General features: G+C 43.8%; 183 protein-coding genes, 1 other RNA gene, 18 pseudogenes and 1 riboswitch (1 of these 203 only partly in view). Of the genes and pseudogenes, 75 read left to right on the forward strand and 127 right to left on the reverse strand.

Translation table 11 applies throughout. The features are described from left to right. The 4 genes in view from BTR1S_RS05930 to narI (BTR1S_RS05945) are tightly spaced (at most 20 nt apart) and all read left to right on the forward strand, a layout consistent with a single transcriptional unit that may run on beyond the window. Nucleotides 1-1,228: the end of a nitrate reductase subunit alpha gene (locus BTR1S_RS05930; RefSeq protein ID WP_029418840.1), read on the forward strand. 2,456 nt of this gene lie to the left of the window's left edge; 1,228 of the gene's 3,684 nt are visible here — the last part of the coding sequence; the start codon falls outside the window, past its left edge; it ends in the stop codon at nt 1,226-1,228. Then, nucleotides 1,218-2,768: a nitrate reductase subunit beta gene (narH, locus tag BTR1S_RS05935; RefSeq protein WP_029418841.1), complete on the forward strand. Its 1,551-nt coding sequence runs from the start codon at nt 1,218-1,220 to the stop codon at nt 2,766-2,768. The genes BTR1S_RS05930 and narH (BTR1S_RS05935) overlap by 11 nt, the downstream gene beginning before the upstream one ends. Beyond that, on the forward strand, nt 2,755-3,303 hold the full coding sequence (gene narJ, locus BTR1S_RS05940; RefSeq protein ID WP_029418842.1) for a nitrate reductase molybdenum cofactor assembly chaperone: 549 nt from the start codon (nt 2,755-2,757) through the stop codon (nt 3,301-3,303). Before narH (BTR1S_RS05935) ends, narJ (BTR1S_RS05940) begins: the two co-directional genes overlap by 14 nt. A 20-nt stretch (nt 3,304-3,323) precedes the next feature. Continuing rightward, nucleotides 3,324-4,043, forward strand: coding sequence for a respiratory nitrate reductase subunit gamma (narI, locus tag BTR1S_RS05945; protein ID WP_006637104.1), 720 nt, complete (start codon nt 3,324-3,326; stop codon nt 4,041-4,043). 71 nt (nt 4,044-4,114) lie between these two features. On the opposite strand, the gene BTR1S_RS05950 is transcribed toward narI (BTR1S_RS05945), so the two are convergent. Continuing rightward, nucleotides 4,115-4,534, reverse strand: a complete 420-nt coding sequence (locus tag BTR1S_RS05950) for a hemerythrin domain-containing protein (RefSeq protein WP_006637103.1) — start codon at nt 4,532-4,534, stop codon at nt 4,115-4,117. A gap of 487 nt (nt 4,535-5,021) precedes the next feature. Here BTR1S_RS05950 and BTR1S_RS05955 point away from each other — a divergent pair, with 487 nt between their 5' ends. Next, nucleotides 5,022-5,984, forward strand: coding sequence for an ABC transporter ATP-binding protein (locus BTR1S_RS05955; protein WP_006637102.1), 963 nt, complete (start codon nt 5,022-5,024; stop codon nt 5,982-5,984). Then, nucleotides 5,977-7,494, forward strand: a complete 1,518-nt coding sequence (gene opuFB / locus BTR1S_RS05960; protein ID WP_006637101.1) for an osmoprotectant update ABC transporter permease/substrate-binding subunit OpuFB — start codon at nt 5,977-5,979, stop codon at nt 7,492-7,494. Before BTR1S_RS05955 ends, opuFB begins: the two co-directional genes overlap by 8 nt. A 204-nt stretch (nt 7,495-7,698) precedes the next feature. On the opposite strand, the gene BTR1S_RS05965 is transcribed toward opuFB, so the two are convergent. Both BTR1S_RS05965 and BTR1S_RS05970 read right to left on the reverse strand, forming a co-directional pair. After that, nucleotides 7,699-8,511 (reverse strand): DUF2262 domain-containing protein, encoded by an 813-nt coding sequence (locus BTR1S_RS05965; RefSeq protein ID WP_006637100.1) that lies wholly within the window; start codon nt 8,509-8,511, stop codon nt 7,699-7,701. Nucleotides 8,512-8,737: 226 nt separating this feature from the next. Then, nucleotides 8,738-10,125, reverse strand: a pseudogene (locus BTR1S_RS05970) (aminotransferase-like domain-containing protein). A 203-nt stretch (nt 10,126-10,328) separates the two neighbouring features. On the opposite strand from BTR1S_RS05970, the gene azlC reads away from it, so the two are divergent. Genes azlC through BTR1S_RS22420 form a run of 3 tightly spaced genes read left to right on the forward strand, consistent with a single transcriptional unit; the run spans nt 10,329 to nt 11,574 of the window. Further along, nucleotides 10,329-11,039: an azaleucine resistance protein AzlC gene (azlC, locus tag BTR1S_RS05975; RefSeq protein WP_006637098.1), complete on the forward strand. Its 711-nt coding sequence runs from the start codon at nt 10,329-10,331 to the stop codon at nt 11,037-11,039. Next, on the forward strand, nt 11,036-11,368 hold the full coding sequence (locus BTR1S_RS05980; RefSeq protein WP_029418843.1) for a branched-chain amino acid transporter permease: 333 nt from the start codon (nt 11,036-11,038) through the stop codon (nt 11,366-11,368). Before azlC ends, BTR1S_RS05980 begins: the two co-directional genes overlap by 4 nt. Nucleotides 11,369-11,412: 44 nt before the next feature. Further along, nucleotides 11,413-11,574, forward strand: coding sequence for a hypothetical protein (locus tag BTR1S_RS22420; protein ID WP_155910117.1), 162 nt, complete (start codon nt 11,413-11,415; stop codon nt 11,572-11,574). Nucleotides 11,575-11,738: 164 nt separating this feature from the next. Here BTR1S_RS22420 and BTR1S_RS23105 read toward each other — a convergent pair whose 3' ends face one another. Both BTR1S_RS23105 and BTR1S_RS05985 read right to left on the reverse strand, forming a co-directional pair. Further along, a complete protein-coding gene (locus BTR1S_RS23105) occupies nt 11,739-11,864 on the reverse strand; it encodes a hypothetical protein (RefSeq protein ID WP_255131212.1) in 126 nt (41 codons plus the stop codon). Beyond that, on the reverse strand, nt 11,861-12,967 hold the full coding sequence (locus BTR1S_RS05985; RefSeq protein WP_006637095.1) for a response regulator aspartate phosphatase: 1,107 nt from the start codon (nt 12,965-12,967) through the stop codon (nt 11,861-11,863). Before BTR1S_RS05985 ends, BTR1S_RS23105 begins: the two co-directional genes overlap by 4 nt. Before the next feature lie 856 nt (nt 12,968-13,823). Here BTR1S_RS05985 and BTR1S_RS22425 point away from each other — a divergent pair. The 6 genes and pseudogenes from BTR1S_RS22425 to BTR1S_RS06015 form a co-directional block, all read left to right on the forward strand. Beyond that, nucleotides 13,824-13,957 (forward strand): annotated as a pseudogene (locus BTR1S_RS22425) (T7SS effector LXG polymorphic toxin); the annotation flags it as partial. Between the two features lie 562 nt (nt 13,958-14,519). Then, nucleotides 14,520-14,828, forward strand: coding sequence for a winged helix-turn-helix domain-containing protein (locus tag BTR1S_RS23560; RefSeq protein WP_369692093.1), 309 nt, complete (start codon nt 14,520-14,522; stop codon nt 14,826-14,828). Nucleotides 14,829-15,705: 877 nt separating this feature from the next. Beyond that, nucleotides 15,706-16,080: a Na-translocating system protein MpsC family protein gene (locus BTR1S_RS06000; protein ID WP_029418846.1), complete on the forward strand. Its 375-nt coding sequence runs from the start codon at nt 15,706-15,708 to the stop codon at nt 16,078-16,080. 174 nt (nt 16,081-16,254) lie between these two features. Beyond that, on the forward strand, nt 16,255-17,787 hold the full coding sequence (locus BTR1S_RS06005; RefSeq protein ID WP_029418847.1) for an NADH dehydrogenase subunit 5: 1,533 nt from the start codon (nt 16,255-16,257) through the stop codon (nt 17,785-17,787). Next, nucleotides 17,784-20,399 (forward strand): DUF2309 domain-containing protein, encoded by a 2,616-nt coding sequence (locus BTR1S_RS06010; protein ID WP_029418848.1) that lies wholly within the window; start codon nt 17,784-17,786, stop codon nt 20,397-20,399. The genes BTR1S_RS06005 and BTR1S_RS06010 overlap by 4 nt, the downstream gene beginning before the upstream one ends. A 17-nt stretch (nt 20,400-20,416) precedes the next feature. Beyond that, a complete protein-coding gene (locus tag BTR1S_RS06015) occupies nt 20,417-20,905 on the forward strand; it encodes a carbonic anhydrase (RefSeq protein WP_206702743.1) in 489 nt (162 codons plus the stop codon). Between the two features lie 1,032 nt (nt 20,906-21,937). On the opposite strand, the gene BTR1S_RS06025 is transcribed toward BTR1S_RS06015, so the two are convergent. Both BTR1S_RS06025 and BTR1S_RS21665 read right to left on the reverse strand, forming a co-directional pair. After that, entirely contained in the window at nt 21,938-22,450 is a 513-nt protein-coding gene (locus tag BTR1S_RS06025; protein WP_006637087.1) for a hypothetical protein, read from the reverse strand. A 682-nt stretch (nt 22,451-23,132) separates the two neighbouring features. Continuing rightward, nucleotides 23,133-23,411, reverse strand: a pseudogene (locus BTR1S_RS21665) (Tn3 family transposase); the annotation flags it as partial. A 326-nt stretch (nt 23,412-23,737) separates the two neighbouring features. Between BTR1S_RS21665 and BTR1S_RS21670 the strand changes: the two are divergent. Continuing rightward, a pseudogene (locus tag BTR1S_RS21670) lies at nt 23,738-24,046 on the forward strand (DinB/UmuC family translesion DNA polymerase); the annotation flags it as partial. A 75-nt stretch (nt 24,047-24,121) separates the two neighbouring features. Here BTR1S_RS21670 and BTR1S_RS06040 read toward each other — a convergent pair. Continuing rightward, nucleotides 24,122-25,319 (reverse strand): annotated as a pseudogene (locus BTR1S_RS06040) (M20 metallopeptidase family protein). A gap of 110 nt (nt 25,320-25,429) precedes the next feature. Further along, nucleotides 25,430-25,533, reverse strand: a riboswitch (SAM riboswitch). Between the two features lie 295 nt (nt 25,534-25,828). Here BTR1S_RS06040 and BTR1S_RS21675 point away from each other — a divergent pair. From BTR1S_RS21675 to BTR1S_RS06060, 6 genes and pseudogenes are all read left to right on the forward strand, one after another. Then, a pseudogene (locus tag BTR1S_RS21675) lies at nt 25,829-26,040 on the forward strand (chitosanase); the annotation flags it as partial. A 464-nt stretch (nt 26,041-26,504) separates the two neighbouring features. Beyond that, nucleotides 26,505-26,706, forward strand: a pseudogene (locus BTR1S_RS21680) (M20/M25/M40 family metallo-hydrolase); the annotation flags it as partial. 7 nt (nt 26,707-26,713) lie between these two features. Further along, on the forward strand, nt 26,714-27,529 hold the full coding sequence (locus tag BTR1S_RS06045; RefSeq protein WP_029418851.1) for a VOC family protein: 816 nt from the start codon (nt 26,714-26,716) through the stop codon (nt 27,527-27,529). A gap of 22 nt (nt 27,530-27,551) precedes the next feature. Next, nucleotides 27,552-28,526, forward strand: coding sequence for an aliphatic sulfonate ABC transporter substrate-binding protein (locus tag BTR1S_RS06050; protein WP_051397521.1), 975 nt, complete (start codon nt 27,552-27,554; stop codon nt 28,524-28,526). A 29-nt stretch (nt 28,527-28,555) separates the two neighbouring features. After that, nucleotides 28,556-29,329: an ABC transporter permease subunit gene (locus BTR1S_RS06055; protein ID WP_029418853.1), complete on the forward strand. Its 774-nt coding sequence runs from the start codon at nt 28,556-28,558 to the stop codon at nt 29,327-29,329. Between the two features lie 14 nt (nt 29,330-29,343). Next, complete coding sequence (locus tag BTR1S_RS06060) at nt 29,344-30,156, forward strand: ATP-binding cassette domain-containing protein (RefSeq protein ID WP_006637079.1); 813 nt, start codon at nt 29,344-29,346, stop codon at nt 30,154-30,156. A gap of 883 nt (nt 30,157-31,039) precedes the next feature. Here BTR1S_RS06060 and BTR1S_RS06065 read toward each other — a convergent pair. The 4 genes and pseudogenes from BTR1S_RS06065 to BTR1S_RS06080 form a co-directional block, all read right to left on the reverse strand. Then, nucleotides 31,040-31,514: pseudogene (locus BTR1S_RS06065) on the reverse strand (GNAT family N-acetyltransferase). Nucleotides 31,515-31,539: 25 nt separating this feature from the next. Next, nucleotides 31,540-31,797 (reverse strand): YnfE family protein, encoded by a 258-nt coding sequence (locus tag BTR1S_RS06070; RefSeq protein ID WP_029418854.1) that lies wholly within the window; start codon nt 31,795-31,797, stop codon nt 31,540-31,542. Between the two features lie 154 nt (nt 31,798-31,951). Continuing rightward, the gene (locus BTR1S_RS06075) at nt 31,952-33,511 is read right to left on the reverse strand and encodes a cellulase family glycosylhydrolase (RefSeq protein WP_029418855.1); all 1,560 of its coding nucleotides are present in this window, start codon (nt 33,509-33,511) and stop codon (nt 31,952-31,954) included. Nucleotides 33,512-33,907: 396 nt separating this feature from the next. Beyond that, nucleotides 33,908-34,279, reverse strand: coding sequence for a DUF1360 domain-containing protein (locus BTR1S_RS06080; RefSeq protein WP_006637076.1), 372 nt, complete (start codon nt 34,277-34,279; stop codon nt 33,908-33,910). A gap of 163 nt (nt 34,280-34,442) precedes the next feature. Here BTR1S_RS06080 and ric point away from each other — a divergent pair, with 163 nt between their 5' ends. Then, the gene (ric, locus tag BTR1S_RS06085; protein ID WP_006637075.1) at nt 34,443-35,156 is read left to right on the forward strand and encodes an iron-sulfur cluster repair di-iron protein; all 714 of its coding nucleotides are present in this window, start codon (nt 34,443-34,445) and stop codon (nt 35,154-35,156) included. Between the two features lie 130 nt (nt 35,157-35,286). On the opposite strand, the gene BTR1S_RS06090 is transcribed toward ric, so the two are convergent. The 3 genes from BTR1S_RS06090 to BTR1S_RS06100 form a co-directional block, all read right to left on the reverse strand. Further along, a complete protein-coding gene (locus BTR1S_RS06090) occupies nt 35,287-37,641 on the reverse strand; it encodes a nitric-oxide reductase large subunit (protein WP_029418856.1) in 2,355 nt (784 codons plus the stop codon). 148 nt (nt 37,642-37,789) lie between these two features. Beyond that, a complete protein-coding gene (locus BTR1S_RS06095) occupies nt 37,790-38,458 on the reverse strand; it encodes a Crp/Fnr family transcriptional regulator (protein WP_029418857.1) in 669 nt (222 codons plus the stop codon). Nucleotides 38,459-38,519: 61 nt separating this feature from the next. Further along, nucleotides 38,520-38,759 (reverse strand): DUF2164 domain-containing protein, encoded by a 240-nt coding sequence (locus tag BTR1S_RS06100; RefSeq protein WP_006637072.1) that lies wholly within the window; start codon nt 38,757-38,759, stop codon nt 38,520-38,522. Between the two features lie 197 nt (nt 38,760-38,956). Here BTR1S_RS06100 and BTR1S_RS06105 point away from each other — a divergent pair, with 197 nt between their 5' ends. Together BTR1S_RS06105 and fnr are read left to right on the forward strand one after the other, a co-directional pair. After that, nucleotides 38,957-40,141, forward strand: coding sequence for a nitrate/nitrite transporter (locus tag BTR1S_RS06105; protein WP_006637071.1), 1,185 nt, complete (start codon nt 38,957-38,959; stop codon nt 40,139-40,141). A gap of 172 nt (nt 40,142-40,313) precedes the next feature. Next, nucleotides 40,314-41,027 carry a fumarate/nitrate reduction transcriptional regulator Fnr gene (gene fnr, locus BTR1S_RS06110; protein ID WP_006637070.1) on the forward strand — a complete coding sequence of 238 codons (714 nt, stop codon included), beginning with the start codon at nt 40,314-40,316 and terminating at the stop codon, nt 41,025-41,027. Nucleotides 41,028-41,230: 203 nt separating this feature from the next. Here the strand turns inward: fnr and BTR1S_RS06115 are convergent, their stop codons facing one another. Beyond that, nucleotides 41,231-41,953, reverse strand: coding sequence for a YwiC-like family protein (locus BTR1S_RS06115; protein WP_029418858.1), 723 nt, complete (start codon nt 41,951-41,953; stop codon nt 41,231-41,233). 148 nt (nt 41,954-42,101) lie between these two features. On the opposite strand from BTR1S_RS06115, the gene BTR1S_RS06120 reads away from it, so the two are divergent. The 9 genes from BTR1S_RS06120 (at nt 42,102) to BTR1S_RS21685 (ending at nt 52,428) form a co-directional block, all read left to right on the forward strand. Further along, nucleotides 42,102-42,569 carry a cyclic nucleotide-binding domain-containing protein gene (locus BTR1S_RS06120; protein WP_006637068.1) on the forward strand — a complete coding sequence of 156 codons (468 nt, stop codon included), beginning with the start codon at nt 42,102-42,104 and terminating at the stop codon, nt 42,567-42,569. A 109-nt stretch (nt 42,570-42,678) separates the two neighbouring features. After that, nucleotides 42,679-43,791 (forward strand): TIGR04053 family radical SAM/SPASM domain-containing protein, encoded by a 1,113-nt coding sequence (locus BTR1S_RS06125; RefSeq protein ID WP_006637067.1) that lies wholly within the window; start codon nt 42,679-42,681, stop codon nt 43,789-43,791. Nucleotides 43,792-43,885: 94 nt separating this feature from the next. Continuing rightward, nucleotides 43,886-44,116: a DUF1858 domain-containing protein gene (locus BTR1S_RS06130; RefSeq protein ID WP_006637066.1), complete on the forward strand. Its 231-nt coding sequence runs from the start codon at nt 43,886-43,888 to the stop codon at nt 44,114-44,116. Next, on the forward strand, nt 44,113-45,354 hold the full coding sequence (locus BTR1S_RS06135; protein WP_029418860.1) for a DUF438 domain-containing protein: 1,242 nt from the start codon (nt 44,113-44,115) through the stop codon (nt 45,352-45,354). The genes BTR1S_RS06130 and BTR1S_RS06135 overlap by 4 nt, the downstream gene beginning before the upstream one ends. Before the next feature lie 216 nt (nt 45,355-45,570). Continuing rightward, on the forward strand, nt 45,571-49,257 hold the full coding sequence (locus tag BTR1S_RS06140; RefSeq protein ID WP_006637064.1) for a nitrate reductase subunit alpha: 3,687 nt from the start codon (nt 45,571-45,573) through the stop codon (nt 49,255-49,257). Continuing rightward, nucleotides 49,247-50,716 (forward strand): nitrate reductase subunit beta, encoded by a 1,470-nt coding sequence (gene narH / locus BTR1S_RS06145; RefSeq protein ID WP_006637063.1) that lies wholly within the window; start codon nt 49,247-49,249, stop codon nt 50,714-50,716. The genes BTR1S_RS06140 and narH (BTR1S_RS06145) overlap by 11 nt, the downstream gene beginning before the upstream one ends. A gap of 17 nt (nt 50,717-50,733) precedes the next feature. Beyond that, the gene (gene narJ, locus BTR1S_RS06150; RefSeq protein WP_029418861.1) at nt 50,734-51,276 is read left to right on the forward strand and encodes a nitrate reductase molybdenum cofactor assembly chaperone; all 543 of its coding nucleotides are present in this window, start codon (nt 50,734-50,736) and stop codon (nt 51,274-51,276) included. After that, the gene (gene narI / locus BTR1S_RS06155; protein WP_006637061.1) at nt 51,273-51,959 is read left to right on the forward strand and encodes a respiratory nitrate reductase subunit gamma; all 687 of its coding nucleotides are present in this window, start codon (nt 51,273-51,275) and stop codon (nt 51,957-51,959) included. Before narJ (BTR1S_RS06150) ends, narI (BTR1S_RS06155) begins: the two co-directional genes overlap by 4 nt. 112 nt (nt 51,960-52,071) lie before the next feature. Next, on the forward strand, nt 52,072-52,428 hold the full coding sequence (locus BTR1S_RS21685; RefSeq protein WP_006637058.1) for a hypothetical protein: 357 nt from the start codon (nt 52,072-52,074) through the stop codon (nt 52,426-52,428). 57 nt (nt 52,429-52,485) lie between these two features. Here the strand turns inward: BTR1S_RS21685 and BTR1S_RS06165 are convergent, their stop codons facing one another. After that, nucleotides 52,486-53,895, reverse strand: a complete 1,410-nt coding sequence (locus tag BTR1S_RS06165; RefSeq protein WP_006637057.1) for an alanine/glycine:cation symporter family protein — start codon at nt 53,893-53,895, stop codon at nt 52,486-52,488. A gap of 315 nt (nt 53,896-54,210) precedes the next feature. On the opposite strand from BTR1S_RS06165, the gene BTR1S_RS06170 reads away from it, so the two are divergent. After that, on the forward strand, nt 54,211-54,546 hold the full coding sequence (locus BTR1S_RS06170; protein ID WP_006637056.1) for a hypothetical protein: 336 nt from the start codon (nt 54,211-54,213) through the stop codon (nt 54,544-54,546). A gap of 38 nt (nt 54,547-54,584) precedes the next feature. Next, nucleotides 54,585-54,710, forward strand: coding sequence for a hypothetical protein (locus BTR1S_RS23110; protein ID WP_006637055.1), 126 nt, complete (start codon nt 54,585-54,587; stop codon nt 54,708-54,710). A gap of 147 nt (nt 54,711-54,857) precedes the next feature. On the opposite strand, the pseudogene BTR1S_RS06175 reads toward BTR1S_RS23110, so the two are convergent. Next, nucleotides 54,858-55,001 (reverse strand): annotated as a pseudogene (locus tag BTR1S_RS06175) (Tn3 family transposase); the annotation flags it as partial. A 454-nt stretch (nt 55,002-55,455) separates the two neighbouring features. Between BTR1S_RS06175 and BTR1S_RS06180 the strand changes: the two are divergent. Further along, a complete protein-coding gene (locus tag BTR1S_RS06180) occupies nt 55,456-56,238 on the forward strand; it encodes a (S)-acetoin forming diacetyl reductase (RefSeq protein WP_006637053.1) in 783 nt (260 codons plus the stop codon). A 236-nt stretch (nt 56,239-56,474) separates the two neighbouring features. Here BTR1S_RS06180 and BTR1S_RS06185 read toward each other — a convergent pair whose 3' ends face one another. From BTR1S_RS06185 to BTR1S_RS06200, 4 genes are all read right to left on the reverse strand, one after another. Continuing rightward, nucleotides 56,475-57,881: a sugar porter family MFS transporter gene (locus tag BTR1S_RS06185; RefSeq protein ID WP_029418863.1), complete on the reverse strand. Its 1,407-nt coding sequence runs from the start codon at nt 57,879-57,881 to the stop codon at nt 56,475-56,477. Between the two features lie 288 nt (nt 57,882-58,169). After that, a complete protein-coding gene (araA, locus tag BTR1S_RS06190) occupies nt 58,170-59,594 on the reverse strand; it encodes an L-arabinose isomerase (protein WP_029418864.1) in 1,425 nt (474 codons plus the stop codon). A 55-nt stretch (nt 59,595-59,649) separates the two neighbouring features. Further along, complete coding sequence (locus BTR1S_RS06195) at nt 59,650-60,345, reverse strand: L-ribulose-5-phosphate 4-epimerase (protein ID WP_006637050.1); 696 nt, start codon at nt 60,343-60,345, stop codon at nt 59,650-59,652. 22 nt (nt 60,346-60,367) lie between these two features. Beyond that, entirely contained in the window at nt 60,368-61,978 is a 1,611-nt protein-coding gene (locus tag BTR1S_RS06200; RefSeq protein WP_029418865.1) for a xylulokinase, read from the reverse strand. 344 nt (nt 61,979-62,322) lie between these two features. On the opposite strand from BTR1S_RS06200, the gene BTR1S_RS06205 reads away from it, so the two are divergent. Beyond that, nucleotides 62,323-63,414 (forward strand): GntR family transcriptional regulator, encoded by a 1,092-nt coding sequence (locus BTR1S_RS06205; protein WP_029418866.1) that lies wholly within the window; start codon nt 62,323-62,325, stop codon nt 63,412-63,414. Between the two features lie 264 nt (nt 63,415-63,678). On the opposite strand, the gene parC is transcribed toward BTR1S_RS06205, so the two are convergent. From parC to BTR1S_RS06220, 3 genes are all read right to left on the reverse strand, one after another. Next, the gene (parC, locus tag BTR1S_RS06210; protein WP_029418867.1) at nt 63,679-66,102 is read right to left on the reverse strand and encodes a DNA topoisomerase IV subunit A; all 2,424 of its coding nucleotides are present in this window, start codon (nt 66,100-66,102) and stop codon (nt 63,679-63,681) included. Between the two features lie 4 nt (nt 66,103-66,106). After that, nucleotides 66,107-68,077, reverse strand: a complete 1,971-nt coding sequence (gene parE, locus BTR1S_RS06215) for a DNA topoisomerase IV subunit B (protein ID WP_006637046.1) — start codon at nt 68,075-68,077, stop codon at nt 66,107-66,109. A gap of 322 nt (nt 68,078-68,399) precedes the next feature. Beyond that, entirely contained in the window at nt 68,400-68,813 is a 414-nt protein-coding gene (locus BTR1S_RS06220) for a CoA-binding protein (protein ID WP_006637045.1), read from the reverse strand. Nucleotides 68,814-68,994: 181 nt separating this feature from the next. Between BTR1S_RS06220 and plsY the strand changes: the two genes are divergently transcribed. Together plsY and BTR1S_RS06230 are read left to right on the forward strand one after the other, a co-directional pair. After that, nucleotides 68,995-69,588, forward strand: coding sequence for a glycerol-3-phosphate 1-O-acyltransferase PlsY (gene plsY, locus BTR1S_RS06225; RefSeq protein WP_006637044.1), 594 nt, complete (start codon nt 68,995-68,997; stop codon nt 69,586-69,588). A 122-nt stretch (nt 69,589-69,710) separates the two neighbouring features. Next, nucleotides 69,711-69,998: a HesB/YadR/YfhF family protein gene (locus BTR1S_RS06230; protein WP_006637043.1), complete on the forward strand. Its 288-nt coding sequence runs from the start codon at nt 69,711-69,713 to the stop codon at nt 69,996-69,998. A 62-nt stretch (nt 69,999-70,060) separates the two neighbouring features. Here the strand turns inward: BTR1S_RS06230 and BTR1S_RS06235 are convergent, their stop codons facing one another. The 7 genes from BTR1S_RS06235 to acnA form a co-directional block, all read right to left on the reverse strand. Further along, nucleotides 70,061-70,369 carry a hypothetical protein gene (locus BTR1S_RS06235; RefSeq protein WP_006637042.1) on the reverse strand — a complete coding sequence of 103 codons (309 nt, stop codon included), beginning with the start codon at nt 70,367-70,369 and terminating at the stop codon, nt 70,061-70,063. After that, nucleotides 70,370-70,786 carry a YbgC/FadM family acyl-CoA thioesterase gene (locus tag BTR1S_RS06240; protein WP_006637041.1) on the reverse strand — a complete coding sequence of 139 codons (417 nt, stop codon included), beginning with the start codon at nt 70,784-70,786 and terminating at the stop codon, nt 70,370-70,372. 111 nt (nt 70,787-70,897) lie between these two features. Next, on the reverse strand, nt 70,898-71,125 hold the full coding sequence (tlp, locus tag BTR1S_RS06245; RefSeq protein WP_087962492.1) for a small acid-soluble spore protein Tlp: 228 nt from the start codon (nt 71,123-71,125) through the stop codon (nt 70,898-70,900). 25 nt (nt 71,126-71,150) lie between these two features. Then, the gene (locus tag BTR1S_RS06250; protein WP_006637039.1) at nt 71,151-71,294 is read right to left on the reverse strand and encodes an acid-soluble spore protein N; all 144 of its coding nucleotides are present in this window, start codon (nt 71,292-71,294) and stop codon (nt 71,151-71,153) included. Between the two features lie 68 nt (nt 71,295-71,362). Beyond that, nucleotides 71,363-71,488: an FbpB family small basic protein gene (locus BTR1S_RS21690; RefSeq protein WP_006637038.1), complete on the reverse strand. Its 126-nt coding sequence runs from the start codon at nt 71,486-71,488 to the stop codon at nt 71,363-71,365. Nucleotides 71,489-71,558: 70 nt separating this feature from the next. Further along, complete coding sequence (locus tag BTR1S_RS06255) at nt 71,559-72,062, reverse strand: redoxin domain-containing protein (protein ID WP_029418868.1); 504 nt, start codon at nt 72,060-72,062, stop codon at nt 71,559-71,561. 75 nt (nt 72,063-72,137) lie between these two features. Beyond that, nucleotides 72,138-74,864, reverse strand: coding sequence for an aconitate hydratase AcnA (gene acnA, locus BTR1S_RS06260; protein WP_029418869.1), 2,727 nt, complete (start codon nt 74,862-74,864; stop codon nt 72,138-72,140). A 233-nt stretch (nt 74,865-75,097) separates the two neighbouring features. On the opposite strand from acnA, the gene sspO reads away from it, so the two are divergent. The 4 genes from sspO (at nt 75,098) to BTR1S_RS06280 (ending at nt 76,629) form a co-directional block, all read left to right on the forward strand. Then, nucleotides 75,098-75,244 (forward strand): small acid-soluble spore protein SspO, encoded by a 147-nt coding sequence (gene sspO / locus BTR1S_RS06265; RefSeq protein WP_003182252.1) that lies wholly within the window; start codon nt 75,098-75,100, stop codon nt 75,242-75,244. Between the two features lie 29 nt (nt 75,245-75,273). Next, a complete protein-coding gene (locus tag BTR1S_RS06270) occupies nt 75,274-75,420 on the forward strand; it encodes a small acid-soluble spore protein P (protein ID WP_006637035.1) in 147 nt (48 codons plus the stop codon). Nucleotides 75,421-75,608: 188 nt separating this feature from the next. Beyond that, nucleotides 75,609-75,983, forward strand: coding sequence for an Hsp20/alpha crystallin family protein (locus tag BTR1S_RS06275; RefSeq protein WP_029418870.1), 375 nt, complete (start codon nt 75,609-75,611; stop codon nt 75,981-75,983). A 217-nt stretch (nt 75,984-76,200) separates the two neighbouring features. After that, nucleotides 76,201-76,629, forward strand: coding sequence for a DUF2621 domain-containing protein (locus BTR1S_RS06280; RefSeq protein WP_006637033.1), 429 nt, complete (start codon nt 76,201-76,203; stop codon nt 76,627-76,629). 36 nt (nt 76,630-76,665) lie between these two features. On the opposite strand, the gene BTR1S_RS06285 is transcribed toward BTR1S_RS06280, so the two are convergent. From BTR1S_RS06285 to BTR1S_RS06295, 3 genes are all read right to left on the reverse strand, one after another. After that, a complete protein-coding gene (locus BTR1S_RS06285; protein ID WP_155910119.1) occupies nt 76,666-77,160 on the reverse strand; it encodes a CcdC family protein in 495 nt (164 codons plus the stop codon). A gap of 78 nt (nt 77,161-77,238) precedes the next feature. Beyond that, the gene (locus BTR1S_RS06290) at nt 77,239-77,604 is read right to left on the reverse strand and encodes a response regulator (RefSeq protein WP_029418872.1); all 366 of its coding nucleotides are present in this window, start codon (nt 77,602-77,604) and stop codon (nt 77,239-77,241) included. A gap of 54 nt (nt 77,605-77,658) precedes the next feature. Next, nucleotides 77,659-78,366, reverse strand: a complete 708-nt coding sequence (locus tag BTR1S_RS06295) for a cytochrome c biogenesis protein CcdA (RefSeq protein WP_006637030.1) — start codon at nt 78,364-78,366, stop codon at nt 77,659-77,661. Between the two features lie 243 nt (nt 78,367-78,609). Here BTR1S_RS06295 and BTR1S_RS06300 point away from each other — a divergent pair, with 243 nt between their 5' ends. Further along, entirely contained in the window at nt 78,610-78,774 is a 165-nt protein-coding gene (locus BTR1S_RS06300; protein ID WP_006637029.1) for an aspartyl-phosphate phosphatase Spo0E family protein, read from the forward strand. A gap of 81 nt (nt 78,775-78,855) precedes the next feature. On the opposite strand, the gene BTR1S_RS06305 is transcribed toward BTR1S_RS06300, so the two are convergent. The 6 genes from BTR1S_RS06305 to yneA all read right to left on the reverse strand — a co-directional run bounded on the left by BTR1S_RS06305 (nt 78,856) and on the right by yneA (nt 83,219). Then, nucleotides 78,856-79,074: a YneF family protein gene (locus BTR1S_RS06305; RefSeq protein WP_003182236.1), complete on the reverse strand. Its 219-nt coding sequence runs from the start codon at nt 79,072-79,074 to the stop codon at nt 78,856-78,858. An 84-nt stretch (nt 79,075-79,158) separates the two neighbouring features. After that, complete coding sequence (gene sirA / locus BTR1S_RS06310; protein ID WP_029418874.1) at nt 79,159-79,599, reverse strand: sporulation inhibitor of replication protein SirA; 441 nt, start codon at nt 79,597-79,599, stop codon at nt 79,159-79,161. Between the two features lie 164 nt (nt 79,600-79,763). Next, the gene (gene tkt, locus BTR1S_RS06315) at nt 79,764-81,767 is read right to left on the reverse strand and encodes a transketolase (protein WP_006637027.1); all 2,004 of its coding nucleotides are present in this window, start codon (nt 81,765-81,767) and stop codon (nt 79,764-79,766) included. A 176-nt stretch (nt 81,768-81,943) separates the two neighbouring features. Further along, nucleotides 81,944-82,177: a DUF896 domain-containing protein gene (locus BTR1S_RS06320; RefSeq protein WP_029418875.1), complete on the reverse strand. Its 234-nt coding sequence runs from the start codon at nt 82,175-82,177 to the stop codon at nt 81,944-81,946. 47 nt (nt 82,178-82,224) lie between these two features. Next, on the reverse strand, nt 82,225-82,887 hold the full coding sequence (locus tag BTR1S_RS06325) for a YneB family resolvase-like protein (RefSeq protein WP_029418876.1): 663 nt from the start codon (nt 82,885-82,887) through the stop codon (nt 82,225-82,227). A gap of 20 nt (nt 82,888-82,907) precedes the next feature. Beyond that, on the reverse strand, nt 82,908-83,219 hold the full coding sequence (gene yneA / locus BTR1S_RS06330) for a cell division suppressor protein YneA (RefSeq protein ID WP_006637024.1): 312 nt from the start codon (nt 83,217-83,219) through the stop codon (nt 82,908-82,910). Between the two features lie 156 nt (nt 83,220-83,375). On the opposite strand from yneA, the gene lexA reads away from it, so the two are divergent. Beyond that, nucleotides 83,376-83,999, forward strand: coding sequence for a transcriptional repressor LexA (lexA, locus tag BTR1S_RS06335; RefSeq protein ID WP_029418877.1), 624 nt, complete (start codon nt 83,376-83,378; stop codon nt 83,997-83,999). 329 nt (nt 84,000-84,328) lie between these two features. On the opposite strand, the gene BTR1S_RS06340 is transcribed toward lexA, so the two are convergent. The 5 genes from BTR1S_RS06340 to BTR1S_RS22740 form a co-directional block, all read right to left on the reverse strand. Next, nucleotides 84,329-86,761 (reverse strand): peptidase G2 autoproteolytic cleavage domain-containing protein, encoded by a 2,433-nt coding sequence (locus BTR1S_RS06340; protein ID WP_029418878.1) that lies wholly within the window; start codon nt 86,759-86,761, stop codon nt 84,329-84,331. Between the two features lie 266 nt (nt 86,762-87,027). After that, nucleotides 87,028-87,867 carry a thymidylate synthase gene (locus tag BTR1S_RS06345; protein WP_006637021.1) on the reverse strand — a complete coding sequence of 280 codons (840 nt, stop codon included), beginning with the start codon at nt 87,865-87,867 and terminating at the stop codon, nt 87,028-87,030. Nucleotides 87,868-87,935: 68 nt separating this feature from the next. Beyond that, nucleotides 87,936-88,700 (reverse strand): hypothetical protein, encoded by a 765-nt coding sequence (locus BTR1S_RS06350; protein WP_006637020.1) that lies wholly within the window; start codon nt 88,698-88,700, stop codon nt 87,936-87,938. Between the two features lie 70 nt (nt 88,701-88,770). After that, entirely contained in the window at nt 88,771-89,598 is an 828-nt protein-coding gene (locus BTR1S_RS06355) for a prohibitin family protein (RefSeq protein WP_006637019.1), read from the reverse strand. Next, the gene (locus tag BTR1S_RS22740; protein ID WP_006637018.1) at nt 89,570-89,731 is read right to left on the reverse strand and encodes a DUF8570 family protein; all 162 of its coding nucleotides are present in this window, start codon (nt 89,729-89,731) and stop codon (nt 89,570-89,572) included. The genes BTR1S_RS06355 and BTR1S_RS22740 overlap by 29 nt, the downstream gene beginning before the upstream one ends. 210 nt (nt 89,732-89,941) lie before the next feature. Between BTR1S_RS22740 and BTR1S_RS06360 the strand changes: the two genes are divergently transcribed. Further along, nucleotides 89,942-90,481, forward strand: a complete 540-nt coding sequence (locus tag BTR1S_RS06360) for an AAA family ATPase (RefSeq protein WP_029418879.1) — start codon at nt 89,942-89,944, stop codon at nt 90,479-90,481. A gap of 91 nt (nt 90,482-90,572) precedes the next feature. On the opposite strand, the gene BTR1S_RS06365 is transcribed toward BTR1S_RS06360, so the two are convergent. The 6 genes and pseudogenes from BTR1S_RS06365 to resA form a co-directional block, all read right to left on the reverse strand. Continuing rightward, entirely contained in the window at nt 90,573-91,178 is a 606-nt protein-coding gene (locus tag BTR1S_RS06365; protein WP_006637016.1) for a TetR/AcrR family transcriptional regulator, read from the reverse strand. A gap of 350 nt (nt 91,179-91,528) precedes the next feature. Beyond that, nucleotides 91,529-91,828, reverse strand: coding sequence for a hypothetical protein (locus tag BTR1S_RS06370; RefSeq protein ID WP_006637015.1), 300 nt, complete (start codon nt 91,826-91,828; stop codon nt 91,529-91,531). 657 nt (nt 91,829-92,485) lie between these two features. Continuing rightward, complete coding sequence (locus BTR1S_RS06375; protein ID WP_029418880.1) at nt 92,486-93,286, reverse strand: DUF2935 domain-containing protein; 801 nt, start codon at nt 93,284-93,286, stop codon at nt 92,486-92,488. Nucleotides 93,287-93,374: 88 nt separating this feature from the next. Then, nucleotides 93,375-93,637 (reverse strand): annotated as a pseudogene (locus tag BTR1S_RS06380) (manganese catalase family protein); the annotation flags it as partial. Nucleotides 93,638-93,679: 42 nt separating this feature from the next. Continuing rightward, nucleotides 93,680-93,925, reverse strand: a pseudogene (locus tag BTR1S_RS23700) (hypothetical protein); the annotation flags it as partial. Next, a complete protein-coding gene (resA, locus tag BTR1S_RS06385) occupies nt 93,922-94,464 on the reverse strand; it encodes a thiol-disulfide oxidoreductase ResA (RefSeq protein WP_006637012.1) in 543 nt (180 codons plus the stop codon). The pseudogene BTR1S_RS23700 and the gene resA, both read right to left, overlap by 4 nt. Nucleotides 94,465-94,637: 173 nt before the next feature. On the opposite strand from resA, the gene BTR1S_RS06390 reads away from it, so the two are divergent. Next, on the forward strand, nt 94,638-94,823 hold the full coding sequence (locus tag BTR1S_RS06390; RefSeq protein ID WP_006637011.1) for a DUF4177 domain-containing protein: 186 nt from the start codon (nt 94,638-94,640) through the stop codon (nt 94,821-94,823). 74 nt (nt 94,824-94,897) lie between these two features. On the opposite strand, the gene speG is transcribed toward BTR1S_RS06390, so the two are convergent. The 6 genes from speG to BTR1S_RS06420 form a co-directional block, all read right to left on the reverse strand. Further along, nucleotides 94,898-95,425, reverse strand: a complete 528-nt coding sequence (gene speG / locus BTR1S_RS06395) for a spermidine N1-acetyltransferase (protein ID WP_006637010.1) — start codon at nt 95,423-95,425, stop codon at nt 94,898-94,900. 17 nt (nt 95,426-95,442) lie between these two features. Next, nucleotides 95,443-95,757 (reverse strand): DMT family transporter, encoded by a 315-nt coding sequence (locus tag BTR1S_RS06400; RefSeq protein ID WP_006637009.1) that lies wholly within the window; start codon nt 95,755-95,757, stop codon nt 95,443-95,445. Beyond that, complete coding sequence (locus BTR1S_RS06405; protein WP_006637008.1) at nt 95,757-96,092, reverse strand: DMT family transporter; 336 nt, start codon at nt 96,090-96,092, stop codon at nt 95,757-95,759. Before BTR1S_RS06405 ends, BTR1S_RS06400 begins: the two co-directional genes overlap by 1 nt. Before the next feature lie 71 nt (nt 96,093-96,163). Then, a complete protein-coding gene (locus BTR1S_RS06410; RefSeq protein ID WP_006637007.1) occupies nt 96,164-96,754 on the reverse strand; it encodes a TetR/AcrR family transcriptional regulator in 591 nt (196 codons plus the stop codon). A 442-nt stretch (nt 96,755-97,196) separates the two neighbouring features. Further along, nucleotides 97,197-98,327 carry a response regulator aspartate phosphatase gene (locus tag BTR1S_RS06415; RefSeq protein WP_029418882.1) on the reverse strand — a complete coding sequence of 377 codons (1,131 nt, stop codon included), beginning with the start codon at nt 98,325-98,327 and terminating at the stop codon, nt 97,197-97,199. Nucleotides 98,328-98,521: 194 nt separating this feature from the next. Next, a complete protein-coding gene (locus tag BTR1S_RS06420; protein ID WP_051397522.1) occupies nt 98,522-99,760 on the reverse strand; it encodes an MFS transporter in 1,239 nt (412 codons plus the stop codon). Between the two features lie 343 nt (nt 99,761-100,103). On the opposite strand from BTR1S_RS06420, the gene BTR1S_RS23705 reads away from it, so the two are divergent. Both BTR1S_RS23705 and BTR1S_RS06435 read left to right on the forward strand, forming a co-directional pair. Further along, on the forward strand, nt 100,104-100,442 hold the full coding sequence (locus tag BTR1S_RS23705; RefSeq protein ID WP_373870216.1) for a hypothetical protein: 339 nt from the start codon (nt 100,104-100,106) through the stop codon (nt 100,440-100,442). Nucleotides 100,443-100,984: 542 nt separating this feature from the next. Then, nucleotides 100,985-101,434 (forward strand): YrvL family regulatory protein, encoded by a 450-nt coding sequence (locus BTR1S_RS06435; RefSeq protein WP_006637002.1) that lies wholly within the window; start codon nt 100,985-100,987, stop codon nt 101,432-101,434. A gap of 14 nt (nt 101,435-101,448) precedes the next feature. On the opposite strand, the gene BTR1S_RS06440 is transcribed toward BTR1S_RS06435, so the two are convergent. Continuing rightward, nucleotides 101,449-102,384: an aldo/keto reductase gene (locus BTR1S_RS06440; RefSeq protein WP_029418883.1), complete on the reverse strand. Its 936-nt coding sequence runs from the start codon at nt 102,382-102,384 to the stop codon at nt 101,449-101,451. 194 nt (nt 102,385-102,578) lie between these two features. Here BTR1S_RS06440 and BTR1S_RS21695 point away from each other — a divergent pair, with 194 nt between their 5' ends. Further along, complete coding sequence (locus BTR1S_RS21695) at nt 102,579-102,677, forward strand: YjcZ family sporulation protein (protein ID WP_081605354.1); 99 nt, start codon at nt 102,579-102,581, stop codon at nt 102,675-102,677. Nucleotides 102,678-103,082: 405 nt separating this feature from the next. Here the strand turns inward: BTR1S_RS21695 and BTR1S_RS06445 are convergent, their stop codons facing one another. The 9 genes from BTR1S_RS06445 to BTR1S_RS06475 form a co-directional block, all read right to left on the reverse strand. After that, the gene (locus BTR1S_RS06445) at nt 103,083-103,808 is read right to left on the reverse strand and encodes an NPP1 family protein (protein ID WP_029418884.1); all 726 of its coding nucleotides are present in this window, start codon (nt 103,806-103,808) and stop codon (nt 103,083-103,085) included. A gap of 241 nt (nt 103,809-104,049) precedes the next feature. Further along, complete coding sequence (locus tag BTR1S_RS06450) at nt 104,050-104,823, reverse strand: acetoin reductase (protein ID WP_006636999.1); 774 nt, start codon at nt 104,821-104,823, stop codon at nt 104,050-104,052. Between the two features lie 137 nt (nt 104,824-104,960). Further along, entirely contained in the window at nt 104,961-105,137 is a 177-nt protein-coding gene (locus tag BTR1S_RS22435; RefSeq protein ID WP_006636998.1) for a hypothetical protein, read from the reverse strand. A 336-nt stretch (nt 105,138-105,473) separates the two neighbouring features. After that, nucleotides 105,474-105,890 (reverse strand): VOC family protein, encoded by a 417-nt coding sequence (locus tag BTR1S_RS06455; protein WP_006636997.1) that lies wholly within the window; start codon nt 105,888-105,890, stop codon nt 105,474-105,476. 86 nt (nt 105,891-105,976) lie between these two features. Continuing rightward, on the reverse strand, nt 105,977-106,180 hold the full coding sequence (locus BTR1S_RS06460) for a helix-turn-helix transcriptional regulator (RefSeq protein WP_006636996.1): 204 nt from the start codon (nt 106,178-106,180) through the stop codon (nt 105,977-105,979). Then, on the reverse strand, nt 106,181-106,483 hold the full coding sequence (locus BTR1S_RS06465) for a hypothetical protein (protein WP_006636995.1): 303 nt from the start codon (nt 106,481-106,483) through the stop codon (nt 106,181-106,183). Nucleotides 106,484-106,810: 327 nt separating this feature from the next. Further along, nucleotides 106,811-106,948: a response regulator aspartate phosphatase gene (locus BTR1S_RS23115; RefSeq protein ID WP_236835616.1), complete on the reverse strand. Its 138-nt coding sequence runs from the start codon at nt 106,946-106,948 to the stop codon at nt 106,811-106,813. 273 nt (nt 106,949-107,221) lie between these two features. Then, on the reverse strand, nt 107,222-107,449 hold the full coding sequence (locus BTR1S_RS23120) for a hypothetical protein (protein ID WP_224254505.1): 228 nt from the start codon (nt 107,447-107,449) through the stop codon (nt 107,222-107,224). A gap of 224 nt (nt 107,450-107,673) precedes the next feature. Then, nucleotides 107,674-108,180 carry a Rok-like winged helix domain-containing protein gene (locus BTR1S_RS06475; protein WP_029418886.1) on the reverse strand — a complete coding sequence of 169 codons (507 nt, stop codon included), beginning with the start codon at nt 108,178-108,180 and terminating at the stop codon, nt 107,674-107,676. Between the two features lie 275 nt (nt 108,181-108,455). Between BTR1S_RS06475 and adhP the strand changes: the two genes are divergently transcribed. Further along, nucleotides 108,456-109,472 carry an alcohol dehydrogenase AdhP gene (gene adhP, locus BTR1S_RS06480; RefSeq protein WP_006636991.1) on the forward strand — a complete coding sequence of 339 codons (1,017 nt, stop codon included), beginning with the start codon at nt 108,456-108,458 and terminating at the stop codon, nt 109,470-109,472. 380 nt (nt 109,473-109,852) lie between these two features. On the opposite strand, the gene BTR1S_RS06485 is transcribed toward adhP, so the two are convergent. From BTR1S_RS06485 to BTR1S_RS06495, 3 genes are all read right to left on the reverse strand, one after another. Then, nucleotides 109,853-110,293, reverse strand: coding sequence for a hypothetical protein (locus tag BTR1S_RS06485; protein ID WP_006636990.1), 441 nt, complete (start codon nt 110,291-110,293; stop codon nt 109,853-109,855). Nucleotides 110,294-110,721: 428 nt separating this feature from the next. Beyond that, nucleotides 110,722-111,156 carry a dUTP diphosphatase gene (locus BTR1S_RS06490; protein WP_006636989.1) on the reverse strand — a complete coding sequence of 145 codons (435 nt, stop codon included), beginning with the start codon at nt 111,154-111,156 and terminating at the stop codon, nt 110,722-110,724. A gap of 29 nt (nt 111,157-111,185) precedes the next feature. After that, nucleotides 111,186-111,650, reverse strand: coding sequence for a DUF2691 family protein (locus tag BTR1S_RS06495; protein WP_029418887.1), 465 nt, complete (start codon nt 111,648-111,650; stop codon nt 111,186-111,188). A 721-nt stretch (nt 111,651-112,371) separates the two neighbouring features. Between BTR1S_RS06495 and alr the strand changes: the two genes are divergently transcribed. Continuing rightward, nucleotides 112,372-113,553, forward strand: coding sequence for an alanine racemase (gene alr, locus BTR1S_RS06505; RefSeq protein ID WP_029418889.1), 1,182 nt, complete (start codon nt 112,372-112,374; stop codon nt 113,551-113,553). Nucleotides 113,554-113,815: 262 nt separating this feature from the next. Here alr and BTR1S_RS06510 read toward each other — a convergent pair whose 3' ends face one another. Continuing rightward, complete coding sequence (locus BTR1S_RS06510; protein ID WP_006636985.1) at nt 113,816-114,067, reverse strand: hypothetical protein; 252 nt, start codon at nt 114,065-114,067, stop codon at nt 113,816-113,818. A 530-nt stretch (nt 114,068-114,597) separates the two neighbouring features. Between BTR1S_RS06510 and BTR1S_RS06515 the strand changes: the two genes are divergently transcribed. Then, a complete protein-coding gene (locus BTR1S_RS06515) occupies nt 114,598-114,981 on the forward strand; it encodes a UPF0715 family protein (protein WP_029418890.1) in 384 nt (127 codons plus the stop codon). Between the two features lie 616 nt (nt 114,982-115,597). Here BTR1S_RS06515 and BTR1S_RS06520 read toward each other — a convergent pair. Continuing rightward, nucleotides 115,598-116,821 (reverse strand): cation:proton antiporter, encoded by a 1,224-nt coding sequence (locus BTR1S_RS06520; protein WP_006636983.1) that lies wholly within the window; start codon nt 116,819-116,821, stop codon nt 115,598-115,600. 16 nt (nt 116,822-116,837) lie between these two features. Further along, a complete protein-coding gene (locus BTR1S_RS06525; RefSeq protein ID WP_006636982.1) occupies nt 116,838-117,326 on the reverse strand; it encodes a cation:proton antiporter regulatory subunit in 489 nt (162 codons plus the stop codon). Nucleotides 117,327-117,934: 608 nt separating this feature from the next. On the opposite strand from BTR1S_RS06525, the pseudogene BTR1S_RS23125 reads away from it, so the two are divergent. After that, nucleotides 117,935-118,128, forward strand: a pseudogene (locus BTR1S_RS23125) (YxxD family cognate immunity protein YxxD); the annotation flags it as partial. Between the two features lie 128 nt (nt 118,129-118,256). Here BTR1S_RS23125 and BTR1S_RS21710 read toward each other — a convergent pair. From BTR1S_RS21710 to BTR1S_RS23770, 5 genes and pseudogenes are all read right to left on the reverse strand, one after another. After that, nucleotides 118,257-118,436: pseudogene (locus tag BTR1S_RS21710) on the reverse strand (NPP1 family protein); the annotation flags it as partial. Between the two features lie 85 nt (nt 118,437-118,521). Further along, a complete protein-coding gene (locus tag BTR1S_RS22750; protein WP_224254503.1) occupies nt 118,522-118,623 on the reverse strand; it encodes a response regulator aspartate phosphatase in 102 nt (33 codons plus the stop codon). 251 nt (nt 118,624-118,874) lie between these two features. After that, a complete protein-coding gene (locus BTR1S_RS06530; protein WP_006636981.1) occupies nt 118,875-120,311 on the reverse strand; it encodes a DUF6179 domain-containing protein in 1,437 nt (478 codons plus the stop codon). A 1-nt stretch (nt 120,312) separates the two neighbouring features. Continuing rightward, nucleotides 120,313-120,780, reverse strand: a complete 468-nt coding sequence (locus BTR1S_RS06535) for a DUF6323 family protein (RefSeq protein WP_006636980.1) — start codon at nt 120,778-120,780, stop codon at nt 120,313-120,315. Nucleotides 120,781-121,324: 544 nt separating this feature from the next. Next, nucleotides 121,325-121,456, reverse strand: a pseudogene (locus BTR1S_RS23770) (YonV C-terminus-related protein); the annotation flags it as partial. Here BTR1S_RS23770 and BTR1S_RS21715 point away from each other — a divergent pair. Together BTR1S_RS21715 and BTR1S_RS21720 are read left to right on the forward strand one after the other, a co-directional pair. Beyond that, nucleotides 121,452-121,616, forward strand: a pseudogene (locus BTR1S_RS21715) (XkdX family protein); the annotation flags it as partial. The pseudogenes BTR1S_RS23770 and BTR1S_RS21715 sit on opposite strands and share 5 nt — an antisense overlap. Nucleotides 121,617-121,656: 40 nt before the next feature. After that, on the forward strand, nt 121,657-121,830 hold the full coding sequence (locus BTR1S_RS21720) for a hypothetical protein (protein ID WP_224254501.1): 174 nt from the start codon (nt 121,657-121,659) through the stop codon (nt 121,828-121,830). 277 nt (nt 121,831-122,107) lie between these two features. Here the strand turns inward: BTR1S_RS21720 and BTR1S_RS06540 are convergent, their stop codons facing one another. The 5 genes from BTR1S_RS06540 to ppsA form a co-directional block, all read right to left on the reverse strand. After that, entirely contained in the window at nt 122,108-122,338 is a 231-nt protein-coding gene (locus tag BTR1S_RS06540; RefSeq protein WP_006636979.1) for a hypothetical protein, read from the reverse strand. Nucleotides 122,339-123,140: 802 nt separating this feature from the next. Next, nucleotides 123,141-123,269, reverse strand: a complete 129-nt coding sequence (locus BTR1S_RS23130) for a hypothetical protein (RefSeq protein WP_255131167.1) — start codon at nt 123,267-123,269, stop codon at nt 123,141-123,143. Beyond that, on the reverse strand, nt 123,266-124,372 hold the full coding sequence (locus BTR1S_RS06550; protein WP_006636977.1) for a Rap family tetratricopeptide repeat protein: 1,107 nt from the start codon (nt 124,370-124,372) through the stop codon (nt 123,266-123,268). Before BTR1S_RS06550 ends, BTR1S_RS23130 begins: the two co-directional genes overlap by 4 nt. Nucleotides 124,373-124,505: 133 nt before the next feature. Beyond that, the gene (locus BTR1S_RS06555) at nt 124,506-125,768 is read right to left on the reverse strand and encodes an MFS transporter (RefSeq protein ID WP_029418892.1); all 1,263 of its coding nucleotides are present in this window, start codon (nt 125,766-125,768) and stop codon (nt 124,506-124,508) included. A 726-nt stretch (nt 125,769-126,494) separates the two neighbouring features. Next, nucleotides 126,495-129,095, reverse strand: coding sequence for a phosphoenolpyruvate synthase (ppsA, locus tag BTR1S_RS06560; RefSeq protein ID WP_029418893.1), 2,601 nt, complete (start codon nt 129,093-129,095; stop codon nt 126,495-126,497). A gap of 528 nt (nt 129,096-129,623) precedes the next feature. On the opposite strand from ppsA, the gene BTR1S_RS06565 reads away from it, so the two are divergent. The 3 genes from BTR1S_RS06565 (at nt 129,624) to BTR1S_RS06575 (ending at nt 130,676) form a co-directional block, all read left to right on the forward strand. After that, nucleotides 129,624-129,860, forward strand: a complete 237-nt coding sequence (locus tag BTR1S_RS06565; RefSeq protein WP_029418894.1) for a hypothetical protein — start codon at nt 129,624-129,626, stop codon at nt 129,858-129,860. A 173-nt stretch (nt 129,861-130,033) separates the two neighbouring features. Further along, nucleotides 130,034-130,279 carry a hypothetical protein gene (locus BTR1S_RS22755; protein WP_029418895.1) on the forward strand — a complete coding sequence of 82 codons (246 nt, stop codon included), beginning with the start codon at nt 130,034-130,036 and terminating at the stop codon, nt 130,277-130,279. A 37-nt stretch (nt 130,280-130,316) separates the two neighbouring features. Then, nucleotides 130,317-130,676: a hypothetical protein gene (locus BTR1S_RS06575; protein ID WP_029418896.1), complete on the forward strand. Its 360-nt coding sequence runs from the start codon at nt 130,317-130,319 to the stop codon at nt 130,674-130,676. Nucleotides 130,677-130,701: 25 nt separating this feature from the next. Here BTR1S_RS06575 and BTR1S_RS23135 read toward each other — a convergent pair. The 5 genes and pseudogenes from BTR1S_RS23135 to BTR1S_RS23150 all read right to left on the reverse strand — a co-directional run bounded on the left by BTR1S_RS23135 (nt 130,702) and on the right by BTR1S_RS23150 (nt 133,932). Continuing rightward, nucleotides 130,702-131,633, reverse strand: a pseudogene (locus BTR1S_RS23135) (peptidoglycan recognition protein family protein). Next, nucleotides 131,634-132,428 (reverse strand): annotated as a pseudogene (locus BTR1S_RS23140) (BppU family phage baseplate upper protein); the annotation flags it as partial. Between the two features lie 435 nt (nt 132,429-132,863). After that, the gene (locus BTR1S_RS22440; protein ID WP_029418897.1) at nt 132,864-133,184 is read right to left on the reverse strand and encodes a hypothetical protein; all 321 of its coding nucleotides are present in this window, start codon (nt 133,182-133,184) and stop codon (nt 132,864-132,866) included. Nucleotides 133,185-133,360: 176 nt separating this feature from the next. Then, nucleotides 133,361-133,609: a hypothetical protein gene (locus BTR1S_RS23145; protein WP_236835622.1), complete on the reverse strand. Its 249-nt coding sequence runs from the start codon at nt 133,607-133,609 to the stop codon at nt 133,361-133,363. A gap of 95 nt (nt 133,610-133,704) precedes the next feature. After that, nucleotides 133,705-133,932 (reverse strand): hypothetical protein, encoded by a 228-nt coding sequence (locus BTR1S_RS23150; RefSeq protein ID WP_006640550.1) that lies wholly within the window; start codon nt 133,930-133,932, stop codon nt 133,705-133,707. Nucleotides 133,933-134,195: 263 nt separating this feature from the next. Here BTR1S_RS23150 and BTR1S_RS21750 point away from each other — a divergent pair, with 263 nt between their 5' ends. Continuing rightward, nucleotides 134,196-134,501, forward strand: a complete 306-nt coding sequence (locus tag BTR1S_RS21750; RefSeq protein WP_081723729.1) for an LCI fold-containing protein — start codon at nt 134,196-134,198, stop codon at nt 134,499-134,501. Nucleotides 134,502-135,249: 748 nt separating this feature from the next. Here BTR1S_RS21750 and BTR1S_RS06600 read toward each other — a convergent pair. Together BTR1S_RS06600 and BTR1S_RS06605 are read right to left on the reverse strand one after the other, a co-directional pair. Beyond that, entirely contained in the window at nt 135,250-135,537 is a 288-nt protein-coding gene (locus BTR1S_RS06600) for a hypothetical protein (RefSeq protein WP_029418898.1), read from the reverse strand. A gap of 180 nt (nt 135,538-135,717) precedes the next feature. Beyond that, nucleotides 135,718-135,933 (reverse strand): hypothetical protein, encoded by a 216-nt coding sequence (locus BTR1S_RS06605; protein ID WP_029418899.1) that lies wholly within the window; start codon nt 135,931-135,933, stop codon nt 135,718-135,720. A gap of 336 nt (nt 135,934-136,269) precedes the next feature. Between BTR1S_RS06605 and yqgA the strand changes: the two genes are divergently transcribed. Further along, complete coding sequence (yqgA, locus tag BTR1S_RS06610) at nt 136,270-136,707, forward strand: cell wall-binding protein YqgA (protein WP_029418900.1); 438 nt, start codon at nt 136,270-136,272, stop codon at nt 136,705-136,707. A 686-nt stretch (nt 136,708-137,393) separates the two neighbouring features. On the opposite strand, the gene BTR1S_RS06615 is transcribed toward yqgA, so the two are convergent. Beyond that, entirely contained in the window at nt 137,394-137,810 is a 417-nt protein-coding gene (locus BTR1S_RS06615; RefSeq protein WP_236835624.1) for an HIT domain-containing protein, read from the reverse strand. A 147-nt stretch (nt 137,811-137,957) separates the two neighbouring features. On the opposite strand from BTR1S_RS06615, the gene BTR1S_RS06620 reads away from it, so the two are divergent. The 3 genes from BTR1S_RS06620 (at nt 137,958) to BTR1S_RS23160 (ending at nt 139,880) form a co-directional block, all read left to right on the forward strand. Then, a complete protein-coding gene (locus BTR1S_RS06620; RefSeq protein WP_061781670.1) occupies nt 137,958-138,290 on the forward strand; it encodes a hypothetical protein in 333 nt (110 codons plus the stop codon). A 940-nt stretch (nt 138,291-139,230) separates the two neighbouring features. Then, nucleotides 139,231-139,494 carry a tyrosine-type recombinase/integrase gene (locus tag BTR1S_RS23155; RefSeq protein ID WP_255131670.1) on the forward strand — a complete coding sequence of 88 codons (264 nt, stop codon included), beginning with the start codon at nt 139,231-139,233 and terminating at the stop codon, nt 139,492-139,494. 41 nt (nt 139,495-139,535) lie between these two features. After that, complete coding sequence (locus BTR1S_RS23160; RefSeq protein WP_373870219.1) at nt 139,536-139,880, forward strand: tyrosine-type recombinase/integrase; 345 nt, start codon at nt 139,536-139,538, stop codon at nt 139,878-139,880. Between the two features lie 117 nt (nt 139,881-139,997). On the opposite strand, the gene glnA is transcribed toward BTR1S_RS23160, so the two are convergent. The 8 genes from glnA to ssrS form a co-directional block, all read right to left on the reverse strand. Beyond that, nucleotides 139,998-141,332, reverse strand: coding sequence for a type I glutamate--ammonia ligase (glnA, locus tag BTR1S_RS06635; RefSeq protein WP_006640470.1), 1,335 nt, complete (start codon nt 141,330-141,332; stop codon nt 139,998-140,000). Nucleotides 141,333-141,389: 57 nt separating this feature from the next. Further along, a complete protein-coding gene (locus BTR1S_RS06640) occupies nt 141,390-141,797 on the reverse strand; it encodes a MerR family transcriptional regulator (RefSeq protein ID WP_006640471.1) in 408 nt (135 codons plus the stop codon). Between the two features lie 101 nt (nt 141,798-141,898). Further along, nucleotides 141,899-143,164, reverse strand: coding sequence for a methionine gamma-lyase family protein (locus BTR1S_RS06645; RefSeq protein ID WP_029418903.1), 1,266 nt, complete (start codon nt 143,162-143,164; stop codon nt 141,899-141,901). 19 nt (nt 143,165-143,183) lie between these two features. Continuing rightward, nucleotides 143,184-144,446 (reverse strand): GTPase HflX, encoded by a 1,263-nt coding sequence (gene hflX, locus BTR1S_RS06650; protein ID WP_006640473.1) that lies wholly within the window; start codon nt 144,444-144,446, stop codon nt 143,184-143,186. Between the two features lie 102 nt (nt 144,447-144,548). Next, nucleotides 144,549-145,514, reverse strand: a complete 966-nt coding sequence (spoVK, locus tag BTR1S_RS06655) for a stage V sporulation protein K (protein ID WP_034326026.1) — start codon at nt 145,512-145,514, stop codon at nt 144,549-144,551. Nucleotides 145,515-145,707: 193 nt separating this feature from the next. Continuing rightward, the gene (locus BTR1S_RS06660; protein ID WP_006640247.1) at nt 145,708-146,142 is read right to left on the reverse strand and encodes a DUF2243 domain-containing protein; all 435 of its coding nucleotides are present in this window, start codon (nt 146,140-146,142) and stop codon (nt 145,708-145,710) included. Between the two features lie 209 nt (nt 146,143-146,351). Continuing rightward, nucleotides 146,352-146,630, reverse strand: a complete 279-nt coding sequence (locus tag BTR1S_RS06665; protein WP_006640248.1) for a hypothetical protein — start codon at nt 146,628-146,630, stop codon at nt 146,352-146,354. A 106-nt stretch (nt 146,631-146,736) separates the two neighbouring features. Continuing rightward, nucleotides 146,737-146,920, reverse strand: a non-coding RNA gene (gene ssrS / locus BTR1S_RS06670) — 6S RNA. Between the two features lie 136 nt (nt 146,921-147,056). Here ssrS and BTR1S_RS06675 point away from each other — a divergent pair. Continuing rightward, the gene (locus BTR1S_RS06675) at nt 147,057-147,818 is read left to right on the forward strand and encodes an N-acetylmuramoyl-L-alanine amidase (RefSeq protein WP_029418905.1); all 762 of its coding nucleotides are present in this window, start codon (nt 147,057-147,059) and stop codon (nt 147,816-147,818) included. A gap of 38 nt (nt 147,819-147,856) precedes the next feature. Here the strand turns inward: BTR1S_RS06675 and BTR1S_RS06680 are convergent, their stop codons facing one another. The 10 genes from BTR1S_RS06680 to BTR1S_RS06725 form a co-directional block, all read right to left on the reverse strand. Next, nucleotides 147,857-148,825, reverse strand: coding sequence for a DMT family transporter (locus BTR1S_RS06680; RefSeq protein ID WP_029418906.1), 969 nt, complete (start codon nt 148,823-148,825; stop codon nt 147,857-147,859). A gap of 6 nt (nt 148,826-148,831) precedes the next feature. Next, nucleotides 148,832-149,497 carry a GntR family transcriptional regulator gene (locus tag BTR1S_RS06685; protein ID WP_029418907.1) on the reverse strand — a complete coding sequence of 222 codons (666 nt, stop codon included), beginning with the start codon at nt 149,495-149,497 and terminating at the stop codon, nt 148,832-148,834. 77 nt (nt 149,498-149,574) lie between these two features. Beyond that, nucleotides 149,575-150,192, reverse strand: a complete 618-nt coding sequence (locus tag BTR1S_RS06690) for a hypothetical protein (RefSeq protein WP_006640252.1) — start codon at nt 150,190-150,192, stop codon at nt 149,575-149,577. Nucleotides 150,193-150,305: 113 nt separating this feature from the next. After that, nucleotides 150,306-151,283 carry a class 1b ribonucleoside-diphosphate reductase subunit beta gene (gene nrdF, locus BTR1S_RS06695; RefSeq protein WP_006640253.1) on the reverse strand — a complete coding sequence of 326 codons (978 nt, stop codon included), beginning with the start codon at nt 151,281-151,283 and terminating at the stop codon, nt 150,306-150,308. Between the two features lie 20 nt (nt 151,284-151,303). Beyond that, nucleotides 151,304-153,406, reverse strand: a complete 2,103-nt coding sequence (gene nrdE, locus BTR1S_RS06700; protein WP_006640254.1) for a class 1b ribonucleoside-diphosphate reductase subunit alpha — start codon at nt 153,404-153,406, stop codon at nt 151,304-151,306. Then, nucleotides 153,363-153,758: a class Ib ribonucleoside-diphosphate reductase assembly flavoprotein NrdI gene (gene nrdI, locus BTR1S_RS06705; protein WP_029418908.1), complete on the reverse strand. Its 396-nt coding sequence runs from the start codon at nt 153,756-153,758 to the stop codon at nt 153,363-153,365. Before nrdI ends, nrdE begins: the two co-directional genes overlap by 44 nt. A gap of 247 nt (nt 153,759-154,005) precedes the next feature. Then, entirely contained in the window at nt 154,006-154,218 is a 213-nt protein-coding gene (locus tag BTR1S_RS06710; RefSeq protein ID WP_006640256.1) for a hypothetical protein, read from the reverse strand. Between the two features lie 170 nt (nt 154,219-154,388). Beyond that, a complete protein-coding gene (gene hfq / locus BTR1S_RS06715; protein WP_006640257.1) occupies nt 154,389-154,610 on the reverse strand; it encodes an RNA chaperone Hfq in 222 nt (73 codons plus the stop codon). 40 nt (nt 154,611-154,650) lie between these two features. After that, the gene (miaA, locus tag BTR1S_RS06720) at nt 154,651-155,595 is read right to left on the reverse strand and encodes a tRNA (adenosine(37)-N6)-dimethylallyltransferase MiaA (protein WP_006640258.1); all 945 of its coding nucleotides are present in this window, start codon (nt 155,593-155,595) and stop codon (nt 154,651-154,653) included. A gap of 102 nt (nt 155,596-155,697) precedes the next feature. Continuing rightward, entirely contained in the window at nt 155,698-156,099 is a 402-nt protein-coding gene (locus tag BTR1S_RS06725; protein WP_006640259.1) for a YmaF family protein, read from the reverse strand. Between the two features lie 131 nt (nt 156,100-156,230). On the opposite strand from BTR1S_RS06725, the gene ymaG reads away from it, so the two are divergent. The 3 genes from ymaG (at nt 156,231) to erbB (ending at nt 157,488) form a co-directional block, all read left to right on the forward strand. Then, entirely contained in the window at nt 156,231-156,458 is a 228-nt protein-coding gene (gene ymaG, locus BTR1S_RS06730; protein ID WP_006640260.1) for an inner spore coat protein YmaG, read from the forward strand. Between the two features lie 312 nt (nt 156,459-156,770). Next, nucleotides 156,771-157,088: an SMR family multidrug efflux transporter EbrA gene (gene erbA / locus BTR1S_RS06735; protein WP_006640261.1), complete on the forward strand. Its 318-nt coding sequence runs from the start codon at nt 156,771-156,773 to the stop codon at nt 157,086-157,088. 13 nt (nt 157,089-157,101) lie between these two features. Further along, nucleotides 157,102-157,488, forward strand: a complete 387-nt coding sequence (gene erbB, locus BTR1S_RS06740; RefSeq protein ID WP_006640262.1) for an SMR family multidrug efflux transporter EbrB — start codon at nt 157,102-157,104, stop codon at nt 157,486-157,488. 31 nt (nt 157,489-157,519) lie between these two features. Here erbB and BTR1S_RS06745 read toward each other — a convergent pair whose 3' ends face one another. Continuing rightward, complete coding sequence (locus BTR1S_RS06745; protein ID WP_006640263.1) at nt 157,520-157,966, reverse strand: OsmC family protein; 447 nt, start codon at nt 157,964-157,966, stop codon at nt 157,520-157,522. Nucleotides 157,967-158,146: 180 nt separating this feature from the next. Here BTR1S_RS06745 and BTR1S_RS06750 point away from each other — a divergent pair, with 180 nt between their 5' ends. Beyond that, nucleotides 158,147-158,455 carry a hypothetical protein gene (locus tag BTR1S_RS06750; protein WP_006640264.1) on the forward strand — a complete coding sequence of 103 codons (309 nt, stop codon included), beginning with the start codon at nt 158,147-158,149 and terminating at the stop codon, nt 158,453-158,455. A 72-nt stretch (nt 158,456-158,527) separates the two neighbouring features. Here the strand turns inward: BTR1S_RS06750 and BTR1S_RS06755 are convergent, their stop codons facing one another. From BTR1S_RS06755 to BTR1S_RS06765, 3 genes are all read right to left on the reverse strand, one after another. Continuing rightward, a complete protein-coding gene (locus tag BTR1S_RS06755) occupies nt 158,528-159,385 on the reverse strand; it encodes an NmrA family NAD(P)-binding protein (protein WP_006640265.1) in 858 nt (285 codons plus the stop codon). Next, the gene (locus BTR1S_RS06760) at nt 159,382-159,843 is read right to left on the reverse strand and encodes a nuclear transport factor 2 family protein (protein WP_006640266.1); all 462 of its coding nucleotides are present in this window, start codon (nt 159,841-159,843) and stop codon (nt 159,382-159,384) included. Before BTR1S_RS06760 ends, BTR1S_RS06755 begins: the two co-directional genes overlap by 4 nt. Before the next feature lie 119 nt (nt 159,844-159,962). Beyond that, nucleotides 159,963-160,547: a TetR/AcrR family transcriptional regulator gene (locus tag BTR1S_RS06765; protein WP_006640267.1), complete on the reverse strand. Its 585-nt coding sequence runs from the start codon at nt 160,545-160,547 to the stop codon at nt 159,963-159,965. 178 nt (nt 160,548-160,725) lie between these two features. Between BTR1S_RS06765 and BTR1S_RS06770 the strand changes: the two genes are divergently transcribed. The 3 genes from BTR1S_RS06770 to BTR1S_RS06780 all read left to right on the forward strand — a co-directional run bounded on the left by BTR1S_RS06770 (nt 160,726) and on the right by BTR1S_RS06780 (nt 162,597). Next, complete coding sequence (locus BTR1S_RS06770; RefSeq protein ID WP_006640268.1) at nt 160,726-161,985, forward strand: glycoside hydrolase family 18 protein; 1,260 nt, start codon at nt 160,726-160,728, stop codon at nt 161,983-161,985. Nucleotides 161,986-162,100: 115 nt separating this feature from the next. Next, nucleotides 162,101-162,301, forward strand: a complete 201-nt coding sequence (locus BTR1S_RS06775) for a hypothetical protein (RefSeq protein ID WP_006640269.1) — start codon at nt 162,101-162,103, stop codon at nt 162,299-162,301. Continuing rightward, entirely contained in the window at nt 162,298-162,597 is a 300-nt protein-coding gene (locus BTR1S_RS06780) for a spore coat protein (protein WP_006640270.1), read from the forward strand. The genes BTR1S_RS06775 and BTR1S_RS06780 overlap by 4 nt, the downstream gene beginning before the upstream one ends. A gap of 43 nt (nt 162,598-162,640) precedes the next feature. Here BTR1S_RS06780 and BTR1S_RS06785 read toward each other — a convergent pair whose 3' ends face one another. Both BTR1S_RS06785 and BTR1S_RS06790 read right to left on the reverse strand, forming a co-directional pair. Then, entirely contained in the window at nt 162,641-164,221 is a 1,581-nt protein-coding gene (locus BTR1S_RS06785; protein ID WP_006640271.1) for an APC family permease, read from the reverse strand. A 183-nt stretch (nt 164,222-164,404) separates the two neighbouring features. After that, on the reverse strand, nt 164,405-165,595 hold the full coding sequence (locus tag BTR1S_RS06790) for a macrolide family glycosyltransferase (RefSeq protein ID WP_006640272.1): 1,191 nt from the start codon (nt 165,593-165,595) through the stop codon (nt 164,405-164,407). A 484-nt stretch (nt 165,596-166,079) separates the two neighbouring features. On the opposite strand from BTR1S_RS06790, the gene BTR1S_RS06795 reads away from it, so the two are divergent. Both BTR1S_RS06795 and BTR1S_RS06800 read left to right on the forward strand, forming a co-directional pair. Beyond that, entirely contained in the window at nt 166,080-167,096 is a 1,017-nt protein-coding gene (locus BTR1S_RS06795) for a serine hydrolase domain-containing protein (protein WP_006640273.1), read from the forward strand. Between the two features lie 30 nt (nt 167,097-167,126). Continuing rightward, nucleotides 167,127-167,777 (forward strand): TVP38/TMEM64 family protein, encoded by a 651-nt coding sequence (locus BTR1S_RS06800; RefSeq protein ID WP_006640274.1) that lies wholly within the window; start codon nt 167,127-167,129, stop codon nt 167,775-167,777. A 33-nt stretch (nt 167,778-167,810) separates the two neighbouring features. On the opposite strand, the gene BTR1S_RS06805 is transcribed toward BTR1S_RS06800, so the two are convergent. The 11 genes and pseudogenes from BTR1S_RS06805 to BTR1S_RS06855 form a co-directional block, all read right to left on the reverse strand. Then, nucleotides 167,811-168,122 (reverse strand): YbjQ family protein, encoded by a 312-nt coding sequence (locus BTR1S_RS06805; protein WP_006640275.1) that lies wholly within the window; start codon nt 168,120-168,122, stop codon nt 167,811-167,813. 207 nt (nt 168,123-168,329) lie between these two features. Further along, entirely contained in the window at nt 168,330-175,247 is a 6,918-nt protein-coding gene (locus BTR1S_RS06810; protein ID WP_029418909.1) for a non-ribosomal peptide synthetase, read from the reverse strand. A gap of 6 nt (nt 175,248-175,253) precedes the next feature. Beyond that, a complete protein-coding gene (locus tag BTR1S_RS06815) occupies nt 175,254-184,709 on the reverse strand; it encodes a non-ribosomal peptide synthetase (protein WP_051397524.1) in 9,456 nt (3,151 codons plus the stop codon). Nucleotides 184,710-184,722: 13 nt separating this feature from the next. Then, nucleotides 184,723-195,111 (reverse strand): non-ribosomal peptide synthetase, encoded by a 10,389-nt coding sequence (locus BTR1S_RS06820; protein WP_051397525.1) that lies wholly within the window; start codon nt 195,109-195,111, stop codon nt 184,723-184,725. After that, nucleotides 195,108-200,693, reverse strand: a complete 5,586-nt coding sequence (locus BTR1S_RS06825; protein WP_029418910.1) for a type I polyketide synthase — start codon at nt 200,691-200,693, stop codon at nt 195,108-195,110. The genes BTR1S_RS06820 and BTR1S_RS06825 overlap by 4 nt, the downstream gene beginning before the upstream one ends. Continuing rightward, nucleotides 200,690-200,983 (reverse strand): hypothetical protein, encoded by a 294-nt coding sequence (locus BTR1S_RS06830; RefSeq protein ID WP_155910123.1) that lies wholly within the window; start codon nt 200,981-200,983, stop codon nt 200,690-200,692. The genes BTR1S_RS06825 and BTR1S_RS06830 overlap by 4 nt, the downstream gene beginning before the upstream one ends. 238 nt (nt 200,984-201,221) lie before the next feature. Then, nucleotides 201,222-201,665, reverse strand: coding sequence for a hypothetical protein (locus BTR1S_RS06835; RefSeq protein ID WP_029418912.1), 444 nt, complete (start codon nt 201,663-201,665; stop codon nt 201,222-201,224). 179 nt (nt 201,666-201,844) lie between these two features. Continuing rightward, nucleotides 201,845-202,689 (reverse strand): annotated as a pseudogene (locus BTR1S_RS23565) (alpha/beta fold hydrolase). Nucleotides 202,690-202,776: 87 nt separating this feature from the next. Next, a complete protein-coding gene (locus tag BTR1S_RS06845) occupies nt 202,777-204,147 on the reverse strand; it encodes an MFS transporter (protein WP_029418913.1) in 1,371 nt (456 codons plus the stop codon). A gap of 219 nt (nt 204,148-204,366) precedes the next feature. Next, complete coding sequence (locus BTR1S_RS06850) at nt 204,367-208,212, reverse strand: non-ribosomal peptide synthetase (protein ID WP_155910125.1); 3,846 nt, start codon at nt 208,210-208,212, stop codon at nt 204,367-204,369. Nucleotides 208,213-208,219: 7 nt separating this feature from the next. Then, nucleotides 208,220-211,778: non-ribosomal peptide synthetase (locus BTR1S_RS06855; protein ID WP_082800492.1), on the reverse strand; the 3,559-nt coding region annotated here is incomplete at its 5' end.

Consider the following 211,778-nt stretch of genomic DNA (forward strand, 5'->3'; position numbering starts at 1 on the left):
AACATTTCAAACTTTAGCTGAAAAATACCTTCCGGAGATAGTAAAAGATATTGTGGCCACACCACTTCTTCATGATACGCCGGATGAGACGTCACAGGCTTTAGGATTGATCCCCGATTGGAAAAAGGGTGAAAGCGAACCTGTTCCTGGAGAGAATTTTCCACGCATTCATGTCGTGGAAAGACAATTTACCAAAGTATACGATAAATTCATTGCGCTGGGACCGAATATACGGGAAAAAATCGGAGCAAAGGGGCTAAGCTGGGATGCCAAAGAGGAGTATGACGAATTAAAAGATATATTAGGCACGGCGAAAAGTACAAAAGAATATAAAGATTGCCCCGACATCTCAGCAGACCGAAACGCTGCAGAGGCTATCCTGACATTATCCAGTACGACAAACGGTTCGCTCGCGATGAAAGCTTGGGATACATTGGAAAAGAAAACGGGACAAAAACTAAAGGATCTGGCCATTGAACGTGCAGAAGAGCATATCTCATTTGATGAAATTTCCGCCCAGCCGAGAAAAGTATTATCATCTCCGGTATATAGCGGTACTGAAACAGGAAATCGCCGTTACTCACCTTTTACGACAAATATAGAACGGCTTATTCCATTCCGCACATTAACCGGCAGGCAGCACTTTTTCCTTGACCATGAAATCATGCAGGAATTCGGGGAAGATCTGCCGACTTTTAAAGCGCCTTTAAGAAAAGCTGCTTTCTATAATAAAGATGGTCAGCCCGCATCAACAACACAGGAGATCAAACTGCGCTATTTAACGCCGCATTTTAAATGGTCATACCATAGCACATACTATGACACATTGCCGATGCTTACGCTGTTCCGGGGCGGACCGCATGTGTGGATGAATAATAAAGATGCGGCAACTGTGGGTATACGTGATAATGATTGGCTTGAAATGTACAACCGCAACGGTGTCGTCGTCGCCAGGGCTGTTGTCAGCCATCGATTACCGAGAGGGGTAGCATTTATGTATCATGTTCAGGACAGAACGATTAACGTTCCCGGGTCAAAAATAACGAAAGAACGCGGAGGGACTTTTAATAGCCCGACAAGGATTCACGTTAAGCCGACGCAAATGATAGGGGGATACGCCCAGCTTAGCTACGGATTTAATTACTATGGTCCGACCGGAAACCAGAGAGATGAACAAGTCGTTATTCGGAAATTAGAACGAAACGAGGTGGATTGGCTTGAAGATTAAGGCGCAATTTGGCATGGTAATGAACCTTGACAAATGTATCGGCTGCCATACGTGCAGTGTGACATGTAATAATACGTGGACAAATCGTACAGGCGCCGAGTATATGTGGTGGAACAATGTTGAAACAAAACCGGGTGTCGGATACCCGAGAGAATGGGAAAACCAAGAAACCCAACGCGGAGGCTGGGAGTTAAAAAACGGGAAGATCGAACTGAAAGCCGGCGGCCGCGCCAAAAAGCTGCTGAATATTTTTTACAACCCTGATTTAACTCGAATTGATGATTATTATGAGCCTTGGACCTATGATTACGAAAATTTAATCAAAAGTCCGCAGAAAAAACATCAGCCGGTGGCAAGGCCTATCTCCCAGCTTACCGGCGAATACATCGATTTAAAATGGGGGCCGAACTGGGAAGACGATCTTGCAGGTGTTTATGAAACGGCTCAAAAAGACCCGAACATGCACAATGTTGATGAACAAGTCATTCAAGAGTATGAACAAGCATTTATGATGTATTTGCCGAGAATCTGCGAACATTGCATCAATCCATCATGCCTTTCATCTTGTCCGTCGGGAGCTATTTACAAGCGGGATGAAGACGGTATCGTGCTTGTTGATGAGGATTCATGCCGCAGCTGGCGTTTTTGTATGTCAGGCTGTCCGTATAAGAAAGTTTATTTTAACTGGAAGACAAATAAAGCTGAAAAGTGCACGTTTTGTTTTCCGCGTATTGAAAATGGCCAGCCAACAGTTTGTTCTGAAACGTGTGTCGGGCGCTTGCGCTATATCGGCATTGTGCTTTATGACGCAGATAAAATAGAAGAAGCGGCATCTGTTGAAAATCCACAGGATTTATATGAATCACATGTAGATCTTTTTTTGGACCCAAAAGATCCAGAAGTCGTGAGGCAGGCAAAAAAAGACGGGATTCCGGAAGATTGGATAGAAGCAGCCCAAGCGTCCCCCGTATATAAGCTTGCAGTCGAATATAAGGTGGCATTGCCTCTGCATCCTGAATACAGAACCTTGCCGATGGTATGGTACATTCCGCCTTTGAGCCCTATTACCAATACATTCGGCGGTCAAATTGATACATTAGATCCAAAAATCATTTTTCCGACGATCAAGCAATTCCGAATCCCCATCCAATATCTTGCAAATCTAATGTCCGCAGGGGATACAAAAGTAATTGAACGGGTGTTAAAGAAAATGGTTGCCATGAGGAGTTATATGAGAAGCGTTAACCTAAAGCAATCATTTGATCAAGCCATCCTTAAAGATGCCGGTTTAACGGAAGAAACAGCCGTAGAATTGTATGAGTTATCCGCGATAGCGAAATACAATGATCGTTATGTCATTCCAAAATCTCATCGGGAAGAGGCCGGCAATATGTATTCCGGTCAAGGTTCAGCAGGCTACGACTTTATGGAAGGCTGCTCAGGCTGCAGTTTAGGCACTGAAAAATATGAAGATTTATACGCATTCAGTGAAGAATATTGGAGTGATCTAAATGGAAATGCAATGTATGGAAGAAAATAGACTCGTGTTTAAGCTTTGTTCATTATTCTTGAGATATCCGGAAAAAGAATGGACTGAATCGGAAGAAGCGGACGAGCTTGTGGATGAGATCGCAAACAAAGGAATGAAACACTGTCTCCGTCAGTTTTTGGCCTATGCGAATGAAACCCCTTACAAAATATTGTGCGAGAATTATGTTCGATGGTTCGACTTTAGCGAACAAAAAACCCTTTATTTAACCCATGGAAGATTTGGAGAGAATAGAGAGCGCGGGCTGGCTTTTGTAAAACTGAAAATGGAGTTTGCAAAAGCCGGGTTTTACATTAAAAACGATGAATTGCCTGACTATTTACCCCTTATTTTAGAGTTTGCCTCCATTGCTGATAAAGACTTTGTTCAAAAAGTGTTTTTAATTCACAAAAAAGCAATCGATCAATTACTGACAGAACTTGAAAAAGAGGATAATCCGTATGGCTTTTTATTAAAGGCCTGTTTAACAGCCATTGCGGCATATTTGCCATCTAATGAAAACGACCTGGGTCATCATGCAGGCTAAATCAAATTGGAGGGATCATTATGACGGAATTAGATTATTTCTTATGGGTGATCATTCCCTATTTATCATTGACGATTTTTGTTGTCGGTCACATCCATCGTTATAATACAGATCAGTTCGGATGGTCAGCTCAATCAAGCGAATTTATCCAAAAGGATCATTTATTAAAATGGGGGAGTACACTGTTTCATTATGGTGTCATTTTTGTTTTCTTCGGACATGTGGCAGGGGTGTTGATTCCTAAAGGATTTTATGATGTTGTCGGCATTACTGAACAGATGTATCATTTTGGCGCCATATGGTTCGGAGGAGCCGCTGGAGTAATGATGGTTGTTGGCGGAGCATTGTTGACAGTACGCCGGCTTAAAAGCAAAAGGGTAAGGAGGAACAGCTCAAAGAAAGATCTGTATGTACTACTCCTCATCGGAGTTGTGACGGTTGTTGGATTTACGAATACTGTCGGCTATACGGCAACCGGAGGAGAGTTTGATTATCGGGCAACCATAGGCCCATGGTTCAGGGGAGTTTTGAGTTTTCAGCCTTCACCATATTTAGTGATGGATGCACCGCTGGGGTTTCAACTTCACATTTTGGCAGCATTTGTGTTATTTGCTGTTTGGCCGTATACGAGATTAGTCCATGTATGGAGTCTGCCTTTAGAATATCTGTCGCGGAAGTATATCGTATATCGAAAAATGAATCCGAAAAAAGCACTGAAATATATGGAGCGGAAAAATTAGTTTTTTGCAGATCAAAAAGCCACTTCGGCATAATCCAAAGTGGCTGAATTTGAGGATGGTTTCCCAAATGCTTAATGATGATCCAGCAAATGGGCCTCTTCATCCCGATTATGTATTTGAACCAGAACATAGATCGCTTTAAAGCGGTCGAGCACGTCATCAGTTACTCCCTGTCCATCCAGCAGTTCTTTAATCTCGCTTACAAGAATGCGAAGCAAATCATGGTCACGCTTGAGCATGCTCAATGTATGGGAGATATCTGGATTATCTTCAAGTTTTCTCTTGTACAATCCTTCTTCTTCCGAGTCGGCGTGTGCAATTGTACGAGTTTCCCAATGATCCAGAAGAGCCTTCGCTGCAATCATGGCGTGTTTTTCGTGTTTTTCACGATAAACACGTTCCAATACTTCCATCAAATCTCTTCCTTCGGTTACGGCACCATCATGGATCGATCTATGGGCGCCCAATTTGTTTAAAGACGGTCCTGACATAAAGCAAGCCTCCTTTTTTCTGAACGTTCACATCCAGTATGAACAGATATTTTCATGCTCAAACAAGGGTGACATGTCATCCAGCGGGAAAACAACATCAAATAGACCTTTTCCTTCTCAACAATGTCCTCGATGTATAGCCGATAACTGTCACACTGATTTCGCGCCTGCAATGCCAACCTCAGCCAATCAAGCATTGTAACGTATCCCTATAAGTTTGTAATGTCAGCAGAACACTCCCGGCAATAAATTGAGATACATCGACGTTTTTTATTCATGTCTAAAAGAGACAGTATTAAGAACGCGTTCAGAAAAAAAGGCTAGACATATTATTTATTTTATACAAAAATAGTAGGACAAAAAATAATTTATAATGGGCAAGAGATAGACCAAAGCGAATTCTATGCCGAAGCTTGCAAGCATATTAAGCGATGTCAGCTCATCACCCCCGCAGGATTTATGATTAGAACATGATAGGAAGTGACTTATGATTACATTCAAAAATGTATCAAAGCAATACACAACCGGAACTTATGCTGTGAAATCATTTAATGCAGTCATCAAAAAAGGAGAATTCTTTGTCATTATCGGTCCCAGCGGCAGCGGAAAAACAACGGTACTAAAAATGATCAATCGTTTAATCGAGCTGTCTGACGGTACGATTTTTATTAATGATCAAAAAATAAGCGAATATGATATTCATGAATTGCGGTGGAACATCGGCTACGTCCTTCAGCAAATCGCTCTTTTTCCGAATATGAGTATCGAGGAAAACATAGCAGTCGTTCCGGAACTGAAAAAATGGAGCCGGGAAAAAACGAAACAGCGGGTCGACGAGCTTTTAGAAATGGTCGGATTGAAACCTGACATATATCGCAAAAGAAGGCCTGATGAGCTTTCAGGAGGCCAGCAGCAAAGAATTGGCGTGATACGGGCCTTGGCTGCTGACCCCGAAATGGTTTTAATGGATGAACCGTTTAGCGCTCTTGATCCAATAACAAGAGAGAAATTACAGGATGATCTTCTGGATTTGCAACAAAGCATAAACAAAACGATTGTATTTGTGACTCATGATATGCAGGAAGCCTTAAAGCTGGGGGACCGGATCTGCATTATGAATCAGGGTGAAATTGTGCAAATCGGTACACCTGATGAAATTTTGATGCATCCCGCCAATGATTTTGTAAAAGATTTCGTTGGGGGGCAGGAAAGATTGACCGACGAGAGGCTGAATCTCGAAAAAATCGTCCGGCAAATGGAATATACGGAAGAGGGGTCTTTTGAGACAGTGCCTGTATCAACTTCATTGCAAGAGGTTTTGAGTAAATTGGAACATCATGACCACATCTTTGCAGAACGCGACGGCCAGATTATAGGGGCTATCGACAGAAAAGGCATCATCCAATATCTGGCTCATCACATGCAAAAGAGAGGCAGCGCGAATGAATAATTTTTTTCATGATTTAGCAGAAAGAAAAGGACAATTGATAAATGCATTGCTGGAACACATTCAAATTTCACTTATCGCACTCTTTTTTGCAGTTGTGATATCGATTCCCCTCGGTATTTATTTGACGAGAAAGCCAAAAATAGCGGAAGGCATCATCGGGGTAACGGCCGTTTTGCAAACCATTCCCTCGCTGGCCCTTCTCGGCCTTCTGATTCCCATCGTTGGTATCGGGAAAGTACCTGCGATTATAGCGCTTATTGTCTATGCATTGCTTCCGATTTTAAGAAACACATATACAGGAATTAAAGAGATTGATCCATCTTTGCTAGAGGCGGCAAGAGCAATGGGGATGAACAGTCAAAAAAGGCTGATCAAGGTAGAGCTTCCTTTGGCTATGCCGGTTATCATGGCAGGCATAAGAACGGCTATGGTATTAATTGTCGGCACCGCAACACTGGCGGCCCTTATCGGCGCCGGAGGCTTAGGTGATATCATTCTTCTTGGGATTGACCGAAATAATACTGAACTCATTGTACTTGGAGCGATACCGGCGGCCATCCTGGCCATCATTTTTGATTTTCTGCTCCGCAGCTTTGAAAAGCTGTCATTTAAGAAATTATTAGTCGGCATTGGGGGATTTGCAGCCGCGACCATTATCATCTTGGCCTTGTCATTTTCTTACGGACAGGGAGGCAAACATATCGTCATCGCGGGCAAACTTGGTTCTGAGCCTGACATATTAATCAATATGTACAAGCTTTTGATTGAAGAAGATACCGATTTACACGTAGAAGTAAAACCGGGGTTTGGCAAGACTTCATTTGTGTTTCAAGCATTAAAATCAGGGGACATAGATGTTTATCCCGAATTTACTGGCACCGCAATCTCTGAGTTTTTAAAAGAAACTCCTGTCAGTACAGATCAAAAACAGGTCTATGAACAAGCAAGAAAAGGAATGCTCAAAACATTTGACATGACGTTGTTAAAGCCGATGGCGTATAACAATACTTATGCATTGGCAGTACCAAAACAGCTGGCCCTAAAATACCATTTAAAAACGATTTCGGACTTAAAAAAACATCAGGAAAACATCAAAGCCGGTTTTACACTCGAGTTTGCAGACCGCGAAGATGGATACCGCGGTATCCAGAATACTTATGGAATTACATTTTCAAATGTCGCCACGATGGAGCCGAAGCTTCGGTACAACGCAATCAAAACAGGCGATATTCAGGTGGTAGATGCTTATTCAACGGACAGTGAATTAGAACAGTATAACTTGTCTGTTTTGAAAGATGACAAACATGTATTTCCTCCATATCAGGGCGCACCTTTGCTGAGAAAAGAAACCCTGCAAAAATATCCTGAAATAGAACAGGCATTAAATAAACTGGCCGGAAAAATATCTGATCGCAAGATGCGTGAAATGAATTATCAGGTGAACGTTAAAGGCAAACCTGCAGAAGAAGTGGCCCGCGGGTTTTTACAAGAAGAAAGGCTACTGAAGTAGGCGCTCAAGGGCTGGCATCAATCAGAAAAGCTATACGCTGGTTTCTTGCAGAAATAAGTATATGCAGAGCTTCGGAATCTATGTAAAAAGTTGCAGCGGCTTAAAAAGGGTGATGCTTAAACATCACCCTTTTTATCATTTCAGGAAAGCGGCTAACATTTTTACGAATGATGACTTTCCAAAAAGATGAGTGGACGTCCCGCTTTATCCGGCAATTTCAGCTGATTCAAACGTACCGTTTCGATTGCCGCTAACAATGATCGAGTGTCCCCAAAACATATCACCGTCATCAAAGAATACTTCAAAGTCTCCCTCAGGATACACACTGATACTGCTCAATTCCATAAGCGCGATAAACATCTCCTTGGTGATCTCGTCAACCTCCGCTTCATCATTATCCTGCAGCCAGTCGTTGGCCAGTTCGACCAATTCTTCGGCAGCGTAAGCCCGTATTTTCGCATTCCAATGCGCTTGGTCTTGAAATAAAATATGTGCGGTTTCCAGCGAAGCCTTCATCTGCCGATCGTCTTCATCCCAGTCAAAGTAGAGCTTTCCATGTTGTCCGGCCCAGGTGATGTCCTTCTCAAACACATTGACCGACTTGAACAGCGCAAAGGTGCCCAATTTCTCGTCCTCGTAATATACCGGCTCCAGCGATTCCTTCAAAATACTTTGCAATTCGTCGTCCTGATAGGCCGAATCTACAACCTTTACAAGCGTCATGGCCTGATCTCCCATACGAACATACAGTCTGACAACGGCATTCGCTTCCAATATATCTTTCGTTTTTTGCCATTCGTCATCATCGGCAAGCCATTCCAACTGCAGCTCTTCCTGAACAGCAGACTTGCTGCCGCTGAGCTCTTTCCAGGCAATCAACGGAATGGAGGCATTCCACATTTCATCGTCGTTCGCTCTCCATGCTCCAATACCGGATGGACCGGTGACTGCGGCCACCTCAACCACTTCGTTCTTAAATCGCCTTTCAAACTGCTTCTTTTGACTCGATCTCCCCATACTATCTTCCTCCTGTTTCACTATGTATATCTGTCGTTGATCTGCATTTCTTCGCATTAACCGGACACTGGAAGCACCAATCCAATTGTACCAAAAGCATCAATAAAAAAGAATCAATTTCCTGTATGACAAGCAGGGGAAGCGCCTGAACAAGCGGCAGGAGCGGGAATAAAAAAACACAACTAAATCTTACTTTAGTCGTGTCTGATTACTTAATCCATCTGAATCAGCCGAGATACTGTTTTAGTATGTCCAACCCCAGTTTCAGCTCATCTAATGAGTTTGTAGAAGAAAGCGCAATGCGCAAATATTTTTCACGTGTCGTCTGCCCGCTGAGGAAACGGTCAGAATGAAAAACACGAATACCGCGCATCTTCAAATCCACTTCTAACTGTGATGAATCAACATCCTCTTCAATAGAAAGCCAGCGGTAAAAACTGAGAGGATGTTCACCGGGCTGACCCGCTGGAAAATATTCTTTATAAAGATCATTAGCAGACTGTGCAAGCTGTTTCTTTTGCGAAACAATTTCATGAGCCTTGCCTGATAAAATCAGCTCCGTGATGACCTCGGCATCTAAAGAAGACGTTTTGACATTGACGTTAAAAATGCTCTGTAACATATTCTTGCGGAAGGCATCCCCATAGACCATGTAGGCGACTCTTAATCCGGAGCATAAAGACTTAGAGGTGCTGCAAATATAAACGCTCTGTTCCGAAAGCAAATTGAACATCGGCTGCCGATAATCGGAGACAATGCCTGCCGTCAGAAATGCATGGATGTCATCCTCGATCAAAATTAAATGATGCTTGCGGATGATCGCCGCCAATTCATGCTTTCGAAAATCTGAAATCATGATTGTGGTCGGATTAGAGCAAGAGGGGATCAGAAAAATCCCGTGAATTTTTGTTTGGCAGCACTGCTTTTCCAGCTCGTCCGGCAGCATTCCAAACTGGTCTCCGGGAATGGGGACTAACTGTATATGGAACATCTTTGCCAACTCAATAAAGTTTGAAAAAGTATATAAGTCGGTTGCAATGCGATTTCCGGGCTCAAACAAGGAGATCAACGCAATGGCCAACGCATTTTGAGCGCCGGAAACAATCGCTATATGCTCTTGGTCTGCGTGAATACCGAAGGATTCCATCCAGTTTAGCCCTGCCGTTTTTTGATGCGGAATACCTGTCGGATCATTGTAATTCAATAGCTTCTCTAAGTAGTTTTTCTCCGCAACCTTTTGCGCAACCTCGGCTACGATGCCGTTGGTTTGCTCAAAAGAGGCTACAAATCCAAGATCAATAAGGTTTGTGGTGTTATCTGCGGAAATGGTAATAGAACGGGCAGCATTAGGAGAAACAAAGGTGCCGCTTCCGGTGACTGCATAAATCAATCTTTAAACTCGCACAGTTTGTAGGCACGGGTAATCGTGGTAAAGTTCAAATCGAGAAAATCTGCCAATTCCCGTTGCGGAGGCAGCTTTGTCCCGGGTGCCAAGAAGCCGTTTATGATATCCTGTTCAAGCAACTCCGCAATCGAATAATAGTAAGGACGCTTTAATGCTTTCTTATCAGGTTTCCAAGACATTGGATAATTGTCAAATGAATTTACTGGCATACTGCACCTCTTATATCGTATTCCATACAATCATATCATTTATTGTATGGTTTCAAAAAGGAAGTTCATTTTTTATCAGCCTCCATTTCATCCAAATGGAGGCATTTATTTTATTGTAATCCATACAATTATCTTATTTATTGTATGGATTTCGTGTGTTAAATTTGTATGGAATTAAGTTAGCAGCTGAGGATGTGGATCATATGAAAAAAAGAAATCAAATATGGATTGCATGTCGCGCGGCTTTTCCATATACAGTTCCTATTTTGGCGGGCTTTGTCTTTTTGGGGATTGCCTATGGGATCTATATGAATTCATTAGGGTTCAGCGCCATTTATCCAATCATCATGAGCTTTGCAATTTTTGCGGGGTCAATGGAGTTTGTCGCAGCCAATTTATTGCTTGGGGCGTTCAACCCGATGAATGCTCTTTTTTTAACTTTAATGGTGAACGCACGACACCTTTTTTATGGCATTTCCATGCTGGATAAGTATAGGGGAACCGGCAAGAAAAAGTTTTATCTGATTTACGGGATGTGCGATGAGTCTTTTTCTATCAATTGTACCGTTAATGTTCCGAAGAATGTAGACAAGGGCTGGTTTATGTTTTTCGTGACACTGCTCAATCATTTCTATTGGGTGATAGGAGCAGCGATTGGCGGCACTTTTGGATCTCTTGTCAAGTTCAACACAGAAGGGCTCGATTTTGTGATGACGGCTCTTTTTGTTGTGATTTTCGTTGAACAGTGGATGAAAGAGAAACGGCACTATAGCGCTCTCACAGGGCTTGGAATTTCAGCTGCCAGCCTGATGATTTTCGGCGGAAACAACTTCATGATTCCTGCGATGCTTGCGATTCTGGGGGTACTTACCGCTTTTAGAAAACCATTGGAGAAAGTTGAGGTTGCCGCATGACAATGAGTGTAACGCAGCAAATCATCACAATTGCTATGGTAGTGCTTGGAACAATGCTGACACGGTTCCTTCCATTTATGATTTTCCCATCGGGCAAACCGACACCGAAATATGTACAGTATCTCGGTAAAGTGCTGCCGTCGGCAGTAATTGGGCTTCTAGTTATTTATTGCTTTAAAGATGTGAGTTTACTTTCTGGAAGTCACGGCGTCCCTGAATTGATTGGGGCGTCTGCAGTTGTGCTGCTTCACTTTTGGAAGAAGAATATGCTCCTTTCTATAGCAGGTGGAACTGTTGTCTATATGATTTTGGTGCAATTGATTTTTTGATCATACCGATTAGGATTTGTGAATATCAAAGGAGGCTGGGGATGGTGAAAAAGAAAATTAACGAGTATCAAATCTATGAAGAATACCGCGAACAAATTTATAAGCAAGTAGAGAATGATTCGTATGCAAAGTCGCTAGGAATTGAATTAACCAAATTTGAGGCGGGTTTGCAGAAGCTAAGCTTGAAGTGCAAAGCCATATGGTAATTGCATACGGAAGTGAGCCTATATAGGTAATTGCACAAAAAAGAGCGGGAAATTTGAAGATACCCGCTCTTTTGTCCATATAATACATTTTTGCATTAATGTTTTAAAGAATTTGTCGCTAAACGAGAGTAACTTTTATTCATTTAGATATCGCTCCAATGTGTTTATGTGATTGCTTTTTCAGCTACTTGAAAACCTGATGTTCCGCCAGTAATCGCTTTTTCAAGAGGGACAAAAGCAAAAGTGATTGTAAGGATGCTTAAAATTCCGATGATACTTAGTTTTTTCATGCTAACGCCTCCATTACTTTCATAATTTGATTTTTTGCTTTTAATGCTCTTTTATAGTATTCAACAGCCTTGATTAAATTTCCTTGTTTTAAATAATATTCCGCAATTTGTTCATTAAGTTCTGATGTATCTGGCCATAGATTTTTTTGTTCAAGGTATTGTAAAGCTTCATTTATTAAAGAATCATTATGACAATCATATAAAGCATGGATCAGCTTTAGTTTTGCTTCGTATTCCTTTTCTTTTAACGATTCTGCCTTTTCAAGGCCCTTATCATACCAACTCCTTGCTTCGGCAACTTGATTATTTCTGTAAAGAACACTTGCTATCATATATAAACTTCTAACACCATTTATTGATTCTAAGTGCTCTTTAATGTGAATAGCTTTTATAAAGTATTCTTCAGCTAGTTTAGGTATATTTTTTCTATCATATATTAAACCGAGATTATGATAAACTATGCCAACTTCCTTTGGAAATCCTGAGCTTTTGGCTTCATTCAAAGCTTTTTGATAGTGCTCTTCCGCTTGGGAAAATCTATACATATCATACATGTTAGCTCCAAGAATCATTTCACATTTAATCGATCTGTGCTTATATTCTTCATGTTCTCGAAAAATGCTTCTTGCTTTTAATGCATGGCTTATAGAAATAAGATGTTGGTCTATCTGATAATATGCTTCAGCAATTTTATAATGGAATTCTGCATGTTCTATTTGGTCGGGGATATTACGAAGTTTTGCTTCGGCCAGTTGATAAAAGCATATAGCTTCAACGTAGTTCTTTTTGTAAAACTCATATACACCTGAGAAAAACAACGAATAATAAACGATCATATTATCAGTGTTTTCTTCGCCAATACCCTTGATGATACAATAGGCTTTATCAGCTTCCTCAAGTTTTTCTTCTGTTAACACCTTGTAGCGAAAATCTAAGAGGTTGAAATAAATAAGAAGATCCTGATTTTCATCCATATGAGGTAGCAAACTACGGATCTCCTCTTTTAAAGCAGCCGCTTCTGCGGTTTGATGACGTTTAATCATGCCATACCATTGATTTAGCATTTTTGCCATTTTTTCAGGGGCTATTTTCGTCTCCACCATGTTAACATTCTTCCTCTCTTATTGTTTTAAATATTTAGAAAATTAAAACCGATATTGTGGCTCTTAATTCTCATTTTACAAAAAAGAGTTTCAATTTACAACGTTCACCCAAAATTGATTATATATGTAAATTAATCATAACATTATCCAGATCAGTCCAGGTGGGGAGATATATCCTTTTCATTTTGAGATACAGGATATTCTTTAAATCATACCCCACTCACCATTCAAGCAGCTGTAAACTAATCTGCTGGACCGCAATATAAAGGTCCTTGAAATATACTGTAATTATTCTGGAAAGCATTAAATTTTAAAAAACATCTATCTTAGGGGGCATCTAATCGTTAGATTGAAAAAACTATAATAGTCTTCTCTGAATAGATTGTCCATTCCCAAAAGTTTTGATCCTGGGATAAAACAAATCTTTACAATTCCTCTTTCATCAGAGAGGAAAGAGAAAAGAGCTCACTGGACATATCCACTATGTTGATGCCTAGAAGGGGAGTTGCGTATCATGAGCCTTACGGATGAAAAGCATATTATACAGTTGGATGATATTGTTGGAATAGAATAAAGTCACTTTATCGTTTATAAGTGGCCAGGGAGTATCAGTGTCGGATCCTTTAGACCGCCAATTTTCTCGGCAAAACTTCAGAACAAACCGGGCACAGGAAGACCTTACTTAATAACATTCGGTTCATGCATTTAGACCTGATCAATGAGATTCATTTTCTTGGATAGACAGGATTTATTCACCAATCATTTTTCGTATAGTGGTAAACTCATTATTGGTCATTACTTTTGTCATGTTTTTTTGGGGAAGTGAGGTGTTGAAATGATCGGTTCAATCCTGGGAGAACCTAATCACAACGGATTTATTTCACAAGCTTTCCTCGAACACGAATTGGAACAAGGTTTGAATGCGGCTGATAAACAACGAAACATTTGGTATCAAAAGCCAACGCCACGATTGCTAAAGTCAGCCATATCGCCTTTACGTGATATATCTGGTAAGGAACTATACGTTGAAGCAAAAAATAACGATTGCGAAGCCGGTGCAACAGTTAATGTCGATGTTTACTGGGATTATAATACTCTATAATGATTAGAGAGGGTTTCCCTCTCTTTTTAAATTTGAGATAATCCTTTCCGGAATTGAGTGGCGATTAAACCACTCTCTTTAATTTAAGCACTCCTCAGTTCCGAAATAGTAGTGCAGCTTTTTTTGGGGCAAACATTGCCCAGGGCGACGACTGCAAGGTAAGCAACAGGCATCTCGATACGAAAACACCAAGCGTCGGCTTCTTTTGGCTAGGGCCCTCACGATTCTTGCAGGGTATTTTGCGGCGTTGCCGGGGAAAAAATCCGTGATTTTTGAACCAAACATCGAAGTGTCGCGGAATTCTAAAGATATCTTGTAACAAGTCGGCCGTCTGGAAAATACTGTTGATAGCAAGGTCCCTTTTTTCGAGACTCCTTTCTGATATACTTCGGCGTGTATACAGTAAAAGAGGAATTTAAAGTGACTTGCCGACAAAAATTCAAAAAAGGCATGCTACCACCAGCATCAAAGTTTAGGTTGGAAATTCTTACATTGTTAAAGGAGAGAGGGAATGAGGGAGCGCTAATAAGGGAGCTTTATCCGGAGATAGCAAACAATTTGAATTTATCCTATGAGCAGCGAGAAATCCTAGTCAATTCAAAAGCCGAATTAAGATATCATAATTTTAGTCGCTCAGCATGCACAACACTTGCCAAGAAAGGACTCGTAAGAGGGAAAGAAGAAATCGAGGACAAAAGCAGAGCTAATCGATGGTTTATCTCGAAGAAGGGGATAAACTATTTGAATCAGATTAAGTGATGTTTGGCAATTAGTAGGATCTTTCCTATTGATCGGCCGACAACTGTCAGAATTTCAGCTCGAATTCCTCAGGATAGCCATGCTCTATGCGTCGTTTCTATACTTATTAGAGCCTGGCTATTCCTTTCACTTCACGGACGCTAAAGTGGTCAACCGAGTGTGTATATAGAGGACCTAAGAAACGGAGCCGAGCCACTCATCACTTTTCTTGTAAGAAGGTACAGAAAATCCAAGTGTCAGAATTCTGTTGCTTTAGGTTGAACGTAAATAATTATGTCACTATACACTTGATAGTAGGGGAACGTTATGTAATTCTGCTCAAAAGATTTGTTCACATAACCCTAATTCTGAAAACAAATGTTATGAAAGGGAGAGAGGGAGTATTATGCTAATTAAGCCTCGATAAAGTGAAAAGGCCGCGTTGGATTAAAAACAACATTCGATTTATAAAGATACGATTGTTCAAGGCTGGTGATTCTGCTCATCCGCCCTGTATGTTCAAGACCACAATATAATTTCAAACAAAAAGAGAGCGGCCATTAAACCGCTCTCTTTAAAACCTTGCTAGAAAATATAGCTCTCCTCAGCTCCGAAATAGCAGTTCGTCTGTTTTCTGAATTTTTCTTTTTTTCATACAAAAACAATACGGTATTGACATGATAAATTTTAAAAGCTATGATATTAAAAAATAACCCCGTAAAATCAATAATCGTAATCTCATGCAAAAGAGCTTTAGCATTCGGCTATAATGCCATTATGGCCGCGTGAAAAAGCATTCTTTACATGCATGACATTAACATTTTGATAGGACGGTATATTTCATTTTCCCTATTTGTATAAGGAAAAGAAATATACCGTTTTTTAGGAGGATATAACATTGGAAAAGCAGAAAGTGACGAAGGGGTCTTTGGAGGCTGAGATCAGCAAAGCCTTAACCCAATGGGAAAAAGACTACTTGGGACGGGGATCCGTGTCTGTCAAAACAGATATTCTCAGAAATATGATCATCGTTTCCTTGAACGGGATTTTGACGCCCGCCGAGTACGAACTTTGCAGTTCAAAAGAAGGCCTGCTGTCAATTAAAAGAACCCGCTCCGGCTTGGTAGAATCGGGTATGGAACACCTGTACCGCTTGGTGAAGGAGCTGACCGGTGAAGAGACGATCAGCTTTCATACGGACATCAGCACGCGCACAGGCGAGCGGGTCATGGTGTTTAAATTGGCAAACGACCTGCAAAAAAAATTATCATAGAAAAACGGAAGATCTTTAAAGCATGAACATGAGTTAAAGATAAGCCGGTATCATTCAGAAAAATTGGCAGAAATAGGCCATTCCTGAATATACCGGCTTTTTTACGTTTTCAGAAAGGAAGGCAAGACATGAAACAGTATGTACTTTTCCATCATGCCGACGGAGGGATGCCGGGTGTTTGATCTGCTGGATTCTTTATTTTGGCTGAAAATATTTTTCGCGTCGCTTGCGCTCTGTTTGTTCAGCGCACTGCTCGTGCTGAATCGAAAGGTTCCATTGCCATATGTACGGATTCACGCCAAGATCATTGCCCTGCCTCCGCTCTCCGCGCTGGCGGCATTGATGACCGCGAATCCCGGTTACGCTGCAGCTCCTTGGCGCTTGGATTCGCTGGCTTGGCTGATCGCCTTGTTCGTTTTGACCATCGGCTTTATCGTCCAGCGCTATTCTGTCCGGTATTTGTTCGGCGACCGCTCCTACCGTAAGTTCTTTTTGCTGCTGACGCTTACGACAGGAGGGGCTTCATGCGCCTGGCTTAACGATGATCTTCGCTGGCTCCTCTTGTGCTGGGGTATCACGCTGTTCGGCTTGACTGCGCTAATCGGCTTAAACAGCGCGTGGCAGGCAGCGAAAAATGCCGCTTTTTATGCGGGCCGGATTTTTGCAATCAGCTGGGTGGCTATAGCGGCAGCGGCTCTTTGGCTGTCTCTCGCGACGGGGCATTGGCAGTTATCATCCGCCGTAGCGGAAGAAAGCCTTGTACAGCTCGGCTCATGGGAGAAAACCGGGATCGGCCTCCTCGTCATCGTAACGGTGATGATTCCTGCGGCGCAGTGGCCGTTTCATCGCTGGCTGCTCGATTCGGCGATCGCCCCGACTCCCGTTTCCGCGGTCATGCACGCCGGACTCGTAAATGTCGGCGGCGTCATGCTGACCCGTTTCGCACCGATGTTCAGCGGTGATGGGTTGCAGATTATTCTGCTTGTTCCCGCCGCCCTTTCAGTTCTACTCGGAACGGGTATGATGATTGTCCAAACAGACTATAAACGGCAGCTCGCGGCTTCAACGGTCGCGCAGATGGGTTTTATGCTCATCCAATGCGCATTAGGCGCTTATATTGCGGCTGTTATTCATCTTATCTTGCACGGCCTGTTCAAAGCCGCCCTTTTCCTGCAAGCCGGATCAGCGGTGCGCCGTTATGAATCGTTCGCATCTAAACCGGGCAGGCCGGCTCTTTTTTGGAACATCATAGGCGGCGTCTTCGCTATTACTCTCGTAATCGGAAGCTGGGTCACAGCTGCGGACTCCGGCTATCAATTGATCAGCGCCCTTGTTTTAGGCTGGTCACTGTTTGTTGCTTGGAGACAGCTTGTCACAGCCAGTTCCGGACACGTCACGCGAATTGCCGGACTGTTCATTTTAACGGGGGCTTCTCTCGCGTTTGCCATCATTCATTTCCTTTTACACGGGCTCCTGAAGGAAGCTGTTGTACAGGGGGCGCAGCCGCCTGCAATGGCGGCCATTTTAACGGCAGTCGTTTTGTTAGCCGGCAGTGCGGCCGGCGCCTTTATCGTTCGCCAGCGCTTTTCATGGTCCGGCGCACTTTATCTGCGCCTTGTGAAAGCGGGTGAACCTCATTCCGATTCGGTCGAAGGACGGCCGAATTATCTTGACCAATATCTTACTCAAGGAGGTCGTCAATCATGAAAGCAACATCCACATTGTCTAAACAATTGATCTTCAAATATGAACATCAGGCCGCTGACTTTAATATTGATGAATTGGTTCAATCGGCAGCACGGGTTATTGCACCGCTTTGGCCTATTCAAACCTTTGCCGCGCGCCATCCGTGGATGGGGCTTGAAGAACAAACATTTGAACAGACGGCCCGGCGGCTTAAACAGCAGCTTCATGTTGATATCTATCCCAAGTCCTCCATATTCCGCTCTGCAAAACAACGGGGAGAAATTGACGAGTCGATTCTTGAAAAAAAGCTGATGGAATGGCTCGATTCACATCAGCCCGGCATGCCGGGGGAAACAGCGGAAGCATTTTGCAAAGCCGCGCTTAAACTGGATGACATCCCTGAACAGCTATTGTCATCCCCCAAAGTCAAGAAGCTTGCCAAGCAAGCGGCCAGCAGGACAATCGATGATCAGGAAACACGCTTTATCAAACCGCTCAGCGTCTTTGCCGGACAAAAAACCGCTCACCTCCTTGACCATCATGTGATTAAATGGTGCAAGCTGTTCCTTGATGAATCGCATTCGGCATGGCGGCTTCCGCATCGTGAAAAAGGGTTTTACAGCGCATGGCGGCAGCTTGTTGAACATGATCCCGCCCTGCCCCGAGCGGAACGCCAAAGGCTGAATGGGTGGCCGGAAGAACCGCGGGACGCTTTGAAAAGATCACTCAGGGCGCTTGGTATTTCTGATGGAGACGTTCAGGCATACTTTGAAGCTCATTTGCTTTCTCTGCCGGGGTGGGCTGGAATGATGCTCTGGCGTTCCCGGCAGTCGCGGGACGAAGAAAGGCTGTTGCTCGAGTATCTTGCTGTCCGGCTTTCAATGGAGTGGATGCTTATCGAACCTTATTTGCCGCTGTCTGAGCCAAAGCCTGGCAAAGAGATGCAGCTCGCTCCTTTGATTGCGGCCTGGCTGCATTGGGGCGGCATCACGTCTGACGAATGGCTCGAACTTTCCGCAGCAGAGCAAAAAGCGAGATTAACACTCGCCCGCCGCTTTGATGATATAACGTGCAGGCGCCTCTGGCTGGAAGCGTGGGAACAAACATACGCCGCTGAGGTAAGGAAGTTCATCGCGGCAAACAAACCGGCCGCTGCTGAAACAAGTGAACCGGTGCTGGTCCAGCTCGCATTTTGTATAGATGTCCGTTCAGAGCCGTTCCGCCGCGCATTAGAGAAATCAGGACCTTTTGAAACGTTTGGAACAGCCGGCTTTTTCAACCTGGCAATCGAAACGTGCGAACTTGGCAGCAAACACAGCCACAGCTCTCTGCCGGTCATTCTTAAACCGCAGCATCGAGTCAAAGAAACGGCGGAAGAATCCAGTTTTCAATCGTATCAAGAACATCAAAAAGCGGCAGTTTCGCTCAGCTCCGCCTTTAAAATGATGAAACAGAATCTATTGGCGGGCTTGCTGCTTCCCGAAGTAAGCGGGCCTTGGCTGAGCCTGCAAATGGCCGCGCGCAGCCTGATCCCCCGCGCAGCCGGGCAAGCTTTCCGGAAAGCGCGAAAGGCATGGCTGAAGAAGCCTCAGGCAAAGCTCTCGCTTGATCGCATGGAAACTCCTGACGCCGGTATTCCGGTCGGATTTACGGAAGAAGAAAAAGCCGCCTATGCCAGACAGGCATTACAGATGATGGGCATTACAGACCGGTTCGCTCCGCTGGTTGTCATTTGCGGACACGGCAGCAGAAGCACGAATAACCCTTATGCCTCGGCACTGGACTGCGGCGCCTGCGGAGGCGCATCAGGCGCTTTCAATGCACGCGTCCTTGCCGCTTTATGCAACCTTCCGAGCGTCAGACAGAGGCTCCGCTCCGACGGCATCTTTATTCCGGATGATACGGTATTCGCTGCCGCAGAGCACATCACAACATTGGATGAACTGCAGTGGATCTATGTACCTGAACTCCCGGCTAAAGCTCAACAAGCGTTTGACCGGATCAACTCGGCGCTCCCCGATGTCAGCCGTACTGTCGGGGCCGAACGCTTAGGGGAGTTGCCGCAGCTTGGATATAAAAATCCGCGGCATGAAGTTGAGCGCTTCGCCGAAGATTGGAGCGAAGTCCGCCCCGAATGGGGACTGGCCCGAAACGCTTCATTCATCATCGGCTCACGCCGGCTTACACGGGGGGCCGATCTTGAGGGAAGGGCTTTTCTGCACAGCTATGACTGGCGGAAAGACGAAGACGGTTCCATCCTTAGCGGCATCATTTCAGGGCCGGGGACGGTGGCCCAATGGATCAATCTGCAGTACTACGCGTCAACCGTTGCACCGCATTACTATGGAAGCGGAAATAAAGCAACTCAAACCGTCACTTCCGGACTTGGCGTTATGCAGGGAAATGCAAGTGATTTGCTGGCAGGCCTCCCTTGGCAGTCTGTCATGCTGTCAGATCAAGAGATTTATCATGCGCCTCTCCGGCTGCTTGTTGTCATTGAAGCGCCCCGTGAACATATCGAACGGCTGCTTGAACAGGATCACCGCTTCCGTCGAAAAATGGAAAACGGCTGGATTATCCTTGCTTCGATCGATTCGCACGGGAACTGGGAGAACTGGACAAACACAAAATGATGAATGAGGTGAAAGTTATGGAAATAACAGAAAATAAAAATGTGTTGTTAATTACCGGGATGGAGGATAAGCTTGAACAGTCAATCTGCCATGCGGCAGCGATTCAGCCGGAAAAAACGGTCACTTTAAAAACCGTATTTTCTCACATTTCCCAGCCATACAGCGATTTAATGAGAGATATCATCACTCTTGTCTTCCAGAAAAAAATCGAGGAAATATTAATTGTTCGATCCAAAAATGAACAGGCGGCTGATATCGATCTTGAGGATTTTCCGCATGTAAGCGATAGATTACAGACTATCGATTACCTTTTTCAACATGGCAATCCAGAATTTCCATTCAGCAATCTGGATGAATGGCTGAATGGGGGAAAAAACGTTGCTCTAGGGATACAACAAAGCGTCGACCTGATTCGGAGACATCCGTTAATCCCTTCGCATGTCAAAGTCCGCGGCTTTTTAATAAACATGGAACATGAGGAATTAATAGAAATTGAAGACTACTAGAAAAATGGAGCCGAAGATGACTCGGCTCCATTTTTCTTTAAGGCTGTGAGAGCGATTCCGGTCCTTGTATACAAGCACAGGCTGATATAGCTTTTTGTTGGACGAGGAAAACTGGGTTATAGATCGCAATTTCGTACAGCTAAAAAAGCACTTAAAAGTAACAGTTCGAATATAGAGTTAAATTGATTTAGAGCGATTCTTTATGCCATGAATTGAATGACACTCTACAATCAAACAAAGGCTTAATATCATTGCGCTGACCAGAAAGCTCCTCCAAATTAATTTTTTTATAGATTATCCAGATCTATTTAAAGACCGGAAATAAAGACAAATCTGTTAAAATAGTCTCTAGATTGGAATGATTTTCCGTTATAATGCTGGGCTATTGGAGTGGGACATGACGCTATGGTCTCTAGGAATAAATCAAAAACGTTTGAATCCTGGCATAAATGGTGAAGTCCGAAAAAACAAGACGGGGTCCGCAGATGCACCGACAATACTGGCATCGCGCTCATGGAAAAATCAAGAACATGATATTGACAACAATAGAAAGGACCTTGTTGCAACCCCTTGCCGCTCTTAAGGAGGAAGAAATGAAAAGACTAAAGGCCCTGTTAATTTTATCAAACATGCTTATAATCACAGTGGCGTGTGACTTGCTGCCTGCTGGTAGAATTCTTAAAAAACGAATTTCAATTAAAAGATGATTGGAATGAAACTCTATTGTTAAAAACAGTAAGAGTATCTAAGAACCGGATGGATTTCAACTGTCTGGGCGACGGCAGGGCATTCCTGGAGGCCGCCTGCCCTCTATCGATGCAGCTTTCGTTCAGGTCCAGTTTCCAGCCATGATAGATGGACCTTAAACGCCTGGCGTTTTCACACCGATGGCGGGGGAGAGCCGCCGAAGATCCTTTAGGTGACCGTCCGCGGTACGGCGACTTCTGAGCGGAAAAGAGAACGCCTTAAAATTGCTTTCAACAAAATAAGAAAAGGTGTGCAGTTGATAAGAATGCACACCTCTTTGGCGTTTTACGGCTTATAAAATGTGACATGTTTCCCATCTCTGTTAAACCAGCCTCTGAAAGCCCAGTTATCCCAGCCGCCGTCGCCTTTGTTGGTGAATTCTCCGCTTTCAAACACCCAGATGCCGTACACCACTCCGTTCAGAACGGCGGATCCATAGAATTTGACTCCATTGAAGTGATCTTCGTATTCCTGGCTTAAATTAAATACCATGACATTATAACGCTGTCCCGCAGCGTAAAAGGTAGATTCCATCATGTTTTTGACAAAACCGCTTCGATTCGCATTTTGCACAACCGCATCTCGAATTGAATTTGCTATGCCGAGGACGTCAAAATTCACGTTGAAATTAACAGCAGCAGCGCTTGGCTTAAATTGTTTAAGACTCATTGTTTCTTTAACGTTCGGTGCAGATGAAACAGTGCGGTCAGCCTCTTTTTCTTTAGCATGGGCAAAAACCGGCAGACAGGAAGAAGCGATCATCATAGCGGTGATGGGCGCGATTATCTTTTTCTTCAATCCATTTCCTCCTCGAGATTTTTAAATGAGTGTTAAATCAATAGGCAAACAACAGACAACTTGTTTATCGTTTCCGGATCCATCTCCCCCTTTCCTTGGGGATAAGTATACAAATTTTCAAATTTAGAATAATGATGCGAAATGGGTATTTTCTGATCAGACGAAAATCATCAAAACGGGGGGGAGAAAGAATATAACATGGGGTAGAGTGATAAGGCATATAGAACAATCGGGGCTTATTTAATAAAATGAATAGTGCACTTTACTTCTGCCAGGACAAAATCACAATTGTTTTTCAACATGATCCAAACAATCTATTTTTTCAGTGACTTAAAAGAGGACGTTAATAAAATAGGAATGATATAAAAATAAGACCTCCCTTAACGTTGCTGAAGGTGGAGTATCCGCCTAACATGCAATAAAAAGGCAGACTCTTTTTCCAAGAGTCGCCTTTTTATTCTTTTCTGCACAGGAATACCGCCCGCCTTTCGGTCGTGTCCGGCTTCTGTTCATCTCCAGCTGTCGGCCGCCGCAGCCTACGACACATGGCCATGAAAAAACGGACGCCTTCCCGATGATCTGGACGGGGTCACTCCAACAAAACGCGGATTTACAACGTTAAGAAATCCGAATACAAAAAAGAGCCGGTTTTAACCACGTTAAGCGTGTAACGGCCTGATTACTATTCTTGACTTAATGGCCGCAATGTTTCTAAGGTGGTAGCCCCTTTTGGGTCAAAGCGATATTCACCAAGGAAGTTGATATGCTCCCAACCCAATGGAGACACGTGTTTTAATAAATCCTTCCGTAAGGTTCCTTTGCTTCGGAGTAAATCCGTAGCCTTGGATAGATAAACGGCATTCCAAACACTAATGGCATTAATCAGTATGCTTAATGCACTTGCTCGCTGCAGCTGATCCTGTAAAGCACGTTCTCTTAATTCCCCATGTTTTCCGAAGAAAGGTACAGAATGGAAAAGAAGTAGAAATTCAGACAGCACTTAAGAAGTCAAAAGTAAGCGAGCTTGAGCTTCCAGAAAAACTTTGGACTGTCATTCAAGCTTCAGGTCCATGGTTTAACATTGAGGAATAATCTTACCAGGATCGATTTAACAAAGGGCAAGTGATGTTTGCGAAGGAAGATGACTTAAGTTAAAGATATAAAAGATATTAAATGGGGGAGAACAATATGAAAAAACAAGTAATATTTAAAAAGCACAATTTGAATATGTCTGGGAATCTTCATTTGCCAAATGAAATGGATGATAACGGGAAATATCCAGCTCTTATAGTTTTGCATCCGGCTGGTGAAGTAAAGGAACAGACGGCTGCTGTAAGCCTCGGGATTGAATACAGCCGTGATGAGCTCGGTGGGGAATTGAAGCCCCTTCAAATATCACGCTTGATCTTTATCACATATGCCTTACATTATTTGACCACTTTTATGAAGGAAAAACAGTTCAAAAAATTTCCGTTTCTCTTTCCAATATTCAGGATGATAACCAGATCCAGCTCGATACTTTTACGAGCCGTTTCTTATACAAACGCCGGAACCGCCCGTCTGCGATCAAAGCTTGTCGGCGGACACCAAGCATAGAAAGGAGAATGCTGCGATAGTGGCCGCTAAGCCGAATAATATAAGTGCAATTTTCTTCTTCAAGACATTTCCTCTTTAGCTTCCCAATAGCGAGAATACGATTTTCGTGAATGCTTTCTCCGTGATGAGCAATGCCCGCTCATCGATGTCGAATTTTGGATGATGATGCGGATAGTGTGTGGCTGTATCCTCATTGCGGCAGCCGACTTTAAAAAAGCTGCCGGGTTTTTCCTGCAAGTAATAAGCGAAATCCTCTGCTCCCATCCCGGTTTCAAGTTCTATTAACTGTTCTTCACCGAATTGTTCAGAGAATAGCCGCTGCAAAAAAGCAGTTTCCTTTGGATGGTTATAAAGCGCAGGATAGCCGTGCAGGTAATCGATAGAATAAGTCGCATCGAAACCGCTCGTGATTCCAAAAACGATGGCTTCTATTTGCTGTCTGACCTGCTTGCGGATGTCGGCATTGAATGTCCGGACTGTGCCTTCCAGTTTGGCGGTATCCGGTATGACATTGAATGCGTTACCTGACTGGAAGACACCCAAAGTCACCACTGCTGATTCCAGCGGGCTGACTCTTCGGCTGACAATTTTCTGCAAAGCACTTACGATATCACTGCCGATGACGATTGGATCGACAGCCTCTTGTGGTGCTGCGCCATGACCGCCTTTTCCTTGGATGGTGATCGCAAATTTATCCACTGCGGCCATTTTGACTCCTTCACCAACGCCGATCTTCCCGACAGGGGCAGGCAGAGTTAAGATGAGCACCATAAACATAATCGACACCGTCAAGTGCGCCATCTTCAATCATTGCCTTGGCACCGCCGGGCGGTACTTCCTCAGCAGGCTGGAACAGGAAGACAACTTTGCCTTTCAGGCTGTCTTTATGCTTGATCAATGCTTTGGCAGTCCCCAGCAAAGCAGCAGTATGGCCGTCATGTCCGCAAGCGTGCATCACGCCAGGTGTTTTGGATCGATAGGGTGTTTCTTTCTCATCCTCTATCGGCAGGGCATCGAAATCAGCTCTGAGGGCAATCGTAGGTCCTGCCTCTTTCCCTGACAGCGATGCGACGATGCCATACCCGCCGATTTCTGTCTGGATATCTTCGTAGCCGAAGCTGCGCAGCTTATCGGCGATGAAACGGGCGGTTTTCGTCTCCTGAAAACTTAATTCAGGATGCTGATGCAGATATCGCCGCCATTCGACGACTTCTGCGAAATCACTTTCCAATTCTGCATGTACCTCTGCAAGTGTCTGCTTCATGGTCTCCATCATGTAGCCTCCTGTGTAATAATTTTGACATTTCCAATGTAATTAGTCGGATTTTACCTTTAAAAAAGACCCCTTCCGAATAGAAGAGGGCCTTTTTTAAGCTTCCGCTCTTCTTATCTTCGGTGACAAACACCTGGAATTAGCACAGTACTGCGGCTTGCAGCCTGTTGCTTTGGCTTCGCAGGGCCATTCCCTCCACCAATCTTGATAAGAAATATTAGTTGTAAGGATAGACCGAAAAGTTCTGGGTGTCAATCCTATTTTTTAACTTAGAGTGCCCTCAGAAACTGCTGTAGCTAAAAAATTCAACAGAAATAATTGTACTTGATAGAAAATTTTTAAAAATGACTTGACCGGATTTTCCTGTATGTTAACATATACTTCAGGAAAATTATACAAAGTTTCCCATTTGGGATAATGATGCAAAATGAGTATTTTCTGATCAGACGGAAATCATCAAAACGATGGGAGAAAAAATATAACGTGGGATGGAGCGATAAGGCATATAGAACAATCTAGATGAGAAGAAATGGCTAAATAAATTCTTGGACGTACGCTATGATGACCTGATGAATCCGGCGGATCCCGACACCCGAGATGTGTGGAGAGAATCGGTTGCCCGTGTGGATGTGTTTCGCTCTATCTCAAGTCGAACAACTACAATCTAAACGGACCGATACATGTTCAATCAAAAGAATACGGTGATTTCGCCATCAAGTAGGCAGCGAGGGGAACGAAACCGGCTGCACCCTTTGGCTCTTGCAGCCAGAATACACTGCTGTCCCGTATGGCCTGACCTGTTAAAATAACCCCCCGCCATGTTATTTTGGCGGGGGTTAAGGTGCATGAACCGATCTGAGCAAGTAAGTGTTTTTTACTGCAGCCATTTATTCTTGGCGTAAAATAGCATCGCTGGAGCTACCCCTATAAAATTAAAAAAATCATTAAACCTACTTGATTAATGGGTTTAGTTGGTTTAATATCAATTATTAATAAACATTGTGAAAGTTCTAAATTAAGAGACATCTGATTGGTCAACCAAAGGATGCAGAAATGATTGATTATTTCATTCATTTCTGCATCCTTTTTTGTTTATTAAATATGGTTATAAACACTAAAGATAGGTTGGTGGAAGAGTTGGAAATTGATTTCTATAAAAGAACTTCAAAATCGTTATGAAGAAATGGTGTAATTGGCATCATTGAAAGTGTCAAGCCAGGGAAAACTATCGCATTTCGAGCAGATTTTGATGCATTGCCGATTCAAGATGAAAAAAGTGTCCTATAAATCCACAATCGAAGGGGTAATGCACGCTTGTGGCCATAATGGTCATAATACATCAAGCTTACTAGGAGTAGCAAAAGTATTGAGCGATGACGGAGAGGAGAATGATTATGGGATTTCGATTTGATCATCTCGTACATTTTGTAAACAGTCCATTAAAAGCAATTGAAGAATACAACAAATTGGGGCTATACGCAGTAGAAGGAGGCAAACATGAATACCTTGGTACGTATAACTCCCTTAGTTATTTCGATTTAAGCTACATAGAATTGATTGGTGTGTATGATCCACAATTAGTAGAGTCAGCTGCTGATATTAAATACAGCTTAAGGAAGACATTTCAAAATGAAAATTTTGTGGAAGGCTTATCAAGAATAGCTCTTCGATCAACTGATTTAGAGGCCGAGGCAGAGCGTTTTCGAAGTTTAGGCTTAGAAGTATATGGTCCTTCCCCATTCAGTAGAAGAAGACCTGATGGCAGCCTTGTTAGTTGGGAGCTGCTACATGTTGGGAAACCCGGTGAAAAGCTTGAATTACCATTTTTTATAGAATGGGGCGAAAAAGATGATGATCGTAAACAGAATTTAATAAATCGATCTGTTATCGCTGAGCATCCAAAAGGGAACATTTCGTTATCATCAGTTGCATTTGCAGTCCCAGATTTCAAGGGTGCAATTGAAAAGTGGTCCAACTATTTAAACTTAAAAACTGAAGAACCATTTGTTGATGAATCGTTAAACGCCAACGGTCAACGATTAAAACTAGACGGTGGGGATATAGTATTTTACAGTCCAATTGGAGACGGGATAGTTTCACAAACTCTAAAAAATCGAGGAGAAAAGCCATTTTTAGTTGAATTTACAGATTCAGATCATGAAGGAGATTTTCAAGTAATGGGTTCTATATATAGATTTTCAAAAAAATAAGTAAAAAGGGGAATGTATATCAATGATTATAAAAAAATCAAAATTAGTCCTAGGATTTGTTCTATTAATGTCAGCATTACTTATAATCACTGGTTGCGGATCATCAAAAACAAGTTCAGATAGTAAAGATACAAAAGTCATAAAAATTGGTTATCAAAAAGGAAATACATTAAATATCCTAAAGGAAAGTGGATTTTTAGAAGAAGCGTTAGAGAAAGACGGTTACAAAGTAGAATGGAAACTATTCACACACGGGGGCACATTATTAGAAGGAATCTATTCTAAGTCTATTGATTTTGGTCACGCTGCTGATGGATCAGGGATTTTTGCCCAAGCATCTGGTAAACCTCTTGTTTATGCTGGGGCAGATGCTCCAAATCCTGAAGGTGTTGGTTTAATGGTTTTGAAAGATTCAGGGATTACATCCATTGAACAATTAAAGGGCAAGAAAATAGGCGTTTTAAAAGGCGGAAACCACCATTACTTAACAGTTCTTGCACTTGAATCAGTTGGTTTATCAGCTGATGATGTTCAATGGGTATATCCAGAAGATGCTGCACAAGGCCGTTCTCTTTTTGAAACAAAAGAAGTAGATGCTCTTGCTTCCTATGATCCTTTCTTTGCTGGTATAGAAACAGAACTTGACACCATTACATTTACAGAGAATAAGGATTATGGCTATCCAAACCGTACATTCTATTATGCTACCCCCGATTTCTCAAAAAATCACCCGGATCTTGTTAAAACGATAATAGACGCGATAGATAAATCTGATCAATGGGCAAATGAAAATAAGGATGAAGTTACAGCATTGTTATCCAAAGCATTAGGCATTAATGAGAAGATTATTGCCAAAGCGGTTGAACGTCGTACTTATGGAGCAACTCCAATTACACAAGAAATAATAGATGCTCAACAAAAGCAAGCTGACAAGTATTTTGAAATTGGGTTAATTCCTAAAAAACTTGATGTATCCAAAGATATGCCTATCCAATAATTAAAAATTGCTAAAAAGGAATGAAACAAATGACACAAACTTGGTTAAACAAGTCCATACCTTGGATTATTCCAATTATACTATTGATCATTTGGGAGTTAGTCTCCTCACTAGAGCTTGTCTCGGCATCATTGTTTCCTTCTCCAGTAACAGTGTTAATGAGCGGATGGAATTTAACAGTTTCCGGTGAATTGTTGCAACATGTGCTGGCCAGTCTCTCACGTGCTGCGATTGGTATGTTAATTGGCGGATTAATTGGTTTTATTCTTGGAATATTAAATGGACTTTCCAATCTATCGTTTCGTTTAACAGATACAACAATACAAATGATAAGAAATATTCCTCACTTGGCTTTATTACCTCTTGTAATTGTGTGGTTAGGTATTGATGAAAGCGCAAAAATCTTTCTTGTTATATTAGGGGTTTTATTTCCCGTATATATTAACACTTATCATGGCATTCGAACTGTTGATCCGAGCTTCATCGAAATGGGGAAAATGTATAATCTAAAAGGTTGGAATTTATTTAAACATATTCTTTTCCCAGGAGCACTTCCTTCGATCTTTGTAGGCTTAAGATATGCCCTTGGTGTCATGTGGTTAACTTTAATTGTTGCAGAAACAATCCCAACAGAAGAGGGCATAGGATATTTGGCAACAAATGCTCGAGAATTTATGCAAACCGATATTATTATCTTAAGTATCGTAATATACGCCTTACTCGGTAAAGCAGCTGATATTATTGCTCAAATTGGTGAAAAGAAAGCTTTAAAATGGAATGCAAACTATAACAAACAACGATAAGAGAGGTGTGAAGATTGAGCGATTTACAAGAAAAAGATGTTAAAAAAAATAAACAGTCTCTCCATAATCATGCCATTCAAATTGATATTAAGAATGTAAGTAAATCTTTCGGTAACAAAGAAGTTTTAAAAGACATACAACTAACAATTGAAAAAGGTGAGTTTATAGCAATCATCGGAAAAAGCGGTAGTGGTAAAAGTACACTTTTAAGACTGGTAGCCGGATTAGAAACATTAACGAATGGAGAGCTGCTGTTTGATAAAGTTCCAGCTAGTCAATCGACAGCCAATATAACAATGATGTATCAAGATTCTAGACTGTTACCTTGGAAAAAGGTAATTGAAAATGTAGGACTAGGCTTAAAAGGAAACTGGTCAGAAAAAGCAGAACGAGTTTTAGATGCAGTAGGCCTATTGTCCTTAAAAGATCAATGGCCATCCAATTTATCTGGCGGTCAAAAGCAACGTGTAGCCCTTGCTCGAGCACTAATTCACGAACCATCTCTACTTATGCTTGATGAACCGCTTAGTGCGCTCGATGCTTTTACTAAATTAGAAATGCAAAATTTAGTCGAAAGTATTTGGGGAAGAATTGGATTCACTGCATTACTAGTTACGCATGATGTTAGAGAAGCAATTCGGTTAGCCGATAGAATTGTCCTAATAGAAGACGGTCAAATTGCAATGGATATAAAAGTAGATGCACCGAGACCACGCCATTTCTCTTCTAATAACCTGGCTTTGTTAGAAGAAAAGGTGCTTACTCGAATTATGAACGGAAAAACTCCGCCAAACGATATTGAAAGAAGAAAACTGTATCAATTTTAATAGGTTACTCAACTTTCGCTGTACGAAAATTGAGTTTTAATCAAATTTGTAAAACGGAATGTTCAATCAAACTTAATTTTAAAACTGCACCAGATTAATTTGTCCGTAATTTTCACATAACGATCCTGAAATCGTAAGTGGCTTGGCCGTAAACTTGATATTTAATGATCTGATCTATAAACGACTTCAAAAAGGCAAGCCTGCATGCTTGCCTTTTTTACTGTTGAAGACGAAACGACAGTGGATTTATCGATTTCCTAGATATCGGTGTGATGAAAGTCGTCAGCTTCACAGGAGGAGCGGCTAGAGTCTATTCAGGATTGGGCGCGATAGTCACGGGGAACGCAAGCGGTGAGATCCCATTTGAGCAGGCTTAGGTAAAGAACATTCAGGCAGCCGGATTAGTCAAAAGAGTTCACTCAGTGCACTATGATAAAAGAGCCGCAGCCGGCCGGCTAATCAATATGAAATCGGAGCAAGAAGAGCTCACGCAAAAAACAGGAAGATCTTGCGAGCTGGCAGTGGTATGAAAAAGTGCTGGATGCCGGCAGCACTTTTTCAGGAAAAATCACCGGTGGCTTGGCAAGGGTGCCAAACCCAGAACCCATTTTTCTTTGTTCATTTTCCTAGTTTACATAATATATATTCTCGGAAGTTAACGATTCAAACGAAATTCTGTCTCAATATCTAAGTATACTCAAGTTAGTGAGACGGAATTTAAAATTGTATTGTGTTACAGCTGCCGGTTTATTTCGAATGCTCTTTCGATATTTAGATTTATCAGGTCTACCGCAGCACGTTTCATTTGCTCTAATGGCCGTTCAACATTTCCAGCGCGGTGAATTCTAGATAATCTACTAATTGATCATGTACGTTTATTCGCTTATTCAGTTAGAAAAACCGAATAAACAGCAATTTCTTTTCCCCATTTATGGGTGTGTTTTTCTAGTGTCATGCCGATCCGTTAATGACACGAGCTTTTGAAGGTTCAATTCTTCAAAGCCATAGCGTTTGCATGCCGCAGCAGCTTCGGTTGCATAGCCGTTTCCCCAGGCGCGTCTCGCAAATAAGTAGCCAATTTCCATTTCGGATACGCCCTCGACTTCTTGCGGAACGATGCCGCATTGGCCCAAAAATTCGCCTGTCCCTTTGTTTTCAACAATCCAAAGGCCTGTACCGTGCCTTTCATAGTTGCCTAATGTCCAGTCGATCCAGTCCATTGTCTGTTTTTCGTCTTTTGTTGACGGATAGTATGTCATGGCTGTTGGATCGCCAAAGATTTCCATCAAATGTCCGGCATCATCCCGGGTCATGCTTCGCAACATGAGCCGATCTGTGCTCAATATGAATTGCTTCATGGTTCTCCTCTCCTTAAAACGGCTGTCAAGGTGCGGTTAATTCATGATAAACCGTTTCTAATTCTTCCATTGAGATATCTCCGTATGCACACTTGATCACCGCATCAGCAAACTCATCATAGTCATCATCTGTGGAAAATCCTTGCTGCAGCTGTTTTGCGTAATATTCGATTTGTTCCTTTTGTTTTTGAATGTCTGTTTCCTTACCGGGATAGTCCGGTCCATTGATTAAGTCGCTGTTTTCTTTGACCAGCAGCATGTATTGTTGTAATGTGTCATTCATGTTCCATGGTCACCCGTCCTTTCTATTTCTAATGTTCCAGTTTTGATCGTTTGTATGCTGAACACTTTCAAAAATCTTCCTCTCTCTTACCTTCATCATATCATATGCCAGCCTGTAATAAGAAAACGGACACCATCATCGGTGTCCGTCGGGCTTATTTAGGCTCTGTGCCCCAAATCAGCTTCCCATTTTGATATAATGTGATCCTTTTTGTATTCTTAAATGTGCTGGAATTTACAAACGAATAATTGTCGCTTTGCGCATAATTGCTCCAGTCGTCATTGTGGAGACGGATCTGGATTTCCCCTGTGCTTGCTCCGGATGAGAGGGTCCCGTTTTTAAATCCAAGCTCCAGGTAAGTGTCTGCGCCTTTTACGGATTTATTTAACTTCACAAATTTATGTGTGATATTGTTGCATCCGATCTGCGCATAATCACAATCGAAATTTTGTCCTTTGTTGTTTGCTTTATACCAGTAGCGGACGGTCAAGTTTTTTAATGAAACCGTTTTTTTGCTGTTGTTTTTAATATTGAGCTGCGGGCGGATTTGGTTTCCGTTCACATTCCCGTCCCCTGCTCTGTGTTGCACGGCGATGCTGTTGCTTTTTACACCGCTGTCCTGATCAGACTTGCCTTTGTCCGGTTTTTTTTGTCCGGAATCTTTTGAATCGGAGCCTTTGTTTGCATCAGATCCTTTGGATGAATCTTTGGAGCCGCGGATATTCTCTCTTACAAATTTTCCTGAGGCCGATAAGTCAGACAGCGACCAGCCTCCTGTTTTAGACGCTCCTGAATTCAACGCAGCCGATGATTCCTGTTTATCAGAAAGGTTCCAGTTGACCCAGCTGATTTTTTTGCTGTCCAAGTAATTCAGCCACTCCCGGGACTGGTCAAGAAATACCCCGCCATTTCCGGATGCATCGCTTGTCCCCCATTCGGTAACGAAAATCGGAGCGCCTTTGCTTAGTGCATAATCCGCTTTATCTCTTAAAAATTGTCCATGTGTACCCGCATAAAAGTGGAGCGCGTACATGACATTGGCGTCTTTCAGCTGGTTGTCCGCAGCATCGTTGACATCCTGGCTCCACGTTCCCGTGCCGACGATGACAATGTTATCCGGATCGTTTTTGCGGATCACAGAAAGCACTTCTTCTGCGTACGGCTTGATATCACGGTTCCAATTCACATCACCGTTCGGTTCATTGGCGATTTCATAAATGACGTTCGGCGTGTTGCCGTAAAGACTGGACATTTCCTTGAAAAATTCTTTTGCCTTTGCTTTGTTTTGATTTGGATTGCCGTCGCTTAAAATATGCCAGTCAATGATCACGTATATTCCGAGTTCTTTTGCCGCTTCAACAGCTTCTTTGACTTTGCTTTTAACAGACGGGTTGTCAATATAGCCGCCTTCACCCGTGTACATGGCCGCACGGAAGACAGTAATGCCCCAGTCATCTCTGAGCCATTTTAAGCTTGCTTTATTGACGTAATCGCCGTACCACTGCAAACCATGCGAGCTGATTCCTTTCAACTGCACGGCTTTTCCGTTTTGATTGACAAGCTGTGCGCCTTTGATTGAAAGCTGGCCGTTTGCGGCTACTGGCGTTTTTGAACCGGCTGCAGATGCTTGTGGCGTCATCGCACCGCTGAACACAAGCGCTGCAATCACTAAACAAGTCATGAAGACAGAGACTGAACGTTTAAAATGTCGCATTCTTTTTCCTCCAAAATGAGTATTTTACAGCATGCTTTTCTGCCGGATGTTTTTCCCTCCTTTTCTTGCATTTAGCACGACTTTGATTGTAAAAAACCTTTTGAATGATTGTCTATCAACCATATTTCTTGTTTTTAAGAGACTTAAAAATCTATCTATTTCCTCTTTTCGTATCTGCCGGAAGGTCGGAATGCTAATGTATGGCAATTGTAAGATCACATGAACAGGACTTTGCACATTCTTTTTCTTTATATTGCAAATTTTAAAAATTGAAATAAATTCTCTATGTCTTTTTTTCGGGAGTAAAGCGCTAGAGAAAATGTTCAAAAAGTCGTCATAATTCAGCTTTGTTCACAAAAAAATAAAAAACCATCCGATTCAGCTGAAAAGGAATGGTTATTTATTTAAATCAGATAAAAAACCGACAAGCTTTGTTCCGATTCCCACAAATGTTTCAAGGATCGCCTGTGCTCCCGCGATCGACAAAATAAAAATGACCGGGGTGCTCGCTTTCGGCATGAGCAAATAGCCGAGGCCGATGATAAGGGCGCACCAAATACCCGCGCACCAGTAGCAATTCAGCAAATAGCCAAAGTTCGACTTCGGCACCTTTTTCACATCAACATGCCCTGTTTTATCAACGATTTTCTCTTTCTTCATAAACGGCTTTCGAATGAACTCCGTGATTTTATCAAAGACAATCAAATGGGTTAACCGGTAGCTGGCGAGAATCAGCATCACATACGTAAGCCAGGATAGTTCCTTCATATTGGGCCTCCACAAAACGAAAGTTATATGTTAGCTATTCCCCTTTCCCTTCAACTTATTGCTGCTGATGCGATTTTTTGTGATGTAGATCACGATCTTCTCTCCCTGAACAGGATACAGTTATTTCATAGCATGAAAATATAAGTTTCAGGAGGTTTTTTGCATGGAAACAGCATTTGACAGAAATACAAAAACCGGTGATATTGTGACCCGTTTTCCAAAAGCCAGCCGTCTGTTAAAGGAATATCGAATCGATTTCTGCTGCGGAGGAAACCGACCAATCGCCGAAGCCATTCAAGAACAGAATTTAAATGAAGAAGAGATATTAACGAAAATCAATACACTGTATGAACAGACAAAAACGTTAAACGAGAAGGAGATAAACTGGAGTGAAGCCCGCTATTCCAGCCTGATCGACTATGTGGTCAATACCCATCACGCCTATTTATATGAAGTCTTGCCTGAGCTCTCTGGATTTGTCACAAAAGTATACCGCGTCCACGGCCGTCATCATCCTGAACTCGCTCAGGTGCATCAGCTGTTTCATCAGCTGAAAGCAGAATTGGAACACCACCTCATCCAGGAAGAAGAGCACATCTTTCCTAAAATCACGGCTTATGAAGAAACAAAGTCAGCCATCCACTTGACAGACGCTGTTGAAGCGATCGATACGCTGGAGAAAGAGCATGAGGCAGCAGGCGACATATTGAAAGAGTTACGCAAAATAACAAATGATTACGCCCTTCCGGAAGGAGCGTGCACAACATATACGCTCACTTACTTAAAGCTTGACGAATTAGAATCAGACCTTTTTCAGCATATTCACCTAGAAAATAATATTTTGTTCCCGCGTCTAAAAGAAGAAGCGCAGCAATAACAATAAAGACAGAGGATCTTGTCGAGATTCTCTGTCTTAAGACTGTCTTCTAGACAGTCTTTTTTATGAATTTTGGAGCCGCGGAATAAAAATCAAAACAGAGGATCCCGCTTAGATCCTCTGTTTTTTATCAATCTTCTGATGCTATATCTTTCACAGGCAATTCCTCTCCGTCTTGATGCGTCGGTTTACGCAAATGAAACAGCGATTTGACGGTGAAGTATGCAAGCAGCACGATGCTGATTAAAAAGATCGTATCCGGAATCGAGCGGAGCGTCAGCAATGTTTGTACAACATCCTGCTGTAGAAACTCGGGCGCTCTTGAGCTCCAATAGCCGTCTTCAAACGCCTTTTTCAATTGGATGAAACCGATCGGCAGAAGGCTCATAAAGACCATTCCGAACAACCCGATATTCAGCCCCCAGCAGGCGATTTTCAACAGTTTATCATTCCAAAACTGCGGTTTTACGATATTGCGCAATGAGTACAGCCATACGACAATGGCGAACATTCCGTAGACTCCCATCATCGCACCATGGCCATGGGCCGGCGTCAAAAATTGGCCGTGCTCGAAGTAGCTGACGGCAGGCAAATTAATTAAAAAGCCTAATACTCCGGCGCCGACGAGATTCCAAATCGCCGTAGAAATTAAAAACCAGAATGTTGCTTTATACGGAAAATCGTTTCCGCCGTCACGCATCATCTTGTACTGCTCATACGCTTCAAGCACAAGCAGTGTCAAAGGGATGACCTCCAAGCATGAGAAAACCGAGCCAAGCCCGATCCAAACTTCTGAAGATCCGTTGTAATAGTAATGATGGCCGATTCCGATTACACCGCTTCCGAGCAGAAGCGTTAATTGGAAATAAAGCGATCTGACCGTCGACTTTTTCGTCACCAAATTCATCTGCACCAATAAAAATCCGATGACGACGACGGCGAAGACTTCAAAAATTCCCTCCACCCATAAATGGATGATCCACCAGCGCCAGAAATCAGACATGGTGATGCTTGTCCCCGGGTTAAACAAAAACGCGGCTCCATAAAACAGCGGAATGGCGATCGATGAATAAAACAGAAGATGAATCAAACCGCCTTTATCAGACTCTTTTTTCAGACCGCTTTTTATTCCCCTGAAGACGATAAACAGCCAAATCAGCATGCCGAGGGCAAGGATGATCTGCCAAAAACGGCCGAGTTCGATGTATTCCATCCCCTGGTGGCCGAACAGGAACCAATTGTTTCCCAGATAACCTTTAGCACCGAGCCATTCGCCGACAACGCTCCCGCCGACGAGAAAGATGAGCGCCCAGAAAAGAATATCCACCAGCAGGCCTTGCTTTTTCGGCTCCCGTCCCCCGACAAGCGGGGCTACAAAGATTCCCATGCCAAGCCATGCTGTCGCAATCCAGAAGATCGCCAGCTGCAGATGGTACCCCTTAGAAATGCTAAAAGGAAGCACCTCTCTGATCCAATCGATGCCAAAAAAGCTGTCAGGCTCCACATAGTAATGGGCAAGCAATGCACCGAGCATCGCCTGAATGAAAAACAAGAGCGAGACGACGGCGAAATATTTTCCCGTTTTCACTTGTGATGCCGTCAGCGGCTGGTTTTCCAAACGAAAAACAGGAAATTCTCCTTCTTTGTAAGCTTCCTTCATCCCAAGCTTATAGCGGTAAAACAAAAATAGAATAATACCGACAAATAAAATGAGGATGGTGACGCTGGCTCCGCTCCACCAAACCGCGGAAAATGACATCGTATTGCCGGCCTCTTCATCATAAGGCCAGTTGTTCGTATAGGTAATATCATCATTTGGTCTTAATGTGCTGGCCAGCCACGCCGTCCAAAACATAAAATCAGAGACCTGTGTAATCTGGTCCTCATTCGCGACCCATGCCCTGTCATGATCAGGCATGTGACGTTCCTGAATCAATCCGGGTTCAATCCCCCAGCCGTCTCCATTTGTGAACACGTCGCGGTAGTGTGAGCGCACTTTATTCAAGCCATATACTTGCGCTTGTGTAAGCTCCAATGTTTTCGAATCTGAGTCATAGCGGTTTTTGCGCATTTCCCGAATGACCCTGTCCCGAACTACCGACTTTTCTTCGTCAGAAAGCTTGTTGAAGCTTTTGCCGTAATCATTGACCGCCTTGAAATTTTGCATTCCTTCTGTATAGATTTTCAAGGCTTCTGCTGTATAGTCCGGCCCCATATATGAACCGTGCCCCAATATTGTTCCGTAATCCATCAGCGCATATTTTTGAAATACCGCCTGTCCTCCGCTGATTGACGCTTCTGTCATCAGTACTTCGCCTTTTGGATTGGTCACTTCAAGCGGTCTTGGGGCAAGTCCCTTGAAAATCCAATAGCCTCCCAATAAAAGCACCGAAAAGCTGACGATTAACGTAAAGACAAGAATCGATTTCAAAAAGCCGTTCTTTGCCGTTTTCTTCACCGGTGCGGACTCTCTTTGCACTTCCATCAAGGTTCACTCCTTTCCTATTTGCATGTCCTAAGATACTGGAAATGCAGCGGTCCGGATGTGAACCAGATCACTGAATTTATGGCAAATTCGTGAATTCAGGGTAAAAAAATCAGGCTTCCATCGGATCATGGAAAGCCTGATCAGATTAGCTGCTGCCGTTCAGCCACTCAGCATCGTAAATCAATATCCCGCTTCTGTCGGCGGAAAGCAGGTTTTTCTTTTTCATTTCATTTAACGTGCGATTAATCGTTTCCCGCGACGTACCCACCATATTCGCAAAGTCCTGGTTGGTAATCGGCAAATTGATATACACCCCTTTCCCCTTTCGCACGCCGTGTTCAGCCGCCAGTTTCATTAAAGCATGCGTCAGGCGGTGCTGCACGTCTTTTGAAATAAACCCTTGGATCCGTTCCTGCAAATCAATGATTTTTTTGCCCATGATTTCCATGACCTTGATCGTCATTTGCGGATATTTCATGAGAAGATCGTCAAAATCGGCAATGCGGATGACGATTAATTCCGTTTCCTGAACGGCTTCAGCCGTCGCCGGATATGGAGACCTGTCAAAAAAACCGACGTGCGGAAACATGTCGCCGCTTTGGAGAAGGGAGATCACTTGTTCATTGCCGGCTTCATCGATCTTGTATGTTTTCACAAGACCTGATTTGATGAAGAATACGGCTTCCCGTTCTTCCCCTTCCATAAACACGAACATTCTCGGCTGATAGGTGCGTTTCATTGCAATCCGCTCAATCTGTTTGAATTCTTCTTCATTTAAACCGCTGAAAATCAGAAATTGTTTCAAAAATTCCATCATAACACCTCAGGTCCTTCAAGCATTTTGCATAAAGGTGATTGTGTTCAACCCCCTTATGTTAGAGACGCTTTTCAAGCGCAAAAAGCTCCTCCTCAATCGCCGAGGCTTTCTCTTCCACCACCCGGCGGCTGTCTTTTAAAGCCTGATTGTAAAAGTAGGGACCAAGCTTTTCTTTCACAAATTCAAACGTCTGGATCGCCGCAATATCCCCGATCTCTTCCCCTCTTTCCTCAAGATAAAAGCGCTTGATCTCATTCATAATGGCTTGTTTTTCTTCTGCCGTCAGCTGCAAAAACATGTATCAGAAACTCCTTTTTATTTTCATCATAAACGAAAAACAACAAAAATGATCGGTATTTATATGATGATTTAACAATTTATTCACAAATAAACATGAAGCGGTATTCCGTGTGACGTATTTCACAATGTCTTTGAATGACTTTTTGTAAGATGAATTTGCTGATTCATTTTCCCTTCGAAAGGAGTAAAGCCGTAATGGTAAATCGTCAAAAATTACAATTGCCGCTGCAATCACTCAGTTTGGTGGCAGGATTTATGGTTTGGGTTTTAATCTCATCATTAATGCCTCATATTAAACAGGATATTCCCCTGACCGACGGCGAAACATCTCTGGTTACTGCCATCCCGGTCATACTTGGATCTCTGCTCCGGATTCCGCTTGGATATTACACAAACAAATTTGGGGCGAGAATCACTTTTATGATTAGTTTTTTGCTGCTTCTGTTCCCGATATTTTGGATCAGCGCGGCTGATTCATTATCCGATTTAATCATCGGCGGGTTTTTTCTCGGAATCGGAGGAGCGGTGTTCTCCATTGGGGTCACATCATTGCCGAAGTATTATCCTAAAGAAAAGCACGGTTTTGTAAATGGAGTCTATGGAGCCGGAAACGTCGGTACGGCGATTACCACTTTTGCCGCTCCTGTTGTAGCCAAAGCAGCCGGCTGGGAAAATACGGTGCGGATGTTTATCGTCTTAGTGGCCGTATTCGCCTTGCTGAACTTTTTGTTTGGCGATCGGAAAGAGCCGAAAGTCACAGTATCCGTCTCAGAACAAATCAAAGCAGTCTATCGCAATCAGACATTGTGGTTTTTAAGTTTATTCTACTTTATCACATTTGGCTCTTTCGTTGCGTTTACGATCTATCTGCCGAACTTTCTTGTCAACAACTTCGGACTGGATCCCGTTGATTCAGGGCTCAGGACCGCAGGATTTATCGCAGTTGCGACGTTTCTCAGACCTGTCGGCGGCTGGCTGGCGGATAAGTTCAATGCGCTGAAGCTTTTAATGTATGTTTTTGCAGGCTGCACGTTGTCAGGAATTTTATTGGCCTTTTCACCGAGCCTCGGATTGTATGGATTCGGCGTTCTGACGGTTGCCGTATGCGCGGGAATCGGAAATGGCGTCATCTTCAAATTAGTGCCGTTTTATTTTTCAAAACAGGCCGGGATTGTCAATGGCATCGTCTCAGCAATGGGCGGCTTAGGTGGATTCTTCCCGCCTCTCATCTTATCAAGCGTCTTTCAGGCGACCGGCCATTATGCAATCGGATTTATGGCTCTTTCGGAAGCGGCCCTTGCCAGCTTTGTCATCGTCGCATGGATGTATTTTCAGGAAGTCGGCAAAACATCAACGGGAACAAAAACGCGGGATTTATAAACCTTTCGCATCCCGCATCATTCCAAAGACCTGAGGCTAATGTGCTCAGGTCTTTTTCTGGGACATTCTTCATAAGTTCACAAGATTGTTATTTTTATAAGATGATTCAGGTTTATTTAACGATACAATAGAACTGCTTAATATGACTTTCTCTAAAAGGGGTGACGCTCCCATGAATGTGTCTGTTCGAAAATCTGATACAGATCTGATCTCTGCTGATCTGCATTACTTATTGGAATCGATCAGCACCAAAAGAAAAATCCGACAAAATACTTATCTTTTTCAAGAAGGTATGGATGCAGAAGAACTATATCTCATTCAGTCAGGGCTCGTCCAAATTGGCAAATTGACGTCTGACGGAAAAGAACTGACGCTTAGAATGTGCAAAAAAAATGATATTGTCGGAGAACTGACGCTTTTTACCGATGAAGCGAAATATATGCTGAGCGCGAAAATCCTCTCGGATGGCGAAGTATTGGTTATCAATAAAGAAAAACTTGAAAAAGAACTGATTCAAAACGGCGCTTTAACGTTTGAATTTATGAAATGGATGAGCACTCATTTGCGAAAAATCCAATCGAAAATTCGCGATCTCCTTCTGAATGGCAAAAAGGGAGCACTCTACTCTACGCTGATCAGGCTCGCCAACAGCTACGGCATTACACGAAGCGACGGCATTCTCATTAACATCGTGCTGACGAACCAGGATCTGGCGAAATTCTGTGCGGCTGCCAGAGAAAGCGTAAACCGCATGCTGAGCGACCTTCGGAAACTCGGCGTGATTTCGATTGAGGAATCGGGAAAAATCGTCGTTCACAACCTAAGCTATTTAAAACGTGAAATCGACTGCGAAAATTGCCCGCTTGAAATATGCAACATCGATTAATACAGGAACAAACGGGGCTGCGGGCAAAACGGCTCCCCTTTTACGCAGAAACGCCGTCTTGGCCTGGAAGCGCGAATATGCTGACAGGATCACGGCGGCGGCGTTCAGTCTGTGACGCCGTCTCAAACAGACGGTTTGCCGCCGAAAATGCAAGCGTTTTCCACGATGCCGAAACAAGGACAATGAGATGTCCTTGTTTTTATTTATATATTCAGCAAAAAGACGCCCATCGCAAGCATGAAACAACATGCATTAAGCAATTCAAAGATTCCTATTTTTTTGACCGGCAATTTTCTCCCGTATAACAGCCATGCCCTCAAGCTGCTCGGAATAAAACCGATGATCGCCCATCCGGCCCCAAATGCCAAAGATAAAAACGGCAGGATGAGATGATAGCTCCATGAGTAATATTGAAACCGTTTGTTTTTCTTTTCGCGGATCATAGACTTTACATAAAATGCACTGCCGACAAAAAACAAAATCGATTGGATAAAAATGAACCATCCCCAGCCGTCCAGCCGCCCATCGCCGGCCCAATAGGCCGCAAGCCCGCCTGCGGCAAAAACGATGATCGCCGCAATATCATTGATGAGCGCTCTGTCGTTGTTCTCTTTCGCATAATACAGATTGACGAGAAAAAGCGGAACGAGGGACAACCCGAGCCAAACGAGCGCAGGTAGCGTCCAGACCGCGGCGAGCAGGAACAGGACGGCAGGAACGCTGTAGATCAGCGCCCACTTTTGATAAAAAGCGGTCTTTTTCTTTTTGACCATCATTGTGAGAGGAAAAGCCACCAGGTATAGAAAAAACCATCCGATAAACAGCGGAATATGCCGCACATGAGCACCTCCGCCGATCATACCGAGGAAAAAAGGAATCACAAGCATCGCCCAGGCGCCATGCTGTTTCGGTATCAACACTTTCATAAAAAACACTCCTCCCTTCTACTCTATTATAAAAACTTCATGTCCAGCAGTGAGTGACATTTTTCATATCCCGAGTGTGAACTTTATCACTGCCTTTTTCTGCCTTTCCTTCTATACTGTAGCTACATGCATAGAAGGAGGACATTCAATGGACCGGTTTGACTACTTGATATTTCTGAAAAATCTTCCTATGTTTTTAGGGGTGCCCCTCCCCATCATTAAAAGGCTGCTGAAAAACGGAAAAGTGATTGATATCGCATCGTCCCGCCACACCCGATCGTTTCTGCATTCACAATCCGTTTATTTTGTTTTGAAAGGGGAAGTGCTCTTTGCGGACAAAAGGCTCCCTGAGGATTCCCGCATCATCGCCGAATGGGAGAAAGGCGATGTGTTTCCCATAGATCAAAAGGGAGAGCCTTTTTTATCTCCGTTTATTTCTGTCAAAACTGCCGCTGATACCACTGTACTAGAAATTCCTTTTACGATATTTAAAAAAATGATGACTTATAACCAACAACTGCAAATGAACTTTCTCAAACTGCTCCAGCAAAATCTATTCTTTTCCTATCAATTATTTTTGCGTTATCTCCATTCCTCCCAGGAGAACGCCGAATGAGAAGGGCTCCTCCCTTCTCTCCTCTTTTCAAACTGTGATCTACTTAACATTCTCATTTTCTTATTTCCGCTACGATGAATGCGAAGAGTAACGAAAGGACAGATGAAGCATGATACAGTGTGATTTTCAGGAGGCTCCGTTTATTGTCATTTGGGAGCTGACCAGAGCCTGTGAGCTTAAATGTCTCCACTGCCGGGCGTCTGCGCAAAACCGCCGTGACCCGCGGGAGCTCTCTCTTAAAGAAGGAAAAGCATTAATCGATGAAATCTATAACATGAACAACCCCATTTTGGTGCTGACCGGCGGTGATCCGCTAATGAGGGAGGATGTCTTTGAGATCATTCAATACGCCGTCCGAAAAGGCGTCCGCATTTCCATGACACCGAGTGCAACGCCGAATGTGACGAAGGAAGCCATCCAAACTGCAAAAGATATCGGCTTATCCCGCTGGGCGTTCAGCCTGGATGGCCCGAACCGCGAAATTCATGATCACTTCAGGGGAACAGACGGCTCCTTCGACCTGACGATGAATGCAATCCGGCATATCCATGAATTTCAATTGCCTTTGCAGATCAATACGGTGATCTCAACTTACAACATCGATTACCTTGATGAGATGGCACAGCTGGTTGAGCAATTAGATTGTGTTTTGTGGAGCGTGTTTTTTCTCGTCCCGACCGGACGGGCCAAACGGGAGGACATGATTTCAGCCCTTCAGCATGAAAAAGCGTTTCAATGGCTCAGCCGTTTGGCCAAACGGGCGCCTTTTGACATTAAAACGACGGCGGCCCAGCATTACCGCCGGGTCGTCATCCAGCAAAAAATGCGGGAAGCAAAAGATCCCCACCTTCAGATCCGCTATGAGGATGCATTGCAAAAAGGCAAAATCGATGCGATCGGAGGGCTTGGCCGGGCCCCTAAAGGCGTTAATGACGGTAACGGCTTTTTGTTCATTTCCCATATCGGTGATGTGTATCCCAGCGGACTATTGCCTGTTAAAGCAGGAAACATTCGCCAACAGCCGCTGTCAGACATTTACCGCGAGTCGCCGATTTTCAAAGAGCTGCGAAATCCTGACGGTTATAAAGGCAAATGCGGGGTCTGCGAATTCCGTCATGTTTGCGGAGGCTCGCGTTCACGCGCATACGCTTTGACAGGCGATTATTTAGAAAGCGATCCCAGCTGCATCTACATTCCGAAGGCATTGCGCAAAAAAATGTGATCTGGATCACAAAAGTATCTTCCTGCTTGTATTATGATCGATTCTGAGAATGATCATCAATTTCAAAAGGATGTGATCCTTTCTGAACAAGACATTGGATTTAAACGCTTCTGTCTATGAACTGTGCACATTGCATCCTGAGCTGAAAGTCTTAATGAAAGATATCGGTTTTGACCACATTGCAAAACCCGGAATGCTTGAGACTGCCGGCCGCATCATGACGATCCCAAAGGGCGCGCGGCTGAAGAACATTGATTTGACGCACATCCTGACGATTTTAAGGGAACAAGGCTTTGAACCTGTTTGGAGAGGAGACGAACCATGAGCGAATTCATTAACAACAGGGAAACTCATCAGAAATTATCACATGAAAGAAAGCAGCAGCTGAAAGACATCATCATCGATCTTCATAAAGGAGCGCCTCTTGAAGATGTCAAACAACGGTTTCAGGCCGCGTTCGGGTCGGTTAATGCAGAGGAAATCGCCCAATTGGAACAGGCCTTAATACAGGAAGAGGGAATCGAGCCTGAAGAGATCCAAAAGCTCTGCTCCGTTCATGCAGCGGTTTTTAAAGGATCGATTGAAGACATCCACCGCACGGAGGCCGAAAAACAGCCCGGCCACCCGGTTCATACATTTATAAAGGAAAACAAAGAAATAGACTTCCTTTTGAACTTTAAAATCCAGCTTCATTTGGACCGGTTTGAAAAGGAAGACACGGAAGAACATATTTTCAAGCTGATCAGCGATTTAAACCTGCTGGCGGATGTAGACAAGCATTACAGCAGAAAAGAAAACCTGCTCTTCCCCTATCTGGAAAAGTACGGGATCACCGGCCCCAGCCAGGTCATGTGGGCGATTGACGATTTTATCCGCAAAAGCATTAAAGAAACGAAAGCGTTATTGGAAAACTACACACCTGATCAAAAAGCCGAAGTCATTCGCGAGCTGGGCTTTATTATAAAAGAAGGCACAGAAATGATTGATAAAGAAGAAAAGATTCTACTGCCGATGGCCCTGCGGACATTAACGGAAGACGAATGGCTGAAAATTGCGGCGGAAAGCGATGAAATCGGCTATTGCCTGACAGAGCCTGAAGCCGTCTGGGAGCCTAAGCGCCACCCGCTTCAGACAATGGAAAAAGCAGTTGACGGATATGTCAGACTCCCTACCGGAACATTATCCCTTGAGCAGCTTGAACTCATGCTGAACCACCTTCCCGTTGACCTGACGTTTATTGATGAGAATGATGTTGTCCGCTACTTTTCTCACGGCAAGGAACGGATTTTCGCCAGAACAAAGGCAGTGATCGGCCGAACCGTACAAAATTGCCATCCGCCGGGAAGCGTTCATATCGTCAATAAGCTCCTCGATGATTTTAAGTCAGGCAAAAAAGATGTTGAAGATTTTTGGATTCCATTCAAAGACAAATATGTGTTCATCCGCTACTTTGCCGTCCGCGATGAACACGGCAAATACATCGGCACATTGGAATTCACCCAAAACATCGCCCCGATTCAGGACATAACCGGAGAAAAACGAATTTTAAACTCCGCTGAATAAAAGCAAAACGGCCCGCTTTCATTTGTATGGAAAGCGGGCCGTTTTTTGTGACGCCTGCAGTCCGAATGCCCCCCCTCCCCTTTTTCCTTCAAATTCGTCTAAAAAATGTGACGAATTTGTGAAATCCGCAAGCATTGTGACAAAGTTAACAAGGTCCCGCTTCTCCTCCGTATATAGTGAAGATAGCATCACTGACTCAGGAGGAGTGAACCAGCAATGAAAAAAAAGAAAAACAGCCCTATTTCCAGGAGATTAAATTATTTCTCTCCTATAGAACACCATTCTGATAAACACAGCCAGACTTCTTATGAAGACCGAGATTGGGAAGATGTATACAGAAGAAGATGGCAGCATGATAAAGTGGTTCGTTCGACCCATGGCGTCAATTGCACCGGCTCTTGCAGCTGGAATATTTATGTAAAAAACGGGATCGTCACCTGGGAAGGCCAGCGTCTCGACTATCCTTCCACAGGCCCTGATATGCCTGACTTTGAACCGCGCGGCTGTCCGCGGGGAGCAAGCTTCTCCTGGTATATTTACAGCCCGCTTCGCGTGAAATACCCATACGTCCGGGGTGTGCTGATCAACATGTGGCGGGAAGCCTTAAGCGCCCACAGCAACCCTTTAGATGCATGGAAATCGATCGTTGAAAACCCTGAAAAAGCAAAGGCTTATAAACAAGCGCGCGGAAAAGGCGGTTTTGTCCGGGCGGAATGGAGCGAAATATTAAAGCTGATTTCCGCTTCCCTCCTTTATACCGTGATGAAATACGGTCCTGACCGCAATGTCGGCTTCTCGCCGATTCCGGCTATGTCCATGCTCAGCCATGCGGCCGGCTCCCGGTTTATGTCGCTGATCGGCGGTCCGATGCTCAGTTTTTATGACTGGTATGCCGACCTCCCTCCTGCCTCTCCGCAAATCTGGGGAGACCAGACAGATGTACCGGAAAGCAGTGACTGGTACAATTCCGGCTATATCATGACATGGGGGTCGAATGTCCCGCTGACAAGAACACCTGATGCACACTTTTTGGCTGAAGCCCGTTACAGAGGGACGAAAGTCATATCCATCAGCCCGGACTTTGCCGAATCCACAAAATTTGCTGATGACTGGATGAGCATCAGACAAGGAACAGACGGAGCGCTTGCGATGGCAATGGGCCACGTCATACTCCAAGAGTTTTATGTCAATCAAAAGACGGAGCGCTTTATTGACTATGCAAAACAATATACTGATTTCCCGTTTTTGGTGACCTTGAATAAAGAAGGCGGACAATTCACGGCCGGCCGTTTTCTCCATGCGAAAGACATCGGCCGCCGGACAGAGCATGATGAATGGAAACCGGCCGTCTGGGATGAAGAAACAGGCGATTTCGCCATCCCGCAAGGAACTATGGGCTCGCGCTGGGACGGCAAAGGGAAATGGAATTTGCGCATGATTGATGAAGAGACCGGACAGCAAATTTCACCGCGGCTTTCCATGCTCGGAAAAGAAGATATGATCGGCACGGTCAAAATTCCTTATTTCTCTCATGACGGCAACAAAGTGCTGGAAAGGCCCCTTCCGATCAAAAAATTGAATCTGAACGGCGAGGAAGTCTTTGTGGCTACCGTATTTGATCTGACTCTTGCAAACTACGGCGTCAACCGCGGAATCGGCGGACAGACAGCTGAGTCATTTGATGATCCAGAACCGTTTACACCTGCTTGGCAAGAGCAGATCACCGGCGTTGATCGCGGCCAGGTCGTCAAAATTGCGAGGGAATTCGCGCAAAACGCGATAGACACAGATGGCCGCTCAATGATTATCGTCGGTGCCGGGATTAACCACTGGTTCAATTCAGACACCATTTACCGGGCGGTATTGAATCTCGTTCTTCTCGTCGGTGCACAAGGAGTCAACGGAGGCGGCTGGGCCCACTATGTCGGCCAGGAAAAGCTCCGTCCTGCTGAAGGTTGGCAGACGATCGCCATGGCTAAAGACTGGGGCGGTCCGGCTAAATTGCAAAACGGAACTTCATTCTTCTATTTCGCGACTGACCAGTGGCGTTATGAGGATGAACCAATCAGCAATCTGGCTTCTCCAATCACGGGAACGTCCCGCTACAAACACCATGCCGATTATAACGTGCTGGCGGCAAGGCTAGGATGGCTTCCGTCATACCCGACATTCGAAAAAAACGGGATTGATTTATATAAGGAAGCGGAACAATCGGGCGCCCGGAACGTTCAGGAAGTCGGGACATACATCGCCAAACAGCTTGAAGATAAAAAATTGAAATTTTCGATTGAAGACCCTGACAATGAAAAGAATTTTCCGAGAAACCTTTTCGTCTGGAGAGCCAACTTAATTTCAAGCTCAGGCAAAGGCCACGAATATTTTCTGAAGCATTTGCTCGGCACAACAAACGGGCTAATGAATGAAGATCATGACAGCATCCGTCCGGAAGAAATCACCTGGCGGGACAAAGCGCCTGAAGGCAAACTCGACTTATTGATCAATCTCGACTTCCGCATGGCCGGCACGGCTCTGTATTCCGACATTGTGCTTCCTGCGGCTACATGGTATGAGAAGCACGATCTCAGCAGCACGGATATGCACCCGTTCATTCATCCGTTTAACCCGGCGATTTCAGCCCCTTGGGAAGCAAAATCTGACTGGGACATCTTTAAAGCTTTGGCAAAAGCGGTTTCCGATTTGGCTGAGGAAGTTGACATGGAACCGGTGAAGGAAGCAGTTGCCACTCCCCTGCTCCATGATACCCCTCAGGAACTGGCGCAGCCATTGGGGAAAATCACGGATTGGAGCAAAGGCGAATGTACCGCTGTTCCAGGTCAAACCATGCCGCAAATTCATGTCGTGGAACGCGATTACAGGCAGATTTTTCATAAAATGACATCTCTCGGGCCGAATGTCGTCAAACAGCCTTACGGAACAAAAGGAATGAACTGGTCTGTTGAAGAGGAATACAACTCCCTGAAAAAGATACTCGGTGTTGTGACTGAAGACAATGTTGCAAAGGGCTGTCCGATGATCCATGATGCAAAACAGGCCGCAGAAGCCGTTTTGACCCTGTCGTCTACTTCAAATGGAAAAGTAGCCGTAAAGGCATGGGAATCGCTTGAAAAAATCACGAGTCTGGAATTGAAAGATTTGGCTGATGAACGGGAAGAAGAACGTTTTACGTTTGAACAAATATCGGCTCAGCCGAAAACAGTGATCACCTCCCCTGCTTTCAGCGGGTCTGAAAAAGGAGGACGCCGCTATTCTCCATTTACGACAAATGTGGAGAAGCTGATCCCGTGGAGAACACTGACAGGCAGACAATCGTTTTATCTTGACCATGAAATGATGATGGAATTCGGAGAAAACATGGCGACATTCAAGCCGATCCTGATCCATCGCCCATTCTTGAACAAGCGTCCTGAACAAGAAGGAAAAGAAATCGTGTTGAACTATTTAACACCGCATAATAAATGGTCGATCCACAGCATGTATTTCGACTCCCTGCCGATGCTCACCCTGTTCAGGGGCGGACCGACGGTTTGGATGAATAAAGATGATGCGGCGGAAACCGACATTCAAGATAATGATTGGATTGAGTGCTTCAACAGAAACGGAGTCGTCGTCGCCCGCGCCGTCGTATCGCACCGCATCCCGAAAGGAATGGCGTTTATGCACCATGCCCAGGACCGGCATATCAACGTGCCGGGGACAAAACTGACGAACAACCGCGGCGGCACCCATAACAGCCCAACCCGCATCCATGTCAAGCCGACGCAGATGATCGGCGGCTACGGACAGCTCAGCTACGGCTTCAACTACTACGGGCCGACTGGAAATCAGCGCGACCTCAATGTCGTGATCAGAAAATTGAAGGAGGTCGATTGGCTTGAAGATTAAAGCGCAAATCGGAATGGTCATGAACCTGGACAAATGCATCGGCTGCCATACGTGCAGCGTAACATGCAAAAACACATGGACAAACCGTTCAGGTGCAGAATATATGTATTTCAACAATGTCGAAACAAAACCGGGCATCGGCTACCCGAAACAATGGGAAAACCAGGATAAATACAAAGGCGGCTGGGAGCTGAAAAAAGGCAAGCTGCAGCTGAAATCGGGAGCCAAAGCAACGAGGCTGATGAATTTATTTTACAACCCGTACCAGCCGACAATCGATGATTACTACGAACCTTGGAACTATGATTATGAAACATTGACAAACAGCCCCGAGAAAAAGCATCAGCCTGTCGCAAGACCGAAGTCTTCCATTACGGGAGACTTCATGAATCTTGAATGGGGTCCGAACTGGGAGGATGATCTCGCCGGCGGCCATATTACCGGACTTGAGGATCCGAACGTTAAAAAAATGGAAGAATCGATTAAAACAGAATTCGAAGATGTCTTCATGATGTACCTTCCGCGAATTTGCGAACACTGCATCAACCCGTCATGCGTCTCTTCCTGTCCATCAGGAGCGATGTACAAACGCGAAGAAGACGGGATCGTTCTGGTCGATCAGAATGCATGCCGCTCATGGAGACATTGTGTATCATCCTGCCCTTATAAAAAAGTATATTTTAATTGGCAAACGAACAAGGCCGAAAAATGCACATTATGCTTTCCGCGTTTAGAAGCCGGACTTCCGACGATCTGTTCTGAGACATGCGTCGGCAGAATCCGCTATCTCGGCGTTATGCTTTATGACGCTGACAAAGTGCAGGAAGCGGCGTCAGTCGAAAATGAACAAGACTTGTATCACTCCCAGCTGGAAATTTTCCTTGATCCGAATGATCCCGCTGTCGCCGAAGAAGCGAAAGCGCAAGGCATTCCGGCGGAGTGGATTGAAGCGGCGCAAAAATCGCCGATTTACAAAATGATCATCGATTGGAAAATCGCCCTCCCCCTTCACCCGGAATATCGGACATTGCCGATGGTATGGTACATTCCGCCGCTCAGTCCGATCATGAACATGTTTGAAGGAAAAGGCACAGCTCAATCGGCGGAAGACATCTTCCCTGCCATTGAGCAAATGAGAATTCCGATTGAATATTTGGCGAATTTGCTGACGGCCGGTGATACAGCTCATATCAAAACCACATTAAAGAAAATGTCCGTCATGCGGATGTATATGAGAGCCAGCCAGACAAATAAACCAATGAACCCTGACCTGGTTGCCGACACAGGTTTGACGGAGCAGCAAATTGAAGAGATGTACCGTCTCCTCGCGATCGCCAAGTATGATGACCGCTTCGTCATTCCAAGCGCACACCGCGAAGAGGTGGCGGACTTATATATGGAACAAGGAAGCTGCGGGTTATCATTTGCCGGAGGTCCCGGCCCCTGCCAAAACTTATGAAACTGGAGTGAAGCATAATGGACGCAACAGATAAACAGGCCGTTTTCGCTGCTCTTTCCTATCTTCTGTCTTATCCTGATGAAGAATGGAGAAATGAACGCTCTGAATGGCAAAACACGATCAGCCACATTCAGCATAAACCGCTGCAAGAGCAGCTGCTCGGATTTTTGAATGATTCGGCTGCCTATTCTCCGGAGGAACTGATCGAAACATATGTCTACACGTTTGATTTCGGCAAAAAAACAAACCTATATGTCACCTATTTCAACTCCGGTGAACAGCGTGAGCGCGGACTCGAGCTTTTGCAGCTGAAAGATCTATATCAGCAATCGGGCTTTCAGCCGACTGACAAAGAACTTCCGGATTATCTGCCGCTGATGCTTGAGTTTGCCGCCCTTGCAGAACTCGAAAAAGTCAAAGCCGTTTTTCAAAAGTATTTATCCAATCTGGCAGAATTAAAATCACAGCTTCTGGAAAACGAAAGCATATATGCAGCGCTGCTCGAAGCCCTGTTAATCGGATTGGCGGAAATCGGCGTTGAAGGGACGGTGCAGGTATGATCGATCAATTACTTTGGGCCATACTCCCCTATATCGTCTTAACGGTTTTTATCGGGGGGCATATTTACCGCTATCAACATGATCAGTTTGGCTGGACAGCCAAATCAAGCGAGATGCTTGAAAAGAAAAAGCTGGCGCTTGGCAGCAGCCTCTTTCACTGGGGACTCCTCTTCGTCATCGGCGGACATGTGATGGGAATATTAATACCGGAAAGCGTTTATCACACGCTTGGCGTCTCAGAGCATATGTATCACAAAATTGCGATCGGCTTTGGACTGCCCGCCGGGATCGCTGCGCTGTCAGGACTCATCATTCTCACTTATCGGAGAATAACTGATAAACGGATTAGGAAAACAAGCTCCGCCAGTGATTTGATCACGCTCGTCGGCCTATTGTTCATGATGGTGACGGGATTGGCGGCGACGTTTTTAAACATTGATTCAAAAGGCTTTGACTACCGTACGACCATCGGGCCGTGGTTCCGAAACATTTTCTTGTTCAGACCGGACGCTTCACTTATGGCAACCGTGCCCCTCTGGTTTAAAATTCATATCGTCATGGGCTATGCCATTTTCATCGTCTGGCCATTCACGCGGCTCGTGCATGTATTCAGCATGCCGCTTAAATATTTGACAAGAAGCTATGTCGTATATCGAAAACGGGCGCCCCGCAAAAGCATATAACCTTTCTCCCTAAAGCCATTTCAGGCTTTAGGGATTTTTTTAAATAGGCAAGCTCCCATTTCTCTGTCAGAACATAGGATAAAGCAAACAAAAAGAAAGGAGCGTTTTTTGATTGCATCCATATCATCCCGCTCTATATGATCCGTATGATCCGTATCGCCAGCAATTCCCCCCAGGGCCGCCTCCAGGTGCGGGAGGGCAGACACAGCAGCAGTTTTTGCCCCCTCCTCCCAGCCAGTTTCCCCAGGACAGCGGTGTTTCAACCTTTGCCGTTGATCCGGGCGGAATCAGAAGGTGCCTTTACCGATTTACGGTTATCCGTTTAAGAAACGGAAGACGTTTCTGGTTCTTTCCGATTTTTGTCGGCCGCAATTCCATCGCGGGATACCGGTGGAGGCCGCGCCAGTACCGCTGGGTCTACTTCGGCATCGATTTGAACGAAATCACTTCTTTCAGCTGCCAATTTTAAATAAAGAAAAAAGGCGTCATGATCGATCAAATGACGCCTCTTTCAATATATCTTTCCTTATGACTCCGGTGTTTCCTTCTCTTCTCCCCAGGCTTCAGCATTCTTTAATCCAGGAATAGAGCTTGCTTTGAAAACCGGATTTTTCCCTTCTTTCCGCTGATCAGCATAATCCTTCAATACTTTGGCCGCGATTCCTGAAAGGAGCAGAATCGCAATCAGGTTAATAATCGCCATCACTCCCATAAATAAGTCCGCCATATCCCAGACAAGCTGGAAACCTGACAGCGAACCAAACATTACCATGGCGACCACGGCAATACGGTAAACGGTCATTGTGATTTTGCTCTTTTTAATAAATTCAATATTGGTTTCACCATAATAATAGTTTCCGACGATTGAGCTGAAAGCAAACAGGAAAATCGCCACGGCGACGAATACCGGCGCCCAGCTTCCGATATGATGCTGCATGGCCGCCTGTGTAATTTGAATGCCGTCAAGCTTTTTCCCAGGCGTCAAATTAAACAGGAGAATCATAAAGGCTGTCGCACTGCAAATGACGATCGTGTCAAAGAATACGCCGAGTGTTTGAATAAAGCCCTGTTTAGCCGGGTGTGACACATGAGCCGTGGCGGCCGCGTTCGGGGCGCTCCCCATTCCGGCTTCGTTTGAGAAAAGACCGCGCTTGGCACCGATAATAATCATTCCTCCAAGCGACCCGCCTGCAACCTGCTCAATGCCAAATGCATCTTTTATAATCATCGCAAAAACGGACGGCAGCTCTGAAATGTTCACCAATACGACGTACAGAGCAAGAGCGAGATAAATAATCGCCATGACGGGAACAATCAATTGTGATACGGTAACAACCCGTTTCAGACCGCCGAAAATAATAAAGGCTGTTATGACGGCTAAAACAATTCCCACGATCGTTTTATCAAAATTGAAAGCCCCTTCCATTGAACCGACAATCGTATTGGCTTGTACAGCGTTAAAAATCAAGCCGAATGTAATCGTAATTAAAACGGCGAATATAATCCCCAGCCATCTGGCGCCAAGCGCTTTTTCCATATAGTAGGCCGGACCTCCGCGAAAGTGGTCGCCGTCTTTTACCTTGTAGACTTGAGCCAATGTACTTTCAACAAAGCTTGACGCCATCCCGACAAGCGCGACAATCCACATCCAGAAAACCGCTCCCGGCCCCCCTGTTGCAACAGCAAGCGCCACACCGGTAAGATTCCCCGTTCCAACGCGCGAAGCCGCTGAAATAAAAAATGCCTGCAGGGATGACACGCCTTTTCCTTTCTCCTTTTTTTCCCCAACGATTCTGAACATCTCTATAAAAAATCGGAATTGGACAAATTTCAGCTTAAAAGTGAAATAAAGGCCCAGCCCTATTAATATATAAACTAAATAAGTCCAAATATACCCACTCGGGACATTGATCACTTTGCTCAAAATTTCTTCCATAGCACCCTCCTGAAACAAACAGATTTTGATGTTAGGTTTCTTAACATGGTAGGATTATATCATAATATTGACGGAAACATAAAAAATAGAAAATTCCGTCTTTTGAAACTCCTAATCCCTCCTCCTCCTTTTGACTATCGTCCCAATAGGCCCATTATAACAAATCAATCGATTTAATAAATTAAAAAAATCAGAAATATCTACACAAAGAAAAAATCTTGTCAATAAATCTGACTAAAATGTCACAAAAAAATCATCTTTTCTGATATCATATAATATGCTAAGATTATGAGATCAAAAGGGGGGTGAGAGCTGATGAAAAAGTCGTTGTTTCTGCAAATGTCTATGTTTTTCTTAGTCATTGCAAGCCTTCATTCGTTCTCAATGCCCCATGTGCCTATGAGCCATCATGCACAGAAGGCGGCTGTTTCAGGCGATGAACTGCACGAACTGACAGCCGGCAAGCATGGTGAAGAAAAGGCTAAATCTTTATGGGATTCGCACGGGTTAAGAGATGAATTCATACTGCTCTTGATCCTGGCTGCGGCTTCTGCCCGGGTTTATATTCTAAACCGGCTGAAAGAACATCTGAAGGCATTCATGCTGGCTGTTTTCTATCACTCTTCTTACGTTGATAAAGCACATGTTTAAAAAACCATAACCAACATAAAAAACGGGAGGTTTTAGACATGTTATTTATCATAAGAATGGTGATTATCGGACTCTTTTCATTGACAGCTTTAAATTTGTTCGTCTTCCAGGGAATTGAAGTCATGCACGCGATTACCGATCTTTTCGACCGCCAAGACAGCTAATTTAAAAAAGAAAACACTCGCCTTTGCAATGCCCCCAAAAAGTGAGGCAATAAAAATTCATGAAGCAGTTTGATTGGCATGAGTCCGATATTGTTCCGGACTCATGCCTTTTCATTTGATCTTAATCCGGTTGTGAGTGATTTTTTAAAGGATAAAGATCGTCTTTTCTATGCGTCCCATCTCTCTAAGCGCCATGGCAGCCTTGTTCTGCCGAGTATAAAAACCAAGCTTACCCATAATAAGCGCACTGGACACCTTCCCCTCTCGAATAGAATGTGCCATCCAAAAGACACTCTATCAATATCGTTATACTCATCGAAATGTCGAAAGGATTGTCGCTCGTATCAAGAGCCCAGTCGCGAGAGCTGTCTTTGCCGATTGGGATGCAACGTTTCGGAAATTTTGTAAGTAAAAGAAAATGAAAAATAGGTTATTTCCGCATAAAGGGTGTAGCTGATATTTTGTTTTTGGAACGCCTTTTGGTGCTGCTATTTAACCTGGATTTAGTTTAAATGTGACAAGTAGTTGAACATTTCTTTTTTATCAATGTTTATCGTCTTAACGTACAATTTTTCCGTTTTGCTGCCTGTATTTCTTCTAAAAAAGTTAAAATTTTTTCAAAAATTAAAACTAAATATCACATCTTTTTTACAATCGCCGCGGCTTTATTTCACATCGATAAATATAAGGTATAATATTTCTGTACCAAATAAATACCAATTACATATAGAAAGAAGATGTTCATATGAGTAAAGTATCTGGAAAAATCGCCTTTGTTACTGGCGGCGGCCAAGGAATTGGCGAAGCAATCTGCAAACGCTTGGCAGAGGATGGATTCGCCGTTGCGGTTGCAGATTATAATGAAGAAACTGCAAAAAAAGTTGCTGAGGAAATTAACCAATTTAATGGGAAAGCAATTGCGGTTAAAGTAAATGTTGCTGATCGTGATGATGTTTTTAAAGCTGTCGATGAAACCGTAAAAAGGCTTGGTGGACTTGATGTGGTTATAAATAATGCAGGTCTTGGACCAACCACCCCTATTGAAAGCATTACTTATGAAGATTATCGAAAAATTTATGATGTTAACGTCGGCGGTACTTATTGGGGAATACAAGCAGCTGTAAAAGCCTTCAAAGAACTCGGTCACGGTGGAAAAATCATTAATGCTTCTTCTCAAGCCGGTCAAGTCGGTAACCCAGGCTTGGCAGTTTACGGCGGAACAAAGTTCGCTGTTCGCGGTATTACCCAAACGGCGGCAAAAGACCTAGCTGAATTAGGTATTACTGTAAACGCCTTTTGTCCGGGTATCGTAAAAACTCCTATGATGATGGGCATTGCACAGCAAACCGCTGATGAAGCAGGCAAGCCATTTGAATGGGGAATGGAGCAATTCGCTAAAAATATTGCATTAAAACGCTTATCCGAGCCGGAAGATGTAGCAGCGTGCGTTTCCTATCTTGCAGGACCAGATTCAGATTATATGACTGGTCAAGCTCTTATCATCGATGGTGGAATGGTATTTAATTAAGTTTGAAATTTTAGAAGATCATAGTTTGTTTCACAACTTGAACGTATAAGCTGAACGAATTTCTTTCAAATATGGAGGGGGAAGTTTTCCGCCTCCATATCATGTTCACGATTTGTATATGATGAATACAAAAGCATCTTCACTTTTGAAACCCCTGTTTCAAAATGCACTAGTGCAAAGATTTCCCCTGCGATAAGCGGTGCCCAAGATAGCTTCTTTTAATTCCACTCCAAACCTCATAGGTTTATCTGGGCGCTTTTTGCGTTAACTTGTCTATTTTCTCCATTTTTCTCAATTTCCTCTAAACTGCGGCCTCGAGTTTCAGGGACGCGTGTCCGGATAAATACAACTCCAAGTAAACAAATCACACCGAAGATTGCAAACACAGCTTCTTGAGACATCGAAGCGGTCATAATAGGAAATAGCAATCCAACCAAGAAAGAACCAATCCAGTTAAATGATGAAGCTAATCCAGACGCACGCCCGCGAATTGCCAGCGGGAAAATTTCTCCAACTATGACCCAAGTTAAAGGAGCCCACGTGAATGAATAAAGTGCTACATAGATACTTAAAAAGACAACCATCATCATCGGATTTGCATTAGGAATTAATATATTCAATATTGCCGGCAAAATAAAGGATAGCCCCATAATTGTTCCGCCTACTGTTAATAAAGTACGGCGATTAAATTTATCAGCAATCATCAGGAATATTAATGAACCTAGTACGAGAATAACTCCTTGAATAATTGGCCACATCAACGCTGAACTTGCTGCATTCCCTGTTGCTTTTTCTACAATCAAAGGAATATAATAAAAAATTGCGTTTGCACCCTGGAATTGTTGAAAAGCAGCAACACCCACACCGGCAATTAATAAAAAACGATATTTATTACTTAAAAGTGTAGCCCATGATGCTTTTTGATTTGCCTTTGTTTCCTCTCTGGCAGTTTCTTGAATTTGCGTTATTTCAGAATCAATCTCTTCTTTGTTAGAGCGAATATAGCTCAACACCTTGCGAGCTTCATCAAGTTTATTGTTCTTTATTAAAAAACGTGGTGATTCAGGTAACTTTAACATTCCAACATATAAGATCAAGGCAGGTACGGCAGCCAAACCAAGCATCAACCGCCATGCCATTGTTTCCGGTAAATCTTTCAATAGAAAATCAACAATGTAAGAAAGCAACATTCCAGAAACAATCATTGTTTGATTAATTCCTGACAGACGTCCACGCAAACGTGCAGGCGCCATTTCCGACATATAGGCTGGGACCAACGCAGAAGCAGCACCAACGGCCAATCCCAATAAAACCCGAGAAACAATCAAAAATAGTATCCCATTATGAGGTGCTATTCCTGACAAAATGGATCCAACAACAAAAATTAAAGCGGAAATTAAAATCATTTTGCGCCGTCCCAAACGATCAGAAAGTTGTCCGGCCAGGGCGCCTCCAAAAATAGCTCCTAACATCACCGAAGAGGTAATCCAGCCAATAACCCCGGCGTTGTCTTGAAGGTTCCAATCATGTTGCAGAAAAGGCAAAGCACCCGTCATAACGCCGATATCATAACCGAAAAGAATGCCGGCAAAAGCCCCAAAAAAATAAATGAAGCCACTTGAGATTTTCTTATCATTAACCATTAAAGTTCCCTCCTCAAGGTTGAAATTATATTGTGCAAAAATCCCACCACCAAAACTATTGATGGCTTTTTAGGAAATAATAAAAGCGCTTTCAAACCGCAAATACATGCTAGGATATTATTTGTTGGGACTTCTCCCTAAATCTCAAGGTTTTATTCGCCTATTATTAAACGCTTTCAATTTTTCCTGAACATCACGATAACGCTTACAAAATCATAAATATTTTGAAATCTGATATACCTATTTTTCACCTCCAAGGAAGCAGAACCTCCTCGGAGGTTAGAGGCATTACTTAATCACTACATATTCCAGGTCAACCAGCTTTGCATAAGTGATCATTTGGTCTGTTGTTACATTCAATGAAACAACTGTATGGTGACCGCCGCCATTCTCAAGCCATGCTTTCACTCCATCTTGGAAGTTAGGTTTCACTTCCCAAAGTACCCGTGCCACTGGAAGGTTTGGTGCTGGAACAGTTGGTTCATATGCAGAAACTTCGTTAATCAACAGTTTGTAATGCGTACCAAAGTCTGCCATTGAAACAACCACACCATCTCCTGCTTTTCCGTCGAACACTAAGCGTGCTGGGTCTTCACGATCACCAATACCTAATGGAGATACGATAATTTTTGGTTTGTTGCTTGCTAAAGATGGGTCAACTTCAAGCATATGTGATTGAAGGATTGATTCTTGACCGGCAGCTAATTCATATGTGTAGTCTTCCATAAAGCCAGTTGATTGGTTGCGGCTCATCACTTTGAGTAAGCGATCGAGCGCTGCAGTTTTCCAATCTCCTTCACCAGCAAAGCCATATCCTTGCGCCATCAATCGCTGGACGGCAAGACCTGGAAGTTGTTTCATTCCATATAAATCTTCAAAGTTAGTTGTGAAGGCATTGTAACCACCATCATCCAAGAAACGTTTAATGGCGATTTCATAGCTTGCTTGTACTTTTACGCTCTTCTCCCAATCTTGCTGACTGTAAGTACCATAATCAAATTCATAAAGGTCTGCGTATTCTGCAAACAAATCATTAATTTCTTTATCTGTAACCGCATTCACGTATTGAACAAGATCACCAATACCAAAGTAATCAACTGTCCAGCCAAATTGAATTTGCGCTTCAACCTTATCCCCTTCGGTAACAGCAACGTTACGCATGTTGTCACCAAAACGAGCGACCTTGATGTTGAAGCTTTCGTTATAAGCAACCGCTACGTCCATCCATTCTGCAATTTGCTGTTGCACTTCAGGGCGCTCCCAATAACCCACGACAACTTTATTTTGTTTTTTCAAGCGGGCATTGATAAAACCATATTCACGGTCACCATGAGCAGATTGGTTTAGGTTCATAAAGTCCATGTCAATCGTTGTCCATGGAATACTTTCATTAAATTGTGTCGCTAAATGAAGTAATGGTTTTTGTAATAATTTTGTTCCGCGAATCCACATTTTTGCAGGTGAGAAAGTATGCATCCAAGTGATGACACCGGCTACTTCGTCACGATAGTTTACTTCTTTCATGATGCTTGTGATTTTATCAGCACTAACAGCTAAATCTTGCAATACAAGCGGGTATGGCAAAACAGCGCTTTCATTTAATGCATCGGTCATGGCTTGTGCGTGTGCTCTGACTTCTGCTAACGTTTCTTCCCCATAAAGATGTTGTGAACCTACGACAAACCAAAATTCTTTTTTCCCTGTTGTTAACATAATAACCCTCTTTTCTTAAATTAATGGGATAATTGATAGTTTGATAGAATTGATATTACTTTTGACCATAATAAGCATTTTTACCGTGTTTTCGTAAATAATGTTTATCTAAAATACGTTGTGGCAATTCTTTTGCAAAAAGATTTAATTCTCGTGTAAATAAATTCATTTTCGCAACTTCGTCCAACACCACACTATTCAATACTGCTGATTTTACATCTTTGCCCCAAGTAAATGGACCATGACCATGAAGTAAGACACCAGGAACAGCTAAAATATCTAACCCACGCTCTTCAAATGTTTCGATGATTACATTACCTGTTTCTACTTCGTAACCACGATCAATCTCCTCTTGTGTCAAGTAACGGGCACATGGTACGGAACCATAGAATGTGTCTGCATGAGTGGTCCCCATCGCTGGAACATCAAGGCCTGCTTGAGCCCAGATTGTCGCCCAAGTTGAATGAGTGTGTACAATTCCTCCAATTTCAGGGTAATGGTTATAAAGTACTGCGTGAGTCGCTGTATCTGATGAAGGCCTCAACTCTCCCTCAACAACATTGCCATCTAAATCAACAACCACCATATCACTAGCTTTCATCGTTTCATAATCAACACCACTGGGTTTGATAACGAATAAACCGGTTTCACGGTCAATGGCACTTGCATTTCCCCATGTGTATTTCACGAGTCCATATTTAGGCAAGTCCAAATTTGCTTGAAATACTTCTTCTTTCAGTTGTTCTAACACGTCAATCCCCCCATCTTTCCACTCATAAAATCAAATGATCTACAGCGGCCTGCTCAATCATTAAACCTTTTTTGTACCGTTCGATAAATGCTTCAAATCCTTCAACATCTAATTGATCAGGGTAAATTTCTTGCCCATCAGCCTCTTGAAAGACTCTTTTGTCGAGGAAGTCTTCTAAGCTTTCTTCTTGATCTTTGTTCATCATGTAAGAAGCAAGAATAGCCATTCCCCATGCACCGCCTTCTCCGGCTGTCGCCATAACTGATACTGGCGTATTCATTGCAGCTGCAACAATTTTTTGTCCAACAAGAGGGGTTTTGAATAAACCACCATGAGCTAAAATGCTGTCAATTGCAACATTTTCTTCTTTTGTCAAAATATCCATTCCGATTTTCAAAGCAGCAAAAGCTGTAAAAAGGTGTGTCCGCATGAAGTTTGCTAAATTGAAACGACTCTCTGGTGAGCGGACAAATAATGGCCGGCCTTCTTCTAATCCTGTAATATTTTCACCGGAGAAATAACCGTAGCTTAGTAAACCACCGCCATCTGAGTCGGCTTCCAAAGCTTTATTTAACATCACTTCGAATAATTTATTCGTTTCAACCTTTTGTCCCATTGCCTCAAAAAATTCACGGAACAATCCTAGCCAAGCATTAATATCACTTGAGCAGTTATTCGCATGAACCATTCCAACCGGACTGCCGTTTGGTGTTGTTACCAAATCAATTTCCGGATATACTTTTGAAAGTTCTTTCTCTAATACAATCATGGCAAAAACTGAAGTTCCTACTGAGATGTTTCCAGTGCGTTTCCTCACACTATTCGTAGCAACCATTCCTGTTCCAGCATCGCCTTCTGGTGGACAAATTGGAATGCCTGGTTGTAAATTTTTTGATTGATCCAGAATTTTCGCACCAATTTCGGTTAATTCACCTGCTTGCTCGCCTGAAATATAAACTTTGGGGAGAATATCCTTCAGCTTCCAAGGATAACCTTTGATCGAAATCAGTTCATCAAACTGCTTGACCATCGATTCGTTGTAATTTTGCGTTGATTCATCAATTGGGAACATGCCCGAAGCATCTCCAATGCCAATTGCTTTATTACCAGTCAGTAACCAGTGAATGTACCCGGCTAAAGTGGTGATATAATCAATGCGAGGCAAATGCTTCTCTTCATTTAATATCGCTTGATAAAGGTGAGCAATACTCCACCGTTCAGGGATATTGAATTGAAATTGATCAGTTAATTCTTTTGCTGCAGCACTGGTTGTTGAGTTGCGCCAAGTTCGAAACGGAACAAGCAGCTCCCCTGTGTTGTCAAAAGCCATATACCCATGCATCATTGCAGAAAATCCAATAGAACCAATTTTGCGAATGGTGATGCCATAATTTCGTTCAACTTCTTTCTTCATTTCACTGTAAGCTGTTTGCAATCCAGTGATAATATCTACTAAGTTGTACGTCCAAAATCCATCTTCCAAGAGGTTTTCCCACTCATAGCTTCCAGATGCGATTGTTTCAAAACTACTATCAATCAACACTGCTTTAATACGTGTGGATCCGAATTCGATTCCAAGTGATGTTTCTCCCTCAGTTATCGCTTGTTTGATGTTTACTCGATTCGTTTTCACGTTACTCCCCTCTCTGATAGCGATTTCAAAATTAATCGAAAGAAGGCGCTTTCTTTTTCGCTTAACTTTATTAACAACCTTAGTATATTTTTTGTACGTACATTTGTCAACGAATAATAAAATATGTTCATATAAATATCACAACGATATTTCTGTTATTTTTCTCTTCATGTTTATAATAAAAGGTATTTGTATAACATAAAACCTAAAGAAAAAATATAATTGCTTGTTAATTTAAATAGGTGGAATCTTTTAATTCATTCAAAGCCATGATAAAATATGTCCACACAAATAATTCAATTAAAAAAATTAGAATGCGAACAACTATGAAAGAAGTGAGTGAAATGAAACCAAAGTATAAGGTCATCATTGATGATATAAAAAGTAAAATTCTTTCAGGAGTTTACAGCGTAGGAGAACAAATTCCTACTGAATCCGCCATACAAGAAGAGTACAAAGTTAGCCGGCACACTGTTCGAAAGGCCATTTTAGAACTATCGAACGAGGGATTCTTAAGAAGTGAAAAAGGGTCTGGCACTTATGTTAGTAACCAGTATCAATCAAAATCTGGCGTGAATTCCAATAATAAAACAATCGGTGTAATCACGACCTACATTTCTGATTACATTTTCCCCTCAATTATTCGTGGAATTGAAGGGAGATTGAATGAGGCTAATTATTCGTTACTATTAGCTAGTACAAATAATGATGTCGAACAAGAAAAAAAAGCTCTGGAAATGATGTTGTCATATGGCGTAGATGGTTTGATTGTTGAACCTACGAAAAGCAATCTATACAATCCCAATATTGCTTACTACCTATCGTTCAAGGAACAGGATATTCCTTTCATCATGATCAATGCTTATTATGAAGAATTAGAAGTTCCTTTTCTTTGTCTCGATGACGTGCAGTCTAGCTATCTCGCTACAAAAGAATTAATATCAAGAGGACATACACGAATTGGACTCATTTCAAAAGAGGATGATTTACAAGGAAAGTATCGAATGAAGGGGTATATAAAAGCGCTTGGCGAAGCCAAATTGCGATTTCAACCAGAGCATGTGCTTTCGTACAATACAGAGACGAAGCTGGACCTATACACAAACCTGAAGAAGTTCCTAAATGAAAATAGAGACGTGTTGACTGCAATTGTTTGCTATAACGACGAAGTAGGGTTGGAAGTAGCAAATGTATGCAGACAACTTAATATTTCTATCCCAGACAAATTATCAATTATTGGTCAGGACAATTCGTATATTGCCAAAAATGCGAATATCAAACTAACAACATTGACACACCCTCAAGAACAAATGGGGCGCGATGCAGCTGATTGGGTCATTAAGAAATTACAAGGAAAGAAGGATTTGCCAAACGAAACCTATTATCAACCGGTGTTAATTGAAGGCGAAACTGTAAAAGAGTTAGAAGTACAATAATCTTGGTGTGAACAAGGAAACCCAGTCCATCTTCACTAAAGGCGTGAACATGGACTGGGTTGTTTTACTCTGTTATCAAATAAGCAGAGAGACCTTTCATATATTTGACGCTTACTCAGCACTACAAAAAAATACGTTGTAACGGCACAACATTATATATTCAAAAAATAAGGGACTCTGCTCTAAGTATTCACTGGTGTGTTAGCTTGATAGGCATGTGTGATGCCCCTGGATATTGAATTACAATTGGGGTGCAGGTCGATTTCACTCCTGTCCTTGTTTGCCAATCCATACATCCGTTACTTCCCCGGCCTCATCTTCATCAATGATGAAAGAACCGTTGCTGTAACGGTCATGAAGCTTGATATCCTTGACAAGCATCTCTTCTGTAATGCCTTTTTCAGTTTGCATCGTGATTTGATCATGGTAGGAGCAGGCAAGCAGTCCGGCGATGCGGTGCGGCTTTTTCTTCAGCTCCCTCAGCATCAGGACGCCGCGTTTTGCCCTTGATGTTTTTTCAAATTCGGTGCGGTTCATTCTTTTAACAGCGCCGCGCTGCGTGACGAGGACGAGCACGTCTGAATCTTCAAGGATCTGGCCTGAGACGGCAAAATCGCCATCCTTTAAATTAACGCCTTTGACACCGGCCGCCCTGGCGCCGACGACGCTGACCTCTTCCTCTGTAAACCATAAACCGTAGCCCGAGTGTGTCGCGATAAACACGTCTTTCGCTCCATCTGTTACATGAACGTCGATCACTTCATCATCGCCTTTTAGGTTCAGGGCGACTAAAGCCTTCGAATAGCGCTGCGCTTTATATTGAAGAAGCGGTGTTCTTTTCGCCATTCCTTTTTTCGTGAAAAACAGCAGATATTCTGATTCTGTAAATTCCTTGACCGGTATCGCCTTTACGATCGATTCATCACTGTCAATCGAAATGATATTCGTAATATGCTGACCTAAGTCTTTCCATCTGATATCCGGAAGCTGGTGGACTGGACAATATACATAGCTTCCTTTATTCGTAAACAGGAGCAGCACATCAGTCGTATTCATTTCCAGCTGACAAAGCAGGCGGTCCGTATCTTTCATGCCGAAATCCTGGCCGTTTGAAGCAGCGAAAGATCTCTGGCTTGTTCGTTTGATGTAGCCGTCTTTCGTCACCGTAACATAAACATCTTCAGAGGCCACCATGACTTCGAGATTGATTTTAATCTCTTCGATTTTTTCTTCGATCACAGACAGCCTGTCGCCCGCATAGGCTTTTTTGACTTTTCTCAGATTGTCCTTGATGACCTTCAGCAGCTTCTTGTCATTGGAGAGAATCGCTTCAAGCTCGTTTATTTTTTGCTCAAGCTCTTTTGCCTCTTCTTGCAATGCCGTAATATCGGTATTGGTCAATCTGTAAAGCTGTAATGAAACAATCGCTTCAGCCTGCGGCTCTGTGAAGGCAAACTTGGCAATCAGGTTGTTTTTGGCATCCCGCTTATCATTTGATGAACGGATCGTTGCAATGACATCATCCAGGATGGACAATGCTTTCATTAAACCTTCGACGATATGATGCCGTTCCTTCGCTTTTTTCAGCTCATACTGAGAACGATTTGTGATGACTTCCTTCTGGTGCCCGATATAAGCATCAAGAATAGAGGTCAGATTCATCAGCATCGGCCTTCTGTTATGGATGGCCACCATGTTAAAGTTATATGGAATTTGCAAATCGGTGTTTTTGTATAAGAAATTTAATACGCCTTGGGCATCCGCTTCTTTTTTGAGCTCAATGACGATTCTGAGGCCTGTGCGGTCGGTCTCGTCGCGGACTTCTGATATCCCTTCGACTTTCCGCTCAATCCTGAATTCATCCATCTTCTTCACTAAATTCGCCTTGTTGACTTCAAACGGGATTTCGGTAATCACGATTTGCTCACGGCCGCCTCTGATCGTTTCGATCTCGGCTTTTCCCCTGATGATGATTTTGCCTTTTCCCGTTTCATAGGCTTTTTTGATACCCTCTTTTCCCTGGATGATTCCTCCTGTTGGAAAATCAGGACCTGTAATGAACTCCATTAAATCATCAACACTGCAGTTCGGAGAATCAATCCGCTTAATGACGGCATCGATGACTTCTCCGAGGTGATGCGGCGGAATGTCTGTCGCATAGCCGGCTGAAATCCCGGTCGATCCGTTGACGAGCAGATTCGGGAACATCGCCGGAAGGACGACAGGCTCCTTGCTTGTATCATCAAAGTTTGGAACGAATTCAACCGTATCTTTATCAATATCGCGCAAAAGCTCTGCGGCGATCGATGCAAGCCGCGCCTCCGTATACCGCATCGCAGCCGGCGGGTCTCCGTCGATGCTTCCGTTGTTTCCGTGCATTTCAATCAAAACGTTGCGGACCTTCCAATCCTGGCTCATCCTCACCATCGCTTCGTAGACGGAACTGTCCCCGTGCGGATGGTAGTTCCCGATCACATTACCGACCGTTTTCGCGGCTTTGCGGAAGTTTTTGTCATGTGTGTTTCCTTCCGCGTGCATGGCGTATAGAATTCTCCTTTGCACCGGCTTCAGCCCGTCGCGCGCATCAGGAAGCGCCCGGTCCTGAATGATGTATTTGCTGTATCGGCCGAAACGGTCGCCGATCACGTCTTCCAATGGTAAATCATGATAAATCTCTGGCTGTGCCATTTATTTAAACCTCCTCAGCGACCGATAAGTTCTCGTTTTCCAAAATATTGCTTTCTTCATCATCAAGTCCGAAAGCGACATTTTTCTCAATCCATTTTCGTCTCGGCTCAACTTTGTCGCCCATTAATGTCGTCACACGCCGTTCAGCACGAGCCGCATCATCGATTTTCACCCTGACAAGCGTTCTTGATTCCGGGTTCATTGTCGTTTCCCAGAGCTGATCTGCGTTCATTTCGCCGAGACCTTTATAGCGCTGGATCGTGTAGCCTTTTCCGACTTTTTTCAAAACATCGTCCATTTCTTCGTCAGACCATGCGTATTCAATGATTTCTTTTTTGCCTGACCCTTTGCTGACTTTATAAAGCGGCGGCAGTGCAATAAAAACCTTTCCATGCTCGATCAGAGGCTTCATATAGCGGTAGAAAAAGGTTAGCAGCAAGACTTGAATATGGGCGCCGTCTGTATCGGCATCGGTCATAATGATGACCTTGTCGTAATTGATATCGTCGATATTGAAATCGGCGCCGACTCCGCCGCCGATCGCATGAATAATCGTATTGATCTCTTCATTTTTAAAGATGTCGGCAAGCTTTGCTTTTTCCGTGTTGATGACTTTTCCGCGAAGCGGCAGGACAGCCTGGAATTTCCGATCCCTTCCCTGCTTGGCAGAGCCTCCGGCAGAATCCCCCTCAACAAGGTACAATTCGTTTTTGGCCGGATTTCTCGATTGGGCGGGTGTCAGCTTTCCGGAGAGCGTCGCCTCTGATTTCTTTCTTTTCTTCCCTGTTCTCGCCTCTTCCCTTGCTTTTCGGGCGGCTTCTCTCGCCTGTGCAGCTTTGATTGCTTTTTTGACAAGCAAAGTCGCCGTTTCTCTGTTTTCCTCCAGAAAATAGGCAAGCTGTTCAGAAACGATGGCATCCACCGCAGACCTCGCTTCACTGGTTCCAAGCTTTCCTTTTGTCTGCCCTTCAAATTGCAGAAGCTCCTCCGGAATGCGCACTGATACGATGGCCGCGAGCCCTTCCCGGATATCTGTTCCTTCCAGGTTTTTGTCCTTTTCTTTTAAAAGGGCCACTTTTCTCGCATATTCATTGAACGCGCGCGTCATCGCCGTTTTGGCGCCCGACTCATGGGTTCCGCCGTCTTTTGTCCTGACATTGTTGACAAACGAAAGAATGTTTTCGGAATAACCGTCGTTGAATTGAAAAGCGAAGTCGACTTCGATTCCGTTGTGCTCTCCTTCAAAAGACACCACTTCACATAAAGGGTCTTTTTCTTCATTTAAATAAGCGACAAAAGCTTCGATTCCGTTTTCATAAAGGAACGTTTCCTGTGTTTGGTTCCGTTCATCAATCAGTTCAATTTTTAAGCCTTTTAATAAAAAGGCTGATTCTCTCAATCGCTCTGAAAGCGTTTCAAAGTTATAGGTCGTCGTACTGAACATTTTTGGATCCGGCTTGAAGTGAATCAGGGTGCCGGTTTTTTTCGTCGTTCCGATTTTTTCAAGGGATGTCACCGGCTTCCCGCCGTTTTCAAAACGCTGCCTGTAGACGTTTCCGTCCCGTTCTATCGTGACCGTCAGCCATTCTGACAGGGCGTTTACGACAGATGCGCCGACACCGTGAAGGCCTCCGCTCGTTTTGTAGCCGCCTTGGCCGAATTTCCCTCCGGCGTGAAGCACGGTCAAAATGATTTCGGGAGTTGGTTTGCCAAACTTATGCATTCCTGTGGGCATTCCCCGGCCTCTGTCTTGCACCGATATGCTATTGTCTTTATGTATTTTTACTATAATGTGATCCCCGTGCCCTGCCAGAACTTCATCAACGGAATTGTCGACGATTTCATAGACGAGGTGGTGCAGGCCGCGGCTGTCTGTTGAACCGATGTACATGCCGGGGCGCTTCCTGACCGCTTCAAGGCCTTCGAGCACCTGTATGGAATCATCATTATAGTCAACCTGCTGTTTTTTAACCAAATGCATAAACCCCTTTCAAAAATCAAACATTGCTTATAAAGAATAATACACACTCTGAAATATAAATCAAAGCGATATCTAATTCTTTTCCCTACATCGCTTTAAGAGTTGTCAGGAAAATGTCAAAAATGAGCGGCTGCATGGCACAATCGTCATTTTACACGAATCTCTCGAGGCTGCACAAGGCAGCTTAACGTAATATGGAAAAACATTCTTAAAAAAACTGTCCAAGACTTATTGTATCTTTTTCATAATAAATCGCAAATAGATTCTCGAATAAAAAAGACAAAAATCCTTGAAATCACAAGGATTTTTGTCTTTTTTAAGCTGATTTGGTCAATGCATGGGCCACTTTTATGCACAAATCCATAATAACTGTATAGCCCTTTTCGCTAAGCATCTGATAAGCTTCTTCACTGACAAGTCCCTGCTGTGCCCAAAATACGTCGGCATCTATTTCCAAAAACTCTTTGGCGACATCTGGAAGATGTTCCGATCGTCTGAACACATTAACAATATCGACATGGCCCTCAATATCTTTCAGCGAAGCCACCGCCTTTGCTCCGAGCACCTCATCGATTGTCGGGTTGACCGGGATAATCTCATACCCCGCATCCTGCATCGCTTTTGATACCATATAAGACGTTCTCTCGGGATTGTTTGATAGACCGACCACAGCAATTCGTCTGCTGTTCTCAAGGATTTTTTTAATTTCCTGTTTCGTTGGATTTTCCATCCTGCTTCAGCTCCTTTTATATTCAGTTTACATGAAACCGGACATGATATTCAAAGTTTTAATAGGCGCAGAGCGCATTATCTTGTATGATATATACGGTGCATCTAAAAGAAAAGCCGTCATGAAAGATGCCTCTCATGTTAAAATAAAGAGTAGGGATCATTTAAAAAGGAGAAATGAAATGTTAATTGCTTTATTATTGATTTTAGCCTATTTACTCGGCAGCATTCCATCCGGCTTGATTGTCGGCAAAGCTGCCAAAGGAATCGATATCAGAGAACACGGCAGCGGCAACCTCGGAGCCACAAATGCATTCCGGACGCTTGGGGTGAAAGCGGGTTCGATTGTCATTGCTGCGGATATTTTAAAAGGAACGCTCGCCGCTTATTTGCCGGCCTTCCTGCACATCGGCGTCCATCCTTTGCTGGCCGGTGTGGCCGCCGTCATCGGGCATATGTTCCCTGTTTTTGCAAAATTTAAAGGCGGAAAAGCCGTCGCTACGTCCGGAGGCGTAATGCTCTGCTATCAGCCTCTGCTGTTTGTCACAATGGTCGCGGTGTTTTTTCTGTTTTTATTTCTTACAAAGTACGTTTCACTGTCTTCTATTTTGACAGGCCTGTATACGACGATATACAGTCTGTTCACCAAAGACGTTTTTTTGGTGGCGGTTGTCGTCATTCTTACGGCATTTGTCATTTACAGACACCGGACAAACATTAAAAGAATTTTAAATAAAACCGAACCTAAAATAAAATGGATGTCAGGCAAAGGCTGATGCCTCCCTGCCTGACATCCGCCGCATGATAACGGAACATCAAATGTTCATGATCAAACCAATTCATTGTATACTAAATAAACAACACCATATTGAAACCATTAAAAAAGGAGTGCTTTCCCGTGAATTTGAAGATTAATGAAGAGGCGCTTAATTGGTATAAGGATGAGCTCGATTTGAAAAAAGGTGATCAAGTCCGCTTCTTTGTCCGTTACGGCGGTTGCAGCAATGTTCAAAAAGGATTTTCCCTTGGAGTTTCAAAAGATGAGCCGCAGCAAATCGGCGCGAGCGCGGAAGCGGACGGGATTACGTTTTTTATTGAGGAAAGCGATATTTGGTACTTCGACAACCACGATCTCTTTGTGACCTATAATGAATCTGCTGAAGAACCGGTTTTTGAATATCAGTAAAAAAGAACGCTTTTACAGCGTTCTTTTTTACGACGGACTATGGTCCTGCGTCTAAAGGCGGGTCAGCGTTCCTGAAGCCGAAACCGTCTGATGTGGCTGAAAAGCTTTTCTTTTGTTAAAATCTCGATTTGCTTTTGGCCCATTAAATCAAAATGGGGAAATTCGCTTCTTCGGTCGATCCATTCCTTTTTCAAACCGTACTGTTTTCCCCAGGCGGCAAGCTTCTCAATATTTTGGCAGCCTGCTTTTGTCACAGTGCGGGCGTCGGGAAACCTGTCATCGAGCCAATAATGCGTTAAAAACGCGATCTCTCCGTTCTGGACCGCCCGCTTCCATGTATAGAGCTCCTGTCTGTTAATTCCGAAAGCCATTTATTTTTTGGCCTCTTCATACGCCTGATGCCATTCAGGATAAAGCTTCCTGAATTGAAGCGGCTTAAAGCTGCCCCGATCGACGCAAATATGGGACGATGTCCCCTTTACAGCGGTTTCTCCATTCGAATTGAAAATCTCATACCCATAAACGGTCTTAAATCCGTTGTACTCTTCAATCCATGTATGTACGGACGCTGTTTCTCCGTAGCGAAGCGGTTTTATGTATCGAACGCTGACATCGACAACCGGTGACAGAACGCCGTCTTTTTCCATTTCCGCGTAGGAAAAGCCGAGGTCTTTAATGAGAGCCGTCCGTCCTACCTCCATCCAAATAAGATAGTTCGCGTGGTAGACTACGCCCATTTGATCTGTTTCAGCATATCGGACTTCAATTTCTTTTTTTGAGACGAACAAATTCCTCTACTCCCTTATAAAAAATGTATATTCCATTTTAGCATAAGCCCTTGATAAAAACACGATTGGCGGCTTCCATTTGCGGCATGGAAAAAACCAGGTTGCCCTGGTTTATTGATCATATCCTTGTTTTCGAGCTTGAGCTTCGTCTTGGATTTCGCTGCGCATTGCCTCAATGCTTTCATTCCGGCGCTCATTTTTTTCGCGGATCTGCCTCTGTTCTTCATTGCTTGCAAATGACAGCTGTTCTTCGGATTCCTCGATGTTTTCAATCGTGTTCTGTACCATGTCCTGAAGCTTTTCAACATTGTCAGATCTGTCATCCGGATTGTGTTTCATCATTCGAACCCCTCCTTTTAAAAAACTACTCACCTTTTGTCTGCATAATAATCGGAGTTTCCCCTGATTTATCATGCATCTTTTTTCCTTTGTTGCGCTTATATTCAACCGGCTTTGTCCCAAGGTGGCTCGGGGCAAATTTCGCCTGTTTGTCATGCTCTCTCGGCACATCTATCCCTCCTTTTAAGAAATAGGATTCTCAAAAAGAGGCGTAAACATGAATTGATTTTTAAAAAGTCATTTCAGCCTGAATTTCTCTTCAAGCTTGTCTTCCAGCTGATCGAGAAACTCCTGGTTGGTTAAAAGCTCTTTTTTGTTTTCTGAGACAAGTTCTTCAAATGTACGCCTTTTTGTTTTTTTCATGTTGAATCACCTCCAGATGATTCTCATTTTCGCCATTTTTTTGACAATATAAGCAAAAAGCCGGGATTTTTTATAATCCCAGCCTTTTTTCCATTTCGTTTTTTGTCATCGTTCCCAAGACGATGTCTTCAATGATTCCGCTTTCATTTATGATAAATGAAGTTGGATACGAAAAAATCCCGTATTTTGCATTGATCCCCTCTTGATCAAGTACGATCGAAAACGTTAAATCAAGGCTGTCGGCAAATTCTTCCACCGCCTTGCTGTTTTTTTCAGATGAGGTAAAATTAACTGCCAAAACGGCGATATTTTTATGATCGTTTTGCAGCTTTTCCATATCGGGCATTTCTGTTTTGCACGGTTTGCACCAGGTCGCCCAAAAATTCAACAGCACTTTTTTTCCTTTAAAATCAGATAATGAAATGTCTCCGTCTTTTAAAGAGGACAGCGTAAAATCCGGCGCTTTTTCTCCTTTTTCAATCCCGATGTCGGCTTTGTTGTTGATAGCAAAGTTCCACACCGCAAAACCGGCCAACAGAAGAAGCAAGGCGGCAGCCAGCAATTTTTTTACCATCGGCACCTCCAAACATAAGGCATGTCATCTGACAAAAAGAAGAGAAAGCAACTGCTCTCTCTTCCTTCATTCAGACTACTGTTTCATTTTATTGCGGAGAACCATCTGCAGAATTCCGCCATGGCGGTAATAGTCGATTTCCACTTCACTGTCAAAGCGGACAACGGCTTCAAATGATGTCACCGTTCCATCTTCGCTGATCGCTTTTACTGGGACAAGATCGCGCGGACGAACCGTTTCGTTAACATCCACTTCAATTGTTTCTTTTCCGGTCAAACCAAGTGTTTCAGCGTTTTCTCCGTCTTTGAATTGAAGCGGAAGCACGCCCATCAGGACAAGGTTGCTTCTGTGGATTCTTTCAAAGCTTTCAGCAATAACGGTTTTAATGCCGAGAAGATTTGTTCCTTTTGCCGCCCAGTCGCGCGAAGACCCCATTCCATAATCTTTGCCGGCGATGACAACCAAACCTGTGCCGCTTTCTTTATACTTCATGCAAGCATCATATATCGACATGACTTCACCGGTAGGCCAATAGGTTGTATATCCGCCTTCTGTTCCAGGAGCAATTTGGTTTTTGATTCTGATATTGGCGAATGTTCCTCTCATCATGACTTCATGGTTGCCTCGGCGTGAACCATATGAGTTGAAATCTCTTGGAGAAACGCCTTTTTCCTGCAGGTACTTTCCAGCCGGTGTATCCTTGCCGATGGCTCCCGCCGGAGAAATATGGTCTGTTGTGACAGAGTCTCCGAACTTGCCGACAACACGCAGACCTTTCAGCGGTTCCACCACTCCCGGCTCGACTGACATGTTTTCAAAGAACGGCGGGTTTTGGATGTAAGTAGATTCTTCATCCCATTTGTAAAGGGCTTCATCTGTTGTTTCGATCGCATTCCAGCGTTCGTTGTCATCAAACACGCGCTCATACTCTTTTCTGAACAGCTCAGGCGTAACGGTTTGCTTCACGACTTTATTAATTTCGTCCATCGTCGGCCAAATATCGTTGAAGTATACGTTTTGCCCGTCTTTTCCGACTCCGATCGGTTCTTTTTTCAAATCGATGTCGACCGTTCCAGCCAGTGCATAGGCGACGACTAGCGGCGGAGAAGCCAAATAGTTTCCTTTGACAAGCGGGTGGATCCGTCCTTCAAAGTTACGGTTTCCGGACAGAACGGACGTTACCAGCAGATCGTTGTCAGCTACTGCTTTCTCGATCTCAGGCGCTAACGGACCTGAGTTTCCGATACAGGTGGTACAGCCGTATCCGACGATGTTAAAGCCGAGTTCGCGCATATATGGAAGCAGCCCGGAGTTGACCAGATAACCTGTGACGACTTTTGAACCCGGTGCAAGCGATGTTTTCACATAATTAGGCACTTGTAAGCCCAGCTCTACCGCTTTTTTGGCAACGAGCCCAGCACCGATTAAGACGTAAGGGTTTGACGTATTCGTACAGCTTGTGATCGCAGCGATTGCGATCGCACCCGTTTTCATGACCGCTTCCTCACCGTTTTCAAGCTTAAACTTGATTTCTTTGTCGGCTTCAGAAGCGTCCAGGCCAAATCCCTGGTTGCCGGCAGGGCTTACCAAATGCTTGTGGAACGTTTCTTTCATTTCGGTCAGCGGGATTAAATCCTGAGGGCGCTTCGGACCTGAAAGGTTCGCTTCAACTTTTGACAAGTCAATTTCGACGATGTCTGTAAACACAGGATCTTCTTGATCAGGTGTGTAGAACAAACCGTTTTGGCGGCAGTATTCTTCAACAACCGCAATGTGCTCTTCATCGCGGCCTGTTAAGCGCATGTATTCCAACGCCTCTTCATCAACCGGGAAGAAGCCGCAAGTCGCCCCGTATTCAGGAGCCATGTTGGCGATCGTTGCTCTGTCAGCAAGCGGCAGCTCTGCCACACCCGGTCCGAAGAATTCGACAAACTTTCCGACTACGCCTTTTTCGCGAAGCACCTGCGTCACTTTCAAAGCAAGGTCTGTCGCTGTTGTACCGTTTGGAAGCTTGCCGACCAGTTTCGCTCCAATAACTTCAGGCACAGGGAAATAAGAAGGCTGCCCAAGCATGCCCGCTTCAGCTTCAATTCCGCCGACGCCCCATCCAAGAACGCCGATTCCGTTAATCATCGTCGTATGCGAGTCAGTGCCGACAAGTGTGTCAGGGTAAGTGACGATTTCGCCGTCTTCTTCAATAGCATGGACGACATTCGCCAAATACTCGAGGTTCACCTGGTGGACGATACCAGTCGCAGGCGGAACGGCCTGATAGTTGTTAAACGCTTTTTTCGCCCAGCTTAAAAATTTATAACGTTCTGCATTTCGTTCGAATTCAAGGTCCATATTGACGGTCAGCGCGTCGTCAGTGCCGGCTTTGTCGACCTGTACAGAGTGGTCGATGACAAGGTCAACAGGAATTTCCGGATTGATTTTATCCGGATCTCCGCCGACTTCGGCCATCGCTTTTCTTAATGAAGCGAGGTCTACAACGGCAGGTACACCGGTGAAATCCTGCAAAATAACCCGGGAAGGTTTAAAAGGAACATCAATGTCTTTTAATTCGGCAGTGCCCCATCTTGCCAAATTTTTAACATGCTCCTCCGTAATGACTCTTCCGTCGACTTGACGAAGGACAGACTCCAGCAGAACCTTGATGGAATAAGGCAGTTTAGACACTTTTCCAATTCCTTGATCCTCTAATGCTTTTAAAGAATAATAGCTGTACGTTTTACCTTGTACAGAAAACGTTTTTCTTGATTGAAAAGCGTCTTTTTTCGCGATTTGCTGCTGTTTCGCCATTTCTCCAAAATCCCCCTTTAAAGATCAAGATCATATACCAGAAAAATCGGCATATTTCACCACAATTTTCTCACAATTTAATCTTAAAACAATTTTAAACATAAGTAAATATCAATGTTTTTATTAAATTCAATAAGAATGCCTTATACTTTTAAAAAAGTTTATTTTATTGGAAATACATTTTTTTATACAAAGCAGTGAGCGCGGATATACTACAGTCTGAGGTGATCGCATTGGCAAAACGAAAAGCAAACCATGTCATAAACGGGATGAACAATGCAAAAAGACAAGGGAATGGCGCAGGCTATATTGAGAATGATCAGCACATCCTGACCGAAGCCGAACGCCAGAACAATAAAAAGCGCAAAACGAATCAGTAACGATCCTACAGTCCAAGGAGGTCAAAGCATTGACAAACAAAAATGACGGCAAAGATATGCGCAAAAATGCACCGAAAGGCGCTCAGCCCGGCCAGCCTGAACCGCTGAGCGGAAGCAAAAAAGTAAAAAACCGCAACCACACAAGGCAAAAACACAACTCACATCACGATATGTAAGATGAAACAGCCTGCGCCAGCTAAGCTTGTCCGCAGGCTGAGTTCTCCTCCGGCAACAGCGAACGCCCGCACAGATGGCAAGCGGTCCGTCCCCTAATGATCTCCAGCCTTGCTGCCCGGAAGTCTTTTCACAAATATTCAAAACCGCGCATAGCTTATCATAAGGCTAGGTATGGAGGAATGCTTCAATGACAAACGCGAAACGGTCCGATTCCTCGGAATTTGATGAAGAATGGCTGAAGCAGTTTTTTGATGATCCTTTTGCCCTTTATGATGAAACCATTCCGCTTGATTTGTATGAAACGAGTACAGCCTATATAATTGAAGCAGATTTAACCAATATAACCCCCGCCAACCTTAACATGACATTTTCAGGTTATGATTTCACACTTTCTGTTAAAACCGATGAACAGGCTTACGAAAAGACCATGATGCTTCCTTTTTTCCTCAATGACAAACAAATTGAAACCGAATATCAAAATCATATCCTCTCTGTTAAAATCAACAAACAAGGAAGCCAAGATGAAGCTTCTGTTTCTTTCAATATTCCTTTCCAAGAATAAAAAGAACCCCGTCTGGCTAGCCCGGACGGGGTTTTTCCGTTCACCCGCCAAATATCCTCTAGCAATCCCCCATGGCCGAAAAGGAGAGTTGCTATACAATAGACTATGTTCTAGCAACTCTTTTGATTAGGTGTTATCACCAGTTTATAATATTTTTTCTATGTTCTTCTAAATGTGGTTCATGTAAAATAGTCTGTAGATAAAGGAGTGATGATAGATGCTGGAAGGTTGGTTTTTATGGCTGATGCTGTTTTGGATCGTCACGATGGTCGTCCTTTTATCGATCGGCGGATTTTTCATGTTTCGCAAATTTTTAAAGCGCCTTCCAAAAGAGGACGGAAAGTCAGAGCTTGACTGGCAGGACTACTACATTGAACAGACAAGACACATGTGGAAACAAGAAGAAAAAGATTTGCTTGATGAGCTTGTTTCTCCGGTTCCCGAGTTGTTTCGCGATATCGCCAAAGCGAAAATCGCCGGGAAAATCGGTGAATTGGCTTTGAAAGAAAACGCCCGTTCAATCAATAAAGATTTAATCGTCAGAGGCTATATTATGGCCACACCGAAAAGGGATCATAAGTTTCTTCTCAAACGCCTGAAAGAAAAAAATATTGATCATTCTCCATATCAAGCGCTTTTTAAATAAAACAAAACCTTTCCTGATGTGCGGAAAGGTTTTGTTTTAGTTCACCTGTATATTGTTCGACGAGTCGAGTTGACTTGAAAGTTTTCTGAAGGATAAATACATGGCGATACGCCATGGAACGATCATCCCAAAAGCCAGAATCCAAAACATTCCGCTGAGCGCCCCGTAATCAATCGATGTGCTCAGAATGCTTTTCATGCCGATCCGGATCACAAGCAGGGCGATTAAAATAAATACAAATGCCTTGGAGCGCTTCAAGTAAATCTTATCTTCCCTGATTTCAAATTTCGATGTTTTAATCAAGAAAATCGAAAAAAACATTCCTACGGTTATGGCTTCCAAAAATTCTGCCCCTGTAACATGAAACATTGGAAATAAAAACATCAAAGCGCCTGTGCTCATAAAGATCGGCGGCAAAATAATTTTTTTGGCCGTAGCCGGTTTTTCAGATGACTTGATTCTGACAGCCATGACAATGACGGCCATCAAGACAGCAAGTATAGATGAAACCACAATCATCATACATATCATCCCTTTATCTAAGCGAATTTCTCTACTTGTTACTATACTCCAAAACGGAGAAAAAAACCAATCCTGCGGTTGCCTGGCTTATGCGTTACCCAATACAAGCCGAATGGCTTCCAGCACTTTTGCCTCTTCAAAAGGTTTGACAATAAAGTCTTTTGCCCCGGCCTCGATCGCTTCGACGACAATCCGCTGCTGGCGCATGGCCGTACACATAATCACCTTTACTTTCGGATCAATCTCGATCATTTCCTTTAACGCTTCGATTCCGTTTTTCACAGGCATCGTAATGTCCATGATCACCAAGTCCGGTCTCAGCTTTTGGTAAAACAGTACGGCGTCTTTTCCATTCCCGGCTTCCCCTGCGACTTGAAAGTTCTCCGTTTCAAGTATTTCTCTGATTTTGTCTCTCATAAATTTTGTGTCATCAACAATTAATACCCTTGTCATACTCCCCTCCAACATCACGATTGATTATAGCAAAATCCATATCCAAAAAGGCTTCTAAAAGCCCCTAAAATCGCCGAACAGCTCTGATAACACAATGATGATTTTCGTCATCCAGTCAAAAAACAAAAGGACTCCGATCAAAACCATGGCGGCTCCTCCAATCTTCATGATCAAAAGCTGATGATTGCGGAACCATTTCATCTTTGAAATGAAAAAGGACAGCAGCAAAAACGGCAGGCTGAATCCAAGCGCATAAAGCAGCATATATGGCACTGCAGATACCGGATTGGTACCGGCCAGCGCGATAACGGCTGCCAATATCGGCCCCGTGCACGGCGTCCAGCCGGCCGCAAATGCCATTCCAATGCCGACGGACCCCAGGAGCCCGCCCGGCCTGTTTTTCAATTGGAGACGCCGTTCCTTCATTAAAAACGCCGGCTTAAAAACGCCCAGCGTGACAAAACCGAAAAAGACAATCAATATAGCGCCAAGCTGCCTGATCAGATTGTGGTACTCTTTAAAAAAAGAGCCGATAAGCGATGTCCCGTAGCCCAGGGCAACAAAAATAACCGAAAAGCCAATCAGAAAAAACACCGTATGCAGCAGGCTTCTCTTTTGCAGCATAAGCCTGTCTGTATGGATTTCTCTCATGCTGACACCTGTAATGTAGGATAAAAATGCCGGATACAGCGGCAGACAGCAAGGTGAAATAAACGATAGGAATCCGGCGCCGAAAGCCAGCACATAATTAATATCTGCCATCCCCCTCCTCCTTCCATCTATTGGAATATCATGCAGAAAAATCATCTCTTATGACATTTCCATTTCAATTTCCTAACATATCACCAAAAAGGATTTCGATTTTCCGAATTCATTTATATAATCAATTTTGGCAATTTCCCCTTCTCACCTTTAGAATTGAAAAGAAACCTATATATGGATATAATAGCATTTAGTAGGCATCGGAAAAGATGAGTTATACAGAAGAAAGGATAAATTTCTGTGATGAAAGAAAACCTGCTTCATGAAATTGAGGAAAAAAGAAAAGAGCTGCTGCAAATCGTCATGACAAACGGCATGACATCACATGTTACCCTTCAGCACAGCCAGCAGCTGGATATCCTTCTCTTGGAATACCAAAAACTATCGCTCAGCGGCAGCACCCAATAATTATAGATCAAAATAAAAAACCCAGAAAGCGGGTTTTTTATTTTATAACCATGTTCCTTCTATGTCATAATCGCATTCGTATTATTTCGTTTGATTTTCCATGGCTTTCATCATTTGGTTAATTTTCTTTTGCGACGGCTTCATGCCCATCTGCATCATCATCATACGTAACATTTGTTCATTAATTGGCGGATTCTTTTTCAAATAGTTCATCATATATTTACGAGCGATGAAAAATCCAAGTGCAACTCCTGCGAGCAATGCCAAAACGCCCACTAGGATGACAACCCATAAATCCATTTAACTTCCTCCTTCATGTTGTCTCGTATAAAGTGTACTAAACCAAAGGCTATTATACAACATTTACAGTCCAAATTCTTTTTTTTATATAAAATTTCTTTCTTTGACGGGGTTCAGCCATCCGTAGCGCTTCATACCAAAATCCATTGCGAGAAAACAAGGGCTTACTTTCCTTAATATTTCAAAAAAGACGGTTTCCACATCGAACTTGCCGTTTGCTAAAATTTCGATATAGCGATCTTTCATAATAAAAGAAGCGCTGCCCTCCGGAACCAGCAGTCTGTAAATACAGTCAACCTGTGTATATTCCGCTCCGCTGAGGTTCATTTTAAGCCTTTTGTGGATATGAGAAACCGGAATCGGCTTTGTAATATACTCGATTTGCCTGGAAGCCAGCTGAGATTTTGTTTCCTCGGGGCTTGTCCAATGATAATCATAGAAAAGCTTGAACATGACAGATTCCTTCCCAAAATAGTGGCTGGCAAATTCCTCTTCAATCAGATACGTATAATAATGGCGTTCCATCCCTGCTCATCCCCCTCGTTATCACGATTCTGATGATATATGTCTTCTATTATACAAGAGGGGACAAGAAATAATTGTCTGATGATGATAAAAGAAGGGACTAATTTTGTCGAAAACCAAAAAAGAGAATGATCATCAAGATCATTCTCTTCTCTATTTGTTAATTATTTTTGTAAAAGTTTTTTCACGCGGTCTGCCACGTTTTCTGCCGTAAAGCCGTATTCCTTCATAATGGTTTCTCCAGGAGCGGATGCACCAAATTGATCGATGGCGAGAATATCTCCTTCAGTGCCCGTGTATTTGTCCCATCCTAGCGGGGAACCCATTTCAATTGCAAGACGCTTCGTCACATCAGACGGAAGAACAGCGTTTTTGTAATCTTGCGGCTGCTTGTCGAAGCGGTCCCAAGACGGAACGCTGACGACAGATACGTCAATGCCTTCTTTGCGGAGTTCGCTTTGTGCGTCGACCGCAAGTCCGACCTCTGATCCGCTCGCAAGGAGAATCGCGGCGGGTTTTTCATTTTGAGATTTTGAAACGACATAGGCTCCTCTTTCAACGCCTTCATATGCCGCTTGGCCAGACTGGTCGATCGTCGGCAGGTTTTGGCGCGTCAGTACGAGAGCGGTCGGCTGATCTTTCGATTGCAGCGCAAGCTTCCATGCAGCAGCTGTTTCATTTCCGTCCGCAGGTCTGATGACAGACAGGTTTGGAAGAGCGCGAAGCGATGCAAGCTGTTCAATCGGCTCGTGCGTCGGGCCGTCTTCTCCCACCGCGATGCTGTCATGGGTAAATACATATGTGACCGGAAGTCCCATAAGTGCAGCAAGGCGAATCGCCGGTCTCAAGTAGTCTGAGAAGACGAAGAATGTGCCTGCAAATACCCGCAGACCGCCATGGAGAGCCATCCCGTTTAAAGCGGCCCCCATCGCAAATTCGCGAACGCCGAACCAAATGTTTCTGCCGGCATAGTCCTTCGCTGAAAAATCGCCGCCGTTTTTGATCGTTGTTTTATTGGAGCCGGCCAAATCGGCGGAACCGCCAAAGAAAAATGGAACTTGTTTTGCAATCCCGTTCAGCACTTCTCCTGATGAAGCGCGGGAAGCAAGGCTGCTTCCTTTTTCATATACAGGAATTTCTTTATCCCAGCCAGACGGGAGATCTCCTTTTATGCCTAATTCCAGCTGCTCCGCAAGATCAGGATAAGCTTTTTTATAGGCGGAGAAGAGCTCGTTCCATTCCTGCTCTTTGCGTTTGCCGTCTTCTTTTACCGTTTCACGGAAGTGGTCGTACACTTCGGAAGGAACATAAAAGTCTTCTTCATATGTCCACTCGTATGCTTCTTTCGTCAGCTTGGCCTCTTCTGAGCCAAGAGGAGCGCCGTGAACGCCTGAAGTTCCCGCACGGTTTGGAGAACCGTAGCCGATCGTTGTTTTTACTTCAATTAATGTCGGCTGCTTCTCATTTTGCTTCGCCTTTTCAAGGGCTGCTGTAATTTCAGCAATATTATTTCCGTCTTCCACATAGAGTACTTCCCAGTTCATCGCTTCAAAGCGCTGCTTGACATTTTCGGAGAAGGAGCGGTTCAGCTCTCCGTCAAGGGAAATATCGTTGGAATCATACAGCACGATTAAACGGCCGAGCTTCAGATGGCCAGCAAGAGAAGCCGCTTCTGATGATATTCCTTCCATTAAGTCTCCGTCACCGCAAATGCTGTATGTATAATGGTCGACAACACGATACTCGTCACGATTATAAGTTTCCGCAAGGTGGCGTTCTGCAAGAGCCATACCGACCGCCATTGCGATTCCTTGTCCAAGCGGGCCTGTCGTCGCATCAACCCCAGGAGTATGTCCAAATTCAGGGTGCCCAGGCGTTTTGCTGCCCCATTGCCGGAAATTCTTTAAGTCATCCATTGAAACGTCATATCCGCTTAAATGAAGCATGCTGTACAACAGCATAGAACCGTGTCCGGCAGATAGCACAAAGCGGTCTCTGTTGAACCAATTAGGATTCTCAGGGTTTACATTCATCATTTTAGTCCAAAGCGCATAAGCCATTGGAGCAGCCCCCATCGGCATGCCTGGATGGCCGGATTTGGCTTTTTCGATAGCATCTATGGATAGTGTTCGTATCGTTGCTACAGACTTTAATTCAATCGTTTTCATTTTTATCCCCTTCCTGTATGTACTCTACTTTCTTATCATAAATCTACCCATCAGTTTTCACAACCATTTCAGCTCAAAAGCTGAATGAAAAAATCATGAATTTTTGTCATGCTTTCCTTATTGTTCATCAATAGTATATACAAAAAGGGAATACGATATTGGCGTATTCCCTGAAATTAATGCAGCCTGCGGCTTCTTTTTTCCTTTTTCAGCTTTTCGGGAGTTACATCATTGCCCTCCGGATCTACGATCGTTACGTTTTTCAAAGTATTTTTCATAGATGCGCGGACTCCCTTCAGATATTCTTGGCGAAGCTGCTGCTGTTCGGCTTTTTCTTCGTCTGTTAAAGAGCCAGTTTTTGATTTTTTGGCAAGCTCGTTAATTCTGGCTATTTTTTCTTTAGAAATCATGGTAAACTCCTTTAATCTGTTTAATCTTCATACTACTAAATTCGCTCTCATTTGACAACAGATTGGTCTGATCCGCCCTCTTTAAATTCCTGGTAGCGGCGGTGAACGGTTGCTTTGGAAATGCTGTAGCCAAAACCTCTTAGAACCGCTGCAATCTCGGCAAACGTCAGCTTGTTTTCCCTCAGCCTGATGATTTCCGACAACGGGGCTTCTATCCGCTCCCTGCCGGTTCCTTCATGCTGATTTCTCAAGTTTTTCTCCGGACGGTATCCGTTTTCGACCGCTTTTTTCATGCCCCTTTTTATTTTCAGATTATGGATCTTCCGCTGATATTCTTCCACAATGCCGACAATCTCCAAAACCATTGAGTCTGCTTCTGAAAGTTCCAGCTGTCCCCTGTGGGCCAATGTGTAGATTTGGACACCTTCTTTATATAAACAGTGAAGCAGCGCGATTTTTGCATTGCCTCTGCCGAGCCGCGTGTCATCCTGGATTAAAACGGCGTCGACATCAGACGTTTTTATCTCTTCAAGCAAATCGAGGACGCCGTCGCGATCCAGCTCATATCCGCTCGCCTGTTCGGAAATGACTTTCAAAATGGTCATCCCGTGCTCGGCGGCAAGCATTGCAAGCTCTTCTTCCTGCCGTTTTAAGGAGGTCTCCTGCTGTTCTTTCGCCGTGCTCACCCTGGTGTATATAATCGCATTCACGGAAATCCCCCCCATTCCTGTTACTCTACCACAGCCAGCTGATATTGGTCAGAGTGCTGCTTGGTTACCGGCACGACTAAAACATCGCCGGGTTGGATAACGGATGTCGGCAAATCGTTTTGTTCGGCAACCCACTCGATGAATTTTTGCCTGTCGGCGGCTTTTCCTCCTTGAATGCGGTCTGCCAGCCCCCATAACGAATCCCCTTCTTGAACTTCTATTTTAACATATTGCTTGTTTTCTTCGATCTTAGCGGCAAAAGACATAAACAGAATACAAATGCTAATCCCGACGGTAAAGAGACTAACGAAAATGAATGATTCTTTTTTCAAATCGATCACCTCAAACAGAATATTTGTTCGCTTTTAGTGACTTCAGTATACATACGAACAAATGTTTCTGTCAATCGTTTTTTTCGAACCTATGTTTGTACTCAAAGGAAAAACATGCTATAATCTAGCTAAAATCGACGTTTTGAGGTGCAAAACATGACGAAGCTATCAAAAAGACAACTTGATATTTTGCGTTTCATAAAGGAAGAAGTGAAGCGCAAAGGCTATCCGCCTTCCGTGAGGGAGATTGGCGAAGCGGTCGGCCTGGCATCAAGTTCAACCGTACACGGCCATTTGGCAAGGCTTGAAACAAAGGGGCTGATCAGAAGGGACCCGACAAAGCCGAGAGCGATTGAAATCCTGGACACTGAAGAAGAAGTCCACATTCCGAAAAACCAGGTTGTCAATGTTCCCGTCATCGGAAAGGTGACGGCCGGAACACCGATTACCGCCGTCGAAAATATCGAGGAGTACTTTCCGCTTCCGGATCGCCTGGCTCCGCCGGACGAGCATGTTTTCATGCTGGAGATTATGGGGGAAAGCATGATAGACGCAGGAATATTGGATAAAGACTATGTGATTGTGAAACAGCAGAACACGGCAAACAACGGTGACATCGTCGTCGCCATGACCGAGGACGATGAAGCGACCGTCAAACGGTTTTTCAAGGAAGCGAACCATATCCGCCTGCAGCCGGAGAACCCGACGATGGAGCCGATCATTCTGCAAAATGTAACCATTCTCGGAAAAGTGATCGGCGTTTTCCGCACCGTCCATTAAAAGGGGAAGCTCTTCTTGCTGCCGGTTATTCCGGCAGCTTTTTTGCATAAAAAAATCAGGTTCATATCCGGACCCGTTTTGGGAGGATGAACCTGAAAAGAGGAATTCATAATATGCTTACAACATCATTATCTCCGATATCATATTTCCAGTCAACAAAAAAGTTGCATAAAGGAAACTTTTTTTAGGCTTCGCCGGAACTGCCGGCCCCGGAACCTGCCCTTGCCATCTAGCTCAGCATGTCCCGCCGATCTCTCCCGATAGTGAATGTTTGGCACTCCAGTTGTGAATGAAATATGGAGAAATGTCTCTTCTGCCCGTCTTGCCCGCTATTTAATCATGACAAGCGCGATCCCGTATCCTTTTTCAAGGCTGTAAGGAGCGGTTATTTTCATCACTTTCCAAGAACCTGCGCCAGCCCTTGTCCCGATTCCGTTAAGCGCCTTGATGTAATCGCCTTGTTGTACCGTGCCGTCAATCCGTACATACTGCCGTCCCAAAAGGCCAACGACATGCCATTGGTCTCCGGCAGCCCGCAGAAAACGGCTCGCTTCCAGAGTTTCATCAAAGTCGGGATTTATTTTCGGGATGCGAATCGTCTCCCCTGTTTCTTCATCAATCGCGTTCTCTTCAATCAATCCGCCGAATTCGTTCGTCAAATAGCGTTCCTGCCGGGCGAACCCCAATTCTCCCGAAATAAAAGCGACCGTTTCCGAAATAACCCCCAGCATGTCATCCCCTGCTTGGGCCGGTGCGATTTTTTCTCCTCTTAACGCCACAATGGTGCCTGTTTCGATGAGCTGCCCGTTTTCACTTTCAAAATACTCTCCGTATCCGGTTAAGGAAGACCTGACAGAACCCGCAAATGTTCCATTCCCGTAAAGGGAATCCAGAAGCCATTTAATTGACTGGTATCCCCCGGCTACTGTGTACGGCTCTTCAAGCGTAATGCTTTCAGAGGACAGTATCGTTCTGGATACGCTGTTTCCTTTAATATGAGAGTTGTTTGAAGCGGTGATAAAGGCGCGGGAGCCCTCTGTGCTGGAACCGCCTGAAGACCCGATGACGGCATTTCTTTCGCCTTTGGCCGTAATATCGCCTGTTCCTGCGATGACGGCGCTTGATGGCTCAAACGCAAAGCCTGAGGTGGTGGCAATTTGCGCTCCGCCCTTTAAGCTGACGGGTACCTGCTGGTAGGTTTGCCCTTTAATGGATGCAGCCGCATCATACCCCTCTGCGAGAACGCCGACGACCACGGCCTGGCTGTTCGGTGTCTGAATTCCTACTGTACCGCCATCGGCTATCATCGTTCCATTCATAATATTGACATTATAAAGCCCGCCGCCAATCGAGATTCCTTTTGGAGCGGAATGATAAATATCGAAGTTTGAAATTTTGACATGATCGGTTTTATTTGCCCCGCCTGACAGATTGATATCGACGCCGGCCTTTTTAAATCCGCGGATTTTGATGCCGTTGATCGTGATGTTTTGACTGCGGTACTGCAAGGCTACCACCGGATTGCCTCCATAGTCGTATTCCGGATTGCCGATCGCTGTGAATCCGCTTACATAAACATTCTTATATGCTGAAATAACGAGTGCCCTTGGCGTTATGCCATCATACAGCGAGTTAAAGACCGGTTCGACAGCCGTGCAATCAATAAGCGTGACATCGTACGCTGTGGTGCTTTCAGGATCTGTAGCCTGATGATGGCCGATATGGCGAAGGTCAAATGCACGGGTATCGCGGTATGAGACATGCCCGATAATATGGACGTTTTGAGAAGCCGGCCACATGTCGTGCGCTTTGACCTCAACCCCGCGGATGTTTCCGCTTGTAACATTATTCAAAAGCCAGACATGCTTGGAACCGTCGTCAATTTCTATCCCATTGGAGTTGGACGCCCCTTCGGCATGCTCTGTCCCGCGCGGATTTGCCGAATGACAGTTTGAAATAAAAATGTATTCGCTGTAATGCGTTGTGATCCCGTCATCACCCGCGCCATATGCCACACAATTATCGATCCAAATATATTTCGAGCCGTCCTTTGTCCAGTCGGTTTCAGGAGAATGATCATATGTCGGCGACGTAATGTCAATGCCGTGAAGACCTGCATTGACGGCTTCGACATCTTTGATCCAGCCGAACTCCACTTTGGCAAGCGTTAAACAGCTTGAATACTGCCCGCCGGGATTTCTTACCCCGCCTTGCCTGTCCGGATTCCAGTCCAATGTCATCCCCTGGACGAAAATATTTCGGTTCCCATTTTGATAATCATCATTTGTGATCACCCATTCATATGCGGGTGCATCTTCATGAAGTTTAATGACAGTTACGCCTTTTCCTTGTCCGACAAAATACGTCCAGGACGGAAGCTTGATTCCCTGAACGAGATATACGCCTGCCGGAACGTTTATTTTGACGTGTCCATTGCCAATCGCTTTGCGAAACGCTTCTGTATTATCTCTTCCATCGGCAACGGCTCCAAAATCTTCGACATTTACCTCCCGGGTGATTTTGCTGAGAAGCTTTTCATATTCCTTGTCAAGCCGCTCTTTTAACACCGAGGTGATCTCGCCTTCAGCCGTCACCCTTGCATCTGTTACTTCAACGCTTTGAGAAGTCCCTGCATGCTGTATAAGATTATCCATCCTTGCTTTGAGCTGCTCCATTTCTGTAGGTGCAAAGGAATCCTCATCAATACGAGTCCGCAATCCCGCATGTAGAGACAGATCAGAAGGTTTCTTGAAATTGACCATTAAAAGACACCCCTTTCTTATAATATAAGCGTTGAAATGTGGGCGGAAAAACCGCGGTCTTTCATTACAGGATCAGTAATTTCCGCCTTCTTTTTCAAAGTTATAATTAGCCGTCCATGGTCAAAACTCCTCTGCCAAACATGATGATTCGTAAAAAAAGATGGAGAACCATTTATGGTCCCCCATCCTTTCATGTAAAACCTGCAATTTTTTCCTCGCTGCAATTCCTCCCGGAGTCTGTAAAAAAGCGGAATGACCGCCCCTTTTCATACTGCCACTTCAAATGTCAGCTTTTCACCGTGCTTATAATCGATCAATTTAAAATCATCAATCGTAAAATCATAAAAATCTTTTACATCCGGATTGATCCAAAGTTTTGGCGCTTCATGCTGCTCGCGCTTCAGCTGAATGCGCAAATGATCAATATGGCGGGTGTAGATGTGGCAGTCGCCGATATTAAAAATATACTCCCCAAGCTCGTAGCCGAGCACTTGGGCAATCATCCGCTGCAGCACATTATATTGAAACACATTGAACGGATTCCCCAAAGCCATATCATTGCTCCTTGCTCTTACTTCCAATGATAGTTTTCCTTCCTTAACATACCATTGCGTTTCATACACGCAAGGCGTCAGCGCCATCTCATCCAAATCATCCGGATTCCACAGCATTGTGATATGTCTGCGTGACGACGGATTGTGCTTTAATTGATGGAGCAAATAATCGACCTGATCTACTTTTTGGCCGTTTAGCGCTCTGTTTTTCTTTGCCAATTGATACCCGTATGCCGCACCGATCGTGCCGTCCTTCAGTCTCCACTGGTCCCAAATATGTACACCCATATCATTCAGCACTTGCACGTCATTGGATTTAAGCTGCCAGATCCACAGCAATTCTTTAATCGCCGTTTTCCATGCCACTTTTTTCGTTGTCAAAATCGGAACCTCTGAATTATCAAAACGCATTTTCTGGCTCATGACGCTCAAAGTATGGGCCGGTGTGCCGTCTGAATCCCACCTTGTCCGCACATCATACTCTTTATCAGAAATGCCGTTGTCCATAATGTTTTGAATGATTGCGTTGTATTGCTGATCATAGTGGCTCATGATATCCTCTCCTCTTCTTCTCTTTCCAAATGATATGAATAAAATGAGTTTTTTTCAATAGAAAAATCTTACGTGAATAAGTTGAACTTATAAATTTCCAAAGCTTCACGCAAAACATGTTTGTCATATCCGGCCATATGATGAATGTTTTCAACCCATCCCTCTATTGTATCCGGAGCCGGTTCATTGACTATTCCCCGGCTTGTGCTCAACCAGCTGCTCCAGTCGCAGAACTCCCAATGCGCGGTTTCATCTTGATACGGGACCCTGCACTCCAATAACGGCTCTCGATTGAATGTACGTTGCGAATATTCGGCGGCTTCTAAAAAAAGCTTCATCTCAACAGGTTCAGGGTTATAGCCTTGTTTTGACGTTTTTCCGTTCGGCCTGTGGTAGACGACTTCAATATGGCTGTGGACAGGCGTGATTTGAACCTGTGCAGCCGGAAAAAAGCCGCTCAGCTTCTCGTTTGTATAGTCTTCACTCTCAATATCCACTAAAATCGGCTGCAGCCACTGGTCTCCTAAATCGCATAAAAACCGCCGTCCTCTTTCATCGAGTGCGATCACCGCTGCATGCGCATCTTCCGTTTTGAAATGATGGCCGATCGGATAAGCTTCAATCCCCTCTTTGCTAAATTCATCAAGCAGCCAAATCGCGAGGTCGAAACAATTGCCTGAAATGCCGAATTGCCGGTAATGCTCTTTCATCAAAGATACCTCGCGCTGCTTCCGATTCCCGGCCTGCTGATAAAACCACGCTTTTGTCAACGTTTCCATCGGAAAACGGTCAAATTTCCGCCATGTCGAAAGGATGTTTTTCGAAGCCTGCATTCGATCACTCCTCTGTTTTTATTCGAACGCGAAAAAACCCTTAGTCAATAAGGGATTTTTCATAGAAAACTTATTTCTCATCCTTTGGGAGCTGGATTAAAGCATTTGAACCCGTAGCCTTCGGCATTTTTCCGTCCCACTTTTGTATCCATTGGTACTGAATCATTTCGTCAGACATTGATTTTTTGATAATGTCATTATACTCGGCAATACCTTCTGCTTCGATCTTTTTCTTTTTCGCTTCCGCTTCGGCTATCTTGAGTTCTGTCTGCGTTCTTTCCAGCTCCTGTGATGATTTGACGCGTGCGTCAATCGCTTCTTGTGTTGCCTTGTCAGGCTTTGGTACGCCCAGGGTTAAATCGTCAATGACAAAACCGAGCCTTTTCATATCATCGGCAAACGTTTTTTGCACCTCAGCGGCGGCATCAGATGACTTTTGTCCGTACGTATCAATGACTGAGTATTTTGAAATCGATTTTCTCGCCGCGTCCCACAGTCTTGTTTTCAGATAGCTGTTCTCAATTGATTGGATATCGACGGCTCCGAATTTATTAAACAATTCCACGACTTTATCAGGCTGAACGACATAGTTATAGGCAATGTCCATAGAAATGTTTTTTCCGTCAGAGGTGGCCACCTGGATATCCTGGTTGTTTACCGTCTGCATTCTGACCGGGTACTCTGTCACCTTGTCAAACAGTCCGACGAAATGCCACCCTTGATCAAGTGTTTCTGATTTGACGCCGCCGTTTGGAGAGTATACAACGCCAACGTAGCCGTTTGGTATTTTTTCGATAAATAACGATGCCAGGAATCCCCCTGCAATCAAGGCAATGCCAACGATTATTCCGCCAAGCAATGCTTTGCTTTTATTCTTTTTCGTTTGTTGTTCTTTCATCCGTGTCATCCTCCAGTGTTTTCTTGATTTTACTTGCCCCTCTTCCGATTTTTTGAAAAAGCGGACTTAGCATAAGCCATACTCCAAACCCGATGATGAACAGCAAAATGATCGAACCAATCATAACTTTCATGTTTCTCCCCCCTTGAGTTTAGAATGCAGTATGACTTTTCATCCTGCTTATATTTACGTTCATATGAACTTAAAGTTTCATTTTTTTAAAATATAAGAGAAAATGTGCCGTCTGGAGGATTGCTGAAAGCTTTAGAGAATTTATAGCAAAGCCCCCCTAAATTGCTGCTTTTCGGGCAGAGTGACGAATATTTCAATAAGGAGGAATCCCATGATGCTTAAAAAAGGCGTTTATATCATAACCGGACTTATGGCCTCAGGAAAATCTACGATTGCGCAGATGCTGGCAGAACAATTTGATCAGGGAGTCCATGTACGCGGAGATATATTTCGGAAAATGATTGTAACAGGAGGAATCGACATGGCGCCTGAAAGCCCTCAAGCCGCGGTAGAACAATTGAGGCTTCGCTACCATATAGCGGCAAAAGTTGCAGACATGTACTACAAAAGCGGATTTGCAGTTGTGCTGCAGGATGTTTACTTGGGAAAAGAGGTCTATTCTTTTCTTGACCTGTTTGAAGCAAAGCCGCTGTACTTCATTACGCTGAATCCAAAAATTGACGTTTTGTTGAAGAGAGAGAAAAAGCGCAGTAAAACAGGCTACATTATCTGGGAAGTTGAAGCGCTTGATAACATCATGAAAAATGAAAATCCGAGAATAGGGCTTTGGATCGATTCATCTGATTTGACGCCTGAAGAAACGCTGAATGACATTATCAAACGGGCAGAATCTGAGGCGCGCCTTGTATGACACGCTGATGACCCGGGGAATTCTGAGACAATGCAAGGCTGCAGACAAAGTCAGCAGCCTCTTGACAAGCGCCGGCTGTTCAAAACATTGGTTATGTATTGAAGATTTTATTTTTTATTTGTGAATAAATGGTTGGATTGAGCAAATAGATGATGGATTGCAGCTGTTCCTGTTTGTTGATCGAGGGATCTGCGTGATTCTGATGATTATAGCCGCTAAAAATCGCGATCATCGTCGATGCCATTACTCTTGGAGGAATCTGGGTTTGAACGATGCCTTCCTTCTGCAGCTGCTCGATCAGCACAACAAAAAACTCTCTCCATTGTTCATATAATAGTGCGACCTTCTTCTGGATTTCAGGATATCTGTGACTGTTTGCCATAAATTCCATAAATAAAGCTGTCGTATGCTCTTTATTCGTTTTTTGAATCAATTGCTCGATACCTGTTAACAGTCCCCTTAAAGTCTTCTTCCGAAAGCATTTCATGCTGATCTGAAAGCGTTCTTCCATTTGCTCGTTCACAATATGTAAAAATAACGTCTCTTTAGACTTAAAGTACAAATAAAATGTGGCTTTCGAATAACCGGCTTCCTTCATGATTTCATCAACAGAGGTTGCCGAATAGCCATTTTGAGCAAACAAACGGCAGCCCGCATCTATGATTTTTCGGACCGTATTCAGTGTATTCTTTTTCATTAAGCTGTCCTCTCTTTTCTGATTGAAAGTGAATGGGTATGTATTTAGAAAAGCAATAAGCGTTAAGCACCATTCCATTTTTGATAGAATCATAACTGTAAAAAACGCTTAATGACTACGATACGCCAACAGCCTGGACAGACGCTCTTTTATCAAGCATAGCAGTGTCAAGCGAACTACGCCAAGTGACATAAGCCCGTTATCTCCAATGAATTGAACAAGGCCAAACGGTATGTAAATTTATGCTTGAAGGTACTTCTTGACGACGAATTTCTCCCTTGTTTTGTTTTAATAAAATTCCCGGCATCCATTCTAACATTTAATGCTAAAAAATGCATATATATTCTAATTTATTTAATGAAACATTTCAGTCTTTTATAGGAATTGATAAAATGATCCGGGTCACCGTTGACCTCATAGGCGAAGACCCCTTGATTTGTATGGAGATAAAGCAGACCGGCGTCGGTGAACGGCCTGTATGACATATCATTGATATTTTCCAAATCAAATTGATGGCTTGCGCTTTGGACTCGATCTTTGTATAAACGGAGACAGTGCTGTGTTTTCACATATTTTTGCTGATTGTATTTGATGATCTTTTCTGTTTTATGATAAGAAATAACGGAAATGACGCTTTGCTCTTCCTTCACCTTGTTAGACCTCCATATTCAGGACAGACTGATCGGTATCCCGGCTTTTGACTACATGTTATCTGTTTCATAGACAAAGGTAAAGTCGCGATCTCCGTCAAAAAAGCACCGTTGAAGCATAATGAACCGCTTTTAAAACTACGCAATTGGATGTCGATGGATTTTATATAACATCTATCCTTTTGTGTATGGCGAATCCTCTATAGCCGGATGGTTTCCGCAGTGTGACAGGTGCCAAAGGGCTCTCCTGTTTGGGAAAGCACCTCTTCCCTTATGTTGCTGTCGTCGTGCAACGCCTTCGTCCACCATATTGCTCGCATGACGGGCGGTTTTCTGGCGCTGAGATGATCAAGAGATTTACCGGAACGGAAAAATCGATACTTTCGCCGCTTTAAGTCTGTTTCATCAATACCCATTTGTCGTTACCACAAACTTACTTTTATAGCCGATTGCGCTGCCGGAAAAAAGCGGTCAGCCGTTTTTTCGTTCGTTTCCCGGTAGTCTGCGGGCTCCCTCCTTTCATTGATTTTGAACATGAATGGTCCGTTTTCTATATTTTTCTTTTACCCCAAAACATGTCTGTCCTATTTTGTACATCGGAAGTAAAATGGATTTCTTTAACAAATGAAACATAAAAAAAGCATACATATGTACGCTTTATTTTTCCTGCAGCCGCGGTTTTGCAGGATCGCACGCTGGCTTTTCCGTATTTGTCGATTCAGCGATTTTCATTAAATAATAGCATTCTTCCCTCGCCATATGGTCTGCCATCAGGGCTGAAAAAGTCCCAAGCATTTGATCGGTCAACTCCAATTCCTCTATCTCATGTAAAAAAGTACGGAACAATTCGATCTCAAGCTTGATGTCTTCGTTCATTTTTCTGAGGGCTGGAAATGATTCAACATTGGCTCTAAGGTAGCCTGTCAGCTCCACAGATTTCAGATAAAAAAGTTCAAAGTGCTTCACAAAACCCCGGCTTTGTTTTTTCAGCCGTTTTTCAACCGCGTCGAGATCGTCGCTGATCGCCCCCGCATGTCCCGCTGCATCCATCAGCCACAGCATATGATGGTGCAATTCATGAAAAATGGGCGGGACTTCCCGCTTTTTCAGATATTTAATGACAAGTAAATACTCCTCGAGTTCATTTACCATATGATTGATAAATGTTGGTGAAAGGTGAATCCTAATATCGCCTGTTAAGTGCCTTCTAATCAGAGAAAGCTTGAATTTTCTGAAGCTGAGGGTATATTCCTCCGCTTCCAATGTGAGCGAATACAAATCGGCAGAAGTATTTACTTTCTTCAACAGCACATCAAACGTTTGCTTGAACCGCTTCGCCTGCTGAATGTCATCCTTTTCTTTTTCCGCCAAAGAATCAAGAATAAAACGGGCATGATCCCCCAAAACCTGAAGCCAGAATTTGTGTTCAAAGACTGCCGTTTCCTGAAATGTTTTCAAGACCGCGCCTCCCTTTCATAACCATTCTTCATTATGGCTATTCGCCGTCGGCTTGAATTATGATCAACGCAAGCTGTGATTCTATTAATTAATAGAGGTGTGGAGGCGGCGTGTCATGAATATAAGGCGGAGCTGGTCTTAAAACGGGTTTTTTGGCAAGCGGCTGCGGATGTTCTACATATGAAACACCCCTTCGCCATCTATGCTTCGGCCCTTTGCCCATCTTCCAGCGGCACTTTCATTTCCTCTGGAGAAATTAAATAAAACACGGGACACTTCTCTTTTCTCAAGATTTCTAGGGAAGGTGCTGGAAACGACGACATTTTCTTTTGCTTCTAATTCTTTAATCGCCAGTTCCCCAAATTGGCCCCCTAAAATTTCTTGGAGCTTTTTGGCGAACAAGGCATCGGGCTTGTCGGATTTTGCATGATACTGCAATTCTTTAATATGAAAAACATAGGAACCGCTCCTTTCCCGATACCTTATGAGAAAGAAAAAAACAGGTGTATGTCTGATGGGTCTGATTGTACAGAAGGAGCCTTGGTACACAAGTCCTTGAAGCCGGCAAAGCGGCGAAACCGGCCTGGGCAGACATTCTAAAGAGCAAACATTAAAGCGGTAAAGCCTTCCGATTTTCATGATTTGTCTTGCAATAGCTCAACTATCCACTGATTCAGCTGCCGGGTTGACATTTCTCCTTCATAAGCGCGCTCGACCGTGCCGTCAGAATGAATAAAAAAGGTTGTCGGCAGATTAAGCAGCTCCCAGGAACGGAATACCTCTGCTCTCTTGTCCATAGCCACAGGAAAGGTCAAGCCGTAACGATCCAAAAAACTCCTCACCGCCACATCTGATTCCTGGACATTTACGCCGATGATTTCAAAATCGTCTCCTTTATAGCGCTCATATGCTTTCTGAATGGCCGGCATCTCTCTTTTGCATGGTTCACACCAGGAACCCCAAAAATTCACGACAACCGCCTTGCCTTTAAAATGTTTCAGCTCGATTTCCCCGCCGTTTACCCGCGGCAATGTAAAATTCGGGGCGGGCTGATGAAGTTCAGTGCTTTTCCCCCGGTCATCGTTCATCGCAAATTGCTGATAAAGAGCAAACCCTGCGGCCGAACATAACACGATGAAAATGATCATTCTGAACAAGCATCTCTTCTGTCTTTTCATCTGTATTCTCCTTTGACTCCCGCATGATCACGGATACAGCTCCCATAATACTTAGATACGGCCGGGGTGAATTCCTTTATACTGCACAAAAAACTATGCTATATATGGCAAATATTTTACGGAACCATTTCCCTCCTCTATTCGTATTTATCATTATAAAGGAGGAGATGCTAATGAAAGAATATGAATTTGTAAGAGTCGAACTAAGCGCATTCAACAAAAAACCAAAAGAAGATTACCAACAAATCATTCACGATTACGCACAAAAAGGATGGAGGTTTGTTCAAATCTTCGCGCCCGGCATTTCCGGATATGGAACAGCAGCTTATTTTGATCTGATCTTTGAAAGGGACGCCTAGTCAAGATGACTGGGCTTTCATTCTTTTTCAGAACCGGCTCTGTGTGGCCCCCTAAAAACTAGATATATAAATGCTCACGATTTATTTTGTTTTATGGCTAAAAATTCGTTTTGAAAAATGCACATTCTGATGGCATTATGGTAAAAGCCGTCCACGAAAAACTCGTCTTGCAGCTCGCTTTCGATTGAAAAACCGGATTTTTTATAAAGATGAATCGCTTTTTTGTTTTCTTCATCGACGATTAAATAAAGCTTATGCAAATTTAAAACCGAAAACGCGTAATTCATCGCCAAATAAGTGGCATCAAACGAATAGCCATTGCCTTGATGCTCCGGATCGATGATGATTTGAAACTCCGCTCTCCGATGAATATAATCAATCTCGACCAGCTCAACCAATCCGATCATCTCTGTGCCTTTTTGCACGATAAAGCGCCGTTCACTTTGGTCATGAATATGCTTATCAAACAAATCCTGCAATTCCACAAACGTCTCATACGGCTCCTCAAACCAATAAGACATGATCTTCGCATCATTATTGAGACGGTGGACAAACGGCAAATCCTCTCTTTCCAACGGACGCAATTTCAGCTGATAATCCATGTACATATCCTCCTCTATTAAGATGTAAGCCGGAGCCCAATGACCCCGACGATAATAAGACAAAGGGAAATCAATTGCGGGACACGGAACCGCTCCTTGAACCAAAGAAAGCTGACGGCTGTCACGCCGATGCTCCCTACTCCGGTCCAGACGGCATAAGCCACGCCGGAAGGAAGAGCCTGCATAGCTTTTGAAAGGCAATAAAACGATAGAGCAAAGCCCAGCGTCATGACAATGATCGGCCATTTCTTTCTCATGCCATCAATATATTTCATCGCTATGGCCGCAATCACTTCCTCAATACCGGCAATGAATAATAAAAACCACGCCATTACTGTTCACCTCTGGATTGAATGTTTTTTTCTTTAGTGAATAGCTTCATTCCGATAATCCCGGCCAGCAGCAAACCTAAAAAGAAAATCTGTCCTCCTGAAAAAGGTTCCCCAAAAAAGATTCCTGCTGCATATGTGCCAACCGTGCCAATTCCGACAAAGACGGTGTAAGCCGAAGCCATCGGTATTGTTTTGTAAGAACAAATTAACAAAATAAAGCTGACGGCAATCAAAACAAGGATGATTAACCAATCAGAGAACGTATCCGCATGTTTAAGAGCGGTGGCCCAAATCACTTCAAGAAAACCCGCGATGAAAACAAGCAGCCAGCTCAAACAAAACACCCCCATGATATGAATGAATGTCAGTCATTTTTAGGCCATAAAAAATGAACGGTGCATACCCGTCATTTTTTATGTAAAACTAAGCTCCTTTTGAGAAATGTAAAAATTTCATTCTTGAATGCTTCCAGATCTTCATCTTTTTCAGCCCCAATGTAGTACCGTTCAGCTGTATTTTCAACAAAATTAATAATCGTTCTGGCCGTCCATCTTACATTAATATCACGAATAATGTCACCGTTCTCAGCGGCTTTTTTGATGATTTCCTCAAGCCAGGAATAATACGGCTGATAAATCGCTTCCCACTTTTCCATTGAGTGATCGATCGCAAGACCGGAATAGCAAAGAACGATAATATCCTTATGAACGTTGGTTATATGAAAGGTTTCATCAATTAAAATCTCTAAAACCCTCCAGAAATGCTCTGTGCCGTCAATTTTGCCTTTAATTTGCTCCAGAGTATGTGTCAGAAGATTTTCGGCAATCGCCGGTATCAAAGCATTTTTTGAGGAGAAGTATAAATAAAAGGTCCCTTGTGCGGTCCCTGCCCGTTTCACAATATCTGAAATGGAGGCCTTATCCAACCCTTTTTCAGAAATGACTTCAATGGCCGCATGCAGAATTTTTTCATATTTCCCCGACGTTTGTTTTGGCATATTGAAGACCTCCCTAAAAATGAATGACTCTCATTCATTTTAGCGGATCAATTTTTTCGTGTCAACAGAGGCTTGAGCCGTTTTGCTGAACGTTGAAACGGTCTTCGATGAATGAAAATCCACAACCGTATTCTATGATACTGTCTTGTCACTAAATGAAATAACCGAGCGAATCCGGCGGGTGGATTGATGTTAATTGCCCTTTGCCAGCAAAGAAAAACTCCTTGCAGCGCCTATTTGGTATGCATGCAGATGTCTGTTATCGACGCAACTCAATCGACAAGACAACCTAATTCAAGGTTGTCTTGCGTTGAAAAAAGCCCCTGTATTCCATTACGTTTCCATTCTTTCAGCAGCTTTAAATGCTGCACTTTCGTATTGGACGTTGGTCGTGCCGATAATCCCTGTGATTCCCAAAAAAACAACTGCATAAATGAAAATTTTAGACTTCAAGCAACAATTCACCCCGCTGAATTTTTATTCGTGCGTCAATCGCCTTGCGGTAAAACTCGTTTGCGCCCATTAATTCCCGCTTGCTGGACAGAAAGTCCCCGATAAAAACGCCGTACCATTCCATATCAGGATACATGTTTGTTTTTTCGAAGTATTGAAATGTTTCCCGTAAAAGGTCTAAATTCGGAGATAAGTAAAGACCTTTAACCATTTTTAGTTTTTCGAGCACGGTTTCCTCTCTGCATTGTTTCGCTAACTTCTTTGACTTTTTATAAAATTCCTTGGCATTTTCCAGATTATTTTGTTTCCCTTCATTAAACGCCATCATAAACAACGTTCTTGCCTGATAGTTCAAATTTTCAGGCTCTTGAATGTCAAGTGATTTTTTGTAATAAAGGGAAGCATTGGAATATTCTTCAAGCTTATCATAACATAATCCAACATTAAAAAGCGCTTTGCGGATCAAATAATTTTCGCCAAGTTTCTCGGCATCTTCTAATGCTTGCTTCGCGTGCTTTAACGCTTCTTCATTGCGCATATTATCGAGCCAGTTTCCTGAAATGACAAACTGACAGTGAACCTGTCTGCCGCCATAGCTGGGGTCGTTGCGGTAAATATGATAGGCGCGTCTGGCGTAATGCATCGAAAAGTATGTCTGCTTCATATGGTAAAAGACTTCAGACATCTTAAAGTAAAATTCAGCTTTCTCCACTTCTTCCCCTTCGATAGAATCGAGTTCTTGCTCCGCTATTCTGTAGAAATTCAAACAATGAATCAGTTCTTTTTGCCTGAAATAGTACATTCCCATAAAGAAATGATAATAATATTCAAGCTTCCCATTTAAGTTCTTGCTTCTTCTCGTTGTCTTCAGCTCTTCATATCGCTTTTCAATATCCCTCTTCACATCTGGATAGAGGTAGTCAAGCATCAGTTCGTGGCGGAATTCCAGAAGGGAAAAATAAAGGAGCACATCTTGATTTTCTTCCATCAGTGCTATTTCTTTTTTAACTTCCTCTTTTCGTTCTTCAGCTGTCTTCACCCAATTATTTTTAATAGCGACATACCAATGATTCATTTTCGTTGCTACCCAATCATAAGGAATCACCATTTCATTGGACAAGTTTCAAACCCCTTCCGTTGGGATAAATGATAAAAATGAAATTGTTTCATCCCGTATCTTTTGGACTTGTTCAATATCGTGTGAAACTTTACCGCACGCACTCTTTAAGCAACTCCCAAATATTTATTGATGTTTATTATATTATACGATATTTTCAGAATCTTAAGAATATGTAATGCAAATAAATGATTTTCTTACATTTTTACGCTTCCCTCTTTTTCCCTTATCAAGTCTGAGCGCTGTGACCGACAAAGTTTTGTAAATGTTAACACCCCTATCCCTGCAAGGATTTCAACCAGCCCTCCAAAAGCAATTACTTTTCCCGCTCCAAAAATTTCCGCTGCGTAGCCTGAGATTAACGCCCCCAACGGAATCATGACATACGAGATCGTTCTGATAACGGCAAATACTTGCGGCTGATCATCATCATCAACCGATATTTGAATAATCGTATGTTCAGGGACATTGATTGCACTGATTGTTGCTCCAAGAGTAAAAGCCGCTAAGAATACAAGCAGCAAGATTGAATTCATTCCGGTCAAGAAAAATGCTACGCCCTCTACCATTCCGGCTGCGACAAACAGCAGCCCATATCGATTCACTTTTACTTTTGTCAAAATATATCCCATCAAAAATGCTCCTGCGGCTGTTAAGATCCTCATGATGGAATGAACCATCGGCCCCTCGTTTAAATCTTCGGCAATATAGACTGCAGCCAATGCTTCCCATGGAGCGGAACCTATATTTAAAAAAATGCAATAGACCGCAAGCGGAAACAAAATATGATGCTGCCGGACAAGAGCAAATCCCCTTTTTAATTTCTTCAAATATGTACCCTGCTGTTTAGGGCCCCCGGCTTTCGCTTCTTCAGCTTTTGTATGGTACGTAATCAAAAGAACCAGAAAGGCCGACATCATGTAGAGCGGAAGGATGATCAGCATTGTATAGGCTGCGCCGATCACAACGATCATAGCGCCGCAAAGCGTCACAGCAGCCAGTTTTACAATTTGACCCGAAGACTGGATCACTGCATTCGCCTTTTGAATGAGATCCTCTTTCACAATTTTCGGAATGATGGAAACAGATGCAGGGTCATATGAAGCTCCTGTGGCTGAATGAATAAGCATGAGTAAGATGATAAACCACAGCGGAGAAAAGCCATTAAAATAGCATATTGGAATCACCAGCATGATGAATGCCCTTGTCAGATCAGAAAAAAACATCCAGAACTTTAGTGCGGCTGTGTTCATCAGCGGCGTGATGATTGGCCCTATAACGGCCTGAGGAAGAAAAGTGACAGCTATTAAAAAAGCAGTACCGAGAGCCCCTTTGCCATCCAGAATCAAAAACCACAGAATCGTATTAAACGCCAAGGTATCTGCCGTTATCTTTACCATTTTTGAATAAAAAAGAAACGTGAAGTATTTTGCCAAACCGTGTTTGTCCCATCCATTTCTCCGAAATCCCCCTTACAAAAATCCCTCATTTTTACAATAGCTATCTATTAAGGTATCCTATTTTTGGTTTGCAAGTCAATAAGTGCATGAAGGACTTTTACATTCTCTCGTTATAGTAAGAGCCTTCTCACATGATTGCTTTATCAGCAATATAGACATGGCGTTATATTCCATTCGTGAAATATAACAAGACTAAAAATGTGTTTATTCATCTAAATGGAAAACGAAACGTATGGCTTGACAAACGGCAAGCCTTGATTTCCCATGTCTTCCAATGATATGATTCGTGGTGAACATATTCATTTTAACGGTCCGACTTATGAAACAATGTCCGGCAGCTAAAACACCGTATAATCACAAATGGCTGGTACATGAATGGAGCAGGGGAGGTTCAGATACATACAATATAGCTGAAAAATTCGGGTTTAAAGAAGGTGGAATACATATGAAGTTTAACAAAGCCGGTTTTTTGGGGGCTCTTTTTATTTTTTTCTCTTTCATCATATCAATATATTTTATCTTTTATACTGATGCTTTAATACCTGCAGGGTATGATTTAGCGATTGACGGAATCGTCATCTCCAGAACTTTAATGATCGCTCTGACTTTATACTTAGCCTCAAAATTAGGATACTTCCTTCTTAACAAAAAAGATTAACTGATTCATTGAAAGCCGGTTGCAGCTTTGTTAATAATCTGTGGTAACCGCTTTCCCCCTTTCAAGCTTTTGCTGCTATGTATGGCCTATATATGATAACCTGTCCTTTTCATCCGCTGTAAAAAGGAATGACATTTAATGATGGATATGATTAAAAAAATCATTGCCGGTTTTTTCATCTGCCATATAACGTTTTTAAGTCTCATCTATTTACATCTTTTTCGGCTGGGAGTACTTAATGAATGGGACGATACGTTCATCTATGCATTCATGATATTTTCTTACATACCAGTCATGGCTCTATTGGAGTACTTTATGTTTTATATCTTTATCAACATGCTTCATTTGCGATTTTCCATAAGAATAGCCACAGTGTCTGTATTAACGGTTCTGGTTAATAGTGTCATTCTTTATTTCCAATCAAAAGAAATGATAATAGCGGGTATAACGGCCATAAGCACTCTCATGATGTGTACGGCCCTGCCTTTTATAAACAGAAAAAAACGCACCGAAACAAAGAACTAAAGGAGTACAGCTGAAACATGAACAAAAAAGATTTACCCTTCAAAAAATTGGATTTGAAGTCTAAGTTAAGCGTCATCATTGGCATCGGTCTGATTCTCTTTGTGGCTGTTGCAATCACCGCGTTTTTTATCTTTTTTGGCGTCACCGGATTTTTCAGGCTATTTGGTGTTTCTTATGAATCGAACACCTCCATCGTGATCTTTATTCTTCTTTGCTTTTTAGTCGGCGCGTTTTTTGAATTTATTGAAAAAATACTGGTCGTTATGGTCTCTCTATCTTTTGATAACAGAGCTTTATATCTTTCTCTAACATTTACAATCCATTTTTTTATGAATTTGATCACATTTCACATTGTAGACAGGATCATGTCCAGCATTTTTATACCTGCACACGTTCTTTTAGCCGCCTCAGCCTTGATTGCTTTCATTGAAGTGGTGTTTGATAAAAAACACGCTAAATCTCATTAAAAACAATTTTATATTTATGGCACGATGTTGCCGGCTGCTTTGTAAATCTCATACCATTCCTCACGGGTCAGCTTGATTTCAGAACCCTTGCACGCATCCTTCATTCTCTTCATTTTCGTCGTACCGAGCACCACTTGAATATCAGCCGGATGAGTTGTAATCCAAGCAACAGCGATTGCCGTGTTTGGCACATCATATTTTCTAGCAATTTGCTCAATCACTTCATTTAGTTTTGGGAATTTTTCATGATCTCCCAAAAACGGCCCTTTAAAAAAGCCGGTTTGGAAGGGCGACCATGCTTGTACCGTAATATCATGCAGACGGCAATATTCCAATATACTGCTGTCGCGGTTAATCGCTTGATCTGCTCCCATATTTAAAGCAATTCCCGCATCAATCAGCGGTGTATGGGCAATGCTGAATTGGAGCTGGTTTACCACCACTTTATGCCGAATATACTTTTCCAGTAATTGAATCTGTGCCGGATTGTGGTTTGATACGCCAAAATACCTTACCTTTCCGCTGGCATGAAGCTCATCAAACGCCTCGGCAACCTCCTCCGGATCCATCAACGGGTCGGGACGATGAAGCAAAAGAATATCCAGATAATCCGTTTTTAATCGATTTAAACTATTGTTGGCGGAATCAATAATATGCTCTTTTGAAAAATCATAGTAATTTTTTGCGGAGTTGATGCCGCATTTTGTTTGCAGAACCATTTTCTCGCGTATACCGGCGTTCATTTGAACCGCTTTCGCAAAATGTTCCTCACATTGGCCGACAAATTCGGATCCATAAATATCTGCATGATCAAAAAAGTTAATGTTCTCCTCCATCGCTGTACGAATAAGCTTTTCAGCAGCAGATACAGACAGCTCAGTTAAACGCATATTTCCCATTATCAGATTTGACACTTGCAAATCGGTATTAGCTATCCTGTTGTATTTCACTTAAAATACCTCCTTTTGAGATGTGCTGGTAAGAATTGCTGTTCACTCCTAGTATTCGATACGGGCACCCTCTCCTCCTTGGAAAAACTGGTGAATAAAGATTATAAGTTTATTTTTGAAACCCCTTATATATGATCTATACAATAACTCGTGATTAACATAGGATGAACTATGACTTCAAGGAGGTGAACTACATGAGCGGAGGTTACGGAACAGGTTTTGCGTTAATTGTTGTTTTGTTCATTCTCTTGATCATCGTCGGAGCCAGCTGGGTTGGCGGCGGATTTTATTAATCGTCATTCCCCAACTCCTATTTGAGAAGTGCAGGAATAACATGTCGGTACACGGTAAGCAAAAGTGTTATCACTGCACTCTCAAACCACTGTCAGAAAAAAATGCTTTTCCCTGATTTATTTACTCCTCCCCATGTTATTGAATGACGTAATAAAAGGCCCTTTTTAAGGGTCTTTTCTCTTTACAGCTGTTTCAGCGGGTAAGAATCGTCGCATGCAGTTTCAGTTACAGATGACCCGGAATGGCAGTTTCCATAAGTGCTGCCTGTCCCAAAAAACCCTCAGCCATTAGACGGTTCTTTAAAATAAAAAACTGGTATGAATTCGATTAAATATCGTCATCACACCAGCCAATATGTAAAATTGCTTCTATTATCTGATTCAACTGTAAAAACCAATTAGAAATTATTTAAACCAAGCTTTTCCTAAGTTATTCATAAAGTTTTTATCGTTAAAAGGAACGTTTGCTTTTCCGAAATCTGTTGTATTTAGTGCATTCCTTGCAGCAGGAGTTAAATCATCCCAGCCGATTAACGGCTGAGTGCCACCTACAACACGATCGCTCATCATCAATTCATGGTTGAGCGGCCACGTGCTGTCATAGGCAATCAAAGGATGAGTGCCATCTTTCATGTTGGTTCCGCTAGGAGCTGCATTTGTAAATTTTCCGTGGCCTGAATATGCAACCGATAAAGCTTTTGGATTTTGATTTGCCGGATTATCAACCCATACGACGATTCCTTCCCAGTCGTGTCTATGACCTAATCCAGGCGAAGCTTCATCTTTAGGAAAATACCAGGAATACATAATAGCCCAAACTCCATTGTACCAGGCAGAGCGCGTATATACTTGTCCAGTATTTTTGCTGCAATGTCCTTCAGGCGCTCCAGTAGGCTCCAACCCTCCACTTGTGTTGCCTTGCGCATCGACTGCAGGAAATGGCACACATCCGCTGTACACCTTCAAATATGGCTGAAAACGTTTTGCTGCTTTTTGAGAAACGGTTGAAGGGGCTACTTCTTTGAATCCTACCACTTTGTCATGATCAATGACACCTGCATTTGCAGTTGGAACCAGGCTGGCAGATGAAAAAAATGACAGTAACAGTGCGGCACATACAATTTTCTTCATTTTTTTACCTCCTCTTCCTTTATAAGATTGATTGTATGTAAGGGGCATGCTTTGTCAATTGCATCATTTGTACTATTTTTCAAGGATGGATGTGATTCGATTTATAAAAGGAATCCCCAGGTTAAAAACTGGAGACTCCTCCTTTTCTCAATATTTTCTTAAACGATAGCACGATAAATAAAAGAGAGACGATCATTTCTGATCATCTCTCTTTTAATTTCCAACCGATGCACTGCATTTCTTATCGATAAACAAGACCGCCATCAGTCAGTATAGCCTGGCCGGTTATATAATCTGAATCATCTGAAGCCAAGAAAGATACTAAATTAGCGACATCTTCAGGTGTTTGATATCTTTTGAGCGCAATTTCTGAAGAGAACTTTTCAAAAGCTTCCCCCGGCTTTAAGTCATCACTGTACTTAACCATTTCTTCATCGATTCTGTCCCACATTTTTGTTTTTGCAACACCTGGACAGTATGCATTTACGGTTATTTTATATTTAGCCAACTCTTTAGCGGCTGAATGTGTGAAAGATTTTACGGCATGCTTAGTTGCAGAATATGTGCCAAGCATTTCAAATGATTCGTGGCCTGCTATACTGCAGGCATTAATGATTTTTCCTTTTGTTTCTTGCTTAATGAATTGTTCTGCCGCTGCCTGAGTGCCAAATACCACACCATTCACATTAATGTTAAACAATCTGTTGAGCTGTTCTTCTGTAATTTCCAAAAACGGCGAAACCGCATCGATCCCCGCATTGTTCACAAAAACATCTAAACGGCCAAATGCAGCGACTGCTTTTTTCACTAAATTGAACTGGTCTTCTCGTTTAGATACATCCCCTTTAACACCGATAACACGAAAATTTTTTTCTTCAAATTCTGAAACCGTTTTGTTTAGCAGTGCTTCATTTATATCATGCAGCACAACACGAAAACCATCCTTGCATAGCCTCTCAGCTATGCCTTTCCCTAATCCGCCTGCAGAACCTGTAACGATTGCTACCTTGTTCATAAACATTCCCCTTTTGCGAAAAAATTAGTGTGTTCATCTCTTTCAGTATAGCAAAATCGATGTCAATTTTGTTTGCAGACGCATGGGGCGCTTAATTAAATGTAGTTTGAATGACTGATTTTGCAGAGAGGAAAACCTTAAGAATCAGCATGACTAAATACTTGTTTAACCTTATAAAAAATTGCAGCAAGATATAAAATTGCAATAAACACTAACACTCCAGTGCCAAAATCAGTTTTCGACACTAAATAAAGGCTTATCACACCGAAAATAATGTACATTACAATATCAAAAACACTTTTCTTGTTGTTCATGAGGCTCCCCCATTTAGAATTGACTGCAACCCTAGGATTCTACAATATTACTTTGGATCATTATTTACCACTAACCCTATCATATTTCTTTTTTGTCATACATAAAAAATCAAAAAATTGAGTCAATGTTCCTGATGGATGCTTTGAGTTCTTTTTCTTATGTTTGCTTCTATTCCAAATTTAAACAAGGAAAGGAAGTGATCAGCTGTCAAAAGCAGCTCCATACAACCTTACTGAACAAGCGAAGTTTAAAAAAGAAAAGGCATCCTAACGGATGTCTCTTTATAGTGATATCTATATTAAGATTAGCCTTTCGAAACACAAAACAAACAATTTTTAAATTTCCCAATCCGGATTCCAGACTACCTCCCATAGATGGCCATCAGGGTCTTGGAAATATCCAGAATAGCCGCCCCAGAAAGTATCGTGTGGCGGAACTGTTATAGCGGCACCTGCTTTCTTCGCCCGTGCCATGACCTCATCTACTTCCTCTTTGCTTCCAACATTATGCCCTATCGTAAATTCTGTTGGGCTTGGCGCTGTCTTTTTAAGCTTAGTGTCATGGGCGATATCATCCCTCTTCCAAATTGCAAGCCTGAGGCCTGCTTGTAAATCGAAAAAAGCAACAGCACCATGTTCAAACTCTTTTCCAACAATACCGTCTGTGGAAAGCCCTAATCCATCGCGGTAGAAATGAAGTGATTTTTCCAAATCTTCTACTCCCAGTGTTATCACTGTAATTCTTGGTTTCAAAATATAGCCCCCCCAAAAAGATTTTTTCGCATCAGAAAAAAGAAGTCTCTTTAATTGCCCAAATCAGTTTGAAAAAGCTCGTTTTATCACTTTCTAATTGAACCACTGATGAAAAGCTCATCTACTGTGGTATCCAATACAGAGGCTATGTCAAACGCTAATTGTAAAGTAGGGTCGTATTTATCATTTTCAATTGCATTTATTGTTTGTCTGGATACCTTACAGAGTTTAGCCAGTTCTTCCTGGGATAATTTAGCTGATTTTCTTAATTTCTTAATGTGATTTTCCATTTAATCACCATATTTTTTCCTGTAAATTAGTAATGTTACCAGGTATATAATTAAAATCACCGTCAGAAACATTATCGGCGAAATTCCATAACCATTATAAGAAGTATTCCCCTGAATAGTTAGATAAATTGACTGTGCAACTTCTAAAATCAGCATACCTGTAACTACGATAAATACATATGATTGAGCTTTCGTGTTGATAAACTTCCTTCTTTCATCACCCTTTTGAGAAAATGGTGCAGCAAAAATCAAAATTCCGCAAACTAATAATATGACTGAATACACAATTTTAACCCAATCCATTTTTTAGTTTTCCTCCTTATTAAAAATGTAAAAAGTATTTGACACTTATTATTGTAGCAATAGCTTCAAAAATGTCAAATACTTTTTACACTATAAATTTTTTTTATACAATTATAACTAAAAACAACAATCTTTTAGAAAACAGCCTAAAATAAGATTCAGCCTTTTCTGTTCGGTCACTTTCGATCGCTTCGATTTCCATTTCAGCCCTTCTGTAGCAATTCAATGAGAATACAAGCTCTTTTTGTCTGAAGTAGTACATTCCCATAAAAAATGATAATAATATTCAAGCATTCCGTTGAGATCTTCGTTCCCACTTTGTTTCCTTCAGCTTTTTGTATTGCTTATCGTTGTATCAGCAGTTGGATAAAGTTCTCCCAGCATAAGCTGATGACGGAACTCCAACAACGAAAAATAAACAAGAGCATCTTGATTTTCTTCCATCATTGCTATTTCTTGCTCCACCTCTTCTTTTGCTTTTTCTGCAGCAGCACGCCTGTTATTCTTGATAAGGAATCACGCTTTCAGTAGCCACTTCTTAACCCCCTCTCGTTAAATGAAGCAAAGCGATGAAAAGATGCCCTTCTTGATAAGAAAATTAATATTATCTCTCTTTAAAACTCTAAATATTCTATATACAGAAAAATATATTCCATATACTCAGCTATTAAAGCGCCCAGAGGAATCATCACATATGAAATCATGCTTATAATAGCGTATACTTGGGGTTGATCTTCATCAGCAACCGATATTTGTATGCTCAGGGACATTGATGGCATTAATTGTCGCTCCTAATACAAAGGCTGCAATAAAAACCAGAAGCAAAAGTGAGTTCATGCCTGTAATGAAAAATGCTGTTCCCTCAACTATTCCAGCGGCGACAAACAACTCCCCATATCGATTCACCTTGACTCTAGTTAAAATGAATCCCATAAAAAATGCACCGCCGGTTGTTAAAATTCTCATGATCGAATGAATAACCGCCCCTTGGTTTAACTCTTCCGATATGTAAACTTCTTCCGTTTATTCCTATGATGCAGATCTTAAATTTAAAAATACGCTAAAAATAGCCAACGGGAACAAAATCTGATGCCGCCTGCACAAGTGTAAACCCTCTTCTTCATTTCTTGAAGCGTGGTTCTTATGGCCTTGTTACATTTGTATTTGTGTTATCACATGTAAGAAAGCCCTTATTCAGAAGGGCTTTCATTCATTGCATTCGCTTTCGTTTTTCTATAAACATAGCGGCCGCGATATGTTTTTTCAACTTCAGGATGGAATCTCATCAACCCCTGCATAAAAGTTGTCATATTATTGATGGGTATACCCGTTTCTTTTTCAATTTCCTTTTGAAGCTCATAACCCCTTATTTCACCTTTTTGGTTCTGTAATATTTTTAATGCTGCTTCACGGTGTTTATAAGCCTTTGTTCCAGGTTTGGGTTTTCTCGGTTTTGAGATGGAATCATTTGATGAAGCCGGATGTTTTAATTTATTATTTTCAAAAGACTTTGCGGTTTCACTGACCAGCTCAATTAATGATTTTTTATTCATTTCGGGGGAATCACCCTGACTGTCTAATTCACGCAGCTTTGCATAAATTTCATTTCGCTCTGTTCGAAGTTCCCGCACGGCATTAATCTCAGCATCTTTGAGCTGTTCAAGTCTTAATCGGAGTGCTTCTCTTTCGTTGAACAACATTCCCATCTCCCAAAAATATTATTTTATTATAGTTTATAGCAATTTTTTAACTTTAACAATTGTTTTGTTAATTTATTTAAATGCAATAAGCTCCTTCTCACGACGGAAGTTGATTCCCCTTTTTTAGGGTGTCGAAATTATATCATTTGAGTACACGGTCTGCCTTTTATCTAAAAAGTTCATATTTATGTTGATTTTGAGAACAGAATAGTGTGCTAAATTATGAGTGTAGGACCAATTACCTAACAAAAATTGGAAGGGGTGTTATTTGAATGAAAGCAGTAATAGCAACAAAAGACAAAAGTGTAGAGGTAGTAAAAAAAGAATTGCGTCCTTTAAAACATGGTGAAGCCAAAGTCAAGATGGAATACTGCGGTGTATGCCATACTGACTTACATGTTAAGAATGCTGATTTTGGTGATGTTGCAGGCGTCACTTTAGGTCATGAAGGAATAGGGATTGTAACCGAGATTGGTGAAGGCGTAACGACCTTAAAAGAGGGAGATCGCGTCTCTATTGCGTGGATGTTTGAAAGCTGTGGTCACTGTGAGTACTGCTTAACAGGTCGTGAAACACTATGCCGTGATGTGAAAAATGCCGGTTATACAGTTGATGGAGCAATGGCTGAAGAAGCAATCGTAACAGCCGATTATGCAGTAAAAGTGCCTGAAAATTTAGATCCGGCAGCAGCAAGCAGTATTACTTGTGCAGGTGTAACAACATATAAAGCAGTAAAAGTCAGTGAAATTAAGCCTGGTCAATGGATCGGTGTATTTGGTGTCGGTGGTTTGGGCAACTTAGCTGTGCAATATGCAAAGAATGTATTTAACGCTAAAGTGATTGCTTTCGATATTAACGATGAAAAATTGGAGCTTGCTGAAAGCTTAGGTGCAGATATTGTTGTAAACAGCTTAAATGAAGACCCAGTTGCTACGGCAAAAGAAGTGACAAACGGTTTAGGTCTCGATGCTACAATAATTACTGCTGTTGCTAAAACCCCTTTCAACCAAGCAATTGATGTTGTAAAAGCTGGCGCTCGAGCAGTTGCTGTTGGTTTACCCGTAGACAAGATGGATTTGGATATTCCTCGTCTTGTACTGGATGGAATTCAAGTTATAGGTTCATTAGTTGGTACTAGAGAAGACTTGAAGGAAGCTTTCCAATTTGCTGCAGAAGGCAAGGTTGTTCCTAAAGTTACAAAACGTCCAATCCAAGATGTTCATGATATTTTTGAAGAAATGGAACAGGGTAAAGTAACAGGCCGTATGGTTATAGATTTTGCTGAGTAATAATTTTAAAGTAAAAGTCCAAATCAATAAGGCTGTCGAGATGTTGTCGATAGCCTTGGGTCCCCTCTTCTTTAAAGCTATCGGCTTATGAACTGCTCGAATCGCCTATGCCAGAAGGATATCTCGTTATGGCCGATATATGCGAATCATCCTTCCAGAGTATCGAGGGTTTTGTTTTTATGGTGAAGGAGGAACTATCAGAAATATTTGAGGATGCACTTGAAGAATGGTTTCTCTCTGCATCAATTCTCATAAGCCAATACGGTGGAGATAGTGATGATCTTGAAAGGAGAGAAAAATTGTTTAGACAGCGTTTTATTGATGTGTTGAATAGAAAGGGAAGCAGTTCTCTCCTTTCAGGCGGCATTAAACGTTTCAGATTAATTCCAGTCCGGCTCCTCATGTTCAAAGCCGTAAAAACCTTTAATTTTGACGTCACCGCAGCCATCAGACACCTTAGTAATGTCTATATAATGGTTCCTTCTTGGGGTTCCTGCTACTTTGTCGGTGGCGCTAAAATCAAAATGATTTCCAGTAAACTCTTTTTCGCTTAGCGTAAAATATCTATTGCTTATTGTTATCCTCTGCAATTTAATGTTGAGAGTACATCCATCCGCATTAAATATTGTAAATCTGTAATAAGGCCAGGTTGAATAATTATCCTTATTATTACTGTCAGCCATAAAAAACCCTATGTTATCCTCAGTCATCGTAAAACTGACTTTTTTTTGATCCTTTGTGATCTTTGCCATTGAATTCTGCACATTGAAATTCAAAGCCAATAAAAATGTTAACACCGTACAAGCTAAAAATTTTTTCATGAACACCCCTCCCTATTTACCCGCATTATAACTCTTTTTCAATAAAAAGGAAATCAGAAGTTTAATTGTAAAGTGTCTTTAAGTGGTTTAGTGATGGAAGCGTCGATCGAACAAGTGAGGTCTGAAATAGAGAAGCAGTACCCCCTTCTATAGAAAACTGATAACATGAACAACTGGTGTTAATGAAGGGAAAAATGTCATTATCGGAAAAGAATTGTTTGCATTACTCGAATGTTACACCCGGATGAGTGGCCATGCCGATAATCCAAGTTGTTTGAGAGCTGTCATTATGGCTATGGTTAATTTTAAGAACATTTTATTTTTCAATTTGTTAATTTCTTCCACTTGATGTCATGCGGAGGCGAAAATATAAAAATGATCCCTTGGCTGCACTCTGCATAGTATGAAGGCAGCCAAGGCTTGTTTATTTACTTAGTGCCGGTTGAGCCGTGTCCTCCGCGATTTTCGTTGCCTAAATGATCAACTTCAACCAATTCAACTGCAGGCATCTTCTTCATGATTCTGAACTGGCAAATACGTTCTCCTTTCTTAATTTCAGTGTCTCTTAACGCATAAGCCGGGAAAAACCAGAAATCATCGTCCCCTTTGTATGACTCATCAATCACGCCCATAGAATTTGTCTGAATGATTCCAAAGTTTTTATATGTACTTGAACGAGGAACAACATGAGCTTCATATCCTTCAGGCAATTCCATCGCTACTCCAAGAGGGATCAATTTAAACTCGCCTTTTGGAATTGATACATCTTCCGCGGCTCTTAGATCAATCCAATCACCTTGTGCAATTTTTGAAATTCGTGTTTGTGTTTCATCTGAATATTTGATTTTGATTTGCAGTGACATATGTATTAGCTCCTTTATTATTTATTGCATTACCATACGGTAAGACTTGTTCTTACATCGTTTTCATCAGTTATAAATTTAACATCTTCGAATTCATTCTTTAAGGCATTTAGATAAAGCTTTTCAACAACATTTATGTCTTTGCAGTATATCGAAACATAACTACTGTCTACCAATAATAGGACAAGTTCGCATTCACTGTTCATAAACTCTTCATATGTATTGATTTGATTAACTACTTTGCCCAATGGATATGCTTGTAATTCAACGAAAATGGCATAGTACTGATTATTTCGTAAACGACTGGCTAAGTCTGCTCCTTCAATTACTGAGTTGTCTAAAAGAAATTGTTCATAATCTAACTCACCGTCTATAACGAAATAAGATTCCCCACCCATTTTCCACAAATAGTTCCCTACGTTAAATGGCTTTAATATCTTCCATAGGTAGTTTCCATATTCATTTGGTATTTGAAAACTTACTCCCCTTCTCATTAAAACTCCTTTCTAGGGTCAAAAACTGAATATGTAATTATATACTCAAACCTAATTAAAGTATAACAATCTAATAACCCTTATCTCCAGCTAAAACTTTGACGCCAGTCCCCTTTCTCATCTTCACCACTTGACCTAATACTGCATTTCATTTTATTTCCATTTTTGACGAGAAGGATTGTGACAGTGACCTCATCACTCCATACTCAGCTGCCCGTACGTAACAACAATCGCAAGAGTGGAATTTATGACAAGTAGTCCAAGTTTGATTATAATGTCTCCTGTTGCTGTTTTGCACCCATTTCCTATTGTGGTCAAGAAAAATCGAGCGATTTTATTTTCATAATCAACCAATAAAGTTAACATCTTCAGGTCTGCCCCAAACTCATTTTCTTCATATACCATGGATAATTTGATAGGTGATTTCCCAGATTGCATTAATTCATACTGCTCAGCAAACTTCTCTTCTTCAATAGCTGCAAAGAGTGATCCCGAATTTTCTCAAACAGAAGATTGAAAAGGCCTCTTGAATTTATGATGTATATGATCCCCTAGTTGTGACATCGATGAACTTCTTCTCGTTATATCAACGGTTTACTGTTGAATGATTTCAGTAAAGGTTGAATAAAAATTAGATTGAAAGCACCAACATTGATGTTAAGGAATTTATGGAACGGCTACATGCGGTTTATACTATTCTATAAGAAAGAAGGAAACGTTGATGAAAAAGCTTTGCCGTGAAGTTTGGGCAGAAGTGGATCTTGATGCCATTAAAAAAAATTTACGAGCGATTCGCCATCATATTCCAAAGAAGAGCAAAATTATGGCTGTCGTAAAAGCGAACGCTTATGGTCACGGGTCGGTCGAAGTGGCGCGCCATGCATTGGAACATGGGGCGAGTGAGCTCGCTGTTGCCAGCCTTGAGGAAGGAATCGTATTACGAAAAGCGGAGATTACAGCACCTATCCTTGTGCTTGGTTTTACACCCCTTAGATGTGTCAAAGAGTCAGCAGCATGGAATATCACGTTATCAGCATTTCAGGTTGATTGGATAAAAGAAGCGAACGAAATATTGGAAAAAGAAGCGGAGACGAACCGGTTGAATATCCATATTAATGTGGATACCGGCATGGGGCGATTAGGTGTACGGACAAAAGAAAAGCTTTCAGAAATAGTGAAAGCACTTACAGCAAGCAAATTCCTTAGATGGAAAGGAATCTTTACACATTTTTCAACAGCTGATGAGCCAGATACTACACTCACCAGACTGCAGCATGATAAGTTTATCAGTTTTCTTCGCTTTCTAAAAGATCAAGGGTTTGAGCTGCCCACCGTGCATATGAATAACACGGCTGCTTCTATCGCTTTCCCGGAGTTTAGCGCTGATATGATTCGTTTAGGTATAGGTATGTATGGGTTATATCCTTCAGAATATATAAAGCAACTCAATCTCGTTAAGCTTGTTCCTGCATTAAGTTTGAAAGCGCGTATCGCTTATGTGAAAACCATGCTGACAGAACCGCGGACCATTAGTTATGGTGCTACATACATCGCGGAGCCTGGGGAAGTAATCGCTACACTTCCGGTCGGCTATGCTGACGGTTATTCCCGCGCACTTTCCAATCGCGGGTTTGTTCTTCATCGCGGAAGACGAGTGCCGGTGGCGGGAAGAGTGACAATGGATATGATAATGGTTAGTTTAGGAGAGGGTGAAGGGAGACAAGGAGAGGAAGTTGTGATTTACGGCCGGCAAAAAGGAGCAGAGATTTCCGTTGATGAAGTGGCTGACATGCTGGATACGATTAACTATGAAGTGGTATCTACCATAAGCCGCCGCGTCCCTCGTATTTATATAAGAGATGGCGAGATTTTGAAGGTGTCGACTCCGGTATTATACGTGTAGGTTTTTAATCCCTCTTGTAATCACCTTACTTGAGGGGTTGCACAGAAGAACATCACTTTATCCAAAAAAGGAAACAAAGTGATGTTAACATCATTAGCTATTATGGTCGTATATGGTGCAACCGCCTCCCCATTCCAATCCTTGATGCAGTCACTATAAAGCTGCTGAGTGAAAGGAAGATGAAGAAGTTTACCAATAATGCGATAAAAAAATTCTGTCTCAATTGCTTGAGACAGAATTTAAAAAATAAGTTACGATTTAATCACTTATATACGTAGCAAGTACCACTGATAACTGTTACACATGTATATGTTCTAGAATAAGATTTACCTTCACTGTCTCTAAAGAAAACAGTTACAGTATTGTCGCCATTCCATTGGAATTGATATGCATCTGGATATTTATCTCGAATAGGCGTTAAATCCGGCGCCGCACTTGCAGGTAGTCCAGATACTAACAAAGCCCCGGCAACTGCAACCGCTCCCACTACTTTTTTGAATTTGTTTTTAAACATAAACACATCCCCTTTACATTTTGTTTTCCTATTAAATGCTTGTCCATTTAATAGGCATCTTGATCTTAACACTTCAAGGATGAAAAAATTGTCAAATAATGTAGAATTGAAAAATTTTTCAAAAATAATACACATATTTACATTTGTTTAATAAGGAGTGTTCCCTTTCAACCCCTCTTCCTTAACCGAAAAACAAAAGAACACCACTTTTCAGGGCGGGGTTCGCTTTAAGTATGCTTCTCTTTGCTATTATAGCGGACTTTACAATAATGCCTATTGGGTAACTCTATAAATTTATCAATAAACTCTTGGATTCCAGTGTTTCTTCTCAACCTATTTGAACACTAGTCCCCCTTTAAAAATTTCCACATTTGCTCGATAATAGATTCGAGGTGAATATTGGCATGTGGCCATTTAAGAAGAAAACTTCAGCAGGAACTTGATTTGGCATTAGAATAGAATGGACAATTTTTGACGTTTAAACCTCAACCTTCAGCTAAAATGTATTGATTACACAAGGAAGGGGCTTTATGAAAAAAATGGCAGGTTTCACTATAACGATTTTGTTTTCAAGCCTAACCTTAGGCTTGATTCAATATTTGATAACTGGCGCTTTCTCTCAAATATATTTGCTCATTGTATTTCCTTTTTATTTTTTCTTCCCTTTATTAATATTTGCGATTCCTTTGCAGTATGTTCTGAATAAAAAACCAAAAAAATTCTCGTTCGTTTATTTCCTGTTCTATTTACTCGTGTCATCGGCAGCAAACTTTTTGCTTTTTTATCTCGCAAGCATCCCTGGTTATCCGCCCTTATTTGCAAGACTTGAAATATATTTCTATAGTGTGGTTGCTGCTATTACATACTGGTTTTGGGATTCGATAGTTGCACAAAAGAAAATTACCGAGCATTAATTTTTCCTGCATCTTACTATTAAAAATACCCGCGAATTAAAACCCCTTGGCACCAGTGGTGTCAAGAGGTCGACAGATTGATACTGAGCATATACTGCTCGCACTCCCAAGGATAGACTTGTGTGCGGATTATAATCTAATAGCACGATAAAAAAAGAAGACGACGTTATGCGTCCCTCTATTTCTGACATTGTTTTCGTATAAAACACCCAGACCAAACAAAAAAATTGAAGTAATTATTGTATCAGCCGACCCAATTACGGCAAACAATATACCGCAAATGATTAAGGAGAATGATTTTACATTTGGGGTGAAGATTCTATTGCGGCATTACTTTGAAATAAGATCACTCACTCTTAACAATTTGCGGATTCAAGGAAACGGAGGCAGGATCATAAGAAGCCCCAGTTGCCGAATGTATCAGTACAAGATCGTATAAGACAAAAAGAAAGGAAAAACGCACATGTGAAGCCATCCGCTGCGGCTCTCACTCCAATAGTGCAAAGCAACGTAGTTTGAAAGAAGCTGATTTTTATTGAAGGAAAGTGAATGTTATGTTGATAATGTAAGTTTAAGTGAAGTAACTGTTGCCAATTGGGAAAGATAGGCATATAGATTAATTGGGTGTTTTCATTTTTCTCTTTTCCGCAGGTTTGCTCCACTTGAAAATTTTGTTTAAATGTTTATAAAAACTCTTACTTTCTTTTGCCATAAGTGGTCCTGCAACTGCCAGAATGAGAACATAGAGCGCGGTAAAAGGCGTTAAAATAGGATTTAATCCTGCTGTAACCCCTAAATTAGCTACGATGATAGAAAATTCTCCCCGAGCCATGATGGTTAATCCGATATTAGTAGAAGCTTTATGGGATAGCCCCGCTTTCCTTCCAGAAATCATTCCGGCCACAAAATTGCTTATTATCGTAAGTATAGCTGCACCTAGTGCCAGCCAAATGGCATCAGCTAATGTTGATGGATCAATACTTAATCCAAAACTGAAAAAGAAAATGGCCCCAAAGAAATCCCTAAATGGAACGACAAGATGTTCAATACGATCCCGATGCTCAGTCTCAGAAAAAACCAAACCTAACAATAAGGCACCAATCGCTTCTGCCACGTGAAGTGTTTCTGAAAATCCCGCAACAAAAAATAGGATCGAAAATATCACAATAATAAAAATTTCATCTGATTTTATGTTTAACCATTTATTTAATAACGAGGCTCCTTTTCGTGCGATAATAAAGAATAGTAACATATAACCAACAGAAATAAGTACAGAGGTGAAGATACCGAGAAAAGATGTAGAACCTGCAAGCAAAATTCCCGATACAGTTGTTAAAAATAAAGCCAGAAAGATATCGTCAAATAAAATAATCCCCAGTATGAGCTCTGTTTCGGGATTAGCTGTTCTTTTTAAATCGACAAGAACTTTGGCTACAATCGCACTAGAAGATACACTAAGCAGTCCAGCAATAATGAGTGTTTCCATCCAAGGCATACCTGTGACAAATCCATACAGAAGACCTAAGATAAAGTTAATGGCCACATAGATACTGCCGCCTACTACGATGTTTTGCCCTGATTTGACCAGTTTGCCAACGGAAAATTCAAGCCCTAAATAGAAAAGCAAAAAAAGTACGCCTATTCGGCCTAGGAATTGAATAATCTCCTGACTTTCGATAAATGTTAAATCAATGATCCCAATCGTCGGAGCATGTGGGCCCACAATCATCCCAAAAATAATTAGAAAGGGGATGATTGAAAACTTTAGTCTGTTTGCAACAACAGCTCCAATCGCAACTATAACAAGTGCCGTACCAACTTCAAATACTAAGTGATCCATCTATATTCTCCACTCCTTACGTTGATAGCAGCTTTTTAATTAATTCTTTAATCTGCTGTCTTTCTCCTGAAACAACTAATGTGTCGCCAGCTTCAATAACTGTATCAGATCCCGGATTGTGTGACTTTTTGCTGTTTTTTTTCTTAATAGCAATGACAGTAACTCCAAAGTTATTTCTGATATCAATTTCACCAATGGTTTTATTTACAGCGGGTGCATTGGGCTCTACTTGATACCATTCAATGATTGTATCATCAAAGGCAAATTCTACAGTTTCTAAAGCTTTAGGTTTATATGCCATACCTCCTAGTATACTTGCAATTTTTCTGGCTTCAGAATCGTTAAATGTAGCACTGACCAAAACCTCTTCATGATCGTCAGCATCAAAATGATAAATTTCTCTGCGGCCGTCATCATGGATTACAATGACCAACTTATCCTGATTTTTTGTAAAGATCTCAAACTTATATCCGATTCCCGGAAGCTCAATTTCCCGAATATTCATTTAATATTCCTCCTCTGAAAACAATAATGGATATGGATTAGGGCTTTTCTTAAGATTGACTTCAATTTTGCATTCCTTCCCCATTTTAAATTCCAAGACATTTGAACGACTCAGAAGGGCCGAATGATGAAACCGTTTTCAAAAGAAACCTCCTTCCCTATTGCCCCTTCTTACTCCGATAAATTTAGATGTGAAGACAAAAAAGAAGGTAAGATTGTTCCGAACACTTTTTTACATATTTTATAAAATTAACGCACTCAACATAATTTACATATATTGCTCAATGAGCCTCCTTTATCCATGTAACTCAATACCATTATAGTATTTATTTGTAACAATGCAAACGCCAAAGATTATGTAATTAGCCAACACTTGATTAAAGATCTTTCGACTTCCTCAGTTTTATACGATTTTCTCACGAATGCTCGCTTAATCGCAGGATTCCATCTGAATTAACGGGTAATTGCAGAGGGATTCAGGAACAGTTTAATAAACCTACAGAAGTTACATGCAAAAAGAACCTGGTTGAACACTTTAGCTCAATTTGGGATGCTGCAAATGCTAATTTGTTGTTTGTAGGACCTGACACACTATATATAAAAAAGGACACATTTCAAGTAAATAATATTTTATTTCACCCCACTCCTAATGAATGTAGTGTGTATGATTGGTTGAGACAAGGAGAAAACTCCTTGAAATTTCCCTTTATGATGATCCACCAAGTGCAGTATACTTAGCGGATGGTCAGAAAATATGGAAAATAAATAATGATGAACAGCAATTGACAAGTTGGAATTTATAAAAACAGCCCTCTCTTCAATTTTAGCCTTTGTTTTCGGCTCGTAAATGCCGTCAGCAGAGCAAAACGTTCATGGATTGAAAAAAAGAGCCCAACTCTTTAAGAAGGACTCTTTCAATATGTGACAAATTTTATTTAAACCAAGCTTTTCTTAAATTGTTGTTAAAATTAGCATCATTAAAAGGAACATTGGCTTTGCCAAAGCTGATTGTATTAAGAGCATGTCTTGCAGCAGGGGTCAGATCATCCCGTCCAATCAGCGGTTGCATGCCGCTTTTTATGCTATCAACATACAAGCCATGATGTAGCGGGGCTTGAGGAGCATCATATGCAGGAATGTACCATTTTAGACAAAAAGAACTGCTTCACGCTCTGGGCTACTATCAGCTAAACTCTTCATAATGAACCTCTATATCTCTCGCTGCTTCTGGATAGAGGTATTCTATGACGGAATTCTAGCAATGAAAAATAGATAAGAACATCCTGATTTTCTTCCATATAGCGATCTCTTGTTTAACCTCAGATTTCATCTTTTCGGCTTCATCAAGCCAGTTGTTTTTAAGAGCAATCTTTCTAATACTTAGATTCTTGAAAACTCTTTGTACTATACTTTTGAAATTTTTAGTATTGAAAACATGAATTTTCCTACATTTTAATTTAAAACTGCTATTTTATTCAGACTCCTTCTCATAGCTGTTTTTGTTATTAACTGTTGACTTTAGACTCTCCCTTTTTAATTACGTCTTTACTCAATAAAACGATATCTCCTCATAGTCAATATCATCGATCAGGTGTCCAACAGCTGCAATGCGCTCATCTTCCAATTGCTTGATAAACTTTATATAATACGTTTCCCACTCGCTCTTTGCTTCAGTGCAGTCAGCAACAATGTCAAAGAAATTCCGAATTCCCCCTCTTAATTCTTCATAAAATACAATTTTAGCAAAAATAGCCAATTCAAAATTTCCAAACGTAGCAAAAAGTGCGTCATATTCGTCGTCAAACAGACATCCCGAATTTAGCAAATCCAGATAATCATGAAGTGAAACAAAATGATCGCGAATCAGTGATATTTTTTCTGTTATGTTTTCACTTCCCATGATGCAATCCACCAATTTCCGAATTTCAATATCACTCATACGATCATTTTCATTTAACATTAACGCCATTGGTTTTTCGCTCTCTTCAATTTCCCTGATGATCAACATTTTGAAGCTATCAATTTCCGCAGCGTTATTTACCCTTTGAATAAATTCATCACGATACAAATTGATATAACTGGTAAGCGTTTGATCCGTTTGTAAATCCCTCTGTAACCGATCAAATGCTTCGTTAATCAAATTTGCCCTTTTATCTGCATGGCAATCACTTAACAACCGACTCAACCTGTCATATTGAACTTCAGAAATTCTGACTTGATTGGCGCCACCCCCGGATAGCAGTGAAAAAACAGCATTGTTTATCATTAACTCAAAAATATTAAAAAGTTCAATGCGATAATTAAAGCGGCATATTCTCCCGAAGTTTGTCAAGACATACATTAAATCCTGATGGTTAAAAAAGTGACAGAATCTCGTTTCTATTAGCAGTCGTTCTAAATACTGTTTAATATAAAAAACACCTTGAAGTTGCATATTGTCAATGGCTAAAGGATAGTCAATGCTCGCCATTGTGTTTTGAGCTTCAAAAATAATATTATAATTGTTCATAAATACAGGTAACGATTCGTCAATAGTTAAATTATAAGCATCAACAGGAACATCTAATTTCATTTTTTTCACGTCTTGATACAATTGTTTAGTTTCTTCAAAATAATGGTGAAGTAATTCGACACCTTTGGTATATATATTTTTTACACTATCAGAACGCAAATGCACTACAACCTCTTCAGGTTTCTCAAAATGGAGAGCATAAGCATCCATTGCATACATGAGGGAAACCATAATCCCTTCCGCCGTTTCCGTTGTCACTGACGTACTTTCCCCTTGGGTATACTGACCTATCAATCGTTGCAGGATTTGCATCATCTCTACCTGTATCTGGCAAGCTTTCTCACTGGTAATAGCTCCAACATTTTGGCCTTCTTTTAGAAGTGACAACATATATTGACTTTGCTTTAGCTTTGATTTATCAATAGTAAAATTTGATACCGAATCATAACGATTTAAAGTGTTATCTAAGTCCATGTTATTCATCACCTTTATATAAAGACTCACTTCTTATCTTATCCCTTCTGAAACTATCCGCGAATTCCTCCATGTTACTTCTTAATAACTCTAAAGACCCGGCAGAAGGCCCGTTAAAACACTCCATCATCTGATGAATCAGTTTCATGTCCCCAATCTTATCTTCTGTTTCATTTCTAAGATAATAAAAAATCTCCTGAAGCTCGTTTAACGTTTCAACATAATTATCCTCATCCGTATAGGGGGAGGCAGCAAACACCTCAATTAATTCCTTTAATACTTCAATCCCCAGTTCTATACGTCCATGATCATGAAGCACTTTATTTCTAAAAACCATTAACGTTTTTATATCGTTGGGCGTTAAAATCAGGCCATGCTCTTTTGTTTTTTCATTTAATTCAAGTAGTTCGACTATTGGTTTAGATTGGGGAGATAATTGAATGGAATTCAAAATCCGAGATAAGTTCATAACCTCTCTTCCTTTCAAAAGCATTTTTTTAAAAAAAACATTGACTTTTTATATCTTTTGTGTTATAATAAAATTGGACTCTTTTAGTCCGTAAACAATAATTTATTCTATTTACTTAAATATGTCAATAGTTGTTTTTCATCAGTATTGTTTCTTTCCCTCTTAAAGGCTACAAGATACGATTCGGCTTTTTTATTCCTCAAAAACATTTTTAATTCCCTTCAAGAGTTTTCCGTCTTTTGCAAAATTACGTTTTACCTCCAAAATTTTTATCTCCTTATACTCCATTCTGTTTAAAATTGTTTTTTATCCTACCTGCTCTACATCATTCAAGTTAAACCATTAAATCATAATTGGATTATCAGGGTTTGGTTTATCATATTTTTCAAATTCGTTTTTCTTTATATTTATATTATTTTTAATTAGTTTATAAAGTTGTATGTATTAGTCTGCGAAGGGTTTGGGAAGGTACAGACCAAATTAAGACAGTGAAAGCAGTTTTAAATATTGATCAGCATCCCAAGGTTTTCATATGTTTATTCTTTTGAAGTAATTCAGATAATGTAAAAGGTCCCTGATCAATTGTATACGCTAGGTATTCTTTATGTTTAAAATTATTTGCAGCTCTTGCATTGCATGAAACAAAACCTTTAGTATAACCGTTACCCTTTATCTTCCTTGTTTATGATTGGGGCTGCTATGAAGACGATTCTATTATGAGAGATTACGTTGAGTGGGGTCATTTCGTTCCTGCTGAGTATGAAGAAATTACAGGTAGAAGCTATGATAAACCATTCATTAATGTCAGTGTGGATTTGGGAACGTGTGTGACACCAAAAGGTGTTTTTTATTTTGGATTTAAAAGGAGGAATTATGATGACAACGCAAAAATTAACGCTCAGTCATATTAAAGAGGATAATAAGAAATATAATGAAAAGCAAAGAATCGAATTGAATGATCAATATCATACTTGCATTTATCCGAATTACAATAATACTCTCCTGAAAGACTTGAGATCCAATCAAAAAAAGGAGTTAAAACTGATTTAGGTGCTGGAGATTTAGCTTATCTCTATATGTTAAATGATATCAGAAGAGATGAATGTTAAACAGGTCATGAAGGATGTCGATTTACACTACATCCTTCCCTTCTGCTTTTCGTGAATACGAAATAAAAAAAGAGCAGTCTCATCAACTGCTCCTAAATGCTATGTGTATTATTCTATGATCTCCGCTTCTATGTGAGGCAACGTAATCTGATATCCTATGTATAGGAACCTTGAATTGTCCGGCATTCAATAATCTTATTAATTATTCAATCGTTCCTCTAAATCATGAATCCTTCGTTCAACTCAGAGAACTTCTTGTCGTTGTATCTATGATCACGTTCAATGTTCTTATTGATTAGTTTAAGCATGGATATGACTTCTTCAGGCTCGTTTTCTTCAATGCGTGTTAATGTTTTGTCGATTGTATCTAAACGCTCATTTACGCTTTTGAAGCCTTCTTTCATTTCCTTTTGCATTTCGTAGATCGCTTGCAAAACTTGATTATCCATTTCGTTCACCTCTTTCTATTGATTATATCATCATTGTAATGGTTTTGTTTAATCTTTTTTGGAGTGTTCCCCCCGCTGCTCGATTTTCAGAAGAAATCATGTCTGTCAATTTGACAGGTATTATAAGTTGAAAAGTCCACTGTCGGTTTTACCGACGGCGGGTACAGCAAACAGAAATTCAGTTTGCAGGTAAAAATACCGCCTTGCGTTTAAGGATGACGATTTAAACTGCACCTTTCCCTTCTGCTTAAGATAAACATTCCTGAGAAAGAAAATTGTGGTATAATTAGGCATATTGTTTGATGAGGTGGTTTGATGAATAATAAAGCTTTATTTTATATGGAGTATTGACAGCTTTCTTCCATTTTATGGATGGAGAGTTTTTGCTGTGATACTCACCATATTAGGAATATCACTTTTGGCAACTGAGCCTTTTTGAATGCGAAATAAACAACTAGCCAATAAATTTAGAAATGATGTTGAAATTCTTAAACAATACGATTCAGACTTCAATGCCGATGGTTCTTTTACTAATTACAATAAAAAAATTTCGCTCAATGAGTTCAAGCGTATTTTAAAACTTTATAAACGAAATGAACAGAATGAACTTGTTGAGTTCTCCTACCCTTTTTCACAAATAGTTGAGTCATCAATTGCATTAAACTTGGCATTGTTTATATACATTAAAAAGAAATAGACCATCCCTTGTGTTTATGGAAAAATTAAAGGGCGGTCTATATTTTATTACTTTAATTATCCGCTTACAGTTTTTACTTCCACATGCTTTTTTGAAAAATGTGTATCAGAAGACAGCCTTTTCAGCAACTTGAACATGTTCACCTTGTTGGATTGCAATCTTTCCAGTAGATACTCCGAAAGCAACCAGACCAGCTAAGATGACCGTAGAAGCAATGGCAATTGTCTTTTTCATTTTAATTCCTCCGTCATTTTTAGAATTTGATCCCTTGCGTGAATACATTTTTCAAGAAACTTAGCCGTGTTTGTAATATCATCCGATTTTTTGAAGTAGCATCCCACTTCTAGTGTTAATTCTGCTACATCGTTCCATAACCCCATCTGCTCTAAAGTGTCAAGGGAATCCGCTAATACACTTTCATTGTACTCATCGTACAAAGTGTTAACAAGAGTAAATTTCGCCAAATATTCCTTATCCCCTTCTTTTTCTGCACGATTTAATCCTTTTTTTAACCATTCCCTTGCTTCTTCAATATGTCCAGATTTGTACAAAACGTGAGTTAGATTGTAAATAGCTTTTAACCCATTATAAGTATGAGCATATTCATCAATTAGTAAAGCGTTTTTAAAACAGTCTTCTGCTTCAGAAAGCATATTTCTTCTAATATAAAAAATTCCCAGATTATGATAAACCTTTCCCACTGAGTTGGGGATACCCACTGTTTTGGCAATGTTTAATGCGTGTTCGTAATGTTTGTATGCTGCTTCATAGCGGAATAAATCCAGCTTGTTTGCTCCGAGAATCATTTCACTGCTGACTGTACGATGGGCATAGTCGTCATATTCGCGAAATACAGCCAAGGCTTTTTCTGCATACGCCAACGAGAAAAAGTATTGATCAATATGATAATAGGATATGGCTAAATGATAATAGAATTCTGCTTTTTCAATTTCATCCTCAATTTTCACAAGTTTATCCTCAGCTAATTTATAATAATTAATTGCTTCAATGTATTTCTTTTTGGAAAACATGTATTGACCAGAGAAAAACAAGAAGTAATACTGCAACATGTCATCAGTTTTCTGCATTTCGGGACTTTTCTGAATCTTCTCGAGAATACTGCCAGATGATTTGAACATATCTAACAACAGTTTATGACGAGAATCTAAGAGATTATAATAAAGAAGCAAGTTCTGATTTTCTTCCATGTCTTCTAGCATGTTGTTAATTTCTTCTTTTATTTTCACTGCATTTTCAATTTCACGCTTCTTAATCATCGTATACCATTGATTAATCTTATTAGCTACTTCTTGATATGCAATTTTTGTTTTTGCCAATCCCTTTCATCCTTTCTTTTATGGTTCACGAAACAAATTTTATAATCATCTGTATTATCGCAAAATTCAGAATGATTCGAAATATTTTTGTTTAAATTTGTAAAACGATGTCGTTTTTCATAACAATTCTTTTTTAAACCCTTAAACTCTCTTCCTTTTCTTTGATTAGATCAGTACGCTGAGCTTTCCCAAGCTTAGTAAACAGCAGGATACCAATTCCAGCAAGGATCTCAATTAATCCACCGAAAGCAATTACTTTTCCTGCACCAAATACAGTTGCAGCATATCCCCCTACTAATGCACCTAAAGGAATCATGACATACGAAATCATACTAATAATTGAATAAACCTGTGGCTGATCGTCATCATTAACAGACATTTGAATAATGGTGTGTTCAGGAACATTAATTGCGCTAATTGTGGCTCCTAATGCAAAGGCGGCTAGAAATAATAAAGGCAAAAGGGAGTTCATTCCTGTGACAAAAAAAGCTACACCTTCTACAATTCCGGCTGTGACAAACAACAGACCATATCGATTTACTTTAACCTTTGCCAAAACGTAACCTAATAAAAATGCTCCACCAGCAGTTGTGACTTTGATTAAAGAATGAATGATTGGATCACCATTTAGTTCCTCAGCTATATAGACTGCCGAAAGTGCTTCCCAAGGTGCAGAGGCTAAATTAGAGAAAACGCAATAAATAGCTAATGGAAACAAAATATGGTGATTTCGGACAAGAGTAAAACCTCTTCTTAGTTTTTTCAAATATGTATCCTTTCGCTTTGACTCTTCAACTTTCTGTTTATTGTTTTCTTTCATGCTATATTTAATAAAGAGAACTAAACTTGCTGAAATCATATAAAGTGGGAATGTAATCAACGTAGCTTGCGCTGCCCCAATTGCGACAATAAGCACACCACAAAGGGTAACTGCAACAAGCCTAACGACATGTTCTGACGATTGCATGATTGCATTTGCTTTTTGAATGAAATCTCGTTTTACAATTTTCGGAATTAATGAAACAGATGCAGGATTATAGGATGCTCCTGTGGCTGAATGAACAAGCATAAGCAAAATGATAAACCATAATGGCGAAAAACCGCTGAAATAGAATATTGGAATCATTAGCATGATCGACGCTCTTGTTAAATCAGCAAAGAACATCCAAAATTTTAATGAATATGTTCTCATGAGAGGAGTAATAATTGGCCCCAACAGGGCTTGTGGAAGAAAAGACACCGCCAAGAGCAGAGCTGTACCAATCGCGCCCTTCCCTTCATAAATCAAAAACCACAGAATCGTATTAACAGCAAAGCAATCTGCGGTTATCTTCACCAATTTAGAGCAAAAAAGAAAGGTGAAGTTTTTTTGCCATACGGTATTACCACTATCCATTTTTCATAAATCCCCCTTACAAAAATCCCTCTTTTTTACAGTGGTTATTTTATAAGCATATCCTATTTTTAGTTAACTGGTCAATGTCAGGAGGGAATAATTAAGGAAAAGTTTATGTTAAATGGACTCTTAATCGGTACTCGGTAATGGAAAATGATGTTCACAGCTCCTGCAATTTATTCTTCATATGCAACTTTAACGAGCTACCTCGCCTCCCCTTCTTCAGTTCTTATATAATAAGGATACTCTACAAACATGTCATCACATATGATCCTTCTTGGATTTTTGCTTTTTCTTTTCTCAAATAATGATTAAGTTGTTTTATTATCGAAAAAACTTTCTTAACTTTTCCTCATAAATTCAACAAGCTCTGTGCTTTTATCTGAATCTGCTTTCTTCATCCTTGTTCTATTGCATGAATACAAAGATTAATAATGATTTTTTCGTGGATAAGTTCATCTCAAATAATAGGTTTCATACCCTATTACCTCGTTAACCGAATATATGTTATACATCAATTTAACAGGTTCCAAACAAAAAAGCCCTTACTTGGGGTAATACCACGTAGCTGACACCACTCGAAAAACTCATTGATAAAAATATAAGAACCCTCCGGATCCGGAGAGTTCTTTTTATGAGTGATAAATGCAGCTGTAGCAACCGCATGATGTTGGTTGACCACCGTCTTTCGTTTGTTGAATAAGGCTTTTGTGCAATAGACAGCAATTACAATATTTCGATATAACCTTCTGTTCCATGCATGCGAATTCGTTGCCCATCTTTTATCAGTCGGGTAGCATTCTCCACTCCGACGACTGCCGGTAAGCCATATTCACGTGCGATAACTGCTCCATGGGTCATCAGGCCGCCGACTTCGGTAATCAGGCCTTTTATGGATACAAACAATGGTGTCCAGCTGGGATCAGTAAAGGAGGTGACTAATATATCCCCTTCTTCCAGATCGGCATCTTCTAGTTTTAAGATGACACGCGCTCGCCCCTCTATAACTCCGGAAGAAACAGGCAGACCTACAATTGCTCCGTCCGGAAGATTTTCTCGTTTGTACTCACCTGCAATGATTTCGCCATCAGACGTGATTACACGTGGTGGAGTTAGTTTTTCATATAATTTGTACTCGTCTTTTCGTTTGCTGATAATCTGATCATCTAATTTTTTTGTGCGTACGACTTCGTGAAGTTCTTCAAAAGTGAGATAGTATATATCTTCTTTTTCTTGGATAACACCCAATTGTACGAGTTGTTCGGCTTCTTTCAGTAAAGCCTGCTTATAAACGAAGTAGCGATTCACCATGCCGTATTTTGGATATTCCCTATACCCGCTGAAATTCCGGATGATGTCGATCATTCGTTTGGTTTCTTTGGCTTTTTGTTCACCATCCGGTAATTCCTTCAATCGATCTAATAACTCTTGTTCTTTTTTCAAAGCTTCCTGCCGTCCTTGCTCGAATTTTCGTTTTCTGGCATTAGGAGCAAAGTTTTTGATGTTGCCCAGAATCAGCGGGACAAGTGTAATGGGTTTTTCACTCCAACGAGTTCTGGTTATATCGATTTCTCCGGCACAGCGCATTCCGTATTTGTCAAGATAAGCATAGATAGCGTCTTGTGTTTCCTGTCCGCCATCAAACTGAGCCAGCTCATCCAAAAAGTTATCATCTTTTACATGTTGTAAATAATCAATGACTTCCGGATAAGGACGAATTACATCTGCGACATTGAGTAGCGCCAGACCCATTTCCGAAGTAATATTGTTTGGTACAGATTGAGAAAGCGGATCTGCTGCATGTTTTTCACCTAACCACTCGTTCATTTTTTCGTTAATCCATGATGAAGCATTCATAGCAGCTCGAATCACAACCGAACTTTTTGGGTTAAATAAAATCTTCTTTAATTCCTGGATATCTTCCAGAATAAAGCTAAATAAATCCGATCCTGATTTCGTTTGGATGTTTTGTTTTAATTTTTCTATCGATGTTTGACTACTCTTAATCAAATCAGAAACGATTGTCGGATCGTTTTCAACTTGAGCCAGCATATCTGCATTGCCTCTGCTGGGATTTGGTGCTGTTTTATCATTTGGTATCGACTTAATGAAATCTCGTCGCTCAATTATGGTCATAAGTGCGTCTTTTAAGAGCGGATCGTGTTGTCCCATGCCATTTAATAAAAATTCTCTGCTGTCAGGTGATGCCAGATTATGTGTGACATCAACAAATAACCTTCCACCAGCTTTACGCATGGGTGCAGAAGTCGTCAACAGAAAAAAAGACAATCCCAGTGGTTTTATGGGATCCGTCATCATTTGTTGATGACCAACAGAGATATAGACGTGATTTTCTTGATCGCTCGCTTCAGGGATGGGGTATAAAGTTGTGATGGGACGACTCTGGACAATATAAAAAGTATCGCGGGCCAAACACCATTCGATATCTTGCGGCCGGCCGAAATAAGCTTCGATCTGTCTTCCGATGCGTGCCAGTTGTAAAATTTGTTCATCAGTCAGTGTTTGAGTCTTTTGCTGATCAGGATCGATCTGCTTCGTCTCCGTTCCGCCTTCTTTTCGTCCATAGATCGCCAATTTTTTGGCCGCTATCCTCTTATCGACGATTTGCCCATCCTGTACTTTATAACAATCGGCAGATACCAAACCAGAGACCAGCGCTTCTCCAAGTCCAAAACCGGCATCGATTGACAGCAGCTTTCGGTTGGAAGTAATCGGATCAGCGGTAAATAAAATCCCTGAAGCCTGCGGGAAAACCATCCTTTGAACAATAACGGATATATAAACTTGACTGTGGTCAAATCCATTTTGCACACGGTAGATGACCGCGCGGTCGGTAAATAGGGAAGCCCAGCATTTGCTGATATGCTGCAAGATTGCTTCTTTTCCAATGATATTTAAATAGGTGTCTTGTTGACCGGCAAAAGAGGCATGTGGTAAATCTTCAGCAGTCGCACTAGAACGCACGGCATAAGCATGTTCATCGCCAAACTGGGAGAGATAGTGAGCAACTGCTTTCACAACATCGGAAGGAATTTCTGCTTCCATAATGATTTGTCGAATCTTCCTGCTGATTTCACGAATTTGATCTCGATCCTCCACTTTTAGCATGTTCAGTTGATCCAACAACGCTTGGAACGTTTCGTTTTGTTTGATGGCTTCCCGATACCCAACTGTTGTGACACAAAATCCTTCTGGTACTTGTATTCCTTGAATTTTTGATAATTCCCCTAAATTTAACCCTTTTCCCCCAACGAGCGAAAGCTTTGTTTTTTCCATTTCGTGAAAACCGAGAACCAAAGAATCCATTCTATATCTCTCCTTCGAAAAAAAAATTGACAAAAGCTTTCCGGCGTGGTACACTCAAAATATAAGATGGATAACTATAACTTTTCACCCGAAAGCAGACGTAATCTGATTATATCATCGTGTCTGTTTTTGGGCAATATAAAAAGAACCTGGCGAAAATGTCAGGTTCTTTCTTACTTTCCCGCTACCATTCGTCACATCAAAAAACCTGGTTCAATCGGTTAGATCGATTAGATTGTTTTGCTTGTCTGAGCAGCTTAGAATATTCATTTTGCTCTGCTCTTCCCGAGGTTGGCGTATAATATTAATCTCAGAATCGTTGAATTGCTCAGATCTCACACGTAATGCTTCCCTTTCAGTAATGGTGTTTTTTGATAAATTGCAAAGAAAACGAGGAAAATCACCTTATAGACAAAAAGAATAAGAAAAAAGAGGACATTATAGCTGCTCCTTTCCCATCTACACTTGATCAACCACAATTTCTAATGGTATTATTTGCTTATACAGAAGCATTAAGAGGTGTTAATTGTGACTTGGATCAAAAGATTAAGAGAGTACTTTAAACAACATCGCAAAATATCTTTGATTATTGAATTACTTATTGCGATTCTATCGGTATCAATAAGTATTCTATTTTTCGGACGCCATGAAGGTGCTTTTATTGGATTTTTCATGTATATCTTTATAAGTAATTTTATTGGTACAAATGGATCTTTTATCGATCCTGATAAATTCCTCGAACCAAGAAAACATGGAGATAAATAACATCATTGTAAATGATTGACGTGATCCTCTTCCAAATTCGTATAAAAATTATATTCACCTCAAAGAGCCTTCATTAATTCATTCACACAAGGCCCCCCTTTAGAAACTCCCGGGCCATGTAAAAATTAAAATTCCTGATACCGCGAAAATCAAAGCCCAATCGAAAACAGGGTATGAACAAATATCTTATAAATGGAATGATGGAACTTACAAATATGAAGTCAGATGGCACACAAAAACTCCTGGAGCGCCTAAAAACCAAGGAAATACTTGGGTTGTACAAAGAACCATTCCAGGTAACGGCGGAAACAAGCCACAAACTTTCTATAAAATTGGTGATAATGAGTGGATTGAAGGGCAAAAATGGTTCAGTGCAATTTCAGCCAGAAAAGCCGGGACTGCCACTCAAGAACAATTAAAAATCTTAGAAAAAGGTCATTGGAAGGATTGATTAAGTTGATAAATACGAAGTTTTATGATGGCTTTGAAGGTGAACCTGAGCTTATTTTAAGCGATGGAGAAAATAAACTCATAATTTGGAATGGGTATTTCGAGACCATATTAGATTCTTTATTGGATAAGAACATTGAAAAAGAAGGGATTATCAAAGAATATTTTAATCATGAAGGATGGTATGACGACTCACCTTGGGTTATTCAGGATCTTGATTTGACAATAGATCAAATGAAAAGTTTTGATATAAATACCCTTGATGTATCTGAGGATATGAAAAATGTACTACCCGATATAGTTAAAGAAATTATACAGTTTCTCGAAAACGCCAAAAATAAAACTGTTGTTATTGAATACGATTAAAGGCCCTTTTTAGGGCCTCTTTTTGTTATTTCAATAATACCTCCAATTTCGCCTTTGTCTTCGGTCCGTAAATACCGTCGGCAGACAGTCCGTGCATCAGCTGGAACCGTTTGACCGCGTTCGCCGTCTTCGGTCCGTAATAACCATCAATACCGTTATTTTTGGCACCCTTGTCCTAAAGGGCAGCTAAAGCTTCTTGAATCTACCGGACAGCCGTCCCTTTCATCAACGGGCTTTTTACCTTATAGATGCCGGACGGCAGCGTGTAGAATGATTTTTTGCTGCTTGATGATGATTTTTCTTTTTCGCTTCAATGACCGCGAACGCCTTTTCGGTAGCCGGTCCATAAATTCCATCTGCTGTAATCCCGGATTTCTTTTGAAGGGCTTTGATAGCTTGCACTGTTTCATTGCCATACGAGCCATCGGCCCCGTACTTCGGCAGCGAGAAGCCCGCGGAAATCAAACGCTTTTGCAGCGCCTTTACTTTTGAGCCTGACGATCCTTTTTTAAGGATAGTCCCTGTAGATTTGCTCGACTGGCTCGTGGGTGCCGTCGTGTTCGACACTGTTTTATTCCCAAGCAAGCTATCGACTTTTTTCCGGAAAGCTGTAAGTTGGCTTGAATCACTCACCCACGGCGCCGGACAGTTTTTATTTGTTACATCGTAATGACGGACAATTTTGTTTGTAGAAAGGCCGTAGCGCTTACACAGATCGGCAACCAGTTCGGCAGCATTTTGAACGGTTTCGCTGTGAATCTTGCCGTTTTTTTCGACGCACATTTCAACACCGATAGCCGTCTTATTCGCATTCGGCTTTAAGAAACTGACATAGCAACCGTTATTCTCATGTGCATGGTAGGCGACTTCATTTTCAGGTATAATCAGCTGCACTTCCTTGCGATCGACAAAGTAATGCGCTGACGCGTAACGCTCTGCGGCAATACAGGTGGCCATTGAAAGGGAATCGGTAACAGCATTTGTTCCATAAAAACTTACCGTTCCAACGTCTTTTAGCGCTTCGTAAAATGTACCGGATGTAAGGTTTATTTTTTGCGTACCTGAATCGGCTGTTATCTTAAAGAGTTGAGCAGCATTCCATTTTTTAAGTTCATCAGTTGAGATATGAACATCCATGTTTTTTGCATGGTCGTCTGTATAACTTTTTGCGTCGCTAAATGCCTTGTTCGCCTTCTTTTGGGCACCTTCCGTTGTCTCTCTTGAATTCCAGGTTTTCCTTTCGTCAGCTGTTATATGAACATCTTTATTTTTAGCATGCGTAGCCGTGTAATCCTTCGCATTTGCCTCCGCCCTATTCGCCTTTTCTTGGGCGCCGTCCTTTGTTTCAATGTTCTCAAGGTCAGCAAACTTGGCTTTCAGCTCCTCAACGGTTTGGCTGATTTCAATCCGAAGCGATTCAAAATCATCGATGTAATATTCCGCCACCGGGACAATGTTCTGATCCTCAAGCGTTTTTGCATTGGAGAAAGTGAAAAACACTGTGGCAATTGCCTGACCATTCGTGTAATAAAGCTTGATTTCAGTCCTTACGCAGCTGTAATGTTTCAATTCTTCATCAGATAGGACGTATTCAGCTTTCCCGTTTACCTTGTCGGTCAGCGTCAGGCTCCGTTTATAAAATGAGTCATCGGCATACAGAAGGACAATTTTGGCGTCTACCGCCGAAAGGGGTAACGGGACGCCGTCTTTTGTAAAAGCAAAAGACAGCTTTGTGCTGCCCGAATGGTGCGTCTCCTGTTATTTGTTGATAAGTAAATCTTATCTTAAAACAAACATAAATAGTCCCCCTTTTTGTCTCCTTTTTTTCGTGAATTTGTCGCTTAATTGTCGTTTTCATTCCAATAAAATAAACAAAAAAAGAGCAGATCGAAGTCTGCTCCTTTCAAAAATTTATGATTTTTCATTATCAGATAATCTTAGAACCGTAATACTCAATAATATTAAGCCTATAAACGTGCCGTATTTTCCGGTATCTATATCTGTGAGTGGGGCTACAATATATTCAATTAAGAATATAATAATAGCTATTGAGACTAATATACGATTCATTTGACATTATCACCTCAATTATTAACCATTTCTCCAAGGTACAACAAAAGTGGTGCCAATTATCCAATTATAAGAAATTCCGTACTTTCCATTATTGGATATTTTTTTATGGCATACTTACCAGCAAACATTGCCCCTGCAATTGCTCCAGCATATATTGAAATCCCGGGTATTTTCTTTATCAATGCTGTTATCCCAGCGATAATTATAGCCATTGTCACAAACCATGGAGAGTTCTAATTCGCTAATGTCCATATCTTTTTTAAGTTTTCCTGTATAAACATTGGCTGCGTAGCAATTTTCAATATGATAATTTTCACAAAAATCGTCTATTTGTAAAGTATTAAATTTTCCTCTGCCATATTTCTCCCTTAAATTCTTTAAAACACTTTCATACTCTTTATCATTATGGGTATCGAAAATTGCTTTTAACTCCATTTATTCTTCCTCCTTAATTAAAAACATGCTTTTATTTAAACTTGTTCTGCTTGTTGGTTTAACTTAAATTGAACACCTAAAAAATCACATAGCTCTTCCTTAAAATCATTCCCTGATTCTCCTTCTCCTAACGTCCCATTTGTCAATCTGTACTCCAAATCATTGAGAGTAACCTCTTACGGTTCCCATTGATATTCCAAACCGTAACATGAACAGTGGGAACCATTAACTTCGAACAATTTTCCTTTGTCTTCAAATAGCACCCAAGCTTTATCTTCGCAAAGATCACTACCATATGATGCAAATAGAATATTTAAATCAGTGTCAATTTCTTCAAAGTCTGACAAAACATCATTTTTCTTTTTCCCTTCCCATTCATTTAGGAATACTGACTCTTGTTCAATGATTTCTTCAATTTTTTTCAATGTTAACTCACATCCTATTTTCTTTTATCTAAACTCTAATGGTTCATTTAATTTATGTGCTAGCCTGCAACCATCAATAAACTGTTTTGTAGACTCTATGTATCCACAATCACGTAATATATGACCATGAGACATTTCTTTTTTGCCAACTCTTCTACATATGGCAAGATGGCTTCTAATTCATCCGCAACAATTTTACACATTTCAGGACTAATTTCACCATCACAATCTGAATGACCGAAAAACTCAGTTAGCCCCTTATGCGTTTTTGGAATAACCTTTACCAAAATACCAATAGCCATCCTTAAATTTTTTATTGTCATGAGGCGGCCAACTACCTCCAATTGACCTTAATAAAAACCTTCTAAGATTATTAAACGCCGAGTGTGCTCCAATAAAGGCGCCATGTGTTACATTTAATCCCATATAATCCTCCTTCCATTTGATGAAAACTATCTTTTAATTTGTTTAAAATGACGATTTTAATTAAAATAATCTAAATACTGGTATTTATTCTCTTTTTCACCAATGTACAAGCCTATATAATGAAATTGAAATACAATATTTGGAAACGGAGTGATTATTAATGAAGCTAAAAAAAGTTATTGCTGGAACAACCTTATCATTAGGATTGCTTTTATCTGCGTCTGCTCCAGCTCTTGCTTCGTCCGACTCAACTGATTTTATTGCACACCCAAAGGTTACTTATGATGTCCCTTGTCCCTCTCCTTTGCCGCCAGAATTCAATGCATCACCTGGCTATCCATTGAATAAATGTATGTATTCCTCTACTGGAACCTTTACTAACGCCTATACTGATTCTTCGGGCATTACTTGGTATTTTAAAGGTAAGTCCGGTTATATTGGTTATTATGAAGGTCGAAAATATTAAGGGGGCAGTAGCTCCCTTTTTCTATTTCTTAAATAACATATTTCGATCTATGCGTTCTTTTATGAATGAATTAAGGTATTGAACTTCTTCTACTTTCTGACCATGAGACTCAAAATAAAAATCAAAAATCTCTGCTTGTCCGGCCTATGACCAGTGAAACACACAGTTTTCTCTCTTAAAGCCTCCTTTTCTTCAAATTGCCGCTCACGTTCTTTTCTCTCAAATTTCATCTTCTTAATATATTTAGGATCACTAAGCTTTTTGAAATCAACTATCGGTTTTCACCCTTTCCTTTAAAACAGTCCTTTTATCAAAAATCCCAGTTACCTATCTTCACTTCCATTGAAGGAGACTTTGCAACTATCCCCGCTTCAAGTTCTATCCTTTTGGATTCACCATCTCTATTCATCAATCCATAAACAAGGAGCGTTCCCTTGTTTTTTAGAATTATCCCATAATCCTTAACCACATCTATACCAAACTACTTTGATGGGGTTCCCCACCTTCGCAATAACAGGATCAAAAACAACAATTTCCTTTTTAATTAACATAGCGACTCCTTTTCATTTTAATTTCCCTCTAATGCTTCAATGATTTCTTCCAATTGATCTCTGCTTAACCGATAGTACCTAGTTCCATTCGCAGTGTTTGTTCACGGGATTTTGTTTTCGATCATCAATTTTAACTCTTCTATTAAAATTTTGTGTTTCACTGCAATCCCCCTCATCTTCCCTTTAAAACTTCAATTTTATTTAATTTCCCGTTCATGAATTGTATAAAGGACATCTGGACAATCATAAAAGAGTGAGTCTCCTTCAGGCTCTTGCACCTTTATTGTTTGATATAATGCCTTAAACACCTTTACCTCTTCATCATTACGCAATTTAAATTCAAAAAGAGGCATTCCTACGACGCACTCTAGTGTTTTCAGACACCTCTCTAGTTCAAATTCTTTGATTGTTTCCCACATCTCATCCAAGGTCTTTGTTTCAGCTACTCTTCTGGCGGTAGGATACGTTGCTTCCCAAGTTACCAACAGCGGCTATTCTATTGCAGGTTTACGGTTGGATTATGATGAGATTATAAAAACGTTTCAAGACGAAAGGCTACATATTAGACATCAATTATTACGATCCCACAGCTCAATGGAGTTGTTTAGAGCGAAAATAAGAATAGATGAATTTTTTTTTGTATTCACGCATATTCACCCTTTTAATTAGTATTTTAATGATAGTAAGGTAAGCTCTACACGCCAAGCAATATATTCGTTAATGTTGCCGCGGTATTCCTTTTTATATTCAAAATATCCCTCTGTAAGCTTGTCAAGCACTTGCTCCTGGCTTCCCCATTCTTTTACTATGTCTGATGACTCGGAGAGAGCAAGAATGATTTGTTCTCTTGTTTCATGGAATGGGTTGTTATGTAATTTCATTTTATGCCGCTCCTTTAAGTTTGATTAGTTTATGCATAAAAGACAGCAAGTTCTTTTGTTGTTACACAACCATTAGGACACTTCACAGTTTTAGGATATTCCGTTCCCAACTCCTTAAACATTTTCTTTCTGCACTTTGGACATACTCTATACGCCATTTCAGCATAGTCTTTTTTTGTCTTCATTTTTGTTTCTCTCTTTTTGTTTATATGCAGATTCTCATATACATAAAATACCAATCTTTTGACACATTGAATAAAGAGAGAGGCTAGGCTATGATTTCATTAGATGGAATTATTTGTATAAGATTCCGTCAAAAAGGAGGGGAGTTTAAAGATGAAAAAGGTTTTAAAGCCGTGTGTTTTATTCGGTGTCACCATTGCGATCTTATTAGGGTTCTCACCTCAGAATGCTTCAGCGGCTTGGTCAGAATGGCAAAGTTTTGATGGATTTAAACAAGGCTGTAAGGTTCGTGTATATACCGATGCATTGAATTACTCATCTAAAGCTAAAACAGTTGATGTAAAGGCTGAGCAGAATGGTAACTGTGGCACTATCTACTATAACATGTTCCTTTCTTGGAAAGGGTCTGACTCTGTAGGGATAGGAAGTAATGTACCAACAGGTTCATTTACTTCTGTAACACCTTTGAAATCTATTAATATTATTCATCAGCAAGAGACAACAAGCGCCGTGGTTTATTTGGAAATGAAAAAATCATCAAATGGTGATATTTTATATCGTGCCTCTTCACAAAGGTTGAGTGTTAACTAAATTCTTCTAAAGGAGTCAGTCTAATGATGATCTCTTTTTCATGTGAGGAATATGGTGTAGGTGTGTTGATGTAATGAGATGATTAATAATATAGTACATGCGTGTTAAAAAGGAAAATAAGTCTTCGTCTCGCCGCTTGCTGTTATTCTCATGATTATAAATAAAAAAAGAAATGTTTCAGGATTATTGTGAACATGAGTGAAATCTTTTTGAAAAATATTCACTCAACCTATTGACTTTTCATTATAATATGTTCTCTCTTATTTCTGAATAATGGTTCAAAAAATTCGGTTATAACAGTCCTTATTACCGTAAGCGGATTCCATATATTAGGTTATAGAGAGGGTGTATTAACATCCAAATTGCGTCAAATCAGGTTATATTCGCCCCTAGCACTTCCATTTCCACACCATGATTATTTTTTCGAAATCAGCCAAAATTCAATCGTAGCCGCTATCGTAAAATTCACTTAAATCAACGTTTTTAATTCTACACCTTTCTTTAATTCATCCTATTTTTATTTAAATCCCTTCTATCCCCTCCTTCTCTCAATTATTTTACGATTCCCCCCTCACAATTTTCTCCTAAGTAAGTTTAGAAATCCCTTGTTGCTGTTATCTTTTCTTAATTTTTCTCATCCATTTACGATAGCAGTGTTTGTAATGAAAAAGAGATGGCCATTTTGATCATCTCCTTACAATTTTTTGCCAAACTGAAAGTAAGTTATTCTTCTTAGCTGCTGTATAGTCAGTGTCTAATTGAAATACACACTTTTCATTCGCGTGTCTTGGTATTACATGAAAGTGCAGGTGTTTAATCTCTTGTTGAGCAAAATGTCCATTATCCGATAGTATAGTATAATCTTCACAGATACCTGAGTTAATTAGTATTTGAGGAACCTTTATTATAGAATCCATTATAGCATTAGATAGAGAAGGATCGTTTAGATGATCAAGTCTTTCAATATGTTTATTTGGTATAATTAATGTATGCCCATATGCAATAGGATTTATATCAAGAAATGCTGTTATATAGTCATTTTTATATACTTCAAAACACGAAATATTTTGATTAACTATTTCACAAAATATACATTTTCCCATTTCACAACTCACACTTTGTTAAGTGTCCCTTTCTTTCTGACATTCTTTTCGCATATAATAAAAAATAAAACACACAGACAAAATAAACAGATAGAAGTAATTAAAAATAACAAATATTCTATTGGAAGTATAGGACTTTCAACTATTGTGCGTTTTAGAAGCGATACCATAGAATATAAAGGTATAATATCATATAAAAATCCTGTATTAATTGGTAACGATATTACTGCTAATAATAAGTATTGTAAGATTGATATTATATCTTGTATTCTTTTGTATAATAAAGCAACCCCAGCTATCACAAATCCAATACCATATATACTCAGCAATGAAATTAGAAGGATGAGAAGTGAATTGAATTTAAAAACTAAGATGGAATTTGTAGCTATTAAAATCAAAATCACTAATAATTTGGTTCTTACAGAATTAACAAAGTTTCCGGAAATTATTTTCGAAAAAAGAATCATCCAAAAAGGATAAGGTGATAACCACCATTGTTCTATAGTACCCCTTGTTGTTTCATTTAGAATTACCCATCCCGGTTCAGTAATAACTGAAAGTGAAAAATACCATAAAGCATAACTGACAATAAAAATAGTACGTGAGTTGCTATCAGTTTCAACGATGCTATTGAATAATATATATAAAGCAAAAAAGAATTTAAAAGTGTTAAAAGTGTAAATACCATTCCTGTTTTTCGATTACAAATTAAATGGATTTCTTTAATAAAGTGCCCCTTTAATACGTGTATCAACCAAAAGTGTTTATAAGCATCTTCTAGTTTAGGATCTGTTCTAACTATGCTATCAATATTTTCAATAGTCAAGATTTTCAAACACTCACTTAATTTGACCTCCTTGTTATAGTGCAATACAATTTCTTTTTTATCCTCAAGAACTTCATAAACTATCTTTTTGTTATGCAGACTGAGGAGATCTTTTTTTGGAATATTCTCATGTCATTAGCAGCAAATTTTTTGATTTTTTATTTAATGAGTAAGCCGTTCCAACCACCTTTACATACAAGAACGGAAATTTATTGGTATGGTGTGGTTTCCGGTATTGTATATTGGTTATGGGATTCGATATGTGCACAGAAGAAAAATACTGGCCAATGATCCCTCCCTTTTCTTTTTATATTCATTTTTCAGTCACTCCTTTACGTGTTTTTGGTATAACTAAGAATAAATGTAACATAATTCATGGATATTTCAACAGAAAAATACATTTTTTCCATTTTGATTTCAATTGATGCCTACTTTCTCCTTAATTAGTAGGCATTTTTTTTCGGAATTCCAACAGCTTAACTTTACCTTCAAGCCTAATTAAAACATTTCATTGAACGTGTATTAATAAAATGAGGATTTTATCGGGAATTATAAAAGAAAAAAACCTTCAAAAGGAAAAAGAACAGACGCAAATTGAAAAAGAATAACTTAGAATACATCAAATCAGAAGATATACCTAAATTCTTACGTATCGCAAGACAGGATAATTATATCTATTATATCTTCTTTAAAACACTAATTGAAACTGGGATGCGAGAAGGCGAAGCCGCAGCACTACAAAGAAAAGATATTGACCTTAAAAACAGAACTATTACCATTAATAAATCACTTGATTTTCAAAGAGAGCCAGATGGAGATTTGTTCGGAAATACAAAACCTATCATTCAGAACGAATAATCAAAATAACCGAAAGTTTTGCTAAAGAATTGTCGTCACATATGAAGTGGATTAATGATAATAAAATAGTATTTAATGAGATTTATGAAGATCTTGACTTGGTTTTCTGTAGAGAAAAAGGAGAGCCTTTACCTAAATCTACCCTCTTCAATGCATTGAATCGAATTTTAGACAAGGCAGGTTTGGAGAGAATACCTGTTCATGGATTACGGCATTCACATGTTGTTCTTTTATTAGAATCAGGTGCAAGTATGAAGTTTATTCAAGAAAGGCTTGGACATAAAAATATAACTATCACGTCTGATGTTTATTCTCACATTTCGGAGAAACTCGAAAACACATCAGTGGACAGTTATGAGAGTTATTTAAAGTCAATCATGACTTAAATTTTTTTATGAATTTTGGTGGTCAAAAAGTGGTCAACCCTATCAATTTAGGTGTCGCCATTCGATTTGACCACCAAATTATTTTTCTAAAATCCCGTTAAATCAACGTTTCTCAACTTAATACTGAGACATATACTGCTCGCGCTCCCAAGGGTGGACTTGCGTGCGGAACATATCCCATTCGATTTCTTTTGCTTCGACGAAGTGTTCGAATAGATGGTCGCCGAGGGCTTTGACCATGACTTCGTTTGATTTGAATTCTTCGAGAGCGTCAGCAAGTGTTGCCGGAAGGTCGACGATTCCGTTTTCGAGGCGCTCTTCTTTTGTCATGACGTAGATGTTGCGGTCGATCGGAGCCGGTGCTTCCAGTTTGTTTTTGATGCCGTCAAGGCCTGCTGCAAGCAGAACGCTTAGTGCAAGGTACGGGTTTGCAGAAGGGTCAACGCTTCTAACTTCTACGCGGGTGCTGACGCCGCGGGAAGCCGGGATGCGGATTAACGGGCTTCTGTTTTGTGCGCTCCATGCTACATAGCAAGGCGCTTCATAGCCTGGAACTAGACGTTTGTAAGAGTTTACCGTCGGGTTGGTTACGGCTGTAAAGCTTGTTGCGTGTTTCACGATGCCTGCGATAAATTGCTTCGCCGTTTCACTCAGCTGAAGATCGGCGTCTTTGTTAAAGAAGGCGTTGGCGCCGTTTTTGAAGAGTGATAGATTGCAGTGCATGCCTGAGCCGTTTACGCCGAACAATGGTTTTGGCATGAATGTCGCGTGCAGGCCGTGTTTGCGCGCGATCGTTTTGACGACGAGTTTAAATGTTTGGATGTCGTCGCAAGCACGAATGGCACCAGCGTATTTAAAGTCGATTTCATGCTGTCCAGGAGCGACTTCGTGGTGGGACGCTTCGATTTCAAAGCCCATTTCTTCAAGCTCAAGAACGATGTCGCGACGGCAGTTTTCGCCGAGGTCTGTCGGAGCCAGGTCAAAGTAGCCGCCTTTATCGTTCAGTTCAAGTGTCGGCTCGCCTTTTTCATCAAGCTTGAACAGGAAGAATTCCGGCTCTGGTCCGAGGTTGAAATCTGAGAAGCCCATGTCTTCCATTTCTTTTAAAATGCGTTTTAAGTTGTTGCGCGGATCACCTTCAAACGGTGTGCCGTCCGGGTTGTAGATGTCGCAGATGAAACGGGCAACTTTACCTTTTTCAGCTGTCCAAGGGAAAATCACAAAAGTATCTAAGTCAGGATATAAGTACATATCTGATTCTTCAATGCGGACGAAGCCTTCAATTGATGAGCCGTCAAACATGACTTTATTATCAAGTGCTTTTTCCAGCTGGCTTACAGGAATTTCAACGTTTTTAATCGTCCCAAGAATGTCTGTAAACTGCAGGCGAATGTATTTGACATTCTCCTCGTTTACTAGTTTAACAATGTCGTCTCTTGTGTACTTTGCCATTCGTAAAACTCCTCCTCTAAAAAGGTAAATGTATATAGCAATGCAGTTGCTAACTCATTAATGAAAAAACCTGGACATGTCTCCCTGGCGGAATGTCGTCCCTCTTTGGAAACGGCCTGCTTGAATGAGCTCGTTTTTCAACAGCTGTCTCAATTCTTCATCAGACAAATTGTGCTTCTCCGCTTTTTTTGGCTGGTCTTGCTTCTCTGTTTTTTGTCCGTTTTCTGATTTGGCGAAAATTTGTTTGATTCCCGCCATGTTTACACCTTGTTCGATCAAATCTTTAATCTCAAGCAGCTTATCTACATCCTGAAATGAGAATAAACGCCTGTTCCCCTCGCTTCTCGCGGGAAATACCAGTCCATTTTCCTCATAATAGCGAATTTGCCTTGCCGATAATTCGGTCAGCTGCATGACGATTCCTATTGGAAATAAGGGCATTGAGCGGCGAATTTTATCACTCATCTCAATTTCCTCCTTTTCTTAATAAATTCATTATATGTGATGTTATAAAATGTGTCAATACGATGTTAGGATTCTTAACATCAATTTCGTTGATTATTTTTTTATACTAATTGCTTTTCCATTAATGCATTAACAGCGCTGCAGATCGCGTTTTTGACGTGGGCGTAGGTTAATCCGCCTTGCACGTATGCGACATATGGCGGCCTTATAGGGCCATCAGCCGATAATTCAATGCTCGCCCCTTGAATAAAAGTGCCGGCAGCCATAATGACATCGTCTTCATATCCCGGCATATAGCTCGGATACGGCGTGACATGGGCGTTGACCGGTGAAGCGTATTGAATCGCCTGACAGAAGGCGATCATTTGTTCAGGCCCGGTAAATTCAACCGACTGGATCAAGTCGGTACGTTTCGCATCCCATGAAGGGTTTGAACGAAAGCCCAGTTTTTCAAGGAAGCGGGCGGTAAAAACGGCGCCTTTCAACGCCTGGGACACAACGTGCGGCGCGAGGAAGAAGCCTTGATACATCTCTTGCAGCGAATAGAGCGATGCCCCGGCTTCTCTGCCGATTCCGGGGGATGTCATCCGGTATGAGCAGGCTGTCACCCATTTTTCTCTCCCGACAATATAGCCTCCCGTTTTAGCCAGCCCGCCGCCGGGATTTTTAATGAGCGAGCCTGCCATGAAATCGGCTCCGACGTGGCATGGCTCGCGCTCTTCCACAAATTCGCCGTAGCAGTTGTCGACAAAGACGATGATGCTTTCATTTATGCCTTTTACGAACCGAATCATTTCTTCAATCTCGTCAATCGTAAAAGAAGGCCGGTTTGCATAGCCCTTTGAGCGCTGTATTCCGATTACTTTTGTCCGGGGCGTTATGGCAGATGCAACCCGGTCAAAATCGACGGTTCCGTTTTCCGTCAAGTCAATGTGGCTGTAGCCGATGTTGAAATCCTTCAGCGACCCCGAATGTTCCTCGCCTCTGACCCCGACGATTTCTTCAAGTGTATCATACGGTTTTCCGGTGATATAAAGAAGCTCGTCCCCCGGACGGAGAACACCGAATAAGGCGATCGATATCGCATGGGTTCCCGAGATGATCTGCGGTCTGACAAGTCCCGCTTCACCGCCGAAAACGTCTGCGTAGACGGCTTCAAGCGTGTCCCTGCCGATATCATCATAGCCATAGCCTGTCGAAGGTGTAAAATGAGTGTCTGACACTTTATGCTTTCGGTAGCTTTCCAGCACCCTCCATTCGTTCCGTTCAGCGATTTCGTCGATCGTTTTATGAACGGCCGCGATTTCTTTTTCGGTTTCGATTGCTGTTTTTTTCAATAAATTTCCGTGCTTTAATGTCTCAAACATGTTTTGCAAGTGTCCTTTCTTACGTATACTTCTTAAGCTCTCCTAAAATGTTTTGTTCAGGCATAACGTATCCTTCCACCTCGTATACTTCCTGTTCTTCATCAAAAGTGGTGCTCTCTGTCATGGTTTCCGATTTCACTTTTGATAGGAGCCTGCCTTCTGAGGCGGGAATCTGCGCCGTGTACGGAGTGAGCAGCTCTTTTTTGAGATAGGCTTCAACAGCCTGCTTGCATAGCGGGAGGTCGCCGGCGATTTTGGCGCTCAGCATTATATGGTCTCTCCCTGATGAAGGGATGAAATCCGGCCTTTTTTGATCCCTTTTGTTGTAAATCGTGAGTACAGGGATATCGTCTGCTTCAAGCTCCTTGAGAAGACGCTTGACCGTAGCCTCGTGACCTTCATAATCTTCGTGTGAAGAATCGATCATATGAAGAATCAAATCGGCTTCTTTTACTTCCTCCAATGTTGAGCGAAACGCGGCGATTAACGTTGTCGGCAGATCCTGAATAAAGCCGACCGTGTCCGATAGTAGCACGCTGTAGCCGCTGGGAAGCGTCATTTTTCGGGTCATCGGATCAAGTGTGGCGAACAGCAGGTTTTCCTCGAGGCTGTCCGCGTCGGTCAGAAGGTTGAACCATGTGGATTTTCCCGCATTTGTATAGCCGACAAGCGCGATTTGCAAGACGCCGTTTTTCTTCCTTCTTTCTCTGTACCTGCTTCTGTGGCGGATCACTGTTGACAGCTGAACATTGATTTCGTGAATCCGGTTTCTGATATGGCGCCGGTCGGTTTCAAGCTTTGTTTCCCCCGGCCCCCTCGTTCCGATTCCGCCTCCCTGCCTTGACAGGTTGATCCCCTGTCCGCTCAACCGCGGGAGCGCATATTGCAGCTGTGCAAGCTCGATCTGCAGCTTTCCTTCTCTCGTTCTCGCCCGTTTCGCAAAAATGTCGAGGATCAATTGCGTCCGGTCGATGATTTTCACGTCAAGATAAGTGACAAGCGTCTTGAGCTGGCTTGGCGATAATTCATCATTAAAAATAATGACGTCAGGCGACAGCTCTTCACAGAGCCCCGCCAGTTCATCCACTTTCCCTTTTCCGATATATGTAGCAGCGTCCGCGCGATTCCGCTTTTGCGTAACGGTGGAGACGACCGTCCCATCAGCCGTTTTCGTCAAGGCGGCGAGTTCTTCCATCGAATAGACGAAGCGCTCGTCAGAGACATGCGGAAGCTGGCATCCGACTAATATGGCCTTTTCTTTAATGACATCCTGTCCATTCAAATGATCATGTTCCTTTCTAAAACATAGTCAATAAACAGTACTATCATAACAAACGTAGGGAGAGGTTGCCAGAACTCCTTGAAAATAAAAAAAGACGCGCCGTCATACGCGCGGCGCGTCTTCTTTCAGGTCAAGATCCTGGCTTTTAATGGTCATTAAATCATTCTTCAAATAGCAGTCTCCCATCAAAAGCCGCATTGCCTGAGAACGGATTGATTTTTCGATTAAATTGCGGACAAAGCGGCCGTTGCTGAATTTTGCCGGACTCACCGTGCTTTTGACCGCCATCAAATGGTCTTTCAGCTTCCATTCCGCCTCAGGGCTGAACTGGTATTCTCTTTCAGCCATCATCCGTTTGGCAATATCCATCAGCTGACTGACCGAATAATCGGGAAAATCGATGCTGATCGGAAACCTGGACTGGAGGCCGGGATTTAATGAGAGAAAATGATCCATTTCCCGTGAATAGCCGGCCAGAATGAGGATAAATTCATTGCGTTTATCTTCCATATGTTTTACCAATGTGTCGATCGCTTCTTTGCCGAAATCCTTCTCTCCGCCTCTTGCAAGAGAGTATGCCTCATCAATAAACAGGATGCCGCCCATTGCTTTTTTGATTAAATCCCTTGTCTTTTGCGCCGTATGTCCGATGTATTCGCCGACGAGATCAGCCCGCTCAGCTTCGATTAAATGGCCTTTGGAGAGTACGTTCATTTCATGAAAAAGCCTGCCGATCAGCCTGGCAACGGTCGTTTTTCCCGTTCCGGGATTTCCTTTAAACATCATGTGGAGCGCTTGTTTTCCGGCCTTGAGCCCTTGTTCTTCCCGTTTTTTGTTGATGAAGATCCAAGCGTAGATTTCCTTTATATTGCGCTTCATTTCCTCCATACCGACAAGCGTGTTCATTTCCCTTTCAATCTCTTTCAGGATGCTGTGTTTGGCTTCATTTTTCTGCAGTGCGGCCTGATATTCCGCTTCCGCCTCAGAATTGGCCAAAACCTGCTTCTGGCCGTTCAGTATGATATTGATCTGTCCGTTGTTTTTGTAAGTAACAGCCCTCTCCAACACACTCACCTCACCGATTCTCTCTTTATATCCTATTCATGAAGCGCTGCACCGTGACAGCCGCCCAGGTAATGGACACATTACGATGATTTCTGACACGTTCGGGGCCGGCTTTGTTGAATTTTGCGCTTTCCCGAGAAATACTTTATTTCTTATTGTATTCAGGTAAGGTGTGTGGACAAACCAATTTTTTTCTTCACTTTTTTTTGCCTTTTCGATAGATCAGCCATCCGATCAAGATAATCAAAAGCCCTGATGCATCATAAGCGAGATCAAAAAAGAGCAGGTATGGGCTTTGCGGGTTGACATGGTGGATCTGAAGAATGTGGTGGTTGATGATTCCCTCTATAAAGTTAAACCAGCCCGCCCCAAGCAGAAACGAGCCCCAAAATATATGCTGCGGACGGCGGCCGTTCAGCTCTCCCCTGTTCCACAGCATGATTCCCCCGATAAAGAGGATGACCAGGGAAAACAGGTGGAACAGTCCGTCGCTCATGATTTGGTGAGGGCGGTCTGTATCCATGTACACACTATGCCATTGAAGCAGTTGATGAAAAATGATGCCGTCGATCATGGCGATGATACCGACGCCGAACAGGAAAGGCCCCCAAAACTGTTTTCTGTTTTTCATTTTTAACCTCCTCACGCGCTTATCTGTTATGTACCCGCCGGCCTAAAAGGAAAAACCGGTTATGTTTAGATTCTCTCCCGAAAGCAATTATCCTCTTTTTACCATGTCATAAAAAGCTATGCTGTATTAAATAGAAGAAATCCGGCACTGGCAAAATAAAAAAGCTGATCTTAAAAGGCTTCTAAATCCCTTTTAGATCAGCTTTTTATTTATGAAATCCGGGAAGTCCGCACGCGTTTTGTTTCAGCCTCGTTAATTGCAAGCGTCTCAGGGTCGATCACGACGCCATAGTCGTGCAATGCTGATTCAATGCTGACAAACTCGTTTAAGACGTCGTCCAACACCTTTTCAGGTTCCCGTTCAAGAGGATTCCCCCATCCTCCGCCGCCTGCACGGTAAAACTGGATGATACCGCCCGCAGGCATTTTGACTTCAAAAGCCGTTTCATCGATTTCTCTGGCTTCGTCTGTTCCATACCCGACGATCACCTTGTTGCTTGGTGCATCGTCGGCTCCGCAGAACTTTTAGTCAACATAATACTTTTATCATAAACTGTTTTTAGACAAATAAAAAAAGCCATTTCTAAAAATGACTTTGGGTGCTGCAATTGCCGTATGCAAGTAAGAAAGTTTTAAACCACACTCCTCAAAGTGGGTGTCTGCAGAAACTTTCCTGCCGTCCTTTCAAAGAAGGCTTGGCATTCCAGGTTCGATATAAAACTCCCTATTACAGCTTAAAGGTTAAAACTTAATTATCATTACGTACAATGCAGCGTAGTTGTATTATATGATAGATAAAGAAAAAAAGCAACCCCTGGTCAACGGCTTGAATTTTTTCAAAATTCGGTTAATTTATGGCGATCGTACAACCCTTCCGGACAGGTATGTCATAGACTGATTTTGAGGTGATGTCATATGGTTAAAATTTTCATCGATCCGGGCCACGGCGGTTCTGACTCAGGGGCCAGCGGCAATGGTCTGCAGGAAAAGCATGTCACATTGCAAATCGCCCTTGCCTTAAGAACCATCTTACTTGATGAATATCAAAATGTTTCTGTACAGTTAAGCAGGACAAGCGACCAGACTGTCAGCCTGACGCAAAGAACGAATGCCGCAAACAGCTGGGGAGCGGACTTTTTTCTTTCGATCCATATTAATGCCGGCGGGGGCACTGGTTTTGAATCGTATATTTATCCGGGCGTCGGCGCACCTACTACCACTTACAGAGATAGGATTCATGAAGAGATATTAAAAGCCGTCGATTTCAGGGATCGCGGCAAAAAAACCGCTGACTTCCATGTGTTAAGAGAAACGGTCATGCCGGCGCTGTTGACGGAAAACGGCTTCGTCGACAACGTCAATGACGCCAATAAGCTGAAATCATCAGCTTTTATTCAATCGCTTGCCAGAGGGCATGCGAATGGGCTGGCAAGAGCGTTTAACCTTTCAAAAAAGACAGCCTCTCACTACAAAGTCCAGATCGGCGCTTTTCAAGAAAAAAATAATGCTGATTCTCTCGCCGCTCAGGCTGAAGCAAAAGGTTTTGACGCCATTGTCATTTACAGGGACGGCCTTTACAAAGTGCAGATCGGCGCTTTTTCATCAAAAGAAAATGCTCAAGCGCTAGTTCAGCAGGCGAAAAGCGCGGGATTTGATGCATTTATTTATCAGGAATAAAAAAAGCCTGCGCTCCCTCCCTAGGGAACGCTGGTTTTTTACGCCTTCAGCACTTCGTTTTTGACCGCTTCTTTTTTGTTTGATACATAGCTGTTCAGAACCATTCCGATGATCACAAGAGCGATGCCTGCGCTGGAAACGGCACCGGGAAGCGGGCTGGAGAGAATCCAAACCTCTCCTGCTGCGGCAAACAGGACCTCAAAGGACTGCGTCGCTTCGACTGCCGCCAATTTCGGCATATCCCCTTTGACCATATCGGTTGCGGCGAAGAAGAGGACGGTCGCACATATCCCGGAAAACACCGCCACCAAACCCGATTGAATGACTTGGCCGCCGCCGGGAGGACCCGCTGTCATCACTCCGTATAATGAAAGGATCAGCCAGAAAGGAAGACTTGCGATCGTCATCCCCAGCACGCGTTGATAGGCGTCCAAACGGCCGGCGCAAACCTCCATCATTTTCCGATTTCCCAGCGGATATGCAAAAGAAGCAAGGATGACGGGAACGACGCAGTAGAGCATGTCTTGAAAAGAAAGCTGTGCGGCATGTTCGAGCTGCATCAGCGCAACTCCCGCCAAAATAATAAGAGACATCATCAATCCCTTGTAGGGGATCTTTCCTCTTATTTGTACGGGGCCTGCTTGCGTCTGCACCGTTTCATAAAAAAGCGGCGCCATCAGCGAGCCCGAAATAATCGTGATCTGCCATGTGCCGGCGATCAGCCAGCCCGGACCGAAAGCTGCGGCAAAACAGAGCGGCGCATAAAATAAGCCAAATCCGACGGTGCTCCAGATGAACCAGGCGTAAGGCGCTTTTTTGATTTCCTGAAAAACGCGTCCTGCATTCCCTCTTGCCCAAACGATCATGAACAGAAGCGGCGCCATTATGATGAAACGGAGTGAAGCGCTCCAAATCCAGCTCCCCCCTTCCAATTCCATCGCCCTGTTGAGCACAAAGGTAATGGCAAAAAAGAACGCGGCAAAAATGCCAAGAATAATCGGCCTCATATTGCTTCACTCCTCTTCTTGATGCCCGGCCAACCGGTCTCCAAGGCTCAGCCAGTTCTCCTCAGCAAGTCTGACGGCCGTTTCTGGATCTTTCTTCCTGCACGCATCGATCATCTGTCTATGCTGCTCAACGGATTTCATACTGCTGACTGAAGAAAACTGCGACATTTCGAGCCTGTATATCTTGGAGGCTATCCTCTCCAGGGCGCGCGTAATTTCCGGGTTTTTAGACGCCTTTAAAAACACGCGATGAAAGGCCTCATCTGATTCGATTGCTTCTATAATATCCTCCTTTTCAATCGCATGCTTCAAACTTCTGTTATGGGCCTCCAATTGTTTTATGTCTGCCTTTGTTAAAAAAGGGATCGAAAGCTTGACAGCCAAAGCGTGCAACGCCGCCGTCACGGTAAAGGCGTGCTTCGCCTCTTCCGGTTTCAGCGGGGCGACGCGCGTCGCCGATCCCGGAACGGCTTCAACAAGCCCTTCATCCTCAAGCCGTTTAAGCGCTTCTCTGACAGGCGTTCGGCTGATTCCGAACTGCTCTGCAAGCTCCTGATCGTGGAGGCGCTGACCGGGTTTCAGCTCGAGATGTACGATCGCGCGTTTCAGCGCTTGATATACTTCTTCACGAAACGAGACTCTTTTTAGCGGTTTAATGTTATATTCCATCATAAAACCAATATATCGCATTTTGGTTTCATATGCAATAAAAAAAGAGCTTTGGCCGAGAAGACCAAACCTCTTTTTATTTATACTAAGATATCAACGACAAATTGCGACCATGGTTCAAGTCTGTCATACACGCTTTTCTCTTTCAGATCGGCGGCTTTCATCCACCGTCCTGCAATCTGGTCTTTTTCTTTTACTTCAACGCGTGCGCCTGCTTTCAGCTCAAGGGCGGAAAGAATGCCGATATGGACTTCGCCGACGCTGTTTCCATCATCATTAATGAGGCCGAGCGTGATCATTTTCTCTTTATCAGATTCAGCGATCAAAAGCTCCTCATTAAGCTCCCGGTCTGTGTTCAGCTTCAAAATATCAGCAAAATCGAGGCCTGCCGCAAAGTTCATATGGCCGCCGAATCCGAGAGAAAGCTTGTTATGGAGCCGTGCTTCCCCGCCTCCTTCAAGCCGTTCGTAAACGAATATCTCATCTTCTCTTTTAATGACGACATAAGGAATCGGCTGTTTAAAAGAAGGGTTTTCCTCTGCGTCTCCCCTTCTCATTTCGCTGAAATGGCGCTCAATTTGTGTCATGATCTTCTGAATTGTTTCCTGGTCGCTATTGACGCCTTGGAAGGTCAGCGTTTCTTTTGCAAATACCTCTTCCCGCGGCGCCACGAGAATCATTTCATCCATTTTTCCCATTGTATCCGTTTCCTCCTCAAGATAAAAGAGCAGATCGGTTCTGCTCTCATTTCGCCTTTTATTCAAGTCCATATAAAGACTGCAGGCTTGGGACCATTCCCCAAGCCCTGTCTTTACTTATCGCCAAAATAGAAGTCTTCGTCCTTTAATGGTTCGACGGTCGCCTTTTTGTAGCCGTTTCCTTTCATTGAGAAGAAGTCGTGCGACTTGGTCTTCGTATTTAAACCGTTCAATACGATCGGGTTGATCTCTTCCTCTTCAAAATAAGGTTCAAAGCCAAGGTTCATCAGCGCTTTGTTGGCATTGTAGCGGATGAATTTTTTCACATCGTGTGAAAGACCGACTTGATCATACAGATCTTCGGTATACTCAAGCTCGTTTTCATAGAGCTCTTTTAAGAGGTCGATCGCAAATGCATACAGCTCTTCCCGCTTCTCAGGCGTCTGCTTATTATAAATTTCCTGGGCGAGCAGGCCGACATAGACGCCGTGGATCGCTTCATCCCGCAGGATCAGGTTGATGATTTCGCCGCTTTGCATCAGCTTGCCTTGTCCATAAAAATAGAGCGGGTAATAGAAGCCGCTGTAAAACAGGAAGCTTTCCAAATACACGGACGCGACCATTGCTTTGAACAGCGAGATTTTGTCGCCTTGGCGGATTTTTTCATACAGTCCGACAATGATCCGCGCTTTTTTTTGCAGGTATTTATTTTGTTTCACCCATTCAAAGACTTCATTGATCGTCTCTGTCGGGGCAAGAGTCATGAAAATGTTTGAATAGGATTTGGCGTGAACCGCATTTTCCATCATGGCCATGAAGTTCAGCACCGCTTTGCGCTGGTGTCCTTCGACATGCTCCGCCACGAGCGGCATTCCCGTATTTCCCTGTTCCGTATCCAGAAGCGTCAGCCCCGCGAGCACTTTCATATAAGTATCCTGCTCATTTTGGCCCAGGTACTTCCATGTGAGAAGATCGCCGTTTAAGGCGATTTCCTCCGGAAGCCAAAACTGCTTTACATTTTGGTTGTAAAACATCTGGGTAAAATCATCTTCATGCTTTGACCAGTTTGCTGCATCATATATTTTCGTCACTTTCTCATACTCTCCTTTAATCAAACGACACAAGAAAGACAGCCTTCTTGCCCTGTATCCTTCGTTCTCGCATAGTAAAGTGTTTTGATCCCTTTGTGGTGGGCATAGAGATCGATCCGGTTCAGATCGCGTGTCGTCATTGTATCTTTCAGGAACAATGTAAAGCTTATGCCTTGGTCAACGTGCTGCTGGATCGTTGCAATCATGTCCACAACCTTAAACATGTCCATATCGTACGCTTCCTTGTAGTAGAACCAGTTGCTTGGCGCAAGTCCAGGCATTGGATAGTATGTTTTTGAGTTGCCGTATGTTCGTTCTTCAATCCGCTCCATGATCGGCATAACCGATGCGGTGCTTGACTGGACATAAGAAATTGATCCGGTCGGCGCGATGCACAGTCTGTAGCTGTGGTACAAGCCGTGTTCTGCGACAAACTCCTTCAGACGCTTCCAATCCTCTTTTGTCGGGATGTGCATGCCATCAAAAAGCTTTGCAATCTTTTCAAATTTCGGCGAGAAATCTTGTGTAATATACTTTTCAAAGTATTCTCCGGTTGCATATGTGGAACCTTCATATTGATAGAACGTTTCCCCTTTTTGTTTGGCGATCTCTGCAGACCGTTCAATCGAATAGAAGTTCATCATCATAAAGAAAGTGTTCGCGAAATCTCTGGCTTCTTCGCTTTCATAGGAAATACCGTTCTGCGCTAAATATCCGTGAAGGTTCATCGCTCCGAGACCGATCGATTTCATCGCTTTGTTCGCCTTTTTGACGGCCGGCGCATTCGTGATATTTGTCGTTTCTGAAACGTGTGTCAATGAATCTGTGGCAAGCTTGACCGTTTGTTCGATCGATTTGTTTTTCATCACATTCAGGATATTCAAAGAACCCAGGTTGCAGGAGATATCCAGACCGATTTCATCTTCCATGCCGTAATCCGTGTAGGCCGATACTTGGGAAGCCTGAAGCACCTCTGAACAAAGGTTGGAAAATTTAACCTTGGACACATGGTTGTTCGCGTGCACTTTGTTGACGTTGTCTTGGAACATGATGTACGGATACCCGGATTCCGATCTTAGCATCGCAAGCTTTTCAAGCATTTTGCGCGGGTTGATTTTTTCTTTTTTGACCCTCGGGTCTTCCACTAAACGGTCGTACATCTCGTTCATGTCCATCTCGTCCATATGTTCGCCGTATGCTTTATAGACAGTGTGAGGATAGAATACGTATGCCGCTTTATCCTCTCTTGCCAGCTCGACGAATTTATCCGGAATGACAACCCCGATGGACAGCGTTTTTACCCTGACATCCTCGTCCGCGGAAATTTTCTTCGTGTCAAGGAAATCGTTGATATCGCGGTGGAAAATGTTTAAATATGCCGCGCCTGAGCCTTGTCTCTGTCCCATTTGGTCAGCGTAGCGGAACGCGTTGTCCAATAGCTTCATGACGCCGACGACCCCTTTTGTGGCGTTTTCGACGTCTTTAATGGCTTCGCCTTTCGCGCGCAATTTTGAAAGGTTGAGGGATACGCCCCCGCCAAGCTTGGAAAGCTGCATGGAAATATCCACGGCTCTGGAAATGTCGTTTAATGAATCATTGACTTCAAGGAGAAAACAGCTGACAAGCTCGCCGCGGCGTTTGCGTCCGGCATTTAAGAAAGTCGGCGTGCTCGGCTGGTATTCCTGGTTGATCATCATTCTGACGAATTCCTTCGCTTTCTCCTTATCACCGTTTGCAAAGAATAAGGCGACGATGGAAATCCGGTCTTCATAGCGTTCAAGAATTTTTTTCTTATCGTTGGTTTTCAGCGCATAGTCATTGTAAAACTTAAAGGCGCTCATAAATGACGGGAATCTGAATTTTTTGGCGTATGCCTCTTTAAACACTTCTTTGATTTCTTCAAAGGTGTAGCGGCTTAAAAATTCTTCTTCGTAATAGTCATTTTTAATTAAGTAATCGATTTTTTCTTTCAGATCATGAAAAAACACCGTATTTTGGTTGATATAATCTACAAAATAACTATGTACAGCTTCTTTATCTTTATCAAACTGGAATTTCCCGTCTTTTTGAATCATGATCTCATTGTTTAACTGGATCCATTTTGGCACTTGATTTTGTGACAACTCTTTCTACCTCCTGAGTAAACAGTTCAACGTCTTTAGCCGTCCCGCTGAGTTCAAATTTGTGGAGAATCGGGACTTGATACTGTCTCGATATTTTTTCTGCGCTCCTCGCAAAATTATCTCCCCAATTTCTGTTTCCGCTCGCCGCGACTCCCAGTAAGAGATGGGCGTTTTTTTCAAGAAACATCTCAGTTGTTTTCGGAACTTCTCCAAACCCTGTCGTGTACGTGATCAAAATAAACGGCTCGTCTAAATACTCGTCTGCGCTGACTTTCCGCTTATTCCGAAACGGCGTTTTATCCACAAAGCGCTGAACATTCCCCGTCTTTGAATCAAATACGATTTGAAACATCATTATCACGACCTATTAAAATTGTTCCCGAGTCTCTCAACTCATCTTACACAATATATAGTATACTATCATTCCGAAAAACACAATATATTGATTCGCAAGTTGAGAAAGTTCACAATTAGCTCCAGCTTAGGAGCCCGCAGGCCAAAGAAATATGAGTAGAATGAGAGCTGATGCTCACCCTACTCATAAACCGAAATCTATCATAACACGAAAAAAATTGAGTTAGTAGACTAGACTTTTTCGCTTATTTTTTGTAAGCGTCGCAGCACTTGTTTTCGCATACTTCTTTAATATCGGCTTCAATCCCGAGTTCTTCAAGGACCGATTTAACGGCGGTCAGAATGGAAGCTTCCCTGATCAGCTCTTTCCCATTCACAAGAACGCTTGTTCCGTATTCGTAGCAGGAATCATCTTCACACGTTTCTTCCCAGTGGTTAATGACAATTTTAGGTTTCATCGTTTCGCTCATTCCTTTGCTCCTTTTGGTTCAAACAATACCTAGTTTATCGGTTAGCGCCCGCTTTGTAAATTTGTATGCATCGGGAGTTGATTTTACCGCATCGCGGTTGGCGGGCGATACATAAAAAGACCATGCCGGCGGGCATGGTCTTTCTGAGCCGCGAATCGCTATTCGAGTTCGAGCTGGACGTTTTTCTGCGGTGCGAAGGTTGAAATGGCGTGCTTGTATATGAGCTGCTGCTTTCCTTCCGTCTCAAGCAATACTGTGAAATTGTCAAATCCTTTTACCTGTCCGCGCAGTTGAAATCCGTTGAGTAAAAAGACCGTGACAAATGTATTTTCTTTACGGATCTGATTCAAAAACTGATCTTGAATATTTATCGATTTCATATTCTGGTCCTCCTTGTTTCTCTATAACATATTGTTTCGATTAAAGTTCGAGCTTTCCTGCTATATAAGCGAAAATTTCCTGTTTTTTCTGCTCGATGTTGACAGGGGGCGTCATGTCAAACCAGGCGACGTCCATTTTGTTCCTGAACCATGTCAGCTGCCGTTTGGCATAGCGTCTCGAGTTTCTCTTCAGCGTCTCTACTGCCGCGTCCAGCGGCTCTTTGCCTTCGAGATACGCATAGAGCTCTTTATAGCCGATCGCCTGAACCGACTGGCAGCCCCTGACGTGTCCATCATAAAGGCGCTTTACTTCTTCAAGCAGGCCCTCGTCCATCATCTGGTCGACCCGCCTGTTGATTCTGTCATAAAGCACTTCCCGATCCATCGTCAGGCCGATGAGGGCCGTGTTGTACAAAAGGTCTTTTTTCTGGCCTTCCATATGTTCAGTCATGGTTTTTCCGGAAGTATGTAGTATTTCGAGCGCTCTGATCACTCTCCGCGTATTGTTCGGATGAATCGCTTTGGCAGATTCGGGATCACGCACCGCCAGCAGGCCGTGAATATAATCAGCCCCTTTTGTTGACGCGAGGTTTTCCATCTCCGCCCGGAATGCGGGGTCGCTTGCATCCTCTGTAAATGAATAGTCATAAAGGACAGACTGAATGTACAGCCCAGTCCCGCCTACGATCATCGGCAGCTTCCCGCGGCTTTCAATTTCAGCCATTTTCTCCCTGACCATCTCCTGATATTCAGCGACGGAAAAGGATTCGGTCGGCTCCTTAATATCAAGAAGATGATGCGGTATTCCATTCATTTCCTCTTCTTTGATTTTTGCTGTGCCGATGTCCATTTTTTTATAAATCTGCATCGAATCGCCGCTGATAATTTCTGCGTTTAAACTGCCGGCCAGCATCACGCTTAATTGTGTCTTGCCCACAGCGGTCGGTCCGATCAAGACGATGACCGGCGGTTTCTTTTTATTCACTCATGATCACTCTCTTTAAGCAAGCTCCTCCCATTATACCATTTAACGTTCAAAAACACCTATTTCATTTTACCCTTTTTTGTTTCATGGCAAACATTTCCTTCACCAGCCAAGCGGTTCATTTCCGACGATTTCTCTTGTGATCCCTTTATATGAGTGTCTGTGCCTCTCCTTGTAGCCGTCGCTGACATAAACGACACCTCCGTACTGGATCGGCGGAGCAGTCGTATAGGCCAGATAGGTAATGCCCTCGATCTCATGGTAGTGCGCCCCGTCAGCCCTGGGAATCGCCGGTCCCGTAATCGCGTAGTATCTGTGGTAGTGTCTTCTGTCAAAGGACGTAATCCCTGAATAGAAATGGACATGCCGATCTGTATTGCTTCCATTCGCCGGCTGTGAAAATCCCTCAATCAAATGGATGTGTCCTTCGGCTTCAGACGTTGTCGCTCTGTATGCATGAGCATGCGCGGGGGCCTTCGTCCAATCTGACGGATATAATGCCATGTCCCTCTCTCCTTTTAGGGCGGATTGATTAAAAAATCGGCCCTTTTATAGCCGTCTGCCCAGGCAAAAAAAACCGGGCGGAATACATTGATGTTAGTCAGATATCATTTTATTACTGGGGGAATTTTTTTATGAATGAATTCGGACATGACGATTTATACCAGGTTGAGGACGATCGAATCATCGGCAGACCATTTTTCGGAAGGCCTTTTTTTGGAAGACCTTTCTTCGGAAGACCATTCTTTTACGGGCCGGGGCCATTTCTCGGAGGATTTTTAGGCGGACTTACAGCCGGAGCGCTGATAAGCCCTTTCGGATACCCTTATTACCCGCCATTTCCTTACTACCCATTCTACTGACAAATAAAGGGCCTCAAAAAGGGGCCTTTCTACATAACAATCCGCTTGACTTGGATCTTTCGGATCATTTATGATGGATTTTGCCATCCGGTATGTATAGCCGGGGGGATTTTTTTATGTCTAAAACTGACACCAGCTTTATCATACCGGCCTTTTATATTTCTTTTTGTCCCCAACTTTAGGAATTTCGGCTATGCTCTGCGGTTTAGCCATGGACAAGCCTGCAATGCCGCTCCCGGTGTACGGGCTCCGGACCGCCGGATAAGAAGGAAATGGGCTTCTATTGAGTCATCTTAATGAGGAGGATGTGTTATGATTACGGGCTATTTGTTTCTTCTGGTCGCGATCCTGTCCGAGGCTGCAGCCGCCGCGATGCTGAAAGTGTCTGACGGATTTGCGCGATGGCAGCCGGGGGTTCTTGTCGTCATCGGATATGCGCTGGCCTTTTATATGATGTCGCTGACATTGCAATTCATCCCGCTCAGCCTCTCATATGCGACATGGAGCGGCGCGGGCACAGTACTGACGACCTTCATCGGTGTGATGTGGTTTCAAGAAAAACTGAACCGCCGGGCTGTATTCGGCATTCTTTGTCTAGTTTTAGGCGTTGTACTGATCAATCTCACATAAGGAAGGGATTTAAATGAAAGGCATTCTATTTTTAGCGGCGGCCATACTTTCAGAGGTATTCGGAAGTACAATGCTGAAGCTTTCGGAAGGATTCAGCGCCCCTGTTCCGGTAATCGGCGTCGTAATCGGGTTCGCATCATCGTTTACATTTCTCAGCTTTTCTTTAAAAACGATCCCTCTTTCATCGGCCTATGCCACATGGGCCGGAACGGGAACAGCGCTGACCGCGGCCATCGGCTGTTTATTGTTTCATGAACCGTTCAGCCTAAAAACGATCATCGGACTCGTTTTAGTCATTGGCGGCGTCTATTTGTTAAACCATTCAAAAGGGGAAGAAGCCGGGGAGCCGCCAGCCCAGCTTCATTCAGAACGTTTAGAGCCGGCCAAACGGCAGCAGTAGATGACCGTTTGAACAAGCTTGCCTTGTTTATTTATGGCACAATGATCTCCGGCTCCAGTTCAATGGCTACATTCCCTTGAACGGCCCGGGAAATCATACATGATGTTTCCGCTTTTTGAGCCAATTTTCCGGCAAGCTCCACATCTTTTTCTGACGCGTCTTTTGTTAAGCGGATCACAGGTCTGTGAATGATTTTCTCATATGTAAAAACGCCCCCTGTCACATCCACGACAGCTTCCGATTCCATCGTCAGCCCCTCTTTTTCAAGGCCGCTCCTTTCCATCATGGCAGCGAGCGTAATGATATAGCACGTCGCAGCCGCGCCAAGCAGCATCTCATCGGGGTTTGTGCCTGCTCCTGGACCGTCCATTTCCTTTGGGATAGATATCTCGGTTTTTAGATTTCCGCTTTCAATCCTTCCTACGTCGTTTCTTTTTCCAGGCCAGTCTGCCTGTAGATGGAAATGATGTTTGGCCATCTTAAACACCCTCCTTCTTTGATTTCTCTTTTAGTCTACTCATGTTTTGTCTACCTGTCCTTTTATTTGCTTGATTGATCGTAAGGACAGCAAAAATCCCAAGTCGTGATCTTCGTCTAACACGCAGGACATTAGCGGAGCATACGATACAACGAAACTTACCGAGAAAGGACGAAACTGATGGAAAACAAAGAACATATGCATATGCCGGGAGCTGCCCCCCAGCCGGATGTACCATTTCCGCAATATCCGCAGTCCGAGGCATTGGCGCACCAGATCAAATGTCCATTATTCCCCCATCTTAAACCGGTCACCTTATGCACAATCGCACCATTTGTTCATTACGGGCTCAATGAAGCGCAAGCGACTTCATACCGCCATGCCATGGAAGAAGTGGCTGCGATGGCATATTTAATGGGGATGGGGATTGACCCACACTTGGCCTACTATACAGTTGAATCCTGGGAAATCAATGAAAAGTTTTACTGAAAAATTCAAGACTGAACGGTCAAAAAAGAGGGGAAAACGACCGTTCAGTCCAAGTCTGACGCCAGTGATCAATCAAGCATGATTCCAGGATCGGGCATGGCTTTCGGCAAAGGCGGCCAATGAACGCGGCTTTCTCCCGGTTACACGCTCAACTGTATTGGTGATGCGATTTTCAGCTCCATGCTTGATTTTTTGATCCAAGTCCGCCATGAAGCTGGCATACTCCGGCGATAATCCGGCTTTCATCAGCCTGTCTTTAAGTGCTGACACTGAAATATTGACATGGCTGACTGTTCGCCCGGCCGCCTCGCCGATAATCGCGGCCGCTTCAGCGTAGCTTAATGCTTGAGGCCCGGTGATCACGTGGTCTGTATTATGAGGAATGTCATCCATTAACGCACGGACGCCGACTTCAGCAATGTCGTCCGCATCAACAAAGCCCACCTTCCCGTCCCCCGAAGCAGTAATGATTTCGCCGCTCGTTTTAATAGAGTCTGCATGCTGGACATTGATAAAATTTTGCATGAAATAAGAAGGCTTGAGAATCGCCCATTCCGGAGCAAGGTCCTTGACCGCCTGATGAATCTTTCCAAAGACAGGGCCGTCTTCATCGATAATTGCGGCGCTGAGCATGACAATCCGCCTCACTCCGGATTCAAGAGCGCGTTCTACAAACGGCAGCACTGCATTGGAGGGATCATAGACGCCGACAGGCGCGACAAGATACAGTTTTGCAACATGTTTCAGCGCCTCCCTGTGAGTCGTTTCATCATTCCAGTCAAAATATACATGCTCGGCTCCGCTCATCAGCGGTTTCCTTCTGCTCGCAATGCGTACGATGCTCCCCTCAAATGATGAAATCAAGCGCTTGGCAATGCGGCCTCCTGTTGTGCCTGTTCCGCCAGTTATTAATATACGGTTTCCGTTCATTTCCCACACTCCTTATACTGATCATCGTTTTGGACTGGCGCTAGAAAGGATTCCGGCTGTCCTCCAAATGCTTCGATCACGGTCAATGGATTCCAGTAATCTTTATAGTGGACGATTTTCCCATCCTTCGTTTTAATGACGCTGATGTACTTCTGTTTGTACGGCAGCCCCATTGAGATGACGGTTCCCTCGCACTCAAACTCTGCAATCGCCGTGTTTGAATCAGGTATTTGATAAATGACAGGAGGAGTGAAACGTACAATATCAATTTTTTCTGGAAAATCCTTAATATAGTCATAGATTGCGGATTTCCCTTCAATTTTTTCTGGAAAACCCGCCGGTGCATACGGAAATTCGAAAACGGCTTGATCATCCCACAGTTCAATCCACTTCTTCATATCTTTTTCAAGCATAGAGTCTAAAAATCGCTCAATAACCTTCGTTATGCTGATACTCATTTCATTCACCTCGGATTTTATTTTTTAGACTGATCAGTCTAAAATAAACAAAAAATACCGACAATCAAAATGGGTAAAGCCGAAGCCGAATCTTTACCCGCTTTACTGTCGTCCGGCGATTAATCCAAAACAGATAGGCTGATATCGATCATGTCCTGAAGAACATCAAAATCCGCCGTTATTTTAGCGTTAAAGGTAAGAGACAGCCGCGCTTGATTTAAAAAACGGGCCAGTGCGAGCAGATCTTGATGATGATCCTTTAATTCGCCTTGCGATTGCGCCCTGACAAGAGCTTTGTAAAATGCGGCTTCAAGCTGTTTTGTCTGGTTTTGAAAATACTCGGAAACTTCCGCATCATGCGGCATTTGTTCAATTGCGCTGTTGATGATATAGCATGCTTTTGCACGTTCGGGATCCTTCAGGACTTCAAACCCCTCCTGAAAGATTTGCCTGATCGCCTGTTTCACAGATCCCGGGCTTTCAAGCATTTCAATGACCCGGGCATTTTTATCCCCCAAATAGCGCTTGAGGGCTGCCAAAAAAAGGTCGCGCTTCGTGCCGAACGTATTGTATAGGCTCTGCCGTGCAATTCCCAAATGGCTGAGTAAATCTTGGAGCGACGTTCCTTCAAAACCGTATTGCCCAAACACTTCCATCGCCTTATGAAGAACAAGGGCGGTATCAAATTCTTTATTCCTTCCCAACTGGTTATCACCTCCCTATCGTGAAGAATACTCTTTTTAGACTAAACAGTCAAGATTTTTTTCAAAAACAACCCGCAGCCGGCCCGCCGAAAAACAGAGCATGATTGTTTTACAGCTCTCATAGACATAGCATAAAGCGATCCGATTCAAAATAAACGGAATAAAGGAAGTGTGACAGTTGTTTATTTATACCGTTCGGCCTGGAGATTCTTTATATGGCATCGGTTCAGCATTCGGTATTTCCACTGATCAAATCCGTTTGACGAACGGACTGACTGAAACAAATATCGTTCCGGGACAGGCCCTTTTAATCCCGCTTTATACATACACCGTTCAATATGGAGACAATTTTTATTCGATTGCCGACCGGTCATTTGTATCAGCGGCGCTCCTGCGACAGGCAAACCCGCATATCGCGCCGGCCGCCATGCGCCCCGGCATGAAAATTACGATCCCCGACACACCGAAAAAACCGATCACAGCTTTAGGCTATTACGGGCTGAGGAGCCCTCAATTAGATCAGGAGCTGATCAATGATTTCGCTCCTTATGCCACTTACCTGGCGTTTTTTGAATACCATTTTTCAAATGACGGGTCTTTAAATGACATCAATGATCTGCCTGCTGTTCAAACGGCATGGAGGCGCCGCGTCCCCCCTCTGATGACGGTCACCAACTTAACCGAAACAGGCTTCAGCTCAGCGCTGGCTCATCAAGTCCTGAACCGCCCCGCAGCCAGAAGCAATCTGATCGCGAACATTGCAGCCACCATTTCAAGAAAAGGATATGCGGGGGTTAATATTGATTTTGAAAATATATCAGCGGAAGACAGGGACTTATTCACGGGCTTTTTGCGCGAACTGAAGGGACGGCTTCAGCCGTCCGGATACGTAGTGACGATCGCCGTCCCCCCAAAAACAAGCGAGGATATCGCCTGGTTAAGAGGCTATGATTACGGCGGAATCGGCTCGGTCGTCGATCTGATGTTCATCATGGCTTACGACTGGCATCACGGGGCAAGTGAGCCCGGTCCTGTGGCACCGATCAATGAAGTGAGGCAAACCATCCAATTTGCCCTCAGCCGGGTTCCAAAACATAAAATCATTCTCGGGTTTCCGCTTTACGGCTATAACTGGACTCTTCCGTATCAGCCCGGCGCCACCTATCCGGGAATCTCAAATCATGATGCGATACAGCTCGCTATGCGGCATCAAACTCGGATTCAATATGCCAAAGAATATGAGTCCCCGTTTTTCGAATATACCGATGAACAAGGCAAAAGACATGTTGTTTGGTTTGAAGACTCGCGGAGCATCGGCAAAAAAATGCTCCTGATGCGGGAGTATGACCTTGACGGAGGAGGCGTATGGCAGCTGACGCTTCATTTTCCGCAAGGAACGTGGCTTTTGACGAAATTCTTCCGGGTTCGTAAGGTTTAGCAGAGTGAAGTATTGCAAATGAGTAAAAAATTGCAAGTTCTAAAAATGAATAAAACAACTATATTCCTCCAAAATATACTGCGAGTGCCAAATATCATCGAAAGGAATGTTTTCTTTGAACAACGCTATTCACGAAACATTGGAGCTGCATGAACTTCTGATGTTTAAAAATCTCTGCCTGACTAAGTCTTCAACGATGACCGGGCTCGTGAAAGATCAGAAACTTAGAGACATCCTGGAACGGGATGCTTCCCAAACCAAACATCAGATCGAACATTTGCAAGGATTATTAACAACAAGGGGTGAAAATCTATGAACGAATTTATCCAGAACATGACGGGTATGGGAGCGATGACTGAACAGGTAATCGCGACAGACTTTTTGATTACCGCTAAAACAGGCGTTAAAAACATAGCAACAGCCATTACAGAAACAACTTCCCCCGAAGTAAGAGATACGCTTAAGCAATATTTAAACGATGCGATTGAAACACATGAACAAATCACGAATTATATGATATCCAAGGGTTACTATCATCCAGAAAACATATCTGCACAAATCAACACGGATATGAAAGCTTCTGAAACAGCGAAAGATTTGCCGCAAATATAAAAGAAAAGGAACCTGCAGCAGGCGGGTTCCTTTTTTTACGGAATTACACAGGTTCCTCTTTTTTCTCATCATAATCGATCACGGCTTCCGGTAATGCCGTATACTTCGCCCAATAAAATACCGCAATGGAGCAGACCGCAATCAGAGTCAAATCTACAGGCGTCTTCAATAAGCCCAAACCGTTTCCGAAGGAGCCCAAGTATGAAAAAATCAGCAGTATGATATAGTAGCCGACAAGCCACCATGCAGACTTTAGCTGCTGTCGGAACGGTACATCATCCGTCGGGACGAATTTTTTGCAGGCCCAATAGATGGCAAACATCACCAGCTGGGAGCCGAGCAGCCACGAAACCGTATTCCATCCCGACCAGTACACAATAAATGACGCAAAGACGAATGAAATCGGGGCAATGACAGCCATGCCTTTAATCTGCAGCGGTTTTTTTACATGCTTCGCGTTAAGGTTTAAAGCTGCTGCAGATACTGGAGCAATCGCATAAGAAAGAATCAATGCAACCGAACAAACATTGACGAGCGCATCCCAAGACGGAAAAGGAAGCGTCCAGAAAACGGCCAGCCCAAATGACAGCCATAAAGACGGACGGGGAATTCCTGTAGGTTTATTGACCTTCTTGAACACTTGAAACAAAGTACCGTTCCGCGCCCATGCATATACTAAACGTGACGTCGTATTCATAAAGATATTTCCGTTCCCGCCCGGAGACAAAATCGCGTCCAGCACAACAAGAGTCGCAAGCCAGCCCAACCCCAGCAGAACGGCGATATCTTTAAATGGCAAAGAAAATTCCTTTCCAATCGCCTTCCAACCATTCTCAAGCATATCCGTCGGAATCGCGCCGATAAACACCACCTGCAAAATCGTGTAGATGCAGGCAGAAACGATGATACATATAATCAAAGCGACGGGAATATTCCGCTGCGGGTTTTTTACTTCGCTTGCGACCGAAACAATCGGATGAAGCCCGAGATAGGCGAACATGACACCGCCTGTCGAAATTGATGCCTGTACACCGGCAAAGCCGAACGGCGAAAAATCACCTGCTGTAAAATTGGCCGCTTTAAAGTGAAACGCAAGTACGACAATGATGGTCAAAGGAACAACATATTTAAAAATGGAAATGATCAAATTGGATTTTGCGAATGCTTTCACACTCCAGTAATTCAGCAAAAAGAACAAGCATAATAAAGTAAATTGCAAAAGCCAGCCGATGATGGTCGGCGACTCTGACCCTTCTATCGTCAATCCGGGAAACCAATAAGCCATATACTGGCGGACTGCTGTGACTTCAATCGAAATCAGACTGGTATACGCAACGATCGTGATAAAGGAAATTAAAGACCCGACAAGATGGCCGTGCGTATAAACAGGGTAGCGGATAATTCCCCCCGTGCGCGGCAAAGCTGCGCCAAGCTCCGCATAGACCAGACCGATTAACAGGATGATCACCCCTCCGATAATCCAGGAAAAGCTTCCCGCAGGTCCGGCTTTTGAAGCGACATTGCTGACGGCAAACAGCCAAGCTGAGCCGAATATCGCGCCCATCCCGATCAAAATCAGATCCAGCAATGACATTGTTTTTTTGAATTTGCCCTGGTTTGACATAATGCTTCCTCCTAGTCATACGTTCTAAAAAGTCACACATGAATAGAAAGTAGTATGTTCAAAATGTGACACTGTATACTTTTTAGCCTCTTCTGGACTTGTTCAAACAAAACAGCCCTGGGGAACATTTAAATTCCCCAGGGCTCGTATATGACCGGTTGTGCAAGATGCTTCTTCAAACCATTAATTTACCGTAATCGGCTTGAAAAACGCTTCGATTTCATCAGCGGCTTTTTCCGCTCCTCCCGCTTCTTTTATGTTTTCTTGCATGTCTTTGACCCGATTCAGAAGTTCAGTGTTATCATCGACTTGAGAGACGGCTTCCTGCAATCGTTGAACCGTGGTTGCTTCAGGCTGCAGATGACGGCCGAGACCAAGCTCTTCAACGCGGCGGGCCGTCATCTCCTGTTCAGGCATTTGCGGAATCACAACGAGAGGAACACCTTCATTTAATGCTTCCATCGTACTGTTCATTCCGCCATGAGTAATGAACAGCTTTGCTTTTTTAAGGATCTCGAGCTGCGGAACAGACTGACGAATCGAAAAATTGTCAGGGATGTCCTCAAAGCTTTCGGGATCGATGGCTGCTCCTACCGACATGATGACCTGCCATTTTGTATCCCTGAACGCATCGATGCACATACTATAGAACTCAGACCAAGCATTGAACGCCGTTCCCAATGAAATGAGCATCACCGGGCGGCCATCGTCTTTGACAAGCTGCTCATTGTTGTTCTGAAATTTACGTTCGGCAAGAGATGGACCAACAAAACGGAAACGTTCGTCAAATGTGTCGCCATAAGGCTGAAAAGCGCGCGGCATAAACACAATGTTCAGCTTTGCCGGTTCAAACAGTTCTTCAAATCTCGCTGTCGAAAAATTGGCATTTTTCAAATCAGAAACCTGTTGACCAACCTTTTCGATCTGCATCCTTTCTACCAGATCCTTGAATTGAAAATGCTCGTTCTGAGCATATGTCGAGCAAAGCCGCACCGCCTCGACCCCAAGCTTTTCCGCTATGAGTTTACCTGTCATGGCCATAAAATCGTAAACGATCAGGTCAGGCCGGTCATGTTGGTAAAGCTCTTCAAGCTGAGGCAAAACCTCTTCCACCTCTTTCATAAACATTTTCGGCGCCTGCGGCATATCTTCTTTATTTTTCATCATCTCTCTGATTGTTTGGGGATTGATGTTTAAAGTAGAGCGGTATTGAAGCGGCTCTGCCCCCGTTTCTTCAATTGCCGCGACAAACTCGTCTGTGACCGGATATGTCACGCGATAGCCGCGCTCCACGAGTTTTTTTGTTAATGCAAGTGTCGGATTAATATGTCCATGAGCCGGAATATTGAAAATGGCGATATGTTTTTGTTCCATTTTAAAACCTCCTGTAATGTTTTGGAATGCGGATGGCGGCAGTTTGCTGTAGTGCAAAAGAGTCACCGATCTCGCTTTCATGCACATATATTAAATGAAGATATTATAGATAATAAAGGAAAAACCCTTCAAAATTAAGGTAAAATTAAAAAATACTAATATAGTCCTTTCTTCGAAAATAAAACTCAGAGCTTTAGTCTCATCTTCGAAAAAAAACTTGACTTTCATCCTTATTTCGTTACCACAGCCTTATATTTCAGCCTTTTCCGATAAAAAAAAGACACCGGCAAAACATATAAATGTCAGCTCGGCGCCGAGGAATTTTTGTCAAAATTTTGTCTAAATTTACTTAAATTTAGCTTAAATTATAACGCAAATGATGGTAAATCCCTGAACTTTTTTATAATGTTATGTTTGTCGTGCCTGCACTATCAACAAACCGCTTTCTATTTCATTAACTATAGATATGAGAGGACTGGTTTTTTTGGAACACACAACAGATCAGCTCGATGCCTATCTAATGGAACAAGCATCCAGAAATCATTTTCACGGCAGCATCCTGCTGGCAGACAAGAATGGTATTATATTGTCCAAGGGTTACGGATACTCCAATTACAGGGATAAAATTGAAAACGGACCGGAATCGCGCTATCAGATCGCTTCTTTGACAAAGCAGTTTACCGCTGTTGCGATCATGCAATTGCACGAAAAAGGTCTGCTCAAGACATCTGACCCCGTTCAATTGTATTTGCCCGACTATCCGAACGGGGACAGGATCACCATCAAACACCTGTTAAGCCATACTTCAGGCATTCCGGATTTTTTGGAAGAAGAACTGCTCGATATCGAATTAACACTTTCGACATTGGACCAATTCATTTCCCTCTTTGTGGACAAGCCGCTCGAATTCACTCCCGGACAGAGATTTAGCTACAGCAATTCGGGTTACATCCTGCTGGCTAAAATCATTGAAACGGTCACAGACGACTCTTATGAACACAACATCCAAAAGTTGATATTTGAACCTTTAGGCATGAAAAACTCCGGATTTTTCACTTCTCCGGCAGATATTTTTCCAACAGTCGGATATTTAGCAATTAATCGGGGAACGGTTCAAGCGCCGATCGTCTACGGCCATGGAGAAAGCGGGCTCTACTCAACCGTCGAGGATTTATATTTGTGGGACCGGGCGTTATATACTGAAAAACTGATCTCGGAAAGCGCGCTTAAAGAAATCTTGTACAGCTGTGTCAGAAAACCGGCTTTTCCGTGTGACGGCCCGTTTTCAGGACTTGTGCAAAACAATTTGATCGGATATGGTTGGTTTATTAATAAACAAAATAAGTATAAAATATGGCATGATGGAGAAATCCACGGATTTATCAGCTCTATCAACCGCTTCATTGACCAAAAAAAGGTTCTCATCATGCTCAGCAATTGCAATCTATCAAAAGCTGATGAGATCTTGGCTTATTTGGAAGACGCGTTGTTAAAGATGTAATGAATTCATAGAAAGGCAGCGGACATCGGTATGATAAAAAAAGGATTAAGCTTTGTTGCGGTCATTGTAATGATCATGGCCGGATTTTCACAAAAAGAAGCCTGGCTTGAGCTGATCAAACTAGGCGGAATGTTGTCGGTCATGTTGAGCATCCTGCTCGTGGCAGCCTGCGTCTTTTTCCCTGTCGTACCGTTTGCCATCATCGCCGGCCTAAACGGAGCGGTTTTCGGTATCGCAAGCGGTGTCTTGATCACATTATCAGGATCGATGCTCGGCACAATGCTGCTGTTTTTTCTTGCCCGCTACGGATTCAGGGATTGGGCGAGGAAAAAGACTTCGAAATATCCTAAAATCAGTGAATATGAAGCTTATTTTCATCAGAATGCCTTTACAGCCGTCCTTTTGGGCAGGCTGATACCTGTCATTCCTTCCGTTGTCATGAACACTGTCTGCGGCTTGAGCACCATCAAATGGGCGGTCTTTTTCACAGCATCAACGCTCGGGAAAATCCCCAATGTCCTTGTCATATCGATTGCCGGCGCCAATTTCAGCGAACATAAACTGGTGTCCTTCGGCATCTATGGCGCGTACATGCTGATCATCATGATCATCATCTATAGAAAATACCCCCATCTTATCTCAAACCGTAAGAAAACAGAGCAGTCAGAGAAAACGCCTTAATAGAAGGCGTTTTTTTCTGCTAAAAGCATGCAATTAATCAATTACGACAGCCGTTCCGTATCCGATTAATTCTGAAGTGCCCTGTCCTGCCGAGAGTTCAAATCTTAATCCGACAATAGCGTTTGCTCCCAATTCTTCCGCTTGTTTTACCAAGCGTTCCTTGACCATTTTCTTCGAATCTTCAAGCATCTCTGTATAATTTTTCAGTTCTCCGCCAATCACCGATTTCAAACCTGATAAAATATCTTTTCCAATATTTCGCGATTGGACAATACTGGCTGTGACGATTCCCTTCACTTCTTGTACGGTTTGATGAGCGATCGTATCCGTTGTAACGATGAGCATGTGGCGTCCTCCTTTTTCTGCATATGATTTATATCGGCAGGATATTGGAAATGTTTAGCTTTGCTCATTTTCAATATCCTGCCGATTTTTGGTAATGGGAATGATTCATCATATTTTATGCGGCTTTCCATTATTGTTTAGCACCGGAATCCCCGGATGGGATGCCGCCGGCCTGGCCAACGGCGGCAGGCAGTACGTGTTAATAGATTATAAGCTTTTGACTTTGTTTAAAATCCCCAGCAGAATCTCTGCATTTTTTTCAGCAAATGGCGAATTCAACATTTCTTGATGGGCTCCGTATCCTTGATAAGAAAAAGGTTTTTGGATCGTCATGTTCGCAATATCCTGATTATCCCATTTTTCATGCTCGGCTTCAATTCGATGGATCTCGGCATTGATCGGCGCTTCGTAAACCATCTCCTGCCGATATTGATAAAAGCTCAAAACGCTTTTACGTCCTTGATTGCGAAGATATGTGATGTGCGCATGATCTTGTATATTGTTTTTCTTTACAAATTGTTCGATGATGAACTGTTCCACAAACTCTTCTGCATGTTTTTCCACCTTTTGCTGATCAAGCTTTTCTTTGCTGTTCTCCATTCTGCAGTCGAAAAGAATCAATTGTTCCACCCGGTCATTGTTGGATTCAAGCTGCTTAATCACCTCGTATGCAAGAGCAGAGCCCGCAGAGTATGCCAAAAAGTAATATGGGCCGTGCGGCTGAATGCGTTTAATCTGTTCCACATATTCACCAATGCGATTTGGCGATTCGATATAGTTCATTCCAAAGCCATTCCAGCCAGGAAGGTGCTCGCATAATGTCCGAAAAATATAGCCTGCCCCGCCAATACCGGGAAAACAATACAGATTGCCGTCTCCTTTTTTGCTGAGTTGAACCATATGACCCTTCAATTGATCAAAACTCAACTGCTTGGAGCTCGCGATGAATCCCGCAAAGTCTCTGATCCGCGGATATTGAAACACGGCTTGCAGCGGAACATCAAGATTCATCTCTTGTTTAATGCGCCATATAAGCGTCATCGCTTTCAGCGAATGGCCTCCAAGTTCAAAGAAATGGTCTTCAACGCCAATCCGCCCGATGCCGAGCACCTCCTGCCATAACCTGGCCAGCTGCGCTTCTGCTGCCGTATCCGGCGGGACGTGTTCGGCTGCAGAAACCGCACCATCCGGCTTTGGCAGCGCATGACGGTCAAGCTTTCCGTTTGCTGTCAAAGGCATTTGCTCAAGGGAGATAAAAAACGCTGGCACCATGTACGGAGGCAGCGCAACTTCCAAATGCGAACGAAGCTGTTTTGCCTCTGTGGGCCGTTCCGTGACGTAATAAGCGCACAGCGCCTTATCCCCGCCGGTGTCTTCCCTCATGATAACAGCCGCCTCCTTTACCGCGGGATGCTCAAGCAGCCGGTTTTCGATTTCTCCCGGCTCGATCCGGAAACCCCTGAGGTTGATCTGATGGTCTGTCCGTCCTATATACTCAATGTTTCCATCAGGAAGCCATCTGGCGAGATCGCCGGTTTTGTACATCCGCGCCCCTGGAGTGAACGGATGGGCCGCAAATTTCTCCCTCGTCAGTTCGGGCCTGTTCAAGTATCCGCGGGCAAGACCCGCGCCCCCAATACATAATTCCCCTGCAACTCCGACAGGCTGCAGCTTGTTATACCGGTTCATAATATAGACTTGGTCATTCGGCAGCGGTTTTCCTATCGGTATTGTTCGGTGATTGCCGGGCTCCACATGATAGGAAACAGCGTCAACTGTGCATTCCGCAGGACCATAAATATTGGTTATCACCGGCTTCGGACCGCCGCCATACATTTCCCAGATCCGCTCCACCAGATCCGCGGGCAATGCCTCTCCGCCAATGATAAAGTGTTTTACGTGAACCGGCCGCTTCGCTCCGGCCAGCAGCTGAAGATGGGCTGGTGTACCATCAGATATGTCTATGTTTTGCCGGTGATAAAAACCGGTCAGCAGCCGATGATCGAAGCGCGCCGCTTCGGGAGCGATCACCAGCGTGTGTCCCAGCAATAAGCTGGCGAATATCTGTTTAACGGATGCGTCAAAGTAAACCGGCGCAATCAGCGCAATTTTCAAGCTTTCAGCATAATGGCGGTAGATGCGCTGATACAAGCCATCGACCAAGTTGACAACATTGCTTTGTTCAATCAGGACTCCTTTTGGTTTGCCTGTCGAGCCTGACGTATAGATGGCATACGCAAGATGCTGTGGGCTTGAAACAGCCGGAAGATTCGATTCAGCCGGCAAAGATTCGATCTCATCCAATAGAACTGTTTCCCCGGCAAACGGAATGTTTTGTCCATTTTGGCGCCTCAATAAAAATTTTGCATGACTATCCTCGAGGATAAAACCCATCCGCTCTTCAGGTGAGTTCAAATCGAGCGGCAGATAAGCACCGCCCGCCTTTAAAATTCCGATTATGCCGATGATCATTTCGACGGAACGCTCAACCGCAAGGCCTACGATATCATCAGGTCTGACGCCTTTCTTTCTCAAAAGCCGTGCAAGTCGATTTGCTCTGTCGTTCAGCTCCCGATGTGTGATCGACTGATCTTCGCAGATCACCGCTGTCTGGCTTGGTCTGTGATAGACTTGTTCTTCAAACAGCTGATGAATCGTTTTATTTGTCGGCTCACCAGACTTTTCCTCATTGAATGTGTGAAGCAGCTGATGTCTTTCCTTCTCTGTCAAGATGTCGATCTCTCCGAGCCGTATGTCCGGATCGGCTGCCACCTGTTCAAGCAGCTGCTGCCAGTGACCCGCCCATCGCTCGACGGTCTCCTGTTTGAACAGTGCCGTGCTGTATTCCAATGCGAACAGGAGCCGTCCGCTTTGTTCCTTAACACGCATTGTCAAATCAAACTTGGCGGTCGTATGCTTCCGGTCGCATTGACGCAATTTGAGTCCATCCATTTTCAGCTCGTGCTGCTCGATATTTTGGAAAGAAAACATCACATCAAACACAGGGTTCCGATTTATATCGCGCCGCACTTCGAGCTTCTCCACAAGCGCCTCAAACGGCACTTCCTGATGGTCGAACGCTTCAAGCGTTGTTTTTTTAATGTCTGTTAAAAATGCTTGAAATGTTTTCTCCTCCTTCGGATATCCCCGCAGCGCCAATGTATTGACAAACATTCCCGCGATTTTTTCCAGATCTGGATGAGGGCGGCCGGCGATGGGTGAACCGACGATGATATCATCCTGTCCGCTGTAGCGTGAAAGCAATGTTTGGTACGCAGCGAGAAGCACCATATAAAGCGTCGCACCATTTTGTTCCGCCAGCCGTTCGAGCTTTCGCTTTAATTCTGCATCGGCGGTTGATTCGACAACGCCTCCGCGAAAATCTTGAACAGACGGCCTCGGCTTGTCGCCTGGCAGCTTCAGGTAAGGCAGTTCGCCTGCAAGCTGCGCAAGCCAATATGCTTCTTTTGCCCTATAGGCCTTTTTTTGGATCCGGCTGTTTTGCCAAACAGCAAAATCCTTGTATTGGATGCGCAGCGGTTTGAGCTCAAATCCCTGATAGAGCGCGTTGAACTCATTGATGAAGATACTCATCGTCATCCCGTCGGCAATAATATGGTGCATGTCGATCACAAGCAGATGCCGTTCATTCGAGATCGACATCACACCTGCCCGAAAGAGCGGTGCTGCGCTTAAATCAAACGGTTGTACAATCGAATCTACCCAGCGCTCTGCATCGGCTTCTGTCCCGCAAGTATGCGGCAAGGAAAATGGCACATCCTCCTCGACGATCTGCATCGGAACCCCTTCTTTCAGCACAAAACGCGTACGGAGCGATTCATGCCGCCTGATCAGCGCATGAATCGCTTGTTCCAGCCGCTGAAGATTGAACGCCCCCTCGACAACCATTACTGTCGGTATATGATAGGCTGTCGTCTCCGGATGCATGTGGTGGAGCATATACATTCGTTTTTGTGCCGGTGAAACCGGGTATTCCTGTTGCAGCGGAACAGGTTCGATTTCTTTGTATGCTGAGACTTCCCCATCTGCTTCTATTCGCAAAGCCAGCTGTCTCACCGTGGGGTGCTGAAATACATCCCGCACCGGCACTTCGGCTCCGAGCTCCCGATGAATACGCGACACAAGCAGCATCGCCTTGAGCGAATGCCCTCCAAGCTTAAAGAAATGGTCAGCGGCGCCGACGCGTTCAACACCAAGCACCTCCTGCCAGATGAGAGCTAAATCCCTTTCTGCTTGAGTTGCCGGCTCTACATACTCTGCCGCTGCAGATAGCCGGTCCGGCTCAGGCAAAGCTTTTTCATCAAGCTTGCCGTTCGGTGTCACAGGCATACGGTCAAGCTCGATAAAAAAGGACGGCACCATATAAAACGGCAGCGCCGCAGTGGTATGCGCGCGCAAATCACCGGGATTGACCGGCAGGCAGGCTACATAATATGCACACAATGTCTTGTCGCCATCAGCTTCCTCTTTGGCAATGACAGCTGCTTCTTTTATCGCTTCATATGCTAAAAGCGTTTGTTCAATTTCTCCCGGCTCAATACGATAGCCGCGTATTTTCACCTGATGGTCGATCCGTCCGAGAAATTCGATGCTTCCGTCAGGCAGCCAGCGGGCGAGATCTCCCGTCCTGTACATCCGTTCCCCCGGTGCGTAAGGGTTTGCTACAAATTTCTCCGCTGATAATTCCGGCTGATTTACATAACCGCGGGCAAGACCTTTTCCGCTGATGCACAGCTCTCCGGGAGCGCCGATCGGCTGGAGGCTGCAGGCTTCGTTTACGATATACATGCGGGTTCCGCGAATCGGGCGTCCGATCGTGATGTTTTCGTCTGGGCAAACGTCCCGCTGAACACTGGACGTGACACAGCTTTCTGTCGGCCCGTATTCGTTCACAAGCTCGATAAACGGAAAGTTCCTTTTGCTTCGGTAGACCATGTGTTCCGGCAGTCTTTCTCCGCCCATAATAACCGTCCGAAGAGAAGCGGCTGCTTCCGGCGTCAAAGCGTCGAGGAGAAGCGTATAGAAACTGGGCGGGCAGCATAAATGAGTGACATTATCAGATGCTATGATAGTGGATACGGCATTTGGATCTCTCGCCTGATCCTCCCCCGCCATGGCTACGGTCGCTCCTGTCAGCAGCGGAGAAAACGTGCTCAATATAGATGCATCAAATGTATAGGCGCCAAGCTGCAAGAACGTATTTTCGCTTGTCAAACGGTATTCGTCGGCATGCCACAGCAGATTGTGTGCAACACTTCTATGTTCCACCATCACTCCTTTTGGCTTTCCGGTTGTCCCCGACGTATAGATGACATAAGCCAAATTGTCTGGAGAAGCGCTCGGGGGCAAATGATCCGGATCGCCGAGGCCTTCCCAATTGATCTGTTGAAGGTTGAGAATCCGTTTTGAATCCATCACATCGATAGTCAATTGTTTTTGAGTGATCAGGATGTCTGCTTTGCTGTCTTTGATGACAAATTGAATACGTTCTTCCGGGTGGGACGGGTCAATCGGGACATACGCGCCCCCCGCCTTCAGGATTCCGAGAATGCTAACGATAACCAGAGGAGAACGGTCTGCCATAAGAGCGACGGTCGTATCCGGCTTTACCCCGTTTTCACGAAGCATATACGCGAGGTGATTGGCCCGGTTGTTAAGTTCCCTGTATGTCAGTCTGGCAGCCCCACACACAACAGCGGTCTTCTCCGGCGTTCTTTCGGCCTGTTCCTCAAACAGCTGGTGGACGGTTCTATCATTTGGAGCAGCGGCCTTTGTGCCGTTGAATGTATGTAACAGCCGGTGTTTTTCCGTTTTGGTCAACAAGTCAATCTCACCAAGCCGTATGTCCGGATCGTCTGCCACCTGTTCAAGCAGCTGCAGCCAATGTGTCGTCCAGCGCTCAATGGTCTCCCTTTCAAACAGCTCCGTCCTGTATTCCCACGTCAATTGCAGCTCTCCGTTTTTTTCTTCCGCCTGAAGTGTAAGATCAAATTTGGCGATTCTGTGTTTTTGTTGATACGGCCGCAGTGTGAGACCATCCATTGCCAGTTCGGCACTTTCTGTATTCTGCAGCACAAACATCGCATCAAATAGAGGGTTCCGGTTCACATCGCGGGGCGCACCGAGCCTTTCCACGAGCGCTTCAAACGGCACTTCTTGATGCTCATAGGCTTGCAGCGCCGTTTCCTTCATCTCTTCTAAAAAAGCCCTGAATGTTTTCTCACGCTGCGGATACCCCCTAAGCGCCAAGGTATTAACAAACATTCCGACGATCTTTTCAAGGTCGGCATGCGGACGCCCGGCGATCGGCGATCCGACAATTATATCTTCCTGCCCGCTGTAGCGGGCAAGAAGCGTCTGGTATGCTGCCAAAAGCACCATAAAAAGTGTAGCGCCGCTCTCCCCGGCCAGCTGTTTGAGCTTATGCGCCAGCTCCGGAGAGACAGATGATTCCACGGCACCCCCGATGAAGCTTTGTGCCGCCGGCCGCTTCCTGTCCGTCGGCAGCTGCAGCACCGGCAGTTCGCCGGATAGCTGCTTCAGCCAGTATTCCTCTTGTTTCTTGTACGCCTCACTTTTCCTCCGCTCATTTTGCCAAACGGCAAAATCTTTGTACTGAATCCTTAGCGGCGGCAGTTCAGCCCCATGATACAATTCGTTGAATTCATTGACCAAAATGCTGATCGCAACGCCGTCACAAATGATATGATGCATGTCAATCGCCAGCAAATGGGTCTCCTCAGACAGCCTCATGACTCCTACGCGCAGGAGAGGCGCGGCGCTTAAATCGAACGGCTGCACAAATGACTGCACCCATTGCCCGGCTTCCTCTTCTGTACCGTTTGCAGAACAAACTGTGAATGAAACATCCTCTTCAATCTGCTGTACGGGTTCGCCATCTACGATGACGAAGCGCGTACGCAGTGATTCATGCCGTTTGATCAGCTTCTGAAATGCTTGTTGAAGCCGCTCTTGGTCAAGCTTTCCTTCTGCAGTCAACACAAGAGGCATATTGTATGCTGTCTCGCGCGGATGGAGCTGCTGCAGCATATACATTCGCTTTTGCGCTGATGACACCGCATATTCCTCGACATATTCCCCCATGATATGTTATTCCTCCTTCCTCTTTACATTCCGCGGCGCCGGCTGAATGGAAGCAAACGGAGACATGCTTCCATTGGCCTCAATCCATACAGCAAGGTCTCTCACCGTCGGATGGAGAAACAGCTCCCTGAGCGGCACTTCCGCCTCTAATTCCTGGTGGATGCGGGCTATTAGAGTCATCGCTTTCAATGAATGGCCGCCCAGTTCAAAAAAGTGGTCTGTAGCCCCGACGCGCTCCACTCCAAGGACCTCCTGCCATAGAACGGCAAGTCGTGCCTCTGTAGCCGTAGCCGGCTCTGTATAAGCACTTGATAAACGTTTTGGTTCCGGCAGGGCTTTTCGGTCCAGCTTGCCGTTTGATGTCACAGGCATGCGTTCAAGCTCTGTCAAAGCTGACGGCATCATATATGCCGGGAGCGCAGCGGCAAGATATCCGCGCAATTCATCCGCCCCAACCGGCCTGTTGGCGGTGTAATATGCGCACACCTCCATGCCGCCGGCACCTTCCCTGGCAATCACAACTGCTTCCTTTACTGCATGATGCGCCATCAGCTGATGTTCGATTTCACCAAGTTCGATCCGATATCCGCGAATTTTGATTTGATGATCGATCCGTCCTATAAATGTAATTTGTCCGTCTGGCAGCCACTTTGCAAGATCACCTGTCCGGTACATTTTCGCCCCGCTTTGAAAAGGATCCGCTACGAATTTCTCATCGGTAAGCTTCGCTTGGTTGATATAGCCGGGGCCTACACTGTCACCTGAAATGTACAGCTCGCCTTCAACTCCGATAGGCACCAGCTTCTTCTGCTGGTTGAGCAAATAAATGCGTGTATTGGAAATCGGCCTTCCTATGGAAGGAAACTCGTCGATCTGATCATCCGGGTTCATCGTCAGCGTCGTCACGACATGCGTTTCTGACGGACCATAATAATTATGAAGCGAAATTTGCTTTTCCCGAAGCGCCTGTTTCATTTCGCCGCTAACGACCAGTTGCTCGCCAGCTGATGCAATATGGTCGACACATGCAGGAAAGCGGTCGGCATAATATTTATTTTGAAATAGAAATTTCAAGAAAGCAGCCGGCAGAAACAGAACCCGGATCTGGTGGCGGTCAATGATGTTCAGCAATTCCTCCGGATCTGTCTGCTGCTCTTTTGTGATCAGCCGCAGCGTCCCTCCCGACAACAGCGTAGAGAATATTTCATGATAGCTCGCATCAAAACTAAAAGTCGCATATTGCAGCACATGATGGCTGAAATCAATCCCCCCCATTGTCAGCTGAAAATGAATCAGGTTTACAAAATTGCGGTGATTCAGCATGGCGCCTTTAGGTTTTCCGGTGGTCCCGGACGTATAGATCACATAAAACAGATCGTCGGGCTGATTGACCGCTTGCGGATTGTGTGACGGCTCATCCAATAATTCATCGCTTTCAGGCTCAATGACCGTAACGCCGGCAGGTACCCGTTCAGCCAGATGGGACTGAACGACAAAAGTGGATGCCGAGCTATCTTCAATCATTAGGCGGATTCGTTTCGCGGGATAATCAGGGTCAACCGGTACAAAAGCCGCCCCGCTTTTCAAAATCCCGAGAATGCCGATGATCATTTCCGGTGAACGCTCCGTCATGAGTCCAACAACATCATTCGGATGAATGCCGCGGCTGCGTAATGAATGCGCAAGCCGGTTTGCCCGTTCATTCAGCTCACGGTATGTCAACTGTCGGTTCTTGAACGCTATCGCGATATGGTCCGGCGTCCTTTCTGCCTGTTCCTCAAATAACTGCTGGATCGTCTTATTTTGCGGATAATCCGCCTCTGTATCGTTAAATGTAATAAGCAGCTGATGCTTTTCAGCTTCTGTCAAGAGATCAATCTCTCCCAGCGGTATATCAGGGGTTTCAGCCACTTGCTCCAAAAGCCTCAGCCAGTGCCCTGTCCAGCGCTCGACCGTCTCCCGTTCAAACAGCGCTGTGCTGTAGCCCCACGTAAAGGCAAGTCCCGTTTCTCTCTCTTCTGCCTGCAGCGTCAGATCGAACTTGGCTGTTTTATACATCTGCCGTTTATACGGACGTAGCGTCAATCCGTTCATGTTAAGCTCTGCATCGTCCATATTTTGAAGCACAAACATCGAGTCGAATAAAGGATTTCTGTTCACGTCGCGATGCACTTCCAACTTTTCCACCAGTTCTTCAAATGGCACTTCCTGGTTCTCAAATGCCCCCAGCGCCATTTCCTTGATTTCCTGCAGAAAGGCTTTGAACGTTTTGTCGCCCCGGGGCTGTCCGCGCATCGCCAAAGTATTGGCGAACATTCCGGCGATCGGCTCCAAATCGGCATGCGGCCGTCCGGCGATCGGCGATCCTATGATCATATCTTCCTGTCCGCTATAGCGGGAAAGCAAGGTTTGATACGCCGCAAGCAGCACCATGTACAGCGTCGCCCCGTTATCCTTCGCCAATTGCTCCAGTTTCTGTTTTAATTCCAAATCGGCATGCGCTTCTATCGCATCGCCCGCAAAGCTTTGGACCGCAGGACGCGGTTTATCGGCAGGCAATTGCAGCAGCGGCAGTTCCCCGGATAGCTGCTCCATCCAGTATGCTTCTTTTTTTCTGTATGCTTCGTTTTTCATTCGCACATGCTGCCAAACCGCAAAATCTTTGTATTGAATTTTGAGCGGCGGCAAATCGGCGCCATCGTACAATTTGCTGAACTCATTTATAAAGATACTGAGGGTCACGCCGTCAGCGATGATGTGATGCATATCAATCGCAAGCAAGTGGCGATCTGCGCCTATTTCCATCATTCCTGCACGCAAGAGAGGAGCTTTGCTTAAGGCAAACGGCTGCACAAACGACTGCGCCCAATGGTCAGCTTCCTGCTCTGTACCGTGTACACGCGAAACCGTAAATGGTACTGTTTTCAGCACCTGCTGCACCGGCTCGCCCTCTGCTATAAAAAATCGCGTACGCAATGATTCATGGCGTTCAATCAGCTTTTGGAACACCTTTTCCATCCTTCTGTCGTCTACACGGCCATTCAATTCAAGAACGACCGGCATATTATAAGCAGTAGACTTCGGATCCAGCTGCTGCAGCACATACATCCGTTTCTGCGCCGATGAAACCGGATAGGTTTCCTGCCGGGGAACGGGCTCGATTCCCGCATATGGCGAAACGCTTTTCTTCGCTCCGACCCTATCTGCAAGCCCCCTCACCGTCGGATAGCGGAACACGTCCCGCAAGTGAATGTCCGTTCCGAATTCCTTGTGAATAAAAGAGACAAGCGTCATTGCCTTAAGTGAATGTCCGCCCAGATCAAAGAAATGGTCTGTCGCTCCTATCCGTTCGACCCCAAGCGTCTTCTTCCAAAGGTCGGCCAGACGTTTTTCCGTCTTCGTCGCCGGTTCTTCATATGCTGATGGAATAGATTGACAGTCGGGCTGAGGCAGCGCTTTTCGGTCAATTTTTCCGTTTGCTGTCAGCGGCATGGACGGAAGCCATGTAAAGAATGCCGGAACCATATACGCAGGCAGTGACAGAGCGGCATGGGCGCGCAGCTCATCCGCTGTCAGCCGCTGCTTTGCCACGTAATAAGCACACAAAGTTTTATCACCATTCGCTTCTTCCCGAGCGGTCACGACCGCTTCCTTTACCGCTTGGTGCTCGAGCATGCAATGTTCGATCTCCCCCAGTTCGATCCGGTACCCCCTGATTTTGACTTGATGATCAATCCGCCCTAAGTATTCAATATTTCCATCAGGCAGCCATTTCGCGAGATCTCCGGTTTTATACATTTGTTGACCTGCCTGAAACGGATGATCGACAAATTTCTCCGCCGTCAGCTTAGGACGATTCCAATAGCCGCGGGCAAGGCCCGCTCCGCTGATGCACAACTCGCCGGCAACGCCAATCGGCTGCATGTTCCTAAAGGGGCTGACCACGTATAATTGAAGATTATCGATCGGTTTTCCAATCGGAACCGTTGTTATGCCATCTGATAGCGGACACTCATAACAGCTTACTTCTACGGTGGCTTCTGTCGGCCCGTACATATTGATTAATTCAGCGCCGGTTTGACTGGACACCACACGCCGAAACCGCTCGGCCAATGGGGCAGGCAAAGCTTCGCCGCTGGCAAACACCTGCCTGATACTCCGGATCTGTTCAATTCGGCTGCCATCTTTAAGAGCATCGAGAAAAGCGGATAACATCGATGGAACAAAATGAAGGGTCTTAACACCGTACCGGGCGATGGTTTCGAGAATCACTTCCGGATCTTTTTCTCCCCCCGGCGGCAGCAGACACACTTTTGCTCCGACCTGTCCCCACCAAAACAGCTCCCATACTGAAACATCAAAACTAAACTGGGTCTTTTGCAGAACGACGTCATCGACCTCAAGCGGAAATTGTTTCTGCATCCAATGCAGGCGATTGACGACCGAATGGTGTTCGACCATGACGCCTTTCGGCTTGCCTGTTGAACCTGATGTGTAAATGACATATGCCATGTCATCTGCTTTACTAACCGGAGTCAGGTTGGCTTCGGCCTTCGTCAAACTGTCCGACTCGTCCAAGAGCATGCTTTCCCCGGAAAATGGAATGCTGCCGCCAATATGCGCCTGCTTTAATAACCAGCGCGTGCGGCTGTCCTTCAGCATAAACCCGATCCGTTCCTCCGGATAATCCGGGTCGATTGGAAGATATGCCCCGCCTGCTTTTAAAATGCCTAGTATCCCGACCAGCATCTCAATAGAACGCTCTGTCATCAGAGCTACGATATGATCAGGTTTGACTCCTTTCCCGCGCAGATCCCTTGCAAGCCTGTTCGCCCTCGCATTCAGCTCCCGATATGTGACCTTCCGACCTTCAAATAGGACAGCCGTTTGATCAGGCGTCCGTTCCACCTGTTCTTCAAATAGCTGATGAAGGGTTTTATTTCTCGGATACCTGGTTTCAGTACCGTTGAATTCAAATTGAAGCTGGTTTTTTTCCGCCTCTGTCAGTAAGTCGATCTCCCCGAGCTTGATGTCCGGGTTTTCCGCTACTTGCTCTAAAAGTCTTCGCCAATGTCCTGTCCAGCGCTCAATCGTTTCCCGTTCGAACAGTTCTGTCGAGTATTCCCAGCTAAATCGCAGCCGGCCGCTTTCCTCGTTTGCAAACAACGACAAATCAAACTTGGCGATCGTGTGCTCCTGTTCATAAGGGCTCAGTGTCAGTCCATCCATTGACAGCTTTGTCTTTTCCGTGTTCTGCAAGGCAAACATAACATCAAACACCGGATTCCGGTTGATGTCACGGCGCACCCCGAGCTTCTCAACAAGCGCTTCAAACTGTACTTCCTGATGTTCGAATGCGCCTAGCGCTGTTTCCTTGATTTCTTCTATAAATTCACGAAATGTCTTATGTCCTTCTGGACGCCCTCTCATCGGCAAAGTATTCACAAACATCCCGGCGATGTTCTCAAGGGACGCATGTGGGCGTCCTGCTACTGGCGATCCCACGATAATGTCATCCTGTCCGCTATAACGCGACAGTAATGTTTGATATGCTGCCAAAAGAACAATATACAGCGTTGATTCGCTTTTCTGCACCAGAAGTTCAAGCTTTTGCTTCAGTTTTGGCTCTGCGGCTGTTTCAATTATATTCCCGCTGAAACTTTGTTCCGCAGGCCGCGGTTTGTCCGCCGGCAGCTGCAGAACGGGCAGTTCACCGGAAAGCCGGTCCAGCCAGTATGTTTCTTGATTGCTGTACGCCTCGCTTTCCATCCGCATATGTTGCCAAACCGCAAAATCTTTATATTGAATCGCAAGAGGCGCGAGCTCGATTTCGTGATACAGCGCATTGAACTCTTGAATGAAAATATTTAGCGTCATACCGTCTGCGATAATGTGATGCAAATCTATTGCAAGCAGGTGCCGCTCAGCTGTTACCTTCATGACTCCCACCCGGAGCAGCGGAGCTTTGCTTAGGTCAAACGGCTGTATAAACGACTTCACCCACCGCCCTGCTTCATCATCTGTCCCGTGATGGTAAGTAACATGAAACGATACATTTTCTTCAATCCGCTGCACCGGTTCGCTGTCTGTCAAGACAAATCGGGTGCGCAGCGATTCGTGGCGGTTGATCAATTTTTGAAACGCCTGCTCCAAACGGTCATAGTCCAGTATGCCTTCCGCCACCAAAACGGCCGGTACATTATAAGCTGTTGCCCCAGGATCGATTTGCTGCAGTACGTACATTCGTTTCTGCGCAGATGACACCGGGTACTCTTTTTGACGCGGAATAGGAGTGATTCCGATGTAAGGTGATATTTTGCCATTCTCATCGAGCCATGCGGCAAGTTCTCTCACCGTTGGATGACGGAATAACTCACGCAGCGGGACTTCCGCTCCAAATTCCTGATGAATCCGGGCTACGAGCATCATCGCTTTTAAGGAATGTCCGCCCGACTTGAAGAAATGACTCGAAGCACCGGCTTTTTTAACTCCAAGCACCTCCTGCCAAAGGGCGGCCAAACGAGTTTCTGTTTCCGTCTCAGGCTCTACATGCGAATCCATAGCAGATACACGCTCCGGCTCGGGAAGCGCCTTCCGGTCAAGCTTGCCGTTTGGTGTCAGCGGCATCTTTGAAAGCTTTGTAAAGAATGACGGAACCATATATGATGGCAGCGCTTCTGCTATTTGATCACGCAGCTGTTCTGCTTCAATCGGTTGGCCCGGCACATAAAAAGCGCACAGCTCCTTTTCCCCGGATGCGTTCTCTCTTGCGGTGACAACCGCTTCCTTGACAGAATGGTGGGCTGAAAGATGAGCTTCGATTTCACCTAATTCGATCCGGTATCCGCGGATCTTGATCTGTTGATCAATCCGTCCCAAGTACTCGATATTGCCGTCCGGCAGCCATCTGGCCATATCGCCCGTTTTATACATCCGGCCGGGAGCAAATGGATTAGGAACAAACTTCTTTTCGGTCAGCTCCGGCTGATTCAAATAGCCGCGGGCCACCCCGGCTCCGCCCACGCATAATTCGCCGGGTGCTCCGACAGGCTGGAGCCGTCCCTCTGAATTCACGATATAAGCTGAAGAATTGCTGATCGGCCTGCCGATCGGAATCGGATCCCGATCATCCTGAATCCGATAACACGCCGAGAATGTCGTATTTTCGGTCGGCCCGTAGCCATTCCATATGGTCAGCGCCGGACAGGACTGTTTCACCATTCGAACATGTCGAGCCGACAGGACGTCGCCTCCGATGATTAAATGCTGCAGTCCGGCGAACATGTTTGCATTTTCATGTGCGAGCTGATTGAACAATGGCGAGGTCAGCCACATCGTTGAAATGCAGTTGTCTTTCAAAAAGCTCGTCATCTGTGCTGGATCAAGCAGCATATCCTTGCTCACCGGATAAATTGCGCCTCCGTGAAGAAGGGTTCCGAACACTTCAAAAACCGATGCATCAAAGCTTATCGCGCCAGTCTGTGCAAGGCGTCCGATTTGTGCGAACGGTACATATGACGAGCTATTTACTAAATGGACCACATTTTGATGTTCGACCATGACTCCTTTCGGTTTGCCTGTAGTCCCCGATGTGTACATAATGTATGCCAATTGCTGCGCCGTCGATGCGAGTTCCAAATTGGAGCTTTCGTATGGAGCTGAAACAGCATCCTCAATGAAAAGCACTGCTTCACTGCCGATAAAAGGAGGAACTGCCTCTTTCGTTGCAAGAATCAGCTTCGCTCCGCTGTCTTCCAGCATATAATGGATCCGCTCTTGCGGATATTCCGGGTCGACAGGCACATACGTCCCGCCGGACTTGAGGACGGCGAAAATTGCCGTTATCATCTCAATCGATCGATCTGCGACGACAGCCACAGCAACTTCGGGGCCCGCTCCCATTTTCCTCAATGCGCGTGCCAGTCTGTTGGCGCGCTTGTTCAGCTCGCTGTAGGTCAGCTGCTGCTCTTTATCAACCACCGCAGCGGCATCAGGCGTCCGTTCCACCTGCTCCTCAAACAACTGGTGAATCGTTTTATTCCGAGGAACAGCCGGATCCGTTTGATTGAATGTGCAAATGAGCCGGTGCTTTTCGGTTTCTGTCAATAGATCAATCTCTCCGAGTCTGATATCCGGATCATCTGTTATCTGCTTCAACAGGCAAAACCAGTGACCCGTCATCCGCTCGACCGTCTCGCGCTCGAACAGGCCTGTGCTGTATTCCCATGTAAACCGCAGACCGCCCCTTTGTTCCTTCGCCTGGAGCATCAGGTCGAACTTTGCGATCTGATGTGTTACTTCATATGGATGAAATGCCAGTCCGTCCAGCACCAGCTCTTGATCCTCTACATTTTCCAGAACAAACATGGTGTCAAAGACGGGATTTCGATATCCATCACGCGAAATTCCAATCTTTTCCACGAGGGCTTCAAACGGCACCTCCTGATGGTCGAAGGCTCCAAGCGTAACCTCCTTGATTTCTTCCAAAAACGAGCGAAAAGACTTTTCTTTTTGCGGGTATCCCCGAAAAACCAGTGTATTGGCAAACATTCCGGCCACCTTTTCAAGCGAAGGATGCGTCCGTCCGGCGACGGCCGATCCGACGATGATGTCATCCTCTCCACTGTAGCGGGCAAGCAGCGCTTGATATGCCGCCAACAACACCATATAGAGCGTCACTCCGTTTTCCCTTGCCAGCTTCTTCAGCTTTTCCTGCATCATCATATCAGCAGTTGCTTCCACTGCGTCCCCGGTAAAGCATGGCATCTGGGGACGCGGTTTATCAGCCGGAAGCTTCAATACCGGCAGTTCACCGGAAAGCTGTTTCAGCCAGTAAGTTTCCTGTCTCGCGTATTCCTCGCTTTTCATCCTTTCATTTTGCCAGACGGCATAATCTTTGTACTGGATCGTAAGCGGCTCCAGCCCGTCTCCCTTATAAAACGTCCCAAGTTCTTCGATAAGCATCTTCACTGTAACACCGTCAGCGATAATGTGATGCAGATCCACAGCCAACAGACAGCGTCCGTTCGGAAGTATCATCACTTCGACCCGCAAAAGCGGGGCTTTGCTTAAGTCAAACGGCTTTATGAATGACTGCGCCCAGCGTTCAGCGCCCTCTTCTGTTCCATAAGTGTACGCTATGTCAAACGGCACATCGTTCAGGACCTGCTGCACCGGCGCCCCCTCTTTCAAAAAAAATCGAGTGCGCAATGCTTCATGCCGCATCATCAGCTGGCGGAAAGCTTGTTCCAGCCGATGATGCTCCAATTCACCTTCTATCATCAAAATCTGCGGCATGTTATAAGCTGTTGCCGCAGGATCGATTTGCTGCAGCACATAGATTCTTTTTTGGGCCGATGAAAGTTCATACGCGTCTTGATGCGGGATAGGCTCAATTTTGATATGTGAACCTTCTTTTACAGGCTCTTCGGCCACTCCGTACTTCCTCCAATCAATCGGCATCGCCTTTCCTCCTTTAGCTTCTATCCGGAGTGCCAACATAGCTGGCATACAGCCGGTCATACCCTGCTGTTCCTATATCATTCACGATATGTTCCCGTTCGTTTTTGAAAAATAATCTCCGGTTTTCCGGTGTCATTTTGTCCAAATACTTGGTATATTGATGAATCGAGTGCCCTGCTGAGTCAATTCGATCCGCCAGTTCCCTGATGGTCGGATAACGAAATAATTCCTTCATCGAAATATCAATGTCCAGATCACGCTGAATGCGGGATATGAGTGTCATGGCGTTCAATGAATGGCCACCCAGTTCAAAGAAATGATCTGCGGCTCCGACGCGTTCGGCTCCAAGCACATCTTGCCAAAGGGCAGCCAATCTTGCTTCTGTTTCTGTCGCGGGCTTGATATAAACAGCCGACGCTGCTGCACGGTCCGGCTCAGGCAGTGCTTGACGGTCAAGCTTGCCGTTTCGAGTCAGCGGCATCTGCTGCAGTTCCATGAAAAACTCAGGCACCATATACGATGGCAGCATTGCGGCTATATGTGATCGAAGCTCGTGTAGGCCGACCGGCTGTTTTGCCACGTAATAAGCACATAATGATTTGGCGCCGCCGGCATCTTCCTTGGCGATGACAGCTGCTTCGCGCACCGCTTCATGAGATAAAAGCCGGTGCTCGACCTCCTCTATTTCAATTCGATAGCCCCGAATTTTCACCTGATGATCGATGCGGCCGAGATACTCGATATTTCCGTCCGGGAGCCAGCGGGCGAGATCCCCTGTTTTATACATTTTTTCACCCGGGCTGAACGGATTGGCTACGAATTTTTCGGCTGTCAGATCTGGACGATGAAGATAGCCCCGGGCCAATCCTTCACCTGCAATGCACAATTCACCCGCTGCTCCAATCGGAAGCAATTGATTGTTGTGATCCACAATATATACAGCATGATGATCGATCGGGCTTCCGATCGGAACCGATCTACCCGCGACAGAATGGCCGCCCTTCCATATCAGAGAGCAAACAGAAGATTCGGTAGGCCCGTATGCGTTATAATAGATCACTTGATTCTCCCATCTTTTCACAAGTTCAACAGATGGAGCCGATCCTGCAGTAATCAGCTTTCTTAAGGCCGGAACCCGCTCCGGCTCCAAATGCGCGGCATATCCGGGCGGCAATGTAGCTATTGTAATGTTGTTGTCATAAAGGAATCGTTCAAATAAACGATGATCTAAAATCACCGACTGGTCAGGAATATATAAAGCCGCCCCGCATAGAAGCGACATGGCGATTTCCCAGCATGACGCATCAAACGATAGACTTGCAAATTGAACGATTTTGTCCTCTTGGCTGACGGACATTCTGCTTTTGAATAAAAGAGTAAGGTTGCATAACCCGCGATGCTCGACCACTACTCCTTTCGGCTTTCCTGTCGTCCCTGATGTATAGATGACATACGCTGTATGCTGCGGTCCGGAGACCGGTTCCAAATCGGAGCCGTCCTGGCTGTAGGTTTTCTCCTCATCAAGAACGATCGTGGTACCCGAAAAAGGCGCGCGTTTTTGCAGATGGCGTTGCAAGAGCAGCAGCTTGATGCCCGAATCCTCTATCATATAAAGAATACGTTCTTGCGGATATTCCGGATCAATCGGAACATAAGCGCCGCCGGCTTTCAAAATCCCTAACATCCCGATGACCATTTCTAAAGAACGGTCAACCATAAGACCAACAAGCTGATCTGCTTTCATGCCTTCCGCCCTTAGCGTCCTGGCAAGCCGATTGGCACGGTCGTTCAGCTCGCGGTATGTCATCTGCCGGTCCCGGAACACGAGCGCGACATGGTCAGGCGATTGTTTTACTTGTTCTTCAAATAGCTGATGAATCGTTCGAGTCTTCAAATCATCTGTTGTTGTGTCGTTGAATGTGACAAGCAGCTGCCTTTTTTCTGCTTCCGTCAACAAATCAATCTCCTTTATCCGAATGAATGGATCATCTGCCACCTGTTCCAAAAGCCGGAGCCAATGACCTGTCCACCGTTCAACAGTCGCCCTTTCAAACAGAGCCGTGCTGTATTCCCAGGTGAACGTTAACCCGTCTGCCTGCTCTTCCGCTTGCAGCGTCAAATCGAACTTGGCCGTCTGGTACACTTTTTTGTATGAATCCAGTGAAAGCCCGTCCAGTACGAGCTCGGCATTTTCCGTATTCTGCATGACAAACATCGTATCAAATACAGGGTTCCGATTGATCTCACGGCGTACCCCGAGCTTGTCCACAAGCGCTTCAAATTGTACTTCCTGCCGTTCAAAAGCACCAAGCGCGGTTTCCTTGATCTCTTGTATAAACTGCTTGAACGTCTTGTCTCCATGCGGGTGCCCGCGCAATGCCAATGTATTGACGAACATGCCAGCGATGTTTTCAAGACCAGAGTGCTGGCGGCCGGCGATCGGCGATCCGACGATGATATCATCCTGCCCGCTGTAGCGTGCAAGCAGGGCCTGATATGCAGACAGAAGGACCATATACAGTGTCGATCCGCTTTCTGCGGCCAACTGGTCAAGTTTTCGTTTCAGCTTCAAATCTGCCGTTGCTTCAACAGTGTCTCCCGCAAAACTTTGCAGGGCAGGCCGCGGTTTGTCAGCCGGAAGCTCCAGCAACGGGAGTTCGCCGGATAGCTTTTCAAGCCAATATGCTTCTTGTTTCCTATAGTCTTCTGTTTGCATCCTTTTGTTTTGCCAAACGGCATAATCTTTGTAATGGAGCTTGAGCGGCTGCAGTTGTGCCCCGTTATACAGCATGCCGAGCTCATTGATCAACAGGCTTACCGTGATGCCGTCAGCAATGATATGATGTATATCTATGGCCAACAAATGCCTGTTATCAGACAGCGTCATCACTTCTGCACGTAAAAGGGGTGCTTCACTTAAGTCAAAGGGCCTGACAAATGATCGCAGCCACCGATCAGCTTTTTCCTCAGAGCCGGACCTGTACGACAGGCGGAATGACGCGTCTTCAAGCACCTGCTGCACCGGCTCCCCTTCCAGAAGGATGAAACGAGTGCGAAGCGATTCATGCCTTGCGATCACCCCGTTGAACGCCTGTTCAAGCCGGGTTCGGTCGAGGCGTCCCGTTATCATCAAAACCTCTGGCATATGATACACCGTTGATTCCCGGTCCATCTGCTGCAGGACATACATTCTTTTCTGTGCTGAAGAAAGAGCGTAAGCCTGCTGTTTTGGTGCTGCTTCAATTTCGGCAAATGGAGAGGCACCTTTGTGTGCATCAATCCATGCCCCGAGTCCCCTAATCGTCGGAAAACGGAATAGCTGCCGCAGCGGCACCTCTGTTCTGAATTCTTTGTGGATTCGCCAGATCAGCGTCATTGCCTTTAGCGAATGGCCTCCTAGTTCGAAGAAATCCTCATCGGCTCCAATTCTCTTTAGGCCGAGCGTCTCTTGCCAAAGAACGGCTAAGAGCTCTTCCGTTGCCGTGTCAGGCTTGACATACGAGTCAACAGAGGCAATACGTTCAGGCTCCGGCAGTGCCCGGCGGTCCAGCTTCCCGTTTGATGTCAGAGGCATGGATTGAAGTTCCGTAAAGAAAGACGGTACCATGTAAGGCGGGAGCGCCGCTGCTACATGTGCGCGCAATTCGTTTTTCTCAATCGTCTGCTTCGCTGTAAAATATGCGCACAGCGTTTTGTCTCCACTGCCGTCTTCCCTCGCGATCACGACGGCTTCCTTGACCGCTTCATGCTTTAAAAGCTGATATTCGATTTCATCCAATTCGATCCGATAGCCGCGGATTTTTACTTGATGGTCGATTCTCCCTAAATATTCAAGATTTCCACCAGGCAGCCATCTGACGAGATCTCCCGTCTTATACATGCGTTCACCAGGGGCAAACGGATTGGATACAAAGTTCTCAGACGTCAGGTCCGGACGATTCCAGTAGCCTCGGCCGACTCCGGCTCCGCCGATATAAAGCTCTCCGGGAATGCCGATCGGCTGCAATTGCCGTTTTCCATCTGTAACATACAGCTGAACATTGGAAAGTGGTTTTCCGATCGGCGCATGTCCTGATGTCGACAAGCGTCCTTCAGCCGTTTCACCGCTTATTTCATAATAGCTGGCATCAATGCACGCTTCTGTTACCCCATAGGAGTTTATGATGTTCATACGTGATCCAAATGTCTTTTGAAGGTGATCGAAATCGGCTGACGGACAGCTGTCTGAGCCAAGGATCAGCCGGTTGAGCGCTCCTGTGTCCAGCTGGTTGTCTTCTATATATTGCATAAGCGACAATGCCAAGGCAGGAGTGGTTTCAAGCATGTGAATATCATGCGTGATCAGGAGCTGATAAACAGCTGCCGGTTCCAGCCTGGATTCGTTCGGACATATCACCAGTTTTCCTCCATGAGCGAGCGCCCTGATCAAGTCACCGGCAAACACGTCAAATGAAAAGCTGGCCATTTGCAGCACATTAGCAGTTTCTTTATCAAGCCCATATGCTTTACGCCATGCATGGGCCATGCTTTGAAGGCTGCCGTGTTCGATCATGACTCCTTTTGGCCGGCCCGTCGTTCCTGATGTGAACATCACATATGCCAAATGCTCCTGTTTTGTGACAGAATCAAGGTTTTCTTCCTGCTGACGACTGATCTGTACGGACTGAAAATCAATGACTTCCCCTCTAAAAGAAATTCGTTCCACAAGCGCCTGATGAGTGATGACAAGCTTTGCACCGCTTTCGTCAAGCATGTACTGAATCCGGTCAGAAGGATACTCCGGATCGATCGGCACATATGCGCCGCCCGCTTTCCATACTCCGAGCACGCCAACCGCCATGTCTACAGAGCGGTCGGCAAGAAGCCCTACGAGTTCACCCGGCTTTACCCCTTTGCCTCTCAGCATCCGGGCCAGCTTGTTTGCCCGTTCGTTCAGCTCCCGATATGTAAGCCGCTCCTCCTTGAACGCCACTGCGACTTGATCCGGACATCGTTCCGCTTGTTCTTCGAATAACTGATGAACAGTTTTACAATCCGGTTGTGCCACCTTTTTTCCATTAAATGCGGTCAGCAGCTGTCGTTTTTCTGCTTCTGTCAGCAGTTCAATCTCACCAAGCAAGAGGTCAGGATTGTCCGCTACCTGTTCAAGGAGCTTCAGCCAGTGGCCCGTCCAGCGAAGTATGGTCTCCCGCTCAAACAGCTCTGTGCTGTACTCCCATGTGAATATCAGCTTGCCGCTCTTTTCCTCGGCCTGAAGGGTCAGGTCAAATTTGGCGATCGGGTGTTTTTGTTCGTAAGGATGAAGGGTCACCTCGTCTATTTCGAGCTCAACGCCACCCGCATTCTGCAGGACGAACAATGTGTTAAATACCGGATTACGGTTCACATCGCGAGGCACCCCGAGCCTATCAACAAGCGCCTCGAATGGAACCTCCTGGTGTTCATAAGCTTCGAGCGCCGTTTTCTTGATTTCCTCGGCAAACGTTCGAAATGTTTTATTTGACTGCGGATATCCCCGCAGCGGTAAGGTGTTTACAAACATGCCGGCGATGTTTTCAAGAGCGGCGTGCTGGCGTCCAGCTATCGGCGATCCGACGATGATGTCCTCCTGACCGCTGTAACGCGACAGCAATGTTTGATATGCGGCCAAAAGCACCATGAACAGCGTTGTTCCGGTTTCCTGCGCAAGTTCCTTGAGTTTTTCGTTCAGCCGTGCACCAGCAGATATTTCCAAGATATCCCCTGCAAAGCTCTGTATCTGCGGACGCGGCTTGTCAGCAGGCAGCTGCAGCACCGGTAGTTCACCGGAAAGCTGTTTCAGCCAGTATGCTTCCTGCTCCCTGTACACTTCGCTTTCCAAACGGGCATTTTGCCAGACGGCAAAATCTTTGTACTGGATCGTAAGCGGCGGGAGCTCCTCTCCGCGGTACAGGCGGCTGAACTCATTGATCAACAGGCTTGCCGTTACACCGTCAGAAATGATATGGTGCATGTCTACCGCCAGAACATGCCGACCGTCCTCCAGTTTCATGACCCCGGCCCGGAACAGCGGAGCCCTGCTTATATCAAACGGCCGTACGAAAGTCTGAACCCATTGTTGGGCCTCTGTTTTTGTTCCATTAAAATATGGCACTTCAACACTTACTTGCTCCATTACTTGTTGTACCGGTGCTCCGTCAACGATATCGAAGCGTGTACGGAGTGATTCATGCCGGGCAACAAGGCTTTGAAACGCCCGTTCTAATCGAGCGCGATCTAATGGACCTTCTGCCAGAAATACGGCCGGCATATTGTAGACCGTTGCCTCGGGGTCCATTTGCTGGAGGAAGTACATCCGTTTTTGTGCTGATGAGACCGGATACGTCTCCATTGACGGAGCCGGTTTGATCTCTGCGTACCGCGAAGTTCTTCCGTTCGCCTCAATCCATGCGGCCATTTCCCTGACCGTAGGATGAAAAAATAACGCCCGCAGCGGTACTTCAGTTCCTAATGCACGATGAATACGCGACACAAGAGTCATCGCCTTCAATGAATGTCCCCCGAGTTCAAAAAAGTCATCTGCGGCCCCGACCCGTTCCAATCCGAGCACTTCCTGCCAGAGAACGGCCAAGACCGACTCTGTCTCGGTCGCCGGTCTTATATTGGCTGATGCAGATACACGGACAGGCTTCGGCAGAGCTTTCCGGTCCAGTTTGCCGTTTGGCGTCAGCGGCATCTGATCGAGCTCGATATAAAATGAAGGCACCATGTAGGAAGGCAGCGCCTCCCCGATAAACGTTCGCAGTTCATCTGATGATAGCGGCTGATGACCGACATAATAAGCACACAATGCTTTATCCCCGCCGGCTTCTTCCTGCGCGGTGACGACAGCTTCTTTCACTCCCTGGTGCGCCAGCAGCCGATGCTCAATTTCTCCCAATTCAATGCGATAGCCGCGGATTTTGACTTGGTGGTCGATCCGTCCCAAATATTCGATATTTCCGTCTGAAAGCCAGCGGGCAAGGTCTCCCGTCTTGTACATCCTTTCCCCCGGAATGAACGGATGCTCTAAGAATTTCTCCGCCGTGAGCTTTGGCTGATGTAAATAGCCCCGGGCCAGTCCGGCTCCGCTGATGCACAGTTCCCCCGGGATCCCGATCGGCTGAAGCATGCCATGGGGGCCTGTGACAAACAATTGCAGATTATCGATCGGTTTTCCAATCGGCACTTTTGAAAGACGCTCCGCTTGCGGGCAATCGTAATAGCTCACATCAACGGTCGCTTCTGTCGGTCCGTACAGATTGATGAGACTGGCCCCGGTTTTACGGGAAATGAGGCGCTGAAACCGTTCTGCGAGCTTCGCCGACAAAGCTTCACCGCTCGCAAATACCCGCCGGATGCTCCTGATATATTCAAACCGATCTCCATCCTCCAACGCATCCAAAAAGGCGGATAACATTGACGGGACGAAATGCAGCGTGGTGATGCCGTACCGTTTAATCGTCTGAAGCAGGACTTCCGGATCTTTTTCTCCTCCAGGCGGCAGGAAGCAAACCTTTGCACCGGCCTCTCCCCACCACAGCAGTTCCCATACGGAAACATCAAAGCTGAATGGCGTTTTTTGTAAAATCACATCATCCTGATGAAGCGGGTACTGTTTTTGCATCCAATACAAACGATTAACGACTGAATGATGTTCAACCATGACGCCCTTTGGTTTGCCGGTTGATCCCGATGTATAAATCACGTATGCCAAGTCATCAGGTCCGGCTGCTGCCGGCAGATTGGGCTCCATTTGCTGAAGCTCGGCTCCTTCATTTAATATGACAGCATCTCCGCTAAACGAAATGTGCCCTCCCCGCTCTGGCTGTCTCACAAGCCATCGGGCTCCACTGTCAGCAAGCATGTATCTGATTCGTTCTTCCGGATAGTCAGGGTCAATCGGAAGATATGCGCCGCCTGCCTTCAAAATGCCAAGTATACCTACCATCATCTCGGCCGAACGCTCCAGCATTAAACCTACGATATGATCCGGCCGGACGCCTTTATCGCGCAGTATGCGCGCCAACCGGTTCGCTCTGGCATTGAGCTCCCGATATGTCAGCTGTCTGTCTGCAATCAGCACAGCCGTACGGTCCGGCGTCCGTTCAGCCTGTTCTTCAAACAGCTGATGGAGCGTTTTCGTCTTTGGATAGTCCGCTTTCGTATCATTGAACGAGACGAGGAGGATCTGTTTTTCCGCCGCCGGGAGCAGATCGATATCGCCAAGCTTGATATCAGGTTTTTCCGCCACCTGTGCCAAAAGCTGCAGCCAGTGATCCGCCCAGCGGCAGATCGTCTCCCGCTCGAACAGTCCGCGATGATATTCAAATTGGAATGTCACTCCTGACGGATCGTTCCCGACTCTCAGCAGAAGGTCAAATGTCCGCGCTTCATCTAATTCTAAAGAAGGTGCTGCCTGACTCAGTTCACCGCAGGATGCGTCTTGCCGGACAATGAGTACGTTAAAAATAGAGTCGGCATTCATCCCCAGCTTCTCTGCAACGGGCTCAATCGGAAATTCCCGATGCCTAAATGCAGCCTCCGCGATATCCGCCATCTCTTTTAGAAACGCTGCAAACGTTTTTTCACTCTTCGGGTGCCCGCGGAGCGCCACTGTGACCGCAGCCCGATTTGAGTCCTTGAGATCCTGAGCCGGCGAGCCCACAATGATGTCATCCTGTCCGCTGTAGCGGGACAGCAATGTCTGAAAAGCAGCCATCAGCACCGTATATAACGTTGTCCCGTGTTCACTTGCCAGCTGTTCGAGCTTCTGCTTGAATGCCGCCCCGGCCCTGATTTCTGCCGTATCTCCCACAAAGCCTTGCACCGGACGCGGGTGATCTGCCGGCAGTTGCAGGATGGGCGGTTCTCCAGCCAGCTGTTTCAGCCAAAAGGCTTGGTGTCGCAGCTTAGCATTCTCTCTTTTTTCTTCTTCGCTCATCAGGCCTTCTATATCAAAATCCATGATCCGCTGAGCCGGATTTGATGCAAGACTTTCGAGCAAAGCGGAATATTGCAATGCCATTCTTTCGATCCGGTCTCTAGAAAAAAGGTCTGTATTATACTCAAAATGACAAAGCATGGATTCAGGCTTTTCATAGATTTCAAGAGACAGATCGTATTTGGATCTCCCGGTGTCAACATGCATATACTCGAGCTCCAATTCAGACAGCCTGATGTCCGGCATAAATTGGTGCAGCGCAAACATCATCTGAAACAAAGGACTGCGGCGGAATGAACGATCGGGCTGCAACCGGGCTACCAACTGATCAAAAGGAACATCTTGATTGGATAAAGCGTTCCATGCTTCTTCACGGACTTTGTTCAACAGCGTTTGAAAACTCGGATTGCCGGAAAGGTCTGACCGGATCACAAGCATATTAATAAAAACCCCGATCATGCCTTCCAATTCCTTTCGGTTTCGTCCGTGAACCGGAGTCCCTATGGCCACATCCTCCTGATAGGTGTGGCGGAAAAGCAATACCTTGAAAGCAGACAATAGAACAGCGAACAGTGTAGCGCCTTCATTGCGGCTCAATGTTTTGAGAGACGCATAGAGCGGTTTCGGTATCGTCAGCATGAAGCTTGAACCTGCATAGGTTGGGACATCGGGACGGGGACGATCGCCCGGAAGTTCCAGCACCGGCACATTTCGAAGCTTGTCTTCCCAGTATTCGTACTGTTTTTTTAGACGATCTTCCTCAATGGTTTGACGCTGCCAGCTGGAAAAGTCGGCATATTGGACCTCCGGTTCGGGCAGAACGGCAAAGTTCCCGGTAAGGAAGCCGTCGTAAAATGTCAGCATTTCTTGCATAAACACTTGTAAAGACCAGCCGTCAAAAATCGTATGATGCATGTTTAAAAGCAAAATATGGTCTTTTTCGCTCAAGCAGAACAGTATGGCACGCCAAGGAACTTCGTTCAAGTCAAATGGTTTGAGAATCTCTTCCTGCAGGCGGCGCCTGCTTTCCACCTCCCGTTCGCTTTTGCTTAAATGGCGACAATCGATGACCTCTAAGGTTATCGAGAAAAACGGTAATACCCGTTGGACCGGCTCACCATTCTCCCCTTTCGAAAAGCAGGTTCTGAGAATGTCATGCCGCTTGCACATTTCATCAAGGCTTTTTTGAAGCAAAGAGCGGTGCAATACACCTGTCAGTCGAAAACAGCTTGGCACATTGTAGAAGGAATTGCCCGTCTCCATCTCGTTTAACAACCACAAGCGCTGCTGTGGAAAAGAAAGCGGAAACTTATTTGATCCGCGTGGCTGAACCGGAATAGAAGATCCCTGTTCAGCACGCGCTTTCTTTTTCAGCAGGTCAATCACAAGGGCTTTATGATCTGATGAAAGTTTTTCGAACTTATGTTTAAAGTCATTCACTCTTTTTCCTCCCCTGCAGAAATTTCATGAAGCAATGCCTGTAGTTCATCTTTCGATAGATTCTCAAGCTCCTGAAGGACTTCAGCCGTCTCTTCATTCAGCTCCTCTGCAGGAATATCCGTCAGCCGGCTTGAAATTTGCTCGGAAAGCCGGACAATGCTCGGGCCTTTCAAAAGATCGACAATGGCGATGTTGATGTGGAAATGATCATCTATCCGGTTCTTCAGTTCGATCGCCATCATGGAATCTAATCCGTAATTTCCGAGCGATTGCTCCGGTGACAGTTTGGAACGGTTTAAACTTAAAACACCGGCTGCGATATCTTGAAGATGTGAAATGATAAAGGAACGGCGCGCGTCCGGATCTTTCAGGGCAAGAAGAGCTGTCAGCGGATCCCCGCTTTGGCCTGCGGCGGCATCCGGGTCTTTGTCAGCCGTTTTTTCTTCGGCGGTGACAACAGACAGCATACTCGGCTGATTGCCGCCGAAATTCGCTTTTACAACCAGCGGCCAGTCTGCGCCTACAACGGCGGCCTGGGCTACCTTTTGTCCGAGCAAATGTCCGAAGGCTTCCAGCCCTTGGTCATTTGTCATCGGATAAAAACCGCGGTGTACAAAATACTGCAGCAAATCAAGCTGAGTAGCCATTCCGGCTTGTCCCCAAGGGCCCCAGTTGATGCTCAAGGCCGGCAGACCTTTCGCCCGGCGGTAATGTGCAAGCCCGTCCATAAACGCATTGGCCGCTGAATAGCTGCCCTGTCCGGTCGATGCGACAAGCGATGCGATCGATGAAAACAAGACAAAGAAGTCCAAAGGATGATCTTCAAATTGTTTATGCAAATTCCATGCACCGATTGTTTTAGGCTCCATAACCCGGCTGAAATCCTTCTGTTGAACTTGAAGAAGAATCTGCGGGAGCGCCGCGCCGGCAGAATGAATCACACCCCGAATTTCCGGCCAGCTCTCTTGCTTATACGCTTTTAAATAATCTGACAGACTTTGCTCATCATTCACATCTACAGCAGCAACATGGACCGCTGCACCCAGCTTTTCAAGCTCTTTCACCGCCTTGACGCGATCAGCCATTGGATGATCCGGCCGAATATCGTTCCAGGCATGACGTTCAGGCAGAGGCTTTCGCCCCATCAGAATCAAATGGCGGGCTCCCCGTTCCGCGAGCCATCTGGCAACCAATAAACCAAGGGCTCCAAAACCTCCCGTAATTAAATAGCTGCCATCGAAACGAAACACCGGGTCAGCCGGCAGATGCAGGTCTTTTCTCTCGATTAGTCTCGCAACATAGCGCAGACCATTCCGAAAAGCGATCTGGTCCTCATCACTGCGGGAGGCGATTTCCTTCCAGATCCGTTCTGCTTCACCGGCATCTGGCAACGGATCTAAATCGATCAAACCGCCCTTGATATCACGGTGTTCAAGCTGGTTTATCACTTTCCCCAGCCCCCAAACCGGGGCTTGCAGTACATGAATCGCACCGTCATCGTTGACAATATTTTGCGCGTTTCTCGTCATCACCCAGAGACGCGGGGCTGTTTTCCAGCTGAAGCCGGCCAGAGCCTGGACAACATGGAGAACAGATATGCTGCCTAGAAGCTCTGCTTGCCGAAGAGTTTCCGGGGCTGCATCCTGCATATCTGCAGCATCGAGATTCCAAAGATGAATGATGCCTTTTAAATGGGAGCCATTTCCGCCCGCCTCCAGAACCAGCTTGCGGTAATCCTCGGGATCAGAAGGCTGAATCCGGTACTCACCAGCAGATTTGACAAATTGTTCCCCAGGGTAAACCATGACAAACTGCTCGTCTCGATCCGCCAATATGCCGGCAATGCTCTGACCGACGCTTTTTCTGTCAGCGAAAATCAGCCATTTTCCATGTCTGGTTTTCGATTCTGTCCGTTTGGCATCTTCCAGCTGCTGTGTCTCCCACTGTAAATCATAAAATGCCTGTTCCTTCATCGTATTTTGGTCGGCGGTTTGTTCTTTCAAAGACTTGGCATGGCAGTTTTTAATATTCAATATGATGTTCCCTTGTTCATCCAAAAGAAAGATATCGCCGATTAAAAGGGAATCGTTTTGGCTGTTAATCCGGGCGTAGATCCACATATCCGGTTTCACTTCGGGATAAAAAGCACCGCCTGCCCCCTCGGGAATATATGCAGATTCCACGCCTGTCGGCATATACACGGTCTCAGCTCCGCCCTCCCCAGCAAAAGGCAATGCAGCGGCAAGCACTTGGAAACAAACATCAAGTACAGCGGGATGATAGTGATAGTCCGAAATTTCTCCATGAAGCTCAGCGGGAATTGACACCTTTGCCAGCGCTTCTTCAGACCCCTGCCAAAGCTTTTCGATCCCCCTGAATGTCTGTCCGTACTCCAACCCCAATGTCCGGAATTGCTGGTAGCATGCAGCATGGCCGATTTCTGTCAGGCACCTGCCTTTCAATTCATCCAGGTCGACCGGTTCAGGCGCTTGAGCGGTTTGGACAATCAGCCTGCCTGAAGCGTTCAGCTTCCAGTCCTGTTGTTCATTATTGAACTTGCTGTAAATCGTAAACTCGCCGTCTTTCGGATGAAACATCAACCTCAGCATGATTGTTTCACTTTCAGGTATGAATAAAGCTTTATGGAATTCAACATGGTCGACCGTCAAAATAGAAACGGAATCCTGATAAATTTCTTTCGCGGCGGCCAGTCCCATTTCGGCGTATGCGGCCCCCGGAAACACAACGCTTCCTTGAATAAGATGGTCTTTCAAATATGACAAATGCGTCATATTCACTTCAGATTCCCAGGTTGGCAAAGGTGAAGACAGTCTTTTGCCTAAAAGCGGATGAACTTTATGCCCCAATCTGTCTTGTGCTGAGGCTTCAGATTCCTGCCAATAACGTTCCAGCTGCCACGGGTAGGTTGGAAGCTTTTCAAATGCGCCTCCGTCCGGATAAAAAATGGACCAGTCGATCTGGTATCCGGCGGTATAAAGCCCGCCAAGCGTTTCAAACAGCTTGAGGCTGTCATCTTCAAAACGCCGCAATGACGCCAAAACGGTTCCTTTTTTATTTGCGTTTTTCAACGTTTCTGAAATTGAATGAGCCAGTACAGGATGAGGACTGATTTCCAAAAAAGTGTGATAATCGGATTGAATGATTTCTTCTATTGATGAGGCAAATTGAACCGGTTTCCTTACATTTTCCCACCAATAATCAGCGGTTAAATCTCTTCCAGCGATTTGTTTTCCGGTTACTGTGGAATACAAAGGTGTGATCGTGCGGTGCGGAGACAAGTCGTGAAGGGATTTCAGCAGTTCTTCTTTCAACGGATTCATATAATGGCTGTGATACGGCACTTTTCCGCGCAAATACCTGCAAAAAACGCCTTGTTCTTCCAAAGGCTTGATGATTTTTTCCAACGAATCGGGATCACCAACCAATGTCAGTGAGCCTGGGCTGTTCACAGCGGCAACCGAGACGCTGTCTTCAAACCCATTCAAAAGCGGCTTGACATCTTCCAACGAAAGACCGACCGCCGCAAGCTTGCCCATGCCTGTTGTTTTTTGCTGTAACCGGCTGCGATGATAAATGACACGGACGGCTTGTTCGATAGACAGCGCTCCTGAAGCATAAGCGGCTGCGACTTCCCCGGCGCTGTGGCCGACGATAGCATCAGGTTTGATTCCCCATGATTTCCATAAGGCGGTAAGCCCCACCTGAAGAGCAAATATGGCGGGCTGGGCAAACTCTGTTTCCTCCAAAAGCGATTGTTCTTCGTTCTTTAACATTTCCTTCAGCACCGACCATCCGCCGTACTGCTGCAAAAGCCGGTCGCATTGTTCAACGGCTTGGCGAAATACCGGCTCTGTTTCGAGCAGCTTGCGCCCCATCCCCCACCATTGAGGCCCCATTCCAGAATACACAAACACAAGGGGTAAAGAAGCGGTTGCCCCTTTCACCAAGTCATGATGCCGGACTTCTTGCACGACGCTTAATCCGGGATACGGTTCTTCTGAAAGAAAAGCGTGCAGTTGATTGATCAGCTCTTCCTTTGAATCAGCCACAGCGGCTAGACGGCAGCTGTGATGGGTGCGCTTCACGCCGGCGGTATAGCATAGATCATGCAGAGTAGAGCAGGCTGAATCATCCTGTTCCAACCGATCTTTATAGGCCGCGGCAACATCTTTCAACGCCTCCAGACTTCTCGCAGATGCCGGAAAAACATACGGTTTTTCCGTAAATGTCCGGACAGGCGGCATCACATGCGGCGCCTCTTCCAACACAACATGGGCGTTCGTTCCTCCAAAACCGAACGAATTGACACCGGCGACGGCAGGCCCGTTTGTATCCGGCCATGGTGTCAGAGCCCGGGGAACTTGCAAACAAAGCTGCTCAAATAAAATCTTCGGGTTCGGGTCATTCAAATGAAGGTGCGGCGGAATGGCTTTATGTTTTAAGCAGAGCGCCGCTTTGATCAAACCGGCAATACCCGCAGCCGCTTCCGTATGCCCAAAATTGGTTTTGACCGAACCGATATAACATGTATCACCTTCAGGCCGATCCATTGAGAGAACGCTGCCGAGCGCATTTGCCTCTATCGGATCGCCCACAGGCGTTCCCGTTCCGTGTGCTTCCATATACTGAACCCGTCCGGGGCTGATGCCGGCCTTTGAATACGCCTGCCGCAGCAGTTCCTCCTGAGATTCGCCCCGCGGCACGGTAAGTCCGTTGGAATGTCCGTCTTGATTTACCGCTGTCGCTCTGATTGTCGCATAAATTCGGTCCCCGTCTTTTAAAGCTTTTGATAACGGCTTTAATACCGCAACACCGACGCCTTCTCCGCGAACATAGCCGTTTGCAGAGGAGTCAAATGTTTTTGAGCGCCCATCCGGCGACAGCATGCCGGCTTTCGACTCTGCAATGGTATAATCCGGCTTCAGCATCACGTTTACGCCGCCGGCAAGCGCCAATGACGCCTCATGATTCCACAAGCTTTGACAAGCCAAATGAACAGCTACCAAAGAAGAAGAACAAGCGGTATCGACAGATATGCTCGGCCCGCGAAAATCAAAGGCATATGACAGCCGGTTTGACAACAGCGTCATCATCGAACCTGTCGCCGTATGAGCCTCCACCAGGCTGCGATTGCTCTCCGAAAATTGAAGCAGTTTATAATCAAGCGTAAAACCGCCGATGAATACTCCGGTATCACTGCCGGCCAAACGTTCCAGAACCTGGCCACCGTCTTCTAAAGCCTCCCAGCTCGCCATCAGCAGCAAACGCTGCTGAGGATCCAAACTGACCGCTTCCCTCGGAGACATGCCAAAAAACTCAACATCAAACTGATCAAATTTCTCGAGAAACCCTCCCCATTTGGAAACGGTCTTGCCTTTTTTGAACCGGTCTTGATCATAGTAAGATTCGACACCCCAGCGGTCTGAAGGAATTTCGGATATCGCATCAATCCCCTCGGACAGCATTTTCCAATAGCTTTCCGGACTATTCACCCCTCCCGGGAATCGGCATCCGATTCCAATAATCGCAATAGGTTCCAAAGCAATTTCAGTTTCCTTCATTCCTCATACTCTCCTTTAGAAAACATATTATCTCTTCGTTCAAAGCCATGATGTCCAACAGGATAAACCAGATGCGTTCGTCTCAACGCTTTAACCTTTTTTTCACTGTGGATATGCCGTTTGATATATAGGAAAAACTTTTTTTCTACCGTCATTTCTCGTTCAGACAAAACCAACAATATATTTTTGCTATGTAATTCTACTGGCGTTATGCTTTGCCCGGGGGCAGGCCAGCGGATGTCGAACAGTGAAACCGTTTCGATTACAAAAATAAAAACAAACCACTGCACCACCATCATCATGAGATGGTTTTAAAAAAAGCCTCTCTAAAAAGAAAAGCTTTCATCAGATTTGCTTGACTTGTTTCGAAGCCGCCTTTCCAGGTTTTCATTTAAACTTAGAAAAAAATCTTTCAGCAAGCACGTTTTAAAAATAGAAAACTACTAAGGAATGAAATGTATGCTGAAACTAATGGAGAAGAATGGAATATTTCCCCTCAGTCTTTGCCGAAGAGGGCGTTTGGAAGCATCATTGGATAGAATAGGTAAAATCATAATTGCTGGTTGTGCTGTAGTCCCCATCGTGTGACTTCAGTCTTAAATAAACTTTTTCACCTGGCTGAATCGCAGTTAAGTGAATGGAATCCGTTTTCCCGGGGCCATGATCTTCTGCCTGTACGACAACTGTTTTTTGCGAAGTCACATAGTGCGCTTCCAAATCGAAGTTTTTCCCGATTGGAGAAGTTAACGAAGCTGATAAATCAAGCTTGTCTGCCGTTTTATTCTGCCAAAGAAACCAATCTTCATCTATGGCCGTCTGCAGTTTCCATTGATAATGATTCCCTGGGAGAACTTCCAGTGCCGACTCTTTATGATCAGCCAAACCAGTAATCGCGGAAGCAGATTGTGAGGTTGCGAGCATGCCTGATAAAACAGCGGCTATCGGCAAAAGCTTTACGAGCTTGAACTTCATAAACGTCACTCCCTGTCAAATATTGTTGTAAACCGGCCGGTTTCACAATCATAATATACCTTGTTTGGATGATGTTGTAAATAATACTTGTCTATTATTTACGAAATTTAAAATAAAATACACATTTTTCCTACTTTAATCTGAACATCATGATCTATCACTAATACGTCGTACTTCTTTTACAAATGTAAAAAACTAATGACTTTCTGGGAAACAGACTCAGCTCCCCTTCCAAGCCAGATTAAATGCCCTCAAGCATCAGCTTCGTACAGCTGTAATGAAGGGATATGCTCAGCGCAGGAAAGCATGATGATCCGGGATGAGGCGGTCATGCCTGCAATGCATAATCAAAACAGGACAAGTAATATTTTTTAAGTAATGGTCCGATACTTCCTCAATATGCTTTATATCGAGCAGAAATCCGTATCCTGTCCTGTCTGTTATTCATTTTCCTCATCTCTTCAATATCGCTCTCTTTCATTTTGACGAGCGCCTGGCCGGCAGGCTGCTGAAAGAAGACATCATATGTTTGAACATCCATTTCGGAAAACGGTTATTACAGGAAGATACCAGTTGCCATACTGCCTTTTCGACAGGCTGACGAAACAGTATTCTTCCTATCCTATACTCGGCATCTTTTGTCGTGAGCCACGTTTTGATTACCGCACTTTGCAAGACCAAGGATTCAACTCTATCGGGATATTTGAAGGCGAAATAAATTCCGCTCGGTCCGCCGGCCGACATCGCAAGCAGGTGCACTTTTTCTATTTTTAAATGGATCAAGCAATGTTGCATAATAATGGCATGCGAGGTCCAAAGATTCCCCGGCATCTTTAGACGTCCGTCCATAGCCGGGCCGCGAAGAAGTAATGGGCGAAAAACCGTTTTGATACAAGTCGTGATAGCCGAATTCTTCATTGCAATTGGAATGCCCCCCGTGCATGACAAGAATGGGCTTCCCCTCGCCTTCCATTTCAAGAAAATCGTTTTTTCTAATCATGAGTTGCCATCCTTTCGCGAGCATTTCTATATACGGTCTTTCGCTGATTGCGTTTCAATTGAATACAAAAAGCGGCCGGGACGCTCAATCCCAGCCGCACAACAGTTGAGCTTAACGCTTGATCCGTCTGTCAGCCAATACATACAGCAAGCCGCCGGCCACCGCTAAAAAAGTGAAAATATACAGCATATCACTGAATATAGCACCCTCGGGATTTTCCATTGCCGGAAGAAATGGCATGTCAAACGCACGGATCGACAGCAGGCCGCCGACAAATGCGATGCCAATCCCTTCAGATAAGAAGCAGGCAAAATTCAAGATTCCCATGCCCGCCCCGGCTTCCTCCTGTTTCAAGCATTGTGCGGTGCTGTTGGAAATCACCGTCTTGATAAACGAAAGACCGCAAAATGTGAACACAAGCAATCCGGTCATGATCCACGGCGCCCGATCGCCAAACTTTGCAGCAGCGAGAAAGCTTGCGGCAATGAATGAAAGACCGAGGAAAAAAACCGGACGATTGCCGATCCGATCCGTCAATGTACCGCTTAATACACCGAAAAGGATGACGCCCATCGTACCGGGAAAGATAATTCCACCGCCAATCATGCCGGCACTCATATGATACACAGTCCTCATCATATAAGGGACCATGGAGATAAATCCGGCGACAGTTCCCAATAACACGCATCCGGACAGAACAACAATAACAAACTTTCGATTTCTCAATAAAGACGGTTCGATAAAAGGATGTTTCACTCGGCGGATGTGTAGTGCGAATCCGCTCACCGCCACGAAGCCCGCTGTCATATAAAGGATGTGGTATTCCGTGGTAAACAGCGCAAACATCACGATGGCAAACGAAAGCAAACAGATCCCAAAAACATCGATATTACGTATCAAGACAGTCTCATCGACAAGCCTTTTGGAAAAGTAAGGAACCGATAAAAGCGCCGCCATCGGAAGAAGAAAAAGAAAGGACCAATGGATCTCATGCACGATCATTCCGCCAATCGCCGGACCTATTCCTTCCCCCGCCGCCACTATTGAGCCAACGATTCCAAACGCTTTCCCGCGGTCTTCCGGCCGAATGTGGCGCGTGATCATGACCATGATAAGCGCCGGTACAGCCGATGCGCCTGCTCCTTGAACAAAACGCGCGAGAATGACGGCCGGAAAAAAGGCGTGTGCAAGGAGCCCCAGCAGAGAGCCGCCTCCATATATGAACAAACCGATGACCAGCGGTCTTTTCAAACCATACATATCAGAAATCCTGCTGTAAACCATCGATCCGACGGCAAAAGAAATGATAAAGCCGGTATTCACCCAGCTGGCCGCTGACGGCTGCACGCCGAAATCTTTTGCAATATCAGGCAATGCGACATTAAACACGGTTTCGTTCATAACGCTGAAGAATGCGACAAAGCTAAGCCACCAAAATGCTTTCTTCTGCTGATGAGCAGTTTGTTCCGTCTCTGAGTTCAAATGCTTTTCTACCAAAATGATACCCCCACATTATAGGGGAATCACGCAGTTTATAGGGCAGATGATGCGCTTCCCCCCTTAATGTTCACCCTGATTGTTTTTCCGCACTTCATAAAAACGCCTCCTTATGTATGATGTCTCTTATTATATAACAAAATGAAATATTGACAAATAAAAGAAAAACGGACAGATCGATCGCGTCTGTCCGGCTGGTATCAGTTATCGTTTGTGCTGCAGCACTGTTTTATCTAAAGTGATCTCGTCTAAAATCCCAAGTATAATGGCAGCATTCTTTTCAGCATATGCGCCTTCCAGCATGTCTTTGTGCGCGCCATATCCGGTGTATTCGGTATAGCCTCTCTCCGCAGCGCCTTTCCATTTCTGCAATTCTTTATGTCTCGTGTTTTCAGCATGAATACCGGCTTCAATGAAATGAATGTTTGCCTTGATGCCGCCTTCATTTATTAACTGAGCCCAATATTCCTGATAGCATCTTTTTTTCTGTATCACTGTTTCTCTGACTGCTTCAGGAAGGTATACTGCAGATTCGTCACTTTCGGTATCAACAGGTAAAGGCTGTTGCTTTGGATAAGCGTCTATGATAATCAAATCGCTGACTTCCAATCCTCTGCGCTCCATAGCTTGCACCACTTCAAAAGCTAAGTTTCCGCCTGCGGAGTACCCTAATAGAACGTACGGGCCTTCAGGCTGTCTGTCAATGATGCAATTCACATATTGTTCAATGCGGCTGTCATCCTCGATAAAATGAAATCCGTATACGGCTGCTTTCAGATTCAGCTGTAATGCAAGGTCTTTAAAATACATGCCGAAGCCTGAAATCGGCGGGAAGCAAAAAAGGTGATGTCCGCCTGGCTGATTCAGTTTGATTACCGGCTGTTTGTCTGCCGCTTTGAGCTGTTTGGAATAAAGTGTTTCAGCGAGCTGGGCGATTGTCGGATTTTCGAATAGAAAGTCGATCGGTATGTCGATATCCTGCTGGTGTTTCAGCGTGTGAATGACCTGCAGCGCTTTTAATGAATGTCCGCCAAGGGCGAAGAAGTCGTCATAGATTCCGATCGTTTTGATACCGAGAACACTTTTCCAAATTTGTGCGAGCTCCTGCTCGACCCAGTTTCTTGGCGGTGTGATATCCTCACGCTTTTCGAGCTCGTTTTCTGGGACGGGAAGTGCGCTGCGGTCTATTTTTCCGTTTCCGGTGAGCGGCATACGGCCAATCCGTATCCAGTGCTGAGGTACCATATAGTCTGGAAGCACACGTGCCAAATTAGTGCGAATACTTTTTTCGGTTCTGCTCTGATCGCTGACGTAATGTGTGTACAGTTGCGCCTCTCCGTCTTTTTCTATCAACGTAACTGCCGCTTCCCGCACGCCCTCAATCTCTAACAGCCGCGCTTCAATTTCCGCGGGTTCAATTCGTTTTCCGCGGATTTTCATCTGCCTGTCAATACGGCTGATATATTCTAAGTTCCCGTCGGGCAGCCAACGTGCCAAATCACCGGTGCGGTATATTTTTTCTCCAGGTACAAAAGGATGAGGACAGAAAACGGCATTTGTTAAGTCTTTTTTGTTCAAATAGCCGGCTGCCACTCCGTCACCGCCGACACAAAGCTCGCCGGGAACGCCCGTCGGCAAAAGACGTCCTTTTGCATCTAAGATGAAAGCGGTGCTGTTGCTGATCGGTTTCCCGATCGGAATCGGCGCTGCATAGTCTCTTTTTATTTCAAAAAAGGTTGAGAATGTCGTGTTTTCCGTAGGTCCGTAAATGTTATAAAGTGAAAGTTCCGGGCACGCATGTCTGACAGCATTTATAAGGGCAGGCGACAGCGCTTCCCCTCCGACATATAGCGTATGAAGCCCGCGGAACATGTCTGCTTGAGCTTGGGCGAGCTGATTAAAAAGAGCGGTAGTTAAAAACAGGACTGTTATGTTGTTCTCAAGCAAATAGGCTCCGAAACGATGAGGTGTCAGCATTGTCGATTTGTCAATGATATGAAGGGCTGCGCCCTTTAAAAGCGCCCCGAACATTTCAAAGGTGACGGCGTCAAAGCTGATGGACCCCGTCATGATCAACCGGTCATGCACAGAAGCCGAGGTGTAATTGCTGTTGCATACAAGGGATACAACATTGCGGTTCGTGATCATGACGCCTTTCGGCCGGCCTGTCGAGCCTGAGGTATACATGATGTATGCAAGATCACCTGGGCTCGACGCGATGCTGAGCGTTTCTTTGTTTTCTTTAATAGCCGCCTTTGCATCCGCAGTAATCATTGCCCCCTGGAACGCTGCAAAGGGCACCAGCCCTTTTTGAACAATCAGCATTGCGGCGTTTGTTTCTTCAAGCATATAGCTGATCCGTTCAGGCGGAAGTTCGGCGTCTAAAGGGAGGTACGCTCCGCCTGCTTTTAAAACAGCAAGCACACTGATGATGAATTCAGGTGAATGAGCAGCTCGTATTCCGGCTATTGCATTTCGGCGAAGTCCGTTTTTATACAATTCATTGGCCAGTGCGTCCGATTTTTTATCAAGATCCCGGTACGATATGGACATATTCCCATAAACGACAGCTGTTTGGTCTGGTGTTTTTTTCGCCTGCTCGCGGAACAATTCTATAATTGTTTTATTCTTTGGATAGTCCGTTTTTGTATCGTTAAATTGTGTGACTATCATTTCTTTCTCTGTCGGATCAAGAAATGAAAAATCTGCAACAGGACAATCAGAATGATCTGCAGCCGTAGTTAACGCTTGAGTAAGCTGCCTCTTGATGCAGCTGATCCAGGAGACGTCGTAAACATGCGCATTATAGCTGAACTTGATGACGAGTTCGTCACCGGGAGCAACGACAAGATTAAAATTGTACCCTGATTGCTCGGACACTTTTACTTCATCGATTTGCAAAGATGCATCGATATGATCGGCTGAATCAGCAATTTTTTGCTGCAGCGGATAGTTTTCAAAGATGATAATGTGATCTATTAGCTCCTGTTTTAAAGCAGTGCTTCCCTGAATTTCGAATAATGGATGATAAGTAAATGGTTCAGCATCCAGCATATCTTTCTGACAGCGTTTGAGCAGCTCAGCAAACGTTTCTTCTCTATCTGTTTTGACGCGAATCGGAATGGTATTGATAAACAATCCGATCATTGACTCGACATCGGGTATTTCCGAAGGCCTGCCTGAAACAACGGCGCCAAAAACAACATCATCTGTGCGGTTGTATTGCTGGAGCATGACGCCCCAGACCGTCTGAATCAGGGTGGCAAGGGTGACGCCGTGCTGTTTGGCAGTCTCTTTCAGCTTGTCCGTCAGTTGTTTATTTAAAGTGAATGTCAATTCTTCACGGCAATACCCTTCTTTTGTTTCTTTATCAGCGACACGTGGCAGCGGTGATGGAGTGCTGTAGTTCTTTAAATAGGAATCCCAGTACTCCGCCGCTGTTTCTTTGTCTTGTTTTATCAGCCAGGAAATATAGGTGCTGTACGGGCGGACAGGCTCTAAAGAAAGTGGTTTTCCTGCACGGATAGATTGATAAATTTGCATAAATTCCTGCAGAATGATTCCGAGACACCAGCCGTCCATTAAGATGTGATGGTGGCTCCAGACACAGGCATGCTCATGTTCAGCTGTTTTTAACAGAGAAATCCGCATCAGCATGTCTTTTTGCAAATCAAAGCCTTTTTGCTTGTCTGCTTCCTTAAACCGTTCAATATACTTTTTCTGATCGTTAGTTTGCAGATGGGAAATATCTTCTGTGTACAAATGGAAACTCCGCTCAGCCATCACGACTTGCCGGGGTCCCGTCAAATTCGGGACGTGCGGCAAAAATACGGTTCTAAAGATATCATGGCGGTCGATGATGACTTGGATGCTGCGCTGAAACCAGTCATAGCTGAGGCTTCCTTTTATGGTGAAGAGCGACTGCTCAACATACGCCCCCTCCTTTTCACGCAGGAAGGAGTGGAACAGCATCCCCTCCTGCATATGACTCAGCGGATAAATATTCTTGATTTTTTTCGTTTTATCCATAGTGTCTGCACCTTTCTTCACAGATTCATTAGTGAAAACTGAGCATATCGGAAATCTCTTGCAGTGCGGTCTCGGTTAGTTCATGATCATCAAAATCGCTGATGGTCTTTTCTGTTTCTGTTTTGTTCTGACAATGGCTGATCAGCTTTAATAAGTATTGATGGCAATTGTCGCAAAGGTGTGCGATCGTTTTTCGCTGAAAGCGGGCTGCGTCAAAATTCATGTTCATTGTCATTTTTCCTTCTGCCGCGATCGCGCTGATATCCAGCGATTGTTCGCGGTTCCATGTGGTGCTGATATCTTCTCCGGCACCGACAGGAGAAAACGAGAATGCATCCTCTTCAGGCGTTTCACTTGGACTGCCGCTTTCAAATTGACCGAGATAATTGAAGCTGATTTCTGGTGGGCCGGTGAAGTGGATGTCTGATTTGTCAGGCGGTGTCAAATACTTTAGTACACCGTAGCCGAATCCTTTGTCTGGCACCCGTCTTAGTGTATCCTTAGCTGTCTTTAACACATGAACCATGTTTTCTTCCGGATCGGGTAAGATTGAGCTTAGTTTAACGAATAACGGATAAATGGCAGTAAACCATCCAACTGTGCGGCTGACGTCAATGCCGTCTAACACATCCTCGCGCCCGTGGCTTTCCAATGACAGTTTGACGGTGGATTGTTTCGTCCAATCCTGTAAAGCAAGAATAACAGAAGCAATCAAGACATCTTGAGTATCCGTGTTATATGCGCTGTTAACACCTTTTAAAAGCGCCTCCGTTTCTTCTTCATTCAACGAGAATGAAACGTTGTCCCGTTTTCTCTCGTTTGCCGCTGGAGCGTCTGTTTGATCATATGGCAGCGCTCCGGCTTGGTATTCTTCAGCTTCACGCCAATAATCGATCTGTTTCATGAGCTGGCGGCTTTTGGCATAGTCAGTGAGTTTTTCTGTGTATGCTTGAAACGAACTTGTTTTAGGCGGCAGCTGGATTTCTTCCCGGTTGACAGCTTGGCGATATGCTGATGCCAAATCTTCAAGCAGGACGCGCCACGAGATGCCGTCAACAATGAAGTGATGAACCGATAGGAACAAGAAATCACCGTCAGCCGTTCGGAAAAGTCCGGCCTGCAGCAGCGGTCCATTCTCCAAATCCATCTTCTGCTGAATGTCGCGCACATGGCGTTTTATGATAGGTTCGTACCATGCATTGTCGTCGTGCGAACCAGCATTTTCTTCTTTTAGATTGATAATCTGAAGGTTGTATAGCGCATCGGCTGTAAGACTGGTCGGCCGATTATATTGAATCTGCTTTCCTTGATCGTCCTCTGTGAACACCATCCGTAATGCATCATGGTGAATTGTTATTGCTTTTAAGGTTTTGCGCAGCGCATCTTCCTGAATAGGGGTTCTCCGGTGAAGCATCACAGACTGATTAAAATGGTGTTTTTCTTTAATATCTTGAGAAAGGAACCATTTCTGAACAGGCGACCACTGCACTTCTCCCGCAATCGGAGCTTGGCTGGAGCTTGTGTCGGAATCGCGGATATAAGCTGCCAGTTCTTTAATGGTCGGATGACTGAACAAATCTTTAACCGCCATTTGTTTACCGATCCGATGCAGCCGCGCTGACACCTGCAGCGCTTTAATCGAATCTCCTCCAAGCTCGAAGAACGAATCATCTGTTCCGATTTTTTCCGCCCCAAGCACTTCACTCCATATATTTGCCAGTGTTTGTTCCATCCCGCTGTTTGGCGCCTGGAATGTACGCTCTGCTTCTTCCTTGAATGCCGGGCTTGGAAGCGCTCGGCGATCCAGCTTGCCATTCGGTGATAATGGCATGGAGTCCAGCTTTTGAATAAATACAGGGATCATATATAAAGGCAGCTTGCTTTTCAATACGGCAAGTATCGTATCTGTGTTTAGCTTTGGTTCTGCTACAAGGTAAGCGCATAAGTCGGTTTGTCCGGACGCTGTTTCATGAGCGAGCACGACTGCCTCTTTTACTCCGTCTATCCGGCGGATGACCGATTCAATTTCTTTTGTTTCTACACGATGCCCTCTAATCTTGACCTGATCGTCAATTCGTCCCAGATATTCGATTGTTCCGTCTGCCATCCACCTGGCAGCATCTCCCGTTCGGTACATCCGTTTTTCAGGCTGAAATGGGTGCTGAACGAATGATCTGGTTGTCATCTCTGGATTGTTGACATACCCTCTTGCCAGCCCTGTTCCCGCTACGCAAAGCTCTCCGGCAACACCGATTGGCTGAAGCTGATTTCCGTTTAAAATCAGGACTTGGGTATGATCGATCGGCCGCCCGATACTTACGTTTTGCATCTGTTCCATATGTCTCATGACGGTCGTTGCCACACTGTTTTCTGTCGGTCCGTATTCGTTGGCTAGTTCGATGTGCGGGCATACGGACAAGCTGTGCTCAATTAATTCCCGGTCGGCCGCTTCTCCGGCAAGAGTGACCACTCTAAGCGTCTTTGCATCTTCCGGCTGCAATACGTCTAAAAGCGCTCTATATAATACCGGGACGATAATCATATGGGTTACCCGATGATGAGACAGATCATGCTTAATGGCGAGAATATCCTTTGCTTCGTCTTCATTAGGCAGTATCGTTTTTGCGCCAGATAAAAGCGGTGTGAACGTGCTTGTCAGAAAGCCGTCAAATGAGAAAGAAAAGAGCTGCAGGATTGTGTCTGTCTCATCTAAAGCATAAGCGTTCCGCCGCCACTGAAGAGTGTTGGCAATGCTTTTATGCTCGACCATCACCCCTTTTGGACGGCCTGTCGTTCCCGACGTATAAATGATATAAGCCAAATGCTGAGCATTCGATACTTGCGGCAGCGGTGATTTGTCGTATGCCTCCGCATACTCCATAGTCAAAATCTCTCCTTCAAAATCAGCAGGTGCTTCCCAATCGATTGCATTTAATGTGATGAGCAGTTTTGTTCGGCTGTCGTTAAGAATATAGTGTTTCCGTTCCGCCGGGTATGCCGGATCAACTGGGACGTAACAGCCGCCTGCTTTCCAAACACCAAGGATAGCGGCGATCATGCCGAATGAACGAGGCATCATGATTCCTACCGGTGTGTCCGGTTTAACCCCCCGGCCGCGCAGCGTTCGTGCAATCCCATTAGACCATTCATCCAATTCTTGATATGTCAGTATTTTTTCTCCGCTGACAAGTGCTGGCGCTTTCGGTGTTCGTGCTGCTTGTTTTGCAAACAATTTATCGATGGTGTGTTCTTCATTTTTATTTGTTTGTCCGCTGTTAAACTGAATCAGCAGCTTATTCCGCTCTTCTTGAGTCAAAATGTCGATATGGTTAAGAGCAGTTTCCGGATTTTTGACGATATCAGCCAATAAATTTGTCAGATGGGATGCCCAGCGTTCTATTGTTGCTTTTTTAAAAAGTGCAGTTGAATATTCGAATTGTAAGTGGATTTGCTTGTCACCCTCAGACGCTTGCAATGTGATATCGAATTTAGAAACATGATGAGAAACTTCTGCCGGCTTCATCTCCAGATCATTGATATGCAACGGCTGGTGCTCATTATTTTGAACGACTAACATCGCATCAAAC

Origin of the sequence: Bacillus sonorensis NBRC 101234 = KCTC 13918, assembly GCF_001592005.1 — a bacterium.
GTDB lineage: Bacteria > Bacillota > Bacilli > Bacillales > Bacillaceae > Bacillus > Bacillus sonorensis.

Bases quoted from the DNA above. Each gene is read 5' to 3' on its own strand.
- BTR1S_RS06170 (WP_006637056.1), top strand. From the start codon at position 54,211: ATGAAAAAGTCGTTGTTTCTGCAAATGTCTATGTTTTTCTTAGTCATT.
- BTR1S_RS06750 (WP_006640264.1), top strand. From the start codon at position 158,147: ATGGAAAACAAAGAACATATGCATATGCCGGGAGCTGCCCCCCAGCCG.
- BTR1S_RS06050 (WP_051397521.1), top strand. From the start codon at position 27,552: ATGATTATAAAAAAATCAAAATTAGTCCTAGGATTTGTTCTATTAATG.
- ppsA (WP_029418893.1), bottom strand. From the start codon at position 129,095: ATGGATTCTTTGGTTCTCGGTTTTCACGAAATGGAAAAAACAAAGCTT.
- BTR1S_RS06485 (WP_006636990.1), bottom strand. From the start codon at position 110,293: ATGAAAAAATTTTTAGCTTGTACGGTGTTAACATTTTTATTGGCTTTG.
- BTR1S_RS06725 (WP_006640259.1), bottom strand. From the start codon at position 156,099: ATGGCATTATATCCGTCAGATTGGACGAAGGCCCCCGCGCATGCTCAT.
- BTR1S_RS23120 (WP_224254505.1), bottom strand. From the start codon at position 107,449: ATGAGAATTTTAACAACCGGCGGTGCATTTTTTATGGGATTCATTTTA.
- acnA (WP_029418869.1), bottom strand. From the start codon at position 74,864: ATGGCGAAACAGCAGCAAATCGCGAAAAAAGACGCTTTTCAATCAAGA.
- BTR1S_RS06800 (WP_006640274.1), top strand. From the start codon at position 167,127: ATGATAAAAAAAGGATTAAGCTTTGTTGCGGTCATTGTAATGATCATG.
- BTR1S_RS06495 (WP_029418887.1), bottom strand. From the start codon at position 111,650: ATGAGAAGGGGAGTAAGTTTTCAAATACCAAATGAATATGGAAACTAC.
- BTR1S_RS06815 (WP_051397524.1), bottom strand. From the start codon at position 184,709: ATGCCGATTGATTGGAGGAAGTACGGAGTGGCCGAAGAGCCTGTAAAA.
- BTR1S_RS23705 (WP_373870216.1), top strand. From the start codon at position 100,104: ATGAAACAATGTCCGGCAGCTAAAACACCGTATAATCACAAATGGCTG.
- BTR1S_RS06090 (WP_029418856.1), bottom strand. From the start codon at position 37,641: ATGGAAGTGCAAAGAGAGTCCGCACCGGTGAAGAAAACGGCAAAGAAC.
- BTR1S_RS06320 (WP_029418875.1), bottom strand. From the start codon at position 82,177: ATGATTTCTAAAGAAAAAATAGCCAGAATTAACGAGCTTGCCAAAAAA.
- BTR1S_RS21750 (WP_081723729.1), top strand. From the start codon at position 134,196: ATGAAGCTAAAAAAAGTTATTGCTGGAACAACCTTATCATTAGGATTG.
- BTR1S_RS23130 (WP_255131167.1), bottom strand. From the start codon at position 123,269: ATGAAAAAGACAATTGCCATTGCTTCTACGGTCATCTTAGCTGGTCTG.
- BTR1S_RS06365 (WP_006637016.1), bottom strand. From the start codon at position 91,178: ATGAAAAAGAATACACTGAATACGGTCCGAAAAATCATAGATGCGGGC.
- BTR1S_RS06115 (WP_029418858.1), bottom strand. From the start codon at position 41,953: ATGAAAGTGTTGATACCGAAACAGCATGGCGCCTGGGCGATGCTTGTG.
- BTR1S_RS06530 (WP_006636981.1), bottom strand. From the start codon at position 120,311: ATGGACTTAGATAACACTTTAAATCGTTATGATTCGGTATCAAATTTT.
- BTR1S_RS06690 (WP_006640252.1), bottom strand. From the start codon at position 150,192: ATGGGAAAAATGGATGAAATGATTCTCGTGGCGCCGCGGGAAGAGGTA.
- BTR1S_RS06760 (WP_006640266.1), bottom strand. From the start codon at position 159,843: ATGAGTATCAGCATAACGAAGGTTATTGAGCGATTTTTAGACTCTATG.
- BTR1S_RS21695 (WP_081605354.1), top strand. From the start codon at position 102,579: ATGAGCGGAGGTTACGGAACAGGTTTTGCGTTAATTGTTGTTTTGTTC.
- BTR1S_RS06080 (WP_006637076.1), bottom strand. From the start codon at position 34,279: ATGAAGGAACTATCCTGGCTTACGTATGTGATGCTGATTCTCGCCAGC.
- narJ (WP_029418842.1), top strand. From the start codon at position 2,755: ATGGAAGAAAATAGACTCGTGTTTAAGCTTTGTTCATTATTCTTGAGA.
- BTR1S_RS23105 (WP_255131212.1), bottom strand. From the start codon at position 11,864: ATGAAAAAACTAAGTATCATCGGAATTTTAAGCATCCTTACAATCACT.
- BTR1S_RS06015 (WP_206702743.1), top strand. From the start codon at position 20,417: ATGGAAATAACAGAAAATAAAAATGTGTTGTTAATTACCGGGATGGAG.
- yqgA (WP_029418900.1), top strand. From the start codon at position 136,270: ATGAAAAAGGTTTTAAAGCCGTGTGTTTTATTCGGTGTCACCATTGCG.
- BTR1S_RS06645 (WP_029418903.1), bottom strand. From the start codon at position 143,164: ATGTTTGAGACATTAAAGCACGGAAATTTATTGAAAAAAACAGCAATC.
- hfq (WP_006640257.1), bottom strand. From the start codon at position 154,610: ATGAAATCGATAAATATTCAAGATCAGTTTTTGAATCAGATCCGTAAA.
- ric (WP_006637075.1), top strand. From the start codon at position 34,443: ATGGAAACAGCATTTGACAGAAATACAAAAACCGGTGATATTGTGACC.
- araA (WP_029418864.1), bottom strand. From the start codon at position 59,594: ATGTTAACAACAGGGAAAAAAGAATTTTGGTTTGTCGTAGGTTCACAA.
- sirA (WP_029418874.1), bottom strand. From the start codon at position 79,599: ATGGAACGCCATTATTATACGTATCTGATTGAAGAGGAATTTGCCAGC.
- BTR1S_RS06640 (WP_006640471.1), bottom strand. From the start codon at position 141,797: ATGAGTGATAAAATTCGCCGCTCAATGCCCTTATTTCCAATAGGAATC.
- BTR1S_RS06305 (WP_003182236.1), bottom strand. From the start codon at position 79,074: ATGGATTTATGGGTTGTCATCCTAGTGGGCGTTTTGGCATTGCTCGCA.
- BTR1S_RS06345 (WP_006637021.1), bottom strand. From the start codon at position 87,867: ATGAGCCACTATGATCAGCAATACAACGCAATCATTCAAAACATTATG.
- BTR1S_RS06660 (WP_006640247.1), bottom strand. From the start codon at position 146,142: ATGAAAAACAGAAAACAGTTTTGGGGGCCTTTCCTGTTCGGCGTCGGT.
- BTR1S_RS06410 (WP_006637007.1), bottom strand. From the start codon at position 96,754: ATGCCAAAACAAACGTCGGGGAAATATGAAAAAATTCTGCATGCGGCC.
- ymaG (WP_006640260.1), top strand. From the start codon at position 156,231: ATGAATGAATTCGGACATGACGATTTATACCAGGTTGAGGACGATCGA.
- tkt (WP_006637027.1), bottom strand. From the start codon at position 81,767: ATGAAAACGATTGAATTAAAGTCTGTAGCAACGATACGAACACTATCC.
- BTR1S_RS06785 (WP_006640271.1), bottom strand. From the start codon at position 164,221: ATGTCAAACCAGGGCAAATTCAAAAAAACAATGTCATTGCTGGATCTG.
- BTR1S_RS06390 (WP_006637011.1), top strand. From the start codon at position 94,638: ATGAAAGAATATGAATTTGTAAGAGTCGAACTAAGCGCATTCAACAAA.
- BTR1S_RS23560 (WP_369692093.1), top strand. From the start codon at position 14,520: ATGCTACCACCAGCATCAAAGTTTAGGTTGGAAATTCTTACATTGTTA.
- BTR1S_RS06255 (WP_029418868.1), bottom strand. From the start codon at position 72,062: ATGGTAAAAAAATTGCTGGCTGCCGCCTTGCTTCTTCTGTTGGCCGGT.
- BTR1S_RS06680 (WP_029418906.1), bottom strand. From the start codon at position 148,825: ATGAGGCCGATTATTCTTGGCATTTTTGCCGCGTTCTTTTTTGCCATT.
- BTR1S_RS05980 (WP_029418843.1), top strand. From the start codon at position 11,036: ATGACAATGAGTGTAACGCAGCAAATCATCACAATTGCTATGGTAGTG.
- BTR1S_RS06360 (WP_029418879.1), top strand. From the start codon at position 89,942: ATGATGCTTAAAAAAGGCGTTTATATCATAACCGGACTTATGGCCTCA.
- BTR1S_RS06055 (WP_029418853.1), top strand. From the start codon at position 28,556: ATGACACAAACTTGGTTAAACAAGTCCATACCTTGGATTATTCCAATT.
- BTR1S_RS06300 (WP_006637029.1), top strand. From the start codon at position 78,610: ATGAAAGAAAACCTGCTTCATGAAATTGAGGAAAAAAGAAAAGAGCTG.
- BTR1S_RS05950 (WP_006637103.1), bottom strand. From the start codon at position 4,534: ATGTCAGGACCGTCTTTAAACAAATTGGGCGCCCATAGATCGATCCAT.
- BTR1S_RS06105 (WP_006637071.1), top strand. From the start codon at position 38,957: ATGGTAAATCGTCAAAAATTACAATTGCCGCTGCAATCACTCAGTTTG.
- BTR1S_RS06135 (WP_029418860.1), top strand. From the start codon at position 44,113: ATGAGCGAATTCATTAACAACAGGGAAACTCATCAGAAATTATCACAT.
- BTR1S_RS06350 (WP_006637020.1), bottom strand. From the start codon at position 88,700: ATGCAGGCTTCGAAAAACATCCTTTCGACATGGCGGAAATTTGACCGT.
- BTR1S_RS23160 (WP_373870219.1), top strand. From the start codon at position 139,536: ATGAAGTGGATTAATGATAATAAAATAGTATTTAATGAGATTTATGAA.
- BTR1S_RS06710 (WP_006640256.1), bottom strand. From the start codon at position 154,218: ATGAAACCTAAAATTGTCATTAACCACTGGGAAGAAACGTGTGAAGAT.
- narJ (WP_029418861.1), top strand. From the start codon at position 50,734: ATGGACGCAACAGATAAACAGGCCGTTTTCGCTGCTCTTTCCTATCTT.
- BTR1S_RS06780 (WP_006640270.1), top strand. From the start codon at position 162,298: ATGAACGAATTTATCCAGAACATGACGGGTATGGGAGCGATGACTGAA.
- BTR1S_RS22755 (WP_029418895.1), top strand. From the start codon at position 130,034: ATGAACAAATATCTTATAAATGGAATGATGGAACTTACAAATATGAAG.
- BTR1S_RS22740 (WP_006637018.1), bottom strand. From the start codon at position 89,731: ATGAAAGTTATGATTGGTTCGATCATTTTGCTGTTCATCATCGGGTTT.
- lexA (WP_029418877.1), top strand. From the start codon at position 83,376: ATGACGAAGCTATCAAAAAGACAACTTGATATTTTGCGTTTCATAAAG.
- BTR1S_RS06400 (WP_006637009.1), bottom strand. From the start codon at position 95,757: ATGGCGTGGTTTTTATTATTCATTGCCGGTATTGAGGAAGTGATTGCG.
- narI (WP_006637061.1), top strand. From the start codon at position 51,273: ATGATCGATCAATTACTTTGGGCCATACTCCCCTATATCGTCTTAACG.
- BTR1S_RS06825 (WP_029418910.1), bottom strand. From the start codon at position 200,693: ATGAAGGAAACTGAAATTGCTTTGGAACCTATTGCGATTATTGGAATC.
- BTR1S_RS06515 (WP_029418890.1), top strand. From the start codon at position 114,598: ATGAAAAAAATGGCAGGTTTCACTATAACGATTTTGTTTTCAAGCCTA.
- BTR1S_RS06605 (WP_029418899.1), bottom strand. From the start codon at position 135,933: ATGAAATTACATAACAACCCATTCCATGAAACAAGAGAACAAATCATT.
- BTR1S_RS06675 (WP_029418905.1), top strand. From the start codon at position 147,057: ATGGTTAAAATTTTCATCGATCCGGGCCACGGCGGTTCTGACTCAGGG.
- BTR1S_RS23150 (WP_006640550.1), bottom strand. From the start codon at position 133,932: ATGACAATAAAAAATTTAAGGATGGCTATTGGTATTTTGGTAAAGGTT.
- BTR1S_RS06075 (WP_029418855.1), bottom strand. From the start codon at position 33,511: ATGCGACATTTTAAACGTTCAGTCTCTGTCTTCATGACTTGTTTAGTG.
- BTR1S_RS06010 (WP_029418848.1), top strand. From the start codon at position 17,784: ATGAAAGCAACATCCACATTGTCTAAACAATTGATCTTCAAATATGAA.
- BTR1S_RS06510 (WP_006636985.1), bottom strand. From the start codon at position 114,067: ATGTTTAAAAACAAATTCAAAAAAGTAGTGGGAGCGGTTGCAGTTGCC.
- BTR1S_RS06165 (WP_006637057.1), bottom strand. From the start codon at position 53,895: ATGGAAGAAATTTTGAGCAAAGTGATCAATGTCCCGAGTGGGTATATT.
- BTR1S_RS06100 (WP_006637072.1), bottom strand. From the start codon at position 38,759: ATGTTTTTGCAGCTGACGGCAGAAGAAAAACAAGCCATTATGAATGAG.
- BTR1S_RS22440 (WP_029418897.1), bottom strand. From the start codon at position 133,184: ATGGAGTTAAAAGCAATTTTCGATACCCATAATGATAAAGAGTATGAA.
- opuFB (WP_006637101.1), top strand. From the start codon at position 5,977: ATGAATAATTTTTTTCATGATTTAGCAGAAAGAAAAGGACAATTGATA.
- BTR1S_RS06095 (WP_029418857.1), bottom strand. From the start codon at position 38,458: ATGGAATTTTTGAAACAATTTCTGATTTTCAGCGGTTTAAATGAAGAA.
- BTR1S_RS06340 (WP_029418878.1), bottom strand. From the start codon at position 86,761: ATGGTCAATTTCAAGAAACCTTCTGATCTGTCTCTACATGCGGGATTG.
- BTR1S_RS06520 (WP_006636983.1), bottom strand. From the start codon at position 116,821: ATGGATCACTTAGTATTTGAAGTTGGTACGGCACTTGTTATAGTTGCG.
- BTR1S_RS06540 (WP_006636979.1), bottom strand. From the start codon at position 122,338: ATGGATAATCAAGTTTTGCAAGCGATCTACGAAATGCAAAAGGAAATG.
- BTR1S_RS05985 (WP_006637095.1), bottom strand. From the start codon at position 12,967: ATGGTGGAGACGAAAATAGCCCCTGAAAAAATGGCAAAAATGCTAAAT.
- BTR1S_RS06275 (WP_029418870.1), top strand. From the start codon at position 75,609: ATGACAAACGCGAAACGGTCCGATTCCTCGGAATTTGATGAAGAATGG.
- BTR1S_RS06790 (WP_006640272.1), bottom strand. From the start codon at position 165,595: ATGGAACAAAAACATATCGCCATTTTCAATATTCCGGCTCATGGACAT.
- fnr (WP_006637070.1), top strand. From the start codon at position 40,314: ATGAATGTGTCTGTTCGAAAATCTGATACAGATCTGATCTCTGCTGAT.
- erbA (WP_006640261.1), top strand. From the start codon at position 156,771: ATGATTACGGGCTATTTGTTTCTTCTGGTCGCGATCCTGTCCGAGGCT.
- BTR1S_RS06290 (WP_029418872.1), bottom strand. From the start codon at position 77,604: ATGACAAGGGTATTAATTGTTGATGACACAAAATTTATGAGAGACAAA.
- BTR1S_RS06120 (WP_006637068.1), top strand. From the start codon at position 42,102: ATGGACCGGTTTGACTACTTGATATTTCTGAAAAATCTTCCTATGTTT.
- BTR1S_RS06465 (WP_006636995.1), bottom strand. From the start codon at position 106,483: ATGGATTGGGTTAAAATTGTGTATTCAGTCATATTATTAGTTTGCGGA.
- BTR1S_RS22435 (WP_006636998.1), bottom strand. From the start codon at position 105,137: ATGAACAACAAGAAAAGTGTTTTTGATATTGTAATGTACATTATTTTC.
- BTR1S_RS06450 (WP_006636999.1), bottom strand. From the start codon at position 104,823: ATGAACAAGGTAGCAATCGTTACAGGTTCTGCAGGCGGATTAGGGAAA.
- BTR1S_RS06125 (WP_006637067.1), top strand. From the start codon at position 42,679: ATGATACAGTGTGATTTTCAGGAGGCTCCGTTTATTGTCATTTGGGAG.
- BTR1S_RS06285 (WP_155910119.1), bottom strand. From the start codon at position 77,160: ATGATATGTATGATGATTGTGGTTTCATCTATACTTGCTGTCTTGATG.
- BTR1S_RS06745 (WP_006640263.1), bottom strand. From the start codon at position 157,966: ATGGCCAAACATCATTTCCATCTACAGGCAGACTGGCCTGGAAAAAGA.
- BTR1S_RS06835 (WP_029418912.1), bottom strand. From the start codon at position 201,665: ATGAAGTTCAAGCTCGTAAAGCTTTTGCCGATAGCCGCTGTTTTATCA.
- BTR1S_RS06685 (WP_029418907.1), bottom strand. From the start codon at position 149,497: ATGATGGAATATAACATTAAACCGCTAAAAAGAGTCTCGTTTCGTGAA.
- BTR1S_RS22750 (WP_224254503.1), bottom strand. From the start codon at position 118,623: ATGGAAGAAAATCAGGATGTTCTTATCTATTTTTCATTGCTAGAATTC.
- BTR1S_RS06615 (WP_236835624.1), bottom strand. From the start codon at position 137,810: ATGGGAAAATGTATATTTTGTGAAATAGTTAATCAAAATATTTCGTGT.
- azlC (WP_006637098.1), top strand. From the start codon at position 10,329: ATGAAAAAAAGAAATCAAATATGGATTGCATGTCGCGCGGCTTTTCCA.
- BTR1S_RS21720 (WP_224254501.1), top strand. From the start codon at position 121,657: ATGACAACGCAAAAATTAACGCTCAGTCATATTAAAGAGGATAATAAG.
- erbB (WP_006640262.1), top strand. From the start codon at position 157,102: ATGAAAGGCATTCTATTTTTAGCGGCGGCCATACTTTCAGAGGTATTC.
- tlp (WP_087962492.1), bottom strand. From the start codon at position 71,125: ATGAAACACAATCCGGATGACAGATCTGACAATGTTGAAAAGCTTCAG.
- adhP (WP_006636991.1), top strand. From the start codon at position 108,456: ATGAAAGCAGTAATAGCAACAAAAGACAAAAGTGTAGAGGTAGTAAAA.
- nrdI (WP_029418908.1), bottom strand. From the start codon at position 153,758: ATGTTTCAAATCGTATTTGATTCAAAGACGGGGAATGTTCAGCGCTTT.
- BTR1S_RS06535 (WP_006636980.1), bottom strand. From the start codon at position 120,780: ATGAACTTATCTCGGATTTTGAATTCCATTCAATTATCTCCCCAATCT.
- BTR1S_RS06555 (WP_029418892.1), bottom strand. From the start codon at position 125,768: ATGGATAGTGGTAATACCGTATGGCAAAAAAACTTCACCTTTCTTTTT.
- BTR1S_RS06045 (WP_029418851.1), top strand. From the start codon at position 26,714: ATGGGATTTCGATTTGATCATCTCGTACATTTTGTAAACAGTCCATTA.
- BTR1S_RS06185 (WP_029418863.1), bottom strand. From the start codon at position 57,881: ATGGTTAATGATAAGAAAATCTCAAGTGGCTTCATTTATTTTTTTGGG.
- BTR1S_RS06220 (WP_006637045.1), bottom strand. From the start codon at position 68,813: ATGGAAAATCCAACGAAACAGGAAATTAAAAAAATCCTTGAGAACAGC.
- BTR1S_RS06280 (WP_006637033.1), top strand. From the start codon at position 76,201: ATGCTGGAAGGTTGGTTTTTATGGCTGATGCTGTTTTGGATCGTCACG.
- glnA (WP_006640470.1), bottom strand. From the start codon at position 141,332: ATGGCAAAGTACACAAGAGACGACATTGTTAAACTAGTAAACGAGGAG.
- BTR1S_RS06460 (WP_006636996.1), bottom strand. From the start codon at position 106,180: ATGGAAAATCACATTAAGAAATTAAGAAAATCAGCTAAATTATCCCAG.
- BTR1S_RS06070 (WP_029418854.1), bottom strand. From the start codon at position 31,797: ATGAATGACACATTACAACAATACATGCTGCTGGTCAAAGAAAACAGC.
- BTR1S_RS06525 (WP_006636982.1), bottom strand. From the start codon at position 117,326: ATGAATATTCGGGAAATTGAGCTTCCGGGAATCGGATATAAGTTTGAG.
- resA (WP_006637012.1), bottom strand. From the start codon at position 94,464: ATGAAAAGACAGAAGAGATGCTTGTTCAGAATGATCATTTTCATCGTG.
- BTR1S_RS05955 (WP_006637102.1), top strand. From the start codon at position 5,022: ATGATTACATTCAAAAATGTATCAAAGCAATACACAACCGGAACTTAT.
- BTR1S_RS21690 (WP_006637038.1), bottom strand. From the start codon at position 71,488: ATGAAAAAAACAAAAAGGCGTACATTTGAAGAACTTGTCTCAGAAAAC.
- BTR1S_RS06810 (WP_029418909.1), bottom strand. From the start codon at position 175,247: ATGGGGGAATATGTCGAGGAATATGCGGTGTCATCAGCGCAAAAGCGA.
- BTR1S_RS06490 (WP_006636989.1), bottom strand. From the start codon at position 111,156: ATGTCACTGCAAATCAAAATCAAATATTCAGATGAAACACAAACACGA.
- BTR1S_RS06755 (WP_006640265.1), bottom strand. From the start codon at position 159,385: ATGAACGGAAACCGTATATTAATAACTGGCGGAACAGGCACAACAGGA.
- BTR1S_RS23110 (WP_006637055.1), top strand. From the start codon at position 54,585: ATGTTATTTATCATAAGAATGGTGATTATCGGACTCTTTTCATTGACA.
- plsY (WP_006637044.1), top strand. From the start codon at position 68,995: ATGTTAATTGCTTTATTATTGATTTTAGCCTATTTACTCGGCAGCATT.
- BTR1S_RS06235 (WP_006637042.1), bottom strand. From the start codon at position 70,369: ATGGCTTTCGGAATTAACAGACAGGAGCTCTATACATGGAAGCGGGCG.
- BTR1S_RS06445 (WP_029418884.1), bottom strand. From the start codon at position 103,808: ATGAAGAAAATTGTATGTGCCGCACTGTTACTGTCATTTTTTTCATCT.
- parC (WP_029418867.1), bottom strand. From the start codon at position 66,102: ATGGCACAGCCAGAGATTTATCATGATTTACCATTGGAAGACGTGATC.
- BTR1S_RS06355 (WP_006637019.1), bottom strand. From the start codon at position 89,598: ATGAAAGAACAACAAACGAAAAAGAATAAAAGCAAAGCATTGCTTGGC.
- BTR1S_RS06435 (WP_006637002.1), top strand. From the start codon at position 100,985: ATGAACAAAAAAGATTTACCCTTCAAAAAATTGGATTTGAAGTCTAAG.
- BTR1S_RS06180 (WP_006637053.1), top strand. From the start codon at position 55,456: ATGAGTAAAGTATCTGGAAAAATCGCCTTTGTTACTGGCGGCGGCCAA.
- BTR1S_RS06205 (WP_029418866.1), top strand. From the start codon at position 62,323: ATGAAACCAAAGTATAAGGTCATCATTGATGATATAAAAAGTAAAATT.
- narI (WP_006637104.1), top strand. From the start codon at position 3,324: ATGACGGAATTAGATTATTTCTTATGGGTGATCATTCCCTATTTATCA.
- BTR1S_RS05965 (WP_006637100.1), bottom strand. From the start codon at position 8,511: ATGGGGAGATCGAGTCAAAAGAAGCAGTTTGAAAGGCGATTTAAGAAC.
- BTR1S_RS06295 (WP_006637030.1), bottom strand. From the start codon at position 78,366: ATGGCAGATATTAATTATGTGCTGGCTTTCGGCGCCGGATTCCTATCG.
- speG (WP_006637010.1), bottom strand. From the start codon at position 95,425: ATGGATTATCAGCTGAAATTGCGTCCGTTGGAAAGAGAGGATTTGCCG.
- BTR1S_RS06805 (WP_006640275.1), bottom strand. From the start codon at position 168,122: ATGCTCATCGTTACAACGGATACGATCGCTCATCAAACCGTACAAGAA.
- alr (WP_029418889.1), top strand. From the start codon at position 112,372: ATGAAAAAGCTTTGCCGTGAAGTTTGGGCAGAAGTGGATCTTGATGCC.
- BTR1S_RS06140 (WP_006637064.1), top strand. From the start codon at position 45,571: ATGAAAAAAAAGAAAAACAGCCCTATTTCCAGGAGATTAAATTATTTC.